The organism is Streptomyces sp. NPDC096176, from assembly GCF_044763255.1.
In the GTDB taxonomy this organism is placed as follows: Bacteria; Actinomycetota; Actinomycetes; order Streptomycetales; family Streptomycetaceae; genus Streptomyces.
This window is the reverse complement of sequence record NZ_JBIWFV010000007.1, coordinates 226,054-446,953: the sequence shown is the minus strand read 5'-3', so window position 1 is coordinate 446,953 and position 220,900 is coordinate 226,054. Positions and strand designations below refer to the sequence as shown.

Genomic DNA, 220,900 nt, shown 5'->3' with positions numbered 1-220,900 from the left:
GTGCAGTGAACCGTCGGCTCCGATCACGTGCGGGCGCACCACGCACGAGGCGTGCAGGGCGATGATGAAGTAGCAGCCCCAGATGTCGAGGACGAGAGTGACGGCATGCACCACCGGCCAGGGGATCAGGTAGGCGAGGGCGACGGTCTCGATGATGCTGACGAAGAGGAAGCCGTACATGACCGCCGTCTGACCGGGGGCGTACGGGACGGGCAGGTCGCCGTCGCGTACGCCGTGCGGGCCCCGGCGGGTCACCCAGCGAAGGAAGCTGGTGGTGAGGAAGAACTCGTGGGCGGTCAGCCTGCGCACGGGCGCCGGGACGGTGTCGGCGATCGCGCAGAGGAACGCGGGGCGGCGATCGAGCCCGTCGCGGCGGTGCCGGCGGTAGTCGAGGCAGATCAGGGCGGTCGCCGCGGTCATGGGCGCGAGCACCGCCGACCTCACCGTCCCCAGGGCAGCCGGTGCTACGGGCACCCCGCCGGCCACGCACAGCACGAGCACGAGCTCCCCGGGTACGAGTGCGGCGAAGGACCAGCGCACGGTTTTTCTCAGCGCATTCACCTGGCACGCTCCTGCAGCAGCTCGATGGCGCGGCGCACGGCCGCCGCCTGGGCGGCGGCGAAGTCCGCGAAGAACGCGTCCGCGAAACCGCCGTTCTCGCCCACGTCGAGGTCGTCCGGGATCGCCATCGCCTGCGCCGCCTCGTCCGGGACGCTGCCGACGATGGCGCGGGCGGTCTGCTCCACGCGCGGGTCGTCCGCGGCGGCCTCGGCCAGTTCGTCCAGCTGGGCATAGACCTCGTAGGCGCGCCGCACGGCCTCCGGTCCGCCGTTGAGGCTGGGCACCATGGCGTCGAGCCAGCCGTGGTCTGCGCCTGGCGAGCCGGTTGCCAGCAGGGCGAGCAGTTCCCGCTCCTTGGCTGCCATCGCCGACTCCGGCCCTGGCAGGCGGGCCGGGTTGCGGGCCATGTCATCGAAGAGGGCTGCGAGCTCGGGGGAGACGGGGGCCTCGGCGGGCAGCTGCCCGGTCTGCGCGGCCTCCTCGAGCAGCCTGCCCAGGCGGGCGCGGCGCTGCCGGACGGCATCCTCCTGGCGGGTCAGGTCGGCCTCCAGCTCGGTGAGGATCTCGACGGGATCCCTGCCCGCGTCGTCCGCCAGCACGTCCCTCACCTCGTCCAGGCTCAGGCCGAGCTGGGTCAGCCGACGGATCCGGGCCGGCTCGACAGCGTCGCGCAGCGAGTACTCGCGGTACCCGTTGGGCTGCCGCTGCGGCTCGGGCAGCAGCCCGATGCGGTGATAGTGGCGCACCGCGCGCGTGGTGATGCCGACGATCCCGGCGAGCTCTCCGATTCGCATGGCACCAGTAGAAACGTTGTCGCTGCGACAAGGTCAAGTCGCACGTTTCATGGCTGACGGGTCCGGCCCAACGCCGGTTGTGGGATCGTCGTGCTCATGATCGAGTCTTGGATGGTCGATGACGGCAGCACTGTGCCGGTGTCGTCCGACGCAGTGTCGGCGACCCTCCGGGCGAGGATCGGCGCAGGGCAGCTCGACACGTTTCTGATCAGTTCGTCCGGCCGAGCGTTGGCCTTCGTGACCAACACCGTGCGCACGATGGTCGTGTTGGTCGAGGGGGAGGGCGATCCTGGCGAGCATGCCGTGGGCAGCACACAGCAGTGCAAGGCACAGTGATCCCATGGACGGACGAGGACTGGAACGCGACGGAACGATCGCACGCGAAGGAGCCCTGGACCGAGTACCCGCAGCCTTCCTCCCCGTCGTCGACGCCGCCCGCGCTCACATCACCGAGACTTTCGGCGGCGCGCGACTGCACAGCGCCTACCTCTACGGGAGCATCCCCCGCGGCACGGCCACACCCGGCGTCTCCGACCTCGACCTCCAACTCGCTCTCCACGAGGAGCCCACCGAAACCGACCGCGCCGACGCCAAAGCGATCGAGGCCGGACTCGACCGCGCATTCCCCCAGATCGACGGCGTCGGGATCCTGCTGACGAGTACGTGCGTGCTGCTCAGAGACCTCGAACGTCACGACGCCGGATTCTTCATCGCCTGCCTTTGTACCCCGCTGCTCGGGCCCGACCTCGCAGAACAGCTCCCTCGCTACCGCCCCACGGCCCTCCTCGCCCGCGAAACGAACGGCGACCTGGCCCTCGTGCTTCCACGCTGGCGAGCCCAGGCCGTCGCAGCCACGACGGACGCCGATCGCCGAACGCTCAGCCGCCTCGTCGGCCGCCGCATCATCCGCACAGGATTCACCCTGATCATGCCCCGCTGGGGCGGCTGGACCAGCGACCTCGACCAGTCCGCCGAACTCTTCGGCCGCTACTATCCGGAGCGCGCCGAGCAGATGCGGACCGCGGCCTCCATCGGCCGCACGCCCTCGTCCGATCCAGTGGTGCTCGACATGCTCATCGACGACCTGGGCCCATGGCTCGCAGCCGAATACACGGCCGTCCACGGCGAGAAGGCACCGCGTCCTTGACGCTCGACCAGTGTCGTGATGCGGCCTCTCAGCGGCCACCGGCACCTCGGTTGCCCAGCAGCGGTGTCAGTCGCGCCGGGACCCTGTGCACAGTGAGCAGACCGCCTTGACCCACGGAACCGACGGATCCCCTGCCGAATGGTCTGCCGTCCGGCCACGACGTGCGGATGGGAGGGAGTGCTTGGGCAGAGGACCAGCCGGTCGTGCAGCTCAGCCGGTGGTGGTCACGCAGGGGAGGTGCCCGGCCCCGGTTCACGGCACAGTGGAAACATGAACACGGACGACAGGAACCTACTGGCTCAGGGCCGCGTGGCGACCAGGCTCCCGGCCCAGGACCTGGAGCGGGCGCGGCGCTTCTACTCCGAGCAGCTCGGTCTGGAGCCCGTCGATGAACGGCCCGGTGGGCTGCTGTACAGGTGCGGAAACACGGACTTCGCACTGTTTCAATCGACAGGAGCCTCGCCAGGCACCTTCACTCAGATGGGGTGGGAGGTCAGTGACATCGAGACCGTCATGACCGAACTCAAGCGACGTGGCGTGGTGTTCGAGGAGGTCGACGTACCCGGGCTGCGAACGCAGGACGGGATCGCGGAGATCGAGGGGAACTATCCGAGCAAGGGTGCCCGGGGTGAACGCGGTGCCTGGTTCCGTGACAGCGAGGGAAACATGCTGGGCATTGGCCAGCCGGTTGTCTGAACGGAGCAGAGCCCATGACCCGTCCGGTCACTACCGAGGAATGGGCACCTGCCAAACCGGCACCGGCGAACGGCACGCGGGGCGTCTCAGACGGTGAGGACGAGCTTGCCGCGGGTGTGGCCCATTTCCCAGTGGCGGACGGCGTCGGCGGCTTCGCTCAGGGGGTACGTCCTGTCGATGACCGGGGTGATCCGGCCGGACTCGAGGTAGTCGGCCAGGGGCTGGAGGACGTCCTCCTTCGGCTCCTTGACGAAGGGCGCGCGAAGGTTCTGACCGATGAACGGGGACAGGAGCAGTGCTCCGAGGGAGCGGTGCAGGCCGCCGAACCATCGCCCTCCCCCTTCGCCTCCGACGAGGACGAGGGTGCCCCGAGGGGCGAGGGCGCGCCGCAGGTGGGAGAGCGGTCGGTTGCCGGCGGTGTCGAGGACGAGGTCGTAGCGGCGGCTGTCGGTGGTGAAGTCGTCGCGGGTGTAGTCGATGACGTGGTCCGCGCCGAGCGAGCGGACCAGCTCGGTCTTGTCCTTGCCGCAGACACCGGTGACCTCGGCTTCGAACACCGCCTTGGCCAGCTGCACGGCGAACGTCCCGACTCCACCGCCCGCGCCGATGATCAGCACCCGCTGCCCCTTCTGTATCCGCCCCTCCTCGCGAAGCGAGTGGAGTGCGGTGAAGCCGGAGATCGGAACGGCCGCCGCCTGCTCGAAGCCGGCTCCCGGCGGTTTCGCCGCCAACCGGTCCGCCGGGGTGCACGCGTACTCCGCGAAGGAGCCCTCGCAGGTGCCGAACACCTCGTCCCCGGGCCGGAACCGGGTCACGTTGCCACCGACCGCCTCGACGGTCCCCGAGACGTCCCAGCCGCGCACGCGGAGTCTGGGCGTGCGGAGTCCGAAGCCCATGAGACGCATCGGGTACGGCTGCCCGGTCATGAGGTGCCAGACGCTCGGATCGACACCGGCGGCACGTACGCGTATGAGGACGTCGTCGTCGCCGGGCGCCGGCTTGTCGATGTCCCTGAGCTGCAGGACGTCGGCCGGGCCGTACACGTCCTGGACGATTGCCTTCATGTTGTGTCTCCTTCGTTGTTGTCCACGTACTGGAACACGTCGTCGAGCGGGACCTTGAACACGCGGGCGATTTGGAAGGCCATCTCAAGGGAGGGCGAGTAACGGCCCTTCTCGATGGCGATGACGGTCTGGCGGGTGACGCCGATCCGGTCGGCGAGTTCGGCCTGCGTCATCTCTCCGTGCGCGAACCGGAGGGACCGGATCGAGTTCATGACTCTCGTCTGCCGGCTCACCAAGGCTGGAAGCCCCAGCGGTAGGCGGCGATCTTGGCCACGCAGCCGAGGACCGCCGACAGGGTGAAGCCGGCGTAGATCGCGTTGGCGATCCAGAAGTGGTCGAGCTCGGCCAGCGACATGGCCAGGGCCGCGACCCCGCCGATGACGACGAACGACTGGCCGACGTACTCACCGAACCGGTGGATCTCCTTGTCGCGTTGGTCCCTTCGGCTTGCCTCCCGGGGCGCTGTGATCGAGACGACGATGCTGAGCACGATCGACGCGACGATCGAGGCCCCGACGGCCCACAGCATGGCCGACACATAAGAGACGTCTGCGAGCGGAGAGTTGGTCGCGCGCCCCAGGACGACGGTCAGGTAGGTCGCGTACGTCGCGACGGTGACCGCCGCGATGATCCACGCGCGCTTTTCTTCGTGTGTCACACCCTGAATGTAAAGCAAAGCAGACATCGCGTAAAGTATTTTTGACATGGGACCGTGGGGGCGACTGGTTCGCTTGGTCGGCTGCGACCGCGGTGAGGAGCGGGAGCCCCTGTTCCGAGGGGCTGTCGGGCTGCGCGGTTCAGATGACGATGTGCCAAAAGCCGTTGAGGTGCTGCCGTGCGTTGGGGAGAGTCTGTGCGCATGGAGTTCTTCTGCTACCACCGCGATCGGCCCGGCTCCCTCACGTTGCGCGAGGAGCTGTTGGAAGAACACTGGTCCTACATGGACCAGTACGCGACGGAGATGATCGCTCGCGGCCCGACCTTCGCCGGCGATACGCCCACCGGCAGCGTGCACATCGTCGACGTGCCGCATCCCTCCGCCGCCCGCGCGTTCGCCTTCAACGAGCCCAACTACCAGGCCGGCGCCTACCGGGACGTGCTGCTGCGCCGGTGGCGCAACATGCTCGGGCGCACCATGTGGGATTTCCCGGGTGGCCACACCGATGGCAACCGGTACCTGGTGCTCGGCCTCGGCTCGGGGCAGGCTGCCGACCTCGTCGTGCCGCCCGACCGGGACGAGCTGATCGCGTATGGGCCGCTGCTGTCCGACGACGGCCACACCTGGCTGGGTACCGCGGTGCTGCTCCGTGCCGCGGACCCGGACGCGGCGCGCGCCGTCCTGAACCAGGACCGGTACGCCGACATCGAGGTCCATGACTGGCAGTTCGGTGGGCGGCCGTCATAAATCCGGGACGCGCCACGCCGACGACATCTGGCCCGCCACGCCGACGACACCCGCGTACGTCAGGTCGTCGCCCGAGCCGACGTGGCGTGACCAGCGACCACCCGAAAGACCGGTCCTCAGCCCGCGGTCTTGGTTCTGATGAGCGGCGCGTCCCGCGTCAACTCCCGGAACCCGACGCTGTAGTACGGCCGGCGCGCCTGGGGATGCCCCGGTGCACCCAGGCAGGCGACCGTCATATGAGTGGCCCCGGCCGCCCGCGCCAGATGCATCCCGTGCCGAAGCATCGCCCTTGCCAGCCCCAGGAGCCGGTAGTCCGGATGCGTCCCGACCGGCTCGAACTCGGCGGTCTGGTTCGCTTCGTCGAGCCACATGATCGTCGAGGAGGCCATCGTTCCGTCCGGCGCCTCCGCCATGATGTGCAGGTCGCCGCGGTACGTCGCCGTCTGCCGGACGCCCTGGTAGCGCTCGGCCGTGTATGGCGAGGGCGCCCAGGCGTCCAGATGGGCCTGGACCGCGGCCTTCGGGCCGGCCTCGTCGGAGGTGCGAAACCGGAATCCGTCTGGCAGTACCGGCTGCTCCTCGTCGGTCAGGTCCCGCTCGTCGAGCTGGGTCCAGGAACCGGCGTCGCCGAGCGAGGCGGGGTCGGCCTCCCGCAACGACGAACACTGAGCGTGACGACAGGAAGGTTCATGGCCTACCTCCAGTGCAACCGGTGGCGGAGAGGCTGCACTGCCAAGACACTGTCCATGGCAGGTCTGTCCTACGTTCGACTCACTCCCATGCGTGAAGGCTGACCAGCCGGTCTCGGACTCGTGGCCGATCGGCCGCCGAGCAGCCGTCCGCGGGAGATTCGCCACGGAACCCGAGATCCCACACATGGCTGTCTCGGGGTTGTACCGGAGGTCTCGTCATGCCCCGTCCCATCTGGTCCGGCGCCATCAGCTTCGGGCTGGTCACGATCCCGATCAAGGTCCTCAACGCCACCGAGAACCACGACATCTCGTTCCGGCAGGTGCACCTCGAGGACATGGGCCGGATCCGCTATCGCAAGATCTGCGAGGTGGACGGGAAGCAGCTGTCCGACAACGAGATCATCAAGGGCTACGAGGTCGCGAAGGACCAGCTGGTCGCCATCACGGACGAGGACCTGGCGGACATGCCGCTGCCCACGGCGAAGGCGATCGACATCGTGGCGTTCGTGCCGGCGGAGTCGATCGACCCGGTACGGCTCGGGGACTCCTTCTACCTTCAAGCCGACGGTCAGGTCGCCGCCAAGCCCTACAAGCTGCTGCGCCAGGCCCTCGACCGGAGTGCGAAGGTCGCGGTGGCCAAATTCGCCCTCCGCGGCCGTGAGCGTCTCGGGCTGCTGCGTGTGAAGGAGGACGTGATCGTCCTGCATTCGATGCACTGGCCCGACGAGATCCGCTCGCCCGCCTCGTTGGCGCCGCCTGCCGTCGAGATCGGCGACTCGGAGGTCGACGGGGCCCTCGCCCTCATGGACGCGATGGGCCAGGACGACATTTCCCACTACACCGACCACTACCGCGAAGCGCTCGAGGAGGTCATCGCGGCCAAGGCGGAAGGCAAGCAGCCGGCCCCGGCCGCGGAGGAGCCGGAAGCGGGCGGGCAGGTCGTCGACCTGATGGCCGCGCTGAACGCCTCCGTCGCCCAGGCCCGCGAGTCCCGCGGCGAGGGCGAACACGCCACGGTTCACGAGATGCCCGAGCCCAAGAAGGCGGCCAAGAAGGCGGCCAAGAAGACGCCCGCGAAGAAGACGGCCGCGAAGAAGACGCCTGCGAAGGAGACCGCGGCCAAGAAGACGGCCGCCAAGAAGACCACCGCCGCGCGGCGGAAGCCGCGCCGCGCGTCCTAGCCCGCCGGGACGCCGTTCTCCGGGCCGGCCAGGGCGATGACCGACGCCTTCGTCGACGGGGCCGGCGCTCTCGCTGCAGGGTGCTGCTGAAATCCGATGCCTCGGCATTCGTTCCGGCGTACCGGACGCGTGTGTCCGCGCTTGTACGCGCACGAGCACGACCCTCGGTCGGATCGGCTCCCGCGCGAGGCGGCGGAGCACCGGCCCACCGGCCGGGGCGGTCACGCCGGAGACGTGGGTGTACGACCGATCGCGATCATGGCGGCGTCGTCGCCCAGCCGTCCACCGACGTGGTCCAGCAGATCGCGCCGAAGGCGCCGCAGGAATGCTTCCGGGTCGGCCTCGGTCCAGCCGGTGATTCGCTCGGTGAGCGGATAGAAGGCGCCGGTGGAGTCACGTGCCTCGATGACCCCGTCCGTGTACAGCAGCAACAGGTCTCCCACCTCGAACTGGAATGTGTCGACGTGGTAGCGACGGTGCGCCAGGTCGCCGAGGCCCAGCGGAGGTGCGGGCTGATACGTGTCGATCGCCGTGGCGCGGGCGTCTCGCAGGAGAACCGGCGGTGGGTGCCCGCAGTCGATCATGTCGACCCTGGTGCCTCGATCGGGGATGTCCAGGATGGTGGCGGTGATGAAGGTTTCTCCGGACCGGTCCGTCTCTCCGGGTTCAGCCAGGTCCCAGCACACACTTCGATCGAGATAGGTCACCAGTTCGATCATGTTCGCCTGGCGGTGAGCGGCGCCCCGGAAGGCGCCGAGCAGCAGGGCGGCGTCACCGACGGCGGTCATGCCCTTGCCCCGTACGTCGCCGACGATCAGCCGGGTGCCGGAGGTTGTGCGCGCGACCGCATACAGGTCACCGCCGATCTGCGCCTCGGCCTCGGCAGCGAGATAGAGGGAGGCGACACGCAGCGGTCCGATCTGCTTGGGCAGCGGCCGCAGGACGACGCGCTGCGCGGTCTCGGACACATATCTCACCTGTGTCAGCTCTCTGGCACGGTGCTCCCGCAGTACGCAGAAGATCACGAGGCTCGCTCCGACCAGGACCAGGGCAGCGATCTGTGCCTGGTGGTTCGCCGAGAACAACTCGTCACGGTCGCGCAGCACCGCGATGACCGCCTGAGCCAGCACGGAGAGTCCTGCGACCAGCCCGGTCATCCAGGGGCCGCCGAAAATTGCGGTGATCGCCGGGGCTGCGACCAGCAACGGACCCAGGTGAATGTGGGGCGGTGCAAGGACGTCGATCACGGTCACCACCACGATCAGCGTGATCGGGACGGCCACGACCGCGCGACCCGCTCGCGCCGACCGGCGAAGTTCTTCGAGGCGCTGTGACACACCTCCTCTCTACACCGGCTCTGCCCGGTGCGCACAACCCGGACAACCGCAGGTCCGGTCGCCGACGTGACGGCGGATCGTTCCGTCGACGTGGGACGAGCCCGGGCCAGGGCTGATCCGCCTCTGGTGCACTGCAAGGCCCTCAAGCGCCGGCGGCATGCTCTCGTACCGCGATCCGGGCCAGCTTCGTCAGCATCATGCCGTTGCGGACCGAGACGATGTAGTCCACGGGGAGTCCGTGCATCCGGGTGCCGGGGCCACGGAGGGGGTGCCAGTCGAGGGTGAAGAGGGTGTTCCCGCCCCAGGGGAGCAAGTTCATGGCGATGCGGGCTGCGCCGAAGGGGGCTGCCTTCGCTTCCAGCTCCAGGCGGTTCAGCGGTTCGCAGATGCGGACGACGCAGGTGTCGTCGAGGGTCATGGGGCCGGCGCCGATCCGGACTTTCAGGCGGGCGCCCACTTCTGGCCAGTGCGGGTCCGCCGCCAGGACCTGCTGGGTTCCTGTCACCCACTCTCCGTAGCGGTGGCCGTCGGAGAGCAGGCGCCAGACCTCGGACGGTGAGCTCAGGATCAGACGGCGGTTCCGGGCCACACCGATCACGTTCCTTCTGCAGCGCGGGGACAGGGAAGAGGGCGCCGGTCATGGCGTCCAACGAGACGAGCGCGACGGGGCCGAGCATGCTGCGGACGTCGTGGAATCCCGATGGCCGACCACCACCCCTCCTAGGCTCGACGGTTCGGCGTGGCCGCACCGAACGTGCACTCCGGCCGCTCATGGGCTCGGCTCCCAGCCTGATGCCGATCACCCTGCCCGCGCAGTCCGGCAGGTCCAGACGGGGCAGTCGGCTGCCCTCTGAGCACCGTGCGGTTGGCGAAGCGGTGCGCAGCTGTGGTCGTCGGGCTTGTGGCCGTTGTGGCTTCCGGCCAGCCGGCCGGCCACGGCGAAGGACGCGACGGCCGGCGCGTCTGCGGGCGTTCACGCCCGGCAGAGCCGCCGGCCACCGCTCCGCACGATCACGGGACAGGATGATCCGATCCGGCGAGCGCGGGGCGGGACGGCTCGCCGGGCAGGAAGGTCACCTGCGGCGCTCCGGTGCGCGGGTGGACGGCGATCTCGGCCGACACGCCGTACACCTCGGCCAGCAACTCGGCGGTGAGCACCTCGGCCGGCGGACCCGATGCGGTGACCCCGCCGTCCCGCAGTACGTACAGCCGGTCGCAGTAGTACGCGGCGAGGTTGAGGTCGTGCAGCGCCACCAGCACTGTGGCGGGCAGCCGTCGCAGGATGCCAAGGACATCCAACTGGTGGCGTATGTCAAGGTGGTTGGTGGGCTCGTCCAGCACCAGCAGGGAAGGCTGCTGGGCCAGTGCGCGGGCGATGAGCACGCGCTGGCGTTCGCCTCCCGAGAGCCGGTCGAAGGGCCGGCCGGACAGATCAAGCGCGTCCACCGACTCCAGGGCCGACTCGACGAGGCGGTGGTCCTCTGCGGTGTCGCCGTCGAGGAGCCGTTTGTGCGGGCTGCGGCCCATGGCGACGACCTCCCGCACGGCCAGGTCGAAGTCCGCGGCGGAGTCCTGGACCACTGCGGCCAGGGTGCGGGCCAGTTTTCGTACCGGCAGGGACCAGGCATCGGCGCCGTCCACCCGTACCGATCCGGCGTCGGGGCGAAGTACACGGTAGACGGCGCGCAGCAGGCTGGATTTGCCGCTGCCGTTGGGGCCGACGAGCCCGATCACCTCGCCGGGACGGGCAGTCACGGAGACGTCGTGCACAAGGTGGCGTGTGCCGGCCGTGAGCGTGAGGCCCTCGACGGCGAGTTCGGTCCCGGTCATGCCACTCCTCGGTCGGTGGCCCGCCGGGCGTCGCGCCGCATCAGCCACAGAAAGAACGGCCCCCCGCACAGCGCGGTCAGGACGCCGACGGGGATCTCCATCGGCGCGGCGATCGTGCGGGCGGCAATGTCCGCCCAGATGAGGAAGACCGCTCCGCCGAGCGCCGCTGTGGGCAGCACCCGGCGATGGTCGGCGCCGACGAAAAGACGCACGATGTGCGGCATCATCAGCCCGACGAAGCCGATCGGCCCCGCCGCGGCGACGAGTACGCCGGTGATCAGTGACAGCAGGACGAAGATCCGGGCCCGGAACCGGGACACGTCCAGGCCCATGGTCGTGGCCGCCTCTTCACCCGCCAGCAAGAGGTTCAGCGAACGTGCCTGAACGAGCAGCACACAGATGCCGGTCACGAGCGCCGCGCCCGGCAGCCACAGCGTCCCCCACTGCACACCGCCCAGGCCCCCCAGCGTCCAGGCCAGCACCGCCCTCGCCTCGTTGCCCCGGTCGGTGGTGAGCAGCAGCAGGTCCATCACGGCCGTGAGCACGGAGGCGTACGCCACTCCCGACAGCACCAGGCGCGTCGAGGCGATCCGTCCACCGGAGCGAGCGGTGGTGTAGACGAGGAGCAGCGTCAGCAGGGCACCGGCGAAGGCCGCGGCCGACAGCGACACCGGGCCGAACAGGCTTACGCCGAAAACGATGACGGCCACGGCACCGAGCGACGCACCCGACGACACGCCCAGAAGATAGGGCTCGGCGAGCGGGTTGCGTATGAGGGCCTGCAACGCGGTACCCACCAGGGCGAGCCCCGCACCCGTCACCGCACCGAGCAGCACGCGTGGGGCACGTACGTCGAGCACGATGGTCTCGCGCGCATGGGACCAGACGGGATCGGACCAGTCGGCACCGAGGGCATGCGTCACGATGCCCCACACCTGACCGGGCGGTACCTGCACCGACCCGATGGCCATGCCCGCCGTCATGGAGACGACGAGCAGGACGGCGAGGACCACCAAGGCCGGCGCGAAGGCCCGTCGCTGCGTCTCCTCCCGTGCTGCCGAGTGCCGGGAGTCGGAGGACGCCACCGGGGCGTCCTCCGTCCGAGCCGTCACCGGAACCGCTCGGGATGCAGTCCGTGGGCCAGGTCCTCGACGGCGTACGGCGCGCGGACGCCGACCAGAGTGGCGGTCAGGGGCAGCACGACGAAGCGCTTGTTCTTCACGGCGGGGACGTCGGCGAGGGCGGGCTGAGCGAGCAGGAACTTCTTCTTCTGCTCGATGTTTCCGGCCCCGGCGTAGTCGTAGATCGCGATGACCTCCGGCTTGCGGGCGACGACCTGCTCCCAGGAGACGTCCCCGAAGACGTCGTCGAGGTCCGCGAACACGTTGCGGCCGCCGGCGAGCTTGATGACCTCGGTGCCGAGGCTCTTGCCGCCTGCGGTGAAGGCGGTCTTGTCGCCGCTGTCGTAGACGAACACGGATACGGCGGGCGCCCCTTCCACCGCCTTCGCCGTCGCGCTGACACGTTCCTGAAGGTCGGCCACGAGCTTGTCGGCCCGGTCCCGCACGCCGAAGATCGAGCCGATCGTGCGGATCTCGTCGTAGGTGTCCTTCATGGACACCTGCTTCTTGCCGCAGTACTCGCGATTGAGGTAGGTGTCGATACCGGCGTCGGCGAACGCCTCGCGGGACCTGCCTTCGTCCTCGGCGAACGCGCTGCCGTAACCGCCGTAGACGAAGTCCGGCTCGGCATCCAGGACGTTCTCGAAGGACGGCTCCTTCTTGGCCAGTTCGGGGACGGCCTCGAAGTCCTTCGTGAGCTCGGGCAGGACGGCGGAGTCCGGGAAGGCGGTGCCGACCATCCGGTCCTTCAGCCCGAGCGCGAGCATAAGTTCCGCCGGGTGCTGGTGGATGGTGACCACGCGGGAGGGCGGTGCGTCGTACGTGGTGCGGGTGCCGCAGTTGTCGATGGTGACCGGGAAGCCCTGCGCCACGGGCGAGGCGGCGGGCTTCTTGTCACCGGTGCGCTCGGACGCGGCGCAGCCGGCGAGGAGAGTCGCGGACAGAGCGACGGCGGCGCCCATGGCGCGCAGGGCGTGGCGGCGTGGCCGGGAGTAGGGCAAGGAAAGGGGACGGGGCATGCCGTCGTACACGTAGAGCCTCCTGCGGAGTCCGCGCTCCTCGGATCGGGCCCGCGACAGGCCAGTGTCCTGACTCCCGGATCGACGTTCCCCCGGCCTTCCCGCGCGCGATGCGCAGTGGCTGTTCAGAGTTCCACTCCCCGGTCACAGTGGCGGGACCGTGCCGGAATTGCACCGGCTTCCTGTCTCCCGTCGCGGTGATGACCAGCTGATACTACGTTTCCTCGAACCGTGGGTGAAAGGGCGCACGCGGACGCCTGCCCAGCGGCCGCGTGGCGGCGATGGCGGCGATGGTGAGAACGGCCGCCGCGACGGCGGCGCGCGCGGTGAGGGCGCAGGCGGCGCGCTGGTGAGCGGTGGTCATGTCAGTACCCTGGATGATTCGCCGTGGCAAAGTGCCGCCTTCAACCCACTTGCCCCATTCCGGGGCTGGTGGATGCCTGGCGCATCTCACCGACAACGCGAGAATGTTCGCCCGTCTCGCGGAGCATGCCCTGCGCGGTGAGCTCGTAGCGGGTTACGACGGCGGGGTGGAGCAGCGCAACGCGATCACCGAGGCCACGGCGGGCCGCAGGCCGCCGAGCACCGCGAGGAACTTGCCGCGCACACGGCCGGGCTGGAGGCAGCCTGGGCGGCCTCCGTCGCGAAACCGTCGCGCCGCGACGCCACCACAGCCGGCACGCCGATGGCGATCAGCGACCAGATGCACACTGCCCACTTCGCGGCGGGCAGTCCCGCCGTACGTCGATGATCGGCCGTGGGGCCTGGAAGTCTCCTGCCCCGGCGGCGTTGAAGGCCCGGACGAGCTGTCCGCGCAGTTCCGTCCAGGCGTCCTGCGGGTCCATGCCACGCAGGGGGAGCGGCCAGCCGCCACTCGCCGGAGACGTGGTGGCACATGGTGTGCTTCGCGGCGCTGCCGCCCTTGATGCTGCCCAGGTGCGGAGTGCCGAACTCCATGAGCCGGCAGTACGTCGGCCCCGATCCGGGCGGCGCGGCCTGCCCGAGGGCGTAGCGCTCCAGGGGCAGCTCCGCCCAGGGCGACGTCTCCCAGGCGGTCAGCCGCTCCACGGCCAGGAGCCGGGCGAGCCGGGCGCGTGAGGTGACTCGGGGGAAGGGGTGGACCGCCCCAAGAGGTGCTCTACAGCGATGCGGAGCCCGGAGCCTGCCGCCCAGCCCTGCTGTACGAAGAGCAGAAGGTGGAGGTCGTCCTGCTGCGCGGTGAGCTCGGGGACCCCTCAGTCGTGGTGTCGACGCATCCGTACGAGGAGATGGTCGAGGCCGGCAAGAGGGTGGACGTCATCCAGGGCAGCGGCGTCGGCAAGAGGATCGAGGTTCGGACTATCGGGTGGTGCCGTCCGCTTCTCACCTCGCGTAGTAGTGGCAGAAGTCTTGTCCAGCGGGAAGTCATGCGGCAGGTACTCCCACGGGATGCTGGTCCGATCGGCAGAGAGGGACGTGTCGACGACTTGTCCACAGGTCGTGCCGCCGTGCCAGGGCCGGCCGTTCTCACCCCTCGGGGACTCGGCCGCGCGGTCCTGCCCCCGGGTCTTCAATAGCCGACCATGTCGTAACCGGCGATCCGCTGCTATGGTGCCGCGCCGCTTCGGCGCTCAGATTCCTCAATGAGCCATGGGAGCCTCCTCCTTTGAGACGGAATGGAGGGCCTGGGCCGGCTGACCCGTCGCGGTGCGCGGGTCGACTCCCGGTCGACCGCCCTCGCTCCTGACCGCCGCACGGACCGCCGGAGTGACGGTGATCACTGACGCCCTTCGGAGGGTGCTGCGTACGCTTGTGCCGTCGTCGCGGCGGGGCCGGGAGAGCGGCGAAGCTCTCCCGTAACCGCCTGACGGTGTGCCAGGAAAGTCAGCAAGTGGTCAGCATGAGTCCTGAAAAACCTGGGGAATGCTGCCCGAACATGCGACTCGTTGTAGGGTAGGAAAACCGCCCTTGACCTGCACAAACGCAGGCAGGGAGCCTAGATCCGGGAGTGCCTCGATGCTGCGCACCATGTTCAAGTCCAAGATCCACCGGGCCACGGTCACCCAGGCCGACCTGCATTACGTCGGGTCCGTCACCGTCGACCGCGATCTCATGGACGCCGCCGATCTGTTGCCCGGCGAGCTCGTCCACATCGTCGACATCACCAACGGCGCGCGCCTGGAGACCTACGTCATCGAGGGGCAGCGTGGCTCCGGTGTCATCGGGATCAACGGTGCCGCCGCCCATCTGGTGCACCCCGGGGACCTGGTGATCCTCATCAGCTACGCACAGGTCGAGGACGCCGAGGCGCGCACCCTCGTGCCCAGCGTCGTGCACGTGGACGCCGACAACCGCGTCGTGGCGCTCGGCTCCGACGCTTCCGAGCCTGTGCCCGGCAGCGACACGGCCCGCAGCCCGCAGGCGGCCACCGCGCTCTGACGCGGCGCGACGCGAGGTGCACCGGCCCACCCCACGGCACCGCCCAGCCTGAAAGTCCCGGCCGTGGTAGAGCTTCAGTGCTGGATCAGGCCGCCGACCGGGACCGGAGCGACGTGGCCGGTCGGCGGAGACGTCTGCGCCAGGGCGAGGCCGATGTCGACCAGCGATGACCGGCGCAGGCAAGCGACGTCCGGGATCGGAGTCCAGGCTCGACCCTGCCGCCCGGGGGCCGCGGGCCCGGACGGCCTTGCGTATGCGGGCGTTCACGGTCTCGATCGCGTTCGTCGAGGAGATGGCCTTCCGGATCTCGACGTCGAAGGAGAGGAAGGGCACGAACTCGGCCCAGGCGTTTTCCCGCCGCTTGATGATCGCCGGATACTTCCGGCCCGGGGTTTCCTGGAACTCCCCGGACCGCTCCGTCGCCGCGTCTACGCCGGGTGCGGTGTAGACGGGCTTGAGGGCTATGGCGACCTTGTCCCGCACCGCGTGGGTCCCGGCCCGTTGATGCGGCCGGGACCCGGTGCGGTCAGTTGTGGACGAGTTCGGCCGGTGGAGCGTCGGTGGCCTCCGGTGCACGAGTGACGAGCCGTGCACCCTCGATGTCCACATCGGGCAGCACCCGGTCGATCCACCGGGGCAGCCACCAGGCGCTGCGGCCGAGCAGGGCGAGCAGGGCGGGTATGACGGCCATCCGGACAACGAAGGCGTCCAGGGCCACGCCGACCGCCAGGGCGAGGCCCATCATCTTGATCATGGGGTCGCTCGACGGGACGAACCCCGCGAACACGCTGATCATGATGATGGCCGCGGCGGTCACCACCCGGGCGCCATGGCCGACGCCGGCGACGACGGCCTGAGTGGGCGAGGCCCCGTGGACGAACTCCTCGCGGACCCGGGTGGCGAGGAAGACCTGGTAGTCCATGGCGAGACCGAAGAGGACTCCGACCAGGAAGACCGGCATCACGCTGACGATGGGTCCGGTCGTCTGGACCCCGAGCGCGGTGCTCAGCCAGCCCCACTGGAAGACCGCGACGACGGCTCCGAAGGTGGCCCCGAGGGTGAGCAGAAAGCCCAGGGTCGCTTTGAGGGGGACCAGGATCGAGCGGAAGGCGAGAACCAGCAGGAGAAACGCGAGGACGACGATCAGCGCGAGGTAGGGGACGAGTGCCTTGCCGAGCTTGGTCGACATGTCGAGGTTGATGGCCGTACGGCCGGTGACCGAGACCGTGGCCCCCGCGGGAGCGGGCAGGTCGCGGATGTCGGAGACGAGCCTGCCCGTGGCCGTGCTGTCCGGGGCGGTGCTGGGGATCACGGTCAGCAGGGCCGTGTCCGCGGCCTGGTTGAGGACGGCTGGAGTCACTGCGGCGACGCCGCTCAGCGGGGCGAGCTGTTCGGCGGTCCGCCGGGCAGGGCCCTCGGCGCTCCCGGTCCCCTTGGTGTCGACGACGACGAGCAGCGGCCCGTTGTGGCCGGGGCCGAATCCCTTGGTGACGAGGTCGTAGGCCTTGCGCTGGGTGGTGACGGGGGCGGCGCTGCCGTCGTCGGGCATGCCCAGGCGCAGGTCCAGGGCGGGGATGGCGAGTGCGGCCAGCGCGACGGTGGCGGTCAGGAGGACGGTGAGCGGTCGACGGGTGACCAGACGGGCCCAGCGCCGGCCGGTAGAGGTGTCGAGGCTGCGGGCGCGCCGTCGGGGTTGGAGCCGCTGTCCGGCGAAGCCGAGACATGCGGGCAGCAGGGTGAGGGCGATCAGGACGGCGAGAGCGACGGTGGCCGCGGCGGCGAGCCCCATCTGCGTGAGGATCGGCAAACCGGCGACGGAGAGTCCGGCGAGTGCGATCACCACGGTCAGCCCGGCGAAGACGACGGCCGATCCGGCGGTGCCGACCGCCAGCCCTGCCGCTTCCTGGGCCGAGCGGCCGGCCGCGAGTTCCTCACGGTGGCGGGAGACGATCAGCAGCGCGTAGTCGATGGCGACGGCCAGGCCCAGCATCGTGGCCAGTACCGAGGTGTTGGAGCTCAGGTCGACGAAACCGGTGGTGGCGGTAATGGCGGACACGCCGATTCCGACGCCAATCAGGGCGGTCACCAGCGGCAGTCCGGCCGCGAGGACCGAACCGAAGGTGATGACGAGTACGAGGGCGGCCACCGCGAGGCCGATGATCTCACCGGTGCTGGACGTGGACGGCTCCTGGAGGGCGTCGCCGCCGCTCTCCACGGTGAGGCCTGCGGAGCGGCCTATCGAGGCGGCGGATTCCAAGGTCGCTCGGGCGCCCTTGGGAATGTCGCCCATTGGCACCTTGTAGGTGACCTGCGCCAGCGCGTAGCGGCCGTCCGGGGATACGGCCATCGCGTCGAATGGGTCGAGGACGTCGGCGACCTCGGCGTCGCGGCGGAGCAGGTCGAGCGACTGACGTACGGCGGCGGTGGCGTCCGGGTTGTTCAGCGTGCTGCCGTCGGGTGCGGCGAACACGACCACGGCGGTGGCGCCACCCGCGTGCGTGTCCGGGAACCGCTGCTCCATGAGGTCCATGGCCTTCTGGGCCTGGGTGCCCGGGATGGTGAACGAGTTGGAGGTCGGCCCGGACAGGGCCGCTCCGCCGACGCCGACGGCGATCAGCAGTGCGACCCAGAGGGCGGTGATCGTCCACCGTCGGCGGAAGCAGAACCGGCCGAGCCGGTAGAGAAGTGCGGCCATGGTGGTGGCTCCTGTCAGAGAATAAGGGGGTTCAGCAAGACGAACGTTATAATAACGAACGTGATGTTAATTGCAGAGGGCAGGTCCTGCCCCCGCCGCCCTTTGGAGGAGCTCATGACGCTCGCCGCGCCCGTCGATCCGGCCCCCGCCGCGCGACCTCACCCCCGCCGCGGGACTGGCGGTGCTCTCCGTGAGCCTGCTGCTGGTGCTCATGGACATGACGATCCTCAATGTCGCGCTGCCCGCGATCTCCGCGGACCTGCGGCCCGACTCGGTCCAGCTGTTGTGGATGGTCGACGTCTACGCCTTGGTCCTGTCGGGACTGCTCGTCACCGTCAGCGCCCTCGGCGACCGCTGGGGCCGTAAGAAGACCCTGCTCAGCGGCTTCGCGGTGTTCGGTCTCGCCCCCATGTCCGCGCTCTGGGCGGACAGCGTCGGCGAGGTGATCGCGGTGCGAGCCCTGCTCGGTGTCGGCGGCGCGATGATCATGCCGGCCACACTGTCGATGATCCGGGCCCTCTTCACCGACCCGAGGGAGCGGGCCACCGCGCTCGGTATCTGGGCCGCGATGGCCGCGCTCGGCGGAGCGCTCGGGCCGATCCTCGGCGGGCTCCTGCTGGCGCATTTCAGTTGGCCCGCCGCGTTCCTGGTCAACGTGCCCGTGATGGCCGTCGCGATCACCGCGGGGCTGCTGCTCCTGCCGGAGTCGCGCAACCCCCGTCCCGGTCGCTGGGACCTGCTTGCCGCGCTGCTCTCGATGGTCGGCATGGTCGCGTTCGTCCACAGCATCAAGCACTTCGCCAAGGAGGGTCTCACCGACACCGGCACGCTCGCGACATTCGCGCTGGCCGTCCTTGCACTGGGCTGGTTCGTACGGCGCTGCCTCAATCGGCAGGATCCGCTGCTGGAGATCCGGCTGTTCCGCAGCCGGCCCTTCACCGCCGGCGCCATCGTGGCTGTCACCACCGCCATGGCGATGGCCGCGATGATGCTCCTGATCGCGCAGTGGATGCAGCTCGTCGAAGGCCTTTCGCCGCTCCAGGCCGGCTTGCGGCTGCTGCCCGCCGCGCTGGGCGCCGGCGTGGTCTCGCCCCTTGCCCCGCGGCTGGCCGCGCGCTGGGGGCCCGCCCGGTGCTGGCCGGCGGCCTGGCGGTCTCCGGCGGCGGGTTCGTGCTGATCGCGCTCGCCCCGACGACCTACATGTGGGTGGCGCTTTCCCTGCTGCTGATCGGAGCGGGCATGGGATCACTGGCGATCGCCTCCGCAGTCATCATGGCCGGCGCGCCGGCGGAGAAGTCCGGAAGTGCCGCCGCGATCGAGGAGACCGGCTACGAGCTGGGCAGCGTGCTCGGGGTGGCCGCGCTCGGGAGCATCGCAGCCGCCACCTACCGGGCCGGCCTGTCGCTCACCGACCTGGCCGCCGACGGGGTTACCGGCGCGGCGGCGCACACGGTGCGCGAGTCACTCGCCGGGGCGCTCGCCTTCGCCCAGCACGCCGGTCCGGCCGCAGGGGAGCTGGCCCGCCGCGCTCAGCAGTCCTTCACCGACTCGCTCGGCGTGGTCGGCCTCAGCGGCGCGGGCCTGATGTTCCTTGCCGCCCTCGCCGTATGGGTGCTCACCCCGAAACACCTCGACATCGCAGAAGGGCACCACTGACCGCAGCGGTCAGTGCGGCAGGACCGGTACGCCCACCTGATCCGCGATCAGGTGGGCCGCCGCGCGGGTGCGCTCGTGATCGCCTGTCGCGAGCAGGTCCAGCGCCAACCCGGCCAGCGCCGCGGCGGCAACAGAGGCGCGTACGCGGGCCGTGCCCGGCTCCTCGCCGCACTCCGTGAGAGCTTCCGCCAGCGCTTCCACCCAGGCCGTGACCAGGCGCGAGCGGACCGCGGCCGGGATCGGCTGACTCTCTGCGGGCAGCGCGATGACTTCCGTCACCAGCCGCATCTGGGCGAGGTTCTCGGGCTCCTCCAGCCATGCCCAGTACTCGCGCACCGCCTGCGCCGGATCGCCGGTGAACCTGGCCGTGGTCATCCGGTGTTGCTCGGCCTCGATGTGCTGGACCACCTCGCCGATCAGCTGCTCACGGGAGCCGAAGTGGTAGGTGAGGGTGTAGGTGCTGACGCCGAGCGCGGTGGCCAGCGGACGGAGCGACAGATCGCCGACGCCCGTGCGGACGAGCTGCTGCACGATCTCCGCCAGTAGCTCGGGCTTACGGTCAGGATTCGGCTTACGGCCCATGAGCGATCACTTTACTGAGTCGGCAGGATGGTTCGCCGCCGACCCGTCGCCGGAGCCCTTTGCGGGCGCAGTTCAGCGCAGACCCCACAGGAGTCCGAGCGTGACGCGCCTCCATGTTGGTAAGGACGGCTGTTGGTGAGGGGTGAATAGCCCCTCGGGGGCGTAGCGGATCCTGACCCGACGAAGCGCTCAGTCGGGTGCACGCGAACGTGCTCGGTTCAGCGGCGTCGGTTGGGCGCGTGCCGACGTCGGCAGGCGCCGTAGGGTGGCCTGATGTTCGATCGGTTGGAGATCAGAGTGCTGCCGCCGGGGCCACGTTTCGGTGCTCAGCTGCGGTTCTGGGTCAACGGTGAGGACGTGGTCGAAGGCGCGGTCGGCGAAGGGGGCCGCGGGCCGTTCGCAGCTGATGTACTGCCCATCGGCGACCCCAGTTCGCTGCAGGCGACCAGCGAGGCGCGGCGCGTGGAGCTGGGAGAACCCGAGTGCACTGGCGGTTGCTGCGGTTTCCTGTCCGTGGTCGTGCAGCGGTTCGGGGACATCGTGCAGTGGTCGGACTGGCAGGTTCCGTACGCCCCGGCAGCCCCGCCGCCCGAGTTTCACTTTGACGGGAGCCAGTACGACACCGAACTGGCTCGCGCTGAGACAGACCGGCGGCGGCAGGTCTACACGTAACCCAGCACGGTGGTGACGTGCCTGAGCACCTTCGCGTGCACGCCGACGGTGCGACAATCCGTCCGTGTCCGAGGAGCTCTCGCGTTGGTATCGGGGTCGTCTGGTGGGTGGTCCGTTCAGGCCGTTCGATCCAGGCGAGTGCGCCGCGCTGGAACGGGAGCTCGGGCTGCCCCTGCCGTCCGCGTACCGCTCGTTCCTGGAATCCGCCGGCGGGGAGAAGCTGGACTACTCGGTCCGCCTCCCGGCCTGTGAACCAGAACTGGTCCAGGGCTTCGACGAGCTCTACCAGTTGGGCCGTGACGACACGGGTGAGTACGGCTGGGGAACCCTCCTGGGCGAGTATCGGCGCAGCCGCGACGGGTGGCTCGCCGAGAACGTGCCCCTGACCGGCCTGCTGCCCATCGCCCGCAACGGCGGCAGCGACACCCTCTTCCTGGACCTGAACCCGGCCACTCATGGCCAGCTCCATGCGTTCGTCCATGCCATCGCCTGGCCGGGGTATCTGGGGAACCATGTCTTCACGAAAGTCGCCGACGGCTTCGACGCCTACCTCGACAGCCTGTTCATCGACCCCGACATGGCGGAGGACGCCTGGGCAGATGTCGCCGACAGCGATCCCTCGGATCCATGGCGAAGGACCGTCGAAGAGTGGCTGGACAAGGAACTCCCAGCCTGGCGTGCTGAAGCCTGGGCCACCTCCTGATCTGGAGGCTCGCCTCAAACCTCCTCGGGTCCCCGGGGACTTCGCAGAGCTGCGTAGCCCAGGTAGTCCGTTCCGGCTCGTTCGGCATAGCGCATGGCTGTTTGAGGGTTCACGCCGAGCGCGTCTGCCAGGACGGCAGGCGGGGCTTCGCGGACCATCTGGATCCAGGCTCTGGAGCGCGTGGCCAAGGCCGGGATCCCGGATCCACGAAGGATCGTCGCGACGCTGTAGACGTGCATCGTCCGTCCCGGCATACGTCCGGGAAACACCAACGGGGAGTCCGGGTTCGCGGCCGTGCTGAGGCCGGGGCGAGAAGCGAGATGAACCCGGATCACGGCGGCTGCCGCCTCCGGAACGTCGATCCAGTCTCTGCCGAGCTTCACCTCCAGCCCGTTCGGGCCTTCACGGAAGTCGTCCATGCGCATCGTCACAACCCTGGCGAGGGGTTGTCCGAAGAGGACGAGCATGATGCCGATGGCCCGGTGGGCTGCCGGCAAGGTCTCATGGAGAAGCAGAGCGCGGAGCGCTTCGACATGCTCCTTCTCGCTCGCGAGAGGGCCGTTGCCATGAGGCCCCCAGGGGACGGCGAGCTGACTGACGAGCCGCTGCTTGATAGCCCAGTAGAGAAAGTTGTTCGCATGTCCGCGCGTGCTGGTGCCGTTACCGAACCAGGCATCGACGTCATGCTGACTGCACTCACCCAAGCTCTTTCCGCGGTCGCCGAGCCATCGCAGGAACTGGATGGCGACGGTCGTGTGCTGCTTGGCACGCAGGAAGGCGTTGGCAGTCACGGGTTGTTGGTCGGAGTCGTCTCGTCGCATACGTCTCATCACGTGCCACCGCGTGTAGCGCTCGATGAGGCGCCGCTGATCAACATCGGTGATCGTGTCGAGCTTCGAGGTGAGCCAGCGGCCGTAGGCGATCAGGTGCTCGTCGCGCCATGGGAGGCAGTTGTGAGCGACGAGCAACCCCCGCAGGTATTCGATCGTTCTGGATCGCGGCAGTGAGTCGAGTGCGTCGTGGCTGAGTTCGATGTCTCCGGCAGCCAGACCGCGTAAGAGTTCTGGCACGCGTCGGTTCATGTGGATCCAGGCCCATCCGCTGTTCGGCCGGGGCATCCCCGTGATCGCCTCCGCGAGCGGCCGCAGCCTCTCGGGTATCTCCCCGTCCGGACCCGCCAGGAGCTTGTTGATCCTGTCCGTGAGCAGGCACCGCCAGCAGACGTTGGAATCGCTGGCCAAATTCTCCTCGCCGCATCGCTTGCAACGCACGTCGAGCGGCACGTCGCAGCAGCGGACGCAGAGGGGACGCGCTTCGGTGTCGAGTCCCGGGAGGATGCCCTCGCAGCCGACCTGCGGTCAGGGCAGATCGTGGGGCGCCTCCTGGCTGCGACCAGCCGATGCCTGCCTGTTCAGGCGCCCCTACCAGCAAGAGGTGAGTCGTCGCACCTGATGCAATTCACAGCACTTTTTTTTAGATAACGAATGTTATTCTTATGGCATGACCGACACTCACGTGCACGCTCCGACTGCCCCTGCGGAGACGGGAACTCAAGCCCTGCTCGACGCCATCGCCACTGTGGCGCGGTTGCCGCTCGCCCGGGCGACGGCCTTGCCGCCCGACGCGTACTGGTCGCCGGAGCTCTACGAACTGGAAGTCGAACGCATCTTCCGCAGGGAGTGGATGTGCGTCGCCCGCGAAGAGCAGATCCCCGAGGCCGGTGACTGGCTCACCGTCGACCTCGTCGGCGAAGCCCTGGTCATCACCCGTGACGAGCAGGGACGGCTGAATGCCCTCTCCAGGGTGTGCCGGCACCGCTCGATGGATCTCCTGAACGACGCCGAATCCCGGTGCGGAACCATCAAACGCCTCGTGTGTCCCTACCACCTGTGGACCTACCGGCTCGACGGGGGACTGGCGGGCGCACCTCTGATGCACGGGGCACAGGGCTTCGACAAGAAAGACGTGTCACTACCGCGGTTCCGGATCGAGACCTGGCACGGCTTCGTCTTCGTCAACCTCGACCCCCAGGCGGAGCCCCTGGCACCGCGCATGGGTGCGGTGGAAGCCGCCCTCGCGCCGCTCGACCTCGGCACATGGCGGCTGGCCGCTTCCCTGCCCTGGGGGCAGCAGCCCGTGAACTGGAAGATCGCCGTGGAGAACGGCTCGGAGGCGTACCACCACATGGGCACGCACCGGGAGACCCTCCAGCCGCTGTGGCCCACGTCGACGATCGTCCCTGACGGGGCGCACGAGGACGACTGGTTCAGCTACCCGATGGTGATCAGCAAGGAAGCCGCGGCGGGCGTCGGCCCCGACGGGCGGCCCATCATGCCGACCCTCTTCCCGGTTCCCGAAGGGGCGACCAGGCTGCAGCGCTCGTCGAGTCTCGTCACCGGCGTCTTCCCCATGTTCTTCTTCTCCGCCTCGCCCGACATGGCCACATGGTTCGATTGGCGCCCCACCGGGCCGGAGAGCCACGAACTCGATGTGCACATTCTGGTGCCGCCAGAGGCGTTCGAACTGGCCGACTTCCAGGACAGACTCGACTTCCTCACCGGGACACTCAACGCCGTACAGGCTGAGGACGCCCACGCCAACAAGGGCGTCATGCGGGGTCTGCGCTCCGCCCGAGCCACCCCCGGACGACTGTCCCACCTCGAACGCCCGCTGTGGCAGTTCCACCGATACGTTGCCGACCGGCTCGGACTGCTCGAATCGCCTTGAACTCCGTACTCAGGCAGGGCGGCGGCGTTGTGCTCTCCCAGTGCTTGCCCGAGGGCTCAGGAGGCGCGAACACCCGCTTGCGGGGTGGCGAGTTGGCTTGGACAGCAACGGAGAACCCACCCGACCTGTCGGGTACGTCACGGGCATGCGTCAGTTTTCCGGCTCCTCGCGACCGATCAGCGTCCGGTCCACCAGCGCGGGCAAGTAGGGCAACGCAAGTACGAACAGCATCGCGACGATGAGCGCGAAGATCATCAGGATCATGCACCCGAATCCGCGCCCGCCGTCGGACGTGGCCGTGCTCGGGTCTTCGTCGGCCACAGGTCCTCCCTGGCGGCACGCTACCCGTGCAGTCGGCGCAGATGGCCGGCAGGGGCGCCGCGAGGCTCAGAGTGACGGCCTGCCGACCAAAAGGCCGTCACGGATGCTGTTCACGGCACCATCCACTCGGCCTGGAGGTTCGGAGATCCGAACGTGGTCCCCGAGGCAGCACCGATTGCAATGTTGTGGAAGACCTCCGGGCTAGTCTCGTGATCATGCTGGCGCTGCTCCACACCTCCCCGGTCCACGTGCCCGTCTTCGACGCCCTGAGGGACACGCACCATCCGTCCCTGGCGATGCGGCACCTCGTGCACGAGAACCTGCTGGCCCGCGCGGCATGCGAAGGGCCGGACGCCGTCCGGCCCGCCGTTTCCGACGTTCTCGCCGGAGCGGTCGCGGACGGCGCGTGTGCCGTGCTGTGCACCTGTTCGACGATCGGCGGCGTCGCGGAGGCGTTGGCGCCCGGGCTCGGTGTGCCCGTGCTCCGGGTCGACCGGCCGATGGCCGCCGAGGCGGCCGGGTACCGACGGATCGTCGTGGTCGCGACGCAGGGCAGCACACTCGAACCGACGGTCGCCCTCATCAGGGACGAGGCCGCAGGCCGCGACCTCGCACTGCGCACGCTGCTCGTCGAGGGCGCATGGGAACGCTTCGAGGCAGGCGACCGTGACGGCTACATCGACGCCGTAGCAGCCGCCGTGGACGACGTGAGCGACGCCGATGTCGTCGTGCTCGCGCAGGCGTCGATGGCGGAGGCAGCCGCCCGCGTCGGCGGGGCGCTGCCCGTGCTCTCCAGCCCGGAGCCGGGCTTCCGGGCGGCAGCGGCTGTCGCCGCGGCGGCTGCCGGCGGCGCCTGAGCACGGCCCGGCTCCTGAGCGGCCCGGCGCCTGAGCACGGCCCGGCTCCTGAGCGATGCCCGGCGCGGCCCGGCGCCTGAGCACGGTCCCTCCGCGCGGCGCGGGCACGGCGGCCGGTGCGATCGCCGCCGCGCCCGGCGAGTGGATCGGGCGAGCTTGGGAACGCGGATCTGGAGACATGGGAACGCACGACTTCGCACCATGGAGGCCCGGCATGACCCACCCGTACCCAGACCCCGCACCGCCGGTGCCCACGCCCGACCCCGGGGCGCCGCCGGACCCGGGTCCGCTGCCCGGTCCGGTGCCGACCCCGAGCCCGCCGCCCGTGCCTTCACCGGACCCGATCCCTCAACCGCCCGGGCCGGGGCCGGAGCCCGTCCCGGCACCTGAACCGGAGCCCCAGCCGGGGCCGGCCGGTCCCTGACGAACGGGTCCGCTCGGACCGGTTCGTCAGGCCGGACCGGTCCGAGCGGAGCGAACGGGCAGATCAGCCCGCCTCCACCTCCGAGCGGTCGCCGCCCCAGAGAGTGTGGAACGACCCCTCCCGGTCGGTACGCCGGTAGGTGTGCGCGCCGAAGAAGTCGCGCTGGCCCTGTGTCAGGGCGGCGGGCAGCCGCTCCGCGCGCAGGGCGTCATAGTAGGCGAGCGCCGCGGAGAAGCCCGGCGTGGGCACGCCCTGACGGGCGGCCGTCGCCACGACCTCGCGCCAGTCGTCCTGCGCCGCGCCCATCTCCTCGGCGAACTGCTTGTCGGCCAGCAGGCTCGGGAGGTCGTGCCGCTCGTCGTACGCCCCGCGGATCCGGTCGAGGAACGCCGCCCGGATGATGCATCCGGCCCGCCAGATCGCGGCCACCGAACCGGCGTCCACGCCCCAGTCGTAGGCATCACTGCCTGCCTGGACCTGGTGGAAGCCCTGCGTGTACGACACGATCTTGGACGCGTACAGCGCCTGCTCAACCTGGTCCGCGAACCGGCCCGCTTCCTGCTCGTCGAGCGGCTTCGGCTGCGGCCCGGGGAGTGCGCGCGAGGCGTCCCGCAGGTCCGCGTGTCCCGACAGTGAGCGCGCGAAGACCGCCTCGGCGATTCCCGAGACCGGCACCCCGAGGTCCAGCGCGATCTGCACCGTCCAGCGACCTGTGCCCTTCTGTTCCGCCTGGTCCATGACGACGTCGACGAACGGCTTGCCCGTCGCCGCGTCCGTATGTGCGAGGACCTCCGCGGTGATCTCGATGAGGTACGAGTCGAGCCGGCCGGTGTTCCAGGTGCGGAAGGTCTCCGCGATCTGCTCGGGGGAGTAGCCCGCTACGGCGCGCAGCAGGTGGTAGGCCTCGGCGATGAGCTGCATGTCGGCGTACTCGATGCCGTTGTGAACCATCTTCACGAAGTGACCCGCACCGTCCGGCCCGACATGGGTGACGCACGGCGTGCCGTCCGGGGCCTTGGCCGCGATCTTCTCCAGCAGCGGGCCGAGGGAGGCGTACGACTCGGCGGAGCCGCCCGGCATGATGCTCGGGCCGTGCAGTGCGCCCTCCTCGCCGCCGGAGATGCCCACGCCCACGAAGTGGATGCCGCGCTCCCGCAGCTCCTTCTCGCGGCGCCGGGTGTCGGCGAAGTGGGCGTTGCCGCCGTCGATGATGACGTCGCCCTCCTCGAGCAGCGGCGCGAACTCCTCGATCACCGCGTCCGTCGCCTCGCCCGCCTTGACCATGATGACCAGGCGGCGCGGGCGTTCCAGCGCCGCGACGAACTCCTCCGCCGACTCGGCGGCGACGAACGTGCCCTCGTGACCGAACTCCTCCACCAGAGCGCGGGTCTTCGCGGCTGTCCGGTTGTGCACGGCCACCGTGAAGCCGTTGCGGGCGAAGTTACGAGCGAGATTGCGGCCCATCACCGCGAGACCCGTGACGCCGATCCGAGCTGTTCCACTCATGCGTGTGCTCCTGGAAGTCTAGGAATATGCCGCCCCTACGAATACGTATGGGCGGAGCAGGCCATTCATCGATCCTCAAGCCGTACGGAAGCTTCCGCACCCGGTCATTCTCCGCCCGCGGGCGCCGTTCGGGCTCGGGCGGGGTACCAAGCGGGCGCGGCCCGGGGCGACCGGAAGGTCCGGCACCCCCGCGACCAGGGACGACAGCACCCCGGAAACGGGCACGAACGGGCACAGCACATGCCGCGAAGAAGCTGGTCGAGCGGCCACGACTGCTTGTACAAACGACACGCGGGCCCGAACGGACGCCGCAGGCCCGGAACAAACAGCGGAAGCACACCAGCACAACCAGGGATGTGTGTCGTGGACACCGAGGAACGCCGACGGGGAATTCTCGATACGGCCCGACGGGACGGGTCGGTCGACGTCAACCGGCTGGCCGCCGACTTCAAGGTGGCCAAGGAGACCATCCGCCGCGACCTCCACACCTTGGAGGAGCACGGACTGGTCCGGCGCACCCACGGTGGTGCCTATCCGGTCGAGAGCGCCGGCTTCGAGACGACGCTCGCCATGCGCACCACCCGGCACGTGCCGCAGAAGTCGAGGATCGCGGCGGCCGCCGCCGATCTGCTCGGCGACGCGGAGACCGTCTTCGTCGACGAGGGCTTCACCCCGCAGCTCGTCGCCGAAGCCCTGCCGCGCGACCGCCAGCTGACCGTGGTCACCGCCTCTCTCGCGGTGGCGACGGTCCTCGCCGACGCCGAGAAGATCGCCGTGCTGCTGCTCGGCGGACGTGTCCGCGGCGGGACCATGGCCACGGTTGACCACTGGGCCACCAAGATGCTCGCCGGCTTCGTCATCGACCTGGCGTACGTCGGCGCGAACGGCATCTCCCGCGAGTACGGCCTGACCACGCCCGATCCGGCGGTCAGCGAGGTGAAGGCCCAGGCCATGCGCAGCGCACGCCGCCGGATCTTCACCGGCGTGCACACCAAGTTCGGCGCGGTGAGTTTCTGCCGATTCGCCGACGTCGCGGACTTCGAGGCCGTCGTCACCGACGCCGGCCTGCCCTCGGCCGAGGCCCAGCGCTATTCGCTGCTGGGACCGCAGGTCATCCGCGTCTGACCCCCAGCCACCAGGACCGACAGCCGTACCCGCCGCGCCCGAGCCCGCCCGGGGCAGGTCCGGCATGCCCGGAGACGGGCTGAACAGAGCCGCTACCACTGATCAGGAGAACACATGCCCCACCAACGACGACGACGTGGGATCCGCGTACGTGTGGGCGCGGGCGCGGCAGCCATGGCCCTTGTCGCGGGATGCGCCGGAGCAGGCGGCACCTCCTTCGGCGGAGGTGACGCGCTCAACGTGCTCATGGTCAACAACCCGCAGATGGTCGAGCTGCAGAAGCTGACGGCACGGCACTTCACGAAGGAGACCGGCATCAAGGTCAACTTCACCGTGCTCCCGGAGAACGACGTGCGCGACAAGATCAGCCAGGACTTCTCCCATCAGGCCGGCCAGTACGACCTCGCCACCATCAGCAACTTCGAGGTCCCGTTCTTCGCGGAGAACGGCTGGCTCCACCCGCTCGACACCTACACCCGCACGGACACGGCCTTCGACCAGGACGACATCCTGAAGCCGGTCGCCCAGTCGCTCACCTACGGCGGAAAGCTCTACGCGGAACCGTTCTACGGTGAGTCGTCCTTCCTGATGTACCGAAAGGACGTCTTCGCCGCCAAGGGCCTGACCATGCCCGCGAGGCCCACCTGGCAGCAGGTGGCCGACCTCGCCGCAAAGACGGACGGCGCCGAGAAGGGGATGAAGGGCATCTGTCTGCGCGGCCTGCCCGGCTGGGGTGAGGTCGTCGCGCCGCTCACCACCGTCGTCAACACCATGGGCGGCACCTGGTTCACCCAGGACTGGGAGGCGCGGCTGGACTCACCCGAGTTCACGAAGGCCACCGAGTTCTACGTCGACCTGGTGCGGAGGCACGGCGAGTCCGGCGCCGCCCAGTCAGGCTACGCCGAGTGCCTCAACAACATGACCCAGGGCAAGACCGCCATGTGGTACGACGCGACCGCCGGCGCCGGATCGCTGGAGGCGGCCGGCTCACCCGTGAAGGGCAGGATCGGCTACGTACCGGCCCCGGTCGAGAAGACCGACAGCTCCGGCTGGCTCTACACCTGGGCATGGGGCATGCAGAAGGCTTCCAAGAAACCCGACAAGGCGTGGAAGTTCATCTCCTGGGCCTCGGGCAAGAAGTACGAGGCCCTGGTGGGCGAGGAGAGCGGCTGGGCAAACGTACCCGCCGGAAAGCGGGCCTCCACCTATGACCGTCCCGAGTACGAGAAGGCCGCCGCGGCGTTCGCGGACGTCACCGAGAAGGCCATCTCCAGCGCCGATCCGCTGAACCCCGGCACCCAGCCGCGCCCCACCGCGGGCATCCAGTTCGTCGGCATCCCCGAGTTCACCGACCTCGGGACCAAGGTCTCCCAGGAGATAAGCGCGGCCATCGCCGGCCGCCAGTCCGTCGCGCAGGCCCTCAAGGCCTCGCAGTCACTGGCCGAGAAGGTCGCCAAGGAGTACCAGTGAGTACATCCCTCAGTAGCCCACCGAACAGCACGCCCCCCGGCCCACGCACGGGCACAGCGACCGCGAGCCGGCCCTCCGAGCCCACGTCGCGCGCAGGCCGAGGCGGTGACCGGATGCGCGCCTGGGCGACCAGAGCGCCGCTGCTGCCCGCGCTCGTGTTCCTGATCGCCGTCACCCAACTGCCGTTCGTGGCGACGCTCGTCATATCCCTCTTCGACTGGAACTCCCTCGACCCGGACGAACGCGCCTTCACCGGGCTCTCCAACTACGGCTCCGTATTCACGGACCCCGCACTGCGCGAGTCGGTCCTCACCACCGTGCTGCTCACCGCGAGCGTCGTGGTCGCGAGCGTGGTCCTCGGACTTCTTTTCGCGCTGCTGCTCGACCGCAGCTTCTTCGGCCGCGGCATGGTGCGCACCCTGCTCATCACACCGTTCCTGCTGGTGCCCGTCTCCGCCGCCCTGCTGTGGAAGCACGCGCTCTACAACCCCGAGTACGGACTGTTCAACGGCGCCCTCAACTGGGCCGCCGGCCTGTTCGGCGTCGAATCACCGGCCCAGCCCGACTGGATCTCACAGATGCCGCTGCTCGCCGTCGAGGCGGCCCTGGTGTGGCAGTGGACACCGTTCATGATGCTGATCCTGCTCGCCGGGCTGCAGAGCCGGCCGGCCGAGATGATCGAGGCCGCGCGGCTGGACGGCGCGGGCACCTGGCAGACCTTCCGCTATCTGACCCTGCCGCACCTGCGCCGCTACCTGGAACTCGGCATCCTGCTCGGCTCGGTGTACATCGTGCAGAACTTCGACGCCGTCTTCACCCTCACCTCGGGCGGCCTCGGCACCGCCAACCTCCCGTACACGATCTACCAGACCTTCTATCAGGCCCACGAGTACGGACTGGCGTCCGCCGCGGGAGTCGTCGTCGTGATCGGCACCATCGTCATCGCGACGTTCGCACTCCGGGCGGTCTCGTCCCTCTTCCGTGAGGAGGCGACCCGCGCATGACCACTGCCTCGCTCCCGCCGCAGCACCAGCTGCCGCCCGCCGCCCGCAAGGCACGGCGCCGCTCCGCGGCCCTCGGGCTGCTGGCCTGGATCACCGGCATCGCCTTCTGCCTGCCGGCCCTGTGGATGGTGCTCACCTCCTTCCACTCGGAGGCGGATGCCGCCACGAACCCTCCGTCGCTCGCCGCCTCCCTCACCCTCGACGGCTACCGGGAGTTCTTCGGCGGCGGGGACGGCCCCACACCGTGGCCTCCCCTCATCAACTCGCTGTCGGCGTCCGTCTTCTCCACGGTCCTCGTGCTGATGCTCGCTCTGCCCGCCGCGTACGCGCTCTCCATCAGGCGGGTGCGCAAGTGGACGGACGTGATGTTCTTCTTCCTGTCCACCAAGATGCTGCCGGTCGTCGCCGGACTGCTTCCCGTCTACCTGTTCGCCAAGAACATCGGGATGCTGGACAACGTCTGGCTCCTCGTCATCCTCTACACCTCGATGAACCTGCCGATCGCGGTGTGGATGATGCAGTCGTTCCTCGCCGACGTCCCCGTCTCCATCATCGAGGCCGCCCAGGTCGACGGCGCACGACTGCCCACCGTGCTCGCCAGGGTCGTGGCCCCCGTCGCCGGCCCCGGCATCGCCGCCACCGCACTGATCTGCTTCATCTTCAGCTGGAACGAACTGCTGTTCGCCCGCGTGCTCACCGGCGTCGTCGCTCAGACCGCCCCGGTCCACCTGACCGGATTCGTCACCAGCCAGGGGCTCTTCCTCGCCCAGCTGTGCGCCGCGTCCGTCGTCGTGTCCCTGCCGGTGCTCGCCGCCGGCTACGCCGCCCAGGACAAACTCGTCCAGGGCCTGTCTCTTGGAGCCGTCAAATGAGGGCAGCGATCGTCGAAGCCCCCGGCAAGGTCACCGTCCAGGTCCTGCCCGACCCCACCCCGGGGCCCAGGGACGTCGTCGTCTCCGTCGCCTCGTGCGGACTGTGCGGTACCGATCTGCACATCCTGCAGGGCGAGTTCGCGCCCACCCTGCCGATCGTCCCCGGCCACGAGTTCGCCGGAGAGGTCGTCGGCATCGGCAAGGACGTCACCGAACTGACCGTGGGCGACCTGGTCGCCGTCGACCCGTCGCTGCACTGCCACGAATGCCGCTACTGCCGCAGCGGCCGCGGCAACCTCTGCGACCGCTGGGCCGCCATCGGCGTCACCGTTCCCGGAGGGGCAGCGGAGTACGCCGTCGCGCCCGTCGCCAACTGCGTGAAGCTGCCGGGCCACATCGACGTCAAGGACGCCGCCCTCATCGAGCCGCTGTCCTGCGCCGTACGCGGCTACGACGTGCTCAGCGGCACCCTGGGCGCCGAAGTCCTCATCTACGGCTCCGGCACGATGGGCCTGATGATGCTGGAGCTCGCCAAGCGCACCGGCGCGGCCGGCGTCGACGTCCTCGACGTGAACTCCGACCGGCTCGCCACCGCCGGGCTCCTCGGCTGCTCCCGCACGGCGGCGTCCGCCGAAGAACTCGACCGCCCCGGCGGCTGGGACGTCGTCATCGACGCGACCGGCAACGCCAAGGCCATCCAGGACGGCCTGGGACGGGTGGCCAAGGGCGGCACGTTCCTGCAGTTCGGGGTCGCCGACTACGCGACCACGGCCGTCATCGAGCCGTACCGCATCTACAACCAGGAGATCACCATCACCGGCTCCATGGCGGTACTGCACAGCTACGAGCGGGCCGCCGCACTGTTCGCGTCCGGCGTGCTCGACCCGTCGATCTTCATCAGCGACCGGCTCCCGCTCGACCAGTACCCGCAGGCCATCGAACACTTCCAGGCGGGCCGGGGCCGCAAGATCGTGGTGGAGCCGTGAGCCGCGACGCAGTACTCGTCCTGGGCGAGGCCCTGATCGACCTCGTACCGGAGCCGGACGATCGGGCGGCGCTCCGCGCGCAGCCCGGCGGAGCACCCGCCAACGTCGCCGTGGGTCTTGCCCGCCTCGGCACACCGGTCGCCTTCGCGGGCACCCTCGGGGGCGATGCCTTCGCGCGGAGCATCGAACACAGGCTCACCGGCGCGGGCGTCGACCTCAGCCTGTGCGGACGCTCGGACCTGCCGACCACCCTCGCTGTCGCCGACGTCCGCCCCGGCGGCACCGCCTACCACTTCCACACCGCGCACACGGCCACGTTCGAACTGCAGGACCGGGCCGGGGACGCGACACGCTTCGGCGCGGTGTACGCCGGTGGCCTCGCGGCCGTCGTCGAACCGGCCGCGTCCGCCGTCGCCGCGACGGCCCGCGCCGCCGCCCGCGACGGGCTGCTCGTCGTCGACCCCAACGTGCGCGAGGACCGCAGCCTGGATGCGCGGCGGAGCCTCGCCGTGCTCCGCGACCTGTGCACGGCCGCGCATGTGGTCAAGGCCAGCGACGAGGACGTGGCCCGGCTGTGGCCGGACCGGGCGCCCGCCGACGCCTGCCGCGAACTGGCCGCAGGCGGACGGCTGGTCGTCATGACACGCGGCGCGCTGGGCAGCACCGCGTACACCTCACGGCACCCGCCGGTCGAGGCTCCCGCCGTACCCGTGGAGGTGGTCAACACCATCGGCGCCGGTGACGCCTTCATGGCCGGTGTCCTCGCGTGGCTCGCCTCCGCGTCCTGGCGTCTCGACCTGTCGCCTGCGGAGACCGGGGCCATGCTGGCCCACGCCTCGCGGGTGGCCGCCACCGTCTGCGCGCAGGCCGGCACGGAGCCGGCCGCGGCGGCCCCGCTCTGACCGGGCCGCCACGGCGGACGCCAGTGCCCCCACCGGCACCGACCGTTGGGGGCACTGTCACCAAGGCTTAATTTTCGGCATGACTTAAGGGGTGATGGAAGCCTGCCGCGGGGCCGGGGTATCTTGCGTGCAGGAAAGGAGCACCATGGCGGAACGCAACAGACGTACAGTGCGTGACCTGCGGCGGGGTAACCGCGCCCGAGTCCTGCAACGACTGTACTTCGACGGCCCGTTGAGCCGCCATGAGCTCGGCCCGGCCACCGGACTGAGCTCGGGCTCCATCAGCAACGTCGTCGCCGAACTCGTCGCCGAAGGCGTCCTCGAGGAGGCCGGCAGCGTCGAATCCGACGGCGGCAGGCCCCGCACGCTCCTGCGCGTCGCCCCGGCGAGCGGTCTGCTCATCGGTGTCGACATCGGCGAGACCCGCGTACGCGTCGAGCTCTTCGACCTCTCGCTCACCGAACTGGCCCGCGCCGAAAGGCTGCTCGCCCAGCACGGCTACGACGTCGACCGCATCGTCGCCCACGTCCGCGACTGCGTCGCCGACGTCCTGCGCGAGGCCGACGCCGACCCCGGCAGGCTCCTCGGCATCGGCGTCGGCGTGCCCGGCCTCATCGAGCGGTCCGCGGCCGCCGGCGGCGCCGTCGTCCACGGCCAGACCATCGGCTGGAGTGGTGTCCCGCTGGAGCGGATGCTGCGCGACACCGTCGAAATCCCGCCGGAAACACCGCTGTTCGTCGACAACGGCGCGAAGACCCTGGGGCAGGCGGAGATGTGGTTCGGCGGCGGGCGCGGCGCGGCCACCGCCGCCGTCGCGCTCATCGGCTCCGGCGTCGGCGCGTGCGTCGTCCACTCCGCCACGCCCGACGAGAACGCCCGCACAAGCGCCCTCGAATGGGGCCACACGACCGTACACGTCCGCGGCCGGCGCTGCCGCTGCGGCTCCCAGGGGTGCCTGGAGGCGTACGCCGGTGCGGAAGCGCTCCGGGAGCGCTGGCGGGAGGCGGGCGGGCCGCCGGCGGCCGACGCGGACGACGAGACGGCGCTGGCGGCGCTGCTGGCGGCGGCGTACCCCACGGGGACGGAAGGGGAGGCAGGCGACCCCGTGGCGCTCTCCCTTCTCGGCGACACGGCCGAGTACCTGGGCGCGGCGGTCGCGGACCTGATCAACCTCTTCCGGCCCGAACGCATCCTGCTCGGCGGGTGGGCGGGCCTGCTGCTCGGCCCGCACCTCCTCCCCGAAGTGCGGCGCTACGCCACCGCGTACGCCCTCCACCATGCCGCGTCGCGCACGACGATCGAGCTGGGCCGGCTCGGAGCGGACGCGGTGACGGTGGGCGCGGCGACGCTTCCCCTCTCCGACTTCCTCACCCGCGGTGGTGCCCGCCCCCCGAAGGTGTGACCCCTGGGGCGCGCCCGTACCCGCAGGGCCTGTCCTCGTGGCAGCGCCTCGCCCCACGGGCCACGCCCGGAAACGGGAATCAGCCACCATTGACCTGAAGCCTTGTCACTGCCCCATGAACGCCCATAAGTTGGCCGATTGCGACAGACCAAGCGCGTTCCAGGGGGAGTTCACCATGGCCGGAACCGGGCGGCACCGCCGATATCAGCCGAGCCGCATCAACCGGGCTTCGCTCACCGTCACCGCCGGCGGCGCCGGCATCGCGCTGCCCCTCGTGGGCGCCGGGTCCGCGCACGCGGCGTCGGTCGACGTGTGGGAGAAGGTCGCGGCCTGCGAGTCGACCGGCAACTGGCGGATCAACACCGGCAACGGCTACTTCGGCGGGCTCCAGTTCAGTCAGTCCACCTGGGAGGCGTACGGCGGCCGACAGTACGCACCACGCGCGGATCTGGCCACCAAGGACCAGCAGATAGCGGTCGCGGAGAAGGTCCTCGACGGTCAGGGCCCGCGCGCATGGCCCACGTGCTCGTCGAAGGCGGGGCTGACCCGTGGCGGGGACCGCCCGGACGTCGAGCCGGCGCGGCACCGGTCGCAGGAAGCCGCGCCGCCCAAACGGCTCACGCAGAGACCGGCCGCGTCCCCGACGACGGTCCCGACGCAGCGCGAGGGCTACACGGTTGCCCAGGGCGACTCGCTTTCCGGGATCGCCGCCGCACAACGCGTCAAAGGCGGCTGGCAGCAGCTGTACGCGCAGAACCGCACCGTGGTGGGAGACGATCCCGATCTGATCTTCCCGGGCCAACGGCTGACCCTGCGGGGCAAGGCCGCCCCGCAGCGCCCGGCTCCGGACCGTCCGGCGGCGAAGCCCAAGCCGCAGCAGACCGCCCCCGAGCCGAAGCCCGAGCCCCAGCAGCAGAAGGCCCCGAACCCGAAGCCCAAGCCGCAGGCCGAACCCGCCGCCGCCCCCAAGCCCGCCCCCCGCGCCGGTTTCAGCGCGCCCGTCGCCGCCGGTCCCTCCACGGCCTACCGCAAGGCCGGTTCCTCGTGGTCGAGCGGCTATCACACAGGCGTGGACTTCCCCGTTCCCACCGGCACTTCGGTGAAGGCGGTCGCCGCCGGCAAGGTCGTCTCGGCCGGCTGGGGCGGTGCGTACGGCTACGAGATCGTCATCCGGCACAGCGACGGCAGGTACAGCCAGTACGCGCACCTGTCCGCGCTCACTGTGCGGTCGGGACAGCAGGTGGGCGCGGGGCAGCGGATCGCCCGTTCAGGATCCACCGGCAACAGCACGGGTCCGCATCTCCACTTCGAGATCCGTACGGGTCCCGGGTACGGCTCGGACATCGACCCCCTCGCCTACCTCAGGGCGCGCGGCGTGTCGATCTGACGGGCGCGCGACGCGTCCGTCCGGCCCGGCCGGCAGGCGGTCGGCCCCGGACGCCGCGCCGTGGCCGAGCCGCTCGACCGTCAGCAGGATCAGACCGCCGGCAGCCACCACACCGCAGCCGAGCGCGAGGACGGTGCCCGCCACGCCGTAACGGAAGTCCTCGCCGAACAGGGTGATGCCCACGACCACCGCCACGACCGGGTTGACGACGGTGACCGTCGCGAGCGGCGCCGCGAGCCCCGCGCCCCGGTACGACGCCTGCGACAGCAGCAGGCCGCCCGCGGCCAGCGCGGCGATGGCCACGAGGCTGGGCCACTGGTCGAGCGGCGATTTCCACAGCCAGTCGACGGCCACCGATTTGGTGAACACGGAACCGAGCCCGAAGGCGATACCCGCCGCTCCGGCCAGCAGCACGCTGCGGGTGATGGGCCGGTGGACGCTCTGGGCGACCAGGAAGACGAGCGCCACCGTGCCCAGGGTCGCCGCGGCCAGCACGCCTCGTTCTGCGTCGCCCAGCGAGCGGGAGTCCGTCTCCCCGGTCAGGGCGAGCAGTCCGGCGAGGCCGACCGTCGCCATGATCGCGCCGCGCCAGGCGGTGGCACCCGCCCCGCGGCGTACGAAGAGCGCGGCCATCGGCAGCGCGAAGACGATGGTCAGGGCTCCCAACGGCTGAACCAGGCTCAGCGGACCGTACGCCAGGGCCACCACGTGCAGCACCGCTCCCACGCCGTTCAGGGCCACGGCGGCCCACCAGTGTGCCTGGTGGAGCGGCGCGTACGGCCGTGAGGGCGTGGCGGTCGCCACGTGTTCCTGCAGGATCGCCCCGGCCGCGTAGGCGACCGCGGAGACCAGTGACAGGGTCACGGACAGCGCGAGGGAACTCATGTGACCACCCTGTCCCTCTTCGGCGTTCACGTCGTCGTCCTTGAGCACGCACTTGGCCGTACTACCGGCGTAGTACGGGTGTAGTCCCCCCGTCCCCCTTCCGGTGGGGGCGCACCCCGGCAGGCGCGCCGGCTGCAACGCCCGGGGAGCCGGTCGGCCGTCGTACGCCGTCCGTACGGCGGCCGGCCCGCCGTCTCTTTCAGCAGGGCCGGCGCCACGCCCCCAGGTCGAGCTTCTTGCGCATGGAGCTGAAGCCGAGTTGCCCGGCCCGACCGCAGAAGCGTTCCAGCGCGAGCGCGTACTCGACGTGGAGAACCGCTTTGCCCGCCTGGACGAACGGGGTGAGCGACGCGCAGTCGCCGTACTGCGCGCACTCCTCGTTCACCGCGAAGTCGAAGTCGTCGACCAGTTCCGGCACTTGGCCGAGGTCGTTCTTGAGCCCGACCGACAGGCCGCGCTCATGGGCCAGCCGCGCGATCATGCGGTTGTAGGCGAGCTGGTGGGCGGCGGTCAGCGCGAAACCGGTGTCGTTGACGTAGCCGTCCAGCAGATCCGGTTCGACGGCGTCGAAGCCCCGCTCACGGCACAGCTCCACGCGCGCGGCCATCAGCGGCCGCAGTACGTCCAGTCGACGGATGTCCAGCCAGCGCTCGCCCGCCCAGCCGTTGGGCTTCCCCAGGACGGACCGCGGGAAGCCGGCGGAGTCGGGGCGGAAGTCCTCCCAGGCCCCCGCGTTGATGTAGCAGATGACTCTGCGGCCTTCGCGATGCAGCCTGCGCACGGTCGCCGCGTCGTTCTCGAAGCCGTCGATGTCGTAGACCGGTACGTCGACGCCGTGGTCGATCGGCCCGTCGAGCTGCCACTGCCAGGCCGTGCCGGGTCGCGGACTCCAGCGCCGTTCCGACTCGCCGCCGTCCGGTGCCGTGCAGGCGGCGAGCAGCAGCAGCGTCAGAGCGGCGGCCACCGCCCGCAGCCGGCTGTTCATGACACGGTGCGCAGTGCGGGAGGCAGCGACGACCACGGGTTGGGCCCATGCCCCGTGACGGCGCAGTGCACCGCGGCCCCGCGCAGCTCGGCCGTACGGGCCGCGAGGCCCGAGAGACCGCTCGGCACGCCGTGCACAAGGTGGCAGAACGCCTCCGGCGGATGCGCCCTGGTCCACGGCGGCGCGGCCGGAACCGTGTGATACGCCTCCCAGCCGCCCTCGAAGGTGACAAGCAGATCGGCGAACGTCGCGTAGCCGGGCGCCGGATGGACGCCCGGATTGAGCGCGAGCGTGGCCCCGCCGTGGGCCCTGGCCGCCCGGGCGAGCCGCCGGTAGTGGCGCACACCGGCCTGGTCGGGGGCGACCTGGTCGAGGAAGAACCCGTCCGTGCCGTACCAGGCCCGGTGCCGCTCGTAGTCGGCCGCCACGTCGCGCGCGGAACGGCGCCCGTAGTCGGTGTCCACGTAACCGAGGACCCGCACGCCTGCCGAGCGCAGCTCCCCGGCCGCCAGGGCGAACGCGGCGTCGGGTGTGCGGCCCGGGCCGTCGGCGGCGTTGAGCACCACGCCGTACAGCACAGGAGCGCGGTCGACGAGCGTCCGCCAGGCGGCAGGGTCGACGGAAGGGTGGACGTACAGGGGGACGAGCAGTTTCATGCCGGGCCGTTCACCGCACGGACGGGGCCGGCGACCGGGTTGGGTTCCGGTGACTGCCACAGGTCGGCGACGGACTGCGCCAGTTCGCGGCGCGGCCGCCAGCCGAGCGAGGCGCGGGCCGCCGAGATGTCGGCCGACTGCCACTGCACGGCGGCGGAACGGGTCGAGCCGTCGCCGGCCTCGTCGAGCCGTCCCGCGAACTCTGCTGTTCGCACCAGAAGAGCGGCCAGTTCCCGTACCCGGGTCGGCCGTCCGCTGCCGATGTTGAGGATCGGCGGCAGCGGACCGTCGGCGCTCGCCGCAGCCGCGACGGCGTCCGCGACGTCCCGCACATCGACGAAGTCGCGGTACGCCGACAGGTCCCCCACCCGAATCGTGCCCTGCTCACCGGCTCGCCGCAGCTCTGCGGCGAGCCGCCCCGGCAGCCCGGACGCCGGGGCGCCGGGGCCGACGGGGTTGAAGACCCGCAACACCACGGAGTCGACGCCGGAAGCGGTGACGGAGACGGTGCCCGCCAGCTTCGTCGCCCCGTAGGGGCCGAGCGGCCGGGTGGCGGCCGACTCGGCGAGGGACTCGCCGTCTGCCGAGGGGCCGTACTCGGCCGCAGACCCGAGATGGACCAGCCGAGCGGCCGGGACGGTGTCCCGCATCGCCTCGGACAGGGCGGCAGGGCCTCGGGCGTTGACGTCCGTCATCTGCACGGCGCTGCCTGCGACCAGCCCCGCGCAATTGACGACCGTGTCGGGCGCCGCACGGCGCAGCGCGTGCGAGAGCAGCTCAGGGCCTGCGGTCAGATCGATTTTCAGGTCCGAAGCGGGAGCCCGGCCGCCGAGCAGCAGCCGCGCGCCCGGCACTTCGCGCAACCGCTCGGCGGTCGCGCTGCCGAGAAATCCGGTGGACCCGAGCAGCAGGATGCGCATGGGCGCTCACGCTCCCTTGAGCAGCAGGCCGCGGTGGGTGGTGAACTCGGCGTTCGCCCGGTCGTAGTCGTCGGGCCGGCCGATGTCCAGCCAATAGCCGTCGAACTCGTAGGCGTGCGGGGGGCGTTCCGCCTTGAGCAGGTCCAGCATCAGTTCGTCGAAGCCGAGCGGCAGTCCCGGCGTGTACCCGGCGAGGGTGTCTCTGCTCAGTCCGTACACGCCCATGGAGACGCGGTAGTCCATGCTCGGTTTCTCCGCGAAGCCGGTGACCCGACCTGCCTCCGTGGTGAGTACGCCGAAGTCGATCGAGACCTTGCGCGCGTAGGTGGCCACGGTCAGTGGCGCGCCGGAGGCGGTGTGCCGGGTCAGCACGTCCCCGTAGTCCAGGTCCGTGAGGATGTCCCCGTTCATCACGAGAAACGTCTCCGGCAGCCGGTCCATCATCGTGAGCAGCGGGCCCATCGTGCCGAGCGGGCTGTCCTCCGTGGAGTAGCCGACGCGCATGCCCCATTGGGAGCCGTTGCCGACGTAGGCGCGGATGATGTGGCCCAGATGCCCGATCGCGATGGTGCAGCTGGTGAAGCCGGCTGCGGCGAGCTGCCGCAGCACGATCTCCAGGATCGCGTGCTGGTCCCCGATGGGCACCAGCGGCTTGGGCAGGGCGGTCGTGTACGGGCGGAGCCGGACACCCTTGCCTCCGGCGAGTATCACTGCGTGCATGGGCTTCCCCTGTCCGTCAGATGTTGTAGATGCCGGTCTTGTAGCGGGCCAGGTTGGCCGGGTTGCGGAAGAAGTCGATGGTGTGACCGAGGCCGTGCTCCAGTCCGTACTCGGGCGCCCAGCCCGTCGCGGCGCGCAGCCGGGAGGCGTCGGCGACCAGGCGCATCACCTCGGAGGCCGCCGGCCTGATGCGCTGCTCGTCCTCCCGCACCTCGAGTTCGACGCCCATCAGCTTGCCGATCATTGAGGTGATGTCGCCGACCGAGATCTCGCCGCCGGTGCCGGCGTTGAAGGTGCGGCCGACGACCGCCTCCGCCGGCGCGGTGCCCACCGCGAAGAAGGCGCGTGCGGTGTCCTTGACGTAGAGGAAGTCGCGGGTGGGCCGTAGGTCCCCGAGGGTGATGGTCCGCTCGCCCGCCGCGACCTGTCCGATGACGGTCGGGATGACCGCCCGCATGGACTGGCGCGGTCCGAACGTGTTGAAGGGCCGCAGCGTCACCACCGGAGTGCCGAAGCTGGCGTGGTAGCTGTCGGCGAGCCGGTCGCCGCCGGCCTTCGACGCCGCGTACGGCGACTGGGTGTTGATCGGGTGGTCCTCGGTGATCGGCACGGTCCGCGCCGTGCCGTACGTCTCGCTGGTGGAGGTGTGTACCAGCCGGGGGATGCCGAGCCGGCGCACCGCCTCGAGGACGTTGAGCGTGCCCGTGACATTCGTGTCGACGTAGCTGTGCGGTGCCTGGTAGGAGTACGGGATCGCGATGAGGGCGGCGAGGTGGTAGACCGCCTCCGCGCCCTCCACGAGCTGCCGGACGGAGCCGGGGTCGCGGACGTCGCCGAGGACGATCTCGACCTGGTCGAGCACGTCGGGGGCGAGGGTCTCCAACCAGCCGTAGGAGGAGAACGAGTTGTACTGCGCCATGGCCCGGACCCGGAAACCCGCGGCGACGAGGGTCTCGGTCAGATGCGAACCGATGAATCCCTCTGCTCCGGTGACGGCGACCAGCGTGTTCGGTGTCACGAAGAAGACTCCTGTGGTGGATGTCGATGAGTTGGGACGTGTTGTCAGCGGTGTGCGGTGGGTAGGCCGAGCTGCCGCACCGCGGTGACGACCAGGACGGCCGCCGCCGCGGTGCGGCAGGCGATCCGGACGGGATCGGTCGGCAGGCCGGCGACCTCCGCTCCCGCCTCCGCCGCGGCGGCGAGAAGTGTCACCAGAGCGGGAACCCATGCCGAGGAGAACGCCTGGAGCAGCAGTGCCGTCCACAGCACCGCCCCCAGCGCGAGCAGGGAGAGGACCGCCGCGAGCCCGGCGCCCAGGACCGGCGCGGCGACCGCCAGGCATGCCACGTACGCCCCGAGGCACAGGACCAGCGCCCTGGTCGCGCGCAGCGCGAAGTGGCGCATGCCGACGCTGCCGCGCAGCGCGGCCAGCGCCAGCGAGCGGTACCGGTACAGCAGCCACTCGGCGAAGCCCATGCTGAGGGTGAGGACCACCACCAGGCCGGCGTCGTCCGCCCCGGTGAGCGCGGCGAGCACACCCGCGGCAAGGCCGAAGACCCCGTACGGAAGGGAGCGCAGCAGCCCGCTCCGGTTCCCGCCGGCAGGCGGCCCGGAACGGAACGCGCCACGCACTGCGTGCCCGGCCGCCACCGCGGCGGCGACCACCGTGAGGAGCAGCAGCGCCACGGCCAAGGATGCGGGCGGCCTGACCACGGGTACGGCTGCGGCACCGGCGGTGACCGGCAGCAGCGCGGCCAGCAGGACACGCTCACGGCCCAGGACGAGCAGCACGGTCGCCGCGGCCAGGTAGCAGCACTGTCCGGCGGCGAACGCGGCCCCGGCGCCGGGCCCCGCGACGGCCAGTCCGACGACCGACGCCACCAGGGCCCCGGCAGGCGCACCGATCGCCAGGGCCCGGGCGGCGGCTGACGTCCCGTCGGCACCGAGCCGCACATGCGCACGGTGCCCGAGCGCCTGGTTCCACGCCCAGGCGGTGAGTCCGGACGCGACCAACCCCGCCACGCCGGCGGCACCCTGCCACAGCCCGGCGCCCAGCACATAGGCCAGCCCCGGCATGGCGAAGACCAGGCCGCGCAGCGCGCAGCGGACGGGGTCGGCGCGCCAGGGGTCGGGCACCGCCGGAGGCCGTGGATAGTGGCGGGGCACCCGCGCGTACAGGTCCTCGGCGAGCGTGAACAGGTCAGGGCGGCTGTAGCGTTCCCTGATCTGCTCCCCGGTCAGCCCGTCGGACTCCAGCAGGGCCGCGACCTCGTACGGATGGACGGCGGACGCGATCGGCTCCACGAGCCGCTCGGCCAGGTCGTCGATCGGGTCCGCCGCCCAGCTCGGCCGGGTGCGGCCGCGCGGCCGGGGGAGCGGAGCGGATAAGAAGGGGAGCGTGTCGCCGTCGCCGGGGACCAGACGCAGCGGGCCGCTCATGCGGTGGCCTCCGCGGGTGCGGGCCGGGATACGGTCAGGGACTGCCGTGCGCCCAGGGCGAGTTCGAGATAGACGGAACGGAAGGTGTCGACTGTCTGCCGCAAGGTGAACTGCTCGATCACCCGCAGCCGCGCCCCATCGCCCAGCGCCGCTCTTCGCTGCGGATCGCGCAGCAGCTCGAGCGCCGCGCGGGCCATCGCCTCCGGCTCGCGCGGCGGTACGACCAGACCGCAGCCCCCGACGGCTTCCCGCACTCCGCCGACGTCCGTGGAGACCGTGGCGCGCCCGCAGGACATGGCTTCTATCAGCGTGAAAGGAAAACCCTCGCTGATGCTCGACAGCATCACCACGTTGCCTGCCGCGTACGCGTCCCTGATGTCGTCCACCCGGCCCTCGAACCGCACGGCGTCGCCCTGCCCGAGCTCTGCGGCCAGCGCCTCGCAGCCCTCCCGGTACGCCTCCCCACCGCGCGGCGTGCCCCCGAAGAGCCGCAGCCTCGCCTGCGGTATCTCCTCGCGGACGAGCGCGAACGCCCGTATCAGCGTCTGCAGGTCCTTGATCGGGTCGACCCGTCCCGCCCAGCTCAGCGTCGGCAGCGTCGGCTCCGGCCCGGCCGGCGGAAACGCGGCCGGGTCGACGCCGTTGTAGACGGTGCGTATCAGAGCCGGATCGGCGCCCCCGCGCTCCTCCCACAGGCGGTTGTACCGGTTGCCCGGCGTGACCAGTGCGGCGACCCGGTACGTCTCCTCGGCCAGCAGCCGGAAGAAGCCGAGCAACAGAGCCTTCACCGGCCAGGTGTAGGGGCCGGTGCGGTAGCCGAGGTAACGTTCCCTCAGATACACACCGTGCTCGGTGAGCAGCAGCGGAACACCGTGTTCCCGCGCGCCCACCAGGCCGGGCAGCGCCGCGATGCCTCCGCTGACGGCATGCGCGACCCCGTCGGCCGGAGGGGCGGCCGCGAGCGGCCGCAGCGCGTGCTCGAGCAGATCCGTGGCGGTCAGCGCGTCGTGCACCGTGGGCCGCGCGGCGGACACCGGAAGGTCGCGCCGCGTCCAGATGTCCACCAGGACACACACGGCGCGGTCGGTGCGCAGCGCCGGCGCGAGCACACCGTCACGGGCCGCGCGGGCCAGTTCGTACAGCGCGGGCCCGAACGCGGCCTCGGCCGACGGGTCGAGGAGAGCGGTCAGGAACCGTTCGTAGACGTCCATGAGCCGCCGCAGCCGTGCGCCGCGGGGCGGTCTACCCGCCGGCGGCGGACCCCACATGGGCACGGACACCGGCCCCGACACATGGGGCGGCAGCTCCCAGACCACGGGCTCGCGACCGGTGCCCGTCACCGCCGTGATCCGGAAGTCGACGTCGGGCATGCCCCGCACGAGCTGATCGCACCACACGCTCACACCGCCGTGGCTGTGCGGATAGGTGCCTTCGGTGAGGAGGGTGACCTGAGGCGCGCCGGGGCGCGGCGGGCTGAGCGATCCGGCCATGCGGAACTTCCCCCGTGGGTCGAGACGATGCGGTTGGGCGAGGGTTCGTGTCGTACGGGCGGGCTTCCGCTTCGGCCGGCGGCCTTGAGGAGGCGGAATCCCGTCCCGACGCAGGCGGAGCCCCGCCTCAGCCGGTGACCCGGCGGTCCGGCATCCCGTGATCCGTGATTCCGTACGCCACCCGTTCGCGCACCCCTGGCGGCAGCGGCAGTCGCGGGGCCGGCGCCGGAACCGGCTCGGTCACGGACGCGGCCGCCACGGCCGGCGTCGCCGCGGCCATGGCCGGCAGCGTGAGCGTCACCCGGTCCTGGAGCAGCCCGGGGGAGACCCAGCCTACGAGCGAACCGGCGTACGGGTTGCCGAAGGCCGTGGTGCCCAACAGCTGGTTCTGCCGTGTCCCGGTGGGCATCGTGGCCGTGACACGCACTCCGGCGGGGGCCCGCACGGTCACCGTGCCGCCGATGCGGTACGCGTTCACCTGCCCGGCCGAGACGGCGGCGCGCCATGCCGCCCTGTCGCGCAGCTCCGCGCCGATGTCGCGCTGGCGCAGGTTCACCAGCGGGGTGCTGTCCGCGTACAGCGCCGCGTAGTCGTCGAGGACTCGGTCGAGCACCGGGTAGGCGATGCGGTCCTCCGCCAGGTTGGACTGGTGGATGAAGTGGGGCCGGGGGTCGCCCGCCAGCACATGGCCGAGCGCGATCCGCGCCTCCAACGGCACCACATGCTCCGCGTAACCCGTGGCTGCGTCCAACGGCTCGTCGAGGCAGGTCGAGACGGCCGAGTTCTCGCAGATGCCGCTGCCGCCGTCCGCCGCCCTGGTGTAGATCCAGTTGTACTCGTCGATCTGCTCGGCGGTCCGGCCGGCGTTGTAGAAGACGTTCATGGGATACCGGGGGACGGTGAGGGCGGGACCGACCCGGCGCTGCTGAGGGTCGCGGGAGTTGTCGGAGGCGAGCGATGCGATGGCGTTGTCCGAGAGCGCGGCCGCGAGATGGGGATTGTCGTCCGGCTGCTGCGGCAGGATCTTCAGCCCGGAGTGCTCGCCGGTCACCAACTCGTCGTCCCTGAGCGGCAGTCCGGCACGGCGCCCCCACGCCCGGTTGTCGGAGATCTGGGCGGAGATCTCACCGCGGCTTGCGTATTTCACGGTGCCGTCGGCGTTCTTCGCACAGGTCCACGGGACGGTGCTGACGTCCTGCAGGCAGCCGAGGAAGGGGTGGTTGTACGTGTGGTTGACCCAACGGTAGGCAGCCCTGTCGGAGACGAGCTGCTGCGCGAGCGGGTCGCTGCCGCCGTTCTCCTCCTTGAAGAGTTCGCTGCCGCCCCCGTTGAAGACCATGTCCAGGGTGAAGCCCTTGGCGGCCGACCACTGCGCCGCGTACCGGGCGTCGGCGGCCGTCATCCGGATGGGGTCGGGTTCGCCCTGGCCCGGAGGGCAGTCGACGTCGCCCGGCGTGCAGTTGAGCTCGCTGTCCCAGCGGTCGTCGGCGGCGAACACGTCGTCGATGTGTACGGCGAAGTAGTGGCGGGCCGCGCCGGCACGGACGCCCTGGGTCATCCAGTCGACGATGCCCCGGGCCAGGAGCCGGAACTGCTGCTGGTACTGGTTGTAGACGAAGGTGACGACCAGCTCCCGGCGGCCGTTGTGCCGGTACTCGCCGACGAGGGAGCCGCGCTCGGCGGAACCCGGCACGGGGGCGTCCACATAGCTGGTGAAGTCGGCACCTGCGGCCGGACGCGCGACATGCGCGTAACTCTCGCCCACCGACGGCGAGTTGTCCTCGAACGGAACGGGGCCGTCGAGATAGCCGAACGGCCCCGCCTTGCCCGCGGCGGTCACGGCCGCCCGGACGCCGTCCAGCGAACCGCTGTACCCGCCGTTCACCGGGTAATCGAGGCCCACCTCGGGACGGGCGTAGGTGTAGGCGTCCACCTGCGGGATCGCGTACCTCTGCTCGTACGAGGCCAGAGCGGCGAGCTCGGCCCCCGCCATGCCGGACGGGCTGTCGCTGGGCAGCACCACCGCCTGGTACTTGGCGCGCGGCCGCCCGTCGACGGTGTCGGCGAGGAAGCCGGCGTCGATCTCGGGACGGTCGGCCTCATGGAGATCGATGCGCGTGAACGGGGTTCCTGCGTTGCCCAGTTCGGTGGCGATCGCGTCGACGGCAGGCCCGCCGTCGTCGACGACGAGCACCCGCAGGTCGATACGGGGCGTCGGTGCCGGCGCGGCCCCCGCCGAAGGTGGCGCGGCGAGCGCGAGCAGCAGCGCGCCTGCGCCGGCGAGCGCGGCAGTGCGGACGGTATGCCTCAATGTGGTCCCTCCCCGGTAGGGCATGCCGGACCCCCATCCGGCATGCCCTACCCCCCCTGAAGTGGTCCGATCGATAGGACGACCGCCCACGTCTTCTGTCGGATCACATAGTGGGGCGCGATCCGCCGATTGTGTGTGGACAATGTGAAACCTGGCGCAAAACGGATGCGGGGAGGGCAGTGGTGGGCCGGGGGCGTGAGCGACGGACTCGCCGCTCGCGGCACCCACTCGTCGCAGGTGGCATGCGGCGCAAGCCTTCGCCCGCCATTCCTGGGCGCCAGAGGTCCAGACCAGTCCCCGCCGGCCCTCGACTCGCACAATCCGGCCACGCCCGCCGGGCAGCGGCGGGGCCCCGCGCGACGCCCCGCAGGCACCCCCGCCCTGCCAAAGATGAAGCCCGTCATTTGGCCGACCCCTCAACACTCAGTAAAGTCGGGCTTTTGAAACGCGGCATTCGAGTGATCGAGGAACGGCAACCAGCAATGACGGTGACAGAGGACAGCCCGGTGGCCTACGGGCCGGGCATCGACCCGGAGCGGCTGGCCGTCTGCCTGAGCGTGCTCGAAGAGCTCGACAAGCTCGAGGTCGACCACCCCGACGCGATCATGGTGCGTCGCGCCACCGCCGGTGTTTACCGGACGGTGAAGCAGCGTCGCCGCCAGGAGCGCCGGGCCGCCAAGACGGCGCACGACAAGGCCGTCACCGAGGCCACGGCGACCGGATCCGCGGCCCGGATCGACGACGAGACGCAGGGCGTGCTTCCGTCGTCCTCCGCCCTCGGTGAGATCGCGGGGGTACTCCGGCGTCCGCGGTCCTGCTACATCTGCAAGTCCCGCTACGTCGAGGTCGACGCGTTCTACCACCAGCTGTGCCAGTCGTGCGCGACCGAGAACCGCGCCCGCCGCGACGCCCGCGCCGACCTGTCCGGCAAGCGCGCCCTGCTCACCGGCGGACGCGCCAAGATCGGCATGTACATCGCGCTGCGACTGCTCCGCGACGGTGCCCACACCACCATCACCACCCGGTTCCCGAGCGACGCCATCCGTCGCTTCAAGGCGATGCCGGACAGTGACGAGTGGATCCACCGGCTCAAGATCGTCGGCATCGACCTGCGCGACCCGGCCCAGGTCGTCGCCCTCGCGGACTCCGTGGCCGCCGAGGGCCCGCTGGACATCCTGATCAACAACGCGGCCCAGACGGTCCGCCGCTCCCCTCAGGCGTACCGCGAGCTGGTCGCCGCCGAGGCGGCTCCGCTGCCCGCCGGTGAGCTGCCGTCCGCCCAGGTCATCGGCACCTTCGGCAGCGGCGCCGTCGACTCCGTGGCCGCGCTGCCGTCCTCCGGCGGCGAGGGTCTCACCGCGCAGGACGTCACCGACCTCGCCCTGGTCAGCGGTTCCGCTTCCTTGGAGCGCATCGCGGCCGGCACGGCCATCGACGCCGGCGGCCTGGTGCCCGACCTGCACGACACCAACAGCTGGATCCAGACGGTTTCCGAGGTCGACCCGGTCGAGCTGCTCGAGGTGCAACTCTGCAACTCCACCGCGCCGTTCATCCTGATCAGCCGGCTCCGGCCGGCCATGGCCGCGGCGCAGGGCAAACGGAAGTACGTCGTCAACGTCTCCGCCATGGAGGGTGTCTTCAGCCGCGGCTACAAGGGCGCCGGGCACCCGCACACCAACATGGCCAAGGCGGCGCTGAACATGCTCACGCGCACCAGCGCCCAGGAGATGTTCGAGGCGGACGGCATCCTGATGACGGCCGTCGACACCGGCTGGATCACGGACGAGCGGCCGCACCCGGACAAGATGCGCCTCGCCGACGCGGGTTTCCACGCCCCGCTCGACCTGATCGACGGCGCTGCCCGCGTCTACGACCCGATCGTCCGGGGCGAGCAGGGCGAGGACTTCTACGGCTGCTTCCTCAAGGACTACGCCCCGGCGAACTGGTAGGCGTCAAGGCAGTCCTGGGGAACCGATAGTCCAGAAGGACACCGGTACCCCCGCTTCGCACCATGCTCACGGCCGGTGCACCGTCACGGGTGCACCGGCCGTTTGTGTGTCGGTTCGGACACGGTGTGGCCTGAATCAAGCGGAACTGCAGGCCCCATCGAGCGCGGTGGTGCTCATTTGGTTACCCTGGGGTGAATGGACAGCCACCAAGGGATCCACGAAACCCCTTCGGCCGTCCTGGGACAGGTCTGCAACCAGGCCGCGGTCCCGCCAAGAGTGACGGCGCCACCGCGACCGAACTGCCCCTGTCCCAGTTACGCGACACAGAGGAGTGCGCGGTGACACCAGATGTGAAGCAAGACCAGCGACCGTCGGAGCGCGGCGGCGAAAGGGCCGGCAAGGCCGAAGAAATCCGAAATCTCGAGGTCTGGGCCCGCTCGGCCCCGATCCGGCTCGCCGGATACGAGGAGGATCTCGCCGAACCGCACATCCTGCCGAGCATCGACTGACCAGCGCTTCGACCGTGTGCCCCCTGTCCGCCCCGACAGGGGGCACACGCGCGGCACCGGCCGCGAGCTGTCAGGACAGCCGGGTCGGCGCCAGGAATTCACGGACGTGGGTTCGGTGCCACCACGCCCCGGTGTCCCGCCGTTCGCGCCGGGTCGTGAACCGGTAGCGGTAGAGCCGGACCCGCACATGGGCGGGCGGCGCGTCCGGGAACGGATTGCGGCGCAGCAGCCGCAGTGTGGCTCTGTCGCCTTCGAGCAACCGCTCCACGAACGGCAGGAACCAGGGGTGCGCGTAGGCAGGGGAGAGCGCGGCGAACCACATCATCCAGTCGAGTCGCAGATGGTACGGGGCGAACTGGCGCGGCAGCCGGCGAACGTCGCCGGGCTTGCCCTTGAACTCGTACTCCCGCCATACCGTGCCGTCGTGCAGCGTCGTCTCGTCCGTTCCCTCGACCACCAATTCGTGGCGGACCCGGCTCACCGTGCCGAAGGCGCCGTAGGAGTTGACGAGGTGCAGCGAGTCGTAGGAGCGGTTCATCGCCTGTCGCCTGGAGAGCAGGTTGCGGGCCGGGCGGTAGCTGAGAACGAGCACCAGGGCCGTCACGGCGATCACGACGATCTCGTACCACAGCGGGGCGGCGGGCAGCGGGTGTGCGCCCGTGACGAGCGAGCTGTCGACGGCGGACAGGGCGAGCACGATGGTGAGCCAGTTCAGCCACGAGAAGTTGCCCGACAGGACCAGCCACAGCTGCGTCACGACGATCAGCACCGCGGCCACGCTCGCCACCGGCTGAGGTGTGAACAGCAGGACGGGTACGCCGAGTTGGACCACATGGTTGGCGGCCGCCTCCACGCGGTGCGCAGGCCGGGGCAGATGATGGAAGAACCAGCTCAACGGGCCGGGCATCGGCTGGGTCTCGTGATGGAAGCAAAGACAGGTCAGATTGCGCCAGCACGTGTCGCCGCGGATCTTGATCAGCCCGGCCCCGAACTCGACCCGGAAGAGCAGCCAGCGCAGCAGCCACAACACCAGCACGGGCGGCTGGGTGCGCTCGTTGCCGAGGAAGACGGCGAGAAAGCCGGTTTCGAGCAGCAGGGACTCCCAGCCGAAGCCGTACCAGGTCTGGCCGACATTGACGATCGAGAGGTACAGCAGCCACAGCGCCGCCCACCACGCCATCGTGAGGCCGAGCGGCAGCCGGTCCGCCGCCCCGGCCACCAGCGCCGCCGACAGGAGGCAGCCGGTCCAGGCGACGAGGGCGAAGAAGCGGTCCGAGTAGCGCAGCCGGAACAGGGTGGGTGAGTGCCTGGCCGGGACCCGGCGCAGGAAATCGGGCACGGGCAGCATGCCGCGCTCCCCGATCAGTGCCTTGAACTGCAGTGCTGCCGAGAGGAACGCGACAAGGTACACGGCCGCCAGAGCCCGCTGGAAGACCAGCCGGCTCAGCCAGTAAGAGTCGTCGCCGAACCACTCCATCCCTTTCAGTATCGGCCCGCCGCGATCCGCCGCAGCGTGCGGCCGAGCCGCCGGGCGTACCAGCGCTGGGCGACGGGCACGAGCGGGCCGCCGAGCCGGGTGTACCAGGCCGCGGGCCGGCTGAAGGCCGTCACGGTGAACCACACGGTGCCGTCGTCGTGAAGGTCCACGACGAACGACTCCTCCCCGGCTTCCGGGTGGCCGGTGAGTGTGCCGTACGCGAAGCCGGTGCGGTCCTTGTTGTGGACCGTCCAAATCACCTCGCACGGCGCGGCGAGCCGGAGCGGCCCGACGCCCACGGAGATCTCGACCCGCACGCCCGGCTCGGCGTGTGCCGCGGTGGCCCGCACGCCGGCCCCGGAGGCACGGTGCATGCCCCAGGTGGTGACGGCGGTGCCCGCCGCCTCGAAGGCGGCCCGGCCCTTGGCGATCCGGGCCGTGTGGTGGAGGTGGTGGTAGCGGGCGGGGAGCGGGCCGAGCCGGGTTGCTCCGACCTCGGCATAGCTGAGACTGCGGGCGGTGTTTTCACGGGCGCTCATACGGCACTCTCCTTCATGTCCTTGATCCTTCGCCACGCCAGCAGCGAGCAGAGCGCGAAGCCGAGGGCGTTGCCGAGGCCGTGGGTGGCGGCCATCCAGGTCAGATTCGGGTGGGGCACGCCCGCGGCCTCGCCGACCGCCCAGCTCAGGGCCAGCAGCATCGTCGCCACGAGGACTGCGGCCGAGATCGCCAGCAGGGCGCGGGTGAACCGGTCCCGTTGGGTGCTGCGGACGTCACGCCAAGTCAGGAGCCCCACGGCCCACATGCCGGCGGTCAGGACCAGCGCTCCGGCCAGTTCGGCCCAGTCGTCGACGAAGTAGCCGCCGAGGACGGCCAGGGTGCCGAGCGGCACGCTGAGGGCGGCGAACCTTGCCAGGGCCGCGTTCCGGACCGCGCCGCAGACCAGCCCCGCCACCAGCGCGGCGGTGAAGCCGGCGAAGTGGAAGTGGGGCACGGTCAGCGCCAGAATCGGCAGCGTGAAGCCGAACAACTCGTGGCCGGCCCGCTCGGTGACCAGTGCGAGGCCCGCGACGGACGGCGTCACCAGCGCGGTCAGCACGGCGACCTCGACCGGCGCGAGCGAGCGGGTGCGAGCCAGGCGCCGCGGCGCCTGGGCGGCCAGCAGAACCGTGCCCGACGCGTAGACGGCGGCCAGAGCGATCGCGACGGGGCCCCGGGGCACCCAGAGTGCGACCGCGCCCGGCACGGCGAACAGCGGCCACATCCGCCGAACGGGCGCGAGCCGGACGGGGTCCACGAGACGCAGCCCCGCGGGTACGACGACCAGCATGCCGAGCATGACGATCACGTTGACCAGTACGAACATGCCGGACCCCCCTCGGTTTGAACGTGTTCAAACTTCTTGACGCGCAGCCTAAGCCCTGAACTGAACGCGTTCAAGTCGCGCTGCGTCTGGCGATCCGTCAGAAATGGAGCGACATCTCGAGTTGCGGAGACGGGAGATCCTGGTGCGCTCATCGATGCGTGGTCTGTGCGCGGCGGTCGCCGTGTTGTGTGCGGGGTCGCTGGTCGCCGGCTGTGGCGGCGACGGCGAGGCCGAGGAGAAGCAGGAGCTCGTCCTTCAGCCGCTCGCGGCCGAGGGGCCCGACCCCTATACGGCATCCACCGTCACGGCCGGCGCCCCGCCCGCGCTCCCGCCCGTGCAGAGCGCGCCCAAGAGCCCGTCCGGTGGGGGAGTGACGCTCCGTACCCTGTCCGGCTCGACGCCGGGCCTGTATGCGGGCGCCCAGCAGGTCGCCGCCTGCGACAGGGACCGGCAGGCCGGACTGCTGGCCGCGGACAAGAAAAAGGCGCGTGCCTTCGCCGAAGGCGCCGAGGCCGAGCCCACGCATCTCGGCGCCTTCCTCCGGACCCTGACGCCGGCCCTCCTGCGCGCGGACACCCGCGTCACGAGCCACGGGCTGCGCGACGGTGCGGCCGAGCCCTACCAGGCGGTGCTCCAGGCGGGCACGGCCGTACTGGTCGACCAGTACGGCGCCCCGCGCGTGCGGTGCGCCTCCGGGGCCCCGCTGAAACCGCCGGTCGCGGCCGAGGCCGAAATGGTCAACAAGGGCGAGCCCTGGCCGGGGTACCGGGCGGACCGGACCATCGTCATCAAGCCCTCCGTGCAGGTGGTCAACAACCTCCTGCTCGTGAGCGTCGTCGACAACGGATGGATCGAGCGCCCCAGCGGCACCGAGGGCGAGGACGACGCCCGGCCCGCGGTGCTCCCGCCCGTGGACCCCGACGAGGTCTTCACGGACCTCAGTCGGACGGACCCGGGGGCGCCCGCGGGCGCGGAGCCCGCGACCCCTTCCCGGCAACCCTCGAAGGCCGCCCCGCAGCCCGATCTGCCCGCCTCCCCGCAGCCCAATCGGCCCGCGGCTCCGCAGCCCGACCTGCCGGCGGCCCCCCAGCCGGACCTGCCGGACGTCCCGCAGCCGGACCTGCCCGATCAGCCCGATCAGCTCGATCAGCCCGGCGGGCCGGATCTGCCGGACGTGTCTCAGCCCGATCTGCCGGACGTCCCGGAGTCCGACGTGCCGGCTCCGCAGCCCGACCTGCCGGACGATCTGCCGGAGGGATCGGTCGACCAGGCGGACCCCCTGCCGGGCGGCCCCGGATCGTCCACGGGCACGGGGAGTGCGCCTGCCGGTCCGAAGCCGGTCGCGCCCTCCAGTCCAGCCCCGGGAAAGGCTGCGGCGCCGAACGCCGTCCCGAGCTGAGCGGCCCCGGCCGACCGCTCGATGAATGCGGCAAATCATGGCAGAGTGGCCACATGGTTGATCGGGCGGCGGGTGCCCTGTCGCTCCCCGACGACTGGCCGGCGCACGCGGACGTGAGCCTCATCCTCAACCGCATGGGTACGTTCGACTGGGACCTCACCAGCGGGCTGATGCACATGGACGGGCCCGGCCTCGACGTCTTCGATGTGCGCCCCGACGAATACAACGGCCATCCGGCGAGCCTGAGCGCCCGGGTGCCGGCGGACGAGGCCGTCCGGCTCGACACCATGGTGACCCAGGCCCTGAAGAACGGCAGTGACCACTACGGCGCCTACTTCCGCATCCGGTGCCGCGACGGAACCCTGCGCTGGACGCACACTCAGGCATGCGTACGGCGCGACGAGACGGGTCGGCCGGTGCGCATCATCGGGGTCGTCCGGGACGCCACCCAGGAGCTCGCCGACTCCACCGCCCGCGTCGAGCTCGACGACGAACGCCGCCGGCAGACCAGCGTCGTGGAGAGCACCACGGCCGCCCTCGCCCATGCGAGGACCGTGGGGGACGTCATCGACGTGCTCAAGAACTCCCACGGCCTGGAACACCTCGGCGCCACCAGCCTCGTCATGGGGCTGCTCGAGTCCGGGCGCATCCACCTCGTCGCCGACGGACCCGAAGGGTCCTTCGTACCGGGCACCCGCTACACGAGGGTCGACGAGCAGTACCCGATGAGCGAGGTGGTGCGCACGCTCACCCCCCGTTACATCGAGTCCAAGGCCGACTTCGCCCGCTCCTACCCGACCCTCTGGCCGCACATCCGCGGACTCGGCATCACCGCCGCCGCCTACCTGCCGCTGATAGCGCAGGCCCGCCCCATCGGGGCGCTCGGGCTGCTCTACCAGGACAAGACCGCCTTCAGCTCGGAAGAGCGCAACCTCCTTGTGGCACTCGGCAGCAGCATCGCCCAGAGCCTCCAGCGGGCCGTCCTCTACGAGCAGGAGCACGACCTGGCGGAAGGCCTGCAGCAGGCCATGCTGCCGCGCCGTATCCCCGAAGTGCCCGGCGCCCAGATCGCGGTGCGCTATCGCTCCGCGCGGCTCGGCCGGGACATCGGCGGCGATTGGTACGACGTCATCGCACTGCCCGGCGGCCGTGTCGGCGCGGTCATCGGCGACGTACAGGGCCACGACACGCACGCGGCCGCCGTCATGGGCCAGCTGCGCATCGTGCTGCGGGCGTACGCCGCGGAAGGCCACACACCGGCCACCGTCATGGCCCGGGCCTCCGTCTTCCTCCACGAACTCGACACCGACCGCTTCGCGACCTGCACCTACGCGGAGGCCGACCTGACGACCGGCGTCGTGCAGGTGGTCCGGGCCGGGCACGTCGACCCGCTGATCAGAGAGCTCAACGGCAGCTGCCGCAGGCTGGCGCTCCAGGGAGGGCTGCCGCTCGGACTCTCGGCCGAGTTCGGCCGGCTCGAGTACCCCGTCTCCACCGTCGAGCTGGACCCCGGCCAGACGCTGCTGCTCTACACCGACGGCCTCGTCGAGGAGCCGGGCGCCGACCTCGACGACGGGATGCAGCTGCTGTCCGAACTCGTGCACAACGGTCCGCGGGACCTGCAGCTGCTCGCCGACCGGCTCTGTGAGGAGGTCGACGAACGCGGCGGCGACGACGACGTGGCGCTCCTGCTGCTGCGCCGCAAGGGCGCCTACACCGCCCAGGCCGGCGGCCGCCTCCAGCAGCACGTCGCGCAGGGCGACCCGGAGGCGCTCCGCTCGGCCCGCCACATGGTCCGCGCGGCCGTACGGGCGTGGGGTGCGAGCGAGCGCGCGGACGAGATCGAGCTCGTGGCCGACGAGATGATCACCAACGCGCTGATGCACACGGACGGCGGCGCGCTCGTCACCGCCCGGGTGCTGTCCGGCACGCGCCGGCGGCTCCGGGTCGACGTCGAGGACCGCTCCAGCGCGCTGCCGCGACGGCGTGACGCGGGGGCGTCGGGAGTCTCCGGGCGAGGGCTGGTCCTTGTCGACCGGCTGTCGGACAGCTGGGGTGTCGAGTCGCGCGGCAGCGGCAAATGCGTGTGGGTCGAGTTCCTCATGCCGGGCACGCCGGCGCTCTGATTCCTCTCCGCCGCCTCGCCCCCGCGGCGGACACCTCATCAGGACCCGCCGTCCGCAGTGGCGTCGGAAGCCACGCGTCCCAGGGTGCGGCCGGTGCGGGCGGAGCGGGCGCGGCGGGGCTCGGGCGCGTCGTGAGCCTCGGCGTGCCGGTCGTTCTTCTTCACCAGAAGCCAGGCTTCGCGCGCCCCGTCCGGGCCGCCGCGCGTGCGGGTCAGCGCATAGCCGCCGTGGAGCTTGCCGCCGTCCAGCCAGAAGGAGGCGTGGCCCGCTTCGAGGGCGTCGGCGAAGGGGATCGTGTTGCCGTTCCGGTCGGTGGCCAGGCTGCGGTACGTCCCCCCGTCCCAGATGATGACGGCTCCCGCGCCGTACTCGCCGGGCGCGATGACACCCTCGTAGTCCGCGTACTCCAGAGGATGGTCCTCGGTCGGCATGGCCAGGCGTTTGGCGTGGGGGTCGGCGGACGGCCCTTTGGGGACGGCCCAGCTCTTGAGGACGCCGTCCACCTCGAGCCGGAAATCGAAGTGCATCGTGCTCGCGTCGTGGATCTGCACCACGAACGACGCCCCGTCCCCTGCCCGGGAACCGCCGCTTCCCGAGGGCTCCGTGGTTCTGCCGAAGCCGCGCTTGCGGCGGTACTCGGCCAGGCCGCGGCGGTCCGACGTCCCGCGGTCGGACGCCTCGCGTGCAGGCATGGCGGCCTCCCTCGGTACCCGTCCGGGTCGTCCGGCGGGTACCCGCACCTTCCGTTCCTCACTCATCGGCGCGCGACCGGCCCACCGGTGCGGCAGGGTGGAGGCATGCCCGAACTGCCCGAGGTCGAAGCGCTGCGGGAGTTCCTCGACACCCACCTGGTGGGGCGGGGAATCGCACGTGTGCAGCCGGTGGCCATCAGTGTGCTCAAGACCTACGACCCGCCGCTCACCGCCCTCGACGGCACGTTCGTCACCGCCGTGGACCGGCACGGAAAGTGGCTGGACATCACCGCGGGCGGCCTCCACCTCGTGGTCCACCTCGCCCGTGCCGGCTGGCTCCAGTGGAAGGACGAGCTCCCGGCCGCGCCGCCCCGCCCCGGCAAGGGACCGCTGGCCCTGCGGACGGTGCTCGCCGACGGCGGCGGCTTCGACCTCACGGAGGCCGGCACGACCAAGCGGCTCGCCGTCCACCTCGTCCGCGACCCGGCCGATGTGCCCGGCGTGGCCCGGCTCGGGCCCGACCCGCTCGCCGACGACTTCGACCGCGCCGCCTTCGCGGCCGTGCTCGCCGGGGAGCGGCGTCAGATCAAGGGCGCGCTGCGCGATCAGAGCCTCATCGCGGGCATCGGCAACGCCTACAGCGACGAGATCCTGCACGCGGCGAAGATGTCGCCCTTCAAGCCCGTGCAGAACATCGACGAGGCGGAGACCGACTCCCTGTACGAGGCGTTGCGGACGACGCTCGGCGACGCCGTCGAGCGCTCGAGAGGATTGGCGGCCGGCCGGCTCAAGTCGGAGAAGAAGAGCGGCCTGCGGGTCCACGGCCGCACCGGCCAACCGTGCCCCGTCTGCGGTGACACTGTCCGCGAAGTGGCGTTCAGCGATTCGTCACTGCAGTACTGCCCCACCTGCCAGACCGGCGGCAAGCCGCTCGCCGACCGCAGACTCTCCCGCCTGCTGAAGTAACACCCCTGCGGGCGGCGGGGGTTCAGCCACCGATCGACAGCAGCCGCTCGCCGCTGTCGGAGCGGACCTCCCACCGGCCGATCTCCGCGGTGTGCAGGCCGGTGCTCGCCTCAAGATCCAGCGGGCCCTCCTGGCCGGGCTTCTTCTGGACACCGAAACCACTCTCCGGCACCCACCAGCTGAGCACCGGATGCTCCACGCCGTCCTTGCCGATCGCAATCAGCCGGCAGGTGCGCGGTCCGGCGAGCCCGGTGAGCCGCATGGCGACCGCCGTGCCCCAGTCGCGGTCCTCCAACGCCACTGAAGCGGTGACACCGGAGACGGGGTCGGACGCGACGACCCGCGGCGGCGCGGGCTCCTGTACGCCCCGGGCGGCCACCACCGCGGTGGGCAGAACGACGATCAGCGCGGCGGCCACGGCCACCAGCCGCAGCCGGCGCCTGCGGTCCCGGCGTCGATGGTCCACGACAGCGGCGGTCAGGCGTTCGAGCAGCTTCGGGCCGGGGCGGGCATCGAGACGGACGGGGCCGGCGAGCTCGGACAGCGCGGTCGCCAAGCCGGTGAACTCGGAGAGACCCACAGTGCACGGCACACAGCCGGCGAGATGCTCCTCGAACCTGAAGGCGTCGGCGGGTTCCAGGATGCCCAGCGCATAGGCGGCCACATCCTGATGCGGCTGCTGCCGGCTCATGGGCGGTCCTCGTTTCCTCAGGTGTTACGGGCGGTCACCCTGGAGTACGCAGCAGGAAGGCGCTCTGCTCAACCCGCCGGCGACCCGAGCGCAATCGCAAAGCCGGACGCCCGCACGAGGGCGGGTCGCACCGCCGTGAGAGGCCCTAAACTCCGCTGCATGCTGCGCGTACTGGCTGTCGACGACGAGAAACCGGCGCTCGAAGAACTGCTCTACCTCCTGCGTGCCGACGCACGGATCCGTAGCGCCGAGGGAGCGACGGACGCCACGGAGGCACTGCGCCGCATCGGCCGCGCCCTGGAGGCGGGGCCCGACAGCGAGGACGCCATCGACGTCGTCTTCCTCGACATCCACATGGCAGGGCTCACGGGGCTCGATGTCGCGAGGCTCCTCGCCGGCTTCGCCAGGCCGCCGCTGATCGTCTTCGTCACGGCGCACGAGGGCTTCGCGGTGCAGGCGTTCGACCTCAAGGCCGTCGACTACGTGCTCAAGCCCGTACGCGGGGAGCGGCTCGCGGAAGCCGTGCGCAGAGTGAGCGACCTCGTCGTCCCCGCGCGCGAACCACAGCGCGCCGACCCCCCGCCGCAGGTGCCCGGCGCCCCGCCTGCGGCCGCTGCAGGCGGGGGAGCGGAGCAGATACCCGTGGAACTGGGCGGCGTCACGCGGTTCGTACCGGTGGACGACATCACCTATGTCGAGGCGCAGGGCGACTACGCACGGCTCCACACGGCCGAGGGGAGCCACCTGGTCCGGATACCGCTGTCCACTCTGGAGGAGCGCTGGGCCTCCCGGGGGTTCGTGAGGATCCACCGCAGTCATCTGGTGGCGCTGGGACGCATCGACGAACTCCGGCTGGACGCAGGCGCGACGACCGTGCGGGTGGGCGACGCGGAACTCGCCGTCAGCCGACGCCACGCCCGTCAGCTGCGCGACCTGCTGATGAACCACGCCAGGGGCTGACCGACCGTTCGTCGGTCGCGGACGACCGCTCGTCGCCCGGCCGGGGCCGCGCGGCGACGCGGCCGTGCCGCTGGGCGAGGCGGCAGCCGACCCGGCGCCGGGGGGCCGGGCTCGGTCCTAACCTGGATCGTGCCGGGAGAAGGGGCCTGATGCACGACATCGAAGCACTGTTGGACGAGCTGCGCAGCCTTCCGGCGACCCGCCCGGCCGACGCCCGTGACCTCGAGGCGATCCTCGCAACGGCCAGAAGTGCCGCAGGCCGTTGGGCGGACGTGATCTACGAGATCCAGGAGTCGGCCAGGGGTCTGGTGGGACCGCGGGGTGAGGCCGCCCTGGAAGTCGCGTTCCGCAGGGCGGAGGAGTCGTACGTCGAGCTGGAGATCGCGCTGAGCGACTGCGCCCGGTACACGGGCCGCTGACCGCGCCCGGGAGACCGCGGCCGCCCGGTGCCCCTCGTCTCTACCGTCGGTAATCGCTCCTGCGTAGACTCCACCACCTCCCCGAGTTCGCCGAGAGACGCTGGAGCGGACGACGATGTCTGCAGATCAAGCCCCACGCCGCGAGGTGGTCACCGGAGTGCCGCGCGGCACCCGGCGCCCGCCCGGTCATGCCCCGGCCCGCTCGGAGATCAGCGAGCAGACCACGCTCGGCACCACCTATGTCCGCTCTCTGATGCGCAGCCAGCTGCGGGCCGCCCTCTACGCACTCGGCACGCTCGCCCTGCTCGTCGGTTCGCTGCCGCTGCTCTTCGCGGTCCCGGCCGCGCTCGGCGGCTCACCCGGCTCGCCCGAACCGTTCGTCTGGGCCGCTCTCGGTATCGCCGTCTACCCGGTGATGTGGCTGACCGCCCGCTGGTACGTGCGCCGGGCCGAACGGAACGAGCGCGACTTCACCAGGCTCGTCGAAGGACGCTGAGGGTGCCGCCGGGAGACGCCACGTGAACCAGACCTACGCGGTGACGGCTGTCACCGTGGTGGTGCTCGCCACCGTGCTCGTCGGCGCGCTCGGCCTGCGCATATCCCGCACGACCTCCGACTTCTACGTCGCCTCCCGCACGGTCAAACCAGGTCTCAACGCCGCGGCCATCAGCGGCGAGTACCTGTCCGCCGCGTCGTTCCTGGGCATCGCGGGACTGGTGCTCCTGCAGGGTCCGGACATGCTCTGGTATCCGGTCGGCTACACCGCCGGCTACCTCGTCCTGCTGGTGCTGGTCGCCGCTCCGCTCCGGCGCTCCGGGGCGTACACCCTGTCCGACTTCGCGGAGGCCAGGCTGGAGTCGGCGCGGGTGCGCAGGCTCGCGAGCTTGTTCGTGGTCGGCATCGGCTGGCTGTACCTGCTGCCGCAACTGCAGGGCGCGGGTCTGACGCTGCAGATCCTCACGGGCGCCCCGGACTGGGTCGGCAGCGTCGTCGTGGCCGTCGTCGTCACGGGGGCGGTCGCCGCCGGCGGTATGCGCAGCATCACCTTCGTCCAGGCCTTCCAGTACTGGCTGAAGCTCACCGCCCTGCTCGTACCGGCACTGTTCCTCGTCGCGGCCTGGCTCGGCGACGACGCCCCGCGCGCCCGTTTCGACGCGCCCGCCGTCTTCCAGAAGCACACGGAGGTCCGCGTCGACGACACCGTCCGCGTGGACCTCGACGCTCCGCTGACGCTCACCGTCTCCGGCTCGGTCGACGGCATCCGCCACCATGAGCGGCCCGTCGCGCTCGACGAAGGCACCCACCGCATCGAGGCCGGCACGACCCTGCGCTTCCCCGAGGGCGCCGAAGTGCCGCAGCGGACAACGGCGGGCACCGATCCGCTCAGCTGGTCGCAGCCGCTGTCGGGCGGCCGGGACGGCCATCAGCTGTACGCGACGTACGGTCTGATCCTCGCCACGTTCCTCGGCACCATGGGACTTCCGCATGTCGCCGTCCGCTTCTACACCAGCCCGAACGGGCGAGCCGCCCGCCGTACCACCCTGGTGGTGCTCGGCCTGATCGGCGCGTTCTACCTGCTCCCGCCGGTCTACGGCGCGCTCGGACGGATCTACGCCCCCGAACTCGCCCTGACCGGCGCCGCCGACGCCGCCGTCCTGATACTGCCGGAACGGATCGTCGGCGGGCTCGCCGGCGAACTGCTCGGCGCGCTCCTCGCCGGGGGCGCGTTCGCCGCTTTCCTGTCCACCGCTTCCGGGCTCACCATGTCGGTGGCCGGCGTGATCACCCAGGACGTGCTGCCCTCGCGCGGCGTACGGCACTTCCGACTGGCGACCCTGTTCGCCATGGCCGCGCCGCTCGCGCTGAGCGCGGTGGCGACCAATGTGCCGGTCGCCGACGCGGTCGGACTGGCCTTCGCCGTCTCCGCCTCGTCGTTCTGTCCGCTGCTGATTCTCGGCATCTGGTGGCGCGGGCTCACCCCGCCCGGGGCGGCCGCCGGCCTCGTCGTCGGCGGCGGCGCGGCACTGACCGCGGTGATGGCGACGCGCACCGGGCTCGCGCCGGTGGGCTGGGCGCACACGCTGATGGCCTGGCCCGCGGTCTGGTCGGTGCCGCTCGGATTCCTGACCATGGTGGCCGCGTCCCTGGCCACCCCGCGCCACATACCCGCCGGCGCGGCAGCCACCCTGGCCCGGCTGCATCTGCCGGAGGACCTCGTCGGCCGGCCGCAGCACGAAGGAGCACCGCGATGACGGGCCACCACGACGACCGGCCGAGCGGCGCCGCGACGACCGGCGATGGAGTACCGCGATGACCGGCACCGGAGTGGCCGCGCTGGCCGCGGCGGGGGTCGTCCTGCTGGCCGTCGGCATGGTGCTCGGCCGGATGACGGCCGGCCGTGGCGCACGACCCGACCTGGATCTCGGCACGCCTGTGGAACGCGCCACCTTCCACACGCTGCACACCGCCTCTCTCGCCGCTCCGCCACTGCGCGCGGGCCTCACGCAGGACACGGCCCGCAAGGCCGCCCGCCGGCTGCGTTCCCTGCTCGGCACGGAGGCGCTCTGCCTCACCGACCGCGAAGCGGTGCTCGCCTGGGACGGCCCCGGCGCGGAGCGCCACCGGCAGCAGGTGATGGCGCTCGTTGCCGAGATGCTCGACTCCGGGCGCAGTCAGAGCGTCCATTCCGAGTGCGACGACCTGGACTGCCCGCTGCGCTGGGTCGTCATCGCTCCCCTGACCGGCGAGGAAGGTGTGCTGGGGGCCCTGGTCGCCTACGGGTCACGGGAGTCGGCAGTCCTCGTGCGGGCCGCCACCGAGGTGGCCCGCTGGGTCTCCGTACAGCTGGAACTGGCCGAGCTCGACCGGTCCCGCACCGCCCTGATCGAGGCTGAGATCCGGGCCCTGCGTGCGCAGATCTCCCCGCACTTCATCTTCAACTCGCTCGCCGCGATCGCGTCGTTCGTGCGCACCGACCCCGAGCACGCCCGTGAACTCCTTCTCGAGTTCGCCGACTTCACGCGCTACTCCTTCCGGCGGCACGGCGAGTTCACCCAGCTCGCCGACGAACTGCGCTCCATCGAGCAGTATCTGGCGCTCGCCGGGGCCCGTTTCGGCGACCGACTGAAAGTCACGCTCCAGGTCGCCCCCGAGGTCCTGCCGGTGGCCCTGCCGTTCCTGTGCCTCCAGCCTCTCGTCGAGAACGCCGTCAAGCACGGGCTCGAGGACTCGAGGAACGAGTGCCGTGTCACGATCGCCGCCCAGGACGCGGGCGCGGAGGCGATGGTGACCATCGAGGACGACGGTGTGGGGATGGACCCGGACGTCCTGCGCGGCATCCTCGCGGGGGAGCGCAGCACTTCGTCGGGCATCGGGCTGAGCAACGTCGACGAGCGACTGCGACAGGTGTACGGGGACGACTACGGGCTGGTCATCGAGACGGCCGTCGGCGCGGGTATGAAGATAACCGTCCGTGTCCCCAAGTACCGGGCGGGAGTCCATTCGTCGGCGGGACCGCGCACCTGAGGTGCCCGGCGTTCACCACAGGTGGGTGGCCAGGTGGCCGAGCGGCAGCCCCAGCTCCCACGCGGGTGTCCACACCTGGGCGGCTTCGTCGACGGCCGGTTCCGGGACGTGGGCCGGGTGCCACGGTTCGAGATCGCCCAGGTCGGTGGCGAGCAGGTGGGTGTCCCGTAGCCGACGCCATGCCTCAGAGGCGAGCGTCAGGTCGGGATCCTCGCCGCCCTGCCGCACCCGCTCCGCCCTGGCGGCGAGTTGTCGCTGCACCCACTGCGGCCACGGATGCCCGTACGACGTCACCGTCAGCCAGTGGTCGATGCGCGCAGCGGTGCGGATGCCGGCGTGGGGGTCCGTTCCGTCGCACAGATGGATGGTGAGCGCGAGAGTCTGCCGGCCGGCCCGGAATTCGAGCGAGCCGCTGTCGACCAGGGCGCCGTTGCGCATCATCTCGTCGGCCGTGTACTCCGCGCAGAGCCATGCCATGGGGACCGCGAGCCCGCCTCCGCTGGTTCCGTTCGTACTCTCGGGCTGCACTCTCCTCCACCCTCTCCCGTACGCCTGCGTCTCGACCACGAGCCTCCACCGACAAACACGGCCGGCGGCGCGTCTTTGCTCAACTGGCGCGTGACGTTTCGCATACGGTCGCCCGGTGGTCGTGACCCCTGGGGGAGGCGCTCATCACCGGTGTGCCCGGGGCGGAGGTGGCGGTGCGCCGGCTGTAGCCCGGCAGGCAGCGGGCGAGGGCGCGCAGCGCGTAGTGCGAGCGCGACTTGACGGTGCCCGGCGGAATGCCGAGGGCCTGGGCGGCCTCGTTCACGCTCAGACCGTGGAAGTAGATCTGGACGAGTACGGCGCGATGCTCGGGACTCAGTGACCCCACTGCCGCGCGCACATCGAGCGCGGCGACCGCGCTCTCCGTGACATCCGCGGGGTCGGGCGTGGTGGCGAGCACGCCGTCGCCGATCTCCGTGGGGCGGGCCAGGCGCGAGCGCCGGGCGTCGATCGCGAGTCTGCGCCCCACGGTGAAGAGCCAGGGGCGCATGGACTCGTAGGGGGCGTCGAAGGCCTCCGGGTGCTGCCAGGCCCGCACCAGCGTCTCCTGCACCAGGTCCTCGGCGCGCTGCTGGTCCCCGTATGTCAGCCCGAGCAGAAAGCTCAGCAGCGCGGGCCCGTGTTCGCGCTGCAGATCCGCCAAGGTCCGCTCGTCGGTCGTCGCGGTCGCGGTCGCCGTCGCCATTGCCCACACCCTTCTCCGCAGAGGCCTGCTGCCACGTGGCGTATACGAACGCATCCCGGCGCGCGGCGACAGACGGCGTACCGCTGTCGTCGACGAACGGTCGCACCGAGCGGCGAGTGGTGCGGTGAACGGTCAACCGGCCCGGCCGGCCCGATCGGAATGCACAGGTCCGTTGCGGTGACCGCACCGGCTCGGTCGCTTGACTCGGCGGAGCCCGCACCTATGGATTCGATAGACATGCCGTTAATCACGCAAATGGGAGGTGCGTCGACGATGACGCACACGCGACGCGCGCCACGGACCACGGTGGCTGTCTGTGCTGTGCTGCTCGCAGGAGCGGCGGGCTGCGCCGGACTGCAGGACCCGGACCACCGCGCCGCACACGGGAAGGGCTCCAGCGGCATCGCGCCCCCCGCCGCAGGCGCCGCATCCGCCCCGCGCGGCTTCACGCTCGTGGCCAGCGGGGACGTGATCCCGCACAGCTCGGTCATCAACCAGGCTGCCGAGGCCGGACGCGGCCACGGCTACGACTTCCGCCCCATGCTCGCCGCCGTCGGCCCCGTCGTCTCCAGCGCGGACATCGCCGTCTGCCACATGGAGACCGTCTACGGAGCGAACGGCGAGTACACCGGCTTCCCCCTCTTCAAGTCGCCGCCCGAGATCGCCGAAGCGCTCGCCTCGGTCGGCTACGACTCCTGCTCCACCGCCTCCAACCACACCCTCGACGACGGAAACGCGGGGGTGTGGCGCACCTTGGACGCCCTGGACCGCGCCGGCGTCAAGCACGTCGGTTCCGCCCGCACCCCCGAGGAGGCCGAGCGGCCCGCCTGGCTCACCGCCCAAGGCGCCAGGGTGGCCCAACTCGCCTACACCTACGGCATCAACGGCTACCGGGTGCCCGCGGACCCGCCCTGGACCGTGAATCTCATCGACGAGCGGCAGATCATCGACGACGCCCGCGCCGCGCGGAGCGCCGGGGCCGATGTGGTCGTCGTCAGCCTCCACTGGGGCACCGAGTGGCAGACCGCCCCCGACCAGCAGCAGCTGGACCTCGGCCGGTCGCTCACCGCCTCCACCACCGCCGGACGCCCCGACATCGACCTGATCCTCGGCACCCACGCCCACGTTCCGCAGGCGTACGAGAAGGTCAACGGCACGTGGATCGTCTACGGTATGGGCGACCAGATCGCCGGCGCCATGATCAACCACCTCGGCGAACAGGACCCGCGCGGCAACGAGAGCTCCATCGCCCGCTTCACCTTCGCCCCACCCGCCACGATCAACGGCCGCTGGGAGGTCACGAAGGCCGAGTACATCCCGCAGTGGATGGACACGGTCGCGGGCCGCGTCGTCAACCTGCCGGACGCGATCCGCCGCGAGGGCGCGCGCGACGACTACGTCACCGCCCGCACGGCGATCAGCGACACCGTCCTCAGCCGCGGCGCGGCAGAGGACGGCCTGACCATGGGGCGCTGAGAGCGCCGGCCACCGATCACGGGACGACGGTCACCGGCCACCGCCCGCCCTTCACCAGCCGGACCGCGACCGATCCGACGATCCGATGCCCGGCCGACTCGGAGGCACCCACCACCACGGCGTCCGCCTTGAGTTCGTCGGCCGCGGTGACCAGCCCGGAGTAGGGGTCGCCGCGGAAGGTGTGGAACTCCCAGCGCACGTCCCAAATGCCCCTGACCCGCTCGGCCGCCGCCCGGATCTCCGCGACCAGTTCCTCGGCGATCTCTCCCGTCGTGTCGGCGACCGGCACACCGAGGGCAGCGCCTGCGGGCATCACCGGCTGCACATAGACGATCGCGAGCAGGGCGTTCTGCCGCCGGCGAGACCGCTCGCGTATGCCGCGGCCCGCAGGGACGAGTCGGAGCCGTCCACGCCGACGACGATCACCTTCGGGCCGTCCGTGCCCCGTTCGAACCGGTGCGGCGAGTGTTCTGTCACACGAAAAGGCTATCCGCTCAATGCTGCCCGCCCGCCGCCCGCCGCCCGCCGCCCGCCGCCCGCCGCCCGCCGCCCGCCGGCCGGCGGCCCCGCACCGCAACGAGTCGCGCCGCCCGCCCCGGCACTGCTCCCATCGGGTGTTTTCCTCCGCGGAACCGGTGTTGATGAGACTGTGCCCGCAGCGGTCGTGCGAGCAGTTGGCCATGAAAGAGGATCAGCTGCTTCCCGGCCGCCGCTCGGTGTTCCGCATCGCCGCCTGCCTCGGCGCCGCCGCTTTCGGAGGCATGCTCGTCGGCGAACGTGCCGAGACCCCCGGACGTGCCCCTGCCGCCCCCGCGCCGGCCGCGGGCCCGCAGTCAGCCGCCCGCCCGCCGCAGGCCGCTTCCTACCGGCTGCGGCCCATGACGGCGTACGCGCCGCCCGCACGGCAACGCGCCACACCGCCGGTGCGCAAGCAGCCCATCCTCGAGGTCCCCGCCAGGGGCCGCACCATGGTCCTCACCTTCGACGACGGGCCGGACCCCCGCTACACACCGGACGTCCTCGGCATCCTGCGCAAGCACGACGTGCGGGCCATGTTCTTCGTCTGCGGCGAGATGGCCACCGCCCACCGCGATCTGCTGCGGGAGATGGCGGGGGACGGCCATGTGGTGGGCAACCACACGTGGTCCCACCCGCTGATCCCCAAGCTGTCGCTGTCCGGGATCAACGACGAATTGGGCCGTACGAGCGAGGTGATCGGGGAGGCGGTGGGCGAACCGCCGCTGTGGTACCGCGCCCCTTACGGTGCCTGGAACCGGCGCTCGTTCGAGATCGGCGCCCGGCTCGGCATGGAGCCGCTCGGATGGACCGTCGACACTCTCGACTGGACGACTCCCGGCACCGGCACCATCGTCCGGCGGGTGCTCAAAGGTGCGGCACCGGGAGTGATCGTCCTGTCGCACGACGCGGGCGGCAACCGGTCGCAGAGCGTCGCGGCGCTGCGAAGATACCTGCCGAAGCTGCTCGACAAGGGCTACCAGATCACCGTGCCCCGCCGTTGACCGTCGCTCAGACGACCTTGACCATGCGGGCGAAGACGACCACGTTGCCGTCGTACCCGCCCGCCTTGGAGTAGCCACCGCCGCACGTGATCACGCGCAGCTCCGGCTGGCCGGTGTCGGCGTACACCCGTACCCCGGGGAAGTCGTTCTTGGCGAAGACCTCGACCCCGTACACCTCGAAGACGGCGACGCGGCCGTCGAAGCGGGGCACGTCGATGAGGTGGCCCGTCTTGACGGAACCGAGGCCGTAGAAGACGGCGGGGCCGGCCTGGTTGTCGACGTGCCCCACGATGACGGCGGTGCCGCGCTGACCCGGGGACACCCCGTTCTGGTACCAGCCCGCGAGGTTGGGGTCGTGCGGCGGCGGCGCCTCCACCCAGCCCTCCGGGTCCAGTCCCACGTTCACCATCGGGGCGTCCACCTTGAGGGACGGGATGCGCACCCGCGCCGCCGGGGCGTAGGGCAGCGGCTCCAGCGGTACGGGAAGGAACGTCTCGCCCACCCTCCCGTGGGATGCGGCGGCAGCCGGCTGCGGCGGACCGAGGCCCACATCCACACCGTTCCTCACCATGGCAAGCCCGGTGAGCATGACAAGAGCCAGTACCCCCCAGGGCGAGCGTCTCCGCGTCTGAGAGCCGTACCTGTCCTGGCCCATGGTTCTCCCTTCGCGCATTTGTGGGCACGCTATGCGCGGTGCGCAAGTCCTGCGAGGGGGGAAGCGCGAACGGGTGGCAGGGGTGGCGGGTGCTGGCCCATCCGAGCATTTCGGCTGATAAAAACTCTGATGGTCTGTGACCTGCGACTCCGTCAGCAATGAGCTGCCCGGTCGGCGTGTCGCCTCACCGGGGTGGACCAAGCCCGAAATGCGTCGAACGCGTCACCCAGTGATGGTTCGTCATGGAAGACGTACTCGTCGAATATCCCGGAGCGCCGCTTTGGGGCGTCTTCCTTCTGGAGGTTCAACGATGCGTGCCTCACGCGCTCTCGCAGCGACGGTGACCGCCTGCGCGGCCGTCGGACTATGCGCTCCCATGGCGGTCGCCGGCGGCAGCAGCGGCCCCCGGAACGTCCGAGTCAGCCCGTCTTCCGTATTTCAGGGCGGCATCCTGACCATCCACGTCGACGGATGCCGCCGCGGCGGCATCGTCAGTTCCAACGCTTTCCCGGACGCGTCGCTCTCCCCCATCGGCGACCGGGGCTTCTACGGTCCCGGCGGTGTCCGGGCCGACGACGGTGGTTCTGGCGGCAACGGCAGTGATGGTGGCGGCCGCGGGGGCAACGGTGGTGACGGCGGGGGCAACGGGGGTGACAGGGGCGACAGTAACGGTGGGGGCAATGGTGGTGTTGGCGGTGACCGGGGTGACAGCAACGGTGGTGTTGGCGGTGACCGCGGTGACAACAACGGCGGCGGCAACGGAGGCGACCGCGGCGACAACAACGGCGGCGGCAACGGAGGCGACCGCGGCGACAACAACGGCGGCGGCAATGGCGGCAATGGCGGGGTTGGCGGTGACCGGGGTGACAACAACGGCGGCGGCAATGGAGGCGACCGCGGCGACAACAACGGCGGCGGCAATGGAGGCAATGGCGGGGTTGGCGGTGACCGGGGTGACAACAACGGTGGTGGCGGCAACGGTGGCGACCGGGGCGACAACCACGGCGACAACCGAGGTGACAACCGAGGTGACAACCGCGGCGACAACGGCGACCGGGGCGGAAATGGTGGTGACCGAGGCGGCAACGACCGCGACAGGGGCAATGACCGCGACAGGGGCAATGACCGCGACCGGGGCAATGACCGCGACCGCGGGAACGGCGGCTTCGGCGGGGACGGCGCTTTCAGGGGCTCCGACGAGTCGGTTGCCACGGCCCGCGTGCGGAACAACGCGACTCCCGGCAACTACAGCCTGACCGTCAGGTGCCACGACAGTTCGCAGACCGCCAGGGCCTCGTTCAGGGTGCTCCGTGGTCGCGGAGCGGAGGGTGGTCTCGGTGGCTCCATCGGTCCGACCAAGGCCGAGATGGCGATCGGTGCGGGTCTGGTCGCCACGGCGGCCGTCGGCGGCAGCCTGTTCATCGTGCGCCGCCGTCGCACGATCGGAGAGGAGGCCTGACCGGCCGAACCTCCCGACCGGCCGGTCACCCGAACGGCCGCAAACGCCCGTCGCCCCGAATCCTCGTCAGGACTCGGGGCGACGGGCGGTCGGTGCGGGGTGCGGAGCGGGTGGCGCCGTCGACGGGTGGGGCAGCAGGGCCTGCGCGCCCATCAGTGCTGGCGGTTGGACGACCGCCTGCGGATGACGACCACGGTCGCGGTGGCGGCTGCCGCGACGAGAGCGCCACCGGCGGCGATCTCTGCCGCGTTCAGCTGCTTGAAGCTGCCGCCCACACCGCCGCGAACACCCTGAGGCGGGGTGGTCGTGGTCGATCGGGCGGAGGGGGCTGCGGTCCCGCCGGCGATGGTGAGGTCGATGGTCCCGACCCGGCCGATGCAGTTGAACTGCACCGAGTACACGGCGCCCGGACTGGCGTCCCAGTCGACGGTGGCTGTGGCCGAGCCGTTGCGGGGGATGGTGACGGTGTCGAAGACACCGGAGGTGACCGTGGTACTGCTGGGGCAGCCGCCCGCGGTCAGAGTGATGCGCCCGCCCGCGGCGACGGTAGAGGGCGTGACGTCGAAGTCGTACGGTGTGTTGTTCACGGCCGAGGCCGATGGGGCCGTCAGTGCGAGTGCGGCCGCTCCGAGCAGAGCGGCGGATGCGGCACGTATCGCGCGCATGGTCGTCCTCCGGTCCCGAGGAGCAGTCGCGGAACGATTTCCGCTGGGGTCGGAAAATGCACCTCGATCACCGAAACGCTAAGAGCGGCTCCGGTCACCCGCGATTGCTGTAGGGCAAACGGGTCATCTTTCTGATCCAGCCAGGTGAACCTGCCGCAAGGGTGTTACATCAGGTGCGGCGGCGGATGAGATCGGGCGCCGCGTCGGAGATCCGCTGGAGCATCGAACGTTGCTGCAGGGCTGCGAGAGCCTCGCCGACCAGTTCGCTCAGCGGGTACGCGAGCTCCGCCTCGAGGGCGGTGGCCGCCGCCGCGGTCGCCTGCCACTCGGCGTCCAGCGCGGGAAGCAGTGCCTCGGCCTTCGCGGTGAGGGACGCGATGCGCCTGCGTCCGTCGCTGCCGGGACCGACGGTGGCGAGTCCTTCCTGGACGAGCTGGGCGACCGTCTGGCTTGCCGCCGAATGGGTCACGCCGGTCGCCCCTGCCAGGTCCTGGATGGAGCTCGGGCCTTCGGCTGCCAGGGTTCGCAGAACCGGTACGTAGCGGGGGCGCATTCCTTCGAGGCCGAGTCCGTCGTGGACGGTCGCGACATCCGCCTCGAGGAGTGAGAGCAGGAGGCGCAGGCGGGTGCCGAGCAATTCGGGGCCTGGGCCGGCGGTGTGGGGGCCGGGGTCGGTGCTCGTGGAAGGCATACGCGTAATGTAACAGCACTGTTGTATCTGCCCGGAGAGCCGGCGTGGCAGATCGGACCCCCCAAAGGACATCGCCATGGCAGAGCTGTACCCGCCGATCGAGCCGCACGAGCAGGGGAAGCTCGACGTGGGCGACGGAAACCTCGTCCACTGGGAGGTCTGCGGCAACCCGGAGGGCAAGCCCGCGCTCGTCGTCCACGGCGGGCCCGGTTCCGGCTGCAGCCCCCGTATGCGCCGGTACTTCGACCCGGATGCCTACCGGGTCGTGCTGTTCGACCAGCGTGGCTGCGGACGGAGCACCCCACACGCGGCCGACCCGGCCGCCGACATGAGCGTCAACACCACGGAACATCTGCTCGCCGACATGGAGCGGCTGCGCGAGCACCTCGGGATCGAGTGCTGGCTCCTCTACGGTGGCTCGTGGGGGTCCACGCTGCTGCTGGCGTACGCGGAACGCCATCCGCAGCGGGTCTCGGAGACAGTCGTCAACGGCGTGACCACTACACGGCGACGGGAGATCGACTGGCTCTACCGGGGAGTGGGCCGCTTCTTTCCGGAGCAGTGGGACCGTTTCCGCGCCGGCGTACCGGAGGCGGGGAGTGCCGGCGACCTTGTCGCCGCCTACGCGCGCCGCATGGAAAGCCCCGACCGGGCGGTACGCGAGAATGCGGCCGACGAGTGGTGCCGCTGGGAGGACGCCGTACTGTCCCTGGAGCCGAACGGCGGGCCGGACCCCTACAGCGGCAGGCCCTCGGACGCGCGGCTCGCCCTGGTGCGGATCACCGCGCACTACTTCGCGCACGGGGCATGGCTGGAGGAGGGGGCACTGCTGCGCGATGCGGGGCGGCTGAAGGGAATTCCGGGAGTGCTCTTCCATGGCCGTCTCGACCTCAGTTCACCGCTCGAGACCGCGTGGGAACTCAGCCGCATCTGGACCGACGCGGAACTGGTGGTCGTGGACGACTCCGGGCACAAGGGAAGCGCCACGATGCGCGAGCGGGTGCTCGGCGCTCTGGAACGGTTCCGGTACGTCCATTGACTGGAGTGCTCCATGGGGCAGTTGAGATCCGGCCAATTCTGCGGCCGCTCCTCCGGGTGAGTTCATCCGGGGGAAGCAGGATTTCGACCCTTAGCGGTCGCGACGCCGAAGATTTTTTCAAACACGTTGAACACCCGTCGCCCTCCCGTCCGTACCTAGGGCCATGAACGGCGCTCCCAGGCGCCGGAACCAGTTGGATGAACTACGGGAGTGGACATGAACACCTGGCGGAACGCCTCGCTCGCGGTGACTGCGGCGGCCGTACTCGCGCTGACGACGGCGTGCGGTCAGGAAAACGGCACCGAAACCCCCAACGGCCAGGCGGTCGGCGCCGCCAACCCCGCACAGCCCGGCAACGGTTACGGCTCGGACGCCGGTTACGGCTCCGAAGCGGGCGGCGAGGCGGCGGCCGCCAAGCCCGCGGGGCAGCTCGCGGTCTGGGAGAGCAAAGACCTCGGCGAGGTCCTCGCCGACAGCGAAGGGCTCACCCTCTACCGCTTCGACAAGGACACCGCCAAGCCGCCGAAGTCGAATTGCGAAGGTGACTGCGCCAAGGCGTGGCCCATCGTGGCCGCGGGCGGAGCCAATGCCGCCCCCGGCGTTGACCCGTCACTGATCGGCGAGGTCACGAGGGCGGACGGCACGAAGCAGCTCACCATCGACGGCTGGCCGATGTACCGCTACGCCAAGGACACGAAGGCGGGCGACGTCAAGGGCCAGGGTGTCGGCGGGACTTGGTACGCAGCGGCCCCCGACGGCAAGAAGGCCGCGCCCGGCGCGGCCGGGGAGGCCGGCGAGGAAGCGGGCGGCGACGAGGGCGCGGAGCCCGCCGATCTGGCCGGTCTGTCGGTGCGCAAGGACCCCAAGCTCGGTGAGATCGTGGTCGACAAGAACGGCATGACCGTCTATCGCTTCATGAAGGACTCCGCCTGGCCGATGAAGACGGCCTGCACAGGAGACTGCCTCAAGAAGTGGCCGGTCGTGGAGCCCGTCGACAAGAACGACACCGTCGGAATCCTCAAGAAGGGCTTCGTCACCTTCGACCGGCCCGACGGGATCGAGCAGCAGACCATCGACTGCTGGCCGATCTACACCTTCGCGGGCGACGCCAAGCCGGGTGACACCAACGGCCAGGGCGTCGGCGGCACCTGGTACGTCGTCTCGCCGGAGGGCAAGCCGGTCGGAGCGCCCAAGTAGTCCCCACGCTGCGCCTCCGGCAGGCGTCGGCCCGCCTCACGCCACTGCGCGTGACGGCGGGCCCGACGCATGTGCGGCGGGGGTATGCCGGGAGGGCGTGACGCAGGCGGATGACGGCGGCTCGTGACGACCACGTGTGACCAAGAACGGACCGCGAATTTCCGTTTGGGGTCGCCCTCTTGGCGGGCGATCAGTAGCCTCGGCTCGAACGCCGGCCATGGCCATGGCCGAACTCCCCCGTGGCGACTAGTTGGAGACATCGATGGAGCGTCCGGCCTGGGCCCCGCAAGGCATCGACATATCGGTGCCAAGTGTGTCCCGCATCTACGACTTCTACCTGGGCGGTTCGCACAATTTCGAGGTCGACAGGGAGGCCGCGCGCAAGGCCATGGAGTTCCTGCCGGGACTCCCCAAGATCATGCAGGCGAACCGTGCCTTCATGCGCCGGGCGGTCAATTACGCGGTGGCGGAGGGCGTCACTCAGTTCCTCGACATCGGCTCGGGCATTCCGACGTTCGGGAATGTCCACGAAGTCGCCCGCAAGGCCGCTCCCGAGGCCCGGTCGCTCTACGTCGACCACGACCCCGTGGCGGTCGCCCACAGCCGCGCCGTACTCGAAGGCGACGAGCAGTCGGGCGTCGTCGCCGCCGATCTGCGCAAGCCGCGCCAGATATTCGAGAGCCCCGAGGCCGCGCTGCTCGACCTGGAACGGCCCGTGGCGCTGCTCCTCGTCGCCGTACTGCACTTCCTCGAGGACGAGGACGACCCCCGGGCGGCGGTGGCCGAACTGCGCGACGCGCTGGCCCCCGGCAGCCTGATCCTCCTCACCCACGCCTCCTACGAGGGCATCCCGGTGCCGGCCGAACGGGCGGGCGGGGCGGTCGAGGTCTACCGCGACATCCGCACCCCGCTGGTGATGCGCTCGCGCGAGGAGATCGCAACGTTCTTCGACGGGTTCACGATGGTCGAACCGGGCCTGGTGTCCATGCCGCGCTGGCGGCCCGACGGGCCCGTCGACCAGGAGGACCCCTTCGCCTTCTCCGGCTTCGCCGGGGTGGGGCGCAAGGCGTGAAGCAGACGTCACAGGCGGCCGCGGCCACGGGCGACCAGAACGCCCTGGACGACCGGATCAGGCGGTTCGCGACGATCTGGAGCCGGGCCATCTTCCCGGCCACGGCCACGTCGATGACCCGCCCCGAGTTCGAACAGCATCTGCTGCCTCTGGCGCGCGAGTTGAGCGAGGCGCTGCACGCGCGCCCGTTCACCACCCAGCCCGCCCACGGTGTGGGGGCCGCACTGGTCCGCGCGCACTGCACCGACCCGGACGCGCTCAGCCGCACGCTCGGAGTCGTCGACGCGTATCTGGTGCTGTACTGCGGCGACCCGGAGGAGACCACTGAGGAGCACCGGGCACGCTGCGCACGGCTGCAGCACGCACTCGCCGCGGGCTTCGCCCAGGCGCTGCGGGAGCGCACGCTGGCCGAGCAGGAGTCGATCGCCCGCTCGTCGCTGCTGGCACGCAGTGAGGCGCTGCAGGCCATGCACGCCACGGAGGCTCGCTTCCGGGCGGTCTTCGAGGGCGCCGCGATCGGCATCGGGATCGCCGATCTCGAGGGCAACGTGCTCGAGGTCAACGACACCCTGACCCAGATGTTCGGCGGACTCGAGAACCACGTCCGCGGCCGCAAGGTCACCGACTGGGCGCACCCCGAGGACCGGCCGCACGTGTGGGAGCTCTACCGGGAGCTGGTGAACGGGGAGCGCGAGCACTACCGTGTCGAGAAGCCCTTCTACCGCAACGACGGCACCGCCCTGTGGACCAATCTGACCGTCTCCCTGCTGCGCGACGCCGACGGCCAACCGCAGTACCAGCTGGCGCTGTTTGAGGACACCACGGAGCGCCGGCTGCTCAATCTTCGGCTGCGGTACGAGGCCACGCACGACGCACTGACCGGCCTGCCCAACCGCACCCTTTTCTTCGAGCGTCTGGAGAAGGCGGTCGGCGCGGGGAACGGTGCCCGTTTCGGGCTGTGCTATCTCGACCTCGACGGGTTCAAGGCCATCAACGACAGCCTCGGCCACGCCACCGGCGACCGGCTGCTGGTGGAGGTCGCTGACCGGCTGCAGAGCTGCGCCACCGCGCCGGGCGAGATGGTCGCCCGCCTCGGCGGCGACGAGTTCGTCGCGCTGACCACCGGACCCGACACCCAGCGCGAGGTCGACGAGCTCGCCTCGCGCATCCTCGGCGCCCTGGCCACGCCGATCTGTGTGGACGGGCGGGAGTTCACGGTGCGCGGCAGTATCGGCATCGTCGAGGGACCGGCCGGCGAGCGCACCGGCGCCGAGGTGCTGCGCAGCGCCGACATCACCATGTACCGGGCCAAGTCGGCGGGCGGCAACCGCTACGAGCTGGCCGACCCGGAGGCCGACGCCCGGGTCATCACACGGCACGGGCTGACCAACGCGCTGCCCGCGGCCCTGGAGCGCGGTGAGTTCTTCATCGAGTACCAGCCGCTGGTGCATCTCGGGGACGGCAGTGTGCACGGCGCCGAGGCGCTGGTGCGCTGGTGCCATCCGCAGCACGGGGTGCTCGGGCCCGACCGGTTCATACCGCTCGCGGAGCGCACCGGGCTCATCGTGCCGCTGGGGCGCTGGGTGTTGGAAGAGGCCGTGCGCCAGGCCCGGTTCTGGAGGAAGCGGCATTCCGACGGCGGGCCGCTGCGGATCAACGTCAACCTCTCGCCCGCCCAGCTTCAGCATCCTGGGCTGGTGACCGACACCGTCGAAGTCCTCGAGCGGTCGGGCCTCGAGCCGGGCGCGCTGTGCCTGGAGGTCACTGAGTCGGCACTCATCGGCGCCGACGAGGACCTGCTCAAGCCGCTGCGGCAACTGGCGGAGATGGGCGTGGACATCGCGCTCGACGACTTCGGCACGGGGTACTCCAACCTCGCCAACCTGCGGCGGCTGCCGGTGAGCGTGCTCAAGCTGGACCGCTCCTTCACCCAGGGCATGCAGCGCCACCCGGCCGATCCCGTCGACCTCAAGATCGTCGAGGGCATCGTCTCGCTGGCGCACAGCTTGGAACTCGCCGTCACGGTGGAGGGCGTGGAGACCGGCGCACAGGCCGAACAACTGCGTGAGATCGGCTGCGACACCGCTCAGGGCTGGTACTACGCGAGGCCCGGCGCTCCGGACCGGATCCACACGCTGGTCCTGGCCGACGCGGTCTGACGTCAGGGTGCCGCCCGCGCGGTCAGCAGCATGCGCTGCAGCTCGCGGGCGGCACGGGGCGGGGCGACGTCGCTGCGGTGTGCGAGGGCGATGGTGCGGCGCAGCCCGGGGCGGGCGAGCGGGGTGACCCGCAGATCGCCGCCGGCCCGCTCCGCGACCATGCTGGGCACGACGGCGATGCCGAGGCCCGCCCGTACGAAGCCCAGTACGGCGTCCATCTCGCCGCCCTCCACCGTGAACGAGGGCTCGAAACCCTCGGCGCGGCAGGCCGCCACGGTCAGCTCCCGCAGGTCGTAGCCGTGCCGGAACATCACCAGCGGTTGGCCCGTGAGGTCGGCGATCCGCACCGGGCTGCGCGGGGGCTGCGAACCGGGGGAGGACACCACGACGAGGTCCTCCTGGAGCAGTTCGACCGTGGTGAGCGCGGGCGCAGGTGTCGGCAGCGGAAGAACGACCAGCGCCAGGTCGAGGGAGCCGCGCGCCAGCTCCCGTACGAGATCGTGGGAGCCGGACTCCTCGATCAGCAGCTCGATCCCCGGATGCCGGTCGTGGAAGGCGCGCAGCACTTCCGGCAGCAGGCCCGTGCACAGACTCGGGGTGGCGCCCAGCCGCACCCGGCCGCGGCGCAGCTGGGCCAGTTCCTGGACCTCGCGACGGGCAGTGTCGGTGTCGGCGAGGATGCGGCGGGCCAGCGGCAGCAGGGCCTCGCCGGCGTCGGTGAGGGCGATGTTGCCGCGCGCCCTGCCGAACAGATCCGCACCCAGCTCCTTCTCCAGCGCCCGGATCTGCTGGGAGAGGGAGGGCTGGGAGACATGGACGCGCTCGGCGGCGCGGGTGAAGTGGCGCGTCTCCGCCACGGCGACGAAGTAGAGGAGCTGTTGGAACTGCATGGCGCCCATTTTAGGAAGCGTCATAGGCAGAGTCTATGAAGATGAGCAGGATCATGTCTTGGACCTCTGGACGGGTGCGCCCTAGCGTCGATCGCATGGCTCTGGCAACGAGGACGGACCGGAATCCGTCCAGGACGGTCCAGCACCCGTCCAAGAGGGACCGGCAACCCAAGAGGGACCGGCAATCCAAGAGGGACCGGCAACCCAAGAGGGACCGGCAGGTGTCCGTTCCGCGACTGTTCTGGCGGTCCACCGTCGGCAAGAAGACGGTCATGGCAGTCAGCGGTCTGATCATGCTCGGCTATCTCGTCGCCCACATGATGGGCAACCTCAAGATCTTCTTCGGGGCGGACGAGTTCAACGCCTACGGCCATTGGCTGCGCACCATGGGCGCCCCCGTGCTGCACTACTCGTGGGGGCTGTGGCTTGTGCGCGTGGTACTGCTCCTCGCGGTGGTCGGCCATGCGGTCTCCGCCTACCAGCTCAGCCGGCGCGACATCAAGGCGCGCCCGGCCAAGTACGTTCACAAACGGCCGCGTTCGAGCTACGCCACCCGGACCATGCGCTGGGGCGGCGTCATCGTCGGGCTCTTCGTCGTCTGGCACCTGCTGGACCTGACGACGCTCACCGTGAACGAGAACGCCCAGGCCGGCCACCCGTACGAGAACGTCGTCGCCACGTTCTCGACCTGGTACGGCAACGCCGTCTACATCGTCGCGATGCTCGCCGTCGGACTGCACATCCGCCACGGCTTCTGGAGCGCCGCGCAGACCCTCGGGGTGGGCAGTGCCACCCGCGAGCGCATTCTCAGGGCCGCCGCCAATGGGCTGGCGCTCGTGCTGACGGCCGGTTTCGTCTCCGTGCCCGTCGCCGTCATGACCGGATGGGTGAGCTGACATGCACCACGACTACGCGGAGTTCGAGATCGGCGCCCCGATCGCCGACACGAAGGCACCCGACGGGCCGATCGCGGAACGCTGGGACAGGCGCCGCTTCGAGGCGAAGCTGGTCAACCCCGCCAACCGCCGCAAGCACACCGTCATCGTGGTGGGCACCGGCCTCGCCGGCGGTGCGGTCGGCGCCACGCTCGCCGAACAGGGCTACCACGTCGAGCAGTTCTGCTACCAGGACTCCCCACGGCGCGCCCACTCCATCGCCGCCCAGGGCGGGATCAACGCCGCCAAGAACTACCGCAACGACGGCGACTCCGTGCACCGCCTCTTCTACGACACCGTCAAGGGCGGCGACTTCCGCGCCCGCGAGTCCAACGTCCACCGCCTCGCCCAGATCTCCGTCGAGATCATCGACCAGTGTGTCGCCCAGGGCGTACCGTTCGCCCGCGAGTACGGCGGACTGCTCGACACCCGGTCCTTCGGCGGCGTCCAGGTCTCCCGCACCTTCTACGCCCGCGGCCAGACCGGCCAGCAGCTCCTCCTCGGCGCCTACCAGGCACTCTCCCGCCAGATCGCCGCCGGCACCGTCACGATGCACGCCCGCACCGAGATGCTCGACCTGATCGTCGTCGACGGGCGCGCCCGCGGCATCGTCGCCCGCGACCTGATCACGGGCGAGATCTCCACGTACTTCGCCGACGCGGTCGTGCTCGCCACCGGCGGCTACGGCAATGTCTTCTACCTGTCGACGAACGCCATGAACTCCAACGCCACCGCCGTCTGGCGCGCCCACCGGCGCGGTGCCTGGTTCGCCAACCCCTGCTTCACCCAGATCCACCCCACCTGCATCCCGCGCACCGGCGACCATCAGTCCAAGCTGACCCTCATGAGCGAGTCGCTGCGCAACGACGGCCGTATCTGGGTGCCGAAGGCCCGCGGCGACGCCCGGCCGCCGAACGAGATCCCCGAGAACGAGCGCGACTACTACCTCGAGCGCATCTACCCCTCCTTCGGCAACCTCGTGCCACGCGACATCGCCTCCCGCGCAGCGAAGAACGTCTGCGACGAGGGCTGCGGCGTCGGCCCCGGCGGTCAGGGCGTCTACCTGGACTTCGCCGACGCCATCGCGCGGATGGGCCGGGCCGAGGTCGAGGAGAAGTACGGCAACCTCTTCGAGATGTACGAACGGATCACCGCGGAGAACCCGTACGAGGTCCCGATGCGCATCTACCCGGCCGTGCACTACACGATGGGCGGACTGTGGGTCGACTACGACCTGCAGACCACCGTTCCCGGTCTCTTCGCCATCGGCGAGGCCAACTTCTCCGACCACGGCGCCAACCGCCTCGGCGCCTCAGCGCTGATGCAGGGCCTGGCCGACGGGTACTTCGTCCTGCCGGCCACCATCAACGACTATCTCGCGCGCGGCGGCTTCGGCTCCGTCGACGCCTCGCATCCCGAGGTCGTCGAGGCCGTCGCGGAGACCGAGGACCGGCTGAATCTGCTCCTCGCCGTCGACGGCGACCGCACGCCCGACTCCTTCCATCGGGAGATCGGCGAACTGCTGTGGGAGTTCTGCGGAATGGCCCGCAGCGACACGGGGCTGCGCAAGGCGCTCGCCCGGATCCCGCAGCTCCGCGAGGAGTTCTGGCGGCGCATCAAGGTCCCCGGCACCGGCAAGGAGTTCAACCAGTCGCTGGAGAAGGCCAATCGCATCGTCGACTACCTCGAGCTCGCCGAGCTCATGTGCCTCGACGCCCTGCACCGCTGGGAGTCCTGCGGCGGCCACTTCCGCGAGGAATCCCAGACCGCCGACGGCGAAGCCGCCCGCCGGGACGAAGAGTTCGGCTACGCCGCCGCTTGGGAGTTCACGGGCTTCGCACCGGTATTGCACAAGGAAGACCTCGTCTTCGAGTACGTCCACCCCACCCAGCGGAGCTACACATGAAGCTCGAACTGCGCGTCTGGCGCCAGCAGAACGCCGACGCCCCCGGCGCCATGGCCACCTACATCGTCGACGGTATCTCTTCCGACATGTCGTTCCTGGAGATGCTCGACACCCTCAACGAGGACCTCATCCTGCGGGGCGAGGAGCCGGTCGCCTTCGACCACGACTGCCGCGAGGGCATCTGCGGCGCCTGCTCGCTGGTCATCAACGGTGAAGCCCACGGCCCGGAGCGCACCACGACCTGCCAGCTCCACATGCGCTCCTTCCGCGACGGCGACACCCTCGACATCGAGCCGTGGCGGGCAGCCGCCTTCCCCGTCGTGAAGGATCTGGTCGTCGACCGCTCCGCCTTCGACCGGATCATCCAGGCCGGCGGCTACATCAGCGCCCCCACCGGCTCGGCCCCCGACGCGCACGCCGCCCCGGTCCCCAAGGCGGACGCCGAGGCGGCCTTCGAGCACGCCGAGTGCATCGGTTGCGGGGCGTGCGTCGCGGCCTGCCCCAACGGCTCGGCGATGCTCTTCACCTCCGCGAAGGTCAACCACCTCAATGTGTTGCCCCAGGGAGCACCCGAGCGCGAGACCCGTGTGCTCGACATGGTCGCCACCATGGACGACGAGGGCTTCGGCGGATGCACCCTCACCGGGGAGTGCGCGACCGCGTGCCCCAAGGGCATCCCGCTGCCGTCGATCGCGGCAATGAACCGGGAGTGGCTGCGGGCGACCCGCAAGGCCAAGCGGTAGCGGGGGAGGAGCCGTCCGGGCCGGGCTCGGTCAGGGGGCGGCGACCGTCCGGGCCGGGCGCGGTCCGTGGGCGTGCGTCCGACCCGGCTCGGGTCCGGTGGCGGCGACCGGTCGGTCGCATGTCGGCACCGTAGAGGGTCGCGTAGTCCGGACGACGACCCTCGAGGCGGGCAAGAGCGCGTGGACCTGCTCGACGAAGCCCTCGAGGTCCATCACCTCGTCACGCCGCGGCGGCTCGCTCAGCGGCCGCTCGAAGTTGGCCCGGTGGACCGGGACGAACGTCGCGGGGCCGCCGAGTGCGCCGAGCAGCCGCGGCAGACAGAAATCGGCACCGCCCCCGGACGATCAGCCTCCGTCGCCCGAGAGCGCCCTGGCCAGATACGGAGCCGTGTGGCTGCCCAGCGCGCGTGCCACCTCGGCCGGGGGGCCGGCCGCGACGATCCGGCCGCCCTCGTCGCCCCCTCCGGGGCCCAGATCGATCACCCAGTCCGCGCCCGCCACCACGTCCATGTCGTGCTCGACCACCACTACCGTGTGGCCGGCGTCCACCAGCCCGTGCAACTGGCGCATCAGCACCTCGACATCGGCCGGGTGCAACCCCGTCGTCGGCTCGTCCAGCACGTACAGCGTGTGACCGCGGCGCAGCCGCTGAAGCTCCGTCGCCAGTTTGATGCGCTGCGCCTCGCCGCCCGACAATTCCGTCGCGGGCTGGCCGAGCCGCAGATAGCCGAGGCCCACGTCAAGCAGCGCGCGCAGGCTGCGCGCTGCCGCCGGCACGTCGGTGAAGAAGTCCGCTGCCGCCTCAACCGTCAGGTCGAGTACCTCTGCGATGTTCAGGCCCTCGTGGCGGACCTGAAGCGTCTCCTCGTTGTAGCGGGCGCCGCCGCAGTCCGGACAGGGCGCGTACGTGCTGGGCAGGAACAACAGCTCCACGGAGATGAAGCCCTCGCCCTGACAGGTCTCGCACCGGCCGCCGGCCACGTTGAAGGAGAAGCGGCCCGCCTTGTAGCCACGCTCGCGCGCCTCCCCGGAGGCGGCGAAGATCTTGCGGACCACGTCGAACAGCCCCGTGTACGTGGCGAGGTTGGAGCGCGGGGTGCGGCCGATCGGTTTCTGGTCCACCCTCACCAGGCGTTCCACCCCTGGCAGTTCCGCGGTCACTGATCCGACCAGCGTCGACTTCCCGGAGCCCGAGACACCCGTCACCGCGGTGAGCACGGAAAGGGGCAGCCTGGTGGTGAGCGCGCGCAGGTTGTGGCGGGTGACCGGCCCGAGGGTCAGGTGGCCGGACGGTACACGCGGGGTCCGCGCGGTGGGCGGTCCGGCGTCCAGAAGGAAGCGGCGGGTCGCCGATTCGGCCACCTGGGCGAGCTGCTCAGGGGGGCCGCTGTGCAGCACCCGCCCGCCGTGTTCGCCTGCGAGCGGCCCCACGTCGACGAGCCAGTCCGCGTGCCGGACCACGCCGAGGTGGTGCTCCACCACGAAGACCGAGTTGCCGCCCGCCTTGAGCCTGTCGAGGACGACCAGCAGGGCCTCGGTGTCGGCCGGGTGCAGCCCTGCCGACGGCTCGTCGAGGACGTACACGACACCGAACAGCCCTGAGCGCAGATGGGTCGCCAGCCGCAGCCGCTGCAACTCGCCGCTGGAGAGCGTGGGGGTGGCCCGGTCCAGGCTCAGATAGCCGAGGCCCAGATCGGTCACCGTGGCGATACGCGCCAGCAGGTCCGCGGTCAGCACCCGAGCCGTCTCGCCACCCGCCGCTTCCTCCAGCACCGCGGCGAGCGCGGTCAGCGGCAGCGCGGCCAGCTCGGCGATCGTACGACCCGCGAAGGCCACCGCCATCGCCTCCGGCCGCAGTCTGCTGCCGCCGCACAGCGGACACGGCTCGCTGGTCAGGAACCGCTCGGCCCTGGCGCGCAGCGTCGCGCTCTTGGAGTCCGCGAACGTGTGCAGCACATAGCGCCGTGCGCTCATGTACGTGCCCTGGTAGGGGCGTTGGATGCGGCCCGCCTCACGTACCGGATGTACCGTGACGACCGGCTGCTCGTCGGTGAACAGGATCCAGTCCCTGTCTTTCTGCTCCAGCTCCCGCCACGGCCGGTCCACGTCGTGGCCGAGTGCGTCCAGCACGTCGCGCAGGTTCTTGCCCTGCCATGCGCCGGGCCAGGCCGCGATCGCGCCCTCGCGGATCGACAGCGACGGGTCGGGCACCAGCAGCTCCTCCGTGGTGCTGTGCACGCGGCCCAGGCCGTGGCATCGGGGGCAGGCGCCGGCGGCCGTGTTCGGTGAGAAGGCGTCCGAGTCGAGCCGCGGAGCGCCGTCGGGGTAGTCGCCTGCCCGAGAGAACAGCATGCGCAGCGAGTTGGAGAGGGTGGTGACCGTGCCGACGGAGGACCGCGAGGTGGGGGAGGAGCGGCGCTGTTCCAGGGAGACCGCCGGAGGCAGACCGGTGATCTCGCCGACCTTGGGCGCGCCCACCTGGTGGATCAGCCTGCGAGCGTACGGTGCGACGGACTCGAAGTAGCGGCGCTGCGCCTCGGCGTAGATGGTGCCGAAGGCCAGGGAGGACTTACCGGAGCCGGAAACGCCCGTGAACACGACCAGGGCGTCGCGCGGAATGTCGACGTCGACCCCGCGCAGGTTGTGCTCCCGGGCGCCGCGGACGCGCACGTAAGGGTCGTGGGGATTGTGCATAAGGGACGATTCTAGATGTCGGCGCTGGTCAGGCCTCATCGGTGGGGAGTCCGGCGATGCGGGCGAGGCGCCTGAGACAGTCCAGCAGCGCCGCACGGTCGTACGTACTCGTCGTGACCAGCACCTCGTCGGCGCCGCTCTCCTTGACCACCGTCTCCAGCGCGTCGGCGACCTGCTCCTCGACCCGGAGACAGCCCGGTACGCCAGCCCCGACCCACTGGGCCTGGCACCTGCGGCGAACCCGGTCGCCTACGTGACCAACCCCTGGACGCTCATCGACCCCCTGGGCCTCATCGCAAAGGGGTGTACCGAGGACGGCGGCTGGTACGGCGGCATGACCCCGGCCAACCTCAAGGACGAGAACGACAAACCGAAGTACCCGGTCAAGATGGAGATCAACCACATCCCGGCCAAGGTCTCCTACGCGCACCTCGACGAGGAGGGCTTCATCAACGACGCCGGAATGGGCCCGGCGATCCGTATGGAGAAGGCCGACCACCGGGACATGTCCTCGACCGGCTCGTGGGCGCACTCCGTCCAGTGGCGTGCCGACCAGTGCGCCCACATCGACGCCGGACGCTGGGACCTGGCCATGAAGATGGAGCCACTTCTGCCCGGCGGCGGCGACTTCGCCGGTGTGCGTCGAACATGACCCTTGACTCGCGGCCGTCGAAGGCCTTTTCACCGAAGCCGGGTGCCATGGTTGGCGGACCACGCCCGTTCCGTCTGCTTTTGGAGACGTTCCACCCCGACATCGGTCGAGTCGATCTTCAGCCCGGTCGCCAACGTCGTGTTTGAAGCGGCATGGCGGCCCGCACCGTGAACAGGAATCTCCGTGGAACAGCGGTCGCATCTCAACGACAGGTTCAGGCCTCATCCCCACCGCCGTGATTTCCTCCTGCACGAAGCGAACGGCCCCATCGCCGCGACCACTTCGTGGCCACGGAAGACACGATGCCGACGTGAGCGGCATCAGGAGGTGGATGTCCCGTGTCGTAGGCGCAGACTGGCACGACGTCGGTCCGCCTCTTGATCGCGCGTTGCTCCTGCCTTACGTGCGACAGCGTGCTCCTCTGCGGGCACCTGGCCTGTCCTCGCGGCGGGGCCGGAGTACCCGCGGCGACCGCTGAGGGCCGGGGACCGCGGGCGCGCCCAGGTCGGTGATCAGGGACGGCGGGGCGGACGGTCGAGCCGGTCGCGGACCGCGACCAGGCGCCGGGCCAGTGCCGGGGCCCGGTCCCGCATCTCCGTGAGGTCGGACCGCAGATCCAGCAACTGTGACCACAGGACACTGCGCCCCTGCTCCAGCAGCTCCACCGAGGTGTCGGGACGCCCCGCGCCGAGGGCCGCCGCTGCGGCGTCGCCCGCGAGTCCGCGCCACCGGGTGAGGAGCATTTCACGGTCGGAACGAGCCGCTCCCATGGACACGAGAATCCGTTGCAGCGCGATCGCCTGGCCATATGCCTCCAGGGCCGAGGCGTCCGATCGCCGTTCGGCGAACCGGGCCCATTCGACCGCCGCGGCCAGACGTGCCTCGGCTCGGCCCGTGGAGGCCATGGCCCCGGCGCGCCACACCTCGACCGCCTCCCGTGCCGAGTCGGCGTCGCCCGTGAGGTCGGACCGTGCGGCCAGAGCCTTCCCCAGGGTGTAGCGCAGGTTCACCGTGGTCTGGGAATCGAAGCCGAGCCCTTCCCTGCACAGGGCGATCGATTCGTCGAGGTCCTCCGCGGCCCCGGCGACGGTGAACCGGTCGAGCAGGTATACGGCCAGATTGTGAACCATCTGTCCCAGAGCCGGATGGTCGTTGACGTCCCTTGCCCTGCGGGCGGCCGAGATCGCCTTGTCCAGGTCGGCCGGATCGCCGGTTCTCGAGTACCGCTCTACCGCGACGTGCCCGAGGGTGTCCAGGGCGCGGGCCTGGAGCTGGTGACCGGCGGGGGCGAGGTCGACGGCCTCACGTGCTGCCGCATCGGCGGCCCGGAAGTCGGCCTCGTCACCTGTCCTCCGGTACCGCTCGCGCAGGCCCAGGGCGAGGTTGATCAGCCGGTTGGGTCTGGCCTGGTGGTGCGGGTCGGTCCGTCCCACGGCCTGTTGGAAGGACGCGATCGCTCCATCCAGGTCCTCCGAGGTGCCCATCTCCTCGTGCCGCTGGGCCAGGCAGGCGCCGAGGTTGGACAGGGCCGCGCCGGCGTCCGTTTCGCCGCTGGTCACGGCTTCGCGTGCGAGCAGGACGGCTCTGTGCAGATCGTCGAGCTGTCCGAGCGACTGGAACCGCTGGAGCACCGCCGTGCCATGATGGCCCACGCCGCCCGCTTCGCCGCCTTCGGCCGCCGCCCGGCCCTGTTCGATCGCCTCGTCGATGTCCGCGACTGAGCCGGTGCTCTCGGACCGCTCGCGCAGCGCGGCGCTCAGGTCCGACCGCCAGCGGGGGAGCTCCGCCGGAGCCGTGCCGTGGAAGGCGAGGGCCGCCCGGCCGTGGTCGACGGCCTCGTCGATGTCGGCGCGGGCGCCGGTACGGCTGTACCGGATCCGCAGGAGGTAGCACAACTGCCCATGCAGGGGCAGACGCGCAGCTGGAAGGTGCTCCGGCCCCGGATGACCTGCACGCCTATCAGGATGCGCAGCAGGCGCTCGCCGAGCTGCGTCTGGTGACCGAGGCGAACCTGCGCGGCACCCTCGGCCGGCTGTGGGACCGGGTCGCCGGCCCGGTACTGGCCGACCTGCGTCCCGTGGCCCGACCCGACGGGTCTCTGCCCCGGCTGTGGTGGTGCCCCACCGGGCAACTCGCGCTCCTTCCCCTCCACGCAGCCGGTCACCACGACGAACCGGGCCGCAGTGTGCTCGACACCGTCGTGTCCTCGTACACGCCCTCCTTGCGCGCGCTGCACCTTGCCCGGCAGCGTGCGGTGCCGGACGGTGGACGGATGCTCGTCGTAGCGATGCCGCAGACACCGGGACAGGCGCCGCTCCCCAACGTGGCAGCCGAACAGGCCCTGCTGGAGGACCTGTTCGGTGCGGACCAGCGCACGGTCCTCAGGGAGTCGGACGCCGTCGCCGAACGGGTCCTGGCGGAACTGAGGACTCATCAGTACGCCCACTTCAGCTGTCACGGCACCCAGAATCTCAACGAGCCGTCCCGGGCCGGGCTGCTGCTCGCCGACGGCATGCTGTCGGCGACGGACCTGCTGGCAGGCCGTCTGGAGACGGACCTGGCCTTCCTGTCCGCATGCAAGACCGCGACCGGCGGTGTGTGGCTGTCCGACGAGATGATCACGTTGGCGGCGGCGCTCCACCACGCCGGATGCCGGCATGTGATCGCCACTCTCTGGTCCGTGTACGACCCGGCCGCCGCGTTCGTGTCCGACCACGTCTACCGACAGCTGAAGCGGGACGGCGGGCTGGACACGGAGGCCGCCGCCCATGCATTGCACTCCGCCGTCGTCCGACTGCGCGACCGCCACCCCGACCGGCCGAGCGTCTGGATCCCTTTCACCCACACAGGACCCTGAACCGTGAGCCATCTTCCCCTGCCCTACCTGTTGTCGAACGACCCCTCCTACGCCCCGGCGGCGGCCGCGGCGTTCACCACCGACGACTACGGCGACGGGGCCGCAGTGCTCCGTGGACCGTGCCCGCGGTGCGGCATCTCCCTGGAAGTACCCGCCTTCGACGAGGTGGTCAGAGGCGTCGGCGGCGCCGACCCCCTGCTGGTCCTCTGCGACTGCCGCGAGGAGCACCCCGGGCGCCCGGACGGCCGCAGCGGATGCGGTGCCTACTGGAACTTCCTGCTGTGACCCGCCGACCGAGGCCAGGTCCCCCGGCCACACCCGAGGACCTCCGCCGCGCCGAGGAGCGGGACGAGCTGATCCGCGGCGAACTGCCCCGCATCAGGTCCGCCGCCCTTGCTTGGCGCAACGGACTGGGGGCCCTGCTCGCCGGGCTCGTCGGCTTCGGCCTTGTGAAGGGCCGGTCCGACGTCGGCCAGCTCGCCGAGGGCTGGTCCGCAGCGGTCGGCGCGATGCTGCTCGCGGCGCTGCTCTGCGGCGGCTGTGGCGCGGCACTGTTGCTGCGGGCGGCTCACGGCCGCTTCGGAGTCGTCCCGTTGCGCGACCTGCCACCTGCCGCCGTCCGCGCACACACGGAGGCGTTGAACTCGGTGGTGGCCCTCAGGCGCGGCGTCGTCGCCACCTCCGCCTGCGCGGCGCTGCTCGTCGCCGCTGTCGCCACGACCTGGTACGGGCCGCCCCGTGACGAGCCGGCGCTGCGTGTCGAACACGGCGGCACGACGACCTGCGGGAAGGTGGTGCGGGTCACCGGCGGGGCGCTGGTCCTCAAGACGGAGAGCGGTGAGGTGCCGGTGCCGTTGAGACTGCTCGTCGCGGCCAAGCCGGTGGCGTCGTGCGCCCCGAAGCAATGACGGAGCCGTTGGGCGCCTTGGGTCTGCGGGGCCCGGCGCGCGGAGGGGTCCCAGTCGTGCAACGGACGACGAAGCAGCGGACGACATGGGCACGGTCAGCCCCTGCGATGCCACCACACCAACTCCGGATCTGCCATCGGCTCGTGATGCGTTCGCCCAAGGAGCACCACGTCCAGGCGCTCGACCTGCAACCAGAGTTCGGCGGCGGCCCGTGGTGGCAGCATGAACAGGGCCTCTTGCAGCTTGTCCCGGGCCCAGCCCTCGCCGCAGCACGGGCAGATGAACCCAACCTCCCATGGTCTCCACCGGCGCTTGGTGCCGTGGACGCGCACGGACCACACGCTCAGCGCCACTGACACAACGCCCGGAGACAAACGCTCCCGTTCGAGCACACGGACGGCGGCATTCGCCGCTCCCGACAGACCCGGGACATCGCGGTACCGCACCCAGGGTGTTCCCCAGCCGCGTTTCCGTGGCCGTAGCGAACCTGGTGTTCTACGAGGCACGGCCCCTTCGGATGCACGTCATGGACGGCATCCTTGCACAGTACAAGACCGGCCGGACCGGACCAGGTTTGACGTGCACACGCCACGCAAGAGCGCAACCAGCGAGACGTCATGCGACGAAGGCCGGCACCCTCCTGCCGGCCCGTCCACCCGTGGCACACGGCCGGGCCGGTCAGGCCTCGGGCACCTCGAGCGCCTGACGGACGGTCAACGGTCGAGCGCGGGAGCCCGGGACGGCCTGCCGCGGGCGACCGCCCGGCAGCGTGGCGGGCCGCCCGCGGGGGTAGGGCACACCCGTCGGCGGCCGCTGAGGTGGGGGAAACACATGGATCTGGAGCGGTGGCTCGGCCTGGCGGGCCTGGTGTCCGCCGGTGTCGGCGTCTACTACGCACGGGGGGCGCTCGCTCCCGAAAACGTCGGGGAATCACGGCGGTCCTTCATCAACGGACGGAAGGACATGAGCGCACGCTTCGGGGAACTCTCCGAGACGGCCGCCGACATCCACGTGCGCGCACGCCCCACGCTGGAACGGATCGGGACCTCCACCCTGCTGTGGGAACCGGCGATGCGCCCGCCGCGGCCGGTCCCGCTGCGGCAGGTGACGCTCGCCTGGCAGGAGAATCCGCCGCCGGCCGACCCTGCGCTGCTCCGGGCGGCCCAGCGGTCCCTGCCGAAGGAGACCAGGTCACGGCGGTACGAGCGGTACTCCTCGGCCCTGGGCGATCTCGCCCGGCCCGCCCTCTTCGAGGACCGCCCGTCCTTCCGGCTGGTGCGGGCCGACTGGTCGCACGCGGACGGGCCCCGTCTGGATTTCAGCGCCGGCCAGTACTTCGACCTCATCGATCAGAACGAGGCCGTCGCCCATGAACTCGCCGAGGCCACGCGGCGGGAGCCGGGGCGCCTGCCGTGTTGTTCAGGGTGCTGGCGATCGCCCACGGTCCCAGCCCCAGCGTCATGTCGCGGGTGAAGGCGCCGTCGTTGTCGTCCGTATCGGACTTGGTGCCCTCGCAGTACAGCCGGTGCACGACCAATTGCTGGTACCAGCCGATGTAGCGGCGGGCCTCGTACTGGTCTGAGCCACGCTCGTTCTTCGCCGTCTGGAAGCACTCCTCGATCTGCCGGCGACCCGAACCAGGTCGGCCACCGCGGTCTCCCGTGGGGCGTAGGCAAGGAAGCAGGTGATCTCCTCGGTGCTACAGCGGGACGTGGATGTCGAGGAGGGGTCCGACGGCACGAGGGGGCGATGCGTCCAGACTCTCCAGGACGTGGAGCATCGGTACGTTCTGCGCAGCGACCGCCGCGGTCAAGGTGTGGTGGCCCGCCCGGCGGGCCACTTCGGCCGCGTGTGCGGCCAGGGCGGTGCCCAGCCCCTTGGACTGCCAGGCGTCCTCAACCAGAACGGCGAGCTCGCCCACCCCTCTCCGGTCGGTGCACATCACGTTGGTCATGGCGATGATGTGGTCCATGCGCTGGGCAGGGGTGGTCACCAACGTGGTGCCGCGCTCCGGGTCGGACAGCAGGCGCCATCCGGCGGGAGAGAGCCGGGGTTTGCCGGCGTGGTAGCGCAGGGCCCGGCTGCGTGGCGAGCAGCGGCGGTGCAGTGCTTGGATCGGTTCGAGATCGGCGGGTGTCACTTCGCGGGTCCGGGTGGCGGTGCCGTCGGTCAACGTGATCGGGTGCGCGGTGTCTTGGCCGACGTCGGGCATGCGATGGTCTCCTGACAATGGCATACGTGACGGGCGTGCGGGCGGACCCCTCGGGCGGATGTCCGCTTCGGCACACGAGCAGTCTTTTGCCACTCCCCGCCCGACTCAAGGCGGGTTTGCGCCAAAGCGATTACGCTTCGCACTTGGTACGTCACTCAACAGAGTCATCCTCCCGTGGCGCAAGCCGCTTTGGTCACAACTGACGGCAGCCCCTGGCGGCCCCGCACGCGCTGGCCGAAGTGACCAGGGGGAGCGCTCGTGACTGTCTACGACATGCACTTGTTGAGGACGTGGCAGGCTCGGGCCGTGCCGTCTTCGGCTTGCAGAGCCCCGCCGAGCTGACGCGCGGTCTCAGCGTGGACAGTGTTCCTGGTAAGGGCATGCAGGCGTTGGGTGAGCGCAACGACTGTGAGATCACGGGCTGGTAGTGGTTCGGGTCCCGCGCGGAGCTTGCGTACCCGTGAGGCCCAGTAAGCCTGGTCGCCGAAGAATGGGCAGACCAACGACGGTCTTCCGGCTCGCAGTGCTGAAGCTGTGGTGCCTGCACCGCCGTGGTGGACGACTGCGGCCATCCTGGGGAACAGCCATTGGTGGGAGGTGTCGCCTACTACGAGGATGTCGTCTTCGCTGGTGGCGGGGTCTCCGGCCAGCACTCCGCGTAGTCCTGCGCGTCGCAGCGCGGCCCTTACGATGTCCGGCCGATGACAAACAGCACGCTCGGTCCCGGGATGGCGGACAAGAGAAGAGACATGGTGCAGAAGGCCAGGAGCCGGTGAGGGTCGATCATGCGCGGGATCTTCTCCCACGCATGCCCAGGGGCGCCAGAGCGACTTTCGACCTAGGTCATAGAGGATCCCGCTCGAAACGCCAAGATTCACTTCCGAAACACGCCCTAGGGTGGTCGGCGTGACACGCAGCAACAGGCCCCTGGCCGTATTCGACCTCGACGGCACGCTCTCCGACTCCGGGCACCGCCAGCATCTGCTGGAGCGCACACCGCGGGCGTGGGACGCCTTCTTCGACGCCGCACCCGAGGACCCGCCGCTCGCCGAAGGGGTGGCGCTGTGCCGGGGGGCCGCGCAGGAGTGCGAGGTGCTCTATCTGACGGGCAGGCCGGAGCGGTGCAGAGCGGACACCGTGGAGTGGCTCGCGGCCCAGGGACTGCCCGAGGGGCGGCTCTTCATGCGGCGCAACGACGATCGGAGGCCGGCGCGCAGGACCAAGCTGGAGATCCTTCGGCGGCTCGGCCGCGACCGGGAGATCAGCATGTTGGTCGACGACGACGAGCTGGTCTGCCAGGACGCGGAGCGCGCCGGTTTCCGAGTGGTGCGGGCTCGCTGGGGAGCGGCGAGCACGACCCCAGCGATGCGGGAGGCCCAGGAGCGCGAGGGCCGCACCTGAGCCTCCCGGCCCGCCTGCGGGCCGCCGACCCCTGCGGACCGCACCGCGCACGCCGGCGACCACGCGCGCGCCCGGCGTGCTGAACGGGTGAACGTCAGACGCCGTCCTCGAGACGGAATCCAACCTTCAAGCCGACCTGGTAGTGCTCGATCTGCCCGTCGACGATGTGCCCGCGGACCTGAGTCACCTCGAACCAGTCGAGGCCCCGCAGGGTTTGCGAAGCCCGCGAGATCCCGTTCCGGATGGCCTGGTCGACACCGTCGGGGGATGTGCCGACGATCTCGGTGACTCGGTAGGTGTGGTTCGACATGGGTGCAGCGCTCCTCTCGATGCGTTCACTCCACGGTGCCCCACCAGCAGGCTTCCCGCGAGGCGTCGGGACCGGGGCCGTGCCGCTGCCCGCCACCCGAGCACCCCTGACGGTGCGACTGCGCTCGAGCGGGCCTTCTGCCGCCCCGCGCCGGCTGTGCCCAGGCGCGCGGCGCCGACCCGCACCGCCGGGTGCGCGGTCAGGCAGCAACCAGCTCGGAGCGGAAGGCGACGACGGACTGACGGGCCTGCCGCAACCCGATCCGGGCAAACTCCCTTTCCAGTTCAGCCAGTTCGGCGAGAGTCGCCGCCGGGGCGCGGCCTCGGCGAGCGCGGGACTTGGCAAGGCCCAGCCGCGCCAGCGCCGTTCCCCGCGCCTCGTGCATGCCGCGGAACTCGCGCAGCGCCACCGCGTAGGCCGTGCACGCTTCCTCGTAGCGGGCGGCACGGAACAGCACGTTGCCGCGCATCTTGTGGTTGTAGGCCAGCGCCCCTGCCAGCTCCAGATCCCGGCAGACGGCCTCCGCCTCGGTGAGCAGGTCGAGCGCCCGGGCCGTATCGCCGCCCAGGGACAGCACGTCCGCCATCCCGCGCAGCGACCACGCCCTACCCCGCGCGTCGTCCGCCTCTGCCGCGATCCCTACGCACTCGGTGAACAGCTCAAGGGCCCTTCCGTGCTCGCCTGTGTTCCGGTGCATCTGGGCTATGCCGGAGAGCGCCCACACAATGTGGCGTGCCTCGCCGTGGGCCCGCGCCTGCTGGAGGAGCTGCTCGTGCAGGTCGGCGACGGCGGCGTAGTCCCCCTGGATCCGTCCGGTCTCCGCGAGCCCGGCGAGCGCGTAGCCGTGCGCGAGACGCTCACCACAGGCGTCGGCGAAGGCGACGGCCGCGGAGAGCAGCCGGCGGGCGAGCGGCAGCGTGCCGCACTGGCGGGCCAGCGTCCCGCCGCTCCACAGCGCCCACGCCATCCCCGCCGTGTCCCCGGCCCGCCGCGCGCAACGGTAACTGTCGCGCCAGGCGGCCCGCGCCTCTGCCGCCCGCCCCAGGCGCCGGTTGGCCTCCGCGAGCGCCAGCGCTGCACGGGCTCTGTCCAGGTCGGTGCCCGCGTCGCGACGCGCACGCTCCGCGGTGGCGAGAACCTCGTCGTAGGAGGAGTTCACGCTGAGAGCCGCGCCCAGATCGCCCTGGTACTCGGGGGCAAATGCCTTGCCGTACATGTCGAAGTGGCCTCCTGACCGTAAGGGGTTCGATCAAGAAGCTACGAGGCGGAGGGGGTTCGGCGGATCAGCCTCCCTATGTGTCTTCGGGTAGCCCCGAAGTGCTACGCCGGGACGGCCGGTCATCATCCGGACGTAGGGGGCATCGAGGTGTCCGGGACTTGACCGGACTATTGGTACAGACCAAAATCCAGCCAACACACCCGTGCGAGCGCCGCGCGCTTTCCCCCCACGTCGGGTCCATCCTCCATGCCCACGCTGAAGGTGACCTACGTGAAGAACCGCCGGTACGCCCTGTCCACCGTGCTTGCCTGCGCCATGACGCTCAGCGGCTGCGGGGTCCTCCCGGGCAGTTCGGAGAAGAGCACCGTCGACATCTGGCTGATGCAGGACAGCGTCTCCGAGGAGTTCCTCGAGCGTTTCACCTCCGAGTACGAGAAGCAGCACCCGTCCGTCGATCTGCGGGTGACCGTCCAGGAGTGGACGGGCATCGGCAAGAAGGTCACGGAGGCGATCCAGAGCGACGACGCCCCAGAGGTCATCGAGGTGGGCAACACACAGGTCGCCCAGTACGCGCAGAGCGACGGCCTGCGCGACCTGACCCTCGAGGCCGTCCGCGACCTCGGCAACGAGGAATGGCTGCCGGGCCTCGCGGAACCGGGCAGCATCAACGGCTCCCAGTACGGCATCCCCTGGTACGCCGCCAACCGCGTCGTCATCTACAACAAGGAACTGTTCGCGAAGGCGGGCATCACCGAGCCGCCACGGGACCGTGCCGAGTGGCTGGAGATCTCCGAGAAGCTCGACGGCGACGGTGAGCAGGGCATCTATCTGTCGGGCCAGGACTGGTACACCCTTGCCGGCTTCATCTGGGAGGACGGCGGAGAGCTGGCCGTGGAGCGGGGCGGCAACTGGGAGGGCGCGCTCCACACCAAGGCGGCCCTGCGCGGTATGGACTTCTACAAGCAGCTCCAGTCGCACGGCGACGGGCCGAAGGACGCCGACGAAGTCACACCGCCCCAGGCCGAGGTCTTCGCGAAGGGCGACGTGGCCCAGATCATCGCGGTGCCGAGCGCGGTGCCCCTCATAGAGAAGGCCAACCCGGCACTCAAGGGCAAGCTCGGCTTCTTCCCGGTGCCGGGCAAGACTCCGGAGGTGCCGGGCGCCGTCTTCATCGGAGGCTCGGACCTGATCGTGCCCGAGAACGCACGCGAGAGATCCGCCGGCGTGGAGGTCGTCAAGGCACTCGCGAGCGAGGAGTGGCAGACCGAACTCGCCCTGACGATGAACTACGTGCCCAACAAGACGACCCTCGCAGGCGTCATCGCGGACAACGAGGGAACCGCAGCGATGGCTGCCGGCGCCGCGCGCGGCCGGGCCACGCCCAACTCTTCCCAGTGGGCCGACGTCGAGGCCGACAACCCGATCAAGCCCTACATGACGGCAGTCCTCCAGGGTCAGGACCCCGCCCGCGCGGCCCGCGCCGCCTCAGCCAGGATCACAGCGGCGCTGACGCCCTGACCGGGAGGGCTCGGGCGGATCACGAGCGGGAAGCCGTCGTGCGGGGGAGGGCTTGGGCGGACCGGTCGTGGGGCGGGGCACGGGCCGGTCGGGCGGGGCGGGGCGCGGGCCGGTCGGGCGGCATCGCCCGGCATTCAGCGTTCTCACATCCGCTCTCCGCCGGGCGGTCATGTCGAATCCAGTCGGCCACGGAAGAAACAAGGAGCCGGGCCGTCGCACCCGCGGTCCGCCCCTCCCTCCGGCCCAGGAGACCGCCATGCCCGCATCGCCGCTCGTCCTCCCCGCCCCACTGCCTACCCAGGCGCATGCCCAGGCCCCCGCACCCGCCCCCGCGCCCGCCGCGGGCGACGAGCCCCGCTATGTCGTCTCGCTCGCCCGCGACCAGGAAGAGGTACGTGCCGCGCAGCGACTGCGTCACCAGGTGTTCGCCGGCGAGATGGGCGCCCGGCTCGACGGGCCGGAGCCGGGCCTCGACAGCGACGCCTTCGACGCCTACTGCGACCACCTGCTCGTCCGCGAGGCGGAGAGCGGCGCGGTGGTCGGCACCTACCGGCTGCTTCCGCCCGACCGCGCCCGGATCGCCGGACGCCTCTACTCCGAGGGCGAGTTCGACCTGACCCGGCTCGGCCCGATCCGCGACGACCTCGTCGAGGTGGGTCGCTCCTGTGTCCACCCCCTGCACCGCAACGGCGCCGTGATCGCCCTCATCTGGGCGGGCCTGGCCCACTACATGACCCGCACCGGCCACAACTGGATGGCGGGCTGCTGCTCCCTCCCCCTCGCCGACGGCGGCACCCTCGCGGCGGCGACCTGGGACACCGTACGGACCAAGCACCTCGCACCCGAGGAGTACTGGGTCACGCCGCACAAGCTCTGGAACGCCGACACCGCAGCACGCCCCACAGCTCTCCCGGCCGGACGCACCGAACTGCCGCCGCTGCTGCGCGGCTACATCCGGCTCGGCGCGTGGGTGTGCGGCGCGCCCGCCCACGACCCCGAATTCAATGTCGCCGACCTCTACGTGCTGCTGTCGCTGCGCCGCACCAACCCCCGCTACCTGCGGCACTTCCTCTCCCTCGCACCGGTGCGATGAGCGTCTGGCTGCCCACCGCCCCCTGCACGCCCGGGGGGTGCGCCACCCACCACGGTCCCGTGGCCGGCCCGGTCGTCATGGGCCTGCGACTGCTGGCGGGCCTCACAGCCGTCACCGTCGGCCTACTGCTGGCCCCGTTCGCGGCGCTGCTCGGCCGGCTCTTCGGCACAGCGTTCCGGCACCGGCTGACCCGCTGCTGGTCGCGCGCCGTGCTGTGGGCCTTCGGCGTACGGGTGCGGGTGATCGGCGTCCCCCACGAGCGGTGGGCATCGCTGGTCGTCGCCAACCACATCTCCTGGCTGGACATCCCTCTGGTGGCCGCTGTGCTGCCCGGTCGGATGCTCGCCAAGAGCGAGGTGCGCGGCTGGCCGGTCCTCGGCCCGCTCGCGGCCCTCGGCGGCACCCTCTTCGTGGAACGGGACCGGCTGCGAGCCCTGCCCCACACCGTGGCGTCGATGGCGGCAGCTCTGCGCGACGGCGGCCGTGTGGTCGTCTTCCCTGAGGGCTCCACCTGGTGCGGCCGCGGCCAGGGCCCGTTCCGTCCTGCGGCCTTCCAGGCGGCCCTGGACGCGGGTGTCGCCGTCCAGCCCGTACGCATCACCTATCTGCCGACCGGCGCGGCGGCGTTCGTCGGCGACGACCCGCTGCTCGCTTCCCTGTGCCGGGTAGCGGCGGCCGGCGGGCTCACCGCGGAGATCCGGCTGCTGCCGCCGATCCTCCCCGGGGCCTTCCCCGACCGCCGCTCACTTGCCCGGGCGGCTCAGCTCGCCGTCGCGAGCGAGAGCGCGAACCGCCCCTCCTCGTCGGTCCACCAGTGCGTCAGATCCAGGCCGGCCTCGGCGAGTTCTTTGCGCACACCGTCCTGACGGAACTTCGCGGACACCTCTGTGCGCATTTCCTCGCCCGCCTCGAACGGCACCACCAGATCCAGTTCCGGAATCTTGACCGTCAGGGACGAGCGTGCCCGCAGCCGCATCTCGATCCACTCGTTGTCGTGGTCCCACAGCGCCACATGCTCGAAGTCGCCGGGATCGACGTCCGCGTCCAGCTCCCGTGCCAGCACGGTGAGTACGTTCTTGTTGAAAGCGGCCGTCACCCCTGCCGCGTCGTCGTAGGCGCGGACCAGCACCGACTCGTCCTTCACCAGGTCCGTCCCCAGCAGCAGGAAGTCGCCCGGGTCCAGCAGGGTGCGCACCGACCGCAGGAACACGGTCCGCTCGGCCGGCAGGAGATTACCGATCGTGCCGCCGAGGAACGCGACGAGCCGCGGCGCGGGCGTGCCCGGCAGGGCCAGCCCCCGTGTGAAGTCGGCGATCAGGGCGTGCACGTTCAGCTCCGGCCGTTCGGCGAGCAGCGTCTCGGCCGCGCCCGTGAGCGCGCTCTCGCTGACGTCCACCGGTACGTAACTGTGCAGTCCGGGGAGCGCGTCCAGCAGGTAACGGGTCTTCTCCGAGGAGCCGGATCCGAGCTCCACGAGGGTTCGCGCCCGCGTCGCCGCCGCGATCTCCGGTGCCCGGGCGGCCAGGATCTCCCGCTCCGCTCGGGTCGGGTAGTACTCGGGGAGCCGGGTGATCTCCTCGAAGAGTTCGCTGCCGCGGGCGTCGTAGAACCACTTGGGCGGCAGGGACTTGGGCGTACGGGTCAGACCGTGCAGCACATCGGCCCTCAGCGCGGCGTCCGTCGCGTCCTCGGGCAGGGTGCGGGTCAGCAGGAACGGGCTCACTGGGTCGGCTCCTTGAGCTCGGTCAGCAGGACGTCGGCGCGAGTCGCGATGAGCACGGTGCGATCGGGCGCCTCCTGCCAGAGGGGATCGTCGTCGTACGGTTCGGAGGCCACGACCGTGCGCCGGCCGGGTTCGGTCAGGTACCAGAGGGTGTCGCCCCAGGCGGTCGCGGCGACCGTCGTGCCGTCCGTCAGGAGCAGGTTCAGCCGGGATTCCGGCGCCGCCGCAGCGGTGTCGCGGACGGTGTCGGCGAGGGCCTGACCGAGGCTGTCACCCGCGCGCAGCCGGTGCAGCACCAGCGCCCACAACAGGGCGGAGTCGTTGCGCGCCTCCATCGACAGCAGCTCGTCGGCGGGCAGCGCCGCGGCGAGCGCGCCCATCGAGGCGGGCCACCCCCGCACCGCGCCGTTGTGGCTGAACAGCCACGGCCCCGCGGCGAAGGGCGCTGCCGCCGCCTCGCCGTCCGCGCCGGGCGCGGTCGCGTCGCGTACGGCCGCGAGCAGGGCGGTGCTGCGCACCACGCGGGCCAGGTCCGTGAACGAGAGATCGGCCCAGATCGGTCCCGCACGCCGGTATCTGGCCGGTACGGGATCGCCCTCCGCGTACCAGCCGACCCCGAAGCCGTCGGCGTTGACCGTGCCGTAGCGCTGCCGGCGCGGCTCCCACGACTGGTGCAGCAGACCGTGCGCCGGCTCCACCAGCAGCGTGCCGAGCGGTTCCGGCGGTCCGAGTGCGGCGATATGACGGCACATCAGGCCATGCTCCCGTCGGAACCGCGGTGAGAATCCGAACTGCCGTGAACCTCCGGGCCGGCGTTTCCTTCCGCGTCCCGTGCCGTGCGGAAGCCGGCGAAGATCTGGCGGCGCACCGGAAGGTCCCAGTTGCGGAAGGTGCCACGGCAGGCCACGGTGTCCACCGCGAACGAACCGCCGCGCAGCACCTTGTGCTCGCTGCCGAAGAACACCTCCGAGTACTCCCGGTACGGGAACGCCGCGAAGCCCGGGTACGGCAGGAAGTCGCTCGAGGTCCACTCCCACACGTCGCCGATCAACTGCCGTACGCCCAGGGGCGACGCGCCGTGCGGATAGCTGCCCGCCGCCGCGGGCCGCAGATGACGCTGGCCGAGGTTGGCGTGCGACGGGGTCGGGTCCTCGTCGCCCCATGGATAGCGGTGGTCCGTGCCGGTGCGCGGATCGTGCCGGGCGGCCTTCTCCCACTCGGCCTCCGTGGGCAGCCGGCGCCCCGCCCAGCGGGCGTAGGCATCCGCCTCGTACCAGCTGACATGCAGCACAGGCTCCTCCGGCGGCACCTCCTCCACCACGCCGAAGCGACGGCGCAGCCACACTCCGCCCTGCCGCCGCCAGAACAGCGGTGCGCCGATGTCGTGTTGTCTGATCTGGTTCCAGCCCTCGTCGGCCCACCAGAGCCGCTCCCGGTAGCCGCCGTCCTCGATGAATGCCTGGTACTCGCCGCAGGTCACCGGAACCGTGTCGATGTGGAAGGCCGGCACGATCCGCCGGTGCGCGGGCCGCTCGTTGTCCAGAGCCCACGGCTCGGTGGACGTGCCCATGGTGAACGCACCGCCGGGGACGAGCACCTCGCGCGGCAGCGGCCCGCGGTCATGGACGGGCGGCTCGGGGGCCGCGAGCGCGGCGGGCCCCTTCCGCAGTTGATGAGTGATCAGCATCGTTTCGTCGTGCTGCTGTTCGTGCTGGGCGATCATTCCGAAGGCGAAGCCCGCGTCGACCAGCGGGCCGCCCTCGAGCGGCGTCCGTTCCAGGATGTCCAGCACCCGGCCGCGGACGTCGGAGGCGTAGACGCGGGCCTCCGCGGGGGGCAGCAGCGGCAGGGTGGGCCGCTTGGCGCGGGGATGCTCGAACGCGTCGTAGATGGAGTCGATCTCGGGCCGCAGCGGCTCCCTCCCGCCCACCGTGCGCAGCAGCCACTGCTCCTCCTGATTGCCGATATGAGCCAGGTCCCATACCAGCGGCGACATCAACGGGGAGTGCTGGGCGATGAGTTCGGGCTCGTCGACGCATGAGGTGAGAGCGGCGGTACGGCTGCGGGCCCGGGTCAGCGCATCGAGAGCCTGACGGCGCAGTTCGTCGGTCATGTGCCAAGGTCCTTCACCATGGAGGGGATGCGCAGATCGTCCGCGGGGGATCTGCCCCGCATTACGTGGCGCTCGTTGAAGTCGGCGACCGCTTCGCGTACCCGCGTGGACGCACCGAGGCGCTCCAGGGCCTCCAGCGCCGCGGCGAAGCATGTCATGGCCGCGGCGTGCAGCTCCTGATCGGCCAGACCGTGCCGCGCGGCCGCCACCCACAGCGGGTCGCGCGGCGCGGCGGGAGAGCCTCCCGTGAACTCGGCGAGCGGCTTGATCGCACGGTACGCGGTCTCCGCCGCCTCCGGATCGTCGAACAGCGCGGCGGTCACCGCGAGCGGCACCATCCAGCCGTCCTCCCCGGGCTGTGCGTCGATCATCCGCAACTCGAGGTGACCCCGGGGACGCACGGGCGGAAACAGTGTCGTGAGGTGGTAGCGGAGGTCCTCGACGGTCGCCGCCCTCGGCGCGCCGGAGCGCAGCCAGTCCCGGAACGTCAGCCCGTCCTGCAGCGACCAGGGCCCGTCAGGCATGCGCACGCACATCACGGGCGCGTCCAGGGCATGCGCGGTCCACGCGGAACGCGGCTCCGCGTCCAGGGGCGGCGCCATGGGGCGCACCGGGTCGAGCATGTTCCACACCGCCTGGCGCGTGGAGCGCCAGCCGGTTCGACGCCCCTGCATCACAGGGGAGTTGGCGAAAGAAGCCAGCAACACCGCCCCGATCAGGTGCGCGAGGCGCCAGCGACGGCCGTGACCGAGCGGCCCCGGCTCCTCCTCGCCCGCGTCGAGACAGACCTGGATGGAGGCGGAACTGCACATCATGCTGCGGCCGAAGGGGCCGGATCGGTCGAAGTACGACTCCATCGCGTCGTAGCGCGGTTCACGGAGCACGCGGCGGGGCGGATGCCAGGGATCGAGGCCCAGGCCGTTGAGAGTGAGGCCTGCCGGGCGGAGCGCTTCTCTTACTGCGTCCAGGTCGGCGGCTGTCGCGGCGATGCACTCCATCAGGGAGGCGGCGGGCTGCGAGCTGAGTTCCAGCTGGCCGCCGGGCTCGAAGGTCAGAGCGGAGTTCAGGGTCAGGGCACGTACGTCGTCGAAGGCGGCCTCGAGACGGTCGGGCGCCACGCGTATCTCGGGCCGCTCCCGTTCATGGACCAGCCACTCCAGTTCCACACCCAGGGTGCGGGGCGGGCCGGTCTTGAAGCAGATACATCGGAGCAGGTCCTCGGCATCGTCCTCGGATATCGGACGGCCGAAGTCGCCCGTATCAGGTGGGTGCATGATCGGCTCTTCCAGTCGAAGGGTCTCTGCCAACCTAAGGCCACAGCCGCCGGTTCGCACAAGAGTCCCTCTGAGGAGCGAAAATGTGTTTGCCGCCGCCACCTGCGGTTCCCGAAGATGTCGGTCATGAGTGCACGACTGCGGGGGATCGCCAAACAGACCGAGGAGATCGTCGAGGAGGGGATGTACCGGCTTCCGGACGGACGCGAGGTGCGCATCGGCGAGGAAATCGCCGCCGCTCTCGCGGGCACCCGGATGTACGGCCCCGAACCCGTGGCGGTGACACCGGACGCCGACCGCGCCACCGCCTTCGAGGTCACCGGCGAGAGCAGCACCGAGGCGGCCCGCCGGCTCACGGCCGCGGCACCGGAAGCCGTTGCCGTCCTGAACTTCGCCTCCGCCCGTAACCCGGGCGGCGGCTATCTCAACGGGGCGCAGGCACAGGAGGAGGCACTGTGCCGCTCCTCCGCCCTGTACGCCACGCTGCTGCGGGCCCCCGAGTTCTACGAGCACCACCGTGCGGAACGCAGCGTGTTCTACACCGATCGGGTCATCCACTCACCGGGCGTCCCCGTCTTCCGCGACGACCGCGGCCGTCTGCTCCCGGAGCCGTACGCGGTCGGCTTCCTCACGTCGCCCGCGCCCAACGCCGGAGTCGTCGCACGCCGCACCCCCGACGAGGCTCACCGCATCCCCGCCGCCCTCGCCGCGCGCGCGGAACGGGTCCTGGAGACGGCCGCGGCCTGCGGATACCGCCGACTCGTCCTCGGCGCGTGGGGCTGTGGGGTCTTCCAGAACGACCCGGCCGCGGTGGCCGGAGCGTTCCACGCGCTGCTGACCGGGGGCGGGCGGTTCGCCGGCCACTTCGACGAGATCGTCTTCGCCGTGCTGGACCGCGCCGGCACCTCGCCGACGCCGGCCGCGTTCCGCCGGACCTTCGCGGACCAGGTTCTCGGCGACCGGGTCCTGTGAGGGGTGCTGGGCCGGCCCTTGACGACCGGCGCGGCGCGGCCGGGGTCAGCCCCAGCCGTAGCGCTCGCACAGTCGCCGCACGACCCGGTCGAAGCGCGGCCGGTCCAGCGCGCACGCCTCGCGGCGCATCCCCGCCTCGTGCACGCGCAGGACACGGTCCAGATCAACCCACGACTCGCGCCCGGCGGCGTCCCACGGCCCGACGCCGATCGGCACCCACTCGCGGTCGTCATCGTGGCGCTTGCTCGACAACTGCACGGTCAGCAGCGTTCCCGCCGCCTCCCGTGCCACCACCAGCACCGGTCGGTCCTTGCCACGGCCGTCGTTCTCCTCGTACGGCACCCAGGTCCACACGATCTCGCCCGGATCGGGATCGCCGTCGCGAGCCGGGGCATACGAAGTACACACCCGCCCGACCTGCAGCGGATCGGCCTCGGTCGTGGCCGCCGCGCCGGATCGGCCGGGCAGATCCGCTGTGCCGTCAAAGGGCACGGAGCCCTGCGCGCGGGGACCGGAGGAGGCGGAGGAGAACGTCATCGGACCACCGTAGTGCCCGTGGGCGACATGCGGTCGGGACGGTGGGTGTCTAGCGTCGCCTCCATGAGCACACAACCGCAGCGGTTCGGGATCCTCGTGATCCCCGAACACGTCGAAGGACACGACACCGCCCTGCTCAGCCAGGACGCCATCCGCGCGGCGGTCGTGGACGCCACCGGCGAACTGGGCGCGTCCGGCTTCCCGCGCTACGTGGGCGACGGTGTGGAGGTCGACATCGACCCGGAGACCCGGGCGGTGGAGGCCCTGCTGGTGGACGGCGCGGAACTGTCGCTGGGTCTGGTGGCGAAGGTGGTCGACGCGGACGAGCTGTAGCGGACCACGGCCGCACCGCCACCCCGACCGACGACTGTGGGCGCGTTTGCCGGGCATCTGCCCGGCAAACGCGCCCACAGTACGACTCTGCGTAACCGACAAGCCTCTCGACCGGAGAGCCCTCGGCCGGGATCAGGCCTCGGGCCGGCCGCCGTCAGAGGCGGCAGCCCCCTTCTGGGCTTCTTCGATCGACTTGCGGACCTCGTCCATGTCCAGCGCGCGTGCCTGCCCGATGACATCCTCGAGCGATGCCTCGGGCAGTGCCCCGGGCTGGGCGAAGACGGCGACGTTGTCACGCACGATCATCAGGGTGGGGATGGAGCGGATCTCGAACGCCGCGGCGAGCTCCTGCTGGGCCTCGGTGTCCACCTTCGCGAACACCAGATCGGTGTGGCGCTCCGACGCACCCTCGAATACCGGCGCGAACTGGCGGCAGGGACCACACCAGGAAGCCCAGAAATCGATCAGGACGAAGTCGCTGTCGGTCACGACCTGATCGAAGTTTTCCTTGGTGAGCTCAACGGTGCTCATGACGTGCTACCTCTTCCTGATGTCCGGCGGAATCGCCCCGCACAACGGTGCCCGGGGCCGCGCTATTCCTGCCCCTGCCCATGTGGCCAGGACGCACACCCCGCATCAGACTGACTCCATGACTCAAGCTGTGGAGTACGACGTCGTGGTGCTGGGGGCGGGCCCCGCCGGGGAGAACGTGGCGGACCGGACCAGAGCGGCGGGTCTGAGCACCGCGGTGGTGGAGAGCGAACTCATCGGCGGTGAGTGCTCCTACTGGGCCTGCATGCCCAGCAAAGCGCTGCTGCGCCCGGTGATCGCGCAAGCCGACGCGCGCAGGCTGCCCGGTCTGAGCGGCGCGGTGCAGGGGCCCCTCGACACCCAGGCCGTACTGGCCCGGCGCGACGAGCAGACCTCGCACTGGAAGGACGATGGCCAAGTTGGCTGGCTGGACTCCATCGGCGCGCGTGTCTACCGCGGCAGCGGGGTTCTGGACGGCGCCAGGAAGGTGACGGTGCACGGCCCGGAGGGCGAGCACCACACGCTCACCGCACGGCATGCCGTCGTGGTGAGCACCGGCAGCCGCGCTGTCCTGCCCGACATCCCCGGGCTCGCCGGCGCAGGTGCGTGGACGAGCCGCGAGGCCACCAGCGCCCGTGAGGCGCCCGGGCGGCTGGCGGTCGTCGGCGGGGGAGTGGTCGGCGTCGAGATGGCCACCGCCTGGCAGGCGTTGGGCTCGCAAGTGACCATGCTCGTACGCGGGCCGGGGCTGCTGCCCAGGATGGAACCGTTCGTCGGTGAACACGTCGCCGAAGCCCTCACGGAAGCCGGCGCCACGATCCGGGCCGACACCGAGGTGACCGCCGTCGAACGCCGGGGCGGCGCCGGCTCCGGACCCGTCACGCTCGTGCTCGGCAACGGCGAACGCATCGAGGTCGACGAGGTGCTCATCGCCACGGGACGCGCACCGCGCACCGACACCATCGGACTGGAAACCGTGGGACTGGAGCCGGGCTCATGGCTGACGGTCGACGACAGCTGCCGTGTGAAAGGCATCGACTGGCTCTACGCCGTCGGCGACGTCAACCATCGCGCGCTGCTGACACATCAGGGCAAGTACCAGGCGCGTATTGCGGGCGCCGCCATCGCGGCGAGGGCACAGCACGTACCGCTGCTGGAGACCGACCGCTGGGGCGCCCACAGTGCGACGGCCGACCACGACGCCGTGCCGCAGGTCGTGTTCAGCGACCCGGAGGCCGCGGCCGTGGGGCTGTCGCTCGCCGAGGCGGAACAGGCCGGGCACCGGGTGCGCGCCGTCGACTACGACCTGGCGTCGGTCGCAGGCGCCGGACTGTACGCGGAGAACTACCGCGGTCACGCGCGTATGGTCGTCGACCTGGACCGGGAGATCGTGCTCGGCGTCACCTTCGTCGGCGCCGGCGTCGGCGAACTGCTGCACTCCGCCACGATCGCGGTCGCCGGTGAGGTGCCGATCGACCGGCTGTGGCACGCGGTTCCCTCGTATCCGACGATCAGTGAGATCTGGCTGCGACTGCTGGAGACCTACCGCGAGGGATGATCCGGGGCCGCGGCCTGCGGGGGCGGGAGCAGCGCTGCCGCCCCGCAGGCGTTTGCTGCTGGTGGGTTGTGCGGGCCGTCGACAGCAATGCACAACTCCTCCGTGAGGGCGCGGCCGGATGCGGCTCATGGCTGAGCGAGTGGACCAGGACGGGATCATGCAAGGTGTCGCCGAAGGTCCCGCGGGCGGCACCCGGCCTGGGCCGCTGTGTCAGCCCGACAAACTCCCGGAACAGGCAGAACCCGTACGCCACCTCGAAGAACGCAACGCTGTGGTCGGTTTGCCCGCAGAGCATCCCGAAGTGTTAGAAAGGTCGATGTGGTCACACGTTTCGGCCGAATCCGGAGTGCACCGGTTCGGTCACGGACCGACAGGCAGCCCCGCAGCCTCGCCGGACAGGTCTTCGCCCTGCAGGTGGTTGTGGCGGTGCTGCTCGTGGCGACCGCGGTGCTGGCCCTCGTGCTTCAGTCACGACACGACAGCCACATGGAGGCGAAGCGCCGTTCCATCGCCGTCGCAGAGACGTTTGCCAACTCGCCGGGCCTTCTGGCCGCGCTGGACGCCCCCGACCCCTCCAAAGATCTCCAGCCTCTCGCCGAGGCGGCGCGGAAGGCGGCCGGCGTCGACTTCATCGTGGTGATGGACACGAAGGGGATCCGCTACACGCATCCCCAGCCGGACCGGATCGGGAAGAGGTTCGTCGGTACCATCGCGCCCTCGGTGGCCGGCCGCGTGTTCACGGAAAGCGTCGACGGCCCGCTCGGCCAGGAGGTACAGGCAGTCGTTCCCGTCCGCGACGACCAGGGCAAGGTCGTGGCCCTGGTGTCCGCCGGCTTGACGGTCAAGAACGTGACCGACGTGGTGGAGCGACAGCTGCCGATCATCTTCGGCGCCGGAGCCGCCGCTCTCGTCATGGCCACGGTCGGGACGGCGCTGGTGGCCAGGCGACTGCGGCGGCAGACCCACCGCCTGGGCCCGGCCGAGATGACCCGCATGTACGAGCATCACGACGCAGTGCTGCACGCCGTCCGCGAAGGTGTGCTCATCGTGGACACCAACGGTCAGCTTCTGCTGGCGAACGACGAGGCCAGACGGCTGCTGGACCTGCCCCCCGATGCCGAGGGCCGGCCCGTCTCGGAACTGCACAACCTTGATCCCGGAACGGTGGAGCTGCTGGCCTCGGGCCGCGTGGCGGTGGACGAGGTGCATCCGGCGGGGGAGCGGCTGCTTGCCGTGAACCAACGGCCCACGGACCGCCACGGTGGCCCCAAAGGGACGGTCGCGACCCTGCGTGATTCCACGGAGCTGCGGGCGCTGTCCGGCAGGGCGGAGACTGCCCGCGAGCGGCTGAAACTGCTCTACGACGCCGGGCTCGGCGTCGGTACCACTCTCGATGTGGTGCGCACCACCGAGGAACTGGCGAAGGTCGCGGTCCCCCGGTTCGCCGACTTCGTCACCGTCGATCTGGCCGACCCGGTCCTGCGGGGGGAGGAGCCGTCCGGTACGGGGACGGACATGCGCCGCACCGCCGTCCACGGCATCCGGGACGACCATCCCCTCTATGAACTCGACCGCCTGATCGACTTCCTCCCCTCCACACCACAGGCGCGAGTTTTCGGCAGTGGCAGGTCGGAACTGGTGCCCGACCTGGCGGCCGCGACCGGCTGGCATGCCCAGGACCCGGAGCGGACACGGCTGATCATCGAGTACGGCATCCATTCGCTGATCACGGTGCCCCTCCAGGCGCGGGGCGTCGTCCTGGGCATGGCCAACTTCTGGCGCTCCGAGGAGCCTCAGCCGTTCGAGGAGGACGACCTGTCCCTGGCGGAAGAGCTGGTCGCGCGGGCGGCGGTCAGTATTGACAACGCCCGCCGCTACACCCGTGAGCACACCCTGGCCGTGACTCTGCAGCGCAGCCTGCTGCCGCGTGCCCTGCCCAAGCAGGGTGCCCTGGACGTTGCCCACCGCTACGAGCCCGCGCTCTCCGGTGTGAGCGGTGACTGGTTCGATGTGATTCCGCTGCCGGGCAGTCGCGTGGCACTGGTCGTCGGGGACGTTGTCGGCCACGGCCTGCACGCAGCGGCCACGATGGGACGTCTGCGCACGGCAGTACAGAACTTCTCCACACTCGACCTGCCGCCCGACGAGATCCTCAGCCACCTCGACGACCTGGTGGGGCGCATCGACCATGAGGAGGCGGAGGAGGCCGCCGGTGCGGGGGTCATGGGTGCCACCTGCCTGTACGCGATCTACGATCCCGTCTCCCGCCAGTGCGCCATGGCGCGGGCCGGACACCCCTTGCCCGCACTGGTCCACCTCGACGGAAGCGTGACGTTCCCCGATCTGCCGGCCGGGCCGCCCCTCGGCCTGGGCGGTATGCCCTTCGAGACCGCCGAACTGGAACTGGCAGAGGGAACGCAACTCGTGCTTTACACCGACGGGCTCATCGAGGACCGCAGCCGGGACATCGACGTCGGGCTCGAGATGCTGCGTCAGGCCCTGGCGTCCCATCCCGACAGGCCGCCGGACACGAGTTGCCAGGCGGTGCTCGACGCGCTCCTGCCCGACCGGCCGAAGGACGACGTGGCGCTCCTCATCGCCCGCACACGGGCGGTCCCTGCCGACCAGGTCGCCGGTTGGGACATGCCGTTCGATCCCGCCGCCGTGGCAGGGATGCGCGCCGCCGTTGCCGAGAAGCTGGACGACTGGGGTCTGTCCGAGCTCGCGTTCGCCATGGAGTTGGTGATCAGCGAGCTGCTCACCAACGCCATCCGCCACGGCTCCGCGCCGGTCACCATGCGACTGCTGCGCGACCGCACCCTGACCTGCGAGGTGACCGACGGAAGCAGCACTGCGCCCCATCTGCGGTACGCGGCCACAATGGACGAAGGAGGCCGCGGCCTGTTCCTCATCGCGCAAATGGCCGAACGCTGGGGAACGCGCTACACCCCCCAGGGGAAGGTCATCTGGGCGGAACTGGCGCTGCCGCGACCCGACGAGAGCGTGGACGGCACAGCGTGGTTCGACGCCTTCGACGCCCTCGACTTGGAATGAAGAGCCCGCGCGCGCCACGGTGTGGGGCGGTGGCGTGCGCGGGGGCCTTGCGGTCCTGTTCGGTCCGTCAGGCGCGGAGGGGGCCCTCGCAGGTGTAGTGCGACGTGCCCGCGCGTCCGCCGGGCCAGATGTCCACGGCGGCGAAGAAGCAGTTCATGTCGGTCAGGTTGTTGTCACCGCCCGCGGCACGGTCGAGGAGGAAGTGATCGACCGTCTCCGACATGTCCTTGAAGACGCGGCCGGCGTCACCGGCGTCAGCCAGGTTGGCGGTGATGCGGCCGGTGCAGACGAACCGGGGACGCTCGGCGGTGCCGCTGTCGTGGCATGCGGGGGTGCTGCCGGTCGTCGCGGCGAAGGAGGCGCGGACCTGGTCGGCCGAGCCGTCGCGCAGTTGGTCGAGGGGGACGTAGGCCGTGTCCGGCACGAACAGTTCGTCGACGTGGGCGATCTGCGCGTCGAGGAACGCGTCGTATGCGTTCTGCAGCCCGGCGTCCTTGCCGAGGCGGTCGCGCCAGGCGTCGAACGCGGCCGGGTCGTCGGCGCGCAGGTTGCGGTACATCTCCTGCAGCAGTGAGGGACGCTCGGTCCACAGGAACTCGAAGAAGGTGCCGGCGTAGTCGTAGAAGCGGAAGCCTTCGCCGTCGTACGTGGCGTGCAACAGCTGGTCCACCGTCATGCGTGGTCCGTCGCTCGCCGTGTCGTCGATGACGCCCTGAACGAGCGACTTGCGGACCTTGACGCCGTCACTGCGGCTGGCCCCGGCGAAGAACTCCGCGGTGCCCTCGTCCATCGCCGTGGTCCGGTCGCCCTCGTACCAGGGGCCCTCGCCGAAGAAGCCGGGCACCGCCCAGCGGCCGTTGAGGTAGTGCCCGTACTCGTGGCGGAACAGCTCCTCCAGGGTCAGTGAGGAGTCCTGCGGCACGCGTCGCTGGTACGTGTAGAAGGTCGCGCCCTTCTCGATGTAGATGCCGCCGTTGTCGGTTCCCATCCCGGTCAGGAGCGGGTGGAAGACCTCGTACTCCCCGCGCGAGGAGTACAGGACGATGCTCAGGGTGGCGTTGGGGTCGCCCGCGAGGGGCTCCACACTGCCGACCACACGGTGGAACTGCGCCTTGACCTGCTTGCTCGCGTAGTACAACTGGTCGATCGTGGCCCGGTCGAGCCCGGAGCGGACCCTGATGCGGTCCGTGCCGTCGACACCGTAGACGGACGTGTGGGGGAACAGACGCTTCTCGATGTCGGCCGCGCACACGTGGTACTGGGCACAGGCCTCGTACACCCCCAGCCAGGCGGCGACCTTCGCCCAAGGGGCACTGCTGTCACCGAAGGTGCGTGCTGTGACGTTCAGGAGCGCGCCGAGGTCCGGGACGATCTGACCGCGCAGTCCGTCGACCTGGCCGAAGCGGCCGTACTCGTTCAGCGCGTCACGCACGACCCAGGCGTTGGGCCGGTCCTTGAGGTGGGTGTGGCGGGCGAAGGCCCGGAAGGCGGCACGGTAGGACGGGGCGGCCTTCACCGCGGCGTGGAAGGCGGCGTCCTGGTTGCCGGGGTAGACGCCGAGGTAGTTCAGGCTGAGCGCGGCGAGGGCGGCGCCGGCCCATGAGGTGTCCTGGGCGGTGTCGGGGTGCCGGGCGTCCATCGTGGCCAGCACATGGCGGACGAGGGTGAGCTGGTACTGGCGCAGGCCCGGTGCCGAAGCCGCGTAAAGCGCTTCGCGCAAGCTCTCCGCGTTGGTGCGGGTGGTGTCGAAGGTGCGGGCCGCCGAGCCGAAGCGGGCCACGGCGCGCCGCATGGTGGTCAGGGTCGGCGTGTCGGTGACGTCGATCTCGTCGCGCGAGAAGTCGTGGTAGGCGACGGCGTGGAGATACGTGAACATCTCCAGGATGTGGCTGCCGTTCCGGCCGTCGTGGGAGTCTGCGAGGCCGGTGATGCGGCGGGAGACGGCCTGGACGTGCGCGTCCGACATGACCGGGGTGAGACGCCGGTCCCAGGTCCACAGGATGGACCGCAGGCAGTCGTCGGCGGTGATGCCCGGATCGGCGAGGAAGTCCGCGAACCGCGCCGGGGAAAGGCCGGTCACGCCGTCGAGCGTGCAGGGCACGCGCGTGGCGCCGAGGGTGGCGCCCGTCGCGCCAACCTCGGCCCTGCCCTGCGGTTCGGGCGTACGGGGCCCGGGGACGCTGCCGCCGGTGAGGCCGTCAGGGGCCGTGCCGTGAGCAGCGCGTTCCGGGGTGTTCGCCAGGCGCTCCACCCGGTCCGCGGAGTCAGGCGGGGCGGCGGGCCGTATCGCCGCGGGGGTCGGGGGAGCGGTGGGCGCGGCCGCGGGGGCGGGCTGGGCGGTGGTCAGGCAGAGCGTGAAGGCGGTGGTGGCGGTGAGCAGGGCGGCGCTCAGGGACCTGCGCGCGTGGAGGCGCAGAGGTGGGCGCGGGTTTCTGGGCTGGAACACATCGGCTCCTGTGTGTGGGAGGTGGCAGAACAAGCGGTGGTGCGGCTGAGGTGCCTTGCGCGGTTCAACTCCCTTGCTTTGCATAGCAGTTGAACGCCAGGGCGTCATGTGATGCGTAACGTAGTAATGTGAAATGGCACTGTAAAGACCCGTGCACCGCGGATCGTGGACGGGCCGGTCAGGGAGCCTCGGGGAAGTGGCAGGCCACCTGACGGACCGCGCCGGGTGCCGGTGGGCCGAGCACCGGCGTCTCGGTCCGGCAGATCAGCTGCGCCTTCCGGCAACGGGGGTTGAAGGAGCAGCCGGGCGGTGGGGAGGCCGGGCTCGGCGGATCGCCGAGCAGCGCGATGCGTTCACGCAGCCGCTCTCCGGCCGGGTCCGGCAGCGGTACGGCGGACAGCAGGGACCGCGTATAGGGATGGGCGGGAGCGGCGTACACCTGCTCTTTTGGGCCGGTCTCGACGATGCGGCCCAGGTACATCACGGCGACCCGATTGCACACCCGCCTGACCACCGACAGGTCGTGGGCGATGAAGAGGTAGGCGAGGGAGAGCTCCCGCTGCAGACGGCCCATCAGGTTGAGGATCTGCGCCTGTACCGAGACGTCGAGCGCCGAAACGGGTTCGTCCGCGACGATCAGGCGCGGACTCGTGGCCAGGGCGCGGGCGATGCCGATGCGCTGGGCCTGGCCGCCGGAGAACTCGTGCGGATAGCGGTCGATGTGCTCCGGGACGAGCCCGACGAGTTCCATCAGTTCGGCGGCCCTGCGGCGTGCGTCGGCAGCCCCGGTGCCCTGGATCAGAAGGGGATCGGAGATGATCCGGGCCAGGGTCTGACGCGGATTGAGGGAGGAGTACGGATCCTGGAACACCATCTGGATCTCCCGTCGCAGCGGCCTCAGTCGGCGCTGGGAGAGGCGGGTGATGTCGCGGCCGTCGTACACGACCGAGCCGCCCGTCGGCTCCAGAAGCCGCACGATCATCCGCCCCGTGGTCGTCTTGCCGCAGCCGGACTCCCCCACCAGGCCGAGGGTCTCGCCCCTCGCGACGTCGAATCCGACTCCGTCGACGGCCCGTACGGGACTGGCCGAGCGGCGTCGCCCGCCGGGGAACGTCATGGTCAGACCCCGTACGGACAGCAGAGGGCCGTCACCGGGCCGTGCGGGGCCGGGAGGTGCCGTGTCGTCGTTCGTCATGGCGTGACCTCTCCGGCCGGGGCGTAGGGGGCCGTGTCCGAGCCCAGAGGAAGATGGCAGGCGACGGTGTGCCCCGCGACGCTCACCGGTCCGGGCCTGACCCGCTCGCACCGCTCCCGCGCCTCGGCGCCGGCCGAGGCGGCCCGCGGGCACCGGGGAGCGAACGCGCAACCGGGCGTCGGTGCGAGGAGGGACGGCGGGCTGCCGGGGATCGCGCGGAGCGGGCCGTCGTCGGCGTCGTCGAGCCGGGGCAGGGACTCGAGCAGACCCCGCGTGTAGGGGTGGGCGGGTGCGGCGAACACGGCCTCCACCGGCGCCCGTTCGGCCGCCCTTCCGCCGTACATGACCAACACCTCGTGGGCCACGCGAGCCACGACACCGAGGTCATGCGTGATCATGACGACGGCGAGGTCGCGCTCCTCCTGGATCCGGATGATCAGTTCCAGGATCTGGGCCTGCACGGTGACGTCCAGAGCGGTGGTGGGCTCGTCCGCGATCAGCAGGGCCGGCTCGCAGGCCAGCGCCATGGCGATCATCACCCGCTGGCGCATCCCCCCGGAGAACTGGTGCGGGTACTCCCCGGCCCGTCGCCGCGGCTCCGGAATCCCGACCTCGGCGAGCAACTCGACGGCGCGCCGCCGGGATGCGGCGCGACGGGACCCGAAGTGGACCCGGTGGTGCTCGGCCACCTGCTCGCCCACCGTGTAGTAGGGGTGCAGACTGGAGAGCGGGTCCTGGAAGATCATCGCCATCTGCCGGCCGCGCAGCCGGTTCAGCTCACGCTCGGGGAGCCCGACCAGCTCACGGCGGTCCAGGGTGATGGAACCGGTGACCTCCGCGCTCGTGTGCAGGCCCATCACCGCCATCGAGGTGACGGACTTGCCGGAGCCGGACTCACCGACGATGCCGAGGGTCCTGCCGCGTCCGACGTCGAACGAGAGCGAGTCGACCGCCCGCACGGGCCCGCCGTCGGTGGGGAAGGTGACGGTCAGGTCGCGTACGGACAGCAGGGATTCGGCGACCATCACAGCCTCACTCGTGGATCGACGACGGCGTAGAGCAGGTCGACGGCCAGATTGGCGACGACGATGAAGGCGGCCGCGAGCAGCGTCACGCCCAGGATCACCGGCTGGTCGCCGGTGGACAGGGCCCCGTAGAACAGCCGCCCGACGCCTGGGAGTCCGAAGATGGACTCGGTGATCACCGCGCCGGCGAGCAGGCCGCCGAGGTCCATGCCGAAGAGGGTGAGGACGGGTGTCATGCCGGCACGCAGGCCGTGCTTGACGACGACGGTGCGGCGCGGCAGGCCCTTGGCGCGGGCGGTGCGGATGTACGGCTCCGCCATCGTCTCGATCATCGAACTACGGCTCTGGCGCGCGTACATGGCCGCGTAGAGCAGAGCGAGAGCCAGCCACGGCAGCAGCAGGTTCGACGCCCATCGCCCGGGGGCGTCGGCGAAGGGCACGTACTGGGGATACGGGAGCAGGCCCGCCACCTGGATGACGCCGTAGATCAGCATCATCGCGGTGAAGTAGACCGGCAGCGAGGCAGCGCCGACCGCCCCGACCATCAGGACCCGGTCGGTGAGGGTGCCCTTCCGCAGGGCCGCGACCGTGCCGGCGCTCAGGCCGAGCGCCAGCCACAGCACCGCTGCGCCGAACGCGAGCGAGGCGGAGACCGGGAGGCGGTCCATCAGCAGGTCCCACACAGCCTCGCTGTTCTCGTACGAATAGCCCAGGCACGGGAAGTGGCACTGCAGGGCGTAGGGGCCGCTGCCCGTCGTGCGGCCGGTGAAGATGCCGCTGACGAAGTCCCAGAACTGCTGCCACAGCGGCTGGTCGAGCCCCATGTGGGTGCGGATGGCGGCCAGCCGCTCGGCGCTGCACGCTTTTCCGCAGGCTGCCGCAGCGGGGTCGGAGGGAAGGACGTGGAAAATGGTGAAGGTGACGGCGGCGACGGCGGTCAGCACGCCTGTCACGGCGGCCAGCCGCCGCAGCGTGTACAGGATCACGCGCGGCCGCTCCTCGGATCCAGGACGTCCCGCAGGGCGTCGCCGAGCAGGGTGAACGCGAGCACGGTCAGGAACAGGCAGGTGCTCGGAACGATGAAGTACATGGGGTCCGTGTCGTAGAAGGCGACACTCTCGGCGATCATCTGACCCCAGGAAGGCGTGGGCGGGCGGATGCCGACGCCCAGATAGCTCAGGGCGGCCTCGGTGGCGATCATCCCGGGGACGATCAGGGTGGTGTACGCGATGACGGGCCCGGCCAGGCCGGGCAGGATGTCGCGGGTGAGGATGCGCCAGGGACCGGCGCCGCCGACGCGGGCGGCGTCGACGTGGTCCCGGTGCTTGAGCGAGAGCGCCTGTCCACGCACGACACGGGCGATGCCCGGCCAGCCGAACAGGCCGATGACCGCGGTCATCAGCACGATCCGGTTGACGTCGCGGGCCACGGACATCATCGCGATCATGAAAATCAGGGACGGGAAGGACATGGTCAGGTCCATCAGCCGGGAGAGCACGGTGTCGGTGCCGCCGCCGAAGTAACCGGCCGCGGTCCCCGCCGCGACCCCCGCGATCACCACGATGGCCGTGGCGGCGAAGGCGATGAGCAGCGAGACCTGCGCGCCGTGCACGACGCGTGCGAACAGGTCGCGGCCGGTGACTGGTTCGACGCCGAGCCAGTGCTCGGCGGAGACACCGCCGAGCGGCCCGATGGGCTGCCCGCCGAGATAGGGGTCGACGGCGCCCTTGTCGAACTCCTCGGGTCCCCAGCCGCTCAACGAGGTGAGCAGCGGCGCGGCCGCCGCCATGAACACGAAGAGGGCCACGACGGCGAGAGAGAGTTTCACGGAGGTCCGGCGGCGCAGTTCCGCGCGGGCCAGCTGCCAGGGGCCGCTGCCCGGGGGAACGGTCAGGGGTTCGGTGAGTGCCATGATCGGCCGGCTCCTCAGCGGCCGCTCTGGGAGGGGTCCTTGAGGCCGACCGTGGCGTAGTCGATCTGGCCGCCGAAGGAGGTGTGGCCGAAGGCTCCGGCGATGTTGGTGCCGAGCAGCAGCGGCATGCGCTCGATGACGGCGGGCGCGGTCGGCGCCTTGGCGAGGATCCGCCCGTCCAGGTCCTGCCAGGCCTTGGCGGCCTGCCGGACGTCGGTCATGGCGGCGATCTCGTCCATCCGGCGCATGGTCTCCCGGTCGCGGAAGAGCGAGTGGTTGCCGGAGTTGCCCTTCTCCTTGATGTAGCGGCCGTCGAAGACGAAGGGCAGGAAGGTGGAGCCGGAAGGGTAGTCCGGGCACCAGCCGGTGTAGACGAGGTCGGTGCGGTTCCGGGTGTCGCCGATGGTGTCGTAGAAGGCGGACGGGTCGACGGTTTCGATGGTGACCTTGATCCCGGCCCGGCCCAGCGACTGCTGGATCGCCTCGCCCACGCCCTTGTCCCCGTTCGACACGGTGAGGTCGGTGGCGAAGCCGTCCGGACGGCCGGCCTCCTCGAGGAGCCGCTCGGCCTCGGCCACGTCGCCGGTGAGGGGGATCCTCAGGGTGTCCGACTGCTTGCCGCCGAAGAGGGAGCCCGGCATCAGGGCCGTGGCCGGCTCACCCAGCGCCGGACCGCCGGACGCGGTGAGGACGGCTTCGCGGTCGAGGGCGTACTGCACGGCCTGACGGACCTTCACATCGTCGAACGGCGCACGGCCCGTGTGCATCTGGAGCATCTCGGTGCAGTTGGTGGACTCGGCGAGCAGCCGTGCCCTGGCGTCGGCCTTCGTGATCACCTTCGGGGTGCTCTCGGGACGCAGCTTGCCCCAGGGAACGGCAGAGGCGTCGGCGCCGGAGGAGGCGATGAGTCGGTCGTCGATCTGGTTGCCCTTCAGGCCCATCGTCACGACGATCCTGTCCGGATACGCCTTGCGCACGGTGTCGGACTCCGGGTCCCAGTAGGGGTTGCGGACCAGCACCAGTTGCTTGTCCCGGGCGTACGTCTCGATCCGGTACGGGCCCGAGGAGAAGGGGCGATTGTCGTAACGGGGGCCCGTGTCCCTCGATTTCGGGACCGGGGCGAACGTCGGCAGCACGGTGGCGTACGAGAACTCGGCGAAGGGCTTGCGGAGTTCGAAGACGATCGTGTGGTCGTCGGGTACCTTCACGGAGTCGAGGCGCTTGCCCTTGGCCGGTCCCCGGTAGCCTTCCGCGCCGGCGAGGTAGCGGGCCGCGTAGTCGGGGCCGCCGGGGAGGTCGGGCGAGAAGGACCGTTCCACGTTGTACTTGATGTCGTGGGCGGTGATCGGCGACCCGTCCTCGTACTTCAGTCCCTTCTTGAGCCTGAATGTCCATGTGCGGGCCCCGTTGGAGGACGTGCCGAGGTCCTCGGCGAGGTCGGGGGTCAGCTCCCCGCCGGCGGCGGCGGGCGCGGCCCGGTAGGTGACGAGGGTGCGGTAGAGCAGCCGGGTGCCGAAGTCCATGTCGCCCATGACCCAGTTGCGGGCGGGGTCGAGGTGGGTGAAGTCCTGGTTGGACAGGACGGTGAGGGTGCCGCCCTTCGTGGGGGTGCCGCCGATGACGGCGCCCTGGTTGGCGAGAGCGGGGTTCGTGCCCCGACCCCTGTTGTCGTCGGAGCGCGAGCCGCCGGAGCAGCCGGCCGTGCCGAGGGCCAGGGTCGCCACCAGCGCGGCGGCGAGGACGGTGCACGTGCGCTTGTCCATCAGTGGTCACTCCGTGAACGGTCGGACAGCCAGGGGCGGCTGGGGTGTGACCCGTAACATAGTAATGTGAAATTGTACTGACAAGAGGTGTGCGCGAATCGAACAGGACGCGTGCCTGCCCGCCGAGCGACTCCTCCAACTCCCCTGGGGCAGAACGGAAGCATCCGGCCACGGGCCGCGGGAGCAGCGTCGGGCGCGTTCTGCGCATTCGGCGGGACCCGCGCACCCGGCCCCTGCCACGGGTGGCCCGTCCGAGGGACCTGCGAAAACAACGTGACATTGTACGCTGGTGATCCTCTCGGCCACGAGGGCACAGGGCGAAGGGAACACCACCACCATGGGCCACCTGACACAGCGCAATCTCGTCACCGCCAGGGAGCGACTGCGTGACCAGGTTGCCCACGCCCTGCGCGCCGCGCTCATCTCCGGCGAACTGCGCCCGGGTGAGATCTACTCGGCCCCCGGCCTCGCCGAGGACTTCGGGATCTCCGCGACACCGGTGCGCGAGGCGATGCTCGACCTGGCCCGGGAGGGTCTCGTCGAGCCGGTCCGCAACAAGGGCTTCCGCGTCACCGAGGTCAACGAACGCGATCTCGACCAGTACACGGAGATCCGCATTCTGATCGAGGTGCCCATGGTCCGCCGGATCACCCGCAGCGCCTCCCGCGAGGACCTGGAGGCGCTGCGGCCGGTCGCCGAGGAGATCGTGCGCGCCGCGCGCGAGCACGACCTCATCGGCTATCTCGAAGCCGACCGGCAGTTCCACCTCTCCCTGCTCGCGCTCGCCGGCAACGACCGGCTCGTCGAGACCGTCGGCGATCTGCGCAAGCGCTCACGGCTGTACGGCCTGACCGCCCTCGACGAGCGCGACCAGCTCATCCCGTCCGCGGAGGAGCACATCGAGCTGCTCGACCTGATGGTGGCGCGTGACGCCAAGGGCGCAGAGAAGTGCATGGCCCGCCACCTCGGGCATGTGCGCTCGCTGTGGGCCGAGGGCGCTCGGGAGAAGCAGGAGCAGCCCGCCGCGCCCGGCCCGAGGCGGAGGTTGGGCACGGCCCTCTGAGCCCGGCACGGAAAGCCGCCGGGCAGGGCCTCTGAGCCCGGCGCGGAGGACCGCCGGGCCCGTCACTCGAGGCCACGTCCAAGGGGGGACGGCGTGCCGGGCGTTGGGCCGAGGCGGGGATTGGGCGCGGGCCGTTCGAGGTACTGCGGGTGTCGTGTGCGGCGGCGGCAGGCAAGGCTCGTACGTTCTGCTGGCATGACGCACTCATCGGATGCCGGCGCCTCCGGCCACACCCGCCGCACCGCGCTCGCCGGGCTCGTCGGCGGCGTGGGCGCCGTGATGACCACCGGTTGCAGCGCCCAGAACGCCTCGTCCGCGCAGGCGCCCACCCCCAGCCCCACGGCGTCGGGTGCCCGGTCGCAAGGACCCGCGCCGGGCGTCATGGCGCTCTTCAAGAACCCGGAGTTCAACTTCAACGGGCTGTGGACGCTGGGGGGTTCCGGCGCCGGCGCCGGCGAGGTGGGCGAGGTACTCACCGCCGTCAACGGCATCAACAAGGCCGGTCTCTCCGCGCAGAGTTACGTCGAGACCTTCAAGAAGCTCGGCGACCGGCTCATGGACGCTCCCGAGGGCAGCAAGCCGGACCGGGAGACGGAGCGCTTCCGCGCTCTGCGGGCGGCGCAGTACTACGCCCAGGCGCTGTTCTTCGTGCTCGGTTCCGACAACCCGGGCAACGAGAAGCAGCTGTACCAGGCCGGGCGCGGCGCCTGGGACAGGTTCTGCAAGCTGACCGACCCGGCGCCGGTGACGGCGAACGTCCGGTACGGCAACACCCCCATGCCGGTCTGGTTCTTCCGCCCGGAGGGTCCCGGCGGGAGACGCCCGACCGTGATCCTCACGAACGGCAGCGACGGTCAGAACGTCGACATGTGGACCTACGGTGTCCAGGCCGCCCTCGCGCGCGGCTGGAACGCCCTGGTGTACGACGGGCCCGGCCAGGGCCAATTGCTCTTCGTCGACCAGGTGATCTTCTCCCCTCGCTGGGAGCAGGTCGTCACCCCCCTCGTCGACTGGCTGGTCGCCCGCCCGGACGTCGACCCCGACACGATCGCCCTGACCGGGCTGAGCATGGCCGGAGACCTGGCGCCTCGGGCCGCGGCCTTCGAGAAGCGCATCGCCGCGCTGGTGGCAATGCCGGGTTGCCTGGTCCCGTGGCTCGGTTTTCCGCCGGAGGTCCGGCAGATCCTCACTCCGAGCAAGGCGGAGACAAACAACATCTGGAACAAGGAGGTCGTTCCGGAGCTGCCTCCGGCCGATGCCGCGACGCTGAGGAAGCGCATGGAGCCCTTCTCCGTCCCGGCGATGCTCGACGCCCGCGAAGGAAAGACGTTCACCGACTTCTACACTCCCGCGAAGCGCATCCAGGCGCTCGACATCACGAACGTCGTCGGCCGCATCACCATGCCGACACTGGTCCTGGACTACGAGTTCGAGCAGTTCTACCCCGGCCAGGCACGCCAGATGTTCGACAAGCTGACCTCGCCCAAGGACTACGTCAAACTCACCGCGGCGGAGGGGGCCCAGCTGCACTGCTCCCCGATGGCCCCGCAGCTGCACTGCGAGGTCGTCTTCGACTGGCTGCAGGAGACGCTGGCGGGGAACTGACCCCGGCGGGCCTTCCCCGCGGGGCTGCCGGGGAGCTTTCCCGCGGGCGCGTGGAACGGCGGGTCCTGGTCACCCTCAAAACGGTCCTGCAACCGCTGGTCGCCTACGCCCTGGCCCGCTTGCTCTTCGGGATCGAGGGCCACAACCTGCTCGCGGTCGTGCTGTGCGCAGGCCTGCCGACGGCCCAGAACGCGTTCGTCTTCGCTTCCCAGTACCGGCTCGACACCACCCTCGCCAGGGACACCGTGCTGCTGTCCACCCTGCTGTCCATGGGGCCCCTGTCCCTGATCACATGGTTGCTGTCGTGACCGCCCGCCGCCCGAGGGTCACGCCGGTTGCCCGCCTGCCGTCACCTGCTCGCCCGCCATCGCCGCGGCCATCCGCAGATGCGGTGCCGCTTCGTCCGGCCGACCCTGCCGCTCGAGCGTGCGGCCCAGCATCAGGCGTGCGTAGTGCTCCACCGGATCGTGCTCCAGCACGGCCACAAGCTCTTTTTCCGCCTTGCGGAGCTGCGCGGAGTGGTAGTACGCGCGGGCCAGCAGAAGCCGCGGACCCACCGTCCCGGGGGCTTCGGCGACCAGACCGTCCAGGATGCGGGCCGCCGTGACGTACTCCTTGGCGTCGAAGAACATCTGCGCCCGGTTCCAGCGCTCGGCGGGGGTGCCGAACTCGTAGTAGCTCCCGTTCACCTGTACTCCTTCCCGGTCCGTTCCCGGTCCCATCCCCGTCCTGTGCCTGTCGACGGTGTGAACGCGGCAGCGGTGCCGGGCATTCCGCAGCGGGAAGCCCTGCCCGGCCCGCCCGCCGGCGACGCGCAGGAACTAGGTTGTGCGCATGAGCAATCTCGATCGTCAGGCCATCCCGTCCGTGTGCGGTGGTCGGGGTTTTGTCGTCGCCGAGCCCGTCCGTGAGCTTCTCAGCCCCCGTCGGGTCCGGCTCGGCGGGTCCACCGAGGTCCGCCGGCTGCTGCCCAACCTCGGCCGGCGCATGGTGGGGGCCTGGGCCTTCGTCGACCACTACGGTCCCGACGACATCGCCGACGAGCCCGGCATGCAGGTGCCGCCGCACCCGCACATGGGTCTGCAGACCGTCAGTTGGCTGCACGAAGGCGAGGTCCTGCACCGCGACAGCACCGGTTCACTGGCGACCATCCGCCCCCGTGAACTGGGCCTGATGACCTCGGGCCGTGCGATCAGCCACTCCGAGGAGAGCCCCCGGCCGCACGCCCGTTTCCTGCACGGCGCCCAGCTGTGGGTTGCACTGCCCGGTACCCATCGCGACATCGACCCCCACTTCCAGCACCACACCGACCTCCCGACCGTCACCGCCCCCGGCCTGACCGCCACGGTCGTCCTCGGCACCCTCGACGGCGCGGCCTCGCCCGGCTCGACGTACACCCCGCTCGTGGGCGCGGACCTCGCCCTCGCCGACGGCACGGAAGCGATGCTGCCCCTCGACCCGGACTTCGAGTACGCGGTGCTCTCCATGTCGGGCGAGGCCCACGTCGACGGCGTCCCCGTCCTCCCCGGCTCGATGCTCTACCTCGGCTGCGGCCGCTCCGAGCTGCCTCTGCGCGCCGAGTCCGACGCCGGACTGATGCTGCTCGGCGGCGAGCCGTTCGAGGAGGAGATCGTGATGTGGTGGAACTTCATCGGCCGTTCGCACGAGGAGATCGAGGCGGCGCGCACGGCGTGGATGGAGAGCTCCCGCTTCGGCGAGGTGAAGGGCTATGACGGCGGCCGCCTGCCGGCTCCGGAACTGCCGCCGGTGGGGCTCAAGCCGCGGGGAAGGGCACGCTGAGCTGCGGTCGCGCGAAGGGACCGTCTCCAGCGGCAGAGGGCCGCTCCTACCGATGTCGCCGGCTGGTCAAGAGCTGGTGGTTCTCACCTGTCGGCCGGGGTGCGGACGGGTGCGCGCGCTGGGCCTGCCACCTGCAGAGGCCTGCTGATGACGTCCGGTGCCGGCCGACCCGCCTGCCTCGCGCGCCGAACGTGAAGGCAGGCGCGTCGAGGGATGATGGGCCCATGACGAATGCGGCACCGGCCATCATCCTCGTCCGCGGCGACATCACCGAGCAGCGCGTCGACGCGATCGTCAACGCGGCCAACTCCTCGCTACTGGGTGGCGGGGGCGTCGACGGCGCCATCCACCGCAAGGGTGGACCCGAAATCCTCGCCGAGTGCCGGGCGCTGCGCGCCTCCCGATACGGGAAGGGCCTGGCCACCGGGCAGGCCGTCGCCACGACGGCCGGCCGCCTGGACGCCGCCCACGTCATTCACACCGTCGGCCCGGTGCACTCCACATCGGAGGATCGCTCGGAGCTGCTCGCCTCCTGCTACCGGGAGTCGTTGCGCGTGGCCGCCGGGTTGGGGGCGCGCACCGTGGCGTTTCCTGCGATCTCGACCGGCATCTACGGCTGGCCCATCGACGACGGCGCCCGCATCGCGATCCGCACGGTCCGCGAGACAGCCGCCGATCCGGTCGTCGAGGTCCGCTTCGTACTCTTCGACGAGCCGGCGTACCAAACCTTCGAGGCCGTTCTGTCGGCCATGCCCTGAGCGGGCCGGTCTGCGTCGCTCGCAGCGACCGCCTCTGGACCCCGTGCCGGAGCCCTCATCGGGCTGCCATCGCGGCTGGTCCGGTGGCTGCCGTTCTGGCGGTGCCGGGCGCAAGCGATGTCGTCCACCTGAACGTGATCAAGGCAGTGGCGTGGGCCTACGTCACGGGTGGGCTCGGCGTCGTCGCGGCACTCGCTCTCGCCGCCATTGGATGGACCATGGCGGGCATCGCCCACCCGTGACGTCGGCGCTCCCGTGCTCGCTGATCCTTCCGCGCTACCGCGACGTCCCAGGTCGGCACATGGGGACTCTGAGGGGGCGATCAGGCGCCTGGGCAAGCCGGCACCCGCCCGTATCGACGACAGCCGGGGCAGAACCGCGGTCACGCCAGGGTGACTCGCATCCCGCCTTCGGTCAGGGCGTCGAGGACAACGGCGAACAGATCGTACGGCTCGCCGTCGGGCGTCAGAGAGTGGGACAGGTGCTCGCGTGCGGTGGTGGCACGGCTAGCTGGTGCACGGCGGGAATCATGCCCGGTCCAGGAGCAGGTGGTGAAGCAGAGTCTCCGCCGGCGGCCAGATGTATGGCGGCAGTTCGCCGGGGACATCGCAACAGAGGACGGCGATCGAGTATGGGGGCTGTCCCAACGGGCAAGAGAATGCAGGCAAGTTGGCACAACAGCGGATCGGACCCCACCGCCACGTCGAAGATCACAGGGGTACAGAATGACCTCTATGTCGATGACGAACACGCCCAAAACAGCCATGGTCGACGACGCCCGGTTGATCAGTCGCACCCTTGCCCGCGCCTTCGACGACGATCCGATGATGCGCTGGTTCTTCCCCGATGGCGCCTCGCGCGAGGTGGGGTTGGGCCGCTACTTCTCCACGATCTTCACCCGGCAGTACGTCCACCACGCCGTGTGTGAGCGCACCGAGGCGGCGGCCGCCTTCTGGGTACCGCCGGAGGCACAGGCCAAGGCCGTTCCCGATGCCGAGACCATCCAGGAGCTCAAGAACATACTTGGCGACCGGGCTCCGTTGCTGAGGGACGCCGTCGAGACGGCCGCCGAGCACGCACCCCAGGAACCGCACTGGTACCTGGCGTTGATCGGCGCCGACCCGGCGGGCCAGGGCCAGGGCCAGGGTGCTGCTCTGCTCCGCTCCGGCCTGGCAAAGGCCGACGCGGCGGGCCTGCCCGCCTACCTGGAGTCCTCCAAGCCGTCCAATCTGCCGTTCTACGAGCACTTCGGCTTCACCGTGCAGGAAGAGCTGCGGCTGCCGGGGAACGGTCCGACGCTGTGGGCGATGCGGCGCGGCCCGCACTGCCCGGCAGAGGTCTGATACTCCGCATCGCGGGGCAGCCGTTGCCGGGTCACCGCCACAACGACCAACAACGCCATCGCTCCGGCCAGCATGCGCGGCCCAAGACCAGCTGCGCGGGGGAGAGTCCCTCCAAAGCGACTGTGATGAACAGGAAGCTTGTACCCCAGGTCAGCGCCAGTGCAAGGAACTGGCCGAGCACCGTACGTGAGCCGCCTGCCCTGGGCCGAGTCATACATCCTCCCGTGTGTCGCCCGGCTGCCCGGCGCCCCGACGTGCGCGTGGGGGCCGCCGGGCGGCCGGGCGCCGCGCGTTCTTCCGACAGGCCGCGGCGGCCAGGTCCTGGCTGTTGCGTTCCGCGCACCGGGGAGGGCGCGAGCGGTTCAGGAGAGCCAGTCGGTGTAACGGGTGGGGGCGAGCTGGGCGTCCTTGTCGGTGAGGACGTCACCCTTGACGGCGGCGAACATGCCTGCGGTGGGGTCGGTGACAACCGCGCGGCCGTCGGAGTTGTGCGCCAGGGTGAGCCGGCCCAGCTCGTCCAGGGAGAAGACCTCGGGGCCGGCGATGTTGCGAATGCCCATCAGTGGGGTACCCCCGGCGACCTCCGCCACCGCGGCGGCCACGTCCTTGGCGGCCATGGGCTGGATCGGCGTGGCGGGCAGCCGGACGGTGTCGCCGTCGGCTGTCCAGGACAGGACCGCGTCGATGAACTCCATGAACTGAGTGGCGCGGACGATCGAGTAGGGGATCGGGCCGACCGTGAGGATCTCCTCCTGGAGCGCCTTGGCCCGGTAGTAGTCCAGCTCCGGCACCTGGTCCACGCCGACGATTGAGAGGATGACGAAGTGCCGGACGCCGCCCTTCTGGCCCGCGGCCAGAAGGTTGTCCATCGAGGTCCGGAAGAAGGCCGGGGAGGCTTCGTCGAAGGTCGGGGAGTTCGTCAGGTTGACGATGACATCGGCTCCCGCCACCGCCTCGTCCAGTCCCTGGCCGCTGATCACGTCGACGCCGGTGGACTGCGAGTGCGGTACGGCCTCGTGGCCGCCGGCGTTCAGATTCTTGACGACCTGGGACCCGATCAACCCGGTACCGCCGATGACCGCGAACTTCATGACATGCCCTTTCGTCGGGAGATGTGTCCGCAATATGGCATAGGTCCCAGATATGAGCGCTGCGGAGCCTAACCCGGACACCTCTTGTCCGAGACTATACGCGGACATTCGTTGTCCGAGTCAAGGGCGCCTGGTTAGAGTGACCGAGTGAAGATGTCCGGCGGAGTCGAATGGGCCCTGCATTGCTGTGTCGTCCTCACGTCGGCCGATGGTCCTGTCCCCGCCGCCCGGCTGGCGGAGCTGCACGACGTCTCGGCGAGCTACCTGGCCAAGCAGCTGCAAGCACTTTCTCGCGCCGGGCTCGTGCGTTCGGTGCAGGGCAAGGCGGGCGGCTACGTGCTCACCCGCGACCCCGTCTCGATCACAGTGCTCGATGTGGTCGAAGCGGTCGACGGCCCGGACCAGGCCTTCACCTGCACGGAGATCCGTCAGAGGGGTCCGCTGGCCACTCCGGCGGAGTCGTGCGTCGTGCCCTGCGCGATCGCCCGCGCGATGGCCGGGGCGGACGCGGCTTGGCGAGCGGCGTTGCGGTCCGTGTCGATCGCCGACCTGGTCCGGGGTGTCGACTCGGACTACGGCCCGGACGCGATGGTCGGCATCCGGGCTTGGCTGACTGCGCCGGACGCGTGAGGTCCCGGAGACGCGGAACTCCAGCTGCCCGGGCCCTCGCCCGCCGTGCCGCGTGAGGGGTTGGTCGACAGCGGTGTCGCGTGGGCGTCGCGGGCTCCCGTCGGCCGGCGACGCCGAGGGTGAAATGCCGTGCCTGCAGCTCCTGTTGATGCACGGTGCGGCATGAGTCATCCGCTCAGCGCTCGGGCGTAGTTCCTTGTCGAGGTGCTCGGGGGCGAGGTCATCTCTCCCGTCATGACCGTTGGTTGCGACGTCCCACTGTCGACCACCGGTGCATGCCCTGCGCATGTCGCCGCAGCAGTGGCGAGGTCAGGCGATGGTCGACCATCGGTGTGAGGCGACCCATGACGTCTCTCCTGGACGATCTCCGTGCGGGTGGAATCGCTGGTCTTGCGAACGGCCACCTACTGCTGGGCGTCCCCGGATGCGGGGCATAGAGTGGCAGAAAATGGTGAAAACCGCACCGCTTGGGAGGCCGTCATGGGGGCTCTCCGCTTCGTAGTCGAACCAGACGAGGGCAAGTCGATCGGGCTGGGGGGCATAGGGGTCGACTTCAAGATCATGGGAGAAGAGACCGACAACCAGTTCTCGATCGTCGAGCACCCGATCGATCCGGGCCGTCTCGTACCGCCACACATACACAGCCGCGAGGACGAGTTCTCGTACGTCCTGCAGGGCCGGGTCGGCGCCCGCGTCGGCGACCAGGAAGCGACGGCAGGCCCGGGCTCGTACGTCCTCAAGCCGCGAGGGATCCTGCACACCTTCTGGAACGCCGGGCCGGAACCGGCGAGGATCCTGGAAATCATTTTCCCGGCCGGCTTCGAGCAGTTCTTCGACCAGATGGGCACGGTCGCCGAGACAGCGACCGGTCCCGCCGAGTTCATCCAGCGGCGCGACGAATTGGGCGAGCAGTACGGCCTCGAGTTCTCGGACGAGTGGGTCGACGAACTCACCGCCAAGTACCGGCTCAAGCTCGTCGGCGAATAGCCGCCTCCGGGCCCGCTCAAGGCTGCCGGCGCCCGCCTGCCGTGCGCTTCGGCACTGCAGTCGCGCACGATGGGTCGACATCAAACGCTTTCACCTGCCGGCCGGCTCGCCGGCCGACAGGGACCTGCCGGCCGCCTTGGATGGCGCATTGCGCAGTTCCGGGACGCATACGACGGAGCCGGGGCCCGGCTTGAACCACGCCACGATCAGTGGTGGTCGGACCGGATCACTCCCGACACATACGCGACCGTCGACGAAGCGACCTCGATCGGCGCGTTCACACTTGGGCCACCAGCGGTGTCCCCTTCCTCCTGACCTGAACTCACTTCTGGACGAGGCCGTCACACTCCCACCCACCAGGCGGCGAGCCGGTACAGACTCGGAGCGCTGCCCGATGGTACGCACCACGACTACGGCCCCGTTCATCTCGAGTTTCACGAACTCGCCCTCATCGGCCGCCGAATCGGTACCGCCAGCCTCCTTGTCGCAGCCGACGACTGCGAACTCGCCACGAACGAGTTCCAGTCGCCGGGTCACGTAGCGCTGTGCGCCGTGGACCGGCCCCGGCGCCCGCCGCTCCAACGGTGAGACGCAGGTCACATCCGTCGATGTCACAGGGGGGCGGGCTACGCCGTCTCAGGGGGTGTAGCCACTGACGACCACGGAGGAGCACACCATGGACGCGCGACTGAACTACTTCACCGACCCGACCGCCGGCAAGGCCTTCAAGCACCTCATGTCGGTGGGCAGGGTGATCAAGGAATCGCCGCTGCCGGCCGCGACGCAGGAGCTGGTGTCGCTGCGCGTGAGCCAGATCAACGGCTGTGCCGTCTGCATCGACATGCACACCAAGGAGGCCGCTGCTGCGGGCGAGACCTCGGTGCGACTGAACCTGGTCGCGGCGTGGCGGGAGGCCACGGTGTTCACCGAGGCCGAGCGTGCCGCGCTGGAGCTGGCGGAACAGGGGACCCGGATCGCGGATGCGGCTGGTGGGGTCCCGGACGAGGTGTGGGCGAACGCGGTCAAGCACTACGACGAGAGGCAGCTCACCGCCCTCGTGCTCCTGGTCTCCGTCATGAACACGGTGAACCGGTTGAATGTCATCACCCAGCAGCCGGCCGGTGACTACGAAGCCGGGCAGTTCCACTGAACGCCGCCCGGCTGATCACAACAAGCCGCCTGTGTCGGCGAGGTCGGACAGGTGAACCGACCTCAGGGGGAGGGGAGTGGGCGTGACCAAGGTCGAGGACTTCGAGGAGCTGCGGCCGCTGCTGTTTTCGATTGCCTACCGGATTCTGGGCAGCGTGAGTGAGGCCGAGGACGCGGTGCAGGAGACGTGGCTGCGCTTTGACGGCTCGGAGACCCGGCCCACATCGACCAAGGCCTTTCTGTCGGCCACGGTCACACGGATCTCGATCGATGTGCTGCGTTCTGCGCGGGTGCGGCGGGAGCAGTATGTCGGGCCGTGGTTTCCCGAGCCGCTGCTGAGCGATCCGTATCAGGATCCGGAGCGGTCGGTGGAGCTGGCCGACTCGGTGTCGATGGCGGCGCTGCTGCTGCTGGAGCGGCTCAGCCCGCTGGAGCGGGCGGTCTTCCTGCTGCGGGAGGTGTTCGCCTTCGGGTTCGACGAAGTCGCCGCGGCGGTGGGGCGTTCGGAGGCGGCATGCCGGCAGCTGCTGGTGCGGGCGCGGCGGCACATGGAGGCCGGGCGGCCGCGGTTCGCAGCGGACCGTCAGGAACGGCAGGAGCTGGCGGCGCGGTTCTTCGACGCGCTGAAGAACGGCGATGTGGGCGGGCTGCAGAATCTGCTGGCCGCCGACGTGCAGCTGGTCGGGGACGGCGGAGGCAAGGCCCCGCAGCTGGCCAAGGCCGTCATGGGCGCGGAGAACGTGGCCCGACTTCTGGGCGCCTTCTTCCCCTGGCTGATCCGGGTCGGCGTGACGTTCGAGCCGCAGGAGATCAACGGCCAGCCCGGCGCCATCTTCCGCGACCGGGACGGCAAGATCCTGCACACCCTGGTCCTCGATGTGCTCGACGGGCAGATTCAGACCGTCCGTGGGGTGAACAACCCCGACAAGCTCGGCCACCTCGGGCCGGTCGCCGACATCTGGGCCATCGACCGCGAGATGAAGGAGGCCCGGCGGCGTATGAACCGAGCTCGACCGAGGTAGCACCGCGCGTTCGGCGGGGTGGGCTCTCCGTTCGAGCGCAAAGCGCGCGTCCGCGATGACGGCCTCGTCGGGAGGCGGAGTAGTGCAGGCAGCAAATTGCCCAGCGCCGGCAGCAGGTTGCCCAGCACAATCAGCAGCCCCGCGCCGCCCCGCCCCGCGCAGGCAGCAGGTCGGGGCGGGTGGCGTGGCAGAGCGCGCCCACCGGCAGGGCGCCTCTTACGACGACGGAGTGCCTGGGCACAGACGGATGATGACCAGCGCGGTGTCGTCGGTGTTTCCGGCCGGGGAAATCAGCTCGGCCAGCAGGGTATCGGCCAGGGTGTCGGCGTCGGCTGTCCCATGGCGGGCAAGGCAGTCGGCGAGCCGACGCAGACCGGTGTCGATGTCCTCGCGGCGTCGTTCGATGAGTCCGTCGGTGTAGAGCACGAGGATGGCGCCGTCCGCGAAAGCGGTTTCGGCTTGGGGCCTGGGGGCGTGTTCGGGGCGGGCGCCCAGCGGGGGATCGGTGGCCTGGTCGAGGAACTCGACGGCGCCGTCGGTGTGAAGCAGGGCGGGCGGAGGGTGGCCGGCGCTGCTGTAGAGGAGGGTTCGGTTGGTGCAGTCGACGACCACCTGTACCGCGGTGGTGGACTCGGCACCGTCGACGGAGCGGGCGTACAGGCCGAGTGTGTCGAGGGCCGCTGCAGGGCCGTCGGCCACCCGTACGGCGGCGCTGAGTGCACTGCGGAGCTGACCCATGACACAGGCTGCGGGCAGGCCGTGGCCGACGACGTCGCCGACGGCCACCGCGATGCGGTCTTCTGGCAGTTCGGCCAGGTCGTACCAGTCGCCGCACACGTTCAGGGCGCCGACGGCGGGCCGGTAGCGCACGGCTGCCTGGCGGAGGCCGACCGGACTGGGGGCGGGCAGCATCGCTGCCTGCAAGGTCAGTGCGACTTCCCGTTCGCGGGCGTAGGCCTGGCGCAGTCGCTCGTTGACCTCCTGCAGTTCCCGGGCGCGGGTGTACAGCTCGGCCTCCAGCACCCTGGCCTGGTCCCCTCCGTCCCGGCCACCCCGCGCGCGGATCAGCTCGGTGACCTCCTCCACCCGGTGCAGCAGCAGAACCACGCGCCCGTCCGGGCCGAAGACCGGGGCGTTGACCGGGCTCCAGTACCGTTCCTCCCAGTCGCCGGGCCGGTCGGGGTGCTCGACGTCGTAGCGCTGAAGGGCCATGGCATCGCGCTCTCCGGTGGCCATCACCCTCCGCAGGGACACCTCCAGGTTGCGCATACCGGTCGCGGCGGGGTCGTTGGGGTTGTCGGGGAAGACATCGAACAGGTAGCGGCCGACCACCTGGTCACGGGTGCGACCCGACATGTGCAGGAACGCCTCATTCGCATCCGCGTACACGAGGTCAGGGGTGAGCACCGCCACGGCTCCCGGCAGAGCACGGAACACTGCTGCGAAGTCGACCCCGGAATGCGTCACGTCAGTTCCCGGGGGCGGTCGGCGCATGCCCGGAGGGCAGACCGCGCGGTCCGGCGGCGGGCGCGGCCGTAGCCGCCGGCCGCAGAGGGGTCGAGGGCATGGGTCTCCGAATCGTCGGTACAGGTCGTCGGTGCAGACAACGTTCGAGCTAACAGCTGCCGTTGGTGGAGTGAGCGCGCAACGCCGCTGTTGTCCTTCGGACGAAGGAACCACGACACCGAAGAGGAGCCCGACGACCGTGAGACGGCCGTTGCCTTTCGTGTCAGCCGTGAGGCCCCGCCCTCCGGTCTCGGACGCGCACCTGGTGGCGCAGCTCCGCCCACCCGGTGCTGGGCCGGTCCGTGCCCAAGTGCGGATCGGCGAAGATCTGTGCCGACAGACGCAGCAGGCGCCGGCGCAGCTCCGCCGTGCCGTACGGGCGCGGGACGGCGAGCGCCCGGTAGACCCGGTCCCACTCGCGCTGGACCTGCATCAAGTCGTCGGGAAACGTCGATCGCGCCATGCCCGCAGTAAAACGCGTGTTCGATTTTCTCCGCCACGTCGGACGCACCGGACCCGACGACAACGGGATGGGCTGTCCTGTGCCCGGTCGGCAGGGGAGGCCGGCGTCACCGGCTCAGGCGGGCGGGCAGCGTGAGCGCATACATCACGTACTCCAGCGGCCCGCGCCGGAAGAACCGGGTCCACACGAGGGCGAAGAGCATGGCTGCCGCGGCGAAGCAGAGGAAGACCGGCAGGGCGGCGGAGTCCGGCAGTTCGTCGGTGCCCAGCAGCTCGATGGCGAGGATGTGGCCGACGTACGCCGTCAGCGCGATCGATCCGACCGCCGTGACAGGCGTGGCGAGCCACCGCACACGCGCCCAGGTGCCGGTGCCGATGAGACAGGCGGCCAGCACCGCCAACGCCACGCCGGTGTGGCCGAGGATGGACAGCGTCGTCTGGCTGTGCGGGGAGGCCACCAGGAGCCAGGCCGGAATGCCGGAGACGGGGTCCTCACCCACGGCGTCGGACCACCAGCCCGACGACGCGATCCCGGTGTCCGACGCTTCCCGTACCCCTTCCAGCGCCCCCGGGACGAGGTGCAGGGCCAGCCATGATCCGCCGTAACCGATGACAGCCAGCACCCCTCCGAGCAGTCCCACCTTGCTTACGACGCCGGGCCGGCCGAGGTCCAGTTTGGCCACCGCCATCCCGGTGATGATCAACGGCAGCCAGGTCAGGACCGGGTAGGCGCCGGTGACGAACAGCTCGATGATCCCGTCGGAGTCGGTGAGGCGGGCCAGCGGATCGTGGGCGATGAACACGTCCGACCAGCTTCCGTTGTCGACCGCCGCACGCAGCAGGTACAGGACGTGGGGCATGACGAGTGCCGACGCCGCGGCGATGGCGCCCAGGGTGGCGGCCCGTAGCCGGTACAGCGGAAGGGCGAGGACGAAGAGGACACCGTAATAGGAGAGGATCACGTCGACATCGGTGCCGAGGGCGGTGAGGACGTATCCCAGGGCGATCAGGAAGAAGGCGCGGATCAGTACTCTGCCCATCGCCTGACGCCCCGCCCGTCCGGTTTTCGGCTGCGGCCGGCCGGTGAGGATGACCAGCGAAAAGCCGGCCAGCACTGCGAAGAGGGTTGCAGAGCGGCCGCGGGCCGCTTCCATCGCCCAGCCCACGGCACCGCCCACCGACGGATCAGGACCGGTGTGCGCGGTGAACATGCCCAGAATCGCCAGACCTCGGGCCAGATCCAGGCCCACCAGCCGTCCTGTCGACGACGTATAGGTGGGCCCGCCCGGTTCGGCCATGGCCGGCGCTTCCGGGGCTGTACCCGGCATTACATCGCGCCTCATGCTTCCACGATCAGGTTGGTTGCTGGATTCAACCACCCAACACGTGTCCGGACCTGCCCCCGCCGATCGGCCGGAACGGGCCCCGCTGACCGACCGGAATCGGCGCCGTGGGCCCGCCCGTGGATGGAACGCCGGGGTGCGGCTCACCCCGGTCGGTCAGTAGTCGATGGTCGGGTACCAGTCGCCGCGGCCCTGCGGGGTCAGGTCGAGGAACTGCCACACCGGGGCCAGGAGGTCGATGCCGCGCTCGTCGATGTCGTCGGCCATGCGTGGGTGGGCGGAGTAGAAGTGGCGGATCGTGCCGTCGCCGTCACGAGTGAAGACGGAGACGGTGGAGTCCTGTTCGCCGTCCTTGTCCTCGCTGCCCAGGTCGTACTTGAACGTGCTGTCGCCGCAGCTCAGGAGCCGTAGCCGGTGCCAGCCGCGGTTGCGGGCGTGCTGCCGCAGGGCCGGCGGGTCGGCGGCCGCGGCGACGGCGAAGTCGGCGTTGCGGGCGATGTGGTGGGCGACGCCGTTGAGGCCGTCGACCCACATGGTGCACATCGGGCAGGGGTTGGTCCGCAGCTTGCCGTACATGAGGTGGTAGACGACAAGCGGGCGGTCGGGCGCGGTGAACAGCCCGCTCAGAGTGACCTCGCGGACCGGTGCGTCGCCGGCGTCGAGGTCGGCCGGACCCTCGAGGAAGACGTAGTCGTCGACGGGTGGCCCCTGCGGGAGCGCCCGTCGCTGGGCCGCGACCTTCTCGCGATGGCGCATGAGCTCGATCTCGGCCAGCCGCAGCTCTTCGCGGGCGGCGAGATAGTCGGCCGGTTCCTCGGCCAGGTTGGTCTGCCGCAACATCGCTTCCTCCTGGGATGGCCTTCCCCCGCCCCCCTCCCGGTCAACCCGAGCTCCCAGCCCCTGCGGTGCACCGGTACTCCGAGTCTAGGGCGGCTGCGAGGGGCGCCGACAGTCGAGCCGAAGCCCGTGCGGTGACACCGGCGAGGCGGGCTGTTCCCCCAGCTCGTTCGGCTGCTCGGCCGAGCAGCCGAACGAGCTGGGGGACAAGGCGCACGCGGCCAAGGCCAAGGCGCCCACCCGCCCGCACCCGGCCGCCCCCGACAGGCCCCGGCCGACAAGCTCCTCGGGCCCGGCGCCGGCCTGGTGGACCGCGCCCGCGGCATGCTCAGGGGCCGCGCCCGCTGAGCACACGGGGCCGGCGCTGTCCGGCGGCGGTTTTCGGTGATGTCGGGGACGGGCGGGGAACCCGCCCGTGGTGAGAGTGGGTTCACCATCCTCATGTGCAGCACGGTGCCCCGTGGCGGCGTCGGCGACGCCAGGGGGAGAGGTGGGCCCCAGGACGGACGGCGCTGGGAACGGGCGAGTGGGCTGCGGACGGCCTGCGGAGGGCTGCGGTGTGGCCGGCGCGGAAGCTCGAGGAGGCGGTCATGCGTGCGAAAGATCTTGCTGAGCCCTACCCCTTCGTGACCACGGACGACGAGGCCATGGCCGCCGCCCGGTTGCTGGCCGAACAGTCCTTGCCGGCCCTGCTGGTGCTCGATCTGGACGGGCAGCCGTATGCGATCGTGCCCGGCTCACAGCTCATCCGGCGACTGCTCCCCGCCTATCTCGTCGACGAGCCGCAGCTTGCCGCGGTGCCCGTCGTGGGCGGTGAGCTGGCGGAGCGGCTGAGCGGGCTCTCGGTTGCCGAGTGGGTGCCACGCCGCATGTACCCGCCGCAGGTCGCCGGGCCGGACGCCCGTCCGATGGAGGTCGCGGCCCTGATGGCGCGCTCGCATTGCCCGCTCGTGGCCGTCATCGAACGCGACGGCGATCAGGTCACGCTGCTCGGCACGGTCACGGCGGCCCGCCTCATGGAGCACTTCATCCGACAGGCGTGAGCCCATGAACCCTCGACACGCCTCACGTCGTCCCGTGACGCCGCAGCGGTCTCCGGTTCGTCGGCTGCCGACCCCCCGGTCGCTGACCGGTGCGGGCCGACGCTCCCCCATGGTCGACCTGAGCATGCGCATACCGACAACAAGTGCGTGATGGATGGCCGGTCGGGTCCGGACGAGGGTGCCGGTGCGGCAGGCTGGAGAGTGCGGGGGACGGAGGAGGGCGACATGGGTGGTGGTGTCGTAGCCGCCGGAGTGAACGATTCGGCGGAGAGCAGAGCGGCGGCGGCGTGGGCCGCGCGGGAAGCGGTCCTGTGGGAAACCGGGCTGCGCCTCGTACACATCGAGGAGTGGCCGCTGCCGCTGGCCGTAGCGGTGCCGACGGTCGACCGGACGGATCACCGCCACTGGGCCGACGACCTTCTCGACGGCGTCCGCGACGCGGTGCTGCGCGAGCATCCCGGACTCACGGTCGAGACGCGCCGGCTCTCCGGCAGACCCGCCGCCGCGCTGGCGGAGGAAGCGTCGAAGGAGGACGTGGAGCTGTTGGTGCTGGGATCGCGCGGGCTCGGCACGGTCTCGGGGGTCCTGATGGGGTCCGTGGGCATGGCGGCGGTCGGGTCCGCCCGTGCGCCCGTCGTTCTCGTGCGGGAGAACGGAAGCAACCCCGGCGGTGATGTCGTGGTCGGCACCGATTTCGGGAGTTCGCACGACGCCGTGCTCGGCTTCGCCTTCGCGGAGGCGGAACGGCGGGGCTGCCCGCTGCGTTGCGTGCACGGCTGGACGCTTCCTGTGGCGATGAAGGCCGAGGTGGCGCGCAACGTCGCCGAGGAACTGCGCGCCGAGCTGCTGCCGTGGCGCCGCGCCCATCCGTCGGTGACCGTCGTGGAGCGCCCCCTCATGGGCCCGGCCGCCAAGGTGCTCGTCGACGAGGCTGCCGGAGCCGAGCTGGTAGTGATCGGCCGACGCGAGCGGCGATCCCCACTGGCCCCGCACATCGGCCATGTCGCCCACGCGGTGATCCACCACTGTTCCTCACCGGTCGCCGTGATCGCCCACCGGTGAAGTGGGAAACCGGCGACGCCCACGATGATCCGCTGCCGATGCGCCGATCCGCCGACGATGCCGGCGAGGTGACTGTCGACGTCGGGTGTCGGGGTGTGTGCCATGGCGGTCAGTGCGTGTCCGTGCTGGTCGGTGGCCCACGGACTCAGCCAGGACCCCGCCCTCCCCGGAGGCTCACGGGTGCGCCGATCCGCGCCGCGATTACTGGCGACCGCGACCGCGGCCGGGCCCTGGCCCGGCAGCCGGCTGACCAGGACAGTGGACAAGCGCCGTATACGCTGCCGCAAGCCGGACAAGATCGACTGCGAGCGCATCCGAGATCTGCTCACCGCCGTCGCAGCCGCCCGCCCGGAGTTGCTGAGCACCGGGCCCGGGCCCGCCGATGAATCAGCCCGCAGGCACGGACTGGTCAATCCCGCTGCGCCGGGCGTAGCGCCGTGCGATCGGCTCGGCGCTCAGCCCGTGCAACACGATGCTGACCAGGACGGTCATCACCATCACGCGGGCGATGAAGTCCGCGTTCTGCTCCGGAAGGTCGATGACCGCAAGGGACCCGAACACGATCGATGTCACACCCCTCGGGCCCATCCAGCCGACGAACAATTTGTCCGCGAATTTCAGCCCCGTGCCCGTCAGCAGAATCAGCACAGGGACGATGCGCACCAGGGTCACGGCGAGTAGCGCGTAAAGCAACGCCGAGGCCTGAAAGTCGTCCGCGAACACGCTGTTGACGATCTGGCCGAAGAGGAACCAGAGCGCGAGGGACAGCAGCGTCACCAGATCCTCGGTCATCTCCACCGCGGTCTCGGGGAGACGCCTCATCGCCGGGGCGAAGCAGACGCCTGCCACGAACGAGGCCACGAAGCCGTTGCCGCCCAACGCCCCGGAGAGGGCGTACGCGGCGATCGGTACGGCGAGCACGCCGAGCCGCACCGCGGTCGGCTGGCTCCACCCGTGCGCCCACGAACGCCCCAGCAGCCACCCGCTCGTCCAGCCGACCGCGATCCCGGTGGCGACGGCCCAGGCGGACGCCACGACCGCCGACAGCAGCGCATCGACATAGTCGGCGTGTGCGTCGTGTGATTCGACGCCGACGGCGACGCAGAGAAGAAAGACCGGCGAGAGGATGCCGTCGTTGAGCCCTCCTTCGACGTTCAGCACCTCCCGCAGCCGGGCCGGGATTCTGCGGTCACGGACGACGGCGGCGGTGGGGGCGAGGTCCAACGGGACGACGACCGTGGCCAGGAGGGCGAGCAGCCACACCGGCTGACTGGGAAACATGAGATATCCGGTCAGGAAGGCGGCGCAGAGCGTGAGCGGCAACGCGCCGGCAAGCAGCCGCGCGACCAAGCCCTTCTCCCGCCTGATGACGGAGCCGGGAACCTCAACGGCATCCACGAAGAGCAGCAGGGCGAGAATGACTTCGACCGCATGCTCGAACACGCTCGTGTCGAGATCGAAACGCAGTGGGGGTTTCGCCCCCGCGGTCATGGCGGCACCCGCCGCGATCATGGCGATGGGTGCGGTGATGCTCCACCGGGAGAGTCTGTGCGCGAGAAGCGACCAGACGAAAAGGATCCCCGCGATGACCGCTACGGCGAGCATGCCGGCCGCCTTCCCACACTGCGTCCCTGGTCCGCACAGAGCCTATGGCAGGTGATCCACGGGGCCTGCTCCGACGCGGTCGGCGATGGCGAGCGGGAACGACATGGCCCGTGCGAGCGTCCTCAAACGACCGGTTGGCCGATGCGTGGCGTGTTCCTTGGGGCCGACCGCTCAAGTGGAGCGCTGGTTCGGTGCGATGGTCGACGAGACCGGGTTCCACCACGTGGTCCGTGAACATCTGCACTCGGCCGAGCGCTGAGGACGGAGGGGACGCGCAGGTTCGTGCGAGGGGCCGGCACGGTCCAAGTGATCACCTTCGGGGCCGACCACCCCGGCGCGTACCTGAGCGGCGCCCGCGTGTACGACGAGCGGCTGGGCTTCCGAGCCGGCGTGGCCGCCCAGCCCGGCCCGGCCCTGAGGGCGGCGCGTCAGGGGTGCCGGCTCGCGATTCCCGGGCCGGCACCCCGTCAGCCGTTGCCGTTGGGCATCCTCGCAGGCACGGCCTCGGCCGGCAGCCGGGTGGAGCGCTTCGCGCGCGGACTCTCCCGGAGCAACTTACGATGAGCTGTGGATCACTCGGGGCCGAAAGACGGGCCGGTCCAGGGCCGGCAGGAAGCAGGCTCACATGGCTGAGCGGCTCAAACGGTCGGGGTTGGTCGGCGAACTGTCGTCCGAATTCCTCGGCACCATGATTCTCATCCTCTTCGGTTGCGGCGTGGTCGCCCAAGTGGTCGCCGGCGGCGCCCTCACCGACCCCGCGGGCGGCCTCGGAGACCACGACAGCATCGCCTGGGCTTGGGGCCTCGGCGTCACCCTCGGCGTCTATGTGGCAGCACGGCTCAGTGGTGCTCATATCAATCCAGCGGTGACGCTGGCCCTGGCCGCGTTCAGGGGATTCCCGTGGAGCAAGGTGGCGCCCTATGCGCTGGCCCAGACCGCGGGCGCCTTTGTGGCGGCCCTTGTGGTGCGGTGGAACTACACGGAGGCGCTCGCGAAGGCGGACCCCGGCCACACCATCAAGACGCAAGTCGTCTTCTCGACGCTGCCCGCCAACGGCAACACGAATCTGCCGGTGTACGAGTGGGGGGCGTTCCGGGACCAGGTCATCGGCACCGCGATCCTGTTGCTGCTGGTCCTGGCGGTCACCGATCTGCTGAACACGGCCCCCGGTGCCAATCTCGCGCCGTTCATCATCGGCCTGATCGTTGTGGCGATCGGTATGGCCTGGGGCACCAACGCGGGTTACGCGATCAACCCCGCGCGTGACTTCGGTCCGAGACTGGCGAGTTTCATCACCGGCTACGGGGGAGCGTGGCGAGATCAGTACGGGAACTTCTACTTCTGGGTGCCGATTATCGGGCCGCTGATCGGCGGTCTGCTCGGAGCCTTCGTGTACAAGTTCTTCGTCGGCAGGTTCCTGCCGTCCGCGGAGCCCGAGCCGCCCGGACGCGTTCCCACCCCCGAGAGCTGACCGGCCTCGTTCGAGGCCGCCGGCCCAGTCCTTCCCACAGAAGAGGCGGAATGCCATGGCGGACTTCGTCGGCGCGGTGGACCAAGGAACCACCAGCACCCGATTCATGATCTTCGACCACGTCGGCAACGAGGTGGCGAGCCACCAACTGGAGCACGCCCAGATACTTCCGCGGTCCGGTTGGGTCGAACACGATCCGGTGGAAATCTGGGAACGCACCAACTCGGTGATCCAGAACGCCCTCCGGCACGGCAACCTCTCGCCGGACGACCTGGCGGCGATCGGCATCACCAACCAGCGGGAGACGACCGTCGTCTGGGATCCCCGCAACGGCCGCCCTTACTACAACGCCATCGTCTGGCAGGACACTCGCACCGACTCGATCGCGGCCGCGCTGGAGCGTTCCGGCCAGGGCGACGTGATCCGCCGCAAGGCGGGACTGCCGCCGGCGACGTACTTCTCGGGCGGCAAGATCCAATGGATCCTGGAGAACGTCGACGGCGTGCGCGAGGCGGCGGAGCAGGGCCACGCCCTGTTCGGCAACACCGACGCGTGGGTTCTGTGGAACCTCACGGGCGGGCCCGACGGCGGCATCCACGCCACCGACGTGACCAACGCCAGCCGCACCATGCTGATGAACCTCGAAACCCTCGACTGGGACGACGAGTTGCTCGGGTTCTTCAACATCCCGCGGTCGATGCTGCCCACCATCAACCCGTCCTCCCACCGGGAGGCGTACGGGGTGACCCGCACCTCCCGGCCACTGCGGGCCGCCATCCCCATCACCGGCGTCCTCGGCGACCAGCAGGCGGCAACCGTCGGGCAGGTCTGCTACGCACCCGGCGAGGCCAAGAACACCTACGGCACCGGCAACTTCCTGGTGTTGAACACCGGCACCGAACTGGTCCGCTCCGAACACGGCCTGCTGACCACCTTGGCCTACCAGTTCGGCGACAACCCGCCGATCTACGCCCTGGAAGGTTCCATCGCCGTCACCGGGTCGGCGGTGCAGTGGCTGCGCGACCAGATGAAGATCATCAAGACGGCGGCCGAGAGCGAGACGCTGGCCCGCACGGTCGACGACAACGGCGGTATGTACTTCGTCCCGGCCTTCTCGGGCCTGTTCGCACCGTACTGGCGCTCCGACGCCCGCGGCGCGATCGTCGGCCTCGCCCGGTACAACGACAACGGCCACCTTGCGCGGGCCACTCTGGAGGCCATCTGCTACCAGAGCCGCGACGTGGTGGAGGCCATGGAGCAGGACTCCGGCGTCCACCTGGACGTGCTCAAGGTCGACGGCGGTGTGACGGCCAACGACCTGTGCATGCAGATCCAGGCCGACGTCCTCGGCGTACCGGTCAGCCGGCCCGTCGTCGCCGAGACGACCGCGCTGGGCGCCGCGTACGCTGCCGGTCTGGCCACCGGCTTCTGGCGTGACACCGACGAACTGCGCACCCACTGGCAGGAGTCCAAGCGCTGGGAGCCCCAGTGGTCCGAGGACCAGCGGGCGCAGGGCTACGCCGACTGGAAGCGGGCGGTGGAGCGCACGCTCGACTGGGCCAAGGTCGAATAGCCCTGTCTGCCGGCCACTCGGCCCGCGGCTTCGGTGGCCCGGAGCTTGCATTCCGAATGCCGTTCAGGACGGCCGGACCGTGACCGAGCCGTCCTGTTCGGCATGCATACGGACCCCCAGGCCGTGGCTGATCCGGCTCAACACCTCGTACACGGAGCGGCAGTCGACGCGGGACGCACCGACCAGCCGCATCCGACGCGCCTGCAGGGGCGTGACCCGCATCTCGTGGAGAGTGCCGGTGGCCGCAACGACCGAGACGACGTGGAGAAGGCGCAAGTCGTCCCGGTACCGCTGGTAGCCGCCGATGCCCTCGTAGTCGTTGATCAGGTCCCCGCAGCCGTACAGCACGAGCTTGCCGCGGTACACCTCGACCGGCCGGGGATGGTGCGAGGAGTGCCCGTGCACGATGTCCGCACCGCCGTCGACGAGTGCGTGGGCGAAGCGGACCTGGTCGCGCGGGATCCCGTAGCCCCAGTTGGATCCCATGTGGAGGGACACGACCGTCACGTCGCCCGGGCGTTTGGTCTCGCGAAGGCGAGCCGTCACCTGCGCCGCCACCGCGGGCGAGGGCTCGGCCGCGAAGTGGACCCCGCTGCGCTGCGGAGCAGCGGCCCAGTCCGGCGGTACACCGCTGGACTCCATGCCGAGGGAGACCACGTGCACCCGCCCGCCGCCGGGAAGAGCGACGCTCGCGCACCGCCGGGCGTCGTCCAGGTCTCGTCCCGCACCGGCCGTGCGCAGGCCGGCGGCTGCCAGCGCCGCGAGCGTCTCGTCCAGCCCTCGTCTGCCGTAGTCCAGGACGTGGTTGTTGGCGAGGACACAGACATCGGGACGGGCCACCGCCAGGCAGGGCAGATTGGCCGGGTGCATCCGGTACAGGACCTCCTTGCCGGCCGCCGCGTCGTCGCTGCGGGTCACAGAGGTCTCAAGATTCAGCAGCCGTACGTCGGGCGCGGCGGCGTCGAGCACAGGCAGCACTTCGCCCCAGGGCCAGGAGAACGGGACGGGCCGGGGGATCGTCCCGTTCACCTCCTCCGCCATCTCGACATAGGCGCGCGCGTCCCGGACGTACGGCTCGGACAGCGCCGGATCGCCGGGGTGCGGAAGGATCTGGTCGACACCGCGGCCGAGCATCACGTCACCGCTGAGGAACAGGGTGACGAGGTCACCGCCCATACCTCCACCGTATGGGAAGGCACCCAGGACCAGCGGCGCCCGGTTCCGAACGACATCCGGGTCGGCCGACGAGCGGCCGACCCGGATCCGGACATCGGGATCGGGCTCAGGCGAGGTCGAACCGATCGAGGTTCATCACCTTGTCCCATGCGGCCACGAAGTCACGCACGAACTTCCCTTCCGCGTCCTCGCAGGCGTAGACCTCCGAGACGGCTCGGAGCTGGGAGTTGTAGCCGAAGACGAGGTCGGCGGCGGTGGCCGTCCACTTGGCCTCGCCCGTGGCGCGATTCCGGCCTTCGAATACGTTCTCGACCGAGGTGGACGGCTTCCACTCCGTGCCCATGTCGAGCAGGTTGACGAAGAAGTCGTTGGTCAGCGCCTCGGGCCGGTTGGTGAAGACGCCATGTGCGGACTGCCCGAAGTTGGCGTTCAGGGCCCGCATGCCGCCGATCAGAGCCGTCATCTCGGGAGCGGTCAGTGACAGCAGGTTGGCGCGGTCCAGCAGCAGAGTCTCCGGCGACAACTTCTCTCCCGCGCGGAGGTAGTTGCGGAACCCGTCCGCCCTGGGTTCGAGAACGGCGAACGACTCGACGTCGGTCTGCTCCTGCGTGGCGTCCGTGCGCCCCGGTGCGAAGGGGACCGTGACGTCGTGCCCGGCGTTCTTCGCCGCACGCTCGACGGCCGCGCAACCGCCCAGGACGATCAGGTCGGCGAGCGAGACCTTCTTTCCGCCGGACTGCGAGCGGTCGAAGTCCTGCCGGATCCGCTCGAGGGTCTGCAACGTCTCGGCCACCTCGGGCAGGTTGTTGACCTCCCAGTCCTTCTGCGGCGCGAGCCGAATCCGTGCCCCGTTCGCCCCACCGCGCTTGTCGGTGCCGCGGAAGCTCGCCGCCGACGCCCAGGCGGTGGTGACCAGCTGGGGGATGGACAGTCCCGAGGCGAGGATCGTGCTCTTGAGGGCAGCGACGTCTTCGTCCGCGATCAGTTCGTGATCGACCTCGGGGACGGGGTCCTGCCACAGCTGCGGCTCGGCGATCCAGGGGCCGAGGTAGCGCGAGAGGGGGCCCATGTCGCGGTGCAGCAGCTTGTACCACGCCTTGGCGAACGCTACCGCGAGCTTGTCCGGGTTCTCGTGGAAGCTCTTCACGATGGGCCCGTAGATCGGGTCCACCTTCAGCGCGAGGTCCGTCGTCAGCATCATGGGAGCGTGCCGCTTCGACGGATCATGAGCGTCGGGCACGGTGCCCTGGGCCGAGGCGTCCTTGGGAGTCCACTGCTTCGCACCGGCGGGGCTGGTGGTCAGCTCCCAGTCGTATGCGAACAGGTTGTCCAGGTACCCGTTGTCCCACTTCGTGGGCTCGGTGGTCCATGCGCCCTCGAGCCCGCTGGTGAGTGCCTCGGCGCCCTTGCCGCTGCCGCAGGTGTTCCTCCAACCGATGCCCTGCTGCTCGATGGGGCTGGCCTCGGGTTCCGGACCGATGCACGAAGGATCGACCGCACCATGGCATTTGCCGAACGTGTGGCCGCCGACGATGAGCGCAACCGTCTCCTCGTCGTTCATCGCCATACGCCCGAAGGTCTCGCGGATGTCCCTGGCCGCGGCCACCGGATCCGGGTTGCCGTTGGGCCCCTCCGGATTGACGTAGATGAGTCCCATCTGGACGGCACCGAACGGACCGGTGAGTTCCCGGTCGCCGCTGTAGCGCTCGTCCCCGAGCCATGTGTCCTCAGGGCCCCAGAAGATCTCCTCGGGCTCCCAGATGTCCTCACGCCCGAAGCCGAATCCGAACGTCTTGAAACCCATTGATTCCATGGCGCAGTTGCCGGCGAAGACCAGAAGGTCGGCCCAGGAGATCTTCCGGCCGTACTTCTGCTTGACCGGCCAGAGCAACCGGCGCGCCTTGTCGAGGCTCGCGTTGTCCGGCCAGCTGTTGAGGGGGGCGAAGCGCTGAGCGCCGCTGCCGCCGCCACCCCGGCCGTCGGCGATGCGGTACGTCCCTGCGGCGTGCCAACTCATCCGGATGAACAGCGGCCCGTAGTGACCGTAGTCGGCAGGCCACCAGTCCTGCGACGTCGTCATCACCTCGAAGATGTCACGCTTCAGCGCTTCGACGTCGAGGGTCGCGAACTCTTCCGCGTAGTTGAAGTCCTCGCCCATCGGATTGGACCGGGGCGAGTGCTGGTGGAGAACCTGAAGGTCCAGCTGGTTCGGCCACCAGTCCCGGTTCGTCCTGGGCCGAGTAGGCGCGGGAGCCGGGGCGGGGATTACTGGATTCTCGCTTTCGCTGCCGGACACGTCCGTCCTTCTTCCTGTCTCGGTGTTTCCTTCTGCTGGCTGATTGCTCTTCGGCGTCCGTATGGTCGCGCACCGCAGACCGCACTGCTACGAGAACACGCAGGCAAGACCGCGTTACACGCACTCAGGGTCCGAAGTCGTCCCCCGGGATCCACCCATGACGACGACTGTTCCAGCCTCTGAGGCATACGAGAAGGGGGGTCTGTTTCTGATCGTCGTGCTGTTTCTGATCATCGCGATCACTCCGCTGACGGGGAAGCGGAAACGGACAATTATATGTTGGCTCGGCTGTTCGGCGCGTCCGGTGACGGCGACCGTGGCGCCGAGCCCGAGCATGGCAAGCCCACCGCTCCCGCCGATCACCGACATCCGGCGCGGGGAGCGGTCCAACCACGAGCGTGTGGCGGCCGCCCGTACGGAGCCTGCACCCCCGGCCGGTACTGGTTCTGTCGTCGGCCTCCGCCGACTGCCCCAGGCGGACCGGATCTCCAAGAGCACGCTGAAGCCGGGGATCGCGGAAAGGAGCAGGGACATCGCGCAGAAGGCAGCCAGTTGACGGAGGCGCACGGCGTATGCGGAGATGGGGAATCGCTTAGCGCCGATATGATGCGTTTTGTGATCAAGCGCGGGCGGCTTCGGCGGCGTCGTCATTCCCATGGCGACCGGTGGGAAGCTGCCCTGCTGTCACCGGTGATCCTCACCCTCATCGTGGCCGGACTGGCGTTCTCCACGCCGAGGGAGATCGCCTTCAGCCGTCTCCTGCCCGCCGCGCCCGCCCTCGCCGCGGCGATGTGGCCTGTGCTCCCGACGATCGTGCTGGGGGCGTTCTGCCTGCTGGTCATGATCAGCCTGAGCTTCTTCTACACCGACCTGGGGACGCCGTACACGGCGGCCGCGATCATCGCGGTCACGATGGCAGCCGCGTACGCGAGCCATGTCCGGCTCCAGCGGGAGGAAACGCTTTTCCACGTCCGGCTCGTCGCCGACGCGGCGCAGCAGGTGCTGCTGCGCCCCCTGCCGCGCCGCATCGCGAACGTCGAGATCGAGTCGCTGTATCTGGCGGCCCAGGAGCAGGCCCGCATCGGCGGCGACTTCTACGAGGCGGTCGACACCCCGCACGGGGTCCGGCTGCTCATCGGCGACGTGCGCGGCAAGGGCCTGCCCGCAGTGGGAGCGGCCGCGGCGGTGATCAGCTGCTTCCGGGAGGCCGCGTACGACGAACCGGACCTGAGGGGCATCATCCACCGGCTGGAGACCAGCATCATCCGCCACAGTGCCGCGTACCCCGCCCAGGACCTGCCGGAGCGCTTCGCCACCGCGGTTGTCGCCGAGATCCCGCCCGGCGGCGGGCACGTCAAAATTCTCAACTGCGGCCACCCCCCGCCGCTGCTCGTGCACCGAGGCGAGATCCGCATCCTGGAGCCGAGCGCCCCCTCGGCACCCCTCCACCTCGCGGCGCTCGTCGGAGAGCTCTACTTTGTCGACACTGTCGCTGTCGACGTGGGCGACCAGCTGCTGTTCTACACCGACGGTGTGTCCGAGGCCCGGGACCGGACCGGCGAGTTCTTTCCCCTGCCGGACTGGATGCGCAGGCAAGGCCCGGCACTGCCCCGCGAGCTGCTCGACCGGCTCCACGGGGACCTGGTCCACTACAGCGGCGGAAGGCTCGACGACGACGTCGCGGCCCTCGCCGTGCGGTGCCAGACCTCCTACGCCCAGTAGCGCCGCGCGGAGTAGACCCTGGTCAGTGGCCTCTGCGTACCCGGGCGGCTTTGCGGGCCTCCGCGGTTCTGCGGGCTTCGGCGGTCTTGCGGGACTCCTTCGGGGCGCGGCCCGGTCGTGTGCCCATGCCCCGGAAGGGCGCGTTGCCGCCGGTGGCCTTGTCGCCGGCGGGTGGGCGCTTCGCCCCCGTGATGCTGGTCAGCTTCTCCTCGCCGGAGCGCACCTGTGTGACGGCCGGACGGATCCCGGCATCGGACATCATCCGGTTCACGTCGCGCCGCTGGTTCGGGGTGACGAGGGTGACGACAGTGCCCGACTCACCGGCGCGAGCCGTGCGTCCGCCCCGGTGGAGGTAGTCCTTCGGGTCGGTGGGCGGATCCACGTTCACGACGAGGTCGAGCGCGTCGACGTGGATGCCGCGTGCGGCGACATTGGTGGCCACGAGCACGGTGATCTCACCGTTCTTGAACTGCGCGAGCGTGTGCGTGCGCTGTGGCTGTGACTTTCCGCTGTGCAGTGCGGAGGCCCGGATACCGCTGCCGCGCAGATGACGGGTGAACTGGTCGACGCCGAGCTTCGTGTCCAGGAACATCAGCACCCGACCGTCCCGGGCTGCGATCTCGGTGGCCGTCGCGTACTTGTCCGCGGGGTGGATGTGCAGCACGTGGTGTTCCATCGTGGTGACCGCGCCCGCCGCCCGGTCGATCGTGGCGAGCACCGGGTCGTGGAGATGGCGCCGCACCAGATGGTCGATGTTGCGGTCGAGCGTGGCCGAGAACAGCATCCGCTGTCCCTCGGGGCGCACCTGATCCACGAGTTCCGACACCTGCGGCAGGAAGCCCATGTCGCACATCTGGTCCGCCTCGTCCAGGACCGTGATCCGCACCTGGTCCAGATGGCAGTCCCGGCGCCCGACCAGGTCGGTCAGCCGCCCCGGAGTCGCGATGACCACGTCGGCGCCGGCCCGCATCAGGCTCGCCTGCCGCCCGATCGACAGTCCACCGACCACCGTCGCCAGCCGCAGCCCCAGTGCCGTTGCGTACGGTGCCAGCACATCGCTCACCTGCTGCGCGAGTTCGCGGGTCGGTACCAGGACCAGCCCGAGCGGCCGCTTCGCCTCGGCACGCCGGCCTGCCGTACGGACGAGCAGGGCCAGCCCGAAGGCGAGGGTCTTGCCCGAGCCGGTCCGCGCGCGGCCGAGGATGTTCCGGCCGGCCAACGCGTCGGGCAGGGTGGCCGCCTGGATCGGGAACGGTTCCGTCACTCCGTGGGCCGTCATCACCTGGACCACTTCCCGCGGCAGGCCCAGTTCGGCGAAGGACTCGGCGGGGGGCGAACCGGGGGTCAGCGTCTGCGCCGCGAGCTCGGCCTGGGGTGCCGTTGCCGGCCTGGACCGGTCGGCGCCGGATTGCCCGGTGACTGTCGGCTTCGGGTTCATGGGGCCCTTCGTTGGTCTTGGCGCCCGGAAAGTGCGGGGGCCCGCACCCTCCGGTGCGGGCCCCGGCAACGTCGAAGCGTCCGCCCATTTTACCAGCGCGCCGACCGTCCCCTTTGGCCGATGAACACCGACAGCACGGCGGCCCTCCGCAGGCCCCCACGGCGGGACCGCAGCGGCCCCGGCGGACCGCGTCCGCCACCGGGGCCGGAGAGGCAACCCGCGCCCTCGCCCACGGGGCGGCCAACTCGGCCCGTGCAAGCACGTGGAGATGCAGCACTTGTTCGTCCGGGGGGAGCACATTCGGGGCGAGCGCACAGGGAGCGCCGATGGCGGTGCCAGTGCGACGTACCGTCTCGTCGAGCTTCGATCCCGCCGAGTCGACGGCCGGGCCACCCGTGCCGCTCACGAGGCACTTCCGGCGTCGCTCATACGGGGACGTGACGCCGATCTGGAGGGGGCGGCACACGCGCCCACGTACCGGGCCGCCCGCCGGCACGGGTTGTGGTGACACACGTCACAATCGCCGGTGTCACATCGAGCCGATCCGTTTTGTCATACGTGTGTAACCACCGACAACGGCAGAGGAGTTCGCCATGGATGCCCGTTTGAACATCTTCGGCAACGCGACCGCAGCCAAGTTCCTCAAGCACATCGTCTCCGCGGGCAAGGTGCTCGAGGACGCCGGCATTCCGTCCGCGACGCAGGAGCTGGTGAAGCTCCGGGCGAGTCAGATCAACGGGTGCGGTTTCTGCACCGACATGCACAGCAAGGACGCTGTCGCCGCCGGTGAGTCGTCGGTGCGACTGAACCTGGTCGCGGCGTGGCGGGAGGCCACGGTGTTCACCGAGGCCGAGCGCGCTGCCCTGGAGCTGACGGAGCAGGGCACCCGCATCGCGGATGCGGCCCGTGGCGTCACGGACGAGGCCTGGGCGAACGCGGCCAAGCACTACGACGAGGAGCAGCTCGCCGGCCTGGTGTGCGCCATCGCCCTGATCAACGCCTTCAACCGGCTGAACGTCATCGTCCAGCAGCCCGCCGGCGACTACCAGCCCGGCCAGTTCGGATAGCCGGGAGCGCCGAACCCGGACGCCGGGGCCGTCCCGCACCGCGGCGGCCCCGGCTCATGGTCCCGCTCACACACTCTGCGAGGCGAGGCGGACGCCGGACGGCAGCGGCAGTTCGCCGACATGCCAGAAGGCTCTCGGCGGTGCGGACAGGGCATGGACGAGCAGGGCCCGGATGACGGCCGACGGTACGACGGCCACTGCGGGGCCGGTATCGGGAGGCAAACTGCGCAGCCAGCGTGCGGCGCGGCGGCAGAGGTGACCGACGGACTCACCGTCGTGCGGGGCGGCTTCCGGGTCGGTGAGCCAGGCCGAGAGCCCGTATGGGTCGTCGGCGGCTATCTCGTCGAACGTCCGCCCACGCCACATGCCGTAGTCGACGTCGCGCAGCAAAGGCTCGGGTGTGGTGTCCAGGCCGAGAGCGTCGGCTGTCTGCGCGCAGCGGGCAGAGGGCCCGCGTACCGCGAGTGAGTAGGGAGGCAGTGATTCTCCGGCGACCGTCACGTCCCTCTCGGGGTCCAGCGTGAGAGTGACGCCTGCCGTCGCCCCCTTGGTGACCTGGACGGTGCTGGCACACAGAAGGGTCAGATGGATGGTCATCTCGGTCTCCTCCCAGCTCCGGCTCGCGCCGGCCGTGAAGGACTAGGCTGGATGCGGCAAGGGGCGCGAACAGCGCGGACGGCCCCTGCCGGTCAACCGTCCCGTTGACGGCTGATGGACCGGGGAGCCGCTTTCCGCGGCGACCGGTGTCGCCCGTTGAGGGACGACAACCGACATGCGACGCGTCATACAGCCAGCGTCGTGGAAAGGGCCCCGTCTCGACCATCCGGCAGGTGGCTGCAATCGCACCCCCCGTCCGGCTGGGAGGCACCTGACGCCCGGCCGGATCCAGTGCCGCACACCCGCACGGCGTCCCTCGACGTGGTACGAATCGGACAGTGGTCCCACGGCGAGTGGAGCACGCGTGATCCGGGTGATGGTGGTCGACGACGAGGCCCTGATTCGAACGGGCTTTCAGCGCATCCTCGAGGCGGCCGACGACATCGAGGTCGTCGCGGCGGTACCCGGTGGCCAGGCTGTGGGGGCGGCCGAGGAGTTCCGTCCGGAGGTCGTGCTCCTGGACATCCGGATGCCGGACGTGGACGGCCTCACCGTGCTGGCCGCCCTCCGCCGGCTGTCGCCCGCGCCGGTCGTGGCCATGCTCACGACGTTCGACATGGATGAATACGTGGAGACGGCGCTGCGCTCGGGTGCCGCGGGGTTCCTGCTCAAGGACACGGACCCCGAGGGGCTGCCGTTCCTCGTACGGACTCTGGCCGAAGGCGGAACCGTGCTGTCGTCCAAGGTCACCAAGACGGTGGTGGAGGGCTATCTGGACGCAGGCACCCGCGCGCCCGATGTCCAACGCCTCGAGCGGCTGACCGAACGCGAGCGGGCCGTACTCGCCCTCGTCGGCGAGGGGCTGTCCAACGCGGACATCGGCACCCGGATGCATCTGAGCACCGGCACCGTCAAGGACCACGTGAGCTCCATCCTCGCGAAGCTGGAGGTGGCCGGCCGCGTACAGGCGGCTCTGCTCGCCGAGCGGGCCGGCCTTCTCGAGCCGCCCCGAGGCCGGGAGGAGGAATGATGGGGTGCCGCCTGCCCGCCTTGCTGCTGGACGCCGTTCTTGTCGGAGTCGCGCTGGTCGATGTCTGGGTCCACATCGACAGCGACGAGCCGGTCCGACTGGGGCTTGCCCTGGGCGCCGCCTTCGTACTTCTCCTGCGGCGTCGCATGCCGCTGCTGACGTTCGTGCTCACCCTCCCGGCCGTTCTGGTTTCCTCCGCCGTCTTCGCCTCGCTGGCAGCGCTGTACTCGCTTGCCACGTTCACTCGACGCCGGGTGGCTCTGGCCGTGTGCGTGGCGGTTTTCACGATCTGTGACATGACGACGTGGCCTTCCGGCCTCGATCCGCCGTCGGCGAGTCTGGAACTGACCTACCCCTCGACCTTGATCACTGTGGGCTACACCGGGGCGGCGGCCGCAGCCGCGGTCTTCCTCGGCCAGCTCGTGCAGACCCGGCGGGCCCTGTCGCTGAGGCTCGCCGAGATCTCCGCCGCCCGTGAGAACGAGCGCACGCTGACGGCCGAGAAGGTACTCGCCAAGGAACGCGCACAGCTCGCCCGGGAGATGCACGACGTGGTGTCCCACCAAGTGAGTCTCATCGCGGTGAGGGCAGGAGCGCTGCAGGTCAGCACCCGGGACACCGTGGTGAAGGACGCAGCCGCCACGATCCGGCGGCTCAGCGTGCAGACACTCGACGAGCTGCGTCACATGGTCAGCGTTCTGCGCGCTTCCGGGGGCCGCCCTGCGGAACTGACACCGCAACCGTCCCTCGACGACCTCCAGCGGCTGGTCGACACCAGCGGCATCGACACCCAACTGCAGAGCGACGCGCCCGACGGCCTGCCACCGGCCGTGCAGCGCACCGTGTACCGCACGGTCCAGGAGGCGTTGACCAACGTACGCAAACATGCCCCCGGCGCCACCGCGACCGTGCGCGTCTGCCGTGAGGACGGCGTCATCCTGGCCACGGTGACCAACACCCCGTCCACCCAGCCGGGCCTGGCGCTGCCGGGCGCGCATCACGGCCTGGTCGGCCTGCACCAGCGCGCCGCACTGCTGGGTGGAACGGTGACCTCCGGCCCGACGGCCGACGGCGGCTACGAACTTCGCCTCGAGCTCCCGACGAGCACTCCAGGGTCGAGCGACGCGGGACAGTGAGCCCGACGTAGCGCATTGCCCCTGGTCAGGGCCCTCGGGGTGCCGATGCGAGGGATCCGGGGCTCCATGGAGTCTGTGGGCCTCGGCGAGGTCGCGGGCGACGCTCTCCGAGTTTCGAGCCCGCCGAACGGAACAACAGAAAGGCTGGGACGATCATGAAGCAGCGCACGCTTCGCGACCTGGAGGTTTCCGCGATCGGTCTCGGATGCATGGGGATGTCCGCCTTCTACGGTCCCACCGATGAGGACGAGGGCATCAAGACCATCCACCGCGCACTCGAGCTCGGAGTCACCTTCCTCGACACCGCACAGATGTACGGCCCGCTGACGAACGAGACGCTGGTCGGACGCGCGATCAGGGGACACCGGGACGAGTATGTGATCGCAACCAAGTTCAACTACCGGATGGACGACGCGGTCCCGGGCGACATGAACACGGTCGGGCGGCAGGACGGCTCGGCGGAGCACGTACGCAGTTCGATCCACGGCTCGCTCGAGCGGCTCGGGACCGACTGCATCGACCTGTACTACCAGCACCGAGTCGACCCCCACGTGCCGATCGAGGAGACCGTCGGCGCCATGGCAGAGCTGGTCGAGGAGGGCAAGGTGCGCCACATCGGCCTGAGTGAGGCCGGGGCGGAGACGATCCGCCGCGCGAACGCCGTCCACCCGATCACGGCCGTCCAGACCGAGTACTCACTGTGGACCCGCGACCCGGAGACCAAGGTGCTTCCCACATGCCGTGAGCTGGGGATCGGATTCGTCCCTTACTCGCCGCTGGGACGCGGTTTTCTGGCGGGCAGGTTCTCCTCGCCGGACGAACTCGACGAGAAGGACTTCAGGCGCACCGGCCCCCGCTTCACCGGAGAGAACCTCGAGGCGAACCTCAGGCTCGCCGAGAAGGTGAAGGAGATCGCCGCCGAGAAGGGTGTCACCGCGGCGCAGCTCGCGATCGCCTGGGTGCTGGCCCAGGGCGACGACCTGGTCCCGATCCCGGGCACCAAGCGCCGCACCTACCTCGAGCAGAACACCGCTGCGGTCGACGTGGAACTGACCGAGGACGAGCTTGCGCGCATCGCCGCCGAACTCCCCGAGCCGGCGGGGGACCGTTACGACGAGGCCGGGATGTCGGCCGTGGACATCTGATGACCCGAGTCCGACCTGAGTCGCCGGCCTACTGCGACTTCCTGGTTCGCATCGGCGATCAGCGCGGTCGGGCACCGGAGCGTCGGGAGCTACTCGCGCACCAGCAGGACGATGACGGCCGTCACCACGCCGAGCGCCACGGCGGCGAGGCCGTGGACCAGCCGGTGCCGGCGCAGGACCGGCAGGAAGTGGTCGGCGGCCAGTCGACCGGGGCCGGTCAGGGCGAGACTCGCCGCGGCCGTGAGGATCAGCAGTTCGAACTCGATGCCCTTGGGGCTGAAGAAGCCGCCGCCCCACTTGACGGCGATCGCGTTGATCATGACGCCGACCACTGCGGCTGCGGCCAGCGGGGTGAACAGTCCGACGGCGAGGCCCAGGCCACCCAGCGTCTCGCTGAGGGCGGCCACCACGGCCATTACCTGACCGGCCGGGTATCCGCTCGCGCTGAAGGCCTCACCGGTGGCGGTGAGGCCGGGGCCGTCGAACCAGCCGAACAGCTTCTGGGCGCCGTGGGCGGCCATGGCGAGTCCGAGGACGACGCGCAGCAGGAGCAGTCCGACGTCGTAGGCGGCCGAAGTCGAGCCGTAGCCGTTGGTGGTGGGGTGCATAGTCGCTTGGGGGGAGGACATGAGGGGCCCTTGCTTCTTGTCGGGTGAAGGGGGGAGCCAAGCACCGGGTGCGGTGCCTGCGGGAGGTTCGTCGGACGAATTGGGACGGGTCGATTTGGCATACCCGCCCTGGAGCCGTCGATCACGCTCTCGACCGGACACTCAGCCGCATTCTCGTGTACCCATGACGCCGCCATGCAGCTCTACTTCTCCTGCCCCTGAGCAATGGCCGGCAACGTGGCGCAGGCCGCCGCCGTCGAGCCAATGACCAGGCCACTGTCGAGCCCAGTTCCCGGCCTGGACCGTCCAAGGGGGTTACCACCTTGTTGCATGCGCACGGGCCGACGGTGGTGGTACGTCCGCACCTGCTTCTCCTCACCCACCGCTGTCGAGCGGTGCGCCGGGATCTGCTGAGCCAGGCACACCCCGGGACCGCGGGGTCCGGGAGGATGCCCGTGTGAGTGCGGCCGGCAGCTGGTCGGTGGCGCGATCACCGCAAGGTGATCGACGGATCCCCACGTCACGTGACGCTGAGCTGTTCCCCCCGGGGGCCCGGCGCGGTGGTGGTACTTCCTCAGCCTCGATCTTGCGCCCGAGAGGTCGAGGTCAGGGGTTCATGGTCACGTCGGTGGTGACGGGTTGCTCGATCGTGACCGTCCCCGCCGCACCGTCGACGGTGATCAGCTGCCCGGTCCTGATGCGTTCGGTGGCGCCTGGGACGCAGATCACGGCGGGGATGCCGTACTCCCGTGCCACGGTCGGGCCGTGCGCCATCACCGCGCCGGTCTCGGTGACGAGCCCGCCCGCTGTGAGGAACAGCGGCGTCCAGCCGGGGTCGGTCGTCGGCGCGACGAGGATCTCGCCCGGCTCGATCGACGCGCTTGCCGGGTCGCGGACCACGCGGGCGCGGCCCGTGACCCGCCCGGATGCCGCGCCCGTACCGGTGAGCGTGTGGCCGTCCGACGCCGGAGCAGGCATTAGCGTCTCCACGTCGGTGCCGTCGGAGAGCAGGGCGACCGGAACGGTCCGACGGCGCAGCTCCCGCGCGTACTCCGACCGCCGCCCGGCGACTGCCTCGCGCAGGTCGTCGCCGCGCTCCACTGCCGTGCGCAGCTCGGGCAGAGTGAGGAACATGACGTCGTCAGTGCGCTCAAGGAGCCCGGTCGCCTGGAGATCGGCACCGATCAGAAGGAGGTGCCTGCGCCGGTCGCGCAGCGCGTACAGCCCGGCGAACTTTCCCGCCTCGCGCAGCCCGGACAGCTCCCGGGTCCGGCGCAGGAAGAACCCGGCGAGACGGCCGCGCACCGGCCGCTTGCGGCGTGCCCGCTGGGCGAGTTCGGCCAGCATCGCCTCGGCCCTGGCCGCGGCGCGTTCGAACCGCCGGTCCGGGGCCTGCTCGGGATCGGTGACCCGCAAGTAGTTGGCGAGCATCGTGAACACCGGCATCGGGTCTTCCGACCAGCGCGGTACGCCGATGTCGACCTCTGCGGCGGACCTGTTGCCGTACATGTCGAGGAACGCGCTCAGGCCGATGTCCGGCAGCTCGTTCGCCAGGTGGGCTGCGGCGAGCTCGTCCGGTGGCGTGTGCAGCAGGATCTCGCGGTAGGGCATCGCCCGCTGGGCCACCTGCCAGAGCGCGAGATCCATCTCGATCGTGACGTTGTGCGGCATGCCACCGAGCACGGTGCGTCCCTCGTCGTCGCTCGCGATGCCCTTGAGCAGCGGCGGCAGCGCTGCGGAGACCAGGAGGCCGCTGACAACGGGCCAGACGATCGCGTCGAGGCCCGCACTCGACTGCCCGGATTCCTCGACCAGGTCCAGCAGTTCCGCAGTCGTGGACGGGTCGGCGACCGGCTGCTGCCGGAGGCGCTCGATCTCGGCGCACACACGTGCCCGCGCCGCCGCCGGCCGGGCCAGGGCGCCGAGGATCCCGGCCACCGCCTTCGGCCCTGTCGTCAGCGCGGCCGTGCCGCGCCGGCGGGCACCCTGCTCCGGGGCGAACCGTGGGTCGTTCAGCAGATGCTCGACCGCCGCCTGCGCGCGCGGCCCGAAGTCGACCGCCATCAGCTTCACCAGCCGCTGCCGGGTCGACGGGTCGCGCATCGCGTCGGTCAGGTCGCCGTACAGCCGTCCGCCGATGTCGACGATCTCGACCGTCAGGCCGAACGACGCGAGCATGCCCGCCAGCATCGACTTCAGCGTCGACATGCCCATCGGCGTCGCCGGCTGGAGCATGCCCTGAACGTGACCGAACTCGACGTACAGCCGCGGACCCGGCTTCTCGCTCTGCGGCGGCGCCGGGAACAACGTGGTGATCGGCCGCGACTGCAGCAGCCACAACGTGCCGCCGCGGTCGTAGGCCCACTCGACATCCTGCGGCGCGCCGAGCTCGTGTTGGAGCCGCTCGCCGACGTCGCCGAGCTCCGTCAGCTGGGCTGAGGTGAGGCAGCCGCGTTCCTCTGGATCCGTGCCGTCCAGCACGTAGTGGTCGGCTGCCGTCGTCCCGTCGACGACCGCCGTGCCCAGTCCGGGTGCGGCGTCGACGACGGTCTCGCTCCGCGACCCGGTGAGCGGGTTGGCGGTGAACAGCACGCCCGCGACCTCGGCGTCGACCATCCGCTGAACGACGACCGCCATGCGTGCGGTGTCGTGCGCGACTCCGGCGGCCTCGCGGTAAGCGATCGCGCGCTCGGTGTGCAGCGAGTCCCAGCAGGCGCGGATCGCCTCGAGCAGCTCCTCGGCGCCCGTGACCCCGAGGTAAGTGTCCTGCTGACCGGCGAAGCTCGCGTCCGGCAGGTCTTCGGCGGTGGCGCTGGATCGGACCGCGACCGGGCCGCCGCCGAGTCGGTCGTACGCGGCGAGCACCTCGGCCCGCGGCACCTCGCCGCGGTGCTGTGCTTCGGTCGTGACGCAGAAGCCGTCCGGCACGCGCTCGCCCAGCCGGAGCAGCGCGGCAAGGCCGGCGGCCTTCCCGCCCACCTGGTCCCGCTGTCCCCGGTCGATCGCTGTCAGCTCGAGCACGTCCATGCCGACCACCTCCCCCTTTCCAGTACGACTGCAATGTATAGCCATGACAATACAGACGCAATGTAAAGTGGTCGCATGCCACGCAAGGTCGATCACCGCGAGCGCCGCGAGCTGCTCGCCGACGCTCTGATGCGGCTCGCCGCCGCGCGAGGCCTGGAAGAGGTGAGCCTGCGGCACGTGGCGGCCGAGGCGGGGGTCTCGACCGGCATGGTGCAGCACTACTTCCGCACCAAGGACGAGATGATGACTTTCGCTCTCGGTATGGTCATGGACCGGATCCGCGAACGGTCACAGGCCGCGGCCGCGCCGACGACGCCGCGCGAGCTCGTCCGCGGTCTGCTGCTGCAGGTGCTGCCGCTCGACGAGACGCGCCGACTGGAGAACCACGTCGTGCTCGCGTTCCTCGCGTACGCCGCTGTGAAGCCTTCGATCGCTGCGGGGCTGCGCGAGTCCGCCGCGGAGATGCGTGTGTTCCTCGCCGACCAGCTGCGAGCAGCCGGAGCGGACGGCGTCGACCCCGAGCGTGCGGCGGCCGGGCTCCTCGCGCTCGTCGACGGCCTGGGCCTGCAACTGCTGTCTCGGCAATTCGCCGAAAAAGAAGCGGTTGCCGCGCTCGACGCCCAGCTCACGATGCTCTTCGGCCGACTCGAGGGGCTGTCTCCCGAAGGACGGGCGAGGACCTGACCCGGCTCTGAGGACCTGACCCGGCTGTACTTCCGGCGGGGCCACGTACATGGCCGGATACAGCTACGACATGCTGATGCGGCAGGAGGCCCGCAAGTTGCCTGGCCACACCGGCTCGGTACAGCTTTGCCTGGGTCGGCCCGGGAAGCGTTTCCCCTGTTCCTGCGTGAGCTCTTGATGTGTTGTCAGTGGTGGTGAGGCGACCGGAGGCGACCGGATGAGAGCGCGGACGATGGTGAGCGTAGCGGTATCGGCCTGTGTGGCGCTGGTGGCGTGCGCGTGCGGTCCGGAGAAGACGAAGGAGGACACGGACGCGAAGCCTTCGAAGCCGTCCGCTTCCACGCCGGCCGAGCCGTCGGCCATGCCGTCCGCGTCCGCTCGAACCGAGAAGCCGTCGGTCACCCCGACCGGCGACCAGCCCGCGCCCAGGACGACGGAGGGCGCGATCCAGCGGTACGAGCAGTACCTTCACGCCCTCGGTCGTGAGGACATCGACACGGTCTGCGAAGTGGCCGGGCCCGCCGCGAAGAAGGCACAGGACCAGGGGTTCGGCCCGTGCACGTCTACGTACGTCGCCGTGTTCCAGATGATCTCGCCCGCGCAGAAGAATGCCCTGCGAACCGCGACGGTCGACCCGCAGCGCATCGTCGTTCGCACTCCCGAAAAGGTCGAGATGCCGGTCGAAGCCGTCAGGGCCTCCGCCACCTTCTCCGAGAGCGACCTCGGCAGCTACACCCTGGAGTACCTCAAGAACGATTGGTACATCACCGACTGAACCCGACGCGCCGTACGCGGAGCCACCCGACGGTAGGAGCAGACACGTTCCCACGGCCTTCGTGCTGATCAGATGCCTGCTTCGACGGGGCACACGATCGCGTAGGCCGCTCCCAAGAGCGGTGAACTACGCGGGCCCGCCTCAAGTTCGAACCCACGGGGCCACTGACGCGCCTCACGCGCCGACCGTGACCGACTCGCTGACCTCGACGGCTGTCGGCGTCTCTGCGACCGCGCGAACGGCGCGAGGACACCCCTCTGGGGGGCTGCGTCCTTGGCGCGCTCACTGCAACCGGCCCGCGACAGCGTCAGCCTTCCCCCCCCGCCACGACCACGTTCGTCCGTCTCACGCTCTTCACCTGCGTCAATTCCCTCCCCCTGATTCAAGGGCTGGAGATTCCACGGGCGGGCCGCACAAGTATTCGATGGCTGGGGCTCCTTCCTTCCTCCGGGGCGACGCGGGACACGGGGAGGGCGGCGACGCGTGGCGCGGGCCGGCGAGGGCAGACGCACGGTCATGGGAACGCTGATCCGATGGGAACGAGCCCTGGAGCGCTGGCAGGACGCGCTGCTCGCCAAACTCTTGCGCAGCGAACCGGTCGAGTTGCTCGACGCGCTGCGGCGCGAGTGCGACAACCACGCTGTTGTGTGCAGCCACAGTCGTGTCGTGGTGCCCAACGCCTATGAAGTGGAACTCGACGTCGGCGTGTACAAGGAGCTGACGCGCCGCGGCGGCCGGGCAGGACACGCCGACCGGGCAGGACAGGCGCTGACCGATGCGCTGGTCCGCCACGGGGAGGAGAACCACTATGAATGGGCGGGTCCGCTGACGGTGCGCGTCACCCCCGCGGCCGGCCTCCCGAACGGTCGCTACCACGTCGCCAGCCGCGTCATGCCGCACGTCCGCGTCGACGAATTTCCCTGACTGGTCGCGGGCCGCCCGATCGTGGACATGCCGAGCAGCAGCCCTACATGTTCTGAACCGCCTTCACCAGGCCGGCGACGAGGTTCGCCCGCTCGGCCATGGCCGCGACCACCAGATACTCGTGGTCGGCGTGGGCGCCTCCCCCGACTGCGCCAAGGCCGTCGAGTGTCGGCACGCCCAGCGCGGCCGTGAAGTTGCCGTCGCTTCCGCCGCCGACTGCTGTGCCTTCGAGACCGGGAAGCAGTTGCCGTGCCACGGCAAAGAGCTCGGCCGACGCCGACTCGGGCATCGGGGGTCGGCCGACACCTCCCTGAACGGTGATCTCCGCCCCATCGAGATGCGGAGTCAGCGCCGCGAACGCCGCTTCGATGCGTTCCTTCTCGTCGGCCGACTCGACCCGGACATCGACCACGACGGTCGCCTCTGCGGGAACGACGTTGTCCAGGGTTCCTGCGGACACGACGGTCGGGGTGACCGTCGTGCCGATGCCGGGTCGGCCAAGCACGGCGATGTCCAGTACCTGGTGCGCTGCCTCGATCAGGGCGTTGACCCCGGCTGCCGGCTCAAGGCCCGCGTGCGACGCCCGGCCCGTGACAGAAACCTGGAACGTGCCGCAGCCCTTGCGGCCGGTCTTCAGGGCTCCGCCGTCAGCCGCGCCCTCCATCACAAGTGCAGCGCCGCAGGCAAGGGCCCGTTCCTCGATGAGAGCGCGGGAGGAGCGGGAGCCGACCTCTTCGTCGGCGGTCACCAGGATCTCGACGCCTGAGCGGTCGTCGAGGGTCGCCAGGCCGTGAACGGCCTGGACCAGACCGCCGAGCATGTCGAAGACCCCGGGGCCGGTCGCACGCCCGTCTTCGACCAGGAACGGGCGGCGTTCGAGCGTGCCGAGCGGGAACACCGTGTCATGGTGACCAAGGATCAGGACCTTGGGATCGCCGCCGGCCGCCCAGTGGACATGCGGCCCGGCTTCGCTTTCGATGACGACGGCCTGCCCGCCGAGGCGGCTCTCGATGACAGCGGCGACTGCTTTGGCCGATGACGTCAAGGCGTTGAGATCGCGCGAGGGAGACTCGATTTCGACGAGTGTCCTGAGGTCCTCGATCATCGCGTCGACTCTCACATCGACGGCCTTCTGCGTCGTCACGTCGCCTTCTTCCCCGAGGTGGCTGCGGCTGCGCCGCCATCTTCTGTGATCGACCCCGTCCGGGGCCAATTGGTCTCAGGGTCTGCGACGGGCGCGCATCACAACAGGTCGCTCTCGTCTTCGCGGGCCGCGCGCGACCGGTCTTGTGCCCGCGCCGCCAGAATGACGAGTACGCCGGAGACGGTGCCGGCGAAGTACGGGGACGGCACGAGCAGCACGCCGCCGACGAGGCACCACGCCGCGAGGCCCAAGCCGACACCGGCGGGCACGGCCACCCCGCGCCCGGCGAGATGCCATGTCAGGCATCCCAGGAGGATCAGGGGCGCGGCGAAACTTCCCGGACCGGCCCAGAAGGTGACTTCGTTCTGAAGGGACTCCGCTGTCGGATCCGCGCCACTGTCCGTCAGCGCGAGCGGGACGGCTGCCCACACCCCTCGGTCCACCCAGCCGGTGATGTCGCCCCAGGAGATGAGAGCCAGCAACAACAGGTGACCTGCCCCCAGCACGAACATGATGCCGCTCGCCCAGCGCAGCAGTTGCTTACCGGTGTTCATCGACGGTCCCTTCAGGACGGTGCGCCATGAGACTGTGGCGGTCGCGCCATGCCCGTTCCCACTGCCGAGTGAGAGCCGGGTAGACGATGAGGTGCCGGAAGGGCGCAATGGCCGCCATGTAGAGCCGCCCGAACCGTCCGTTGGGCTTGACGAGGACGGTCATCCGCAGCTCGTGGTCACCGTCGGCCCCCTGCACCCAGCCGAGGTGCATCACGGTGTGCACGGTGTTGTTCGCCAGTTCCCGAGCGGACTCCGTCGCGATCTCGTAGACCGCTTTGAGGGGCATGCTGTCGTCGTCCGGGCCACGGTCGGCATCGCGGAGGTCGTTCGGCAGGCGAGAGCGGAGCGAGGTGACCCGCGCGCCGACTCCCGCCGTCGGTTTGTCCCAGCCGAGGAGCGCGCCGAGCTTCCACCGGACGGCGAACAGGAATCGCACCGGTCCGGCCTGTCGCGCGACCCCGCCGAATGCTCGCATCGCCGCCAGCATCGTCGGGAAGTCGCCGGGCCCGGCTCCGGGGGTGCGGAAGGCCCACACGTCCTCGACCTCGAAGTCGGAGGTGAACTCTTGGATGCGCCAGGGATGCTCGACATAGGTGGACTTCGCGAGTCGTGCCACTCTTCGACCTCTCGTTCTGTACGCAGCCGTATACCTCGATCTGTACGGTACCGTACACCCCCCACGACACAACACCCTTCGAGAACAGGTGAGCAGGTGCCTCCCTCCCCCCGTACTCCACGAAGTCGCTGGATCGAAGCGGGACTTGACGCCCTCGCCCGGGGCGGCCTGGACGCCGTCCGGGTGGAGGCTCTGGCCGCCGAGATCGGGGTGACGAAGGGCGGCTTCTACGGGTACTTCGACGGTCGCCCCGCCCTGCTCGCCGAAATGCTCGACGAGTGGGAAAACCGGTGCACCAACGACGTCCTCGAGCAGGTCGAGTCCGAGGGCGGGGACCCGGCCGACAGGGTCCGGCGTGCCGGCCGGCTGACGTTCTCGGACGACCTGCACCGCATTGATCTCGCGGTCCGTGAGTGGGCGCGCCACGACCTGTCGGTCGCAGCGCGACTGCGCCGGATCGACAACGCTCGGATGGACTTCCTCCGAGCGATGTTCGGCAGCTTCATCGCGGACCCCGACGAAGTCGAGGCGCGATGCACGCTGGCCTTCGCGCTCGCGATCGGCCGCCACTTCATCGCCGCGGACCATCCGGGACGCACCAAACGCGAAGCCATCACCCTGGCCGGGGAGCTGCTCCTGCGAAAGCCGTAGCCCGGCCGACCACTTGGCTACCTGCCCTCGATGATGGAGGTCAGGCCGTCGAGGAGTGATGTGAGGCCGAACTCGAAGAGCGCGTCGAGGCGCAGGTCGTAACCGTCGGCGAATGACCCCACCACCTTGGCGAAGGTCGGCAAGCGACCGGACTCCGCCAGTTTCTGCAGGGCGGAGGCCCGGTTGTCCAATCCACTGGTCCTCCGACTGGCCCGTGGACGCTTCGGCGTGTGCCTCCCACTCCAGGTGCACCGCCAGGCCCTGGACATGGCTGTAGATCAGTACGTGGATGTCGAACAGCGTGGTCGGGTCGAGACCGTGGCCGTCGAGAGCGGCCAGCATCCATTCGCCCATCAGATTGGGCACCAGCAATGGGCGGGGAGAGAGCCGAGCTGGGCCGGCCACGGGTGCCTGCGGTACAGGGCCCACAGAGTCCGCGCGCCCAACTCGACGCGAGAGCACCACTCTTCGGGTACCTGGTCCGGTAGGTCTCTTCGCCGAACGCGGCGTCGGCCATGAGCAGGATGAGGTCGTCCCTGCTGGGGACGTACCGGTAGGGCGACATGGCGCCGACGCCGCGCATGGAGAGCAAGGAGCGCGCCTGGTCAAGGCGGCCTGGGACGCGCCCGACTTCTACTGCGACGCCATGGCCCAGATCCGGATGGACCACTGGTCGCGGGGCAGGGTGGCCCTGCTCGGAGACGCCGACCACTGCCCTTCCCCGCTCTCGGGTCAAGGCACCAGCCCGACCCTCGTGGGCGCGCACGTGCTGGCTGCCTGCCTCGCCCAGGCGGATGGCGATCACCGCTCCGCCTACTCCCACTACGAGCAGCGGATGCGGCTTTTCGTCACCCTCAACCAGGCCCTGGCACCGACAGTCCCGGCGGGCCTACCTCCGAGGCGTCTCTCGCACGCGCCAAGGACGGACTCTCACTGGACGGCTGATCCGGCGATCGCCTCCGGGGGACAGGTGCGGCGCGCGACCGACGCTCCGCGGAGGACCGCTCGCCGCAACGCCTGACGGCCTGCGGTGCAGGTGAATTCGGAGTCGAACCCGCGCCGCTTCGCGTGGCACATGCCCAATGGCGCGCACATCGTGGCATCCTCGCTGCCGTCGGCACGGGCGGCCGTGCGAGGCGGCAGTCTGCGGAACAAGGCATAGCGCAAGCATGGCGAGGCTTTCCGGTCGAGTCGCGGTCGGCGTTGTTCTCCCGCAGGGGTGTACGGCACCTGCTTTCCGGTTGGGCAGGTTGTGAGGGAAGGTAGCCACTGATGTGTCGTTGGCTTGCGTATTCGGGTTCGCCCGTGCTGATGGACCGATTGCTGTATCAGCCCCAGCACTCTCTGATCGATCAGAGCCTGCACTCGCGGATGGGCGTCGAGACGACAAACGGCGACGGTTTCGGCATCGGCTGGTACACCAAGGGCAGGGACGAGCCGGCGGTCTTCCGCGACACCGGTCCGGCCTGGAACAACCGCAACCTGCGCGACCTGTCGCAGCACATCACGTCGCCGCTGTTCTTCGCCCACATCCGGGCCTCGACCGGGACAGCGGTGCAACAGACCAACAGCCACCCCTTCCGGCACGGCCGTTGGCTGTGGATGCACAACGGGGCGATCGCCGAATTCCATCGCCTGCGGCGTGACCTGTGCCTGCTCCTCGATCCGGTCCTCTTTCCGTGCATCGAGGGCTCCACCGACTCCGAGGTCATGTTCCTTCTCGCGCTCACCATGGGCCTCGACGAGGACCCGCCCGGCGCCGTGGCGCGGATGGCCGGGCACGTCGAGAACCTGGCTCAACGGCACGGCGTCCAGTCGCCGCTGCAGATGACGATCGCCACGACCGACGGAGAGCACCTGTGGGCCTTTCGCTACTCCAGCGCTCGCGCATCGCGCTCCCTGTTCCACAGCAACCGTGTGGAAACACTGCGCCGACTGCACCCTGATCTGGCCTTCCTGCGCGAATTGTCGGACGAGGCGACGGTGATCGTGTCGGAGCCGCTGGGTGACCTGCCCGGCGTCTGGACCGAAGTTCCGGAGAGCAGCTACGGCCGCGTGGCGCGGGGATTGCACGAGTGGCAGCCCTTCGTGCCTCAGCCGGCGTAGCCAGTCCTCGTGGCTCACGGCCTTCCGGTCCCACTTCTCGCGTCTTCCGGTCCGAGTTCTCGCCAAGTCGCGCTTCCGTCACGCACGTCTGACCGGCGCTGTGGCCGGCGACCACCCGCGCCGGCCCGACGGCTTCGACCCCTCGGCAGCCGGTGTTGTCGTCGCCGAGGATCCCGGCCCCGAACCTCTGCCACTGCTCCAGCCCCCGGGGCCACCAACACAGCCCCTGCCCCGGCGGTCCATGCCGTGACCGAGATCGGGGCCGCCGACGGCTGCTTACACAACATGCTCGCTGTTCCTGGCCCTGGGCCGTTCCCGGGCTCGGTCCAAAGTCCCTGTCTCCGCCCCGGATCCCGCCCGAGCTGCGGGCAGGAAAAGCCCTGTTCAGGTCGGCCGCGCGATGTGACCATCACCGTATGCAATTTCGTGCTGCCACAGCAGACCCCGCTGACATCGACCGCATCGCGGCCCACCCCGCCGACGGCCCCGTCCCCGCCCTCACCGCCGAGCGGATCCGGGAGGAGCTCGCGGTCAACCAGTTGCGACCCGAGTGGATCTGGTTCGCCGAGGACGAGGACGGCGAGATCCTGGCCCGCGCCCTGTGGTGGGGCCGCGCCGACAGTGAGCGGCCCATCGCGCTCGACTGCCTCCAGGTCCGCTCCACCGTGGCCGACCCGGTCGGCGTCGCCGCCGGGCTGCTGGCCGCCGGCCATGCCGCCTTCGGTGCTCTGCCGGGCTACAACATCTCGCTGCCCCGCAACTGGCGGAGCGACCCGGCGCTGGCCGGGGCAGTGGCCTGGCGCCGGGAGGCGGCGTACAAGTCCGGTTTGAGCAGCGAGATCGAGCGCCTGCGCTACGAGTGGACTCCTGCCGCGAAGGTTCCCGAGCCCTCAGGAAAGCTGATCTTCCGGGAAGGCTCGGACGAGGAGTTCCTCGACGCGTTCGTGCGGCTGTCCTCGGGGAGTCTCGATCTGCACACGCAGAACGAGCTTCGCTCGATGGACGCCGAGCAGCTGGCCCGCGAGGACATCGAGTTCTACCTCGACTGCCCCGGCGAGCGCTCCTGGTGGCGACTGGCCCACCTTCCGGACGGCACGTTGGCGGGCATGGCCATTCCCTCCGCGACCCCCTACCACCGCAACGTCGGCTACCTCGGTGTGGTCCCCGAGCAGCGCGGCCAGGGCCTGATCGACGAGGTCCTCGCCGAGATCACCCGGTTCCACGCGAGCGAGGGTGCCGAGCGCATCACCGCCACCACGGACACCGTCAACGTCCCGATGGCCGCCGCGTTCGACCGCGCGGGCTACGAGGCGACGGAGATCCGCCTCGTCCTGGAGAGTCCCCCGCAGTGATCCGGGGCGGGGACCCCGGGGCCTGCTCGGCACAAGGGGCTCACCCGCCCGCCACATCCCGCTCAGGGGTCCCACTTGAAAGATCGAACTGGTGGCGGGTTAGCATATGAGCGCCGCCTAGCTCGAAAGATAATCCTGTGACTGTCAATGACGACTCGTTCACCAATTGGAAAAACCGCGAGGAGATCGCGGAGTCGATGATCCCCATCATCGGGAAGCTGCACCGCGAGCAGGACGTCACGGTCCTGCTGCACAGCCGCTCGTTGGTGAACAAGTCGGTGGTGAGCATCCTCAAGACCCACCGATTCGCCCGGCAGATCGCCGGTGAGGAACTCTCGGTCACCGAGACGATGCCGTTCCTGCAGGCCCTCACCACACTCGATCTCGGACCGTCCCAGATCGACATCGGCATGCTCGCCGCGACGTACAAGGCCGACGACCGCGGACTGTCGGTGGAGGACTTCACCGCCCAGGCGGTCGCCGGAGCCACGGGTGACGACAAGATCGAGCGCCGTGCGCCGCGCGACGTCGTCCTCTACGGCTTCGGCCGCATCGGCCGGCTCGTCGCCCGTCTGCTCATCGAGAAGGCGGGCTCCGGCAACGGCCTGCGGCTGCGGGCCATCGTCGTCCGCCAGGGCGGGGACCAGGACATCGTCAAGCGCGCCTCGCTGCTGCGCCGCGACTCCATCCATGGCCAGTTCCAGGGCACGATCACCGTCGACGAGACGACCAACACCATCGTCGCCAACGGCAACACCATCAAGGTGATCTACGCGAACGACCCGTCCGAGGTCGACTACACGGCGCACGGCATCAAGGACGCCATCCTCATCGACAACACGGGCAAGTGGCGCGACCGCGAGGGCCTCTCCAAGCACCTGCGCCCCGGCATCGACAAGGTCGTCCTGACGGCGCCGGGCAAGGGCGACGTCCCGAACATCGTCCACGGCGTCAACCACGACATGATCAAGCCGGACGAGCAGATCCTGTCCTGCGCGTCCTGCACCACCAACGCGATCGTCCCGCCGCTGAAGGCCATGGACGACGAGTACGGCGTCCTGCGCGGCCATGTGGAGACCGTCCACTCGTTCACCAACGACCAGAACCTGCTGGACAACTACCACAAGGCCGACCGCCGGGGCCGCTCGGCGCCGCTCAACATGGTCATCACAGAGACCGGTGCCGCCTCCGCCGTCGCCAAGGCGCTGCCGGACCTCAAGGCGCCGATCACCGGCAGCTCGATCCGTGTCCCCGTCCCGGACGTCTCGATCGCCATCCTCAGCCTGCGCCTGGGTCGCGAGACCACCCGTGACGAGGTCCTCGAGTACCTCCGCGACGTCTCGCTGCACTCGCCGCTGAAGCGCCAGATCGACTTCACCACCGCCCCTGACGCCGTCTCCATGGACTTCGTCGGCTCGCGTCACGCGTCGATCGTCGACGCCGGCGCCACCAAGGTCGACGGTGACAACGCGATCCTCTACCTGTGGTACGACAACGAGTTCGGCTACTCCTGCCAGGTCATCCGGGTCGTCCAGCACGTCTCCGGCGTCGAGTACCCGACCTACCCCGCTCCGGTGATCTGAGTCGGCGGACCGCCCGAGTGTCCGAAGGCCTCCGTGCTTCGACGACTGCTGCATGTCGTCACCGCACGGGGGCCTTCGTCATGCCCGAGCCCGGGTGAGCCGCGTCTCACCCGGCCGCCGCCACTTGCCTATGCAACGAGTTGCATAGAACGATGAGGGCATGGCGCTCGAACACGCGATCCTCGTCTCTCTGCTGGAGCAGCCGGGCTCGGGATACGAGCTGGCCCGGAGGTTCGACCGGTCCATCGGATACTTCTGGACCGCCACCCACCAGCAGATCTACCGCGTGCTCAAGCGCATGGAGAGCGACGGCCTGCTCGATCTTCGCGAGGTCCCGCAGCAGGGCCGGCCGGACAAGAAGGAGTACTCCGTCGCCGGCCCCGGCCGCGCCGCCCTTGCCCAGTGGCTGCACGAGCCGATCGAACCCGAGAGCCTTCGCCACGACCTCGCCGTGAAGATCCGCGGAGCGGCCTTCGACGAGCCCGCCGAGCTCCTCCGCGAGGTCGAGCGGCATCGCCAGGTGCACAGCGACCGGCTCGCGCACTACCTCGCCGGACAGGTGCGCGACTTCACCGGGCCCGACGCCCCTCCACAGGCCGACGCCGGGCAGGAACTGCAGCATGTCGTGCTCCGCGGCGGCATCGCGTACGAGCAGATGACGATCGCCTGGCTCGACGACGTACTCGCCACCATCCGCCGGCTCGGCGTGCCCCACCCGCCGGCCTGAACCTCCGCGCCCCACCCGTAGCCCGTAACCGCGATCCGTGGTTCGCGATTCGGCGCACTCCACCCTCAACTCCTCGGAAGGCGAACATCCATGGCCGACCCGCTGCTGTTCAATCCGCGCACGTACGACCCGGCGCACTTCGACCCGGAGACCCGCAGGCTCCTGCGCGCCACCGTCGACTGGTTCGAGGACCGTGGCAAGCGCCGGCTGATCGAGGACTACCGCACTCGTTCCTGGCTGGCGGACTTCCTGGCGTTCGCCGCCAAGGAAGGGCTGTTCGCCACCTTCCTCACCCCGTCCTCGGCCGCCGGACCGGAGGACGGCGACCGGCGCTGGGACACTGCCCGGATCGCCGCACTCAACGAGATCTTCGGGTTCTACGGCCTCGACTACTGGTACGCGTGGCAGGTGACCGTCCTCGGTCTCGGCCCGGTCTGGCAGAGCGACAACGCCGCCGCCCGTACCCGCGCGGCGGAACTCCTCTCACAGGGTGAGGTGTTCGCCTTCGGTCTGTCCGAGAAGGCCCACGGCGCCGACATCTACTCCACCGACATGCTGCTCGAGCCCGACGGCAACGGCGGCTTCCTGGCCAGTGGTTCCAAGTACTACATCGGCAACGGCAACGCCGCCGGCCTCGTCTCCGTCTTCGGCCGCCGCACCGACATCGAGGGCCCGGACGGTTACGTCTTCTTCGCCGCAGACAGCCGCCACCCGGCGTACCACCTCGTGAAGAACGTCGTCGACTCCTCCAAGTACGTCAGCGAGTTCCGACTCGAGGAGTACCCCGTCGGCCCCGACGACGTCCTGCACACCGGTCGCGCCGCCTTCGACGCCGCCCTCAACACCGTCAACGTCGGCAAGTTCAATCTCTGCACCGCCTCGATCGGCATCTGCGAGCACGCGATGTACGAGGCAGTCACCCACGCGCACAACCGCATCCTGTACGGCCGCCCCGTCACCGCATTCCCGCACGTGCGCCGCGAGCTGGCCGACGCCTACGTCCGACTCGTCGGGATGAAGCTGTTCAGCGACCGTGCCGTCGACTACTTCCGCTCCGCCGGCCCCGACGACCGCCGCTACCTGCTGTTCAACCCGATGACGAAGATGAAGGTGACCACGGAGGGCGAGAAGGTCATCGACCTCATGTGGGACGTCATCGCCGCGAAGGGCTTCGAGAAGGACAACTACTTCGCGCAGGCCGCTGTCGAGATCCGGGGCCTGCCCAAGCTCGAGGGCACGGTGCACGTCAACCTCGCGCTGATCCTCAAGTTCATGCGCAACCATCTGCTGAATCCGGCCGAGTACGCGCCGGTGCCGACTCGTCTCGACGCGGCCGACGACACGTTCCTCTTCCAGCAGGGACCGGCTCGCGGCCTGGGTGCCGTGCGTTTCCACGACTGGCGCCCCGCCTACGACACGTACGCGGACGTGCCCAATGTCGCCCGCTTCCGCGAACAGGCCGACGCCCTGTGCGAGTTCGTCGCCACCGCCGCACCCGACGAGGAGCAGAGCCGAGACCTCGACTTCCTGCTCTCCGTCGGCCAGCTGTTCGCGCTGGTGGTGCACGGGCAACTGATCCTGGAGCAGGCCCGCCTGAAGGGCCTGGACGAGGACGTGCTCGACGAGCTGTTCTCCGTCCTCGTACGCGACTTCTCGTCGCACGCCGTCGAGCTGCACGGCAAGGACTCCGCCACCGCGGAGCAGCAGCACTGGGCACTCGGCGCGGTCCGGCGGCCCGTGGTCGACGCGGCGCGCTCGGCGCGCGTCTGGGAGCGTGTCGAGGCACTGTCCGGGGCGTACGAGATGGCGCCGTAACACCGCCGCCACGGGCCGGGGCCGGGGGAGCGCATCCCACGGCTCCGGCCCACCCCGCGCTTGTCGCGCGATGGGCTCCTCAGCGGCACTGCCGGCGCCCGCCGCCCCACTCCATCGCTGACCATGACGCGGTGCGCTCAGCGATCGACCAACTGCTCCAACTCCGGTTCGTCGAAGAAGGCCCGGTTGGCGTAGGCGAATCGCACGGCCAGCGGCAGATTCGCGGACCGGGCCGCCGGGATGGCTGCCCGAGTGCCTTGTTCGGGGCGGCTGCCGTGGCAGGGGCGCCCGAGGTGCCCCTGCTCGGTGTCGTGTGTGTCGTGGTGGCCGCGCTGTGCCCGTGCATCGTGTGGTGGACGCAGGCCCGCTCGTACCGCAGGCTCGGCTCGGCCAGGTGGACGGTCGTCGCCGAGCTGGAAGCCCGGCTGCCGGCGCTGGCGTACTCGGCGGCCGAGTGGGACCAAGCGCTCCCGAACCGCCGCTGCACGCCGCTCACGCAGATCGAGCAGTGGGTTCCAGGGGTGTTCGCGGCTCTGCACCTCGGGATGGGATTCACCGCTCTGATCTCGGGCTGAGGTCGGCCGTCGCCGGCTCACCGGCCGCCGCGGCCGACCCGTGACCTTCCTCCCCGCACGGCCCCTCGGTTGTGGCGCGAGCGCTTGGGGCCCGAGAGGAGATGTGCCGTCGGTACTTCGGGTACCGACGGCGCACTACGACATGCTCGCCGAACGGCCCGCCTCCATGGCGGCGGGCGGGACGTCAACGCCCCGTGCGCTCACGCTTTCCCCGTGCCGGCTCCGACTCGTCGACGTCGGCAGGACCGTCGGCGAACTCGTCGGTGTCCGTGAGGAAGTCCCCGTCGGCGTAGGCCGGTTCGAGGAACAGATCGTTCCACGCAGGCGAGGAGGGCGAAGCCGGAGACTTCAAGGATGCGGTGTTCTGAGCAGCGGACACGGAGTTCCCCCGGAGATTCAAAGAGACGGCTGAAGTGCACGGACATGCCCGGCCGGACCTCCCGCGTCTTTCCCTGCGCCCGCACCGACCGAAGAGGTGGAGGCACGGCGCGGATCGTTGTGCCGCCGTCGGTATATGTGTGACGGGGACATGCTTGCACAGACATCGGACGAGCGGCCAACCGTATCCCGAGGCCGCCTGATTCCGACGTGTCGTCATCAGCCGTCCGCCGCCTGAGCCGCGGACGCCCCTGTTGCTGCCAAGAGCGCTACGCCGCGGTCGTGACGTCGATCGCCGGCGTGGCGGCCCTCGCCTCGGCTTTCAACTTCTGGCGGGCCTCGACCCGCTTCTCGGCCTCCACGGTGTCCCAGTGGGGATGCGTGGCGATGCGGATCGAGAGGTCGGTGCACTCCATGCGCAGCCGCTTCACCACCCGCTTCTGCTCCTCGGTCCAGCCGGGGCTGTCCTCACGGCCACCGGTGATCTCACCGGTGTGCGGATGCTCGGTGCCCGGCCAGCCCGCCATGGGCTCCACGCTCCACGGCAGAGTGCGACAGAGGGCGGCCAGCTCGGAAGTTGCCTGGTGAAGGCGCGTCTGCGCGGCGCGCAGATCGTCGGGGAAGTCGGTTCCGGCCATGCACTAAACCATACTCCTGTTCGATTTCGAATGGCGAGTGCGACACGGCAATGCGCCGCATCCAACGCGCGTCCAAGGACTCGATCGGCTGCACTGCCTCGTCCGTACGGATCAATCCGCCCGATCTCCGGCGACGTGTCCCGCGATCATCATGTGCCTGCGTGAATCAGCACCTGGGCACAACGTTCGACGAGCCTCGACGAGGTCATGGAGCGCGGAATCAGCCACGGGTGGGGCGCGTCCGCGGCCAACCGCGAGCTCGTGCGCTGGATGCGCGCCTACAACGACGGCTGGCCCGCGTCCGAGCGGCTCCGCTTCGCCGGTTTCGACGGCCCGCTGGAGATCACCGGCGCCGCCGGTCCCCGACAGGCCCTCACCGCACTCCACGGCTACCTCGCGGCCAAGGTGGACACCGACTTGCTCCCCTGCACCGCTGACACACTCGACCGCCTGCTCGGTGCCGACGACCGGTGGACCAATCCCGCCGCGATGACGGAACCGGCCCAGTCCGTGGGGCAGTCGGCCGACGTCAGGGAGCTGCGGCTGCTCGCCGACGAACTGGTGGCGCTGCTCGACGCTCAGACGCCACACCTCATCACGGCGACCTCGCGGGAGGACTGGGACCGTGCACGCCTGTACGGGCGCACCGCCACCGGCCTGCTCCGCTACCACTTCGCGATGGCCGACACCTCCCCGAGCCGCATGACGCGGCTGGTGGGCCTGCGGGACCAGATGATGGCCGACAACCTCCTCGCCGTCGCCCAACGAGGCCCGGCACTGGTCCACGCCCACAACGCCCACCTCCAGCGGGACAAGAGCACGATGCGGATGGGCGGCCTGACGGTGCAGTGGTGGAGCGCCGGCGCGATCGTCAGCTCCCTCCTGGGCGACCGGTATGCCTTCCTGGCCACAGCACTTGGCACGATCCGGCACCAGGGAGTGGGCACCCCGCCGCCGTACACCGTGGAGGAACTCCTGCACGCGCTTCCGGAGGACCGCTACGTCGTCGACACCCCCGGGCTTGTCACCGCCCTCGGAGACGCGCAGCCCGTGCCTCGTGTGTCCCCCTACTACGGCTACGCTCCCCTTGACCCGGCCCACTTGGCCGGAATCGACGGGATCGTGTTCGTCAGGGACGTTCTGGAGTGCAACTACGCAGAAGGCACCGAGTTCTGCATCGGCCCGCCGGGCAGGCAGATCACCGGTGGGCCGTCGCCGAACACGTGGCAGGCGAGCTCGGTTCCGTCGGGCGCGGGGAACGTAGGCATGGCCGAGCCCCTGTCAGCAGCGCTCAGTCGGAGCAAGCGGCTTGTGGCACACAGGTGTCGGGCGGGCCGGTCAGGCTGCGGCCGTGAACGCCGTGGAGATCGCCGTGTCCGTGCGGGCATGGATGACGAGACGCGTTCCGGTGGTGTCCGCGTTCGACTCGAGGAGGCGACGGGCCGGGGCGCTGTGAGTGGCGACGGACATCAGCACCCCGAGGTGGTTGCACATGCGGTGGGCTCTGAGTACGGCGCTGACCGCCGCGCTGCCGGCGGCCTGTTCCTCGAGGACGATGACGACGGGGGCCGGCCGGTGGAGGTGGACGAGATCACTGATCTCTTTCGAGAGTGCTGCCCGCTGACCGATGCCGGGGTCGGTGTGCACAGTGATGACCAGGACGCCGTGTTGGATCACGTGGGACAGCATCACTGCCTCCGATTCCTGCCCTCGTGGGGGCGAGCTTGGCTGTAGTGAAACTGCCCCGTCCTGGGTTCGCAATGCGCCACGCGACCGGTGAGAACCACGCCGCCCCGTCCGGTAGAGGCCCGAAGGGCAGGAGCAGCGCGCATACAGCCGCGCCGCACCACCGCGCCGCCTCTCGTACTCACCCGCGCCGTGCGCCCGTTCGGGTGGCCCCCGATGCTTCGGGCGGCCCCGTACACGGCGCCAGACGCGGCGCCACGCAACCGTGCCGTGGGTCATGGCGAGGTCAGTCGGAGGGGCGACCACCTCGCGGTGGCAGGCGGTGCAGCCGGACGTCGTTCAGTCGGCCCTCGGTGACGTGGGCCGTCATGAACGTGCAGTGCGGCTGCCGTCGACGGTCCGTGGGTGAGCCGGGGTTGAGAAGTCGCAGGCCGCCCGCGGCCGTGGTGTCCCACGGAATGTGACTGTGCCCGAAGACGAGCACATCGAGGTCGGGGAAGCGGGCTGCGCATCTGTCCTCGCGACCGGCGGCGGGGCCCGTCTCGTGGACGACTCCGAACCGGAGCCCGCCGAGTTCGGCGCGGGCGACCTCGGGCAGCCGCGCACGCAGGGCAGGTCCGTCGTTGTTCCCGTATACGGCCACGAGGCGCGCCGAACGGGCCTCGAGCAGATCGAGGGTGGCTTCGTCGACCCAGTCTCCCGCGTGGATCACCACATCGGCCTTGTCGAGCTCTGCAAGGAGCTCCGCGGGCAGATGTCGCGCGCGCTTGGGGACGTGGGTGTCCGAGATCAGCAGGAGTCGCATCCCCCTACCCTGCCGAAATCCCTGCCGAAACGCTCGCGGCGGTGCAGCCGGTGTCGCGCGGTCACGATGCCCGCGTTCAGGGGGTGGTACGGCGTTGGTCGCTGCTGTTCTGCCGCAGTTGGTCCGTCGTCCGGGTCAGGTCGTCGACCCGGGCGGCGAGTTCGCGGTGGTGAGCTTGCAGGTGAGGGCGGGTGTCGACGAGTGGCCCGACGAGGTTGGCGGCGTCGTTGTCGGCGAGAGCGCGCGTGAGGTTGCGCAGGGGGCTGTCCGCCCGGGCGGGCAGGTCGGTGAGGGCCGTGATCTGGCCGGCGAGGCGGCGCAGGTCGGCTGCGTTGCTGCGGGCCCAGGCGGTGACGGTGCGGTCGGCCGCCCGCCGGTCGCGGGTGGCCTGGACGCGTTCTTCGCCGGTGGCACCCTCGACGCCGGGGCGCAGTCGCAGGTAGCGGCGCTCGGCCGCCTGGCGGCTGGCGACGCCGAGGGGGTGGGCCAGGTCGGCCCAACTGGCGCCGGCGTCGCGGGCCGCTTCGATCAGGCCCGTCTCCCAGTCGGCGAGTTGGTGGCGCACCTCTCGCAGCAGGAGCAGGGCCGCGAGGGCCTGGTCGGGACCTGCCGGGTCGGTGTCACGCACGCGTCCGTCTCTGTGGTCGCTGTCGCCGCTGGTTTCGGTACGCGCTTCGCGCACTGCTTCGTCGATGGCCCTCAGAGCGGTCATGGCGGCGAGGAACGAGGCGGGATGGCGCGGCGCCGTGGGCGGGTCGGCTGCTGACATATGGCCCCTCCGATCTTGTCACCCTTTGGATGACGCTGCACTTGTCATCGTTTCGATGACATGCTACAACAGTGGTCAGGTGAAGCGCATTGGCACTACTGCCCTGAACCATCTGGAGGTGTTTCGCGATGTTGATGCGCACTGACCCGTTCCGCGAGCTCGACCGGCTCACCCAGCAGCTTCTGGGGACGTCCGGCACCTGGTCGAGGCCCTCGGCGATGCCGATGGACGCCTACCGCGAGGGCGATCGGTACGTCGTTGTGTTCGACCTGCCCGGCGTGGGCCCGGACGCGATCGACATCGACGTCGAACGGAACATGCTGACCGTGAAGGCCGAGCGCCGGCCGGCCACGAAGGCCGACGACGTGGAGATGGATCTGTCCGAGCGGCCGCTGGGTGTCTTCTCCCGCCAGATCGTGCTGGCCGACACCCTCGACACGGAGAACATCGAGGCGGACTACGACGCCGGTGTCCTCACGCTGCGCATTCCGATCGCCGAGCGCGCCAAGCCCCGGAAGATCAGCATCGGCGCCGGTACCGGACAGAAGCAGATCAGCGGCTGAGGCGGCGCCTCAGCGCACACAGCGGCGGTGGACGGGACGGACCGTGATCTTCCCCTCCCGATCCCGTCCTCCGCACCGCCGAACAAGGGGACAGCGGTGGTGCACATGAGATGGCAGGACTTCCTCGAGGCCGTCCAGGAGCGCGGCGAGTACGGGTCGACACAGGAAGCCGAGCGGGCGGCCCGGGTCGTCCTCGGGCTGCTGGGCGCCCATCTCGTCGGAGAGGACCGGGCCGAGCTCGCCGCACGACTGCCGGAGACCTTCGCCCTGATTCTGCTCAATCCGCTGCGAGCAGCCGAACCGCTCGACACCGAGCGCTTCGTGCGCGCGACGGCGGCCTGGATCGAGGGGGCGACGGAGCAGACCGCGAAGTGGGACGTCAGCGCCGTCCTGAGCGTGGTGGCCGACGCGGCCGGGGAGGACCTTCTGCGCCGCGTCCTGCTTCAGCTGCCCCCGGGTTATGACCTGCTCTTCGGCCGCCCAGGCGCGGCCTGACTCTCACCCGCCGCCGTCCTGCGCCGCCCCGAGCGGCGCAGGACGGCCGTCTGGAAGGAATCCACGATCGTGCAGTGGCAGCAGCTCGTCCGCGACGTATCTGTGTCGGGCCGGTACGCGACCAGCGCGGAAGCCGAGCGCGTCGTCCTTGCGGTGCTGACCGTGCTGGGTGGCCACGTCAGCGGCGAAGAACGCTGCGAACTGGCACGGCTTCTGCCGCCGCAGGCCGCTGAAGTGCTCGTCCAGCAGGTCCCGCTGACCCAGCCCCTGACCGCACCCGCCTTCGTCGACGCCGTCGCCGACCGCCTCGCACCTCTCAGTTCGCCCGAGGCCCGCTGGGCCACAGGAACGGTTCTCACTCTGATCGCCGACCGCGCAGGCGAGAGTCTCACCCGTCGCATCCTCGCCGAACTGCCTCGCGGCTACGCGCTCCTGTTCGGGAGGGCCGAGCTCACCCCGGCCCTCGCCGCGTGAGCGCGGACACCCTGCGGCGCCCGTCGGACCGGTGCGACCTCGGGCAGAGTCCGCCGTCCGCCGGCGCCCCAGCGAAGGCCACGGCGATGACCCAGACCGAGGACCTGACGGTCGGCATCAGGCGAGCCGGCGGCCTGGTCACCGTGACCGTGGTGGGGGAGATCGACATCTGGACCGGGACCCGGCTCCAGCACGTGCTGGACACGGCCTCGGCGGACGGCGCTCACCGGATCGACGTCGACTTCTCCGACGTGTCGTTCTGTGACTGCTCCGGGCTCACCGTCCTGCTGCGAGCACGGCGTCAGGCGCGCGAGCGCGGCATCGCGTTCCGCCTCACAAGGGTGAGGTCGCCGCTGGTGCGGACACTGCTCCAGCGGACCGGTACGGCTGACGTCCTTGCGGTCGACGATCAAGGATGACGTGACGACGGCGCAGGTCCTGCCCCCTCACGCGCCGTAACGCCGGTCTCCGCCCAGCCCCAGGCCGGCCGCGAGCCGGGCGCGGTGCCATGCCGGCGGGCCGAAGAGCCGGCTCGAGCCGTGCGCGCGTTTGAAGTAGCGGTGCGCGTCGTGTTCCCAGGTGATGCCGATGCCCCCGTGCAGCTGGATCATCTCGCCCGCCACCCAGGAGAACGCCTCCGAGCAGGCCGACTTGGCGACCGCGGCGCACCGGGTCAGCTCGGCCGACTTCTCGGCTGCCGCGAAGGCAGCGCCGAGCGCGGCCGAACGCGCCGACTCGACGAGCACATAGGCGTCCGACAGACGGTGCTTCACCGCCTGGAAGGAGCCGATGGGCCGCCCGAACTGGATGCGGTCCATGGCGTGCGCGACGGTGAGTTCGAGACAGCGCTCGGCCGCCCCGGTCTGCTCGGCGGCGAGCGCCGTGCAGGCCAGGTCCAGTACGTGCTGAAGAACCCGCTCCCCGTCGCCGTCGGCGCCGACGAGCCGGCCCTCGGCGCCGTGCAGGACGACTCGCGACTGGGCCCGTGACAGGTCCATCGTGACCGCCGCTTCACGGCTCACTCCCGCGCCGTCCGCGGCCACCTGGAAGAGCGAGATCCCTGCGTCCGTGCGGGCCGCCACGAGCAGAACGTCGGCTGCACAGCCGTCCAGCACATGCTCCTTGGTCCCGTCGAGCCGCCACGTCCCGCCGGGCCGGCGGGTGGCGGCGCAGCGGATTGCCGCCGGATCCCACGAGCCCCGCTCCGCCCAGGCCAGCGTTCCTGTCGCGCGGCCGGCGGCGAGCTGCGGCAGCAGCCCCGCACACGCCGCCTTGTCGTCCGAGGCGAGCAGCGCCTGCACCGCGAGAACGGCGGAGCCGAGGAAGGGAACGGGACTGAGTCCTCGCCCCAGCTCCTCCATGACCACGTGGACTTCTGTCGCACCGCAGCCCGCCCCTCCGTACTGTTCCGGAACGGCGAGACCCGCGACCCCGATCTGCTCGGTCAGGGGAAGCCAGGCCGCCGCGCCCGCGTGGCGGGCCAGGAGCGACCGTACGGCAGTGCGCAGTTCTTCCTGCTCCTCGGTCGGTCGCATGCGTGCGCTCCGTCCTGTGCGGCCTGTCTCAGGTGGTGAGGACGCGGGCGCGGCATGCGGCGGGGGTGCCCCAGGCCGACCGCAGCGCGCGGGCCTTGCGGATCCACAGCGAGAGATCCAGCTCGTCGGTGTAGCCGATGGCGCCGTGGATCTGCAGGGCGGTGCCGGCCGCGGTGCAGGCCGCCTCGCATGCGGCCACCTTCGCTGCCGCGATCTGGCCGCCGGAATCCGGATCGCCTTGCGCCAGGGCGAGTGCGGCGGCATGGAGCAGCGGCTCGGCGAACTCGAGGCCGAGCAGGGCGTCGGCCAAGCGGTGCTTCACCGCCTGGAAGGACCCGATCGCCACCCCGAACTGGGTCCGCTGCTCGGCGTGGGCGACGGTACGGGCCAGCAGGGTACGGCCCAGCCCCAGCGACTGAGCGGCCGTGACCAGCGCGGCGACGTCGGCGGCATGTGCGGCCGCGGCTGTCACGGCGTGGCCTCGTGCCAAGGGTTGTCCCCCCGTGGGGCGGAACAGTCGGCGGGCCGGATCGAGGGACATCTGGACGGGCCCGACCCCGTCCGACAGCCGTACGGTGTCGCCGTCGACGACGAGGACCGCGTCGGCGGCGTCGGCGTCCAGGGCGTACGGGCTGTCGGCGGAGAGCAGACAGAGTGAGGCGACGGTCTTGCCGGTGGCGATGCCGGGCAGCCATGCGCCGGCCGCCGTTTCGTCGCCGAGCCGGTCGAGGAATGCCGCGGCGGCCACCGTCTCGACCAGTGGCCCGGGCACGGCATGGCGGCCCAGTTCGGTGAAGGCGACTCCCAGTTCGACCGGCAGCGGCCCCAGGCCGCCGTGCCGCTCCGGTACGGCGAGCGCGAAGACCCCGGTGTCGGCCAGCCTCGCCCACAGCGCACGCCCCGGGGCATGGACGCCGGACGCCCAGGCACGTGCCACACCCGGGGTCCCGGCCGCCGCGAGCATGCCGTCCAGCGAGCGGGCGAACTCCCGCTGCCCGTCGTCGAGGAGGAACCGCATCACCGGCGTCCCTTCGGCAGGCCGAGCAGCCGCTCGGCGATGATGTCGCGCTGGATCTCGTTGGTGCCCGCGTAGATCGGACCGGCCAGGGCGAACGTGTAACCCTCGGCCCAACTGCCGTGCGCCGGCGCTTCCGTCGCCCGGTCGGCGAGCTCCCCGTACGGGCCGAGGATGTCCAGGGCGGTCTCGTGCAGGGCGATGTCGAGCTCGGACCAGAAGACCTTGTTCAGGCTCGACTCGGCGTCGATCGCGCCGCCGGCGGCGATGCGCGAGGCGGCCGCGTAGGCGAACAACCGGTAGGCGCGGGTGCCGATCACCGCGTCGGCGACCCGGTCGCGCAGGGCCGTGTCGGACGGATCCGCCCTGTCGCGCCACAGTGCCGTCAGACGGTCGGCCGCGGCGGTGAAACGGCCGGGACTGCGCAGCGTCAGCCCGCGTTCGTTGCCGGCTGTGCTCATGGCCACCCGCCAGCCCTGGCCGGGCTCGCCGATGACGTCCTCGTCGGGCACGAACACCTGGTCCAGGAAGAGTTCGGCGAAGGCGGGCTTGCCGTCGAGCCGGCCGATGGGCCGTACGGTCACGCCCGGCGCGTCCAGCGGGAACATCAGATACGTCAGCCCGTGGTGCGGTCTGCCGGCATCGGGGTGGCTGCGGAAGAGGCCGAAGGCGCGGTCGGCGAATGCGGCGCGAGAGGACCAGGTCTTGTGGCCGTCGAGCAGCCAGCCGCCTTCGGTCCGCATGGCGGTCGAGCGCAGGGAGGCGAGGTCGGAGCCGGAGTCCGGTTCCGACCACGCCTGGGCCCAGATCACGTCGCCGCTCGCCATCGGTGGCAGGATGCGGGCCCGCTGCTCGTCGGTGCCGTGCTCGAACAGCGTGGGGGCGAGCAGGCTGATGCCGTTCTGGCCGACCCGGCCCGGTGCGCCCGCCGCGTAGTACTCCTCCTCGAAGATCAGCCACTCGAGGAGCGAGGCGCCCCGGCCTCCGTGTTCCTTCGGCCAGGAGACCACCGACCAGCGGTCGGCGAACAGCGTGCGCTCCCACTCCCGGTGGGCGGCAAAACCCTCGGCGGTCTCCAATGAGGGCAGTGGGACGTCCGGCACCTGGTCGTCGAGCCAGGCGCGAGCCTCGGCCCGGAAGGCGTCCTCGGCGGCGGTGAAGCGCAGATCCATCAGGAGCCCGCCCTTTTCATGGCGCGGACGTCCATGCCGGCCAGGGCGTCCGAGGCCGTCTCTGCGTTGTGTGCATGAGCGAGGTGGTGCAGCCCGAAGACCGAGTCCAAGCCGGTGTGCAGGCCCTGCAGATCCTCGGCCTGGTTGACCGCACGCTTCGTGAGTGCCAGTCCCATGCGCGGCATCTCGGCGATCCGGTTCGCCATCTCCATGGACGCGTCGGGTAGTTCGGCGCGGGTGACGACGCGATTGACCATGCCGACCTCGTACGCGCGCCGGGCGTTCATTCGGTCACCGGTGTAGAGGAACTCCTTGGCGATACGCGGCGGCATCACCCACGGGTGGGCGAAGTACTCGACCCCGGGGATGCCCATGCGGACCACCGGGTCGGCGAAGAACGCGTCGTCCGAGGCGACGATGAGGTCGCACACCCAGGCGAGCATCAACCCGCCTGCAATGCAGGCGCCCTGGACGGAGGCGACGACCGGCTTGGGCAGTTCACGCCAGCGGCGGCACATGCCCAGATACACCTCGGACTCCCGGGCGAAGCGGCTCTCCGTGCCGGCCTTGTCCGAGTGGTCCCACCACAGTCCAGCCCTGCGTTCGAACGGCAGATGGGCGTCGCGCTCCGGGGTGCCGATGTCGTGCCCGGCACAGAAGTGCTCACCCGCTCCCGCCAGGACCACGACCTTGACGTCGTCGTCGGCGGCGGCCCTGTAGAAGGCGCGGTCGAGGGCGTACGTCATCGCGGAGTTCTGGGCGTTGCGGTAGTGGGGCCGGTTCAGGGTCACCAGGGCGACAGGACCCCGGAGTTCATAGCGGACCGGCTCTGTGGGGGCAGCGGACATCCGCCCTCCTTCCCTAACAAGTGTTTGGTAGGTTAACGTACGGGCGGTGGGCCGTCGAGATCGGCAGGGGAGCCGGAATGAACGCCGTCGAGGAGTTCAGAGCGGAGGTCCGGGACTGGCTGGCCGCCAACCTCTCGGGGGAATTCGCCGGCCTGCAGGGCCGCGGCGGACCCGGCCGCGAGCACGAGCTCTTCGCCGAACGCCTGGCATGGGAGCGGCACATGGCGGCGGCCGGCTGGACCTGCGTCGGCTGGCCGAAGGAGCACGGTGGGCGTGGCGCGACCATCGAGGAGCAGGTCGCCTTCCATGAGGAGTACGCCCTCGCGGACGCGCCCGCCCGGGTCGGCCACATCGGGGAGCAGCTGCTCGGACCCACCCTTGTCGCCCTCGGCCTCCCCGAGCAGCAGAGGCGCTTCCTCCCGGGGATCGTCGCGGCCCGGGAGCTGTGGTGCCAGGGCTACAGCGAGCCGGATGCCGGTTCGGACCTCGCGGGTGTACGGACGCGGGCCGAGCGGGACGGCGAGGAGTGGGTGATCACGGGGCAGAAGATCTGGACCTCACTCGCCCACGAAGCCGACTGGTGCTTCGTCGTCGCCCGCACCGAGCCCGGCAGCACCCGCCACCGGGGGCTGTCCTACCTCCTGGTCCCCATGGACCAGCCCGGGGTGGAAGTCCGGCCGATCACCCAGCTGACCGGCACCTGCGAGTTCAATGAGGTGTTCTTCGACGCCGCCCGGACCCACGTCTCCCACGTCGTCGGGGAACCGGGGGAGGGCTGGCAGGTGGCCATGGCGACGCTCGGCTTCGAGCGCGGCGTCTCCACCCTCGGCCAGCAGGTCGGCTTCCGCCGCGAACTCGAGACGCTCATCGATCTGGCCGTGCGCAACGGAGCCGCCGACGACCCGCTGATCCGCGACCGGCTCGCTCGGGCGTGGGTCGGCGTCGAGACCATCCGGTTCAACGCCCTGCGCATGCTCGACGGCGTCGCGGCCGGAGCCCCGGGACCCGAGGCGTCCATCGGCAAGATCCTCTGGGCGACGTGGCACCGCGAGCTGGGCGAGCTCGCCATGGACGTGTGCGGGGCCGGCGGCATGCTGGCCGCCGGAGAGCCGTACGAACTCGACGCCTGGCAGCGGCTGTTCCTCTTCTCCCGCTCCGACACCATCTACGCGGGCTCCAACGAGATCCAGCGGAACATCATCGCCGAGCGGGTGCTCGGCCTGCCGAAGGAGCCACGCCCATGAGCCAGGCCCCACCGCCGTACGTACCGGCCCACCGGCTGCTCGCCGGCCGCACAGCCGTCGTCACCGCCGCCGCCGGCGCGGGCATCGGCGGTGCGACCGCCAGGCGCCTGCTGGAGGAGGGCGCGGACATCGTCCTCTCCGACGCCCACGCCCGCAGGTTGAAGGAGATCGAGGCACAGCTCGGGGCCGAGTTCGGTGCGGACCGCGTCGCGGCCCTCCCGTGCGACGTCACCGACGAAACCCAGATCGCCGCGCTGTTCGACCTCGCGGAACAACGCCACGGCCGCCTCGACATCGTGGTCAACAACGCCGGACTGGGCGGCACCGCCGACCTGGTCGAGATGACCGACGCCCAGTGGGACGCGGTTCTCGACGTCACACTCAACGGCACCTTCCGCTGCACCCGCTCCGCACTGCGCCGTATGAAGGCCACGGGAAGCGGCGGCGTCATCGTCAACAACGCCTCGGTGGTCGGCTGGCGGGCCCAACGCGGGCAGGCGCATTACGCGGCCGCCAAGGCGGGAGTCATGGCACTCACTCGGTGCGCGGCCGTCGAGGCGGCTGAGTACGGCGTGCGCGTCAACGCCGTCGCACCCAGCCTGGCGGTGCATCCGCACCTGGTGAAGGTCACCACCCCCGAACTGCTGGCGGAACTGACCTCCCGCGAGGCGTTCGGCCGGCCCGCCGAACCGTGGGAGGTCGCCAACGTGATCGTCTTCCTGGCGGGTGGCTACTCGTCGTACCTGACCGGAGAGGTCCTCTCCGTCAGCAGCCAGCACGCGTGAGACCGCGATGAGCCGGTGCCCAAGAGCAGCGACAGCAGGAAGACCGCGATGAAGCCGGCGCCGGAGCGCCGGGACGACCTTCTCGCCACCGCGGCCCAGGTGTTCGCCGCGCACGGGTACAACGCCACCACTGTCCGCGAGATCGCGGACGCGGCCGGGATCCTGGCGGGAAGCCTCTACTACCACTTCGACTCCAAGGAGTCGATGCTCGACGAGATCCTCTCCACCTTCCTGGCAGATTTGTGGGCCGGGTACGACGCCGTGCTCGACGCGGATTTCGGCCCGAGGGAGACGATCGAAGCACTCGTGACCGAGTCCTTCCGCGAGATCGACCGGCACCGTGCCGCCGTCGCGATCTACCAGAAGGAGTCCCGGCACCTCTCCGCGCAGCCCCGTTTCGCCTACCTCTTGGCATCGCAGCGGAAGTTCGAGAATGCCTGGCTCAGAACCCTCGAGCGCGGGGTGGCGGCCCACGTCTTCCGCGCCGACCTGGACATCCGGCTCACTTACCGCTTCGTCCGCGACACGGTGTGGGTGGCCGCCTCCTGGTACCGGCCGGGCGGACAGCACGGCCCCGAGGAGATCGCCCGCCAGTACCTCTCCATGGTGCTGGACGGCCTCGCACTGCGGAGGCGACACGAACACGAGCGACGCGACTACCCTGACAACAAGGAGCAGCAGCCATGTCCGAGGCCTACATAGTCGAAGCCGTACGCACCCCGGTCGGGAAGCGGGGCGGCGGACTGTCCGCGGTCCATCCGGCCGACCTCGGCGCCCACGCCCTGAAGGCACTGGTCGAGCGCTCGGGCATCGACCCGGCGGCCGTGGAGGACGTCGTCCTCGGCTGCCTGGACACCGTCGGTCCGCAGGCCGGTGACATCGCGCGCACCTGCTGGCTCGCGGCCGGGCTGCCCGAAGAGGTGCCGGGTGTCACCGTGGACCGGCAGTGCGGATCCTCCCAGCAGGCCGTCCACTTCGCGGCGCAGGCCGTCATGTCCGGCACCTGCGACCTGGTCGTCGCCGGCGGCGTGCAGAACATGTCCCAGGTGCCCATCGCCTTCGCGAGTCGGCAGGCCGCCGAGCCCCTCGGGCTGACAGACGGCCCCTTCGCCGGATCCGCGGGCTGGCGGGCCCGCTACGGCGACCGGCCCGTCAACCAGTTCCACGGCGCCGAGCTGATCGCGAAGAAGTGGGACATCACCCGCGAGGCGATGGAGGAGTTCGCTCTGCGCTCCCACCGGCGGGCCGTCCGTGCCATCGACGAGGGCCGTTTCGCCCGCGAACTCGTCCCCTACGGCGACGTGACGGCCGACGAGGGGCCGCGCCGGGACACCTCCCTGGAGAAGATGGCCGGCCTGCGTCCCCTCGTCGACGGCGGACGGCTGACCGCCGCGGTCTCCTCGCAGGTCTCCGACGGCGCCTCCGCCATGCTGCTGGCGAGCGAGCGAGCCGTAAGGGAGCACGGACTGACGCCCCGGGCGCGTATCCACCACCTTTCGGCACGCGGCGAGGATCCGATCCGGATGCTCTCCGCCCCGATCCCGGCAACCGCCCACGCCCTGAAGAAGACCGGTATGTCGATCGACGACATCGACCTGGTCGAGATCAACGAGGCCTTCGCGTCCGTGGTGCTGGCCTGGCTCAAGGAGACCGGCGCCGACCCTTCCCGGGTCAATGTCAACGGCGGGGCCATCGCGCTGGGCCACCCGCTGGGCGCCACCGGGACCAAACTGATGACGACACTGCTCCATGAACTCGAGCGCACCGGTGGCCGGTACGGCCTGCAGACGATGTGCGAGGGCGGCGGTCAGGCCAATGTCACCGCTGTCGAACGCCTGTGACGGCCGGTGCGGACCTCTTGGACAGGAGTCAGGGCGAATGCGGCAGTGCACGGAGCGTGGCGAGCGCTTCGGCCATGACCCGTTCGATCAGCTCGGCGCAGGACGGCAGGTCGTCGATCAGACCCGCTACCTGGCCTGCCGCCATCACACCGAGATCGGTGCGGCCGTCGACCATCGCGGCCCTCAGCATCATCGGAGTGTTGGCGGCCAGCAGCACCTGACTCCATGACATTTCCTTGCCGTGCCGCATCGCCAGACCGTCGCGGACCATGTCCGCCCAGCCCATGCCGGTTTCGCGACGGAAGGCCGCCGCGTGGCGGAGCGCGCGCAGCAGGGAGGCCGCTCTGCCCGCGCGCTCCAGCGAACCGACCAGTTCGCTGCGCAGCATCCGGTGCGGCAGGCCGTCGACCTTGGTGGTGACGGTGACGTCCTTGACGGTCGCGGACAGATACCGGGACTTCACGGCATCGGGGACCGTGCTGTCGGAGGTGAGCAGGAAGCGTGTGCCCATGGCGATCCCGGAGGCGCCGTAGGCCAGTGCCGCGACGAGCCCGCGCCCGTCCCGGAACCCGCCGGCCGCGATCACGGGGATGTCGACGGCGTCCACCACCTGGGGGAGCAGAACGCCGGTGGCGACGTCCCCGGTGTGGCCGCCGCCCTCACCGCCCTGCACCAGGACGGCGTCGGCGCCCCAGGCGGCGACCTTCTCGGCGTGCCGCCCGGCCCCCACGGACGGGATGACGATCACCCCGGCGTCCTTGAGCCGCGCGATCAGCTCCCGGGAGGGCGCGAGCGCGAACGAGGCGACCCGCACATCCTCGTCGATGATGATCCGCACGCGCTCGGCCGCGTCACCGGCGTCCGCCCGCAGGTTGACTCCGAAGGGCGCGGCCGTACGGGACCTCACCTCCCGTACGGAGGAACGGAGCTGTTCGACGGTCATGGTCGCCGAGCCGAGGATTCCGAGCGCGCCCGCTTCGGCGGTGGCCGACACCAGCCGCGGCCCGGCGACCCATCCCATGCCGGTCTGCACGAGCGGGTGCCGCACGCCGACGAGCTGGGTGAGCGGTGTGGCGATCGTGGCGTCACTCATGCGGGGACCTCGCGGAAGCGCAGCCCCTTGGGATCGATCACCTCGCGGACGAGCCGCAGTTCCTCGTCGGTGGGCTCACGGGTGAACGGGACGTCGGCGGGGATCGTGAGCGTGAACCCAGTGGCGTCGACGACCTGCTCGAGCGTGACACCCGGGTGCAGGGACCGCAGCCGCATCGTCCGGTCGGGGGTGTCGAAGTCGAAGACGCCCAGGTCGCTGATGACATCCGGGATCCGGTGGTGACGGAACGCGGAGGGTCCGGCTGCGGTGGCGCGGTCGTGGCCGACGCCGCAGACCATGTCGACGCGTTCGACGAACACCCGGGCCGAGTGCCGTGGAACCCAGTAACTCGTCGGATTGTTCAGGGTGTTGACGGTGGCGCCGCGTACGCCGAGCAGCTGCCGCGTGGGCCGGGACCAGTCGCCGATGCAGGAGATGTTCTGGTTCCCGTACCGGTCGAGCTGGCTCGCGCCCATCATCACGTGCCGCCGTCCCGTGGCGACCAGGGCAAGATGCTGCCGGTACGGCAGCCAGCCCTCCACCACGCCGGGCGGGGTGCCGAGTGCCGGGGTGTCGCCGGCGAGCAGGGCCTCCCCGTCGGTGAGCAGGAGATCGGGGGAGAAGGTGAGCTTCGCCAGCCGGGCGCCGATCGTGGGGACGGTGCCCATCGGGCTCGCCAGTACCTCGCCCGCGTCCCGCCAGGATTCGGCGCAGGCCACCACGCAGTACTCGGCTCGTGACGCGACCGCCGTGTCCGAACCGTTCATGCTGCTGCCTCCTCGTCGCGGAACGCCGCCACGGCGGCCTGATAGGCGTCCTCGTCCCCCGACAGGAACCGCTCGCAAAAGGCGCGCCAGGCGTCCGGCTCGCGGGCGGCCTGTGCGTAGGCGCGCTGGAACGTCTCGTCGCGGTCGTAGTCCGGGGCGCAGGAGGTGAAGTGGGCTCCGCGCGCGGTCTCGACCACGCCGTTGACGAACGCGCGCTTGACCAGCAGGGACTGCGGCCCGTGGTCCTTGAGGAGGTCCGCGGTGTCCACGATCCGCTCGCACGACAGGTACGCCCGGTCGGCTGCCTCGCAGAACAGGTCGTCGAAGTAGGGGTCGGGGCCGAGGTACTGGCCGTTGCCGTGCGCGTCGGCCCTGTTGACGTGCACGAGCGCTGCGTCGAGCCGCAGCGCGGGCACGGCGACGAGCTCCTCACCGTCCTCATACGGGGAAGTGACCGTACGCAGGGACGGATTGACGCGCATCACATCCGATGCCAGGCCGGCCCGGACGGGCATGAAGGGCAGCCGCTGCGCGGCAGCGGTCAGCCCCCACATGACCATGGCTTCGTCGAACTCCACCATCTCGAACGCCGCGCGCTGCCGGGCCCTCTGGAAGTGCGGTTCCAGAGGGATGGAATCGAGGGTGGCGAACGCCGCGATCAGCTTGCGGATCTTTCCCGCGGCGGCGAGCAACCCGACATCGGGGCCGCCGTACGAGACGACGGTCAGGTCTCCGATTTCGGAGCGCAGCAGGGCACGCACCAGCGCCATCGGCTTGCGTCGCGAGCCCCAGCCGCCGATGCCGATGGTCATGCCGCTCTCGAGGCGGCCGACCACGTCCTCGGCAGTCATCGTCTTGTCCCTGGTCACGTCTGCTGCTCCTTGTCGGTGGTCGCGCCGTCGACAGCGCCGGGCGCGACGGCGTCGGGCGCGACGGCGGCGAAGGCGGTGCCGCGTACGCGGTCGGCGACGCCGCTGAGATTCGCCTCGAAGGTGAAGCCCTGCTCGAAGCGGTAACTGCGGCGGACATCGACGGGGTCGATGCCGTTGATCGCGGCCTTGGCCAGTCGGATCAGCGTCCCGTCCTTGGCGGCGATCTCACGCGCCACCCCCATTGCCGCCGCCTGGAGTTCGGCTCGGGGGACCACACGCCACACCGAGCCGTGGGCGTGCAGTTCGGCCGCGGTCACGGTGCGGGAGGTGTAGTACAGGGTCCGCATCAGGTGCTGGGGGACCAGTCGGGCGAGATGTGTGGCGGCGCCGAGCGCCCCCCGGTCCAGTTCCGGCAGTCCGAAGGTGGCGTCGTCGGCGGCGACGATCGCGTCCGCGTTGCCCACGAGTCCGATGCCGCCGCCCAGACAGAAGCCGTGCACGGCGGCGACGACGGGCACTTCGCAGTCGTAGACCGCGGCGAACGCCTCGTAGCAGCCGCGGTTGGCGCCGAGGAGGGCCGTGTGTCCTTCGGCTCGCTGTATCTCCTTGATGTCGACGCCCGCATTGAAGCCCCGGCCCTCGGCGGCCAGCACCACACAGCGCACCACCGGGTCGGCGCCGGCGCGGCGGACGGCGCCGGCGACGTCGTACCAGCCCTGCACAGGAAGGGCGTTGACCGGAGGGAAGTCCACGGTGACGACGGCGATTCCGTCCTCAGGGACGGAGGTGGAGACACCCATGGGCAGATCAGCTACCTTTCCACCAAACGTTTGTTAGGTGGAACATAGCAGCGGTCCGTTCACTGCGGGAGGTGCCAATTGCCGACGATCATCGACCTGTCAGGGACCGTCGCCGTCGTCACCGGCGGAACACGGGGCGTCGGTGCGGGCATCGCCCGTGCACTGCTCGAAGCCGGCGCGGACGTCGTGACCTGTGCGCGCAGGCCACCGGACACGCCGGTCGAGGCGGCGGGGCGCGCAGCCGGATTCGTCCCCGTCGACCTGCGTGAGCCGGAGGCGGTCGAAGCGTTCTTCCACCAGCTGCACCACGACTACGGCCGACTGGACACGCTCGTCAACAATGCCGGAGGGACCCCGTTCCGGCTGCTCGGCGAGGCCGGAGCCGCACGCCACGCCCGCGTCGTCGAACTGAACCTCACCGTGCCCCTGACAGCCACGCTCGCGGCGTACGAGATCATGCGCGGTCAGCGGGCCGGCGGCTCCGTCATCATGATCGGCAGCGTGAGCGGCGCCCGCCCCTCACCGGGCACCGCCGCCTACGGCGCGGCCAAGGCGGGCCTGGACAACCTCGCCCGGTCCATGGCCGTGGAATGGGCGCCGACGGTACGGGTCAACACCCTCGTCCTCGGCATGGTCCGCACCGAACTCTCGCCTCTGCACTACGGGGACGAGGCCGGCGTCGCGGCCGTCGGCCGGACCGTGCCGCTCGGCCGGCTCGCCGAACCCGCCGAGATCGGCGACGCCTGCGTCTTCCTCGCCTCCCCGCGTGCCGCGTACGTGACCGGAGCGAGCCTCCTCGTCCACGGCGGAGGCGAACGCCCCGCCTTCCTCGACGCCGCCACCGTCAACAACTGACCACCGGGCCGACATCCTTCCCGGCATCCGCGACGGCGGGCTCGGCCGGAAACCCGGGCCCTCCTCGGAAAGGCAGGACACACACGATGACCGGACTCTGCACAGGACGCGTCGCCGTCGTCACCGGTGCGGGCCGCGGCCTCGGCCGCGCGCACGCCCGCGCCCTGGCGGCGGAAGGCGCCAAGGTCGTCGTCAACGACCTCGGCACCGGGCTCGACGGTGCCGGAGACGGCACCGGCCCCGCCCAGCAGGTCGCCGACGAGATCCGCGCCGTGGGCGGCGAGGCCGTCGCCCACGGCGGCGACGTCGCCACCACCGACGGCGCCGCCTCGCTCGTCGCCCTCGCCCTCGACACCTTCGGCCGCCTCGACGCCCTGGTCAACAACGCCGGATTCCTGCGCGACCGCATGCTCGTCAACCTGGACGAGGGGGACTGGGACGCGGTCATGCGCGTCCACCTCAAGGGCCACTTCCTGCCGTTGAAGTACGCCGCCGAGCACTGGCGGGCCGAGGCCAAGGCGGGCCGGACGCCGCAGGCGCGTGTCGTCAACACCAGCTCCGGCGCAGGGCTGGCGGGAAGCGTCGGCCAGGGGAACTACTCCGCGGCGAAGGCCGGCGTCGTGGGCCTGACGCTCGTGGCCGCCGCCGAACTCGGCCGCTACGGGATCCAGGTCAACGCCATCGCCCCGGCCGCCCGCACACGGATGACCGAGCACGCCTTCGCCCAGGCGATGGCCGCACCGGGCGAGGGGGAGTTCGACGCGATGGCCCCCGAGAACGTCTCCCCGCTCGTCGTCTGGCTCTCTTCCGCCACGTGTGCCGGCGTCACCGGCAGGGTCTTCGAGGCGGAGGGCGGCCGGATCACCGTGATGGAGGGCTGGCGGCCCGGCCCGACGGCCGACAGGGGCACCCGATGGACACCTGCCGAAGCAGGCGAGGCGGCGCTGAAACTCCTGGCCGCCGCCGAGCCGCCGCAGCCGGTGTACGGGTCACGGTAGGGGCGAGGCTGCCCGGGCGGGCCGTCGGCCGTGGCGGCGGCGACGACGGCAGGCGCACACTGGATGCATGAGCGACTTCCGGGGTGAGGTCACGGTGATCGCCGGCGGCGTGGAGTATCCGGCATGGGCCGATCTGCTGTCATGGGGCGAGCAGTCCCGAACGGACGCGTTCGATCCGCCCGAGGATGACGTTCCGGGGCTGTCGGACTGGAACGGCAGCCTCAAGGTGGCCGACTGGGAGGTCGTGGAAGCCCTCACCCATGGCGAGGAGCTCGAACTGCGGATGCCCGACGGCCGCGTCGGCCGGTGCGTTGTCAGCCGCCACAGTTCCGAGGCCGGGCTCATGGTGATCGAGGGGAGCGGGCCGCCGCCCTTCTGACGCCGAGCGCCCTTCTGACGCCGAGCGCCCTTCTGACGCCGAGCGCCCTTCCGACGCCGAGCGCCCTTCCGACGCCGAGCCCGGCCCCATGACAGCTGACGGGCGAAGCCCCTGACAGCTGACACACGGAGCCCCGCCCTTCCGGACGGGGCTCCGCCTCCTTCGCGCCAGGAGCTAGCCCGGTCGGCGCTTGCCCTGGCCGGGCTTGTCGGGGTCGACGCCGGTGAACGCGGAGTCGTCCTTCGTCCCGCTGGGGCGTTGCGAGCGGCCCTTGCGGCCGGTGTCCCGCATGCCCTTTTCCGACGCGCCGCCGTACTCCTCGCCGCTCGGGGTCTCGCTTTTCACGGTGTCACCGGGAACGGACCCCTTCTCCTCCTTGGAAACCTTCCTGCCCTTGCCGGGGCTGCCCGCGTGCTCCTCGGCGTGGAAGGAGCGCCGGGCGCTGGGGTTGTCCTGTTGGCGGGTCTCGTCGACGTCCGGGGACCAGCCGTGGTGCTCGGTCCCCCGGTGACGGCTCGGGCCTTTGCCGTGTGAGGGCTGTGATGACTTGTGTTCCTTGGCCATGCGCCGACCTGCCTGTCCGAAGTCGTGAGGGCACTCCTGTGGTGCCAGGTGTACTGCGATTCTCCCACTCAGGGATCAATCCGGCATGTGGGTCAATACGGATCTGACCTTCGTATCTGCGCGCTGCTCCGGCCATGTGGCCGGATTCGTGATGCTTACGAGTGAAGTGGGCGCCGTATACCCGCACCCTCGTGCGGTTGTGTTCGACCATCGCAGGCAGCCGGCTGTGTCGAGCGGCCAAGAGGGCCGCACCACTGCGGGAGGGCCGCCATGCGTATCTTGCTCGTCGCCAGCGCGTACAACAGTCTCACCCAGCGGGTCCACGCCGAACTGCGTGACCGCAGGCATGCCGTGGCCGTGGAGGTGACGCCGGACGGCTCGGCGGTGCGGGCCGCGGTGCAGCGACACCGGCCCGACCTCGTGGTGGCGCCGCTGCTCAAGGCCGTGGTTCCCCGGGACGTGTGGACGGCCCTCACCTGCCTCATCGTGCATCCGGGGCCGGTGGGGGACCGCGGACCGTCCTCGCTGGACTGGGCGATCGACGAGGGCGCCGACACGTGGGGCGTCACCGTGCTGCAGGCCGACGAGGAGATGGATGCCGGCGACGTCTGGGCGACCGTCGGTTTCTCCGTCCCCCGGGTCGCCAAGAGCGACCTCTACCGGAACGAGGTCTCCGACGCCGCACTCGAGGCCCTCCTGCTGGCCGTCGACCGTTTCGCTTCGGGCACCTACGTTCCCCGGCAGCAGAACGGGCTCCCGCAGACGGCGGCAGCCCGGACCCGGCCTTACTTCCGTCAGGAGATGCGCCGGATCTCCTGGCACGACGACTCCACGGAAACGGTCCTGCGCAAACTACGCGCCGCGGACTCGCAGCCCGGTGTGCGGGACGAACTGCTCGGTGGCGAATGGTTCCTGCACGGCGGCCACACGGAGGACACGCTGCGCGGCCGGCCCGGAGAGCTGCTGGCCACCCGTGCGGGCGCCGTCTGTCGCGCGACGGCCGACGGTGCGGTGTGGATCCCCGAACTGCGGGCCCGCCGCAGTCCCGGTCTGCCACGCGCCTGCAAACTGCCCGCCACTCTCGCGCTGGCCCACCGACTGCCGCCGCTGCCCGAAATTCCCGCGCCCCCGCACGCGGTCGAGGGCAACGCCACCTGGAGCGACATCCGCTACCGCGAGGAGGGACCGGTCGGGGTCCTTTCCTTCTCGTTCCCCGGCGGGGCCATGAGCACCGATCACTGCCGCCGGTTGCTGGACGCCTACCGCGCGGCGTGCTCCCGCCCCACCGCCGTGCTGGTGCTGGGCGGCGGCCGGGACTTCTTCTCCAACGGCATCCACTTGAACGTCATCGACGCGGCAGCCGACCCCGCCGCCGAGTCCTGGGCCAACATCAACGCCATGAACGACCTGGTGGAGGCCGTTCTGACCACCACCGACCGGCTCGTGGTCAGTGCGATCGGGGGCAACGCCGCTGCCGGCGGCGTGATGTTCGCCCTGGCCGCGGACGAGGTCTGGTGCCGGTCGGGAGCCGTGCTCAACCCGCACTACCGGCGCATGGGCCTGTACGGCTCGGAGTACTGGACGTACACCCTGCCCCGCAGGGTGGGCGGCCCCATGGCGAAGCGGCTCACCGAGGAGGCCCGGCCGGTGTCCGCGGTCGCCGCGCAGAGCATGGGACTCGTCGACCGGGTCGTCGACTGCGCTCCGCGGAACTTCACGGCCGAGGTCACCCGATTGGCCGCACGGCTGGCGACACTCCCCACCGCCGCGCTGCGCGTCGCCACCAAGAAGGCGGAAAGCGAGCGCCGCGCGGCCACGAAGCCGTTGGGCGCCTACCGCGAAGAGGAACTCGCCCGCATGCTGCGCACCTTCTCGGACCCTGGGGCGCCGTACCACGCCCTGCGTCGGGCGTTCGTGCGAAAGCAGGCGCCTCCCGCCGACGTCGACAGCCCGGCTGCGGTGGCGGCGCGCCCGGCCGACTGTTAGCAAGATCGGAGGCCCGTATGAGCCCTTTGCCGCAAACCTCCCAGGAGGCGCACTCATGAACGCAGGAACGCCGACCACGGTCGAAGAGCCCGGCGCGTCCGGTACGCCGGGCAGTGACGAGTCGCCGATCCACATCCTCTGGATCAACGCCGGGCTGAGCTGCGACGGCGACTCGGTCGCGCTGACGGCAGCCATGCAGCCCAGCATCGAGGAGATCGCGCTCGCCGGTCTGCCGGGCCTGCCCAAGATCGCCGTCCACTGGCCGCTGATCGACTTCGAGTGCGGTCCCGTCGGCGGCGCGGACACTTTCATCGAGTGGTTCTTCAAGGGCGAGCGCGGCGAGATCGACCCGTTCGTGCTGGTGATCGAAGGCTCCGTGCCCAACGAGGCGATCAAGCAGGAGGGTTACTGGTGCGGCTTCGGCGACAACCCGGAGACCGGCCAGCCCATGACCACCAGTGAGTGGATCGACCGGCTGGCGCCCAAGGCCCTCGCCGTGGTCGCGATCGGCACCTGCGCCACCTACGGTGGCATCCACGCCATGGCGGGCAATCCGACCGGCGCGATGGGCGTGCCCGACTATCTGGGCTGGGACTGGAAGTCCAAGGCGGGCATCCCCATCGTGTGCGTTCCCGGCTGCCCCATCCAGCCGGACAACTTCGCGGAGACCCTGACCTACCTGCTCTACCAGGCCGCAGGGTCCGCTCCGATGATCCCCCTCGACGACAAGCTCCGGCCCACGTGGCTGTTCGGCGCCACCGTCCACGAGGGCTGCGACCGGGCCGGCTACTACGAGCAGGGCCAGTTCGCCACCACCTACGACTCGCCCAAGTGCCTCGTCAAACTCGGCTGCTGGGGCCCCGTCGTCAAGTGCAACGTCCCCAAACGCGGCTGGATGAACGGCATCGGCGGCTGTCCGAACGTCGGAGGCATCTGCATCGCCTGCACCATGCCCGGTTTTCCGGACAAGTTCATGCCCTTCATGGACGAACCTCCCGGCGGCAAGGTCTCCAGCACCGCCAGCGGCGTGTACGGCTCCGTGATCCGCAGGCTGCGGACCATCACCGCCAGGACGGTGGACCGCGAGCCCAAGTGGCGGCACACCGGCCAGAAGATCACCACGGGCTACCGGCCGCCGTGGTGACCGCTCCCCACCAGGCCACCGACTCCCTCTCCCGCTCGCAGAACTGATGAAGGGCACCGCACACACAATGGCATCCTCGACGACGACCGGTGACGGCACCGGCCTGGTGGAGATGGCCTGGGATCCGATCACCCGGATCGTGGGAAGTCTCGGCATCCACGCAAAGATCGACTTCAAGCAGAAGCGCGTCGCGGAGTGCTACAGCACCTCGTCTGTCTTCCGCGGCTACAGCGTTTTCATGCGGGGCAAGGACCCGCGCGACGCGCACTTCATCACCAGCCGGATCTGCGGTATCTGCGGCGACAACCACGCCACCTGCTCCGTGTACGCCCAGAACATGGCGTACGGCGTGAAGCCGCCGCACCTCGGCGAGTGGATCATCAACCTCGGCGAGTCCGCCGAGTACATGTTCGACCACAACATCTTCCAGGAGAACCTGGTCGGGGTCGACTACTGCGAGAAGATGGTCCGCGAGACCAACCCGGGCGTCCTCGAACTCGCCGAACGCACCGAGGCGCCGCACGCCGCAGACCACGGCTACCGCACCATCGCCGACATCATGCGCTCCCTCAACCCCCTCGAGGGCGAGTTCTACCGCGAGGCTCTCCAAGTCAGCCGCTACACGCGGGAGATGTTCTGCCTCATGGAGGGACGCCACGTCCACCCCTCCACGCTGTACCCGGGCGGCGTCGGCACGATCGCGTCCGTCCAGCTCTTCACCGACTACCTCTCCCGCCTCATGCGCTATGTGGAGTTCATGAAGCGCGTCGTCCCCCTGCACGACGACCTCTTCGACTTCTTCTACGAGGCACTGCCAGGATACGAGGAAGTCGGCCGCCGGCGTGTGTTGCTCGGCTGCTGGGGAGCGCTCAACGACCCCGAGTACTGCGACTTCACCTACGCCAACATGAGTGACTGGGGCCGGCGCATGTTCGTCACCCCCGGCGTCATCGTGGACGGCAAGCTCGTCACCAACGACCTGACCGAGATCAACCTCGGCATCCGTATCCTGCTCGGCAGCTCGTACTACGAGGACTGGCAGGGCCAGGAGCAGTTCGTCACCCACGACCCGCTCGGCAATCCGGTCGACCCGCGCCACCCCTGGAACCAGCACACCATTCCCGCTCCGCAGAAGCGTGACTTCAGCGACAAGTACAGCTGGGTCATGTCGCCGCGCTGGTTCGACGGCAAGGACCACCTGCCGCTGGACACCGGCGGCGGCCCGATCGCGCGCCTGTGGTCCACCGCCCTGTCCGGGCTCGTCGACATCGGATACGTCAAGGCCACCGGCCGCAGCGTTGTCATCAACCTGCCGCGCACGATGACCAAGCCGGAGACCACTTTCGAGTGGAAGATCCCCGAGTGGAGCAACGCGCTGGAGCGCAACCGCGCCCGCACGTACTTCCAGGCCTACGCCGCGGCCGTCGCCCTGCACTGCGCGGAGAAGGGGCTCGAGGAGGTCCGCGCCGGGCGCACCCAGACCTGGGAGAAGTTCGAGGTGCCGGACGAGTCCATCGGCGTCGGCTTCACCGAGGCGGTGCGTGGTGTCCTCTCGCACCACATGGTCATCAGGGACGGCAAGATCGCCAATTACCACCCGTACCCGCCGACGCCGTGGAACGCCTCCACCCGCGACACCTACGGCACACCCGGCCCCTACGAGGACGCCGTGCAGAACACACCGATCTTCGAGGAGAACACGCCGGAGAACTTCAAGGGCATCGACATCATGCGCACCGTGCGCAGCTTCGACCCCTGTCTGCCGTGCGGTGTCCACATGTACGTGGGTGCCGGGAAGACGGTGAAGTCGATGCATGTGCCCACCGGGCTGAGCGGCCTCGCCGGATGAGCGCGCTGACCGCGGAGCAGGCAGGCCGGCAGGTCGAGGAGGTCCTCGACCGGCTGGCCGCCACCCAGGACGCCGAAGCCTGCAAGGCGGCGGAAGAACTGGTGCGGGTGCTCATGGAGTTCTACGGCGCGGCGCTCGGCCGGGCAGTCGAACTGCTGGGGCGCCCGGGCGCCCAGCCGCCCGGCACTGCATTGGAGAGGCTGCTCGGCGACGACCTCGTCGCAAGCCTGCTGAATCTCCACGGGTTGCACCCGGACGACCTGCCCACCCGCATCGCGCGGGCCCTGGACAGCGTTCCGCATTCTGTCGAGCACGCGGGCTTCGACCCGTCGACCGGTGTGCTGCGCCTGCGCGTCACCGCCTCGACGGGCTGCGGCTGCCCGAGCACCCAGGAGTCGGTCCGGCAGGCGGCTGCCGACGCGCTCGCGTGCTTCGCGCCCGAGGTGACCGGTGTCGACATGGAGTCGGCGGCCGCCTCGCGCGAGCCGGCGCTGCTCCAGATCGGCAGCGGCCCGCCGCCCGGACCGGGCCGCCGCTCGTCGGCCACGGCGTCGTGAGCGCGTCCCAGGCCGGCCCGGGACGGACGTGGCGTCCCCCGGGCCCGCAGGGCCTGCGCCGCTTCACCACCCGGCGGCCCCCCGAAGAGCAGTGCGAGTTGTGCGGGGCACCCCTCGGTGGTGAACGCCACCGGCACTTGGTCGACACCGAGAAACGAGCACTGGCCTGCGTCTGTGGCCCCTGCTCCCAGCTGCTGGACCGCTCGGGCGGGCCGACGGGCCGCTTCCGCGCGGTCCCCGGCCGTTACCTGAGCGATCCGGGCCACCGGCTCGACGACAACGCCTGGGAGCTGCTGCGGATCCCCGTCGGCGTCGCCTTCTTCTTCCGCAACTCGGCGCTCGAACGACTCGTCGCGCTCTACCCGAGCCCTGCCGGTGCCACCGAGAGCGAACTCGAGCCGTCGTCCTGGCAGGCCGTCCTCGAAAGGACACACCTCGCGGCACTGCTCGAACCGGACGTCGAGGCTCTGCTGTTGCGCCGGCATGAGGGCCGGACCGAGTGCTACCTGGTGCCGATCGACATCTGCTACGAACTGGTGGGCCGTATGCGACTGCGCTGGCAGGGCTTCGACGGCGGCGCGGAGGCCCGGGCCGACCTCGACGCGTTCTTCGCCCATGTCCGCGGCACGGCTCGCGACGTGCAGGGGAGCCGGCCATGACCGAGTTCTCCTTCAGCTGCACGGGCGTGCGTGCCGACCCGTACGCCGCGGGTCCGACGCTTGTGTTCCGGCTGCGGATCACCGCCTCCGAGGGCGTACGGATCCACGCCCTCGCACTGCGCTGCCAGATCCGCATCGAGCCCGCTCGGCGTGGATACGACAACGCGGAGGCCGCGGCTTTGAGCGACCTGTTCGGCGAGCGCTCCCGCTGGGGCAGCAGCCTCAACCCGGTGCAGTTCGCCCAAGTTTCCGTGATGGTCCCCGGCTTCACCGGGGAGATCGAGACGGACCTGGTCGTGCCCTGCACCTACGACACGGACGTCGCGGCATCCCGCTACTTCCGGTCCCTGACCGACGGGGAGGTGCCGCTGCTCATGTTGTTCTCCGGTACCGCGTTCACCGGCCCCGGCGGCTTCCATGTCGAGCCCGTGCCCTGGGACAAGGAGATCGCCCACCGGCTGCCCGTGAAGACCTGGCAGGAGATGGTCGACCAGCACTTCCCCGGCTGCGGCTGGATCCGGCTCCCGCGGGACGCCATGGACGCGCTGCTCGCCTACCGGTCGCGGCGCGCGCTGCCCTCATGGGAGGCGACCGTCGAGACGCTCCTCGAAGCGGCGGGGGAGAGGACGCCATGACCGTGACCAGCGCGTTCACCCCCGACGCCCAGTCCCGGCTCGCTGTCGCCCGGCAGGTCGCCGACGCGGTGCTCTTCGAAGGTTATGTGCTCTACCCGTACCGGGCGTCGGCCGCCAAGAACAAGCTGCGCTGGCAGTTCGGCGTCCTCGTCCCTCCGGCCTGGAGCGCCGCGAGCGAGGAACACGACTTCCAGCACACCGAATGCCTCATGGAACCCAAGCGGGGTGCGACGCTCGCGCTCGAGGTCCGCTTCCTGCACACCCAGCGGCGCGTCGTCCAGGAGGCGCGGCCCGACGGGACGTTCGAGACGGTGCGCGAACTGCACCTGGACGACCGGGTCCTGGTGCCCTGGGACGAAGGGCAAGAGGAAAGAGTCGAACTGGCCGTCGAGGTTGCGGAGTTGATGGACGAAGGCGTCGTCTTCCCCTTCACGCGTCCGGCGGCGGAGACCACCGAGCCGGTCACCGACGCCACGGGCCTCGTCGTCGGACGGCTCGTACGCCGCCGCGAGGAGATCAGCGGCGCCGTACGACTCTCCACTACAGAGCTGGACGGCCCGTACCGCGTCGAGCGGCTGTGCGTGGTCGTGGAGAACACGAGCTCCTGGATGCCCGACAGCGGCGGCGACCGCGACGCCGCCCTGCCGTACTCACTGGTCGCCAGCCATGTGCTGCTGCGTCTGGACGCCGGGGCGTTCCTTTCCATGACGGACCCGCCCGAATGGGCGCGAGGCGCCGTGGCGGCCTGCCGCAATCTGCACACCTGGCCCGTGCTCGCCGGTGAACCGGGCAGCGGCGACCTGGTGCTCTCCTCACCGATCATCCTCGAGGACCATCCGGCCATCGCGCCCGAGAGCCCTGGGGCCCTGTACGACGCCACCGAGATCGACGAGATCCTGGCCCTGCGCACCGCCGCCCTCACCGACGAGGAGAAGCGCGAGGCCAGAGGTACGGACGCCCGCGCGGCGGCCGTGATCGACCTCGCCGACACCATGCCGCCGGAAGTCCTTGAGCGCCTGCACGGAGCGGTGCGCAGCCTGCGGGAGGTGACGGGGCAGCAGGAACCCGACGAGCAGGCCGTGTTCCGGCCCGACACCGCCTGGTGGGACCCGGGCGGCGACGCGAGCGTCGATCCGGACCGCGACCACGTCCTGGTCGACGGCCGGGCGGTGCGCGCGGGCAGCCGGGTGATGCTGCGGCCGGGCCTGCGCCACACCGATGCCCAGGACCTGTTCCTGCACGGCCGCAGCGCACTCGTGGAAGCCGTGCTGCACGACGTCGACGGAGGGGTGCACATCGCTGTCACCGTCGACGACGACCCTGGCGCGGACATCCGCCGCGAGCAGGGGCGCTTCCTCTACTTCCAGCCCGACGAGGTCGAAGTCCTGGAGGACGCGTGACCAGTCCCGTACCGCCCGGTTCCCGTACCCTGGTCGCCGGAGTCGGGAACATCTTCCTCGGCGACGACGGCTTCGGCGTCGAGGTCGCCAGAAGGCTGACCCAGGAGGAACTGCCGCCCGACGTCGAAGTGGCCGACATCGGAATCCGCGGCGTCCACCTCGCCTATCAGCTCCTCGACGGCTACGACACCCTCGTGATCGTCGACGCCACCGCGCGCGGGGGCGAACCGGGAACGCTGTATCTGATCGAGGCGGGAGCGCCCGGCGACCGCCCGGTTGCGGAAGACGTCCCGCTCGACGGGCACCGGATGTCGCCCGACGCCGTCCTGGCGCTGCTCGACACGCTGTGTGCGGGGACCGGAGCGACACCCCCGCGCCGCACGCTGGTGGTCGGCTGTGAACCCGCCGTCATCGACGAAGTCATCGGGCTCAGCCCGCAGGTGGACGCCGCGGTGCCGGGAGCGGTGCGGATGGTGACCGACCTGGTTCGGAAGGAAGCCGTCGTATGAAAAGCCGACCTATGAAAGGCCGCTGCATGACAAGCCGTCGTAGCAGAAGCACGGAGAACCCCATGAAGAAGACCCTCATCGGCGGCGCTGCCGCCGCCACCGCCGCCACGGCGGTCGCCGCCATCGTCAGGGGCGTCCTGCCCGACCTCAAGCGCTACCTCCGCATCCGCAAGATGTGACGCCCGACGTGCTCACCCGGGCCGGCGGGGCGGCCCGGGTGAACCGAACGGCGTACGCAACGGTGTGACCCCGGCGCGCCGGACGCCCGGGCGCCGCGGCTCCGCCCTGTAATGGGCGCCGGAGGTACCCCCGGCACAGGACGGAGACCGATGCACGAGATGTCCGTCGCGCTCGCCGTCGTCGACCAGGTCGAGAAGGCCGCACGCTCCGGTGGGGCAGTCGGTGTCGAGAGCGTCCGCCTCGAGGTGGGGGAGCTGGCCGGGGTCGTCCCCGACGCGCTGGCCTTCTGCTTCGAACTGGCCTGCGCCGGCACGGTCCTCGAAGGCGCCGAACTCATCACCCGGTCGGTCCCGGGCACCGCACGCTGCGGGGCGTGCGCGGACGTGTGGAACGTCGGAATGCCGCCGCAGTTGATCTGCCCCGTGTGCGGCGACGCGGCCGCCGACCTCGTCTCCGGCCGTGAGCTGCGGATCGCCGAGGTGCGGTGGACCGACGCGGACACCGGAGCCGATACCGACGCGACACACGCGACCATCCGTGAACCGATCCTCGAGGAGAGCCGTCCATGTGCCGAGTAGTTGACCTTCAGCGTGCGGTCCTGGCGAAGAACGAGGCGGCGGCACAGATTCTGCGCACCGAGCTGGCCGCACGCGGCACCACCGTCGTCAACCTGCTTTCCAGCCCCGGCAGCGGGAAGACCGCGCTGCTCGAGCGCGAGCTGCTGCTGGCACAAGAGCGCGGGATCCCCGTCGCCGCGCTCACCGCCGACCTGGCCACCGAGAACGACGCGGAACGCCTGGCCCGCTCCGGCGCCCCCGTCAAGCAGATCCTCACCGACGGTCTGTGCCATCTGGAAGCCGACATGCTCGCCGGGCATCTGCACAACTGGCTGCCCGAGGACACCCGGTTGCTGTTCGTCGAGAACGTCGGCAACCTCGTCTGCCCCGCCTCCTACGACCTCGGAGAGTCGCTCCGGGTCGTCCTCGCCTCCGTGACCGAGGGGGAGGACAAGCCGCTCAAGTACCCCACCGCCTTCGGACTCGCGCAGCTGGTCGTCGTCACCAAGACCGACATGGCGGAGCCCGCCGCGTTCGACGAGGTCACCTTCCGCAGCAATGTGCAGCAGGTCAACCCGGGTGTGGAGGTGGTCCTCACGTCCGTACGCAGCGCAGTGGGCGCGGGCTGTCTCCTCGACCGGGCCCTGGCGGCGGCCGGGGGAAGCGCCGTCCACGCTCCGGTGATGGCCCAGGCCCGCGCGTGATCACGCCGCAGTCCGGTGCGGCCCTCGCGCAGGCCGTGCAGCGCAGCAGGGTCGTCGTGCGGGGCGTGGTGCAGGGAGTGGGTTTCCGGCCCTACCTGTACACGCTGGCCACGGGACTGCGGCTCTCGGGTCATGTGACCAACACGGTCGACGGTGTCGTCGTCGAGGTCGAAGGGGAACCGGCCGCCGTCGCGCGGTTCTGCGCCCGCATCGCTCCCGATGCCCCGCCCCTCGCGCTGGTCGAATCGGTGGATGCCACCGAGGTGCCCGTCACCGGGGGAAGCGGTTTCACCATCGTCCCGTCCCGTGCGGGGGGTCCCGTACGCACATTGGTCTCCCCGGACACGGCCACCTGTGCCGACTGTCTCGCGGAACTCTTCGACCCGGCGGACCGGCGGTACCGCCATCCGTTCATCACGTGCACGCACTGCGGGCCGCGTTTCACCATTGTCACCGGGCTGCCCTACGACCGCGAACACACGACCATGGCCGGCTTCCCGATGTGCCCCGACTGCGCACAGGAGTACAACGATCCGGCCGATCGCCGCTTCCATGCCCAGCCGGTCGCCTGCCCCGCCTGCGGCCCCCGAATGAGGCTGATCGTCGCCGGAAGCGACGGAGCCGGAGCGTCCTCGGCCGCGCCCGCGGACACGGATCCGATCAGCGGAGCGCGCAGGCTGCTGGAGGGCGGCGCGATCGTCGCCGTGAAGGGGCTCGGGGGCTATCACCTGGCGTGCGACGCGACGAACGCCGCGGCGGTGGCCGAGCTGCGGCGGCGCAAGGCCCGTGGCGACAAGCCGTTCGCCCTGATGGCCAAAGACCTCTCCCACATCGAGCGCCTCGTCCAATGGGGACCGGCGGAGCGGGACCTGCTCACCGGGAGCGCCCGCCCCATCGTCCTGATGCGGCGCCGTCCCGGCGCTCGGCCGCTCCCCGGCACCGCCTTCCCCTGCGAAGGGGTCGCGCCGGGCAGCCCCGACCTGGGCTTCATGCTCCCCTACACGCCCGTGCACCATCTGCTCCTCGGAACCGGCACGCAGCAGCAGGGAGCGCCCAGGCTGTTGGTCATGACCAGCGGCAACATCGCCGGCGAACCCATCGTCACCGACGACACGGAAGCACAGACGCGGCTGGCCGGCCTCGCGGACGCCTGGCTGCTGCACGACCGCCCCATCCATGTGCCCTGCGACGACTCGGTGGTGCGCGTCTGCGACGGCGAGCCGCTGATGCTGCGCCGCTCCCGCGGACACGCCCCGCTGCCCCTCACCCTGCCCGTGGAGGTGGCCCCCGCCCTCGCCGTCGGCGGTGACCTCAAGAACACCTTCTGCATCGGCGAGGGCCGCAAAGCCTGGCTCTCGGCCCACATCGGGGACATGGACGACCTCGCGACGCAGCTGGCGTTCGAACGCGTCGAGGAGCAACTGGAGTCGATCACAGGAGTGCGGCCCCGGGTGCTGGTCGCCGACCGGCACCCGGCCTACCGGTCCGCCCGGTGGGCGCGCCGGAACGCCGGCGGGCGCCCGGTCGAACAGGTCCAGCACCACCACGCCCATGTCGCGGCCGCCATGGCCGAGCACGGCCTCGACGGCAGCCGCACGGTGATCGGCGTCGCCTTCGACGGCACCGGACACGGAGACGACGGCGCGGTGTGGGGCGGGGAGTTCCTGATCGCCGACTACGCGGGGTACTCCCGGTACGCGCACCTCGCGTACGTCCCGCTGCCCGGCGGGGACGCGGCCGTGCGCCGCCCGTACCGCATGGCCCTGGCGCACCTGCGTGCGGCAGGTATCGCCCGGAGCGGTGACCTGCCGTGCGTGACGGTCTGTCCCGCCGATGAACTCCGCGTGTTGGAACAGCAGTTGGAGCGCGGTGTGAACTGTGTGCCCACCTCGAGCATGGGCCGTCTGTTCGACGCGGTCTCGTCGCTGGCCGGAGTCTGCCATCGCGCCGGTTACGAGGCGCAGGCCGCGATCGAACTCGAAGCCGCAGCCGTGGGCGCTGAGACCGAGGCGGACACCCGGTACGCGTTCCGGCAGGTCCGGTCGACCGGCTCCCCGATCGCGTGCGACCCCGCGCCCCTGCTCGGTGCAGTCGTCGAGGATCTGCGGCACGCAACCCCGGTGCCGGCCGTCGCGGCGCGCTTCCATCAGGCGGTGGCACGGCTCGTCCGCACGGTGTGCGCCGCGGCGCGTGAGGAGACCGGGACGGAGACCGTCGCGCTGACCGGCGGGGTGTTCGCCAACGTCCTGCTCTCCTCCCTCTGCGCCCGCGGTCTGCGCCAGGACGGCTTCATGGTCCTGCGCCATCAGCGGATCCCACCGAACGACGGAGGGCTGGCCGTGGGCCAGCTCGTCGTGGCCGCCCACGCCGCCGCCGAGGCCTGATGACGGGCGCAGGCCCACCAGCCCAACGTTAAGGAGACACGCATGTGCCTTGCGGTACCCGGCAGAGTGCTGGGCGTCGAGGACAGGGACGGTACCCGCATGGCCACCGTCGACTTCGGCGGAGTGGTCAAGGAGGTGTGCCTGGAGTACCTGCCGGACCTGCAGGTCGGTGAGTACGCCATCGTCCATGTCGGCTTCGCCCTCCAGCGACTGGACGAGGAATCGGCCCGCAGAACACTGGAGTTGTTCGAGAACCTCGGCATGCTCCAGGAGGAGTTCGGCGACCCGTGGGAAGCGGCCGCCCACCTGGAAGAAGCGGAACGGCCGACGCAGGACGGCGTCGCCGGGGAGGTACAGCGGTGAAGTACATCGACGAATTCCACGACCCGGACCTGGCGGCCCGGCTGCTCGACGAGATCCGCACCGCGGTGACCCGGCCATGGGCGCTGATGGAGGTCTGCGGCGGCCAGACCCACACCATCATCCGGCACGGCATCGACCAACTGCTGCCGAGTGAGGTGGAGTTGATCCACGGCCCCGGGTGCCCGGTGTGCGTGACACCGCTAGAAGTGATCGACAAGGCCCTCGAGATCGCCTCACGCCCCGGGGTCATCTTCTGCTCCTTCGGGGACATGCTGCGTGTGCCCGGCACCGGACGTGACCTCTTCCAGGTGCGCGGCGCGGGCGGCGACGTCAGGGTGGTCTACTCGCCGCTCGACGCGCTGCGGATCGCCGAGCAGAACCCGGACCGCGAAGTCGTCTTCTTCGGCATCGGCTTCGAGACCACCGCGCCGCCCAACGCGATGACCGTGTATCAGGCGCGGAAGCTCGGAATCCGCAACTTCAGCCTGCTGGTCTCGCACGTGCGCGTACCTCCGGCGATCGAAGCGATCATGCAGTCGCCGAACTGCCGGGTGCAGGCCTTCCTCGCCGCCGGACATGTGTGCAGCGTGATGGGGACGGGAGAGTATCCGGAACTCGCCGAGCGCTTCCACGTGCCCATCGTCGTCACCGGATTCGAGCCGCTGGACATCCTCGAGGGGGTGCGCCGCACCGTCCTGCAGCTGGAGCGCGGCGAACACACGGTGGACAACGCCTATCCGCGAGCCGTGAGGGCCGAGGGCAACCCGGCCGCCCGGGCCATGCTGGACGACGTCTTCGAGGTCACGGACCGGGCATGGCGCGGTATCGGCGTCATTCCGGACAGCGGCTGGCGGCTGTCCGAGCGCTACCGGGACTATGACGCCGAATACCGCTTCTCCGTCGACGGCATCAACACCCGGGAGCCGGCCGAGTGCCGCAGCGGGGAGGTCCTGCAGGGGCTGCTGAAGCCTCACGAGTGCGAGGCATTCGGCACGACCTGCACACCCCGCACACCACTGGGAGCCACGATGGTCTCCAGCGAGGGTGCATGCGCCGCGTACTACCTGTACCGGCGGCTCGAACTGAAGGCCCCCGCCTCGGGAGCCTCGTCCCTGGAGGGCAGCGCCGTTGTCTGACACCACCAGCGCTCCCCGCCCCGCGGACGCCGACGCCGCGGCGGAGTGCGGCGAACGCGTCGGGCCGGACATGCTCTCCTGGACATGCCCGGTACCGCTGAGGGACCAGCCCCGGATCGTGATGGGGCACGGCGGGGGCGGTGCCATGTCCGCCGAGCTCGTCGAGCACGTCTTCGCACCGGCCTTCGGCGGACCGGTGCTGTCCGCCCTGACGGACTCCGCCGCAGTGGAACTCGGCGGTGCGCGGCTGGCCTTCTCCACCGACTCCTTCGTGGTGCGGCCGCTGTTCTTCCCCGGCGGCAGCATCGGCGACCTGGCCGTCAACGGGACGGTGAACGATCTCGCCATGAGCGGGGCCCGCGCCGCCTACCTGTCCTGCGGCTTCATTCTCGAGGAGGGCGTCGGGCTCGACGTCGTCGGCCGCGTCGCCGAGACCCTCGGAGCGGCTGCCCGCGCCGCCGGGGTCGAGGTGGTGACGGGGGACACCAAGGTCGTGGAGGCCGGACACGGCGACGGCATCTACATCAACACCTCCGGCATCGGTCTGATCCCGCCCGGGGTCGATCTGCGCCCCCAGCGGGTCGTACCCGGCGACGTCGTGATCGTCAGCGGCGCCATCGGCGTCCACGGTGTGGCGATCATGAGCGTGCGTGAGGGCCTCGAGTTCGGCGTCGAGATCGAGAGCGACTGCGCGGCCCTCGGCGGCCTCGTCGACGCGATGCTCGCCGTCACGCCCGACCTGCACGTGCTTCGTGATCCGACACGCGGGGGCCTGGCCGCCGCGCTCAACGAGATCGCGGCCGCGTCCGGCACGGGGATCGTCGTCCGGGAACGGGCGGTGCCGGTGCCGCCGCCCGTCGTCAACGCGTGTGCCGTGCTGGGCCTGGATCCGATGTACGTGGCGAACGAGGGCAAGCTCGTCGCCTTCGTCCCGCGTCAGCACGCCGAGGAGGTCCTGGCGGCCATGCGCGCGCATCCCCTGGGCGCGGAGGCCATCGTGATCGGCGAGGTGGTCGACGAGCACCGCGGGATGGTGGTCGCCCGCACGGGGCTCGGCGGCACCCGGGTCGTCGATCTGCCCCTCGGCGAACAGCTGCCGCGGATCTGCTGAGCCGCACCGGGCGCGGTGACGCAAGGCGCAGGTGCCGAAGCCGACGGCGGGCGGGTCACGCTCAGGCGGTCCGGTCGCTCCTGCCGAGACGGGTGTCCCACGTCCAGGTGTGCGCGCAGCCCGGACACTGCAGATGGACCCGGGCGCCTTCGTTCGCGATGAGATAGCGCCAGTGCTCGGAGCAGTTGCGCCGCTCCGTGCAGGTCACACAGCCGCGGGCGTCGTCGCATCCGGGGCAGGCGACCCACGCCCGCCGGGCGCGGTCAGCCTGCGGATCAATCGGAAGCCGCATCGCCCGGCTCCCGTCCCGGCAGCACGCCCGCGGCCACGAGCCTGCGGTACATCTGCTCCTGCTCCGCGTCCAGGCCCGAGTAAAGGAGCGCATGGGCCGCCTCCTCGGAGCGGAGTGCGGCCATGGGGTCCCAGTCGGGCCCCAGAGCCGCCACCACCTCGGCCCGTCGGCGGGCCTCCTCGAGAGTGAGGTCGATGGTGAAATTCAGGTGGTCGGGTGCGGGGCCCTGGTCCATGGCGGTGCTTTCGGAAGATGGTGCTACAAGCCGGATCCAGCCACGTCTACCAGAGCGGCGGACCCCCCGGGAAGGCGGTGTGACACACCTCATCGCTCCCGTTGTCGGCCGTGTGCGCTGTGACCGGCCGTCGTCCCGCCGCTCGCCGCCCGCCGGTTCGGCGGGCGGCGGTTCGGGAGGGACCGTTGGCACGAGCGCGGTCAGTCCTGCCGCAGTGCGAGCCAGACCGCGTGGTCCGGAGCCAGCAGGCCGTCCTCGATCGGTCCGTCGGCCAGCAGCACCGCTTCGTGCTGCGGCAGTCGATACGGCTCGGGCGACAGGTTGACCACGCAGGCGAAGCCGGGTACGCGGGCGAAGGCGAGGACTCCCGCCGGTGCGTCGAGCCATGTCAGGGTGCCGTCGCCGAGGGCGGGGTGCTCCCGGCGCAGGTGCAGGGCGCGGCGGTACAGCTCGAGCATGGACGTCGCGTCGCCGGTCTGCGCCTCGACACTCAGGTCCTTCCATTCCGCGGGCTGGGGCAGCCACGGCTCACCCGCAGCGTCCGGCGGGCTGAAGCCGAACGGTGCGCGCCGCCCGGACCACGGGATGGGCACACGGCAGCCGTCCCGGCCGCGGTCCGTGTGCTCCGACCGCTCCCACGTCGGATCCTGCAGCACCTCCTCGGGCAGGTCCTCGACCTCCGGCAGGCCCAGCTCCTCGCCCTGGTACACATACGCGCCGCCGGGCAGGGAGAGCATCAGCAACGCGGCGGCGCGGGCGCGTCGCGTGCCCAGGGCGAAGTCGAGGGGGCCCTCGGGACGGTAGGACTCGTTGGCCACCCACTTCTTCACCACCTTGCGGCCGTAGCGGCTGGGGTGGCGTACGACATCGTGGTTGGAGAGCACCCAGGTGGCCGGGGCGCCCACCGAGCCGAGCGTGGCGAGTGAACCGTCGATGACCTCGCGCAGATCCTTGGCGTCCCAGCTGGACATGAGGAAGTCGAAGTTGAACGCCGTGTGCAGGCCGTCCATGCGGACGTACGCGGCGAGCCGGTCCGGGGTGTCCGCCCAGGCCTCGGCGACGAACGAGCGGTCGCCGGGGAACTCGTCCGCCACGCGGCGCCATTCACGGTAGATGTCGTGCACCTCCGCGCGGTCCCAGTGCGGGTGGTCGACGCGCCCCTGGCCGGGCTGGTTCGCCGGCTGCGTGCGGGGCGGCAGATCGGGCAGTTCCGGGTCCTTGATCAGGCCGTGCGCGACGTCGATGCGGAATCCGTCCACTCCACGGCTGAACCAGAACCGCAGGATCGACTTGAACTCCTCGTGCACATCCGGGTGTTCCCAGTTGAGGTCCGGCTGCTGGGGCGCGAACAGATGCAGGTACCACTGGCCGTCGGGCAGCCGCGTCCACGCCGGGCCGCCGAAGCAGGACTTCCAGTCGTTGGGCGGCTCTGCGCCCGCCGGGCCGCGGCCGGGCCGGAAGATGTAACGCTCCCGCTCCGGGGAGCCGGGGCCGGCGGCCAGTGCCGCGCGGAACCATGCGTGCTGGTCGGAGGTGTGGTTGGGCACGATGTCGGGGATCACCCGGATCCCGTGGTGATGTGCCTCCTCGATGAGCGCCTCCGCCTCCGTCACACTTCCGAACAGCGGGTCGATCTCCCGGAAGTCCGCCACGTCGTAGCCGTGGTCGGCCATCGGCGACTTGTACCACGGGTTGATCCAGATGGCGTCGATCCCGAGCGACTTCAGATACGGCAGACGCGAGCGGAGGCCCGCGATGTCACCGACGCCGTCACCGTTCCCGTCGGCGAAGCTGCGGATGTAGACCTGGTAGATGACGGCGCTGCGCCACCACGGTGCGGTGTTGGACATGGTTCGCGTGCTCCTTGCGGCGGAGGGTCGGCAGATTGATGTGAAGGGTCACTTGGCGGCACCGGCGGTGAGGCCGGCGACGATCCGGCGCTGGAAGAACAGCACCAGGATCACGAGAGGGACGGTGACGAGCACTCCGGCGGCCATCTGGCTGCCGAACGGTGTCTCGAACTGACTCGCCCCGGAGAACTTGGAGATCGCCACGGGCGCGGTCTGCATATCGGGCTTGTTCGTCATCGACAGGGCGATGAGGAATTCGTTCCAGGCGGCGATGAACGCGATGATCGCGGTGGTGAAGATGCCGGGCGCCGCGAGCGGCACGATGACTCTGCGGAACGCCTGCCCCCGCGTACAGCCGTCGACCATGGCCGCGTGCTCCAGCTCCTGCGGCATCTGCCGGAAGAACGCGGTGAGGTTCCAGATCGCGAGCGGCAGGGTGAAGGACATGCTCGGCACGATCATGGCCTGGTACGTGTTGATCCAGCCGAACCCGACGAACATCTTCAGCAGCGGGACCACGATCGAGACGACGGGGAACATCGACGTCGCGATGATCAGGGTGAGCACCAGACGCTTGAAGCGGAACTCCAGGCGCGCCATCGCGTATGCGGTGAAGGTGGCGAGAACCAGCGCCAGGGCGGTCGTGATGCCGGCCACGACGACGCTGTTGAGCAGAGCCCGGGTGAAGCTCTGGGACGGGTCGAGGACCGCCAGGTAGTTCTCGAAGGAAATCCTCGTGGGGAGCGGGGAGTTGTCGAAGATGTCCGACGTGGGGCGGAGGCTGGAGACCAGCATCCAGTAGAACGGGGCCAGGCAGTAGGCGACAACCGCGGCGACTCCCGCGTACAGCGCCCATGCACGTGCCCGGGCGGGGATCCAGAGAGTCATGCCGCCACCTCCGCGGGTCGGCGGGTCGGCCGGCGACGTCGCCGTCGAGGTGGCGCGTCGTCGTCGCCGACCACGTCGGCGCCCAGCAGCCTTACGAAGGCCAGCGCGATGAGGAAGACGTAGACGAAGAGGATGACGGCGTAGGCAGAGGCGGGGCCGAAGCGCACGTTGGCCGCCTGGTCCTGGGCGAGCATGGAGAGCGTCTCCACCGACGTCTTCTGGGCGCCGATGAGGATGTAGGGCAGGTCGAACATGCGCAGTGCGTCGAGCGTGCGGAAGAGGACAGCCACCAGGAGAGCGGGCTTCACCAAGGGCAAAGTGATGTTCCTGAACTGGCGCAGCGCTCCGGCCCCGTCGATCCTGGCCGCCTCGTATACCTCCTTGTTGATCACCTGGAGTCCCGCGAGGACGAGCAGGCCGATGAATGGTGCCGTCTTCCACACGTCCGCGACGATGACGGCGGCCTTGGCGTGGAAGCCTTCGGTGGTCCACAGCACCTGCTGCCCGATGAGCGCGTTGGCCACCCCGTCACTGTTGAAGATCCAGCGCCACAGCAGACCGGTGACCGCCGTCGGAATGGCCCAGGGCACCAGGATGCTCGCACGCACCAGGGCCCTGCCCCGGAAGGCGCGGTGCATGATCAGCGCCATCGCCACGCCGATCACCGCTTCCAGCACCACCGTGGTGACGGTGAGGAACGTGGTGTTCCAGAAGGCGTTCCAGAACCGGCCGCCGGCCTCGTCGCCGAAGATCGCGGCATAGTTGTCGGCGCCGACGAACGGGGCGCCGTCACGGACGAAACCTGTGCTCGGGTCGATGCCGGGGGCGCCGTACAGGGAGTCCTTCAGCGCGACGATCGTCGGGTAGAGCACGACGACCGCGAGAACCAGCAGCGTCGGCGATATCAGGAGGGCCGCGAGCCGGGCGGAACCGGCGGTGGTCGTGCAGGACTTCTCGCGGCTGCCCCTGTCGGGCTCGGCGCCTCGGGCGGACGAGCCGGTGCGGCCCGCGGCGTCGTCGGGCCGGTCCTCGGTAGAGCCGGGCAGGGTGTGCGTCTGCACCATGACTGTCTTCTTCACTGGTCCTCCGCCTGCTGCCGAAGTGACGTCTGCAGGTCTTTCAACGCCTGCTCGCTGCTCTTGTCACCGGTCATCGCCGCGTACGTCTCGCGCTGGATCGCCGCGGTGACATCGCCGTAGCCGACGACGCGGGGACGCGGAACGGCATGCAGGATCGACTGCTTGAGGACGGGGAGGTACGGATATCGCTCGACCAGTTTCGGGTCCTCGTACAGCGCCTCGTATGTCGGAGCGGCGGGCGCGAAGGCCAGGGTGAACCGCTGCATCTCCTCGCCGGCGAAGAACTTCATGAAGTCGATCGCCGTGGCCTTGTTCCGGGCGGAGGCGGACAGCGCCAGGTTGTGGCCGCCGAGGCTGGACGAGCCGGGGCCGTCGAACCCGGGCAGAGGTGCTACGCCGAACTTGCCGGCGACCTTGCTGGAGCCGTCCTTCTTGCTTGCGAGGGGAAACATGTACGGCCACTGCCGCTCGAAGATCACCTTGCCGGCCTGGAAGGCCCGCCGGGCGTCCTCCTCCTGGTAGGTGACGGCCTCGTGCGCGATGGTGCCGTCCCTGATCGAGCCGACGAGGAAGTCGAGTCCCTGCCTGGCCTCCGGGCTGTCCACCCGCGGCCTCCCACCGGCGTCCGTGACGACGCCGCCCGCCGAGTTGACGGCCTCGGCGAAATTGACCGTCAGGCCCTCGTACTTCTGGAACTGCCCGGCGTAGCAGGCCATGCCCCTGGCCTCAGGCAGCTTCTTCACCTCGGCGCACTGGGCCTTCATCTCCGCCCACGTGACGGGCGGGGCGGCGTTGCCCGTCTTCTGGAGGAGATCGGTGCGGTAGTAGAGCATGCCGCCGTCCGAACTCGCCGGCAGGGCGTACAGGCCCCCCCGGTACTTTCCGGTCTCCACGATCGGCTTCAGCATTCTGTGCAGGGGGAACTCGTCCTCCGGCAGCCGGTCGACCCAGCGGTGCGCCGCGAACTCCGAGGTCCACACGGCGTCGAGGGACAGCACCGTGTAGGCATCCGACCTCGTCGCAGAGTTCTGGATCATCTGCTGGCGCTGGGCGTCCGGGTCCGTGGGCAGTTCGATGAAAGTGACCCTTTCCTTCGGGTGCAGCTTGTTCCAGCGCTCGAGTACGGCCTGGACCGAGCCGGTGGAGTCCTTTCCGGCGGCGTAGGTGATGGGGCCGCGTCCCTCGAAGGCGGGGAGCTGCCCGGCAGGGGTGGTCGTGCCGCCGGGTGAGCCGCACGCCGCGAGGGTGGCGAGCGCCGCGGCTGCCGTTCCCGAGCGTCGCAGTGCTCTGGTCGGTGTGGTCCTCACTGTCTCTCCTGGTCGTGCGGAACCGGGGGCGGGGGATCGCCTGACAGCAGGCGTTCTCCCGTGGGGGACAAGAAGCGGGGATGCGGGGCGCGGGGCGCAGGACGGCCCGGCGCGGTGGTGGTGGTGCATGCGTTGTCCGGCGCTCGAGGGCATGGGCCATGTGCAGTTCAGTGCCGCAAGGGATCACCTTGGCGGGCACCGGAGGTCCCGGCGTGACAACGCTTGCACGCTAGGAGTCCCCGAAGATGAAGTCAATGCGCTACGTCCCGGTAATGCGGTGGCCATCTACCGATCAGCACCGGATCTATAGCCCTGTTGAGGCTTTAATCGGGTGGATTCCCGGTGGTGGTGGGCTGTGACAGCGCTGTCACGAAGCAGATTCGATCACCGCCCGTTGTGCTAACGTCCGGTCATGCCCGCAGATCACCGGCACCCCACAATGGCCGACGTCGCCGAACGGGCCGGGGTCTCCACTTCCACCGTTTCACGCACGCTGCGCGGCTTCGCGACCGTCTCGCCCGAAGTCCGCGCACGCGTCGAGAAGGCCGCCCGCGAGCTGAACTTCGCCGTCTCCCGTCAGGCCGCGAGCCTCGTCACGGGGAGGACCGGTGTCGTGGCAGTGCTCGCGCCCACACTCAACTCGTGGTTCATCGGCTCGGCGTTGTCCGCTCTCGCACCCGTACTGCGCGCCGCCGGAATGGAGTTGAACGTCTACCTCACCCCGGACATGGCCGAGCGCGACGCCTTCTTCGATCGCCTACCGGCCCGGCGGAACGCAGATGCGCTGCTGGTGTTCTCCTTCGACCTCACCGACAAGGAAAGCGCGCGCCTGGACGACCTCCAGATGCCGGTCGTCTACGTCAGCCAGCACGTCGACGGCCGGCCGAGTGTCTACGTCGACGACATCGCCGCCGCGCGCGCGGGCACCCGCCATCTGCTCAACCTCGGCCACCGCCGTATCGCTTTTGTGCAGTCGGTCGGTGCCAGCGGCTTCATCTTCAGCTCGCACGAGCGCCTGCTCGGCTATCAGGAGGCGCTCACCGAGGCGGGTGTCCCGCCGGACGACGACCTCGTCGTCGAAGCGACGGTCGGCGACAAGCGCAGCACCGCGGAGGCGGTCGGACGGCTGCTCAGCCTCCGCGAGCCGCCCACGGCCGTCTTCGCCGAACAGGACGAGCTGGCCATCTCCGTCGCCTGGACCCTGCGCAACAGCCATGTGGACGTACCCCGTCGCATGTCGGTACTCGGCTTCGACGACCATCAACTCGCCGAATGGTCCGACCTGTCCACCATCGCCCAGTCGCCGTCGGACCTGGGGCGGGAGGCCGGCCTGCTGACGCTCGCGCTCATCAACGACGGGGAAGCGGACATGGAGCGGCACATCGTGCTCCCCACGCTGCTGATCCCGCGCGCCAGCACCGCACCCCCGCGGAGTGACGGGCCGGAACTCGCGGCCGTTGCGGACCCGCGGTCCACGGGCGGTGCGCGCAGCGGCAGTTGAGGTTCCGGTCCTGAACGTCGCGCACGGGTGGCCTCCGGGCCCCGTCAGCCCTGCCTGCCGTAGCGCCATGCCAGCTCGGCGACGTCGGACGCGCCGACCGACGACGCATGCCGGCGGCGCCGGCTGCCGATGACATCGGTCAGCGAGATGAGCAGCGCGACGGCGACGAAGGCGACCGACACGAACAGCCCCGCGTCGTAGGCCCGCGCCCAGTCGCCCCGACCGAGCTGGGCGAAGAAGACGGACCCCACGGCGGAGATTCCGACGGCGGAGCCGACCCGCTGCCCGGTCTGCAGCGTGCCGGCCGCGCTGCCCGCGGACCCCACCGGAACGCGGTTCAGTGTCAGTGTCTGGTTCGGCGAGATCACCAGGCCGCTGCCCAGCCCGGCCAGCAGCAGCGGGGCCGCCATGGCCCACGCGACGCCCGGTCCGGGAACCAGCCGGACGGCGACCGCGGTCCCCGCGAGCCCTACGGCGACCATGGTCAGACCGACGGTGATCAGGGGCCTGCCGAATCGGCTCACCAGCTTGCCTCCGACGTGCGAGGAGAGCCCCGCGCCGGCCGCGAAGGGGGTGATGGCGGCGCCGGCCATCAGCGCGCTGAAGTGCAGGCCGCTCTGCAGGTACAGCGTGCTGACGAAAAAGATGGACGTGAATCCCGCGAAGTAGAAGAGGACGAGCAGGCACCCGAGCCAGTAACTGCGCACCCGGAACAGGGAAAGGTCGAGCACGGGTTCCTCCCCGCGCCTCTGCCAGCGCCGCTCCCAGCCCACGAAGCATGCGAGCAGAACCAACGCGAGGACGACGAGCAGCCACTTCTGCGGACCGTGCCACTGCTCCGCCTGGGCGAGCGGCAGGAGCAGCGCCAGCACCCCGCAGCCCAGGAGCAGCACGCCGAGGGGATCGAGCCGCCGCAGGGTGATGCGGGCCGCGGAAGGCGTGTCCGGCAGGAAACGTCTGGCGAGCACGAGGCAGACCGCCCCGATCGGCAGATTCACGTAGAACACCCAGCGCCAGCCGTCCTGCGCACCGGCGAAGTGGATGAGGAACCCGCCGAGCAGCGGTCCGACGGCCGTGGAGATGGCCACGACTGTGCCGAACATACCGAAGGCCCGCCCGCGCTCCGAGCTGGAGAACATCTGCTGGATCAGCGCCGAGATCTGGGGTGAGAGCAGGCCTCCCGCAAAGCCCTGCAGGACGCGCGCGACAACGAGCCACGTGCCGGACTGGGCGGCGCCGCAAGCCGCAGAGGCGACGGTGAACAGGGCGAGGCCCAGCATGAACACCGTGCGCCGCCCCCACGCGTCACCCAGTCGCCCGCCGGGGATCAGCAGGAGCCCGAACGCCAGCGCGTACCCCGACAGGACCCACTGCAGGACCGGCTCCGGCGCGTCGAGCCCCTCGCGGATCGACGGGAGTGCCACGTTGACGATCGACACGTCCAGCAGCGTCATGAAGCCGGCGATGAGACAGACCGTGAGCGCCTGCCACCGCTGCCCCCAGGACTGCTCCTCGTCTTCCTCGGGTGTCCGGGCACCGCCCGTCGGAGATTCACCGGGGTAATCCGATGTCACAGCAACCACCTCTCCGGCACACGGCCCGCAACGAGACCCGTCGAGCGGCTCGGTCTCCAGCATCGGACACTGTGGCAGCTCCACCGAGCGCAACAGGCCCGACCCGCACACATGTCGCCGGTGAATCCTCGCGCCTCCACGCGCCCCGCGCCGGGGCCCGGGCCACCCCGGCGCGCCTGCCGGGTGTACGGACGCGGCCTGGTAATCAGGACTCCATGACCGACAGCTCCATCCCCACGCCCGTGCCCATCCCCACGGTGCTGACCGTGACCGCTGTCTCCACCGTCGAGCCGACCGAAGAAGCCGAGGAGCACAGCGGGGACTCGTGGATGGCCATCAGCACCGTCGAGCAGGGCCGGCTGCTGCTGCACCTTCCGGGTGACACGTACCGTGCGGTGCTCCAAGCCGCGGAACTCCCCGCGGACAGGTCCGGCCCCGGACGCCTGACGCTGACGGACCGGGAGATCGCCGCCTACCGACGCTGGATCGCACAGTACTCGTAGAGGGCGCACGGGCGGGGGGCGACCCAACAGGGCGGCAGGGGTGTTGCGAGCAGCAGTCACTTACCTCCGTGTCGTCTTCTGCCGAGGCGCGGCACGTGTCGTGACAGGAGCCGCTCGATGTGCCGCGCCCGGGCACGCAGTTTCATGAGCTGAAGCTCCGCGGCTTCGATGCTCAGGGCACGGAAGGTGACGCGGCGTGTCATTCGAGACGGCGGCGGTCCTCGTCGGTCCACTTGCGGGTGTCGCGCGGCTCGACGTAGGGCTCTTGGTCGTGAGGACGGCCACCGATGATGGCGCGTTCCCGGCTGAGTTCGGCGTCGAACTCGAGGCCGAGGAGGATCGCGAGGTTCGTGATCCACAGCCAGACCAGGAAAATGATCACGCCGGCGAGGGTGCCGTAGGTCTTGTTGTACGAGCCGAAGTTCGCCACGTAGAAGGCGAAACCGGCGGAAGCGATCAGCCAGATGACAACGGCGAGGAAGCTGCCGGGGGTGACCCACTTGAACCCGCGGCCCTTCGCGTTCGGCGCGGCCCAGTACAGCAGCGCGATCATGAGAACCACGAGGACCACGAGGACGGGCCACTTCGCGATCGACCACACCGTCATCGCGGTGTCGCCGACACCGAGGGCGGAGCCGATCCGCTCGGCGATGCCGCCGGAAAGGACGACGATCAGCGCGCTGGCACACGCCATGACCAGCAGCGCCACCGTCACTCCGAGCCGCACGGGCAGCACTTTCCACGCCGGCCGCCCTTCGGGCAGGTCGTAGACGGCGTTCGATGTGCGCATGAACGCGGCCACATACCCGGAGGCCGACCAGATCGCCAGGAGCAGACCGACGATGGCCAGGACGGAACTCGTGCCGCCGCTGCCTTGCAGTTGCGTCACAGCGTTGGTGAGCACATCGCGGGCCGGCCCCGGTGCGAACTGCCGGAGGTTGTCCAGCACCTTCTCGGTGGCGCCCTGCCCGGCGACTCCCAGGAGGGCCACCAGTACCAGCAGGGCCGGGAACACGGACAGGATGCCGTAGTAGGTGAGGGCTGCCGCGCGGTCGGTGAGCTCGTCGTCCTTGAACTCCTTGCCCGTCCTGCGCAGCACCTGCCCCCATGACTTCTTCGGCATGGCGGTCGGGCTGTCGGGGGCGGCGCTCTCCGTGCCGGGAGCCGGACCGGGACGGCTGTCCGCCCCGCCGTCGGGCTGCGGTCCGGCCTCCTCCGGGCGGTGACTCCGCTCGGAGGAGGCCGGCTGATCACGATGCCCCGGTTTCGGAAGGTGTGCCATGTCGGGCGGGTGTCCGGCTTCATCCGCGGGAAACCTGTCTGCACACGTCCGGGTTCATGTGCGGGTGCCATGTGCCGGTAGCCCCATAGCCGAGCGCCGCCCCTTCCCTCAGCCGGGCCAGGTGCCGGTGAGGCGCCTGATGGCGGTGGCGCCGCCGCGGTCCACAGTGGCCTTGACGAGCGCGAAGATCGCGCCCTGCAACGTGGCGGCGAGCAGGACCTCAGGCCAGGTGCGGTCCTCGTCGGTGGCGTCCGGTGCCTCTTCGTCGTGCCCGAGACGCTTCCACACCTGGCCGAACGCCGCTCCCGCCAGTGCGCCGCCGGTGGCGCCGAGTGCCAGACCGATCGGCTTGTACGCGATCTTCGACGCCTTCACCGGCGCCTCCTGCGCCGTGCCAGCACCACCAGCAGCAGGATCGCCGCAGTCGCAGCCCCGGCGGCAAGGAGCGGGCCCGGGTTCCCGCGGGCCGTCTCGGCCGCGTGGTGCGCCTTGTCCTGCACGGGCTGCGGCGCCTTGGCCCGGAGCTTGTCCCCGACCATCGAGACGGACGAGGCGATGTGCTCCTTGGCGTGCGCGGCCTTGGCCGCGGCCTGCTCCTTCACCTCGGCGGCCGTCTGCTGCGCGCGCGCCTTCACGTCCGCCTTCGCGGCGAGTGCTTCCACGGTTCGGCCCAGCTGCTCACGAGTGTCCTCGACCTGGGCGCGCAGCTCGTCGGGGCTCGGCGGGGCCGCATGGGGCCGGTTGCCGTTCGGGGAGGAGTGGCTGCTCATCGATGGACCCTTTCCTTGATCTCCTGGACGTCCCTGTGCAGGCCGTCGATCGCCCTCTCGGGCTTCGGCGGGGTGGCCTCGCGGATGTTCTTCTTCCCCGCGGCGGCCAAGATCGCGGCGATCAGGAACAGGACGGCGCTGATGATCAGCGCGGCTGCCCACCACGGCAGTACGAGGGCCAGCGCGATGATCGCTGTGGCCACCAGTGCCTGCAGCCCCAGGACCGCGACCAGGCCGGCACCGCCGTACAGGCCGCCGCCCCTGCCGAAGCGTTTGCCCTTCTGTGTCATTTCCGCTCGTGCGAGCTGCATCTCCTCGCGGATCAGCTGCGAGATCTGCTGCGACGCCTGGGAGACCAGCGCGCCGACCGGTTCGTCCGACGTGTCCCGATGCGTTTGCCTCATCAACCTTCACCACCTTGAGGGTTCATGCGCACCGGGTTTCCCGATCCGCGCGGTTCATGACAGCGGATCCCGCATTCGTCCTGTGCGCCGTGCTACGGCGCCGAACCCTGCTTCGTCGTGTGCGGCGACGTCTGCTCCGGCAGACGTGACGTACCTCCCGCCCGTGGGAGATCGACTCCACCCCTACTGATCGGTACCGTCCACGGGAAGAGCGGCTGCCGGGTCGTCCCCGGCAGCCGGAGTGACATCACCACCTTGAGGCCGCGCGCCCGCAAGAGGCCGCGTGCCCGCAACACGACAGGGGAGATTGATGTTCCGCAAGGTTTTGGTCGCCAACCGGGGCGAGATCGCGATCCGCGCCTTCCGTGCGGCGTTCGAACTCGGTATCTCCACCGTGGCCGTGTACCCCTACGAGGACCGCAATTCGCTCCACCGCGCCAAGGCGGACGAGGCCTACCAGATCGGTGAAAAGGGCCATCCGGTGCGTGCCTACCTCTCGGTCGACGAGGTGATCAAGGCCGCGCGCAAGGCCGGTGCCGACGCCATCTACCCCGGATACGGCTTCCTGTCGGAGAACCCCGACCTCGCCGCCGCGTGCGCAGAGGCCGGGATCACCTTCGTCGGACCGCCCGCTTCCGTGCTGAATCTTACCGGCAACAAGTCCCGCGCGGTGGCGGCGGCCCGTGAGGCCGGGGTTCCCGTACTGAAATCGTCCGAGCCGTCCACGGACGTGGACACGCTGGTCGGCGTGGCCGACTCCATCGGGTTCCCCGTGTTCGTCAAGGCCGTCGCCGGCGGCGGCGGCCGCGGCATGCGGCACGTAGCCGAGCCCGCCGACTTGCGGGAGGCGATCGACGCGGCGATGCGCGAGGCGGAGTCGGCCTTCGGGGACGCCACCGTCTTCCTGGAGCAGGCCGTCGTCAACCCGCGCCACATCGAAGTGCAGATCCTCGCCGACGCCGAAGGGAACGTGGTCCATCTCTACGAGCGGGACTGTTCGGTGCAGCGGCGTCACCAGAAGGTCATCGAGATCGCGCCCGCGCCGAATCTCGACCCGGAGCTGCGCGAGCGCATCTGCGCCGACGCCGTCGCGTTCGCCAGGCACATCGGGTACGTCAACGCGGGCACGGTGGAGTTCCTCGTCGACGAGCGAGGCAACCATGTCTTCATCGAGATGAACCCCCGCATCCAGGTGGAGCACACGGTCACCGAGCAGGTCACCGGACGGGACCTGGTGATCGGGCAGTTGCGGATCGCCGCGGGCAGGACGCTGCCGGATCTGAATCTGGCGCAGGACGACATCGTCCTCAACGGCACGGCCCTGCAGTGCCGTATCACCACGGAGGATCCCGCCAACGGTTTCCGCCCCGACACCGGCACCATCTCCGCCTACCGTTCCCCGGGCGGTCCCGGCGTACGGCTCGACGGCGGCACCGTCCACACCGGCGCCGAAGTGTCCGCGCACTTCGACTCGATGCTGGTCAAGCTGACCTGCCACGGCCATGACTTCGCCAACGCCGCGCGCCGCGCACGGCGTGCGATCGCCGAGTTCCGTATCCGCGGAGTCGCGACCAACCTGCCCTTCCTCGGCGCGGTGCTCGACCACCCCGGCTTCCGCGAGGGCCGTGTCACGACGAGTTTCATCGCCGATCACCCGGAGCTGCTCCGGGCGCGCCCCTCGGCCGACCGCGGCAGCCGCATGCTCACCTATCTCGCCGAGACGACCGTCAACCGTCCCCACGGTCCGCGTCCCCAGGTCATCGACCCGGCCGCCAAGCTCCCGCTGACCGACCTGGGAAGTCCGCCCGCCGAAGGCTCCCGGCAGCGCCTTGCGGCCCTCGGACCCGAGGCGTTCGCGGCAGAGCTGAGGGCGCAGCGGGCCGTCGCGGTCACGGACACGACCTTCCGCGACGCGCACCAGTCCCTGCTGGCCACCCGGGTGAGGACGCGCGACCTGCTGGCCGTCGCCCCGCATGTCGCCCGCACGGCACCGGAGTTGCTCAGCCTGGAGTGCTGGGGCGGCGCCACGTACGACGTGGCCCTGCGCTTCCTCGCAGAGGACCCCTGGGAGCGACTCGCCGCCCTGCGCGAGGCAGTGCCCAACATCTGTACACAGATGCTGCTGCGCGGGCGCAACACCGTCGGCTACACGCCCTACCCCGTCGAAGTGACCGACGCCTTCGTCGCCGAGGCGGCGGCGACCGGCATGGACATCTTCCGGATCTTCGACGCGCTCAACGACGTCTCGCAGATGCGTCCTGCCATTGACGCCGTACGGTCCACCGGCACCGCGCTGGCCGAGGTCGCCCTGTGCTACACCGCGGACCTGTCGGACCCGGCCGAAGAACTGTACACGCTCGACTACTACCTGCGCCTCGCCGAGCAGATCGTCGACGCCGGCGCGCACGTACTGGCCATCAAGGACATGGCCGGCCTGCTGCGCCCGCCCGCCGCCCGCACTCTGGTGACCGCACTGCGCGAGCGCTTCGACCTTCCGGTGCATCTGCACACCCACGACACGGCGGGAGGTCAGCTCGCGACGCTGGTCGCCGCGATCGACGCGGGCGTCGACGCCGTCGACGCCGCCGTCGCCTCGATGGCGGGCACCACCAGCCAGCCGTCCCTGTCGGCGCTCGTGGCGGCCACCGACCACACCGAGCGCGCGACCGGACTCTCGCTGGACGCGGTCGGGGGACTCGAGCCGTACTGGGAAGCGATGCGCAAGGTCTACGCACCCTTCGAGTCGGGGCTCGCCTCGCCCACCGGACGCGTGTACCACCACGAGATCCCCGGCGGACAACTGTCGAACCTGCGTCAGCAGGCCATCGCGCTCGGCCTCGGCGACCGCTTCGAGCTGATCGAGGACTGCTACGCCGCCGCCGACCGGATGCTGGGCCGGCTGGTCAAGGTGACACCGTCCTCGAAGGTGGTGGGAGACCTCGCCCTGCATCTGGTCGGAGCAGGGGTCGAGGCGGCCGACTTCGAGGCCGACCCCGGCAAGTTCGACGTGCCGGACTCGGTGATCGGATTCCTGCGCGGCGAGCTGGGCGACCCGCCCGGCGGCTGGCCCGAGCCGTTCCGCACGCGTGCGCTCCAGGGCCGCCCCGCGCATGCCCAGACCCCGACCCTGTCGGAGGAGGAGCGACAAGGGCTGGCAGGGGACCGGCGGGCGACGCTGAACCGCTTGCTGTTCCCGGGTCCGACCAAGGAGTTCGACGCTCACCGCGAGACGTACGGCGACACGTCCGTGCTGCCCACGCAGGACTTCTTCTACGGCTTGGAGCCGGATACCGAGCACACGGTCACCCTGGAGCCCGGTGTCACGCTGCTGATCGAGCTGGAGGCGATCTCCGAGGCCGACGAGCGGGGCTTCCGTACGGTGCTGGCCACGCTCAACGGCCAGCTGCGTCCGGTGTCCGTGCGGGACGAGTCCGTCGCCACCGAGGTCAAGGCCGCGGAGAAGGCCGAGCGCGGCAACGATCACCATGTCCCGGCGCCGTTCGCGGGCGTGGTGACGCTCCAGGTGGAGGAGGGCGCTTCCGTGTCGGCAGGTCAGACGGTGGCCACCATCGAGGCGATGAAGATGGAGGCCTCCATCACCGCGCAGGCCGCGGGCACGGTCACACGGCTGGCGATCGGAAAGATCCAGCAGGTCGAGGCGGGAGATCTGCTCATCGAGATCGGCTGACACCTGTTGCGACCATGCGCGCGCGGCCGGCCCCGGTGACGTTCCCGGGCCGGCCGCCCGCATACGGGGCCATTGCCTTACCGGTCACCGGGTCGCTGCGGACAGGACCGATCCCGTGACGGACAGCTCGCCGCCGAACTGGGTCACTTGGGAAACGGTCACGTTCTCGAACGTCAGCGTGCGCGTGGGAGCGCCGGTGCGGGAGAGCCACGAAGGCAGGGCGTCCGGAGTCACGGTGACGCTGCGGTCCGCCGGGAGCGGCGCGCCGCCCAGACCGGTGACCGTGCCGGACAGTTTCCCGGCGTACAGGGTCACCACGTTCTTGCCCTTGATCGTGGACGTGGTCCCGGACCCGGCCCGCAGACGCACCGTCACGCCGGCGCGGCTCGCTGCCAGGTCGAGGTCGGCGATGTCCATCGAGCGGGCGGTGAATTTCAGAGCCTGCTGCGGCCCGGCCGCGGTGCGAACGGTGACGAGGCCATGGAAGGCGCTGCCGTGCAGAACGAGTCTGTCGGCCCGCATCACCCAGGGGACGTTCCCGGGGCGGTCGGTCGCGGCACGGGCGCGCGTCGTCTCGCGCTTCGCGCCGGGGTCGAGCAGCGTGCCGCCGGTTGCCGGTGCTCCCAGCAACAGGGCCGCCGGCAGAGCAGCCAGCGCCGGCATCCTGGTCAGGAACCGCGACGCCCGGCGGCTCACACGGGTCTCCGGCCGAGTGCGGACAGGGCGGCGGGGCTCGGCATCCGGCCTCGCCGCGGGACAGCCGGCAGGGTCCTCACGTTTCACTGGGGGCCTTCCTCCACCGGGAAGGCCCCGGAGCTGCGGTTCGGCGGCTCGGCATCGTCCGTGGGCGGTGCCCAGGCACACGCCAGTGAGCCGCCGACGAGCCCGCAGATCATGCCGAGGAACAGACCCCCGAAGTTCGCGACGGGAAACGAGACGAGGACGAGCAGCAGGGTCGTGATCCCGGCGAACGCCCGCACCTGCTGCTGGAACCAGAGGGTGACGCCCAGGACCATCAGCAGGACACCGATGATCAGCGCACCGGCGCCGGCCGTGGTGGACAGCGCCAGCGGGATGCCGGCCACGGTCAGGTGGACGTAGGGGAAGTAGATGATGGGCAGACCGGCCGCGAGGGTGAACAGCCCTGCCCAGAACGGCCGTCCGCGCCGCCACCCCCGGAATCCTCGCCGCACGTCCGCGGCGGCGGCACGCACCTCCCGGCGTCTGCCGTAGAGATCGAACACATTCCGATGTGAAGGGGAAGCGGGCGCGGAGCGCTTTTTGCGCCGAGAGGTCAGAAGCACTCGTGTCTGCCTTGGTCGAGCTGCAGGCGGAGGTCGGGGACCTTCATCGTGCTTGCGGAAACCGCGACCGCGGTCGCCTCCACGTCGGTCAGGACCGCCGAGACCGACTGCTGTGCGAAACCGTTCGGGTCGAAGAACCGCGAGTCCCTGTCCTCCGGGTTGATCGGCCCCTTACGGACCGCACCCGCGGCCACTCCGATGTCGATGTCGTCGAGGTTCGCCTGCCCGACCGACAGGTCCGTCGTGTCGATGAACAGGTTCTTCGCCTCGGTCGTCTCCCGGTCTCCGCCGGTGAGCCTCAGCGTGTACGGGCCCAGGACCGGGACCGGAGCCACCACGGACTGGCACAGCCCGCTGATCCTCGCCGACCGCATGCCCGTGACCGCGACCGGTACGAGCGTGCCCTTCCTGGTCACGTCGACCATGCCGTAAATGCTCAGACCACGGACATGGATCGTGTCCGCACCGACCTGGAACCTGTGACCGGAGATGAAGAACGACGCAGCCAGCGCTCCTTGCGCCATTCCGACACCGAGTGCTGCGGCGGCCGTGACGCCGGCGCCCAGGACCACGGCGAAGCGCTTCCAGCGGGTCCTGCCGAAGCTGTGCGACATTCCGTCCCCTCCGGTCAGGAAACTCCCCCGCATCTCGGGGCAGGGGGAGGTGATGATCAACGCCAGTGACGGATCCTAGGCTTCCTGCGCCGTCAACCGACGGCACGTCAACAGGGGCATACGGGTGATCCGCCTGGGCAGGCCGGCAGCACGCGGGCGAACCGGCGTTGCGGTCCCGTCGCCCCTCTCCGCCCGATGGCGGACAACACCATGCGCCGACCCCGGTAGGTCTGACGTGCGGATACCGGGGTATCCGCCCGGTCGGGCCACCCAGCGAGAGAGAGGAGCCGGTATGTCGGCAGTCACCAACGATGTAGTGGAGCTGATCCTGCAGGACCACCGCAGGATGGAGGAGCTCTTCCGCACGATGCGCAATGTCGAAGCCGATCGCGCGGCCGCCGTCGGCGAGTTCGCCGCGCTGCTCATCGCCCATGCCTCGGCCGAGGAGGACGAGGTCTACCCCGCTCTGCGGCGATACAAGAACGTGGACGAGGACGACGTCGAGCACGGCGTGCACGAGCACGAGGAAGCCAACGAAGCGCTGCTCGCGCTGCTCCAGGTGGCGGACACCACGACCGAGGAGTGGGAGGAGAAGCTCGAAGAGCTCGTCACCGCCGTCAACCACCACGCTGACGAAGAGGAGCGGACGCTGCTCAACGACGCGCGTGAGAACGTCAAGGACGACCGCCGGCAGGAACTGGGCAAGGCGTTCCTAGAAGCGCGTGCGAAGTACTTGGACGCCGACTGCGGCAGCGTCCGGTACGTGAGCCAACTGGTGGCCT

216 protein-coding genes, 8 pseudogenes and 1 riboswitch (2 of these 225 running past the window's edge) are annotated in these 220,900 nt (G+C 70.4%); of the genes and pseudogenes, 118 read left to right on the top strand and 106 right to left on the bottom strand.

Annotated features, from left to right (window positions below):
• Positions 1 to 561: the 5' portion of a hypothetical protein gene (locus tag ACIQ7Q_RS22375; RefSeq protein WP_403864744.1), read on the bottom strand. It extends 342 nt beyond the left edge of the window; only the first 561 of its 903 coding nucleotides appear in the window; it begins with the start codon at positions 559 to 561; its stop codon lies beyond the left edge, outside the window.
• Complete coding sequence (locus tag ACIQ7Q_RS22370; protein WP_403864741.1) at positions 558 to 1,355, bottom strand: MerR family transcriptional regulator; 798 nt, start codon at positions 1,353 to 1,355, stop codon at positions 558 to 560. Before ACIQ7Q_RS22370 ends, ACIQ7Q_RS22375 begins: the two co-directional genes overlap by 4 nt.
• A 96-nt stretch (positions 1,356 to 1,451) precedes the next feature.
• Between ACIQ7Q_RS22370 and ACIQ7Q_RS22365 the strand changes: the two genes are divergently transcribed.
• The 3 genes from ACIQ7Q_RS22365 to ACIQ7Q_RS22355 all read left to right on the top strand — a co-directional run bounded on the left by ACIQ7Q_RS22365 (position 1,452) and on the right by ACIQ7Q_RS22355 (position 3,198).
• Positions 1,452 to 1,691 (top strand): hypothetical protein, encoded by a 240-nt coding sequence (locus ACIQ7Q_RS22365; RefSeq protein WP_403864738.1) that lies wholly within the window; start codon positions 1,452 to 1,454, stop codon positions 1,689 to 1,691.
• A 4-nt stretch (positions 1,692 to 1,695) separates the two neighbouring features.
• Positions 1,696 to 2,502 (top strand): nucleotidyltransferase, encoded by an 807-nt coding sequence (locus tag ACIQ7Q_RS22360; protein WP_403864735.1) that lies wholly within the window; start codon positions 1,696 to 1,698, stop codon positions 2,500 to 2,502.
• A gap of 270 nt (positions 2,503 to 2,772) precedes the next feature.
• Positions 2,773 to 3,198, top strand: a complete 426-nt coding sequence (locus ACIQ7Q_RS22355; RefSeq protein WP_403864733.1) for a VOC family protein — start codon at positions 2,773 to 2,775, stop codon at positions 3,196 to 3,198.
• Positions 3,199 to 3,284: 86 nt separating this feature from the next.
• On the opposite strand, the gene ACIQ7Q_RS22350 is transcribed toward ACIQ7Q_RS22355, so the two are convergent.
• The 3 genes from ACIQ7Q_RS22350 to ACIQ7Q_RS22340 are packed head-to-tail and all read right to left on the bottom strand — an operon-like array spanning position 3,285 to position 4,920.
• On the bottom strand, positions 3,285 to 4,262 hold the full coding sequence (locus ACIQ7Q_RS22350; protein ID WP_403864730.1) for an NAD(P)-dependent alcohol dehydrogenase: 978 nt from the start codon (positions 4,260 to 4,262) through the stop codon (positions 3,285 to 3,287).
• Positions 4,259 to 4,474: a helix-turn-helix transcriptional regulator gene (locus ACIQ7Q_RS22345; RefSeq protein WP_403864727.1), complete on the bottom strand. Its 216-nt coding sequence runs from the start codon at positions 4,472 to 4,474 to the stop codon at positions 4,259 to 4,261. Before ACIQ7Q_RS22345 ends, ACIQ7Q_RS22350 begins: the two co-directional genes overlap by 4 nt.
• 17 nt (positions 4,475 to 4,491) lie before the next feature.
• Complete coding sequence (locus tag ACIQ7Q_RS22340) at positions 4,492 to 4,920, bottom strand: hypothetical protein (protein ID WP_403864724.1); 429 nt, start codon at positions 4,918 to 4,920, stop codon at positions 4,492 to 4,494.
• A 201-nt stretch (positions 4,921 to 5,121) separates the two neighbouring features.
• Between ACIQ7Q_RS22340 and ACIQ7Q_RS22335 the strand changes: the two genes are divergently transcribed.
• Positions 5,122 to 5,667, top strand: coding sequence for a YciI family protein (locus ACIQ7Q_RS22335; protein ID WP_403864825.1), 546 nt, complete (start codon positions 5,122 to 5,124; stop codon positions 5,665 to 5,667).
• Positions 5,668 to 5,783: 116 nt separating this feature from the next.
• Here the strand turns inward: ACIQ7Q_RS22335 and ACIQ7Q_RS22330 are convergent, their stop codons facing one another.
• The gene (locus ACIQ7Q_RS22330) at positions 5,784 to 6,323 is read right to left on the bottom strand and encodes a GNAT family N-acetyltransferase (protein ID WP_403864721.1); all 540 of its coding nucleotides are present in this window, start codon (positions 6,321 to 6,323) and stop codon (positions 5,784 to 5,786) included.
• Positions 6,324 to 6,577: 254 nt separating this feature from the next.
• Here ACIQ7Q_RS22330 and ACIQ7Q_RS22325 point away from each other — a divergent pair, with 254 nt between their 5' ends.
• Positions 6,578 to 7,540 (top strand): Ku protein, encoded by a 963-nt coding sequence (locus ACIQ7Q_RS22325; protein ID WP_403864718.1) that lies wholly within the window; start codon positions 6,578 to 6,580, stop codon positions 7,538 to 7,540.
• A gap of 221 nt (positions 7,541 to 7,761) precedes the next feature.
• Here ACIQ7Q_RS22325 and ACIQ7Q_RS22320 read toward each other — a convergent pair whose 3' ends face one another.
• The 6 genes from ACIQ7Q_RS22320 to ACIQ7Q_RS22295 all read right to left on the bottom strand — a co-directional run bounded on the left by ACIQ7Q_RS22320 (position 7,762) and on the right by ACIQ7Q_RS22295 (position 13,211).
• Complete coding sequence (locus ACIQ7Q_RS22320; protein ID WP_403864715.1) at positions 7,762 to 8,877, bottom strand: PP2C family protein-serine/threonine phosphatase; 1,116 nt, start codon at positions 8,875 to 8,877, stop codon at positions 7,762 to 7,764.
• Between the two features lie 142 nt (positions 8,878 to 9,019).
• Positions 9,020 to 9,466, bottom strand: a complete 447-nt coding sequence (locus tag ACIQ7Q_RS22315; protein WP_403864712.1) for an SRPBCC family protein — start codon at positions 9,464 to 9,466, stop codon at positions 9,020 to 9,022.
• Positions 9,467 to 9,888: 422 nt separating this feature from the next.
• The gene (locus ACIQ7Q_RS22310) at positions 9,889 to 10,707 is read right to left on the bottom strand and encodes an ABC transporter ATP-binding protein (protein WP_403864709.1); all 819 of its coding nucleotides are present in this window, start codon (positions 10,705 to 10,707) and stop codon (positions 9,889 to 9,891) included.
• The gene (locus tag ACIQ7Q_RS22305) at positions 10,704 to 11,792 is read right to left on the bottom strand and encodes a FecCD family ABC transporter permease (protein WP_403864706.1); all 1,089 of its coding nucleotides are present in this window, start codon (positions 11,790 to 11,792) and stop codon (positions 10,704 to 10,706) included. The genes ACIQ7Q_RS22310 and ACIQ7Q_RS22305 overlap by 4 nt, the downstream gene beginning before the upstream one ends.
• A gap of 23 nt (positions 11,793 to 11,815) precedes the next feature.
• The gene (locus tag ACIQ7Q_RS22300) at positions 11,816 to 12,859 is read right to left on the bottom strand and encodes an ABC transporter substrate-binding protein (RefSeq protein WP_403864703.1); all 1,044 of its coding nucleotides are present in this window, start codon (positions 12,857 to 12,859) and stop codon (positions 11,816 to 11,818) included.
• A gap of 29 nt (positions 12,860 to 12,888) precedes the next feature.
• Positions 12,889 to 13,071: riboswitch (cobalamin riboswitch) on the bottom strand.
• On the bottom strand, positions 13,062 to 13,211 hold the full coding sequence (locus ACIQ7Q_RS22295; protein ID WP_403864700.1) for a hypothetical protein: 150 nt from the start codon (positions 13,209 to 13,211) through the stop codon (positions 13,062 to 13,064). Its footprint overlaps the riboswitch before it by 10 nt.
• 769 nt (positions 13,212 to 13,980) lie before the next feature.
• On the opposite strand from ACIQ7Q_RS22295, the gene ACIQ7Q_RS22290 reads away from it, so the two are divergent.
• Positions 13,981 to 14,403, top strand: coding sequence for a hypothetical protein (locus ACIQ7Q_RS22290; RefSeq protein ID WP_403864697.1), 423 nt, complete (start codon positions 13,981 to 13,983; stop codon positions 14,401 to 14,403).
• Between the two features lie 439 nt (positions 14,404 to 14,842).
• On the top strand, positions 14,843 to 15,265 hold the full coding sequence (panD, locus tag ACIQ7Q_RS22285; protein WP_403864694.1) for an aspartate 1-decarboxylase: 423 nt from the start codon (positions 14,843 to 14,845) through the stop codon (positions 15,263 to 15,265).
• A gap of 74 nt (positions 15,266 to 15,339) precedes the next feature.
• Here panD and ACIQ7Q_RS22280 read toward each other — a convergent pair.
• The 3 genes and pseudogenes from ACIQ7Q_RS22280 to ACIQ7Q_RS22270 all read right to left on the bottom strand — a co-directional run.
• A pseudogene (locus ACIQ7Q_RS22280) lies at positions 15,340 to 15,471 on the bottom strand (NUDIX hydrolase); the annotation flags it as partial.
• A 22-nt stretch (positions 15,472 to 15,493) separates the two neighbouring features.
• Positions 15,494 to 15,742, bottom strand: a pseudogene (locus ACIQ7Q_RS22275) (transposase); the annotation flags it as partial.
• Between the two features lie 49 nt (positions 15,743 to 15,791).
• Positions 15,792 to 17,960 (bottom strand): MMPL family transporter, encoded by a 2,169-nt coding sequence (locus tag ACIQ7Q_RS22270; protein ID WP_403864691.1) that lies wholly within the window; start codon positions 17,958 to 17,960, stop codon positions 15,792 to 15,794.
• Positions 17,961 to 18,150: 190 nt separating this feature from the next.
• Between ACIQ7Q_RS22270 and ACIQ7Q_RS22265 the strand changes: the two genes are divergently transcribed.
• Positions 18,151 to 19,137, top strand: coding sequence for an MFS transporter (locus ACIQ7Q_RS22265; RefSeq protein ID WP_403864688.1), 987 nt, complete (start codon positions 18,151 to 18,153; stop codon positions 19,135 to 19,137).
• Positions 19,092 to 19,616: a hypothetical protein gene (locus tag ACIQ7Q_RS22260; protein ID WP_403864685.1), complete on the top strand. Its 525-nt coding sequence runs from the start codon at positions 19,092 to 19,094 to the stop codon at positions 19,614 to 19,616. The genes ACIQ7Q_RS22265 and ACIQ7Q_RS22260 overlap by 46 nt, the downstream gene beginning before the upstream one ends.
• A 9-nt stretch (positions 19,617 to 19,625) precedes the next feature.
• Here ACIQ7Q_RS22260 and ACIQ7Q_RS22255 read toward each other — a convergent pair whose 3' ends face one another.
• Positions 19,626 to 20,198: a TetR/AcrR family transcriptional regulator gene (locus ACIQ7Q_RS22255; protein ID WP_403864682.1), complete on the bottom strand. Its 573-nt coding sequence runs from the start codon at positions 20,196 to 20,198 to the stop codon at positions 19,626 to 19,628.
• 273 nt (positions 20,199 to 20,471) lie between these two features.
• Here ACIQ7Q_RS22255 and ACIQ7Q_RS22250 point away from each other — a divergent pair, with 273 nt between their 5' ends.
• Together ACIQ7Q_RS22250 and ACIQ7Q_RS22245 are read left to right on the top strand one after the other, a co-directional pair.
• Positions 20,472 to 20,870, top strand: a complete 399-nt coding sequence (locus ACIQ7Q_RS22250; protein ID WP_403864679.1) for a hypothetical protein — start codon at positions 20,472 to 20,474, stop codon at positions 20,868 to 20,870.
• Between the two features lie 64 nt (positions 20,871 to 20,934).
• Positions 20,935 to 21,573 (top strand): SMI1/KNR4 family protein, encoded by a 639-nt coding sequence (locus ACIQ7Q_RS22245; RefSeq protein ID WP_403864676.1) that lies wholly within the window; start codon positions 20,935 to 20,937, stop codon positions 21,571 to 21,573.
• A gap of 14 nt (positions 21,574 to 21,587) precedes the next feature.
• On the opposite strand, the gene ACIQ7Q_RS22240 is transcribed toward ACIQ7Q_RS22245, so the two are convergent.
• Positions 21,588 to 22,856 carry a hypothetical protein gene (locus ACIQ7Q_RS22240; protein WP_403864673.1) on the bottom strand — a complete coding sequence of 423 codons (1,269 nt, stop codon included), beginning with the start codon at positions 22,854 to 22,856 and terminating at the stop codon, positions 21,588 to 21,590.
• 217 nt (positions 22,857 to 23,073) lie between these two features.
• Here ACIQ7Q_RS22240 and ACIQ7Q_RS22235 point away from each other — a divergent pair, with 217 nt between their 5' ends.
• Positions 23,074 to 24,300 carry an aromatic ring-hydroxylating dioxygenase subunit alpha gene (locus ACIQ7Q_RS22235; RefSeq protein WP_403864670.1) on the top strand — a complete coding sequence of 409 codons (1,227 nt, stop codon included), beginning with the start codon at positions 23,074 to 23,076 and terminating at the stop codon, positions 24,298 to 24,300.
• Between the two features lie 150 nt (positions 24,301 to 24,450).
• Here the strand turns inward: ACIQ7Q_RS22235 and ACIQ7Q_RS22230 are convergent, their stop codons facing one another.
• Positions 24,451 to 24,621 carry a hypothetical protein gene (locus ACIQ7Q_RS22230; protein WP_403864667.1) on the bottom strand — a complete coding sequence of 57 codons (171 nt, stop codon included), beginning with the start codon at positions 24,619 to 24,621 and terminating at the stop codon, positions 24,451 to 24,453.
• Positions 24,622 to 24,836: 215 nt separating this feature from the next.
• On the opposite strand from ACIQ7Q_RS22230, the gene ACIQ7Q_RS22225 reads away from it, so the two are divergent.
• Positions 24,837 to 25,478 carry an aspartate/glutamate racemase family protein gene (locus tag ACIQ7Q_RS22225; RefSeq protein ID WP_403864664.1) on the top strand — a complete coding sequence of 214 codons (642 nt, stop codon included), beginning with the start codon at positions 24,837 to 24,839 and terminating at the stop codon, positions 25,476 to 25,478.
• Positions 25,479 to 25,965: 487 nt separating this feature from the next.
• On the opposite strand, the gene gndA is transcribed toward ACIQ7Q_RS22225, so the two are convergent.
• On the bottom strand, positions 25,966 to 27,408 hold the full coding sequence (gene gndA, locus ACIQ7Q_RS22220; RefSeq protein WP_403864661.1) for an NADP-dependent phosphogluconate dehydrogenase: 1,443 nt from the start codon (positions 27,406 to 27,408) through the stop codon (positions 25,966 to 25,968).
• A gap of 363 nt (positions 27,409 to 27,771) precedes the next feature.
• Here gndA and ACIQ7Q_RS22215 point away from each other — a divergent pair, with 363 nt between their 5' ends.
• The 8 genes from ACIQ7Q_RS22215 (at position 27,772) to ACIQ7Q_RS22180 (ending at position 36,556) form a co-directional block, all read left to right on the top strand.
• Positions 27,772 to 28,533: a DeoR/GlpR family DNA-binding transcription regulator gene (locus ACIQ7Q_RS22215; protein WP_403864658.1), complete on the top strand. Its 762-nt coding sequence runs from the start codon at positions 27,772 to 27,774 to the stop codon at positions 28,531 to 28,533.
• 114 nt (positions 28,534 to 28,647) lie between these two features.
• Entirely contained in the window at positions 28,648 to 30,003 is a 1,356-nt protein-coding gene (locus ACIQ7Q_RS22210; RefSeq protein WP_403864655.1) for an ABC transporter substrate-binding protein, read from the top strand.
• Positions 30,000 to 31,007, top strand: coding sequence for a carbohydrate ABC transporter permease (locus ACIQ7Q_RS22205; protein WP_403864652.1), 1,008 nt, complete (start codon positions 30,000 to 30,002; stop codon positions 31,005 to 31,007). The genes ACIQ7Q_RS22210 and ACIQ7Q_RS22205 overlap by 4 nt, the downstream gene beginning before the upstream one ends.
• A complete protein-coding gene (locus ACIQ7Q_RS22200) occupies positions 31,004 to 31,879 on the top strand; it encodes a carbohydrate ABC transporter permease (protein ID WP_403864649.1) in 876 nt (291 codons plus the stop codon). Before ACIQ7Q_RS22205 ends, ACIQ7Q_RS22200 begins: the two co-directional genes overlap by 4 nt.
• Positions 31,876 to 32,865 carry a zinc-dependent alcohol dehydrogenase family protein gene (locus ACIQ7Q_RS22195; protein ID WP_403864646.1) on the top strand — a complete coding sequence of 330 codons (990 nt, stop codon included), beginning with the start codon at positions 31,876 to 31,878 and terminating at the stop codon, positions 32,863 to 32,865. Before ACIQ7Q_RS22200 ends, ACIQ7Q_RS22195 begins: the two co-directional genes overlap by 4 nt.
• Positions 32,862 to 33,767, top strand: coding sequence for a PfkB family carbohydrate kinase (locus ACIQ7Q_RS22190; RefSeq protein WP_403864643.1), 906 nt, complete (start codon positions 32,862 to 32,864; stop codon positions 33,765 to 33,767). Before ACIQ7Q_RS22195 ends, ACIQ7Q_RS22190 begins: the two co-directional genes overlap by 4 nt.
• Before the next feature lie 145 nt (positions 33,768 to 33,912).
• The gene (locus ACIQ7Q_RS22185; protein ID WP_403864640.1) at positions 33,913 to 35,169 is read left to right on the top strand and encodes an ROK family protein; all 1,257 of its coding nucleotides are present in this window, start codon (positions 33,913 to 33,915) and stop codon (positions 35,167 to 35,169) included.
• 175 nt (positions 35,170 to 35,344) lie between these two features.
• Positions 35,345 to 36,556, top strand: a complete 1,212-nt coding sequence (locus ACIQ7Q_RS22180; protein WP_403864637.1) for a transglycosylase family protein — start codon at positions 35,345 to 35,347, stop codon at positions 36,554 to 36,556.
• Here ACIQ7Q_RS22180 and ACIQ7Q_RS22175 read toward each other — a convergent pair.
• From ACIQ7Q_RS22175 to ACIQ7Q_RS22135, 9 genes are all read right to left on the bottom strand, one after another.
• Entirely contained in the window at positions 36,437 to 37,441 is a 1,005-nt protein-coding gene (locus ACIQ7Q_RS22175; RefSeq protein WP_403864634.1) for a DMT family transporter, read from the bottom strand. The two genes, ACIQ7Q_RS22180 and ACIQ7Q_RS22175, sit on opposite strands and share 120 nt — an antisense overlap.
• Positions 37,442 to 37,640: 199 nt before the next feature.
• On the bottom strand, positions 37,641 to 38,426 hold the full coding sequence (locus tag ACIQ7Q_RS22170; protein ID WP_403864631.1) for an endo alpha-1,4 polygalactosaminidase: 786 nt from the start codon (positions 38,424 to 38,426) through the stop codon (positions 37,641 to 37,643).
• Positions 38,423 to 39,082 (bottom strand): spherulation-specific family 4 protein, encoded by a 660-nt coding sequence (locus tag ACIQ7Q_RS22165; RefSeq protein ID WP_403864628.1) that lies wholly within the window; start codon positions 39,080 to 39,082, stop codon positions 38,423 to 38,425. Before ACIQ7Q_RS22165 ends, ACIQ7Q_RS22170 begins: the two co-directional genes overlap by 4 nt.
• On the bottom strand, positions 39,079 to 40,002 hold the full coding sequence (locus tag ACIQ7Q_RS22160; protein ID WP_403864625.1) for an NAD-dependent epimerase/dehydratase family protein: 924 nt from the start codon (positions 40,000 to 40,002) through the stop codon (positions 39,079 to 39,081). Before ACIQ7Q_RS22160 ends, ACIQ7Q_RS22165 begins: the two co-directional genes overlap by 4 nt.
• Positions 40,003 to 40,008: 6 nt before the next feature.
• On the bottom strand, positions 40,009 to 40,722 hold the full coding sequence (locus ACIQ7Q_RS22155; RefSeq protein WP_403864622.1) for an NDP-sugar synthase: 714 nt from the start codon (positions 40,720 to 40,722) through the stop codon (positions 40,009 to 40,011).
• A 16-nt stretch (positions 40,723 to 40,738) separates the two neighbouring features.
• Entirely contained in the window at positions 40,739 to 41,740 is a 1,002-nt protein-coding gene (locus tag ACIQ7Q_RS22150; RefSeq protein ID WP_403864619.1) for an SDR family NAD(P)-dependent oxidoreductase, read from the bottom strand.
• A gap of 44 nt (positions 41,741 to 41,784) precedes the next feature.
• On the bottom strand, positions 41,785 to 43,161 hold the full coding sequence (locus ACIQ7Q_RS22145; protein ID WP_403864616.1) for a hypothetical protein: 1,377 nt from the start codon (positions 43,159 to 43,161) through the stop codon (positions 41,785 to 41,787).
• Positions 43,158 to 44,651 (bottom strand): GT4 family glycosyltransferase PelF, encoded by a 1,494-nt coding sequence (pelF, locus tag ACIQ7Q_RS22140; protein ID WP_403864613.1) that lies wholly within the window; start codon positions 44,649 to 44,651, stop codon positions 43,158 to 43,160. The genes ACIQ7Q_RS22145 and pelF overlap by 4 nt, the downstream gene beginning before the upstream one ends.
• A 127-nt stretch (positions 44,652 to 44,778) precedes the next feature.
• Positions 44,779 to 46,962: a hypothetical protein gene (locus ACIQ7Q_RS22135; RefSeq protein ID WP_403864610.1), complete on the bottom strand. Its 2,184-nt coding sequence runs from the start codon at positions 46,960 to 46,962 to the stop codon at positions 44,779 to 44,781.
• A gap of 482 nt (positions 46,963 to 47,444) precedes the next feature.
• Here ACIQ7Q_RS22135 and ACIQ7Q_RS22130 point away from each other — a divergent pair, with 482 nt between their 5' ends.
• Together ACIQ7Q_RS22130 and ACIQ7Q_RS22125 are read left to right on the top strand one after the other, a co-directional pair.
• Complete coding sequence (locus ACIQ7Q_RS22130) at positions 47,445 to 48,911, top strand: SDR family NAD(P)-dependent oxidoreductase (RefSeq protein WP_403864607.1); 1,467 nt, start codon at positions 47,445 to 47,447, stop codon at positions 48,909 to 48,911.
• Positions 48,912 to 49,249: 338 nt separating this feature from the next.
• Complete coding sequence (locus ACIQ7Q_RS22125; protein ID WP_403864604.1) at positions 49,250 to 49,420, top strand: hypothetical protein; 171 nt, start codon at positions 49,250 to 49,252, stop codon at positions 49,418 to 49,420.
• 70 nt (positions 49,421 to 49,490) lie between these two features.
• On the opposite strand, the gene ACIQ7Q_RS22120 is transcribed toward ACIQ7Q_RS22125, so the two are convergent.
• From ACIQ7Q_RS22120 to ACIQ7Q_RS22110, 3 genes are read right to left on the bottom strand one after another with little or no spacing between them, the layout of a single operon-like run.
• Positions 49,491 to 50,897, bottom strand: coding sequence for a lipase maturation factor family protein (locus ACIQ7Q_RS22120; protein WP_403864601.1), 1,407 nt, complete (start codon positions 50,895 to 50,897; stop codon positions 49,491 to 49,493).
• Between the two features lie 5 nt (positions 50,898 to 50,902).
• Entirely contained in the window at positions 50,903 to 51,436 is a 534-nt protein-coding gene (locus ACIQ7Q_RS22115) for a DUF1990 family protein (protein ID WP_403864598.1), read from the bottom strand.
• Positions 51,433 to 52,263, bottom strand: a complete 831-nt coding sequence (locus ACIQ7Q_RS22110) for a YndJ family protein (protein WP_403864595.1) — start codon at positions 52,261 to 52,263, stop codon at positions 51,433 to 51,435. The genes ACIQ7Q_RS22115 and ACIQ7Q_RS22110 overlap by 4 nt, the downstream gene beginning before the upstream one ends.
• Before the next feature lie 103 nt (positions 52,264 to 52,366).
• Between ACIQ7Q_RS22110 and ACIQ7Q_RS22105 the strand changes: the two genes are divergently transcribed.
• The gene (locus ACIQ7Q_RS22105; protein WP_403864592.1) at positions 52,367 to 53,662 is read left to right on the top strand and encodes a DUF6777 domain-containing protein; all 1,296 of its coding nucleotides are present in this window, start codon (positions 52,367 to 52,369) and stop codon (positions 53,660 to 53,662) included.
• 53 nt (positions 53,663 to 53,715) lie between these two features.
• A complete protein-coding gene (locus ACIQ7Q_RS22100; protein WP_403864589.1) occupies positions 53,716 to 55,788 on the top strand; it encodes a SpoIIE family protein phosphatase in 2,073 nt (690 codons plus the stop codon).
• Positions 55,789 to 55,826: 38 nt separating this feature from the next.
• Here the strand turns inward: ACIQ7Q_RS22100 and ACIQ7Q_RS22095 are convergent, their stop codons facing one another.
• On the bottom strand, positions 55,827 to 56,480 hold the full coding sequence (locus tag ACIQ7Q_RS22095; RefSeq protein ID WP_403864586.1) for a DNA polymerase ligase N-terminal domain-containing protein: 654 nt from the start codon (positions 56,478 to 56,480) through the stop codon (positions 55,827 to 55,829).
• Positions 56,481 to 56,585: 105 nt separating this feature from the next.
• Here ACIQ7Q_RS22095 and ACIQ7Q_RS22090 point away from each other — a divergent pair, with 105 nt between their 5' ends.
• On the top strand, positions 56,586 to 57,446 hold the full coding sequence (locus tag ACIQ7Q_RS22090; protein ID WP_403864583.1) for an Fpg/Nei family DNA glycosylase: 861 nt from the start codon (positions 56,586 to 56,588) through the stop codon (positions 57,444 to 57,446).
• A 22-nt stretch (positions 57,447 to 57,468) separates the two neighbouring features.
• Here the strand turns inward: ACIQ7Q_RS22090 and ACIQ7Q_RS22085 are convergent, their stop codons facing one another.
• Complete coding sequence (locus ACIQ7Q_RS22085) at positions 57,469 to 58,137, bottom strand: zf-HC2 domain-containing protein (RefSeq protein WP_403864580.1); 669 nt, start codon at positions 58,135 to 58,137, stop codon at positions 57,469 to 57,471.
• A gap of 159 nt (positions 58,138 to 58,296) precedes the next feature.
• Here ACIQ7Q_RS22085 and ACIQ7Q_RS22080 point away from each other — a divergent pair, with 159 nt between their 5' ends.
• From ACIQ7Q_RS22080 to ACIQ7Q_RS22060, 5 genes are all read left to right on the top strand, one after another.
• Positions 58,297 to 59,097, top strand: coding sequence for a LytR/AlgR family response regulator transcription factor (locus ACIQ7Q_RS22080; RefSeq protein WP_403864577.1), 801 nt, complete (start codon positions 58,297 to 58,299; stop codon positions 59,095 to 59,097).
• A gap of 149 nt (positions 59,098 to 59,246) precedes the next feature.
• The gene (locus ACIQ7Q_RS22075; RefSeq protein WP_403864574.1) at positions 59,247 to 59,516 is read left to right on the top strand and encodes a hypothetical protein; all 270 of its coding nucleotides are present in this window, start codon (positions 59,247 to 59,249) and stop codon (positions 59,514 to 59,516) included.
• Positions 59,517 to 59,631: 115 nt separating this feature from the next.
• Positions 59,632 to 60,012 (top strand): hypothetical protein, encoded by a 381-nt coding sequence (locus tag ACIQ7Q_RS22070; protein WP_403864571.1) that lies wholly within the window; start codon positions 59,632 to 59,634, stop codon positions 60,010 to 60,012.
• A 22-nt stretch (positions 60,013 to 60,034) separates the two neighbouring features.
• The gene (locus ACIQ7Q_RS22065; protein WP_403864569.1) at positions 60,035 to 61,768 is read left to right on the top strand and encodes a cation acetate symporter; all 1,734 of its coding nucleotides are present in this window, start codon (positions 60,035 to 60,037) and stop codon (positions 61,766 to 61,768) included.
• Positions 61,769 to 61,826: 58 nt separating this feature from the next.
• Positions 61,827 to 63,041, top strand: a complete 1,215-nt coding sequence (locus tag ACIQ7Q_RS22060) for a sensor histidine kinase (RefSeq protein WP_403864566.1) — start codon at positions 61,827 to 61,829, stop codon at positions 63,039 to 63,041.
• 12 nt (positions 63,042 to 63,053) lie between these two features.
• On the opposite strand, the gene ACIQ7Q_RS22055 is transcribed toward ACIQ7Q_RS22060, so the two are convergent.
• Positions 63,054 to 63,569: a hypothetical protein gene (locus ACIQ7Q_RS22055; protein WP_403864563.1), complete on the bottom strand. Its 516-nt coding sequence runs from the start codon at positions 63,567 to 63,569 to the stop codon at positions 63,054 to 63,056.
• Between the two features lie 79 nt (positions 63,570 to 63,648).
• A complete protein-coding gene (locus tag ACIQ7Q_RS22050) occupies positions 63,649 to 64,272 on the bottom strand; it encodes a sigma-70 family RNA polymerase sigma factor (protein ID WP_403864560.1) in 624 nt (207 codons plus the stop codon).
• 273 nt (positions 64,273 to 64,545) lie between these two features.
• Between ACIQ7Q_RS22050 and ACIQ7Q_RS22045 the strand changes: the two genes are divergently transcribed.
• On the top strand, positions 64,546 to 65,748 hold the full coding sequence (locus ACIQ7Q_RS22045; protein WP_403864557.1) for a CapA family protein: 1,203 nt from the start codon (positions 64,546 to 64,548) through the stop codon (positions 65,746 to 65,748).
• A gap of 16 nt (positions 65,749 to 65,764) precedes the next feature.
• Here the strand turns inward: ACIQ7Q_RS22045 and ACIQ7Q_RS22040 are convergent.
• Positions 65,765 to 66,225, bottom strand: a pseudogene (locus tag ACIQ7Q_RS22040) (universal stress protein).
• 203 nt (positions 66,226 to 66,428) lie between these two features.
• Here ACIQ7Q_RS22040 and ACIQ7Q_RS22035 point away from each other — a divergent pair.
• Positions 66,429 to 67,268, top strand: coding sequence for a polysaccharide deacetylase family protein (locus tag ACIQ7Q_RS22035; RefSeq protein ID WP_403864554.1), 840 nt, complete (start codon positions 66,429 to 66,431; stop codon positions 67,266 to 67,268).
• Positions 67,269 to 67,275: 7 nt separating this feature from the next.
• Here ACIQ7Q_RS22035 and ACIQ7Q_RS22030 read toward each other — a convergent pair whose 3' ends face one another.
• A complete protein-coding gene (locus ACIQ7Q_RS22030) occupies positions 67,276 to 67,923 on the bottom strand; it encodes a class F sortase (RefSeq protein ID WP_403864551.1) in 648 nt (215 codons plus the stop codon).
• A 376-nt stretch (positions 67,924 to 68,299) separates the two neighbouring features.
• Between ACIQ7Q_RS22030 and ACIQ7Q_RS22025 the strand changes: the two genes are divergently transcribed.
• The gene (locus ACIQ7Q_RS22025) at positions 68,300 to 69,382 is read left to right on the top strand and encodes a hypothetical protein (protein WP_403864548.1); all 1,083 of its coding nucleotides are present in this window, start codon (positions 68,300 to 68,302) and stop codon (positions 69,380 to 69,382) included.
• A 152-nt stretch (positions 69,383 to 69,534) separates the two neighbouring features.
• On the opposite strand, the gene ACIQ7Q_RS22020 is transcribed toward ACIQ7Q_RS22025, so the two are convergent.
• Positions 69,535 to 70,047 (bottom strand): hypothetical protein, encoded by a 513-nt coding sequence (locus ACIQ7Q_RS22020; RefSeq protein WP_403864545.1) that lies wholly within the window; start codon positions 70,045 to 70,047, stop codon positions 69,535 to 69,537.
• A gap of 169 nt (positions 70,048 to 70,216) precedes the next feature.
• Entirely contained in the window at positions 70,217 to 70,738 is a 522-nt protein-coding gene (locus ACIQ7Q_RS22015) for a MarR family winged helix-turn-helix transcriptional regulator (protein ID WP_403864542.1), read from the bottom strand.
• A gap of 76 nt (positions 70,739 to 70,814) precedes the next feature.
• On the opposite strand from ACIQ7Q_RS22015, the gene pip reads away from it, so the two are divergent.
• The 4 genes from pip to ACIQ7Q_RS21995 all read left to right on the top strand — a co-directional run bounded on the left by pip (position 70,815) and on the right by ACIQ7Q_RS21995 (position 76,205).
• Positions 70,815 to 71,777, top strand: coding sequence for a prolyl aminopeptidase (pip, locus tag ACIQ7Q_RS22010; protein ID WP_403864539.1), 963 nt, complete (start codon positions 70,815 to 70,817; stop codon positions 71,775 to 71,777).
• A gap of 216 nt (positions 71,778 to 71,993) precedes the next feature.
• Positions 71,994 to 72,974 carry an SCO0930 family lipoprotein gene (locus tag ACIQ7Q_RS22005; protein WP_403864536.1) on the top strand — a complete coding sequence of 327 codons (981 nt, stop codon included), beginning with the start codon at positions 71,994 to 71,996 and terminating at the stop codon, positions 72,972 to 72,974.
• 262 nt (positions 72,975 to 73,236) lie between these two features.
• Positions 73,237 to 74,046, top strand: coding sequence for an SAM-dependent methyltransferase (locus ACIQ7Q_RS22000; protein WP_403864533.1), 810 nt, complete (start codon positions 73,237 to 73,239; stop codon positions 74,044 to 74,046).
• Positions 74,043 to 76,205 (top strand): putative bifunctional diguanylate cyclase/phosphodiesterase, encoded by a 2,163-nt coding sequence (locus ACIQ7Q_RS21995; protein WP_403864530.1) that lies wholly within the window; start codon positions 74,043 to 74,045, stop codon positions 76,203 to 76,205. Before ACIQ7Q_RS22000 ends, ACIQ7Q_RS21995 begins: the two co-directional genes overlap by 4 nt.
• A gap of 2 nt (positions 76,206 to 76,207) precedes the next feature.
• Here the strand turns inward: ACIQ7Q_RS21995 and ACIQ7Q_RS21990 are convergent, their stop codons facing one another.
• Positions 76,208 to 77,095, bottom strand: coding sequence for a LysR family transcriptional regulator (locus ACIQ7Q_RS21990; RefSeq protein ID WP_403864822.1), 888 nt, complete (start codon positions 77,093 to 77,095; stop codon positions 76,208 to 76,210).
• Between the two features lie 95 nt (positions 77,096 to 77,190).
• Here ACIQ7Q_RS21990 and ACIQ7Q_RS21985 point away from each other — a divergent pair, with 95 nt between their 5' ends.
• Genes ACIQ7Q_RS21985 through ACIQ7Q_RS21975 form a run of 3 tightly spaced genes read left to right on the top strand, consistent with a single transcriptional unit; the run spans position 77,191 to position 80,679 of the window.
• Complete coding sequence (locus ACIQ7Q_RS21985) at positions 77,191 to 77,991, top strand: succinate dehydrogenase (RefSeq protein ID WP_403864527.1); 801 nt, start codon at positions 77,191 to 77,193, stop codon at positions 77,989 to 77,991.
• Between the two features lies 1 nt (position 77,992).
• Positions 77,993 to 79,936, top strand: coding sequence for a fumarate reductase/succinate dehydrogenase flavoprotein subunit (locus ACIQ7Q_RS21980; RefSeq protein ID WP_403864524.1), 1,944 nt, complete (start codon positions 77,993 to 77,995; stop codon positions 79,934 to 79,936).
• Entirely contained in the window at positions 79,933 to 80,679 is a 747-nt protein-coding gene (locus ACIQ7Q_RS21975) for a succinate dehydrogenase/fumarate reductase iron-sulfur subunit (RefSeq protein WP_403864521.1), read from the top strand. Before ACIQ7Q_RS21980 ends, ACIQ7Q_RS21975 begins: the two co-directional genes overlap by 4 nt.
• Positions 80,680 to 81,024: 345 nt before the next feature.
• Here the strand turns inward: ACIQ7Q_RS21975 and ACIQ7Q_RS21970 are convergent, their stop codons facing one another.
• Together ACIQ7Q_RS21970 and ACIQ7Q_RS21965 are read right to left on the bottom strand one after the other, a co-directional pair.
• Complete coding sequence (locus ACIQ7Q_RS21970) at positions 81,025 to 83,373, bottom strand: ATP-binding cassette domain-containing protein (RefSeq protein WP_403864518.1); 2,349 nt, start codon at positions 83,371 to 83,373, stop codon at positions 81,025 to 81,027.
• Positions 83,374 to 83,401: 28 nt separating this feature from the next.
• A pseudogene (locus tag ACIQ7Q_RS21965) lies at positions 83,402 to 83,554 on the bottom strand (LLM class flavin-dependent oxidoreductase); the annotation flags it as partial.
• 72 nt (positions 83,555 to 83,626) lie between these two features.
• On the opposite strand from ACIQ7Q_RS21965, the gene ACIQ7Q_RS21960 reads away from it, so the two are divergent.
• Positions 83,627 to 84,025, top strand: a complete 399-nt coding sequence (locus ACIQ7Q_RS21960; RefSeq protein WP_403864834.1) for a hypothetical protein — start codon at positions 83,627 to 83,629, stop codon at positions 84,023 to 84,025.
• Positions 84,026 to 84,537: 512 nt separating this feature from the next.
• Here the strand turns inward: ACIQ7Q_RS21960 and ACIQ7Q_RS21955 are convergent.
• The gene (locus ACIQ7Q_RS21955; RefSeq protein ID WP_403864516.1) at positions 84,538 to 85,920 is read right to left on the bottom strand and encodes a hypothetical protein; all 1,383 of its coding nucleotides are present in this window, start codon (positions 85,918 to 85,920) and stop codon (positions 84,538 to 84,540) included.
• Between the two features lie 101 nt (positions 85,921 to 86,021).
• Between ACIQ7Q_RS21955 and ACIQ7Q_RS21950 the strand changes: the two genes are divergently transcribed.
• The 4 genes from ACIQ7Q_RS21950 (at position 86,022) to ACIQ7Q_RS21935 (ending at position 89,263) form a co-directional block, all read left to right on the top strand.
• Complete coding sequence (locus ACIQ7Q_RS21950) at positions 86,022 to 86,882, top strand: CHAT domain-containing protein (protein ID WP_403864513.1); 861 nt, start codon at positions 86,022 to 86,024, stop codon at positions 86,880 to 86,882.
• Between the two features lie 3 nt (positions 86,883 to 86,885).
• Positions 86,886 to 87,167: a hypothetical protein gene (locus ACIQ7Q_RS21945; protein WP_403864511.1), complete on the top strand. Its 282-nt coding sequence runs from the start codon at positions 86,886 to 86,888 to the stop codon at positions 87,165 to 87,167.
• On the top strand, positions 87,164 to 87,790 hold the full coding sequence (locus ACIQ7Q_RS21940) for a hypothetical protein (protein ID WP_403864508.1): 627 nt from the start codon (positions 87,164 to 87,166) through the stop codon (positions 87,788 to 87,790). The genes ACIQ7Q_RS21945 and ACIQ7Q_RS21940 overlap by 4 nt, the downstream gene beginning before the upstream one ends.
• Positions 87,791 to 88,621: 831 nt before the next feature.
• A complete protein-coding gene (locus ACIQ7Q_RS21935; protein ID WP_403864506.1) occupies positions 88,622 to 89,263 on the top strand; it encodes a hypothetical protein in 642 nt (213 codons plus the stop codon).
• Between the two features lie 226 nt (positions 89,264 to 89,489).
• Here ACIQ7Q_RS21935 and ACIQ7Q_RS21930 read toward each other — a convergent pair whose 3' ends face one another.
• The 3 genes and pseudogenes from ACIQ7Q_RS21930 to ACIQ7Q_RS21920 form a co-directional block, all read right to left on the bottom strand.
• Entirely contained in the window at positions 89,490 to 90,002 is a 513-nt protein-coding gene (locus tag ACIQ7Q_RS21930) for a GNAT family N-acetyltransferase (protein ID WP_403864503.1), read from the bottom strand.
• Positions 90,003 to 90,268: 266 nt separating this feature from the next.
• Complete coding sequence (locus ACIQ7Q_RS21925; protein ID WP_403864500.1) at positions 90,269 to 90,655, bottom strand: glycosyltransferase; 387 nt, start codon at positions 90,653 to 90,655, stop codon at positions 90,269 to 90,271.
• Positions 90,656 to 90,696: 41 nt separating this feature from the next.
• A pseudogene (locus tag ACIQ7Q_RS21920) lies at positions 90,697 to 90,789 on the bottom strand (LysE family translocator); the annotation flags it as partial.
• A 119-nt stretch (positions 90,790 to 90,908) separates the two neighbouring features.
• Here ACIQ7Q_RS21920 and ACIQ7Q_RS21915 point away from each other — a divergent pair.
• On the top strand, positions 90,909 to 91,403 hold the full coding sequence (locus ACIQ7Q_RS21915; protein WP_403864497.1) for a hypothetical protein: 495 nt from the start codon (positions 90,909 to 90,911) through the stop codon (positions 91,401 to 91,403).
• A 94-nt stretch (positions 91,404 to 91,497) separates the two neighbouring features.
• Here the strand turns inward: ACIQ7Q_RS21915 and ACIQ7Q_RS21910 are convergent, their stop codons facing one another.
• Complete coding sequence (locus ACIQ7Q_RS21910) at positions 91,498 to 91,713, bottom strand: dodecin (RefSeq protein ID WP_403864494.1); 216 nt, start codon at positions 91,711 to 91,713, stop codon at positions 91,498 to 91,500.
• Positions 91,714 to 91,912: 199 nt separating this feature from the next.
• Positions 91,913 to 92,929 carry a tetratricopeptide repeat protein gene (locus ACIQ7Q_RS21905; protein ID WP_403864491.1) on the bottom strand — a complete coding sequence of 339 codons (1,017 nt, stop codon included), beginning with the start codon at positions 92,927 to 92,929 and terminating at the stop codon, positions 91,913 to 91,915.
• A 273-nt stretch (positions 92,930 to 93,202) separates the two neighbouring features.
• Here ACIQ7Q_RS21905 and ACIQ7Q_RS21900 point away from each other — a divergent pair, with 273 nt between their 5' ends.
• From ACIQ7Q_RS21900 to ACIQ7Q_RS21890, 3 genes are all read left to right on the top strand, one after another.
• Positions 93,203 to 94,450 (top strand): extracellular solute-binding protein, encoded by a 1,248-nt coding sequence (locus ACIQ7Q_RS21900; RefSeq protein ID WP_403864819.1) that lies wholly within the window; start codon positions 93,203 to 93,205, stop codon positions 94,448 to 94,450.
• Between the two features lie 256 nt (positions 94,451 to 94,706).
• Entirely contained in the window at positions 94,707 to 95,543 is an 837-nt protein-coding gene (locus tag ACIQ7Q_RS21895; protein WP_403864488.1) for a GNAT family N-acetyltransferase, read from the top strand.
• A complete protein-coding gene (locus tag ACIQ7Q_RS21890; RefSeq protein ID WP_403864485.1) occupies positions 95,540 to 96,409 on the top strand; it encodes a lysophospholipid acyltransferase family protein in 870 nt (289 codons plus the stop codon). The genes ACIQ7Q_RS21895 and ACIQ7Q_RS21890 overlap by 4 nt, the downstream gene beginning before the upstream one ends.
• On the opposite strand, the gene egtD is transcribed toward ACIQ7Q_RS21890, so the two are convergent.
• The 4 genes from egtD to egtA are packed head-to-tail and all read right to left on the bottom strand — an operon-like array spanning position 96,304 to position 100,653.
• Positions 96,304 to 97,266 carry an L-histidine N(alpha)-methyltransferase gene (gene egtD / locus ACIQ7Q_RS21885; RefSeq protein ID WP_403864482.1) on the bottom strand — a complete coding sequence of 321 codons (963 nt, stop codon included), beginning with the start codon at positions 97,264 to 97,266 and terminating at the stop codon, positions 96,304 to 96,306. The genes ACIQ7Q_RS21890 and egtD overlap by 106 nt on opposite strands.
• On the bottom strand, positions 97,263 to 98,018 hold the full coding sequence (gene egtC, locus ACIQ7Q_RS21880; RefSeq protein ID WP_403864479.1) for an ergothioneine biosynthesis protein EgtC: 756 nt from the start codon (positions 98,016 to 98,018) through the stop codon (positions 97,263 to 97,265). The genes egtD and egtC overlap by 4 nt, the downstream gene beginning before the upstream one ends.
• Positions 98,018 to 99,379: an ergothioneine biosynthesis protein EgtB gene (gene egtB, locus ACIQ7Q_RS21875; protein WP_403864476.1), complete on the bottom strand. Its 1,362-nt coding sequence runs from the start codon at positions 99,377 to 99,379 to the stop codon at positions 98,018 to 98,020. Before egtB ends, egtC begins: the two co-directional genes overlap by 1 nt.
• A complete protein-coding gene (egtA, locus tag ACIQ7Q_RS21870) occupies positions 99,376 to 100,653 on the bottom strand; it encodes an ergothioneine biosynthesis glutamate--cysteine ligase EgtA (RefSeq protein WP_403864473.1) in 1,278 nt (425 codons plus the stop codon). Before egtA ends, egtB begins: the two co-directional genes overlap by 4 nt.
• 126 nt (positions 100,654 to 100,779) lie before the next feature.
• On the opposite strand from egtA, the gene ACIQ7Q_RS21865 reads away from it, so the two are divergent.
• Positions 100,780 to 101,625 carry a TIGR02452 family protein gene (locus tag ACIQ7Q_RS21865; RefSeq protein ID WP_403864470.1) on the top strand — a complete coding sequence of 282 codons (846 nt, stop codon included), beginning with the start codon at positions 100,780 to 100,782 and terminating at the stop codon, positions 101,623 to 101,625.
• A gap of 45 nt (positions 101,626 to 101,670) precedes the next feature.
• Here ACIQ7Q_RS21865 and ACIQ7Q_RS21860 read toward each other — a convergent pair whose 3' ends face one another.
• Positions 101,671 to 102,162, bottom strand: a complete 492-nt coding sequence (locus ACIQ7Q_RS21860) for a type II toxin-antitoxin system PemK/MazF family toxin (RefSeq protein ID WP_403864467.1) — start codon at positions 102,160 to 102,162, stop codon at positions 101,671 to 101,673.
• Between the two features lie 63 nt (positions 102,163 to 102,225).
• On the opposite strand from ACIQ7Q_RS21860, the gene ACIQ7Q_RS21855 reads away from it, so the two are divergent.
• The gene (locus ACIQ7Q_RS21855; RefSeq protein ID WP_403864464.1) at positions 102,226 to 102,495 is read left to right on the top strand and encodes a hypothetical protein; all 270 of its coding nucleotides are present in this window, start codon (positions 102,226 to 102,228) and stop codon (positions 102,493 to 102,495) included.
• A gap of 132 nt (positions 102,496 to 102,627) precedes the next feature.
• Here the strand turns inward: ACIQ7Q_RS21855 and trxA are convergent, their stop codons facing one another.
• A complete protein-coding gene (gene trxA, locus ACIQ7Q_RS21850; RefSeq protein ID WP_403864461.1) occupies positions 102,628 to 103,026 on the bottom strand; it encodes a thioredoxin in 399 nt (132 codons plus the stop codon).
• Positions 103,027 to 103,144: 118 nt separating this feature from the next.
• Between trxA and ACIQ7Q_RS21845 the strand changes: the two genes are divergently transcribed.
• Positions 103,145 to 104,584, top strand: coding sequence for a dihydrolipoyl dehydrogenase family protein (locus tag ACIQ7Q_RS21845; protein ID WP_403864458.1), 1,440 nt, complete (start codon positions 103,145 to 103,147; stop codon positions 104,582 to 104,584).
• Between the two features lie 414 nt (positions 104,585 to 104,998).
• On the top strand, positions 104,999 to 107,638 hold the full coding sequence (locus tag ACIQ7Q_RS21840) for a SpoIIE family protein phosphatase (protein WP_403864455.1): 2,640 nt from the start codon (positions 104,999 to 105,001) through the stop codon (positions 107,636 to 107,638).
• A 67-nt stretch (positions 107,639 to 107,705) separates the two neighbouring features.
• Here ACIQ7Q_RS21840 and ACIQ7Q_RS21835 read toward each other — a convergent pair whose 3' ends face one another.
• From ACIQ7Q_RS21835 to ACIQ7Q_RS21810, 6 genes are all read right to left on the bottom strand, one after another.
• Positions 107,706 to 110,084 (bottom strand): collagenase, encoded by a 2,379-nt coding sequence (locus ACIQ7Q_RS21835; RefSeq protein WP_403864453.1) that lies wholly within the window; start codon positions 110,082 to 110,084, stop codon positions 107,706 to 107,708.
• A 178-nt stretch (positions 110,085 to 110,262) separates the two neighbouring features.
• Positions 110,263 to 111,279: an ABC transporter ATP-binding protein gene (locus ACIQ7Q_RS21830; RefSeq protein ID WP_403864450.1), complete on the bottom strand. Its 1,017-nt coding sequence runs from the start codon at positions 111,277 to 111,279 to the stop codon at positions 110,263 to 110,265.
• Positions 111,276 to 112,304, bottom strand: a complete 1,029-nt coding sequence (locus tag ACIQ7Q_RS21825) for an ABC transporter ATP-binding protein (protein ID WP_403864447.1) — start codon at positions 112,302 to 112,304, stop codon at positions 111,276 to 111,278. The genes ACIQ7Q_RS21830 and ACIQ7Q_RS21825 overlap by 4 nt, the downstream gene beginning before the upstream one ends.
• The gene (locus ACIQ7Q_RS21820; protein WP_403864444.1) at positions 112,304 to 113,290 is read right to left on the bottom strand and encodes an ABC transporter permease; all 987 of its coding nucleotides are present in this window, start codon (positions 113,288 to 113,290) and stop codon (positions 112,304 to 112,306) included. The genes ACIQ7Q_RS21825 and ACIQ7Q_RS21820 overlap by 1 nt, the downstream gene beginning before the upstream one ends.
• Positions 113,287 to 114,216 carry an ABC transporter permease gene (locus ACIQ7Q_RS21815; RefSeq protein ID WP_403864442.1) on the bottom strand — a complete coding sequence of 310 codons (930 nt, stop codon included), beginning with the start codon at positions 114,214 to 114,216 and terminating at the stop codon, positions 113,287 to 113,289. The genes ACIQ7Q_RS21820 and ACIQ7Q_RS21815 overlap by 4 nt, the downstream gene beginning before the upstream one ends.
• A gap of 14 nt (positions 114,217 to 114,230) precedes the next feature.
• Positions 114,231 to 115,979, bottom strand: a complete 1,749-nt coding sequence (locus ACIQ7Q_RS21810; protein WP_403864439.1) for an ABC transporter substrate-binding protein — start codon at positions 115,977 to 115,979, stop codon at positions 114,231 to 114,233.
• Positions 115,980 to 116,316: 337 nt separating this feature from the next.
• Between ACIQ7Q_RS21810 and ACIQ7Q_RS21805 the strand changes: the two genes are divergently transcribed.
• The 3 genes from ACIQ7Q_RS21805 (at position 116,317) to ACIQ7Q_RS21795 (ending at position 118,955) form a co-directional block, all read left to right on the top strand.
• Positions 116,317 to 117,042 (top strand): GntR family transcriptional regulator, encoded by a 726-nt coding sequence (locus ACIQ7Q_RS21805; protein ID WP_403864816.1) that lies wholly within the window; start codon positions 116,317 to 116,319, stop codon positions 117,040 to 117,042.
• Between the two features lie 195 nt (positions 117,043 to 117,237).
• The gene (locus ACIQ7Q_RS21800; protein WP_403864436.1) at positions 117,238 to 118,647 is read left to right on the top strand and encodes an alpha/beta hydrolase; all 1,410 of its coding nucleotides are present in this window, start codon (positions 117,238 to 117,240) and stop codon (positions 118,645 to 118,647) included.
• A gap of 50 nt (positions 118,648 to 118,697) precedes the next feature.
• Positions 118,698 to 118,955, top strand: coding sequence for an AEC family transporter (locus tag ACIQ7Q_RS21795; protein WP_403864433.1), 258 nt, complete (start codon positions 118,698 to 118,700; stop codon positions 118,953 to 118,955).
• A gap of 18 nt (positions 118,956 to 118,973) precedes the next feature.
• Here the strand turns inward: ACIQ7Q_RS21795 and ACIQ7Q_RS21790 are convergent, their stop codons facing one another.
• Positions 118,974 to 119,336: a tetratricopeptide repeat protein gene (locus ACIQ7Q_RS21790; RefSeq protein WP_403864430.1), complete on the bottom strand. Its 363-nt coding sequence runs from the start codon at positions 119,334 to 119,336 to the stop codon at positions 118,974 to 118,976.
• Positions 119,337 to 119,481: 145 nt separating this feature from the next.
• On the opposite strand from ACIQ7Q_RS21790, the gene ACIQ7Q_RS21785 reads away from it, so the two are divergent.
• The 4 genes from ACIQ7Q_RS21785 (at position 119,482) to ACIQ7Q_RS21770 (ending at position 122,548) form a co-directional block, all read left to right on the top strand.
• Positions 119,482 to 120,447 carry a pirin family protein gene (locus ACIQ7Q_RS21785; protein WP_403864427.1) on the top strand — a complete coding sequence of 322 codons (966 nt, stop codon included), beginning with the start codon at positions 119,482 to 119,484 and terminating at the stop codon, positions 120,445 to 120,447.
• 224 nt (positions 120,448 to 120,671) lie between these two features.
• Positions 120,672 to 121,205 carry an O-acetyl-ADP-ribose deacetylase gene (locus tag ACIQ7Q_RS21780; RefSeq protein WP_403864424.1) on the top strand — a complete coding sequence of 178 codons (534 nt, stop codon included), beginning with the start codon at positions 120,672 to 120,674 and terminating at the stop codon, positions 121,203 to 121,205.
• Positions 121,206 to 121,288: 83 nt separating this feature from the next.
• Positions 121,289 to 121,447 carry a hypothetical protein gene (locus tag ACIQ7Q_RS21775; RefSeq protein ID WP_403864421.1) on the top strand — a complete coding sequence of 53 codons (159 nt, stop codon included), beginning with the start codon at positions 121,289 to 121,291 and terminating at the stop codon, positions 121,445 to 121,447.
• Positions 121,448 to 121,930: 483 nt separating this feature from the next.
• Complete coding sequence (locus ACIQ7Q_RS21770; protein WP_403864418.1) at positions 121,931 to 122,548, top strand: GNAT family N-acetyltransferase; 618 nt, start codon at positions 121,931 to 121,933, stop codon at positions 122,546 to 122,548.
• A gap of 362 nt (positions 122,549 to 122,910) precedes the next feature.
• Here ACIQ7Q_RS21770 and ACIQ7Q_RS21765 read toward each other — a convergent pair whose 3' ends face one another.
• Positions 122,911 to 123,639: an SDR family oxidoreductase gene (locus ACIQ7Q_RS21765; RefSeq protein WP_403864415.1), complete on the bottom strand. Its 729-nt coding sequence runs from the start codon at positions 123,637 to 123,639 to the stop codon at positions 122,911 to 122,913.
• Between the two features lie 153 nt (positions 123,640 to 123,792).
• Between ACIQ7Q_RS21765 and ACIQ7Q_RS21760 the strand changes: the two genes are divergently transcribed.
• The 4 genes from ACIQ7Q_RS21760 (at position 123,793) to ACIQ7Q_RS21745 (ending at position 127,427) form a co-directional block, all read left to right on the top strand.
• The gene (locus tag ACIQ7Q_RS21760) at positions 123,793 to 124,269 is read left to right on the top strand and encodes an RrF2 family transcriptional regulator (RefSeq protein ID WP_403864813.1); all 477 of its coding nucleotides are present in this window, start codon (positions 123,793 to 123,795) and stop codon (positions 124,267 to 124,269) included.
• Positions 124,270 to 124,749: 480 nt separating this feature from the next.
• Entirely contained in the window at positions 124,750 to 125,256 is a 507-nt protein-coding gene (locus tag ACIQ7Q_RS21755; RefSeq protein WP_403864412.1) for a cupin domain-containing protein, read from the top strand.
• 676 nt (positions 125,257 to 125,932) lie between these two features.
• Positions 125,933 to 126,406 (top strand): carboxymuconolactone decarboxylase family protein, encoded by a 474-nt coding sequence (locus ACIQ7Q_RS21750; RefSeq protein ID WP_403864409.1) that lies wholly within the window; start codon positions 125,933 to 125,935, stop codon positions 126,404 to 126,406.
• An 82-nt stretch (positions 126,407 to 126,488) separates the two neighbouring features.
• Complete coding sequence (locus ACIQ7Q_RS21745) at positions 126,489 to 127,427, top strand: RNA polymerase sigma-70 factor (RefSeq protein ID WP_403864406.1); 939 nt, start codon at positions 126,489 to 126,491, stop codon at positions 127,425 to 127,427.
• A 216-nt stretch (positions 127,428 to 127,643) separates the two neighbouring features.
• Here ACIQ7Q_RS21745 and ACIQ7Q_RS21740 read toward each other — a convergent pair whose 3' ends face one another.
• The 4 genes from ACIQ7Q_RS21740 to ACIQ7Q_RS21725 all read right to left on the bottom strand — a co-directional run bounded on the left by ACIQ7Q_RS21740 (position 127,644) and on the right by ACIQ7Q_RS21725 (position 131,578).
• Positions 127,644 to 128,921 carry a PP2C family protein-serine/threonine phosphatase gene (locus ACIQ7Q_RS21740; protein WP_403864403.1) on the bottom strand — a complete coding sequence of 426 codons (1,278 nt, stop codon included), beginning with the start codon at positions 128,919 to 128,921 and terminating at the stop codon, positions 127,644 to 127,646.
• 235 nt (positions 128,922 to 129,156) lie between these two features.
• The gene (locus ACIQ7Q_RS21735; RefSeq protein ID WP_403864401.1) at positions 129,157 to 129,396 is read right to left on the bottom strand and encodes a hypothetical protein; all 240 of its coding nucleotides are present in this window, start codon (positions 129,394 to 129,396) and stop codon (positions 129,157 to 129,159) included.
• 106 nt (positions 129,397 to 129,502) lie between these two features.
• Entirely contained in the window at positions 129,503 to 130,738 is a 1,236-nt protein-coding gene (locus ACIQ7Q_RS21730) for a DUF418 domain-containing protein (protein WP_403864398.1), read from the bottom strand.
• Positions 130,739 to 130,894: 156 nt separating this feature from the next.
• Positions 130,895 to 131,578 carry a DUF899 family protein gene (locus tag ACIQ7Q_RS21725; protein WP_403864395.1) on the bottom strand — a complete coding sequence of 228 codons (684 nt, stop codon included), beginning with the start codon at positions 131,576 to 131,578 and terminating at the stop codon, positions 130,895 to 130,897.
• A 172-nt stretch (positions 131,579 to 131,750) separates the two neighbouring features.
• Here ACIQ7Q_RS21725 and ACIQ7Q_RS21720 point away from each other — a divergent pair.
• From ACIQ7Q_RS21720 to ACIQ7Q_RS21710, 3 genes and pseudogenes are all read left to right on the top strand, one after another.
• Positions 131,751 to 131,923: pseudogene (locus ACIQ7Q_RS21720) on the top strand (hemerythrin domain-containing protein); the annotation flags it as partial.
• A gap of 242 nt (positions 131,924 to 132,165) precedes the next feature.
• On the top strand, positions 132,166 to 132,618 hold the full coding sequence (locus ACIQ7Q_RS21715) for a CBS domain-containing protein (RefSeq protein ID WP_403864392.1): 453 nt from the start codon (positions 132,166 to 132,168) through the stop codon (positions 132,616 to 132,618).
• Between the two features lie 225 nt (positions 132,619 to 132,843).
• The gene (locus tag ACIQ7Q_RS21710; protein ID WP_403864389.1) at positions 132,844 to 133,680 is read left to right on the top strand and encodes a universal stress protein; all 837 of its coding nucleotides are present in this window, start codon (positions 132,844 to 132,846) and stop codon (positions 133,678 to 133,680) included.
• Between the two features lie 387 nt (positions 133,681 to 134,067).
• Here the strand turns inward: ACIQ7Q_RS21710 and ACIQ7Q_RS21705 are convergent, their stop codons facing one another.
• Entirely contained in the window at positions 134,068 to 135,285 is a 1,218-nt protein-coding gene (locus ACIQ7Q_RS21705; RefSeq protein ID WP_403864386.1) for a cation:proton antiporter, read from the bottom strand.
• A gap of 625 nt (positions 135,286 to 135,910) precedes the next feature.
• Here ACIQ7Q_RS21705 and ACIQ7Q_RS21700 point away from each other — a divergent pair.
• Together ACIQ7Q_RS21700 and glpK are read left to right on the top strand one after the other, a co-directional pair.
• Positions 135,911 to 136,756, top strand: a complete 846-nt coding sequence (locus tag ACIQ7Q_RS21700; protein WP_403864382.1) for an MIP/aquaporin family protein — start codon at positions 135,911 to 135,913, stop codon at positions 136,754 to 136,756.
• 55 nt (positions 136,757 to 136,811) lie between these two features.
• On the top strand, positions 136,812 to 138,329 hold the full coding sequence (gene glpK, locus ACIQ7Q_RS21695; protein WP_403864379.1) for a glycerol kinase GlpK: 1,518 nt from the start codon (positions 136,812 to 136,814) through the stop codon (positions 138,327 to 138,329).
• 63 nt (positions 138,330 to 138,392) lie between these two features.
• Here glpK and ACIQ7Q_RS21690 read toward each other — a convergent pair whose 3' ends face one another.
• Positions 138,393 to 139,505 (bottom strand): CapA family protein, encoded by a 1,113-nt coding sequence (locus tag ACIQ7Q_RS21690; protein ID WP_403864376.1) that lies wholly within the window; start codon positions 139,503 to 139,505, stop codon positions 138,393 to 138,395.
• A gap of 106 nt (positions 139,506 to 139,611) precedes the next feature.
• On the bottom strand, positions 139,612 to 141,801 hold the full coding sequence (gene katG / locus ACIQ7Q_RS21685; protein WP_403864373.1) for a catalase/peroxidase HPI: 2,190 nt from the start codon (positions 141,799 to 141,801) through the stop codon (positions 139,612 to 139,614).
• Between the two features lie 157 nt (positions 141,802 to 141,958).
• Here katG and ACIQ7Q_RS21680 point away from each other — a divergent pair, with 157 nt between their 5' ends.
• Together ACIQ7Q_RS21680 and ACIQ7Q_RS21675 are read left to right on the top strand one after the other, a co-directional pair.
• On the top strand, positions 141,959 to 142,357 hold the full coding sequence (locus ACIQ7Q_RS21680) for a hypothetical protein (protein WP_403864370.1): 399 nt from the start codon (positions 141,959 to 141,961) through the stop codon (positions 142,355 to 142,357).
• A gap of 134 nt (positions 142,358 to 142,491) precedes the next feature.
• Positions 142,492 to 143,523 carry a PP2C family protein-serine/threonine phosphatase gene (locus ACIQ7Q_RS21675; protein ID WP_403864367.1) on the top strand — a complete coding sequence of 344 codons (1,032 nt, stop codon included), beginning with the start codon at positions 142,492 to 142,494 and terminating at the stop codon, positions 143,521 to 143,523.
• Between the two features lie 22 nt (positions 143,524 to 143,545).
• On the opposite strand, the gene ACIQ7Q_RS21670 is transcribed toward ACIQ7Q_RS21675, so the two are convergent.
• On the bottom strand, positions 143,546 to 144,961 hold the full coding sequence (locus tag ACIQ7Q_RS21670; RefSeq protein WP_403864364.1) for a DEAD/DEAH box helicase: 1,416 nt from the start codon (positions 144,959 to 144,961) through the stop codon (positions 143,546 to 143,548).
• A 593-nt stretch (positions 144,962 to 145,554) separates the two neighbouring features.
• On the opposite strand from ACIQ7Q_RS21670, the gene ACIQ7Q_RS21665 reads away from it, so the two are divergent.
• Positions 145,555 to 146,028 (top strand): carboxymuconolactone decarboxylase family protein, encoded by a 474-nt coding sequence (locus ACIQ7Q_RS21665; RefSeq protein ID WP_403864361.1) that lies wholly within the window; start codon positions 145,555 to 145,557, stop codon positions 146,026 to 146,028.
• A gap of 66 nt (positions 146,029 to 146,094) precedes the next feature.
• Here the strand turns inward: ACIQ7Q_RS21665 and ACIQ7Q_RS21660 are convergent, their stop codons facing one another.
• Entirely contained in the window at positions 146,095 to 146,625 is a 531-nt protein-coding gene (locus ACIQ7Q_RS21660) for a histidine phosphatase family protein (RefSeq protein ID WP_403864358.1), read from the bottom strand.
• Between the two features lie 364 nt (positions 146,626 to 146,989).
• Here ACIQ7Q_RS21660 and ACIQ7Q_RS21655 point away from each other — a divergent pair, with 364 nt between their 5' ends.
• The 3 genes from ACIQ7Q_RS21655 (at position 146,990) to ACIQ7Q_RS21645 (ending at position 149,936) form a co-directional block, all read left to right on the top strand.
• Complete coding sequence (locus ACIQ7Q_RS21655) at positions 146,990 to 147,655, top strand: response regulator (protein WP_403864355.1); 666 nt, start codon at positions 146,990 to 146,992, stop codon at positions 147,653 to 147,655.
• Complete coding sequence (locus ACIQ7Q_RS21650) at positions 147,652 to 148,791, top strand: sensor histidine kinase (RefSeq protein ID WP_403864352.1); 1,140 nt, start codon at positions 147,652 to 147,654, stop codon at positions 148,789 to 148,791. The genes ACIQ7Q_RS21655 and ACIQ7Q_RS21650 overlap by 4 nt, the downstream gene beginning before the upstream one ends.
• A 155-nt stretch (positions 148,792 to 148,946) precedes the next feature.
• Positions 148,947 to 149,936 (top strand): aldo/keto reductase, encoded by a 990-nt coding sequence (locus ACIQ7Q_RS21645; RefSeq protein WP_403864349.1) that lies wholly within the window; start codon positions 148,947 to 148,949, stop codon positions 149,934 to 149,936.
• A gap of 89 nt (positions 149,937 to 150,025) precedes the next feature.
• On the opposite strand, the gene ACIQ7Q_RS21640 is transcribed toward ACIQ7Q_RS21645, so the two are convergent.
• Both ACIQ7Q_RS21640 and ACIQ7Q_RS21635 read right to left on the bottom strand, forming a co-directional pair.
• A complete protein-coding gene (locus tag ACIQ7Q_RS21640) occupies positions 150,026 to 150,565 on the bottom strand; it encodes a DoxX family protein (protein ID WP_403864347.1) in 540 nt (179 codons plus the stop codon).
• A 585-nt stretch (positions 150,566 to 151,150) separates the two neighbouring features.
• On the bottom strand, positions 151,151 to 153,571 hold the full coding sequence (locus tag ACIQ7Q_RS21635; RefSeq protein ID WP_403864345.1) for a PEP/pyruvate-binding domain-containing protein: 2,421 nt from the start codon (positions 153,569 to 153,571) through the stop codon (positions 151,151 to 151,153).
• Positions 153,572 to 153,646: 75 nt separating this feature from the next.
• On the opposite strand from ACIQ7Q_RS21635, the gene ACIQ7Q_RS21630 reads away from it, so the two are divergent.
• The 3 genes from ACIQ7Q_RS21630 to ACIQ7Q_RS21620 all read left to right on the top strand — a co-directional run bounded on the left by ACIQ7Q_RS21630 (position 153,647) and on the right by ACIQ7Q_RS21620 (position 155,954).
• The gene (locus ACIQ7Q_RS21630; protein ID WP_403864342.1) at positions 153,647 to 154,255 is read left to right on the top strand and encodes a TetR/AcrR family transcriptional regulator; all 609 of its coding nucleotides are present in this window, start codon (positions 153,647 to 153,649) and stop codon (positions 154,253 to 154,255) included.
• A gap of 232 nt (positions 154,256 to 154,487) precedes the next feature.
• Positions 154,488 to 155,030 (top strand): hypothetical protein, encoded by a 543-nt coding sequence (locus ACIQ7Q_RS21625; protein ID WP_403864339.1) that lies wholly within the window; start codon positions 154,488 to 154,490, stop codon positions 155,028 to 155,030.
• Positions 155,031 to 155,546: 516 nt separating this feature from the next.
• Positions 155,547 to 155,954 carry a DUF3662 domain-containing protein gene (locus ACIQ7Q_RS21620; RefSeq protein WP_403864336.1) on the top strand — a complete coding sequence of 136 codons (408 nt, stop codon included), beginning with the start codon at positions 155,547 to 155,549 and terminating at the stop codon, positions 155,952 to 155,954.
• A 43-nt stretch (positions 155,955 to 155,997) separates the two neighbouring features.
• Here the strand turns inward: ACIQ7Q_RS21620 and ACIQ7Q_RS21615 are convergent, their stop codons facing one another.
• The 3 genes from ACIQ7Q_RS21615 to ACIQ7Q_RS21605 form a co-directional block, all read right to left on the bottom strand.
• A complete protein-coding gene (locus ACIQ7Q_RS21615) occupies positions 155,998 to 157,059 on the bottom strand; it encodes a M20 family metallopeptidase (protein ID WP_403864810.1) in 1,062 nt (353 codons plus the stop codon).
• 137 nt (positions 157,060 to 157,196) lie between these two features.
• Complete coding sequence (locus ACIQ7Q_RS21610; protein WP_403864333.1) at positions 157,197 to 157,652, bottom strand: hypothetical protein; 456 nt, start codon at positions 157,650 to 157,652, stop codon at positions 157,197 to 157,199.
• Complete coding sequence (locus ACIQ7Q_RS21605) at positions 157,639 to 158,268, bottom strand: DUF2867 domain-containing protein (RefSeq protein WP_403864330.1); 630 nt, start codon at positions 158,266 to 158,268, stop codon at positions 157,639 to 157,641. The genes ACIQ7Q_RS21610 and ACIQ7Q_RS21605 overlap by 14 nt, the downstream gene beginning before the upstream one ends.
• 96 nt (positions 158,269 to 158,364) lie before the next feature.
• Between ACIQ7Q_RS21605 and ACIQ7Q_RS21600 the strand changes: the two genes are divergently transcribed.
• Positions 158,365 to 158,919 carry a TetR/AcrR family transcriptional regulator gene (locus ACIQ7Q_RS21600; protein WP_403864327.1) on the top strand — a complete coding sequence of 185 codons (555 nt, stop codon included), beginning with the start codon at positions 158,365 to 158,367 and terminating at the stop codon, positions 158,917 to 158,919.
• A 17-nt stretch (positions 158,920 to 158,936) separates the two neighbouring features.
• Here the strand turns inward: ACIQ7Q_RS21600 and ACIQ7Q_RS21595 are convergent, their stop codons facing one another.
• Positions 158,937 to 159,110 carry a TetR/AcrR family transcriptional regulator C-terminal domain-containing protein gene (locus tag ACIQ7Q_RS21595; protein WP_403864324.1) on the bottom strand — a complete coding sequence of 58 codons (174 nt, stop codon included), beginning with the start codon at positions 159,108 to 159,110 and terminating at the stop codon, positions 158,937 to 158,939.
• A gap of 455 nt (positions 159,111 to 159,565) precedes the next feature.
• On the opposite strand from ACIQ7Q_RS21595, the gene ACIQ7Q_RS21590 reads away from it, so the two are divergent.
• The 7 genes from ACIQ7Q_RS21590 to ACIQ7Q_RS21560 all read left to right on the top strand — a co-directional run bounded on the left by ACIQ7Q_RS21590 (position 159,566) and on the right by ACIQ7Q_RS21560 (position 167,077).
• Positions 159,566 to 159,940: an FAD-dependent monooxygenase gene (locus tag ACIQ7Q_RS21590; protein ID WP_403864321.1), complete on the top strand. Its 375-nt coding sequence runs from the start codon at positions 159,566 to 159,568 to the stop codon at positions 159,938 to 159,940.
• A 251-nt stretch (positions 159,941 to 160,191) separates the two neighbouring features.
• On the top strand, positions 160,192 to 161,025 hold the full coding sequence (locus ACIQ7Q_RS21585) for a class II glutamine amidotransferase (RefSeq protein WP_403864318.1): 834 nt from the start codon (positions 160,192 to 160,194) through the stop codon (positions 161,023 to 161,025).
• Positions 161,026 to 161,441: 416 nt separating this feature from the next.
• Entirely contained in the window at positions 161,442 to 162,377 is a 936-nt protein-coding gene (locus tag ACIQ7Q_RS21580; RefSeq protein WP_403864315.1) for a GNAT family N-acetyltransferase, read from the top strand.
• Positions 162,378 to 162,514: 137 nt separating this feature from the next.
• Positions 162,515 to 163,960, top strand: a complete 1,446-nt coding sequence (locus ACIQ7Q_RS21575) for a glyceraldehyde-3-phosphate dehydrogenase (RefSeq protein ID WP_403864312.1) — start codon at positions 162,515 to 162,517, stop codon at positions 163,958 to 163,960.
• 160 nt (positions 163,961 to 164,120) lie between these two features.
• The gene (locus tag ACIQ7Q_RS21570) at positions 164,121 to 164,687 is read left to right on the top strand and encodes a PadR family transcriptional regulator (protein ID WP_403864309.1); all 567 of its coding nucleotides are present in this window, start codon (positions 164,121 to 164,123) and stop codon (positions 164,685 to 164,687) included.
• A gap of 90 nt (positions 164,688 to 164,777) precedes the next feature.
• Positions 164,778 to 166,502, top strand: a complete 1,725-nt coding sequence (locus ACIQ7Q_RS21565; RefSeq protein ID WP_403864306.1) for an acyl-CoA dehydrogenase family protein — start codon at positions 164,778 to 164,780, stop codon at positions 166,500 to 166,502.
• A gap of 275 nt (positions 166,503 to 166,777) precedes the next feature.
• Complete coding sequence (locus ACIQ7Q_RS21560; protein ID WP_403864303.1) at positions 166,778 to 167,077, top strand: hypothetical protein; 300 nt, start codon at positions 166,778 to 166,780, stop codon at positions 167,075 to 167,077.
• A 184-nt stretch (positions 167,078 to 167,261) separates the two neighbouring features.
• On the opposite strand, the gene ACIQ7Q_RS21555 is transcribed toward ACIQ7Q_RS21560, so the two are convergent.
• Together ACIQ7Q_RS21555 and ACIQ7Q_RS21550 are read right to left on the bottom strand one after the other, a co-directional pair.
• Positions 167,262 to 167,429: a hypothetical protein gene (locus ACIQ7Q_RS21555; RefSeq protein ID WP_403864300.1), complete on the bottom strand. Its 168-nt coding sequence runs from the start codon at positions 167,427 to 167,429 to the stop codon at positions 167,262 to 167,264.
• Positions 167,430 to 167,724: 295 nt separating this feature from the next.
• Positions 167,725 to 168,093, bottom strand: a complete 369-nt coding sequence (locus ACIQ7Q_RS21550; protein WP_403864297.1) for a hypothetical protein — start codon at positions 168,091 to 168,093, stop codon at positions 167,725 to 167,727.
• A 192-nt stretch (positions 168,094 to 168,285) separates the two neighbouring features.
• On the opposite strand from ACIQ7Q_RS21550, the pseudogene ACIQ7Q_RS21545 reads away from it, so the two are divergent.
• Positions 168,286 to 169,233: pseudogene (locus tag ACIQ7Q_RS21545) on the top strand (erythromycin esterase family protein); the annotation flags it as partial.
• A gap of 38 nt (positions 169,234 to 169,271) precedes the next feature.
• On the opposite strand, the pseudogene ACIQ7Q_RS21540 reads toward ACIQ7Q_RS21545, so the two are convergent.
• The 4 genes and pseudogenes from ACIQ7Q_RS21540 to ACIQ7Q_RS21525 all read right to left on the bottom strand — a co-directional run.
• Positions 169,272 to 169,361 (bottom strand): annotated as a pseudogene (locus tag ACIQ7Q_RS21540) (alpha/beta hydrolase); the annotation flags it as partial.
• Between the two features lie 70 nt (positions 169,362 to 169,431).
• Positions 169,432 to 169,782 carry a hypothetical protein gene (locus tag ACIQ7Q_RS21535; protein WP_403864294.1) on the bottom strand — a complete coding sequence of 117 codons (351 nt, stop codon included), beginning with the start codon at positions 169,780 to 169,782 and terminating at the stop codon, positions 169,432 to 169,434.
• Positions 169,783 to 170,065: 283 nt separating this feature from the next.
• Complete coding sequence (locus ACIQ7Q_RS21530; RefSeq protein ID WP_403864291.1) at positions 170,066 to 170,584, bottom strand: metallophosphoesterase family protein; 519 nt, start codon at positions 170,582 to 170,584, stop codon at positions 170,066 to 170,068.
• Positions 170,585 to 170,660: 76 nt separating this feature from the next.
• Positions 170,661 to 171,353: a type III effector protein gene (locus ACIQ7Q_RS21525; protein ID WP_403864288.1), complete on the bottom strand. Its 693-nt coding sequence runs from the start codon at positions 171,351 to 171,353 to the stop codon at positions 170,661 to 170,663.
• A 128-nt stretch (positions 171,354 to 171,481) separates the two neighbouring features.
• Here ACIQ7Q_RS21525 and ACIQ7Q_RS21520 point away from each other — a divergent pair, with 128 nt between their 5' ends.
• The 4 genes from ACIQ7Q_RS21520 (at position 171,482) to ACIQ7Q_RS21505 (ending at position 173,304) form a co-directional block, all read left to right on the top strand.
• Entirely contained in the window at positions 171,482 to 171,916 is a 435-nt protein-coding gene (locus ACIQ7Q_RS21520; RefSeq protein ID WP_403864285.1) for an Hsp20/alpha crystallin family protein, read from the top strand.
• Positions 171,917 to 172,021: 105 nt separating this feature from the next.
• Positions 172,022 to 172,411, top strand: a complete 390-nt coding sequence (locus ACIQ7Q_RS21515) for a DUF2267 domain-containing protein (RefSeq protein WP_403864807.1) — start codon at positions 172,022 to 172,024, stop codon at positions 172,409 to 172,411.
• A 69-nt stretch (positions 172,412 to 172,480) separates the two neighbouring features.
• Entirely contained in the window at positions 172,481 to 172,885 is a 405-nt protein-coding gene (locus tag ACIQ7Q_RS21510; RefSeq protein ID WP_403864282.1) for a DUF2267 domain-containing protein, read from the top strand.
• 86 nt (positions 172,886 to 172,971) lie between these two features.
• The gene (locus ACIQ7Q_RS21505; protein ID WP_403864279.1) at positions 172,972 to 173,304 is read left to right on the top strand and encodes an STAS domain-containing protein; all 333 of its coding nucleotides are present in this window, start codon (positions 172,972 to 172,974) and stop codon (positions 173,302 to 173,304) included.
• A 27-nt stretch (positions 173,305 to 173,331) separates the two neighbouring features.
• Here the strand turns inward: ACIQ7Q_RS21505 and ACIQ7Q_RS21500 are convergent, their stop codons facing one another.
• The 4 genes from ACIQ7Q_RS21500 to ACIQ7Q_RS21485 are packed head-to-tail and all read right to left on the bottom strand — an operon-like array spanning position 173,332 to position 177,455.
• Positions 173,332 to 174,420 (bottom strand): acyl-CoA dehydrogenase family protein, encoded by a 1,089-nt coding sequence (locus tag ACIQ7Q_RS21500; RefSeq protein ID WP_403864276.1) that lies wholly within the window; start codon positions 174,418 to 174,420, stop codon positions 173,332 to 173,334.
• Positions 174,421 to 174,448: 28 nt separating this feature from the next.
• A complete protein-coding gene (locus tag ACIQ7Q_RS21495) occupies positions 174,449 to 175,438 on the bottom strand; it encodes an acyl-CoA dehydrogenase family protein (protein ID WP_403864273.1) in 990 nt (329 codons plus the stop codon).
• Complete coding sequence (locus ACIQ7Q_RS21490; protein WP_403864270.1) at positions 175,438 to 176,607, bottom strand: acyl-CoA dehydrogenase family protein; 1,170 nt, start codon at positions 176,605 to 176,607, stop codon at positions 175,438 to 175,440. The genes ACIQ7Q_RS21495 and ACIQ7Q_RS21490 overlap by 1 nt, the downstream gene beginning before the upstream one ends.
• On the bottom strand, positions 176,607 to 177,455 hold the full coding sequence (locus ACIQ7Q_RS21485) for an enoyl-CoA hydratase (RefSeq protein WP_403864267.1): 849 nt from the start codon (positions 177,453 to 177,455) through the stop codon (positions 176,607 to 176,609). The genes ACIQ7Q_RS21490 and ACIQ7Q_RS21485 overlap by 1 nt, the downstream gene beginning before the upstream one ends.
• A 77-nt stretch (positions 177,456 to 177,532) precedes the next feature.
• On the opposite strand from ACIQ7Q_RS21485, the gene ACIQ7Q_RS21480 reads away from it, so the two are divergent.
• Genes ACIQ7Q_RS21480 through ACIQ7Q_RS21465 form a run of 4 tightly spaced genes read left to right on the top strand, consistent with a single transcriptional unit; the run spans position 177,533 to position 181,325 of the window.
• On the top strand, positions 177,533 to 178,699 hold the full coding sequence (locus ACIQ7Q_RS21480; protein ID WP_403864264.1) for an acyl-CoA dehydrogenase family protein: 1,167 nt from the start codon (positions 177,533 to 177,535) through the stop codon (positions 178,697 to 178,699).
• The gene (locus ACIQ7Q_RS21475) at positions 178,696 to 179,484 is read left to right on the top strand and encodes an SDR family oxidoreductase (protein ID WP_403864261.1); all 789 of its coding nucleotides are present in this window, start codon (positions 178,696 to 178,698) and stop codon (positions 179,482 to 179,484) included. The genes ACIQ7Q_RS21480 and ACIQ7Q_RS21475 overlap by 4 nt, the downstream gene beginning before the upstream one ends.
• 48 nt (positions 179,485 to 179,532) lie before the next feature.
• Positions 179,533 to 180,186 carry a TetR/AcrR family transcriptional regulator gene (locus ACIQ7Q_RS21470; RefSeq protein ID WP_403864804.1) on the top strand — a complete coding sequence of 218 codons (654 nt, stop codon included), beginning with the start codon at positions 179,533 to 179,535 and terminating at the stop codon, positions 180,184 to 180,186.
• Complete coding sequence (locus ACIQ7Q_RS21465; RefSeq protein ID WP_403864258.1) at positions 180,168 to 181,325, top strand: acetyl-CoA C-acetyltransferase; 1,158 nt, start codon at positions 180,168 to 180,170, stop codon at positions 181,323 to 181,325. Before ACIQ7Q_RS21470 ends, ACIQ7Q_RS21465 begins: the two co-directional genes overlap by 19 nt.
• Positions 181,326 to 181,353: 28 nt before the next feature.
• On the opposite strand, the gene ACIQ7Q_RS21460 is transcribed toward ACIQ7Q_RS21465, so the two are convergent.
• From ACIQ7Q_RS21460 to ACIQ7Q_RS21445, 4 genes are read right to left on the bottom strand one after another with little or no spacing between them, the layout of a single operon-like run.
• Entirely contained in the window at positions 181,354 to 182,418 is a 1,065-nt protein-coding gene (locus ACIQ7Q_RS21460; RefSeq protein WP_403864255.1) for an NAD(P)H-dependent flavin oxidoreductase, read from the bottom strand.
• Positions 182,415 to 183,185, bottom strand: coding sequence for a CoA-transferase subunit beta (locus ACIQ7Q_RS21455; protein WP_403864252.1), 771 nt, complete (start codon positions 183,183 to 183,185; stop codon positions 182,415 to 182,417). Before ACIQ7Q_RS21455 ends, ACIQ7Q_RS21460 begins: the two co-directional genes overlap by 4 nt.
• Positions 183,182 to 184,036 (bottom strand): CoA transferase subunit A, encoded by an 855-nt coding sequence (locus ACIQ7Q_RS21450; protein ID WP_403864801.1) that lies wholly within the window; start codon positions 184,034 to 184,036, stop codon positions 183,182 to 183,184. Before ACIQ7Q_RS21450 ends, ACIQ7Q_RS21455 begins: the two co-directional genes overlap by 4 nt.
• Positions 184,037 to 184,050: 14 nt before the next feature.
• Entirely contained in the window at positions 184,051 to 184,857 is an 807-nt protein-coding gene (locus tag ACIQ7Q_RS21445) for an enoyl-CoA hydratase family protein (RefSeq protein WP_403864249.1), read from the bottom strand.
• Between the two features lie 78 nt (positions 184,858 to 184,935).
• On the opposite strand from ACIQ7Q_RS21445, the gene ACIQ7Q_RS21440 reads away from it, so the two are divergent.
• From ACIQ7Q_RS21440 to ACIQ7Q_RS21430, 3 genes are all read left to right on the top strand, one after another.
• Complete coding sequence (locus ACIQ7Q_RS21440; RefSeq protein ID WP_403864246.1) at positions 184,936 to 185,712, top strand: SDR family oxidoreductase; 777 nt, start codon at positions 184,936 to 184,938, stop codon at positions 185,710 to 185,712.
• 86 nt (positions 185,713 to 185,798) lie between these two features.
• Positions 185,799 to 186,710 carry an SDR family oxidoreductase gene (locus ACIQ7Q_RS21435; RefSeq protein ID WP_403864243.1) on the top strand — a complete coding sequence of 304 codons (912 nt, stop codon included), beginning with the start codon at positions 185,799 to 185,801 and terminating at the stop codon, positions 186,708 to 186,710.
• 67 nt (positions 186,711 to 186,777) lie between these two features.
• The gene (locus ACIQ7Q_RS21430) at positions 186,778 to 187,089 is read left to right on the top strand and encodes a hypothetical protein (RefSeq protein WP_403864240.1); all 312 of its coding nucleotides are present in this window, start codon (positions 186,778 to 186,780) and stop codon (positions 187,087 to 187,089) included.
• Between the two features lie 174 nt (positions 187,090 to 187,263).
• On the opposite strand, the gene ACIQ7Q_RS21425 is transcribed toward ACIQ7Q_RS21430, so the two are convergent.
• Positions 187,264 to 187,653: a hypothetical protein gene (locus tag ACIQ7Q_RS21425; protein WP_403864237.1), complete on the bottom strand. Its 390-nt coding sequence runs from the start codon at positions 187,651 to 187,653 to the stop codon at positions 187,264 to 187,266.
• A gap of 270 nt (positions 187,654 to 187,923) precedes the next feature.
• Between ACIQ7Q_RS21425 and ACIQ7Q_RS21420 the strand changes: the two genes are divergently transcribed.
• The 15 genes from ACIQ7Q_RS21420 (at position 187,924) to hypE (ending at position 202,827) form a co-directional block, all read left to right on the top strand.
• On the top strand, positions 187,924 to 189,639 hold the full coding sequence (locus ACIQ7Q_RS21420) for an enoyl-CoA hydratase-related protein (RefSeq protein ID WP_403864234.1): 1,716 nt from the start codon (positions 187,924 to 187,926) through the stop codon (positions 189,637 to 189,639).
• A gap of 55 nt (positions 189,640 to 189,694) precedes the next feature.
• Complete coding sequence (locus tag ACIQ7Q_RS21415) at positions 189,695 to 190,783, top strand: hydrogenase expression protein HypE (protein ID WP_403864231.1); 1,089 nt, start codon at positions 189,695 to 189,697, stop codon at positions 190,781 to 190,783.
• A 67-nt stretch (positions 190,784 to 190,850) separates the two neighbouring features.
• Positions 190,851 to 192,632: a nickel-dependent hydrogenase large subunit gene (locus ACIQ7Q_RS21410; protein ID WP_403864228.1), complete on the top strand. Its 1,782-nt coding sequence runs from the start codon at positions 190,851 to 190,853 to the stop codon at positions 192,630 to 192,632.
• The gene (locus ACIQ7Q_RS21405; protein WP_403864225.1) at positions 192,629 to 193,189 is read left to right on the top strand and encodes a hypothetical protein; all 561 of its coding nucleotides are present in this window, start codon (positions 192,629 to 192,631) and stop codon (positions 193,187 to 193,189) included. Before ACIQ7Q_RS21410 ends, ACIQ7Q_RS21405 begins: the two co-directional genes overlap by 4 nt.
• The gene (locus ACIQ7Q_RS21400) at positions 193,186 to 193,848 is read left to right on the top strand and encodes a DUF5947 family protein (RefSeq protein ID WP_403864222.1); all 663 of its coding nucleotides are present in this window, start codon (positions 193,186 to 193,188) and stop codon (positions 193,846 to 193,848) included. The genes ACIQ7Q_RS21405 and ACIQ7Q_RS21400 overlap by 4 nt, the downstream gene beginning before the upstream one ends.
• A complete protein-coding gene (locus tag ACIQ7Q_RS21395; RefSeq protein WP_403864219.1) occupies positions 193,845 to 194,483 on the top strand; it encodes a DUF6084 family protein in 639 nt (212 codons plus the stop codon). The genes ACIQ7Q_RS21400 and ACIQ7Q_RS21395 overlap by 4 nt, the downstream gene beginning before the upstream one ends.
• Complete coding sequence (locus ACIQ7Q_RS21390; protein ID WP_403864216.1) at positions 194,480 to 195,883, top strand: hypothetical protein; 1,404 nt, start codon at positions 194,480 to 194,482, stop codon at positions 195,881 to 195,883. Before ACIQ7Q_RS21395 ends, ACIQ7Q_RS21390 begins: the two co-directional genes overlap by 4 nt.
• Positions 195,880 to 196,392 (top strand): hydrogenase maturation protease, encoded by a 513-nt coding sequence (locus ACIQ7Q_RS21385; protein WP_403864213.1) that lies wholly within the window; start codon positions 195,880 to 195,882, stop codon positions 196,390 to 196,392. The genes ACIQ7Q_RS21390 and ACIQ7Q_RS21385 overlap by 4 nt, the downstream gene beginning before the upstream one ends.
• 62 nt (positions 196,393 to 196,454) lie before the next feature.
• Positions 196,455 to 196,571, top strand: coding sequence for a DUF6893 family small protein (locus ACIQ7Q_RS21380; protein WP_403864210.1), 117 nt, complete (start codon positions 196,455 to 196,457; stop codon positions 196,569 to 196,571).
• Between the two features lie 150 nt (positions 196,572 to 196,721).
• Positions 196,722 to 197,150 carry a hydrogenase maturation nickel metallochaperone HypA gene (locus ACIQ7Q_RS21375; protein WP_403864207.1) on the top strand — a complete coding sequence of 143 codons (429 nt, stop codon included), beginning with the start codon at positions 196,722 to 196,724 and terminating at the stop codon, positions 197,148 to 197,150.
• Complete coding sequence (gene hypB, locus ACIQ7Q_RS21370; RefSeq protein ID WP_403864204.1) at positions 197,138 to 197,833, top strand: hydrogenase nickel incorporation protein HypB; 696 nt, start codon at positions 197,138 to 197,140, stop codon at positions 197,831 to 197,833. Before ACIQ7Q_RS21375 ends, hypB begins: the two co-directional genes overlap by 13 nt.
• Positions 197,830 to 200,217 (top strand): carbamoyltransferase HypF, encoded by a 2,388-nt coding sequence (hypF, locus tag ACIQ7Q_RS21365; RefSeq protein WP_403864201.1) that lies wholly within the window; start codon positions 197,830 to 197,832, stop codon positions 200,215 to 200,217. The genes hypB and hypF overlap by 4 nt, the downstream gene beginning before the upstream one ends.
• Before the next feature lie 42 nt (positions 200,218 to 200,259).
• Complete coding sequence (locus tag ACIQ7Q_RS21360; RefSeq protein ID WP_403864198.1) at positions 200,260 to 200,580, top strand: HypC/HybG/HupF family hydrogenase formation chaperone; 321 nt, start codon at positions 200,260 to 200,262, stop codon at positions 200,578 to 200,580.
• Positions 200,577 to 201,716, top strand: coding sequence for a hydrogenase formation protein HypD (hypD, locus tag ACIQ7Q_RS21355; RefSeq protein ID WP_403864195.1), 1,140 nt, complete (start codon positions 200,577 to 200,579; stop codon positions 201,714 to 201,716). The genes ACIQ7Q_RS21360 and hypD overlap by 4 nt, the downstream gene beginning before the upstream one ends.
• On the top strand, positions 201,709 to 202,827 hold the full coding sequence (hypE, locus tag ACIQ7Q_RS21350; protein WP_403864192.1) for a hydrogenase expression/formation protein HypE: 1,119 nt from the start codon (positions 201,709 to 201,711) through the stop codon (positions 202,825 to 202,827). The genes hypD and hypE overlap by 8 nt, the downstream gene beginning before the upstream one ends.
• A gap of 61 nt (positions 202,828 to 202,888) precedes the next feature.
• Here the strand turns inward: hypE and ACIQ7Q_RS21345 are convergent, their stop codons facing one another.
• The 6 genes from ACIQ7Q_RS21345 to ACIQ7Q_RS21320 all read right to left on the bottom strand — a co-directional run bounded on the left by ACIQ7Q_RS21345 (position 202,889) and on the right by ACIQ7Q_RS21320 (position 208,478).
• The gene (locus ACIQ7Q_RS21345) at positions 202,889 to 203,119 is read right to left on the bottom strand and encodes a hypothetical protein (RefSeq protein ID WP_403864189.1); all 231 of its coding nucleotides are present in this window, start codon (positions 203,117 to 203,119) and stop codon (positions 202,889 to 202,891) included.
• The gene (locus tag ACIQ7Q_RS21340) at positions 203,103 to 203,354 is read right to left on the bottom strand and encodes a DUF6400 family protein (RefSeq protein ID WP_403864186.1); all 252 of its coding nucleotides are present in this window, start codon (positions 203,352 to 203,354) and stop codon (positions 203,103 to 203,105) included. Before ACIQ7Q_RS21340 ends, ACIQ7Q_RS21345 begins: the two co-directional genes overlap by 17 nt.
• Positions 203,355 to 203,554: 200 nt before the next feature.
• Positions 203,555 to 205,204, bottom strand: coding sequence for a glycoside hydrolase family 13 protein (locus ACIQ7Q_RS21335; protein ID WP_403864183.1), 1,650 nt, complete (start codon positions 205,202 to 205,204; stop codon positions 203,555 to 203,557).
• Between the two features lie 48 nt (positions 205,205 to 205,252).
• The gene (locus ACIQ7Q_RS21330; protein WP_403864180.1) at positions 205,253 to 206,092 is read right to left on the bottom strand and encodes a carbohydrate ABC transporter permease; all 840 of its coding nucleotides are present in this window, start codon (positions 206,090 to 206,092) and stop codon (positions 205,253 to 205,255) included.
• Entirely contained in the window at positions 206,089 to 207,156 is a 1,068-nt protein-coding gene (locus tag ACIQ7Q_RS21325) for a carbohydrate ABC transporter permease (protein ID WP_403864177.1), read from the bottom strand. The genes ACIQ7Q_RS21330 and ACIQ7Q_RS21325 overlap by 4 nt, the downstream gene beginning before the upstream one ends.
• Positions 207,157 to 207,167: 11 nt before the next feature.
• Entirely contained in the window at positions 207,168 to 208,478 is a 1,311-nt protein-coding gene (locus tag ACIQ7Q_RS21320) for an ABC transporter substrate-binding protein (RefSeq protein ID WP_403864174.1), read from the bottom strand.
• 412 nt (positions 208,479 to 208,890) lie between these two features.
• Here ACIQ7Q_RS21320 and ACIQ7Q_RS21315 point away from each other — a divergent pair, with 412 nt between their 5' ends.
• A complete protein-coding gene (locus ACIQ7Q_RS21315; protein WP_403864172.1) occupies positions 208,891 to 209,979 on the top strand; it encodes a LacI family DNA-binding transcriptional regulator in 1,089 nt (362 codons plus the stop codon).
• A 44-nt stretch (positions 209,980 to 210,023) separates the two neighbouring features.
• Here the strand turns inward: ACIQ7Q_RS21315 and ACIQ7Q_RS21310 are convergent, their stop codons facing one another.
• Positions 210,024 to 211,616 carry an MFS transporter gene (locus ACIQ7Q_RS21310; protein ID WP_403864169.1) on the bottom strand — a complete coding sequence of 531 codons (1,593 nt, stop codon included), beginning with the start codon at positions 211,614 to 211,616 and terminating at the stop codon, positions 210,024 to 210,026.
• Positions 211,617 to 211,768: 152 nt separating this feature from the next.
• On the opposite strand from ACIQ7Q_RS21310, the gene ACIQ7Q_RS21305 reads away from it, so the two are divergent.
• The gene (locus ACIQ7Q_RS21305; RefSeq protein WP_403864166.1) at positions 211,769 to 212,056 is read left to right on the top strand and encodes a hypothetical protein; all 288 of its coding nucleotides are present in this window, start codon (positions 211,769 to 211,771) and stop codon (positions 212,054 to 212,056) included.
• A gap of 199 nt (positions 212,057 to 212,255) precedes the next feature.
• On the opposite strand, the gene ACIQ7Q_RS21300 is transcribed toward ACIQ7Q_RS21305, so the two are convergent.
• The 4 genes from ACIQ7Q_RS21300 to ACIQ7Q_RS21285 all read right to left on the bottom strand — a co-directional run bounded on the left by ACIQ7Q_RS21300 (position 212,256) and on the right by ACIQ7Q_RS21285 (position 214,512).
• A complete protein-coding gene (locus ACIQ7Q_RS21300) occupies positions 212,256 to 213,338 on the bottom strand; it encodes a YihY/virulence factor BrkB family protein (RefSeq protein ID WP_403864163.1) in 1,083 nt (360 codons plus the stop codon).
• 108 nt (positions 213,339 to 213,446) lie between these two features.
• Positions 213,447 to 213,713, bottom strand: a complete 267-nt coding sequence (locus ACIQ7Q_RS21295; RefSeq protein ID WP_403864160.1) for a DUF4235 domain-containing protein — start codon at positions 213,711 to 213,713, stop codon at positions 213,447 to 213,449.
• Positions 213,710 to 214,108 (bottom strand): DUF3618 domain-containing protein, encoded by a 399-nt coding sequence (locus ACIQ7Q_RS21290; RefSeq protein WP_403864157.1) that lies wholly within the window; start codon positions 214,106 to 214,108, stop codon positions 213,710 to 213,712. The genes ACIQ7Q_RS21295 and ACIQ7Q_RS21290 overlap by 4 nt, the downstream gene beginning before the upstream one ends.
• Positions 214,105 to 214,512 (bottom strand): phage holin family protein, encoded by a 408-nt coding sequence (locus tag ACIQ7Q_RS21285; RefSeq protein WP_403864154.1) that lies wholly within the window; start codon positions 214,510 to 214,512, stop codon positions 214,105 to 214,107. Before ACIQ7Q_RS21285 ends, ACIQ7Q_RS21290 begins: the two co-directional genes overlap by 4 nt.
• A 310-nt stretch (positions 214,513 to 214,822) precedes the next feature.
• Here ACIQ7Q_RS21285 and ACIQ7Q_RS21280 point away from each other — a divergent pair, with 310 nt between their 5' ends.
• Positions 214,823 to 218,200 (top strand): pyruvate carboxylase, encoded by a 3,378-nt coding sequence (locus ACIQ7Q_RS21280; protein WP_403864151.1) that lies wholly within the window; start codon positions 214,823 to 214,825, stop codon positions 218,198 to 218,200.
• A gap of 84 nt (positions 218,201 to 218,284) precedes the next feature.
• Here ACIQ7Q_RS21280 and ACIQ7Q_RS21275 read toward each other — a convergent pair whose 3' ends face one another.
• From ACIQ7Q_RS21275 to ACIQ7Q_RS21265, 3 genes are all read right to left on the bottom strand, one after another.
• Complete coding sequence (locus ACIQ7Q_RS21275; protein ID WP_403864148.1) at positions 218,285 to 218,896, bottom strand: hypothetical protein; 612 nt, start codon at positions 218,894 to 218,896, stop codon at positions 218,285 to 218,287.
• Positions 218,897 to 218,979: 83 nt separating this feature from the next.
• The gene (locus ACIQ7Q_RS21270; protein ID WP_403864145.1) at positions 218,980 to 219,444 is read right to left on the bottom strand and encodes a DUF6114 domain-containing protein; all 465 of its coding nucleotides are present in this window, start codon (positions 219,442 to 219,444) and stop codon (positions 218,980 to 218,982) included.
• 50 nt (positions 219,445 to 219,494) lie between these two features.
• The gene (locus ACIQ7Q_RS21265; RefSeq protein WP_403864142.1) at positions 219,495 to 220,118 is read right to left on the bottom strand and encodes a DUF6230 family protein; all 624 of its coding nucleotides are present in this window, start codon (positions 220,116 to 220,118) and stop codon (positions 219,495 to 219,497) included.
• Positions 220,119 to 220,410: 292 nt separating this feature from the next.
• Between ACIQ7Q_RS21265 and ACIQ7Q_RS21260 the strand changes: the two genes are divergently transcribed.
• Positions 220,411 to 220,900 carry the 5' portion of a hemerythrin domain-containing protein gene (locus ACIQ7Q_RS21260; protein WP_403864139.1) on the top strand. 14 nt of this gene lie beyond the right edge of the window, so only the first 490 of its 504 coding nucleotides appear in the window; the start codon lies at positions 220,411 to 220,413; the stop codon falls past the right edge of the window.

Coding starts and splice junctions, on each gene's coding strand:
- pelF (WP_403864613.1), bottom strand. CDS start 44,651: ATGGCCGGATCGCTCAGCCCGCCGCGCCCCGGCGCGCCTCAGGTCACC.
- ACIQ7Q_RS21890 (WP_403864485.1), top strand. CDS start 95,540: ATGAGCGTCTGGCTGCCCACCGCCCCCTGCACGCCCGGGGGGTGCGCC.
- ACIQ7Q_RS21505 (WP_403864279.1), top strand. CDS start 172,972: ATGACCCAGACCGAGGACCTGACGGTCGGCATCAGGCGAGCCGGCGGC.
- ACIQ7Q_RS21855 (WP_403864464.1), top strand. CDS start 102,226: ATGAGCACACAACCGCAGCGGTTCGGGATCCTCGTGATCCCCGAACAC.
- ACIQ7Q_RS21265 (WP_403864142.1), bottom strand. CDS start 220,118: ATGTCGCACAGCTTCGGCAGGACCCGCTGGAAGCGCTTCGCCGTGGTC.
- ACIQ7Q_RS22200 (WP_403864649.1), top strand. CDS start 31,004: ATGACCACTGCCTCGCTCCCGCCGCAGCACCAGCTGCCGCCCGCCGCC.
- ACIQ7Q_RS22145 (WP_403864616.1), bottom strand. CDS start 43,161: ATGAGCGGCCCGCTGCGTCTGGTCCCCGGCGACGGCGACACGCTCCCC.
- ACIQ7Q_RS21530 (WP_403864291.1), bottom strand. CDS start 170,584: ATGCGACTCCTGCTGATCTCGGACACCCACGTCCCCAAGCGCGCGCGA.
- ACIQ7Q_RS22020 (WP_403864545.1), bottom strand. CDS start 70,047: ATGCGCGCGATACGTGCCGCATCCGCCGCTCTGCTCGGAGCGGCCGCA.
- ACIQ7Q_RS21930 (WP_403864503.1), bottom strand. CDS start 90,002: ATGCCCGACGTCGGCCAAGACACCGCGCACCCGATCACGTTGACCGAC.
- ACIQ7Q_RS21935 (WP_403864506.1), top strand. CDS start 88,622: ATGGATCTGGAGCGGTGGCTCGGCCTGGCGGGCCTGGTGTCCGCCGGT.
- ACIQ7Q_RS22045 (WP_403864557.1), top strand. CDS start 64,546: ATGACGCACACGCGACGCGCGCCACGGACCACGGTGGCTGTCTGTGCT.
- ACIQ7Q_RS21485 (WP_403864267.1), bottom strand. CDS start 177,455: ATGTCCGCTGCCCCCACAGAGCCGGTCCGCTATGAACTCCGGGGTCCT.
- ACIQ7Q_RS21425 (WP_403864237.1), bottom strand. CDS start 187,653: ATGGCCAAGGAACACAAGTCATCACAGCCCTCACACGGCAAAGGCCCG.
- ACIQ7Q_RS21285 (WP_403864154.1), bottom strand. CDS start 214,512: ATGAGGCAAACGCATCGGGACACGTCGGACGAACCGGTCGGCGCGCTG.
- ACIQ7Q_RS21690 (WP_403864376.1), bottom strand. CDS start 139,505: ATGGGCGGTGACCTCGTCACCCTGTTCCTCAGCGGTGACGTGATGCTC.
- ACIQ7Q_RS21465 (WP_403864258.1), top strand. CDS start 180,168: ATGTCCGAGGCCTACATAGTCGAAGCCGTACGCACCCCGGTCGGGAAG.
- ACIQ7Q_RS21765 (WP_403864415.1), bottom strand. CDS start 123,639: ATGAAGTTCGCGGTCATCGGCGGTACCGGGTTGATCGGGTCCCAGGTC.
- ACIQ7Q_RS21630 (WP_403864342.1), top strand. CDS start 153,647: ATGCCACGCAAGGTCGATCACCGCGAGCGCCGCGAGCTGCTCGCCGAC.
- ACIQ7Q_RS21340 (WP_403864186.1), bottom strand. CDS start 203,354: ATGGACCAGGGCCCCGCACCCGACCACCTGAATTTCACCATCGACCTC.
- ACIQ7Q_RS22025 (WP_403864548.1), top strand. CDS start 68,300: ATGGCGGTCGCCGGCGGCAGCAGCGGCCCCCGGAACGTCCGAGTCAGC.
- ACIQ7Q_RS22235 (WP_403864670.1), top strand. CDS start 23,074: ATGACCGACACTCACGTGCACGCTCCGACTGCCCCTGCGGAGACGGGA.
- ACIQ7Q_RS21660 (WP_403864358.1), bottom strand. CDS start 146,625: ATGACCATCCATCTGACCCTTCTGTGTGCCAGCACCGTCCAGGTCACC.
- ACIQ7Q_RS21550 (WP_403864297.1), bottom strand. CDS start 168,093: ATGGCCGGAACCGACTTCCCCGACGATCTGCGCGCCGCGCAGACGCGC.
- ACIQ7Q_RS22075 (WP_403864574.1), top strand. CDS start 59,247: ATGCACGACATCGAAGCACTGTTGGACGAGCTGCGCAGCCTTCCGGCG.
- ACIQ7Q_RS21455 (WP_403864252.1), bottom strand. CDS start 183,185: ATGAACGGTTCGGACACGGCGGTCGCGTCACGAGCCGAGTACTGCGTG.
- ACIQ7Q_RS22060 (WP_403864566.1), top strand. CDS start 61,827: ATGACCGGCACCGGAGTGGCCGCGCTGGCCGCGGCGGGGGTCGTCCTG.
- ACIQ7Q_RS22030 (WP_403864551.1), bottom strand. CDS start 67,923: ATGGGCCAGGACAGGTACGGCTCTCAGACGCGGAGACGCTCGCCCTGG.
- ACIQ7Q_RS22050 (WP_403864560.1), bottom strand. CDS start 64,272: ATGGCGACGGCGACCGCGACCGCGACGACCGACGAGCGGACCTTGGCG.
- ACIQ7Q_RS21825 (WP_403864447.1), bottom strand. CDS start 112,304: ATGGTCGCCGAATCCCTGCTGTCCGTACGCGACCTGACCGTCACCTTC.
- ACIQ7Q_RS22310 (WP_403864709.1), bottom strand. CDS start 10,707: ATGACCGGGACCGAACTCGCCGTCGAGGGCCTCACGCTCACGGCCGGC.
- ACIQ7Q_RS22295 (WP_403864700.1), bottom strand. CDS start 13,211: ATGACCACCGCTCACCAGCGCGCCGCCTGCGCCCTCACCGCGCGCGCC.
- ACIQ7Q_RS21495 (WP_403864273.1), bottom strand. CDS start 175,438: ATGCGGTTCCTCCTCGACGACGGGCAGCGGGAGTTCGCCCGCTCGCTG.
- ACIQ7Q_RS21735 (WP_403864401.1), bottom strand. CDS start 129,396: ATGGCGCGATCGACGTTTCCCGACGACTTGATGCAGGTCCAGCGCGAG.
- ACIQ7Q_RS21985 (WP_403864527.1), top strand. CDS start 77,191: ATGGCTCTGGCAACGAGGACGGACCGGAATCCGTCCAGGACGGTCCAG.
- ACIQ7Q_RS21445 (WP_403864249.1), bottom strand. CDS start 184,857: ATGGGTGTCTCCACCTCCGTCCCTGAGGACGGAATCGCCGTCGTCACC.
- ACIQ7Q_RS21755 (WP_403864412.1), top strand. CDS start 124,750: ATGGGGGCTCTCCGCTTCGTAGTCGAACCAGACGAGGGCAAGTCGATC.
- ACIQ7Q_RS22335 (WP_403864825.1), top strand. CDS start 5,122: ATGGAGTTCTTCTGCTACCACCGCGATCGGCCCGGCTCCCTCACGTTG.
- ACIQ7Q_RS22210 (WP_403864655.1), top strand. CDS start 28,648: ATGCCCCACCAACGACGACGACGTGGGATCCGCGTACGTGTGGGCGCG.
- ACIQ7Q_RS22350 (WP_403864730.1), bottom strand. CDS start 4,262: ATGAAGGCAATCGTCCAGGACGTGTACGGCCCGGCCGACGTCCTGCAG.
- hypB (WP_403864204.1), top strand. CDS start 197,138: ATGTGCCGAGTAGTTGACCTTCAGCGTGCGGTCCTGGCGAAGAACGAG.
- ACIQ7Q_RS21860 (WP_403864467.1), bottom strand. CDS start 102,162: ATGACGTTCTCCTCCGCCTCCTCCGGTCCCCGCGCGCAGGGCTCCGTG.
- ACIQ7Q_RS22005 (WP_403864536.1), top strand. CDS start 71,994: ATGAACACCTGGCGGAACGCCTCGCTCGCGGTGACTGCGGCGGCCGTA.
- ACIQ7Q_RS21460 (WP_403864255.1), bottom strand. CDS start 182,418: ATGAGTGACGCCACGATCGCCACACCGCTCACCCAGCTCGTCGGCGTG.
- ACIQ7Q_RS21615 (WP_403864810.1), bottom strand. CDS start 157,059: ATGATCGAGGACCTCAGGACACTCGTCGAAATCGAGTCTCCCTCGCGC.
- glpK (WP_403864379.1), top strand. CDS start 136,812: ATGGCGGACTTCGTCGGCGCGGTGGACCAAGGAACCACCAGCACCCGA.
- ACIQ7Q_RS22035 (WP_403864554.1), top strand. CDS start 66,429: ATGAAAGAGGATCAGCTGCTTCCCGGCCGCCGCTCGGTGTTCCGCATC.
- ACIQ7Q_RS21725 (WP_403864395.1), bottom strand. CDS start 131,578: ATGTTGCGGCAGACCAACCTGGCCGAGGAACCGGCCGACTATCTCGCC.
- ACIQ7Q_RS22270 (WP_403864691.1), bottom strand. CDS start 17,960: ATGGCCGCACTTCTCTACCGGCTCGGCCGGTTCTGCTTCCGCCGACGG.
- ACIQ7Q_RS22110 (WP_403864595.1), bottom strand. CDS start 52,263: ATGTTCGTACTGGTCAACGTGATCGTCATGCTCGGCATGCTGGTCGTC.
- ACIQ7Q_RS21500 (WP_403864276.1), bottom strand. CDS start 174,420: ATGCGACCGACCGAGGAGCAGGAAGAACTGCGCACTGCCGTACGGTCG.
- trxA (WP_403864461.1), bottom strand. CDS start 103,026: ATGAGCACCGTTGAGCTCACCAAGGAAAACTTCGATCAGGTCGTGACC.
- ACIQ7Q_RS21990 (WP_403864822.1), bottom strand. CDS start 77,095: ATGCAGTTCCAACAGCTCCTCTACTTCGTCGCCGTGGCGGAGACGCGC.
- ACIQ7Q_RS21645 (WP_403864349.1), top strand. CDS start 148,947: ATGAAGCAGCGCACGCTTCGCGACCTGGAGGTTTCCGCGATCGGTCTC.
- ACIQ7Q_RS21650 (WP_403864352.1), top strand. CDS start 147,652: ATGATGGGGTGCCGCCTGCCCGCCTTGCTGCTGGACGCCGTTCTTGTC.
- ACIQ7Q_RS21395 (WP_403864219.1), top strand. CDS start 193,845: ATGACCGAGTTCTCCTTCAGCTGCACGGGCGTGCGTGCCGACCCGTAC.
- ACIQ7Q_RS21705 (WP_403864386.1), bottom strand. CDS start 135,285: ATGCTCGCCGTAGCGGTCATCGCGGGGATCCTTTTCGTCTGGTCGCTT.
- ACIQ7Q_RS21450 (WP_403864801.1), bottom strand. CDS start 184,036: ATGACTGCCGAGGACGTGGTCGGCCGCCTCGAGAGCGGCATGACCATC.
- ACIQ7Q_RS21895 (WP_403864488.1), top strand. CDS start 94,707: ATGCCCGCATCGCCGCTCGTCCTCCCCGCCCCACTGCCTACCCAGGCG.
- ACIQ7Q_RS22195 (WP_403864646.1), top strand. CDS start 31,876: ATGAGGGCAGCGATCGTCGAAGCCCCCGGCAAGGTCACCGTCCAGGTC.
- ACIQ7Q_RS21420 (WP_403864234.1), top strand. CDS start 187,924: ATGCGTATCTTGCTCGTCGCCAGCGCGTACAACAGTCTCACCCAGCGG.
- ACIQ7Q_RS21800 (WP_403864436.1), top strand. CDS start 117,238: ATGACGCACTCATCGGATGCCGGCGCCTCCGGCCACACCCGCCGCACC.
- ACIQ7Q_RS22095 (WP_403864586.1), bottom strand. CDS start 56,480: ATGCCTGCACGCGAGGCGTCCGACCGCGGGACGTCGGACCGCCGCGGC.
- ACIQ7Q_RS21325 (WP_403864177.1), bottom strand. CDS start 207,156: ATGGTGCAGACGCACACCCTGCCCGGCTCTACCGAGGACCGGCCCGAC.
- ACIQ7Q_RS21380 (WP_403864210.1), top strand. CDS start 196,455: ATGAAGAAGACCCTCATCGGCGGCGCTGCCGCCGCCACCGCCGCCACG.
- ACIQ7Q_RS21475 (WP_403864261.1), top strand. CDS start 178,696: ATGAGCCAGGCCCCACCGCCGTACGTACCGGCCCACCGGCTGCTCGCC.
- ACIQ7Q_RS21620 (WP_403864336.1), top strand. CDS start 155,547: ATGGGAACGCTGATCCGATGGGAACGAGCCCTGGAGCGCTGGCAGGAC.
- ACIQ7Q_RS22100 (WP_403864589.1), top strand. CDS start 53,716: ATGGTTGATCGGGCGGCGGGTGCCCTGTCGCTCCCCGACGACTGGCCG.
- ACIQ7Q_RS21520 (WP_403864285.1), top strand. CDS start 171,482: ATGTTGATGCGCACTGACCCGTTCCGCGAGCTCGACCGGCTCACCCAG.
- ACIQ7Q_RS21760 (WP_403864813.1), top strand. CDS start 123,793: ATGTCCGGCGGAGTCGAATGGGCCCTGCATTGCTGTGTCGTCCTCACG.
- ACIQ7Q_RS21305 (WP_403864166.1), top strand. CDS start 211,769: ATGACCGACAGCTCCATCCCCACGCCCGTGCCCATCCCCACGGTGCTG.
- ACIQ7Q_RS22080 (WP_403864577.1), top strand. CDS start 58,297: ATGCTGCGCGTACTGGCTGTCGACGACGAGAAACCGGCGCTCGAAGAA.
- ACIQ7Q_RS21470 (WP_403864804.1), top strand. CDS start 179,533: ATGAAGCCGGCGCCGGAGCGCCGGGACGACCTTCTCGCCACCGCGGCC.
- ACIQ7Q_RS21845 (WP_403864458.1), top strand. CDS start 103,145: ATGACTCAAGCTGTGGAGTACGACGTCGTGGTGCTGGGGGCGGGCCCC.
- ACIQ7Q_RS21290 (WP_403864157.1), bottom strand. CDS start 214,108: ATGAGCAGCCACTCCTCCCCGAACGGCAACCGGCCCCATGCGGCCCCG.
- ACIQ7Q_RS21310 (WP_403864169.1), bottom strand. CDS start 211,616: ATGCTGGAGACCGAGCCGCTCGACGGGTCTCGTTGCGGGCCGTGTGCC.
- egtA (WP_403864473.1), bottom strand. CDS start 100,653: ATGCACCCACCTGATACGGGCGACTTCGGCCGTCCGATATCCGAGGAC.
- ACIQ7Q_RS21980 (WP_403864524.1), top strand. CDS start 77,993: ATGCACCACGACTACGCGGAGTTCGAGATCGGCGCCCCGATCGCCGAC.
- pip (WP_403864539.1), top strand. CDS start 70,815: ATGGCAGAGCTGTACCCGCCGATCGAGCCGCACGAGCAGGGGAAGCTC.
- ACIQ7Q_RS21490 (WP_403864270.1), bottom strand. CDS start 176,607: ATGGATCTGCGCTTCACCGCCGCCGAGGACGCCTTCCGGGCCGAGGCT.
- ACIQ7Q_RS21435 (WP_403864243.1), top strand. CDS start 185,799: ATGACCGGACTCTGCACAGGACGCGTCGCCGTCGTCACCGGTGCGGGC.
- ACIQ7Q_RS21970 (WP_403864518.1), bottom strand. CDS start 83,373: ATGCACAATCCCCACGACCCTTACGTGCGCGTCCGCGGCGCCCGGGAG.
- ACIQ7Q_RS21710 (WP_403864389.1), top strand. CDS start 132,844: ATGGGTGGTGGTGTCGTAGCCGCCGGAGTGAACGATTCGGCGGAGAGC.
- ACIQ7Q_RS21730 (WP_403864398.1), bottom strand. CDS start 130,738: ATGAGGCGCGATGTAATGCCGGGTACAGCCCCGGAAGCGCCGGCCATG.
- ACIQ7Q_RS22160 (WP_403864625.1), bottom strand. CDS start 40,002: ATGCGCATCCTGCTGCTCGGGTCCACCGGATTTCTCGGCAGCGCGACC.
- ACIQ7Q_RS22090 (WP_403864583.1), top strand. CDS start 56,586: ATGCCCGAACTGCCCGAGGTCGAAGCGCTGCGGGAGTTCCTCGACACC.
- ACIQ7Q_RS22175 (WP_403864634.1), bottom strand. CDS start 37,441: ATGAGTTCCCTCGCGCTGTCCGTGACCCTGTCACTGGTCTCCGCGGTC.
- ACIQ7Q_RS21670 (WP_403864364.1), bottom strand. CDS start 144,961: ATGAACCCGAAGCCGACAGTCACCGGGCAATCCGGCGCCGACCGGTCC.
- ACIQ7Q_RS22105 (WP_403864592.1), top strand. CDS start 52,367: ATGGAGCGACATCTCGAGTTGCGGAGACGGGAGATCCTGGTGCGCTCA.
- ACIQ7Q_RS21665 (WP_403864361.1), top strand. CDS start 145,555: ATGGATGCCCGTTTGAACATCTTCGGCAACGCGACCGCAGCCAAGTTC.
- ACIQ7Q_RS22370 (WP_403864741.1), bottom strand. CDS start 1,355: ATGCGAATCGGAGAGCTCGCCGGGATCGTCGGCATCACCACGCGCGCG.
- ACIQ7Q_RS21565 (WP_403864306.1), top strand. CDS start 164,778: ATGGCCGACCCGCTGCTGTTCAATCCGCGCACGTACGACCCGGCGCAC.
- ACIQ7Q_RS21375 (WP_403864207.1), top strand. CDS start 196,722: ATGCACGAGATGTCCGTCGCGCTCGCCGTCGTCGACCAGGTCGAGAAG.
- ACIQ7Q_RS22155 (WP_403864622.1), bottom strand. CDS start 40,722: ATGCACGCAGTGATACTCGCCGGAGGCAAGGGTGTCCGGCTCCGCCCG.
- ACIQ7Q_RS21975 (WP_403864521.1), top strand. CDS start 79,933: ATGAAGCTCGAACTGCGCGTCTGGCGCCAGCAGAACGCCGACGCCCCC.
- ACIQ7Q_RS21410 (WP_403864228.1), top strand. CDS start 190,851: ATGGCATCCTCGACGACGACCGGTGACGGCACCGGCCTGGTGGAGATG.
- ACIQ7Q_RS21865 (WP_403864470.1), top strand. CDS start 100,780: ATGAGTGCACGACTGCGGGGGATCGCCAAACAGACCGAGGAGATCGTC.
- ACIQ7Q_RS21910 (WP_403864494.1), bottom strand. CDS start 91,713: ATGTCGAACCACACCTACCGAGTCACCGAGATCGTCGGCACATCCCCC.
- ACIQ7Q_RS22250 (WP_403864679.1), top strand. CDS start 20,472: ATGTTCGATCGGTTGGAGATCAGAGTGCTGCCGCCGGGGCCACGTTTC.
- ACIQ7Q_RS21300 (WP_403864163.1), bottom strand. CDS start 213,338: ATGGCACACCTTCCGAAACCGGGGCATCGTGATCAGCCGGCCTCCTCC.
- ACIQ7Q_RS21700 (WP_403864382.1), top strand. CDS start 135,911: ATGGCTGAGCGGCTCAAACGGTCGGGGTTGGTCGGCGAACTGTCGTCC.
- ACIQ7Q_RS21415 (WP_403864231.1), top strand. CDS start 189,695: ATGAACGCAGGAACGCCGACCACGGTCGAAGAGCCCGGCGCGTCCGGT.
- egtB (WP_403864476.1), bottom strand. CDS start 99,379: ATGACCGACGAACTGCGCCGTCAGGCTCTCGATGCGCTGACCCGGGCC.
- ACIQ7Q_RS22000 (WP_403864533.1), top strand. CDS start 73,237: ATGGAGCGTCCGGCCTGGGCCCCGCAAGGCATCGACATATCGGTGCCA.
- ACIQ7Q_RS21360 (WP_403864198.1), top strand. CDS start 200,260: ATGTGCCTTGCGGTACCCGGCAGAGTGCTGGGCGTCGAGGACAGGGAC.
- ACIQ7Q_RS21525 (WP_403864288.1), bottom strand. CDS start 171,353: ATGTCAGCAGCCGACCCGCCCACGGCGCCGCGCCATCCCGCCTCGTTC.
- ACIQ7Q_RS21905 (WP_403864491.1), bottom strand. CDS start 92,929: ATGTACGGCAAGGCATTTGCCCCCGAGTACCAGGGCGATCTGGGCGCG.
- ACIQ7Q_RS22085 (WP_403864580.1), bottom strand. CDS start 58,137: ATGAGCCGGCAGCAGCCGCATCAGGATGTGGCCGCCTATGCGCTGGGC.
- ACIQ7Q_RS22165 (WP_403864628.1), bottom strand. CDS start 39,082: ATGAAACTGCTCGTCCCCCTGTACGTCCACCCTTCCGTCGACCCTGCC.
- ACIQ7Q_RS21570 (WP_403864309.1), top strand. CDS start 164,121: ATGGCGCTCGAACACGCGATCCTCGTCTCTCTGCTGGAGCAGCCGGGC.
- ACIQ7Q_RS21335 (WP_403864183.1), bottom strand. CDS start 205,204: ATGTCCAACACCGCACCGTGGTGGCGCAGCGCCGTCATCTACCAGGTC.
- ACIQ7Q_RS22255 (WP_403864682.1), bottom strand. CDS start 20,198: ATGGGCCGTAAGCCGAATCCTGACCGTAAGCCCGAGCTACTGGCGGAG.
- ACIQ7Q_RS22120 (WP_403864601.1), bottom strand. CDS start 50,897: ATGGAGTGGTTCGGCGACGACTCTTACTGGCTGAGCCGGCTGGTCTTC.
- ACIQ7Q_RS22325 (WP_403864718.1), top strand. CDS start 6,578: ATGCCCCGTCCCATCTGGTCCGGCGCCATCAGCTTCGGGCTGGTCACG.
- ACIQ7Q_RS21345 (WP_403864189.1), bottom strand. CDS start 203,119: ATGCGGCTTCCGATTGATCCGCAGGCTGACCGCGCCCGGCGGGCGTGG.
- gndA (WP_403864661.1), bottom strand. CDS start 27,408: ATGAGTGGAACAGCTCGGATCGGCGTCACGGGTCTCGCGGTGATGGGC.
- ACIQ7Q_RS21625 (WP_403864339.1), top strand. CDS start 154,488: ATGGTGAGCGTAGCGGTATCGGCCTGTGTGGCGCTGGTGGCGTGCGCG.
- ACIQ7Q_RS21740 (WP_403864403.1), bottom strand. CDS start 128,921: ATGCGCCGACCGCCCCCGGGAACTGACGTGACGCATTCCGGGGTCGAC.
- ACIQ7Q_RS21430 (WP_403864240.1), top strand. CDS start 186,778: ATGAGCGACTTCCGGGGTGAGGTCACGGTGATCGCCGGCGGCGTGGAG.
- ACIQ7Q_RS21330 (WP_403864180.1), bottom strand. CDS start 206,092: ATGACTCTCTGGATCCCCGCCCGGGCACGTGCATGGGCGCTGTACGCG.
- ACIQ7Q_RS21590 (WP_403864321.1), top strand. CDS start 159,566: ATGGCCCAGATCCGGATGGACCACTGGTCGCGGGGCAGGGTGGCCCTG.
- ACIQ7Q_RS21780 (WP_403864424.1), top strand. CDS start 120,672: ATGACGAATGCGGCACCGGCCATCATCCTCGTCCGCGGCGACATCACC.
- ACIQ7Q_RS21390 (WP_403864216.1), top strand. CDS start 194,480: ATGACCGTGACCAGCGCGTTCACCCCCGACGCCCAGTCCCGGCTCGCT.
- ACIQ7Q_RS21715 (WP_403864392.1), top strand. CDS start 132,166: ATGCGTGCGAAAGATCTTGCTGAGCCCTACCCCTTCGTGACCACGGAC.
- ACIQ7Q_RS21815 (WP_403864442.1), bottom strand. CDS start 114,216: ATGGCACTCACCGAACCCCTGACCGTTCCCCCGGGCAGCGGCCCCTGG.
- ACIQ7Q_RS21635 (WP_403864345.1), bottom strand. CDS start 153,571: ATGGACGTGCTCGAGCTGACAGCGATCGACCGGGGACAGCGGGACCAG.
- ACIQ7Q_RS21750 (WP_403864409.1), top strand. CDS start 125,933: ATGGACGCGCGACTGAACTACTTCACCGACCCGACCGCCGGCAAGGCC.
- ACIQ7Q_RS22130 (WP_403864607.1), top strand. CDS start 47,445: ATGACGGTGACAGAGGACAGCCCGGTGGCCTACGGGCCGGGCATCGAC.
- ACIQ7Q_RS22015 (WP_403864542.1), bottom strand. CDS start 70,738: ATGCCTTCCACGAGCACCGACCCCGGCCCCCACACCGCCGGCCCAGGC.
- ACIQ7Q_RS22345 (WP_403864727.1), bottom strand. CDS start 4,474: ATGAACTCGATCCGGTCCCTCCGGTTCGCGCACGGAGAGATGACGCAG.
- ACIQ7Q_RS22170 (WP_403864631.1), bottom strand. CDS start 38,426: ATGAACAGCCGGCTGCGGGCGGTGGCCGCCGCTCTGACGCTGCTGCTG.
- ACIQ7Q_RS21280 (WP_403864151.1), top strand. CDS start 214,823: ATGTTCCGCAAGGTTTTGGTCGCCAACCGGGGCGAGATCGCGATCCGC.
- egtC (WP_403864479.1), bottom strand. CDS start 98,018: ATGTGCCGTCATATCGCCGCACTCGGACCGCCGGAACCGCTCGGCACG.
- ACIQ7Q_RS21515 (WP_403864807.1), top strand. CDS start 172,022: ATGAGATGGCAGGACTTCCTCGAGGCCGTCCAGGAGCGCGGCGAGTAC.
- panD (WP_403864694.1), top strand. CDS start 14,843: ATGCTGCGCACCATGTTCAAGTCCAAGATCCACCGGGCCACGGTCACC.
- ACIQ7Q_RS22225 (WP_403864664.1), top strand. CDS start 24,837: ATGCTGGCGCTGCTCCACACCTCCCCGGTCCACGTGCCCGTCTTCGAC.
- ACIQ7Q_RS22355 (WP_403864733.1), top strand. CDS start 2,773: ATGAACACGGACGACAGGAACCTACTGGCTCAGGGCCGCGTGGCGACC.
- ACIQ7Q_RS21315 (WP_403864172.1), top strand. CDS start 208,891: ATGCCCGCAGATCACCGGCACCCCACAATGGCCGACGTCGCCGAACGG.
- ACIQ7Q_RS21785 (WP_403864427.1), top strand. CDS start 119,482: ATGAGCAATCTCGATCGTCAGGCCATCCCGTCCGTGTGCGGTGGTCGG.
- ACIQ7Q_RS21640 (WP_403864347.1), bottom strand. CDS start 150,565: ATGTCCTCCCCCCAAGCGACTATGCACCCCACCACCAACGGCTACGGC.
- ACIQ7Q_RS22180 (WP_403864637.1), top strand. CDS start 35,345: ATGGCCGGAACCGGGCGGCACCGCCGATATCAGCCGAGCCGCATCAAC.
- ACIQ7Q_RS22185 (WP_403864640.1), top strand. CDS start 33,913: ATGGCGGAACGCAACAGACGTACAGTGCGTGACCTGCGGCGGGGTAAC.
- ACIQ7Q_RS21480 (WP_403864264.1), top strand. CDS start 177,533: ATGAACGCCGTCGAGGAGTTCAGAGCGGAGGTCCGGGACTGGCTGGCC.
- ACIQ7Q_RS21535 (WP_403864294.1), bottom strand. CDS start 169,782: ATGCTGTCCCACGTGATCCAACACGGCGTCCTGGTCATCACTGTGCAC.
- ACIQ7Q_RS22365 (WP_403864738.1), top strand. CDS start 1,452: ATGATCGAGTCTTGGATGGTCGATGACGGCAGCACTGTGCCGGTGTCG.
- ACIQ7Q_RS21805 (WP_403864816.1), top strand. CDS start 116,317: ATGGGCCACCTGACACAGCGCAATCTCGTCACCGCCAGGGAGCGACTG.
- ACIQ7Q_RS22070 (WP_403864571.1), top strand. CDS start 59,632: ATGTCTGCAGATCAAGCCCCACGCCGCGAGGTGGTCACCGGAGTGCCG.
- ACIQ7Q_RS21405 (WP_403864225.1), top strand. CDS start 192,629: ATGAGCGCGCTGACCGCGGAGCAGGCAGGCCGGCAGGTCGAGGAGGTC.
- ACIQ7Q_RS21830 (WP_403864450.1), bottom strand. CDS start 111,279: ATGACGAACGACGACACGGCACCTCCCGGCCCCGCACGGCCCGGTGAC.
- ACIQ7Q_RS21810 (WP_403864439.1), bottom strand. CDS start 115,979: ATGGACAAGCGCACGTGCACCGTCCTCGCCGCCGCGCTGGTGGCGACC.
- ACIQ7Q_RS21680 (WP_403864370.1), top strand. CDS start 141,959: ATGACGACGACTGTTCCAGCCTCTGAGGCATACGAGAAGGGGGGTCTG.
- ACIQ7Q_RS21770 (WP_403864418.1), top strand. CDS start 121,931: ATGACCTCTATGTCGATGACGAACACGCCCAAAACAGCCATGGTCGAC.
- ACIQ7Q_RS22115 (WP_403864598.1), bottom strand. CDS start 51,436: ATGAGCGCCCGTGAAAACACCGCCCGCAGTCTCAGCTATGCCGAGGTC.
- ACIQ7Q_RS21585 (WP_403864318.1), top strand. CDS start 160,192: ATGTGTCGTTGGCTTGCGTATTCGGGTTCGCCCGTGCTGATGGACCGA.
- ACIQ7Q_RS21580 (WP_403864315.1), top strand. CDS start 161,442: ATGCAATTTCGTGCTGCCACAGCAGACCCCGCTGACATCGACCGCATC.
- ACIQ7Q_RS22360 (WP_403864735.1), top strand. CDS start 1,696: ATGGACGGACGAGGACTGGAACGCGACGGAACGATCGCACGCGAAGGA.
- ACIQ7Q_RS21610 (WP_403864333.1), bottom strand. CDS start 157,652: ATGAACACCGGTAAGCAACTGCTGCGCTGGGCGAGCGGCATCATGTTC.